The sequence below is a fragment of the Flavobacterium sp. WC2430 genome, from assembly GCF_040822075.1.
In the GTDB taxonomy this organism is placed as follows: domain Bacteria; phylum Bacteroidota; class Bacteroidia; order Flavobacteriales; family Flavobacteriaceae; genus Flavobacterium.
On record NZ_CP162007.1, the window covers coordinates 1,672,472 to 1,903,157 of the forward strand.

214 protein-coding genes, 7 tRNA genes, 1 other RNA gene, 1 pseudogene and 1 riboswitch (2 of these 224 cut by a window edge) are annotated in these 230,686 nt (G+C 33.1%); of the genes and pseudogenes, 101 read left to right on the top strand and 122 right to left on the bottom strand.

The annotated features are described in order from the left end of the window. Nucleotides 1–163: the 3' portion of a phosphatidylcholine/phosphatidylserine synthase gene (locus AB3G36_RS07265; RefSeq protein ID WP_367757431.1), read on the top strand. It extends 563 nt beyond the left edge of the window; 163 of the gene's 726 nt are visible here — the last part of the coding sequence; its start codon lies off the left edge, out of view; its stop codon occupies nucleotides 161–163. Further along, nucleotides 144–1,010 carry a glycoside hydrolase family 25 protein gene (locus AB3G36_RS07270; protein ID WP_367757433.1) on the top strand — a complete coding sequence of 289 codons (867 nt, stop codon included), beginning with the start codon at nucleotides 144–146 and terminating at the stop codon, nucleotides 1,008–1,010. The genes AB3G36_RS07265 and AB3G36_RS07270 overlap by 20 nt, the downstream gene beginning before the upstream one ends. Before the next feature lie 100 nt (nucleotides 1,011–1,110). On the opposite strand, the pseudogene AB3G36_RS07275 reads toward AB3G36_RS07270, so the two are convergent. The 5 genes and pseudogenes from AB3G36_RS07275 to AB3G36_RS07295 form a co-directional block, all read right to left on the bottom strand. Next, nucleotides 1,111–1,456: pseudogene (locus AB3G36_RS07275) on the bottom strand (four helix bundle protein). A 37-nt stretch (nucleotides 1,457–1,493) separates the two neighbouring features. Beyond that, entirely contained in the window at nucleotides 1,494–2,234 is a 741-nt protein-coding gene (lptB, locus tag AB3G36_RS07280; RefSeq protein ID WP_367757434.1) for an LPS export ABC transporter ATP-binding protein, read from the bottom strand. Nucleotides 2,235–2,320: 86 nt separating this feature from the next. Beyond that, the gene (locus tag AB3G36_RS07285) at nucleotides 2,321–2,671 is read right to left on the bottom strand and encodes a carboxymuconolactone decarboxylase family protein (protein WP_367757436.1); all 351 of its coding nucleotides are present in this window, start codon (nucleotides 2,669–2,671) and stop codon (nucleotides 2,321–2,323) included. Nucleotide 2,672: 1 nt separating this feature from the next. Beyond that, the gene (gene tatC / locus AB3G36_RS07290; protein ID WP_367757438.1) at nucleotides 2,673–3,479 is read right to left on the bottom strand and encodes a twin-arginine translocase subunit TatC; all 807 of its coding nucleotides are present in this window, start codon (nucleotides 3,477–3,479) and stop codon (nucleotides 2,673–2,675) included. After that, the gene (locus AB3G36_RS07295) at nucleotides 3,479–4,444 is read right to left on the bottom strand and encodes an SIS domain-containing protein (RefSeq protein WP_367757440.1); all 966 of its coding nucleotides are present in this window, start codon (nucleotides 4,442–4,444) and stop codon (nucleotides 3,479–3,481) included. The genes tatC and AB3G36_RS07295 overlap by 1 nt, the downstream gene beginning before the upstream one ends. Nucleotides 4,445–4,539: 95 nt before the next feature. Between AB3G36_RS07295 and AB3G36_RS07300 the strand changes: the two genes are divergently transcribed. Then, the gene (locus AB3G36_RS07300; RefSeq protein ID WP_367757442.1) at nucleotides 4,540–6,735 is read left to right on the top strand and encodes a RecQ family ATP-dependent DNA helicase; all 2,196 of its coding nucleotides are present in this window, start codon (nucleotides 4,540–4,542) and stop codon (nucleotides 6,733–6,735) included. A gap of 72 nt (nucleotides 6,736–6,807) precedes the next feature. On the opposite strand, the gene AB3G36_RS07305 is transcribed toward AB3G36_RS07300, so the two are convergent. Further along, nucleotides 6,808–7,041, bottom strand: coding sequence for a hypothetical protein (locus AB3G36_RS07305; RefSeq protein ID WP_367757443.1), 234 nt, complete (start codon nucleotides 7,039–7,041; stop codon nucleotides 6,808–6,810). Between the two features lie 159 nt (nucleotides 7,042–7,200). On the opposite strand from AB3G36_RS07305, the gene AB3G36_RS07310 reads away from it, so the two are divergent. Beyond that, nucleotides 7,201–8,775 (top strand): NAD(P)/FAD-dependent oxidoreductase, encoded by a 1,575-nt coding sequence (locus AB3G36_RS07310; RefSeq protein WP_367757909.1) that lies wholly within the window; start codon nucleotides 7,201–7,203, stop codon nucleotides 8,773–8,775. A gap of 42 nt (nucleotides 8,776–8,817) precedes the next feature. On the opposite strand, the gene AB3G36_RS07315 is transcribed toward AB3G36_RS07310, so the two are convergent. The 5 genes from AB3G36_RS07315 to AB3G36_RS07335 all read right to left on the bottom strand — a co-directional run bounded on the left by AB3G36_RS07315 (nucleotide 8,818) and on the right by AB3G36_RS07335 (nucleotide 14,449). Further along, nucleotides 8,818–9,777 carry a quinone oxidoreductase gene (locus AB3G36_RS07315; protein ID WP_367757444.1) on the bottom strand — a complete coding sequence of 320 codons (960 nt, stop codon included), beginning with the start codon at nucleotides 9,775–9,777 and terminating at the stop codon, nucleotides 8,818–8,820. A 102-nt stretch (nucleotides 9,778–9,879) separates the two neighbouring features. After that, nucleotides 9,880–12,360, bottom strand: a complete 2,481-nt coding sequence (locus AB3G36_RS07320; RefSeq protein WP_367757445.1) for an ATP-binding protein — start codon at nucleotides 12,358–12,360, stop codon at nucleotides 9,880–9,882. Between the two features lie 275 nt (nucleotides 12,361–12,635). Further along, nucleotides 12,636–13,277, bottom strand: coding sequence for a peptide-methionine (S)-S-oxide reductase MsrA (gene msrA, locus AB3G36_RS07325; protein WP_367757447.1), 642 nt, complete (start codon nucleotides 13,275–13,277; stop codon nucleotides 12,636–12,638). Nucleotide 13,278: 1 nt separating this feature from the next. Then, nucleotides 13,279–13,836 carry a peptide-methionine (R)-S-oxide reductase MsrB gene (gene msrB, locus AB3G36_RS07330; protein WP_367757449.1) on the bottom strand — a complete coding sequence of 186 codons (558 nt, stop codon included), beginning with the start codon at nucleotides 13,834–13,836 and terminating at the stop codon, nucleotides 13,279–13,281. 151 nt (nucleotides 13,837–13,987) lie between these two features. Further along, on the bottom strand, nucleotides 13,988–14,449 hold the full coding sequence (locus AB3G36_RS07335; protein WP_367757451.1) for a GNAT family N-acetyltransferase: 462 nt from the start codon (nucleotides 14,447–14,449) through the stop codon (nucleotides 13,988–13,990). Nucleotides 14,450–14,618: 169 nt separating this feature from the next. Between AB3G36_RS07335 and idi the strand changes: the two genes are divergently transcribed. The 7 genes from idi to AB3G36_RS07370 all read left to right on the top strand — a co-directional run bounded on the left by idi (nucleotide 14,619) and on the right by AB3G36_RS07370 (nucleotide 17,801). Then, nucleotides 14,619–15,146 carry an isopentenyl-diphosphate Delta-isomerase gene (gene idi / locus AB3G36_RS07340; RefSeq protein WP_367757453.1) on the top strand — a complete coding sequence of 176 codons (528 nt, stop codon included), beginning with the start codon at nucleotides 14,619–14,621 and terminating at the stop codon, nucleotides 15,144–15,146. Between the two features lie 48 nt (nucleotides 15,147–15,194). Further along, on the top strand, nucleotides 15,195–15,605 hold the full coding sequence (locus AB3G36_RS07345) for a 6-pyruvoyl tetrahydropterin synthase family protein (protein ID WP_367757455.1): 411 nt from the start codon (nucleotides 15,195–15,197) through the stop codon (nucleotides 15,603–15,605). Then, nucleotides 15,605–16,063 carry a peroxiredoxin gene (locus AB3G36_RS07350; protein WP_367757457.1) on the top strand — a complete coding sequence of 153 codons (459 nt, stop codon included), beginning with the start codon at nucleotides 15,605–15,607 and terminating at the stop codon, nucleotides 16,061–16,063. The genes AB3G36_RS07345 and AB3G36_RS07350 overlap by 1 nt, the downstream gene beginning before the upstream one ends. Nucleotides 16,064–16,131: 68 nt before the next feature. After that, nucleotides 16,132–17,100 (top strand): type I phosphomannose isomerase catalytic subunit, encoded by a 969-nt coding sequence (locus AB3G36_RS07355; protein ID WP_367757458.1) that lies wholly within the window; start codon nucleotides 16,132–16,134, stop codon nucleotides 17,098–17,100. Nucleotides 17,101–17,156: 56 nt separating this feature from the next. Then, a complete protein-coding gene (locus AB3G36_RS07360; protein WP_187017304.1) occupies nucleotides 17,157–17,423 on the top strand; it encodes a hypothetical protein in 267 nt (88 codons plus the stop codon). 78 nt (nucleotides 17,424–17,501) lie between these two features. Continuing rightward, nucleotides 17,502–17,575 (top strand) — tRNA-Thr (locus tag AB3G36_RS07365). Between the two features lie 152 nt (nucleotides 17,576–17,727). Continuing rightward, nucleotides 17,728–17,801: transfer RNA gene (locus AB3G36_RS07370), tRNA-Thr, on the top strand. Between the two features lie 167 nt (nucleotides 17,802–17,968). Here the strand turns inward: AB3G36_RS07370 and AB3G36_RS07375 are convergent. The 10 genes from AB3G36_RS07375 to htpG form a co-directional block, all read right to left on the bottom strand. After that, entirely contained in the window at nucleotides 17,969–18,679 is a 711-nt protein-coding gene (locus tag AB3G36_RS07375) for a DUF4369 domain-containing protein (RefSeq protein WP_367757460.1), read from the bottom strand. 124 nt (nucleotides 18,680–18,803) lie between these two features. Then, the gene (locus AB3G36_RS07380) at nucleotides 18,804–20,666 is read right to left on the bottom strand and encodes a peptidase M61 (RefSeq protein ID WP_367757462.1); all 1,863 of its coding nucleotides are present in this window, start codon (nucleotides 20,664–20,666) and stop codon (nucleotides 18,804–18,806) included. Between the two features lie 129 nt (nucleotides 20,667–20,795). Further along, nucleotides 20,796–21,074: a DUF2805 domain-containing protein gene (locus AB3G36_RS07385; RefSeq protein WP_367757464.1), complete on the bottom strand. Its 279-nt coding sequence runs from the start codon at nucleotides 21,072–21,074 to the stop codon at nucleotides 20,796–20,798. Between the two features lie 290 nt (nucleotides 21,075–21,364). Further along, on the bottom strand, nucleotides 21,365–21,718 hold the full coding sequence (locus AB3G36_RS07390; RefSeq protein WP_367757466.1) for a MauE/DoxX family redox-associated membrane protein: 354 nt from the start codon (nucleotides 21,716–21,718) through the stop codon (nucleotides 21,365–21,367). Between the two features lie 72 nt (nucleotides 21,719–21,790). Further along, nucleotides 21,791–22,702 carry a DMT family transporter gene (locus AB3G36_RS07395; RefSeq protein WP_367757468.1) on the bottom strand — a complete coding sequence of 304 codons (912 nt, stop codon included), beginning with the start codon at nucleotides 22,700–22,702 and terminating at the stop codon, nucleotides 21,791–21,793. Nucleotides 22,703–22,758: 56 nt separating this feature from the next. Then, nucleotides 22,759–23,163 (bottom strand): DUF2721 domain-containing protein, encoded by a 405-nt coding sequence (locus AB3G36_RS07400; protein ID WP_367757470.1) that lies wholly within the window; start codon nucleotides 23,161–23,163, stop codon nucleotides 22,759–22,761. Nucleotides 23,164–23,471: 308 nt separating this feature from the next. After that, nucleotides 23,472–23,894, bottom strand: a complete 423-nt coding sequence (locus AB3G36_RS07405; protein WP_367757472.1) for a VOC family protein — start codon at nucleotides 23,892–23,894, stop codon at nucleotides 23,472–23,474. A 24-nt stretch (nucleotides 23,895–23,918) separates the two neighbouring features. After that, nucleotides 23,919–24,392: an SRPBCC domain-containing protein gene (locus AB3G36_RS07410; RefSeq protein WP_367757474.1), complete on the bottom strand. Its 474-nt coding sequence runs from the start codon at nucleotides 24,390–24,392 to the stop codon at nucleotides 23,919–23,921. Nucleotides 24,393–25,103: 711 nt separating this feature from the next. Next, a complete protein-coding gene (locus AB3G36_RS07415; protein WP_367757476.1) occupies nucleotides 25,104–25,793 on the bottom strand; it encodes a hypothetical protein in 690 nt (229 codons plus the stop codon). A gap of 326 nt (nucleotides 25,794–26,119) precedes the next feature. Further along, nucleotides 26,120–28,006, bottom strand: coding sequence for a molecular chaperone HtpG (htpG, locus tag AB3G36_RS07420; RefSeq protein WP_367757478.1), 1,887 nt, complete (start codon nucleotides 28,004–28,006; stop codon nucleotides 26,120–26,122). Between the two features lie 181 nt (nucleotides 28,007–28,187). Here htpG and AB3G36_RS07425 point away from each other — a divergent pair, with 181 nt between their 5' ends. From AB3G36_RS07425 to AB3G36_RS07440, 4 genes are all read left to right on the top strand, one after another. Next, nucleotides 28,188–28,667 carry a lipocalin family protein gene (locus AB3G36_RS07425; RefSeq protein ID WP_367757480.1) on the top strand — a complete coding sequence of 160 codons (480 nt, stop codon included), beginning with the start codon at nucleotides 28,188–28,190 and terminating at the stop codon, nucleotides 28,665–28,667. A gap of 30 nt (nucleotides 28,668–28,697) precedes the next feature. Then, nucleotides 28,698–29,393: an OmpA family protein gene (locus tag AB3G36_RS07430; RefSeq protein ID WP_367757482.1), complete on the top strand. Its 696-nt coding sequence runs from the start codon at nucleotides 28,698–28,700 to the stop codon at nucleotides 29,391–29,393. A gap of 140 nt (nucleotides 29,394–29,533) precedes the next feature. Continuing rightward, nucleotides 29,534–30,478 (top strand): ABC transporter ATP-binding protein, encoded by a 945-nt coding sequence (locus tag AB3G36_RS07435; protein ID WP_367757484.1) that lies wholly within the window; start codon nucleotides 29,534–29,536, stop codon nucleotides 30,476–30,478. 217 nt (nucleotides 30,479–30,695) lie between these two features. Then, nucleotides 30,696–31,703: a 3-oxoacyl-ACP synthase III family protein gene (locus AB3G36_RS07440; protein WP_367757486.1), complete on the top strand. Its 1,008-nt coding sequence runs from the start codon at nucleotides 30,696–30,698 to the stop codon at nucleotides 31,701–31,703. Nucleotides 31,704–31,795: 92 nt separating this feature from the next. On the opposite strand, the gene AB3G36_RS07445 is transcribed toward AB3G36_RS07440, so the two are convergent. Together AB3G36_RS07445 and AB3G36_RS07450 are read right to left on the bottom strand one after the other, a co-directional pair. Then, a complete protein-coding gene (locus AB3G36_RS07445) occupies nucleotides 31,796–34,216 on the bottom strand; it encodes a TonB-dependent receptor (protein WP_367757488.1) in 2,421 nt (806 codons plus the stop codon). 227 nt (nucleotides 34,217–34,443) lie between these two features. Then, nucleotides 34,444–38,730, bottom strand: a complete 4,287-nt coding sequence (locus AB3G36_RS07450; protein ID WP_367757490.1) for a choice-of-anchor L domain-containing protein — start codon at nucleotides 38,728–38,730, stop codon at nucleotides 34,444–34,446. A 244-nt stretch (nucleotides 38,731–38,974) separates the two neighbouring features. Between AB3G36_RS07450 and argS the strand changes: the two genes are divergently transcribed. From argS to AB3G36_RS07470, 4 genes are all read left to right on the top strand, one after another. Beyond that, complete coding sequence (gene argS / locus AB3G36_RS07455) at nucleotides 38,975–40,753, top strand: arginine--tRNA ligase (RefSeq protein WP_367757492.1); 1,779 nt, start codon at nucleotides 38,975–38,977, stop codon at nucleotides 40,751–40,753. A 232-nt stretch (nucleotides 40,754–40,985) separates the two neighbouring features. Then, nucleotides 40,986–42,341, top strand: coding sequence for a signal recognition particle protein (gene ffh, locus AB3G36_RS07460; RefSeq protein ID WP_367757494.1), 1,356 nt, complete (start codon nucleotides 40,986–40,988; stop codon nucleotides 42,339–42,341). A 158-nt stretch (nucleotides 42,342–42,499) separates the two neighbouring features. Continuing rightward, on the top strand, nucleotides 42,500–43,387 hold the full coding sequence (locus AB3G36_RS07465) for a bifunctional 5,10-methylenetetrahydrofolate dehydrogenase/5,10-methenyltetrahydrofolate cyclohydrolase (protein WP_367757496.1): 888 nt from the start codon (nucleotides 42,500–42,502) through the stop codon (nucleotides 43,385–43,387). A gap of 44 nt (nucleotides 43,388–43,431) precedes the next feature. Further along, complete coding sequence (locus AB3G36_RS07470; RefSeq protein WP_367757498.1) at nucleotides 43,432–43,839, top strand: DUF1801 domain-containing protein; 408 nt, start codon at nucleotides 43,432–43,434, stop codon at nucleotides 43,837–43,839. 108 nt (nucleotides 43,840–43,947) lie between these two features. Here the strand turns inward: AB3G36_RS07470 and rluF are convergent, their stop codons facing one another. From rluF to AB3G36_RS07490, 4 genes are all read right to left on the bottom strand, one after another. Beyond that, complete coding sequence (rluF, locus tag AB3G36_RS07475; protein ID WP_367757500.1) at nucleotides 43,948–44,760, bottom strand: 23S rRNA pseudouridine(2604) synthase RluF; 813 nt, start codon at nucleotides 44,758–44,760, stop codon at nucleotides 43,948–43,950. A 95-nt stretch (nucleotides 44,761–44,855) separates the two neighbouring features. Continuing rightward, a complete protein-coding gene (locus AB3G36_RS07480; protein ID WP_367757502.1) occupies nucleotides 44,856–45,704 on the bottom strand; it encodes an alpha/beta fold hydrolase in 849 nt (282 codons plus the stop codon). A gap of 39 nt (nucleotides 45,705–45,743) precedes the next feature. Next, entirely contained in the window at nucleotides 45,744–46,523 is a 780-nt protein-coding gene (locus AB3G36_RS07485; protein WP_367757503.1) for a zinc ribbon domain-containing protein, read from the bottom strand. 4 nt (nucleotides 46,524–46,527) lie between these two features. Beyond that, nucleotides 46,528–47,622 (bottom strand): Nif3-like dinuclear metal center hexameric protein, encoded by a 1,095-nt coding sequence (locus tag AB3G36_RS07490; protein ID WP_367757504.1) that lies wholly within the window; start codon nucleotides 47,620–47,622, stop codon nucleotides 46,528–46,530. A gap of 112 nt (nucleotides 47,623–47,734) precedes the next feature. Here AB3G36_RS07490 and lpxK point away from each other — a divergent pair, with 112 nt between their 5' ends. Both lpxK and AB3G36_RS07500 read left to right on the top strand, forming a co-directional pair. Further along, on the top strand, nucleotides 47,735–48,760 hold the full coding sequence (gene lpxK / locus AB3G36_RS07495; protein ID WP_367757506.1) for a tetraacyldisaccharide 4'-kinase: 1,026 nt from the start codon (nucleotides 47,735–47,737) through the stop codon (nucleotides 48,758–48,760). After that, on the top strand, nucleotides 48,732–49,544 hold the full coding sequence (locus AB3G36_RS07500; RefSeq protein ID WP_367757508.1) for a purine-nucleoside phosphorylase: 813 nt from the start codon (nucleotides 48,732–48,734) through the stop codon (nucleotides 49,542–49,544). The genes lpxK and AB3G36_RS07500 overlap by 29 nt, the downstream gene beginning before the upstream one ends. Here the strand turns inward: AB3G36_RS07500 and AB3G36_RS07505 are convergent. The 13 genes from AB3G36_RS07505 to AB3G36_RS07565 all read right to left on the bottom strand — a co-directional run bounded on the left by AB3G36_RS07505 (nucleotide 49,531) and on the right by AB3G36_RS07565 (nucleotide 63,835). Next, nucleotides 49,531–51,714, bottom strand: a complete 2,184-nt coding sequence (locus AB3G36_RS07505; protein ID WP_367757510.1) for an ATP-binding protein — start codon at nucleotides 51,712–51,714, stop codon at nucleotides 49,531–49,533. The genes AB3G36_RS07500 and AB3G36_RS07505 overlap by 14 nt on opposite strands. Before the next feature lie 18 nt (nucleotides 51,715–51,732). Then, nucleotides 51,733–52,728, bottom strand: a complete 996-nt coding sequence (gene gap / locus AB3G36_RS07510; RefSeq protein ID WP_367757512.1) for a type I glyceraldehyde-3-phosphate dehydrogenase — start codon at nucleotides 52,726–52,728, stop codon at nucleotides 51,733–51,735. A gap of 59 nt (nucleotides 52,729–52,787) precedes the next feature. Further along, nucleotides 52,788–53,657, bottom strand: a complete 870-nt coding sequence (gene lipA / locus AB3G36_RS07515; protein ID WP_367757514.1) for a lipoyl synthase — start codon at nucleotides 53,655–53,657, stop codon at nucleotides 52,788–52,790. Between the two features lie 266 nt (nucleotides 53,658–53,923). After that, on the bottom strand, nucleotides 53,924–54,748 hold the full coding sequence (locus AB3G36_RS07520; RefSeq protein WP_367757516.1) for an energy transducer TonB: 825 nt from the start codon (nucleotides 54,746–54,748) through the stop codon (nucleotides 53,924–53,926). Nucleotides 54,749–54,924: 176 nt separating this feature from the next. Continuing rightward, on the bottom strand, nucleotides 54,925–55,476 hold the full coding sequence (locus AB3G36_RS07525) for an RNA polymerase sigma factor (protein WP_367757518.1): 552 nt from the start codon (nucleotides 55,474–55,476) through the stop codon (nucleotides 54,925–54,927). Next, nucleotides 55,467–56,573, bottom strand: coding sequence for a glycosyltransferase (locus AB3G36_RS07530; RefSeq protein ID WP_367757520.1), 1,107 nt, complete (start codon nucleotides 56,571–56,573; stop codon nucleotides 55,467–55,469). The genes AB3G36_RS07525 and AB3G36_RS07530 overlap by 10 nt, the downstream gene beginning before the upstream one ends. 88 nt (nucleotides 56,574–56,661) lie before the next feature. Further along, complete coding sequence (locus AB3G36_RS07535; protein ID WP_367757521.1) at nucleotides 56,662–57,276, bottom strand: FMN-binding negative transcriptional regulator; 615 nt, start codon at nucleotides 57,274–57,276, stop codon at nucleotides 56,662–56,664. Between the two features lie 30 nt (nucleotides 57,277–57,306). Beyond that, the gene (murB, locus tag AB3G36_RS07540) at nucleotides 57,307–58,320 is read right to left on the bottom strand and encodes a UDP-N-acetylmuramate dehydrogenase (protein ID WP_367757523.1); all 1,014 of its coding nucleotides are present in this window, start codon (nucleotides 58,318–58,320) and stop codon (nucleotides 57,307–57,309) included. Nucleotides 58,321–58,368: 48 nt separating this feature from the next. After that, nucleotides 58,369–60,216, bottom strand: a complete 1,848-nt coding sequence (gene asnB / locus AB3G36_RS07545) for an asparagine synthase (glutamine-hydrolyzing) (protein WP_367757525.1) — start codon at nucleotides 60,214–60,216, stop codon at nucleotides 58,369–58,371. Between the two features lie 2 nt (nucleotides 60,217–60,218). Continuing rightward, on the bottom strand, nucleotides 60,219–61,286 hold the full coding sequence (locus tag AB3G36_RS07550) for a glycosyltransferase (protein WP_367757527.1): 1,068 nt from the start codon (nucleotides 61,284–61,286) through the stop codon (nucleotides 60,219–60,221). Between the two features lie 14 nt (nucleotides 61,287–61,300). Beyond that, a complete protein-coding gene (locus tag AB3G36_RS07555; RefSeq protein WP_367757529.1) occupies nucleotides 61,301–61,975 on the bottom strand; it encodes a DUF2461 domain-containing protein in 675 nt (224 codons plus the stop codon). Continuing rightward, nucleotides 61,945–62,682 (bottom strand): thioredoxin domain-containing protein, encoded by a 738-nt coding sequence (locus AB3G36_RS07560; RefSeq protein ID WP_367757531.1) that lies wholly within the window; start codon nucleotides 62,680–62,682, stop codon nucleotides 61,945–61,947. The genes AB3G36_RS07555 and AB3G36_RS07560 overlap by 31 nt, the downstream gene beginning before the upstream one ends. Nucleotides 62,683–62,755: 73 nt before the next feature. Further along, nucleotides 62,756–63,835 carry a DNA replication/repair protein RecF gene (locus AB3G36_RS07565; RefSeq protein WP_367757533.1) on the bottom strand — a complete coding sequence of 360 codons (1,080 nt, stop codon included), beginning with the start codon at nucleotides 63,833–63,835 and terminating at the stop codon, nucleotides 62,756–62,758. Between the two features lie 245 nt (nucleotides 63,836–64,080). Here AB3G36_RS07565 and AB3G36_RS07570 point away from each other — a divergent pair, with 245 nt between their 5' ends. From AB3G36_RS07570 to AB3G36_RS07595, 6 genes are all read left to right on the top strand, one after another. Next, nucleotides 64,081–64,854 carry a tol-pal system YbgF family protein gene (locus AB3G36_RS07570; RefSeq protein WP_367757535.1) on the top strand — a complete coding sequence of 258 codons (774 nt, stop codon included), beginning with the start codon at nucleotides 64,081–64,083 and terminating at the stop codon, nucleotides 64,852–64,854. 102 nt (nucleotides 64,855–64,956) lie between these two features. Further along, the gene (gene ribH / locus AB3G36_RS07575) at nucleotides 64,957–65,529 is read left to right on the top strand and encodes a 6,7-dimethyl-8-ribityllumazine synthase (RefSeq protein ID WP_367757536.1); all 573 of its coding nucleotides are present in this window, start codon (nucleotides 64,957–64,959) and stop codon (nucleotides 65,527–65,529) included. A 166-nt stretch (nucleotides 65,530–65,695) separates the two neighbouring features. Then, nucleotides 65,696–67,546, top strand: coding sequence for a DNA mismatch repair endonuclease MutL (mutL, locus tag AB3G36_RS07580; RefSeq protein ID WP_367757538.1), 1,851 nt, complete (start codon nucleotides 65,696–65,698; stop codon nucleotides 67,544–67,546). Then, the gene (locus tag AB3G36_RS07585; protein ID WP_367757540.1) at nucleotides 67,543–68,292 is read left to right on the top strand and encodes a rhomboid family intramembrane serine protease; all 750 of its coding nucleotides are present in this window, start codon (nucleotides 67,543–67,545) and stop codon (nucleotides 68,290–68,292) included. The genes mutL and AB3G36_RS07585 overlap by 4 nt, the downstream gene beginning before the upstream one ends. Before the next feature lie 32 nt (nucleotides 68,293–68,324). Then, nucleotides 68,325–69,194, top strand: a complete 870-nt coding sequence (locus AB3G36_RS07590) for a rhomboid family intramembrane serine protease (protein ID WP_367757542.1) — start codon at nucleotides 68,325–68,327, stop codon at nucleotides 69,192–69,194. An 83-nt stretch (nucleotides 69,195–69,277) separates the two neighbouring features. Next, nucleotides 69,278–70,321, top strand: a complete 1,044-nt coding sequence (locus AB3G36_RS07595) for an endonuclease/exonuclease/phosphatase family protein (RefSeq protein WP_367757544.1) — start codon at nucleotides 69,278–69,280, stop codon at nucleotides 70,319–70,321. An 8-nt stretch (nucleotides 70,322–70,329) separates the two neighbouring features. On the opposite strand, the gene AB3G36_RS07600 is transcribed toward AB3G36_RS07595, so the two are convergent. The 6 genes from AB3G36_RS07600 to AB3G36_RS07625 all read right to left on the bottom strand — a co-directional run bounded on the left by AB3G36_RS07600 (nucleotide 70,330) and on the right by AB3G36_RS07625 (nucleotide 75,692). Continuing rightward, the gene (locus AB3G36_RS07600) at nucleotides 70,330–70,956 is read right to left on the bottom strand and encodes a WbqC family protein (RefSeq protein WP_367757546.1); all 627 of its coding nucleotides are present in this window, start codon (nucleotides 70,954–70,956) and stop codon (nucleotides 70,330–70,332) included. Between the two features lie 90 nt (nucleotides 70,957–71,046). After that, nucleotides 71,047–72,624 carry a signal peptidase I gene (gene lepB / locus AB3G36_RS07605; RefSeq protein WP_367757548.1) on the bottom strand — a complete coding sequence of 526 codons (1,578 nt, stop codon included), beginning with the start codon at nucleotides 72,622–72,624 and terminating at the stop codon, nucleotides 71,047–71,049. A gap of 76 nt (nucleotides 72,625–72,700) precedes the next feature. After that, nucleotides 72,701–73,402: a 4-hydroxy-tetrahydrodipicolinate reductase gene (gene dapB / locus AB3G36_RS07610; RefSeq protein WP_367757550.1), complete on the bottom strand. Its 702-nt coding sequence runs from the start codon at nucleotides 73,400–73,402 to the stop codon at nucleotides 72,701–72,703. Nucleotides 73,403–73,460: 58 nt separating this feature from the next. Further along, complete coding sequence (locus AB3G36_RS07615; RefSeq protein ID WP_367757552.1) at nucleotides 73,461–74,021, bottom strand: DUF5683 domain-containing protein; 561 nt, start codon at nucleotides 74,019–74,021, stop codon at nucleotides 73,461–73,463. Next, nucleotides 74,021–74,920, bottom strand: a complete 900-nt coding sequence (locus AB3G36_RS07620) for a ParB/RepB/Spo0J family partition protein (RefSeq protein WP_367757554.1) — start codon at nucleotides 74,918–74,920, stop codon at nucleotides 74,021–74,023. The genes AB3G36_RS07615 and AB3G36_RS07620 overlap by 1 nt, the downstream gene beginning before the upstream one ends. Before the next feature lie 4 nt (nucleotides 74,921–74,924). Then, nucleotides 74,925–75,692: a ParA family protein gene (locus AB3G36_RS07625; protein ID WP_367757556.1), complete on the bottom strand. Its 768-nt coding sequence runs from the start codon at nucleotides 75,690–75,692 to the stop codon at nucleotides 74,925–74,927. 403 nt (nucleotides 75,693–76,095) lie between these two features. On the opposite strand from AB3G36_RS07625, the gene AB3G36_RS07630 reads away from it, so the two are divergent. Together AB3G36_RS07630 and trxB are read left to right on the top strand one after the other, a co-directional pair. Further along, nucleotides 76,096–76,170 (top strand) — tRNA-Pro (locus AB3G36_RS07630). Between the two features lie 130 nt (nucleotides 76,171–76,300). After that, nucleotides 76,301–77,248: a thioredoxin-disulfide reductase gene (trxB, locus tag AB3G36_RS07635; RefSeq protein ID WP_367757558.1), complete on the top strand. Its 948-nt coding sequence runs from the start codon at nucleotides 76,301–76,303 to the stop codon at nucleotides 77,246–77,248. A gap of 78 nt (nucleotides 77,249–77,326) precedes the next feature. Here the strand turns inward: trxB and AB3G36_RS07640 are convergent, their stop codons facing one another. The 5 genes from AB3G36_RS07640 to AB3G36_RS07660 form a co-directional block, all read right to left on the bottom strand. Continuing rightward, on the bottom strand, nucleotides 77,327–78,160 hold the full coding sequence (locus AB3G36_RS07640; RefSeq protein ID WP_367757560.1) for a DUF2807 domain-containing protein: 834 nt from the start codon (nucleotides 78,158–78,160) through the stop codon (nucleotides 77,327–77,329). A gap of 87 nt (nucleotides 78,161–78,247) precedes the next feature. After that, nucleotides 78,248–78,988 (bottom strand): head GIN domain-containing protein, encoded by a 741-nt coding sequence (locus AB3G36_RS07645; protein WP_367757562.1) that lies wholly within the window; start codon nucleotides 78,986–78,988, stop codon nucleotides 78,248–78,250. Between the two features lie 2 nt (nucleotides 78,989–78,990). Beyond that, nucleotides 78,991–80,715 carry a PspC domain-containing protein gene (locus AB3G36_RS07650; RefSeq protein ID WP_367757564.1) on the bottom strand — a complete coding sequence of 575 codons (1,725 nt, stop codon included), beginning with the start codon at nucleotides 80,713–80,715 and terminating at the stop codon, nucleotides 78,991–78,993. Nucleotides 80,716–80,720: 5 nt separating this feature from the next. Further along, a complete protein-coding gene (locus tag AB3G36_RS07655; RefSeq protein WP_007136354.1) occupies nucleotides 80,721–81,050 on the bottom strand; it encodes a PadR family transcriptional regulator in 330 nt (109 codons plus the stop codon). Nucleotides 81,051–81,191: 141 nt separating this feature from the next. After that, nucleotides 81,192–81,647, bottom strand: a complete 456-nt coding sequence (locus AB3G36_RS07660; protein WP_367757566.1) for a DUF4870 domain-containing protein — start codon at nucleotides 81,645–81,647, stop codon at nucleotides 81,192–81,194. 195 nt (nucleotides 81,648–81,842) lie between these two features. Here AB3G36_RS07660 and AB3G36_RS07665 point away from each other — a divergent pair, with 195 nt between their 5' ends. After that, on the top strand, nucleotides 81,843–82,295 hold the full coding sequence (locus tag AB3G36_RS07665; RefSeq protein ID WP_367757568.1) for a DUF4442 domain-containing protein: 453 nt from the start codon (nucleotides 81,843–81,845) through the stop codon (nucleotides 82,293–82,295). Nucleotides 82,296–82,382: 87 nt separating this feature from the next. On the opposite strand, the gene AB3G36_RS07670 is transcribed toward AB3G36_RS07665, so the two are convergent. The 3 genes from AB3G36_RS07670 to AB3G36_RS07680 all read right to left on the bottom strand — a co-directional run bounded on the left by AB3G36_RS07670 (nucleotide 82,383) and on the right by AB3G36_RS07680 (nucleotide 99,313). Further along, entirely contained in the window at nucleotides 82,383–82,616 is a 234-nt protein-coding gene (locus tag AB3G36_RS07670; RefSeq protein ID WP_367757570.1) for a hypothetical protein, read from the bottom strand. Between the two features lie 91 nt (nucleotides 82,617–82,707). Next, entirely contained in the window at nucleotides 82,708–94,359 is an 11,652-nt protein-coding gene (locus AB3G36_RS07675) for an Ig-like domain-containing protein (RefSeq protein WP_367757572.1), read from the bottom strand. Nucleotides 94,360–94,759: 400 nt separating this feature from the next. Continuing rightward, on the bottom strand, nucleotides 94,760–99,313 hold the full coding sequence (locus tag AB3G36_RS07680) for a LamG-like jellyroll fold domain-containing protein (protein WP_367757574.1): 4,554 nt from the start codon (nucleotides 99,311–99,313) through the stop codon (nucleotides 94,760–94,762). Between the two features lie 1,132 nt (nucleotides 99,314–100,445). Between AB3G36_RS07680 and AB3G36_RS07685 the strand changes: the two genes are divergently transcribed. Beyond that, complete coding sequence (locus AB3G36_RS07685; RefSeq protein WP_367757576.1) at nucleotides 100,446–101,120, top strand: TonB-dependent receptor plug domain-containing protein; 675 nt, start codon at nucleotides 100,446–100,448, stop codon at nucleotides 101,118–101,120. Nucleotides 101,121–101,188: 68 nt separating this feature from the next. Here the strand turns inward: AB3G36_RS07685 and AB3G36_RS07690 are convergent, their stop codons facing one another. Further along, the gene (locus AB3G36_RS07690; RefSeq protein WP_367757578.1) at nucleotides 101,189–101,353 is read right to left on the bottom strand and encodes an SDR family oxidoreductase; all 165 of its coding nucleotides are present in this window, start codon (nucleotides 101,351–101,353) and stop codon (nucleotides 101,189–101,191) included. A 660-nt stretch (nucleotides 101,354–102,013) separates the two neighbouring features. On the opposite strand from AB3G36_RS07690, the gene AB3G36_RS07695 reads away from it, so the two are divergent. The 6 genes from AB3G36_RS07695 to AB3G36_RS07720 all read left to right on the top strand — a co-directional run bounded on the left by AB3G36_RS07695 (nucleotide 102,014) and on the right by AB3G36_RS07720 (nucleotide 110,939). Beyond that, nucleotides 102,014–102,370: a winged helix-turn-helix transcriptional regulator gene (locus AB3G36_RS07695; protein ID WP_367757580.1), complete on the top strand. Its 357-nt coding sequence runs from the start codon at nucleotides 102,014–102,016 to the stop codon at nucleotides 102,368–102,370. 93 nt (nucleotides 102,371–102,463) lie between these two features. Beyond that, nucleotides 102,464–104,212 (top strand): ABC transporter ATP-binding protein, encoded by a 1,749-nt coding sequence (locus tag AB3G36_RS07700; RefSeq protein ID WP_367757582.1) that lies wholly within the window; start codon nucleotides 102,464–102,466, stop codon nucleotides 104,210–104,212. Nucleotides 104,213–104,371: 159 nt separating this feature from the next. Next, nucleotides 104,372–104,950, top strand: coding sequence for a TetR/AcrR family transcriptional regulator (locus AB3G36_RS07705; protein WP_367757584.1), 579 nt, complete (start codon nucleotides 104,372–104,374; stop codon nucleotides 104,948–104,950). Between the two features lie 201 nt (nucleotides 104,951–105,151). Next, nucleotides 105,152–106,306, top strand: coding sequence for an efflux RND transporter periplasmic adaptor subunit (locus AB3G36_RS07710; RefSeq protein WP_367757586.1), 1,155 nt, complete (start codon nucleotides 105,152–105,154; stop codon nucleotides 106,304–106,306). Nucleotides 106,307–106,331: 25 nt separating this feature from the next. Beyond that, entirely contained in the window at nucleotides 106,332–109,502 is a 3,171-nt protein-coding gene (locus AB3G36_RS07715) for an efflux RND transporter permease subunit (protein WP_367757588.1), read from the top strand. Nucleotides 109,503–109,535: 33 nt separating this feature from the next. Next, complete coding sequence (locus AB3G36_RS07720) at nucleotides 109,536–110,939, top strand: TolC family protein (protein ID WP_367757590.1); 1,404 nt, start codon at nucleotides 109,536–109,538, stop codon at nucleotides 110,937–110,939. Nucleotides 110,940–111,125: 186 nt separating this feature from the next. On the opposite strand, the gene AB3G36_RS07725 is transcribed toward AB3G36_RS07720, so the two are convergent. From AB3G36_RS07725 to AB3G36_RS07750, 6 genes are all read right to left on the bottom strand, one after another. Then, complete coding sequence (locus AB3G36_RS07725) at nucleotides 111,126–111,806, bottom strand: hypothetical protein (protein WP_367757592.1); 681 nt, start codon at nucleotides 111,804–111,806, stop codon at nucleotides 111,126–111,128. A 149-nt stretch (nucleotides 111,807–111,955) separates the two neighbouring features. Beyond that, the gene (locus tag AB3G36_RS07730; protein ID WP_367757594.1) at nucleotides 111,956–112,153 is read right to left on the bottom strand and encodes a hypothetical protein; all 198 of its coding nucleotides are present in this window, start codon (nucleotides 112,151–112,153) and stop codon (nucleotides 111,956–111,958) included. An 818-nt stretch (nucleotides 112,154–112,971) separates the two neighbouring features. Continuing rightward, nucleotides 112,972–113,958 (bottom strand): type II toxin-antitoxin system HipA family toxin, encoded by a 987-nt coding sequence (locus AB3G36_RS07735; RefSeq protein WP_367757596.1) that lies wholly within the window; start codon nucleotides 113,956–113,958, stop codon nucleotides 112,972–112,974. Continuing rightward, nucleotides 113,955–114,284, bottom strand: a complete 330-nt coding sequence (locus tag AB3G36_RS07740; RefSeq protein WP_091433670.1) for a HipA N-terminal domain-containing protein — start codon at nucleotides 114,282–114,284, stop codon at nucleotides 113,955–113,957. Before AB3G36_RS07740 ends, AB3G36_RS07735 begins: the two co-directional genes overlap by 4 nt. Beyond that, complete coding sequence (locus AB3G36_RS07745) at nucleotides 114,259–114,498, bottom strand: helix-turn-helix domain-containing protein (RefSeq protein ID WP_367757598.1); 240 nt, start codon at nucleotides 114,496–114,498, stop codon at nucleotides 114,259–114,261. Before AB3G36_RS07745 ends, AB3G36_RS07740 begins: the two co-directional genes overlap by 26 nt. Before the next feature lie 691 nt (nucleotides 114,499–115,189). After that, nucleotides 115,190–115,263: transfer RNA gene (locus tag AB3G36_RS07750), tRNA-Met, on the bottom strand. A gap of 153 nt (nucleotides 115,264–115,416) precedes the next feature. On the opposite strand from AB3G36_RS07750, the gene AB3G36_RS07755 reads away from it, so the two are divergent. Both AB3G36_RS07755 and AB3G36_RS07760 read left to right on the top strand, forming a co-directional pair. Beyond that, a complete protein-coding gene (locus AB3G36_RS07755; protein WP_367757600.1) occupies nucleotides 115,417–115,809 on the top strand; it encodes an START-like domain-containing protein in 393 nt (130 codons plus the stop codon). A 54-nt stretch (nucleotides 115,810–115,863) separates the two neighbouring features. Beyond that, the gene (locus AB3G36_RS07760) at nucleotides 115,864–116,703 is read left to right on the top strand and encodes an aminotransferase class IV (RefSeq protein WP_367757602.1); all 840 of its coding nucleotides are present in this window, start codon (nucleotides 115,864–115,866) and stop codon (nucleotides 116,701–116,703) included. Here AB3G36_RS07760 and AB3G36_RS07765 read toward each other — a convergent pair. The 5 genes from AB3G36_RS07765 to AB3G36_RS07785 form a co-directional block, all read right to left on the bottom strand. Continuing rightward, nucleotides 116,700–117,260, bottom strand: coding sequence for a YqgE/AlgH family protein (locus AB3G36_RS07765; RefSeq protein ID WP_367757604.1), 561 nt, complete (start codon nucleotides 117,258–117,260; stop codon nucleotides 116,700–116,702). The genes AB3G36_RS07760 and AB3G36_RS07765 overlap by 4 nt on opposite strands. Nucleotides 117,261–117,386: 126 nt before the next feature. Further along, on the bottom strand, nucleotides 117,387–117,659 hold the full coding sequence (locus AB3G36_RS07770) for an HU family DNA-binding protein (RefSeq protein ID WP_073017033.1): 273 nt from the start codon (nucleotides 117,657–117,659) through the stop codon (nucleotides 117,387–117,389). Nucleotides 117,660–117,838: 179 nt separating this feature from the next. Then, nucleotides 117,839–118,786, bottom strand: a complete 948-nt coding sequence (gene fmt, locus AB3G36_RS07775; RefSeq protein ID WP_367757607.1) for a methionyl-tRNA formyltransferase — start codon at nucleotides 118,784–118,786, stop codon at nucleotides 117,839–117,841. Further along, nucleotides 118,786–120,681: a RecQ family ATP-dependent DNA helicase gene (locus tag AB3G36_RS07780; RefSeq protein ID WP_367757609.1), complete on the bottom strand. Its 1,896-nt coding sequence runs from the start codon at nucleotides 120,679–120,681 to the stop codon at nucleotides 118,786–118,788. The genes fmt and AB3G36_RS07780 overlap by 1 nt, the downstream gene beginning before the upstream one ends. A gap of 59 nt (nucleotides 120,682–120,740) precedes the next feature. Further along, a complete protein-coding gene (locus AB3G36_RS07785; RefSeq protein ID WP_367757611.1) occupies nucleotides 120,741–121,280 on the bottom strand; it encodes an AAA family ATPase in 540 nt (179 codons plus the stop codon). A 149-nt stretch (nucleotides 121,281–121,429) separates the two neighbouring features. On the opposite strand from AB3G36_RS07785, the gene AB3G36_RS07790 reads away from it, so the two are divergent. From AB3G36_RS07790 to AB3G36_RS07805, 4 genes are all read left to right on the top strand, one after another. Next, nucleotides 121,430–121,714 carry a DUF493 family protein gene (locus tag AB3G36_RS07790; protein ID WP_367757613.1) on the top strand — a complete coding sequence of 95 codons (285 nt, stop codon included), beginning with the start codon at nucleotides 121,430–121,432 and terminating at the stop codon, nucleotides 121,712–121,714. An 81-nt stretch (nucleotides 121,715–121,795) separates the two neighbouring features. After that, entirely contained in the window at nucleotides 121,796–122,521 is a 726-nt protein-coding gene (locus AB3G36_RS07795; protein WP_367757615.1) for a DUF4290 domain-containing protein, read from the top strand. Nucleotides 122,522–122,612: 91 nt separating this feature from the next. Continuing rightward, nucleotides 122,613–123,926 carry a UDP-N-acetylglucosamine 1-carboxyvinyltransferase gene (gene murA, locus AB3G36_RS07800; RefSeq protein WP_367757617.1) on the top strand — a complete coding sequence of 438 codons (1,314 nt, stop codon included), beginning with the start codon at nucleotides 122,613–122,615 and terminating at the stop codon, nucleotides 123,924–123,926. A 92-nt stretch (nucleotides 123,927–124,018) separates the two neighbouring features. Further along, nucleotides 124,019–124,894, top strand: a complete 876-nt coding sequence (locus AB3G36_RS07805; RefSeq protein WP_367757619.1) for a cation diffusion facilitator family transporter — start codon at nucleotides 124,019–124,021, stop codon at nucleotides 124,892–124,894. 5 nt (nucleotides 124,895–124,899) lie between these two features. Here the strand turns inward: AB3G36_RS07805 and aroQ are convergent, their stop codons facing one another. Both aroQ and AB3G36_RS07815 read right to left on the bottom strand, forming a co-directional pair. Further along, a complete protein-coding gene (gene aroQ, locus AB3G36_RS07810; RefSeq protein ID WP_367757621.1) occupies nucleotides 124,900–125,313 on the bottom strand; it encodes a type II 3-dehydroquinate dehydratase in 414 nt (137 codons plus the stop codon). Nucleotides 125,314–125,390: 77 nt separating this feature from the next. Continuing rightward, nucleotides 125,391–125,933, bottom strand: a complete 543-nt coding sequence (locus AB3G36_RS07815) for a porin family protein (protein ID WP_367757623.1) — start codon at nucleotides 125,931–125,933, stop codon at nucleotides 125,391–125,393. 304 nt (nucleotides 125,934–126,237) lie between these two features. On the opposite strand from AB3G36_RS07815, the gene AB3G36_RS07820 reads away from it, so the two are divergent. After that, a complete protein-coding gene (locus AB3G36_RS07820) occupies nucleotides 126,238–126,792 on the top strand; it encodes a porin family protein (RefSeq protein WP_367757625.1) in 555 nt (184 codons plus the stop codon). A 73-nt stretch (nucleotides 126,793–126,865) separates the two neighbouring features. Then, a complete protein-coding gene (gene xerA, locus AB3G36_RS07825) occupies nucleotides 126,866–127,762 on the top strand; it encodes a site-specific tyrosine recombinase/integron integrase (RefSeq protein WP_367757627.1) in 897 nt (298 codons plus the stop codon). A 107-nt stretch (nucleotides 127,763–127,869) separates the two neighbouring features. Here the strand turns inward: xerA and rny are convergent, their stop codons facing one another. The 4 genes from rny to AB3G36_RS07845 form a co-directional block, all read right to left on the bottom strand. Continuing rightward, complete coding sequence (gene rny, locus AB3G36_RS07830; RefSeq protein WP_367757629.1) at nucleotides 127,870–129,432, bottom strand: ribonuclease Y; 1,563 nt, start codon at nucleotides 129,430–129,432, stop codon at nucleotides 127,870–127,872. Between the two features lie 49 nt (nucleotides 129,433–129,481). Beyond that, nucleotides 129,482–129,588: non-coding RNA, 6S RNA (gene ssrS / locus AB3G36_RS07835), on the bottom strand. Nucleotides 129,589–129,639: 51 nt separating this feature from the next. Continuing rightward, nucleotides 129,640–129,933 (bottom strand): cell division protein ZapA, encoded by a 294-nt coding sequence (locus AB3G36_RS07840; RefSeq protein WP_367757631.1) that lies wholly within the window; start codon nucleotides 129,931–129,933, stop codon nucleotides 129,640–129,642. A gap of 8 nt (nucleotides 129,934–129,941) precedes the next feature. Next, nucleotides 129,942–130,232 (bottom strand): hypothetical protein, encoded by a 291-nt coding sequence (locus AB3G36_RS07845; RefSeq protein WP_367757633.1) that lies wholly within the window; start codon nucleotides 130,230–130,232, stop codon nucleotides 129,942–129,944. Between the two features lie 177 nt (nucleotides 130,233–130,409). Between AB3G36_RS07845 and AB3G36_RS07850 the strand changes: the two genes are divergently transcribed. The 3 genes from AB3G36_RS07850 (at nucleotide 130,410) to AB3G36_RS07860 (ending at nucleotide 135,428) form a co-directional block, all read left to right on the top strand. After that, entirely contained in the window at nucleotides 130,410–132,104 is a 1,695-nt protein-coding gene (locus AB3G36_RS07850; protein WP_367757635.1) for a M23 family metallopeptidase, read from the top strand. A gap of 15 nt (nucleotides 132,105–132,119) precedes the next feature. Further along, entirely contained in the window at nucleotides 132,120–134,588 is a 2,469-nt protein-coding gene (locus AB3G36_RS07855; protein WP_367757637.1) for a carboxypeptidase-like regulatory domain-containing protein, read from the top strand. 117 nt (nucleotides 134,589–134,705) lie between these two features. Continuing rightward, nucleotides 134,706–135,428 carry a hypothetical protein gene (locus AB3G36_RS07860; RefSeq protein WP_367757639.1) on the top strand — a complete coding sequence of 241 codons (723 nt, stop codon included), beginning with the start codon at nucleotides 134,706–134,708 and terminating at the stop codon, nucleotides 135,426–135,428. Nucleotides 135,429–135,435: 7 nt separating this feature from the next. Here AB3G36_RS07860 and AB3G36_RS07865 read toward each other — a convergent pair whose 3' ends face one another. The 5 genes from AB3G36_RS07865 to AB3G36_RS07885 all read right to left on the bottom strand — a co-directional run bounded on the left by AB3G36_RS07865 (nucleotide 135,436) and on the right by AB3G36_RS07885 (nucleotide 141,466). Continuing rightward, the gene (locus AB3G36_RS07865; protein WP_367757641.1) at nucleotides 135,436–136,137 is read right to left on the bottom strand and encodes a hypothetical protein; all 702 of its coding nucleotides are present in this window, start codon (nucleotides 136,135–136,137) and stop codon (nucleotides 135,436–135,438) included. Between the two features lie 70 nt (nucleotides 136,138–136,207). Further along, nucleotides 136,208–138,034: an ABC transporter ATP-binding protein gene (locus AB3G36_RS07870; RefSeq protein ID WP_367757643.1), complete on the bottom strand. Its 1,827-nt coding sequence runs from the start codon at nucleotides 138,032–138,034 to the stop codon at nucleotides 136,208–136,210. A 77-nt stretch (nucleotides 138,035–138,111) separates the two neighbouring features. Further along, nucleotides 138,112–139,839, bottom strand: coding sequence for a phospho-sugar mutase (locus AB3G36_RS07875; protein WP_367757645.1), 1,728 nt, complete (start codon nucleotides 139,837–139,839; stop codon nucleotides 138,112–138,114). 128 nt (nucleotides 139,840–139,967) lie between these two features. Continuing rightward, nucleotides 139,968–140,927: a glycosyltransferase family 2 protein gene (locus AB3G36_RS07880; RefSeq protein WP_367757647.1), complete on the bottom strand. Its 960-nt coding sequence runs from the start codon at nucleotides 140,925–140,927 to the stop codon at nucleotides 139,968–139,970. Nucleotides 140,928–140,932: 5 nt separating this feature from the next. Further along, nucleotides 140,933–141,466, bottom strand: a complete 534-nt coding sequence (locus tag AB3G36_RS07885; RefSeq protein WP_367757649.1) for a DUF4199 domain-containing protein — start codon at nucleotides 141,464–141,466, stop codon at nucleotides 140,933–140,935. A gap of 244 nt (nucleotides 141,467–141,710) precedes the next feature. Between AB3G36_RS07885 and AB3G36_RS07890 the strand changes: the two genes are divergently transcribed. From AB3G36_RS07890 to AB3G36_RS07910, 5 genes are all read left to right on the top strand, one after another. Beyond that, nucleotides 141,711–141,962 carry a type B 50S ribosomal protein L31 gene (locus tag AB3G36_RS07890; protein WP_367757651.1) on the top strand — a complete coding sequence of 84 codons (252 nt, stop codon included), beginning with the start codon at nucleotides 141,711–141,713 and terminating at the stop codon, nucleotides 141,960–141,962. Between the two features lie 149 nt (nucleotides 141,963–142,111). Further along, the gene (locus tag AB3G36_RS07895) at nucleotides 142,112–143,287 is read left to right on the top strand and encodes a GlmU family protein (RefSeq protein ID WP_367757653.1); all 1,176 of its coding nucleotides are present in this window, start codon (nucleotides 142,112–142,114) and stop codon (nucleotides 143,285–143,287) included. A gap of 299 nt (nucleotides 143,288–143,586) precedes the next feature. Next, entirely contained in the window at nucleotides 143,587–145,050 is a 1,464-nt protein-coding gene (locus AB3G36_RS07900; RefSeq protein ID WP_367757655.1) for an alanine/glycine:cation symporter family protein, read from the top strand. 167 nt (nucleotides 145,051–145,217) lie between these two features. After that, on the top strand, nucleotides 145,218–146,852 hold the full coding sequence (locus AB3G36_RS07905) for an ABC-F family ATP-binding cassette domain-containing protein (protein WP_367757657.1): 1,635 nt from the start codon (nucleotides 145,218–145,220) through the stop codon (nucleotides 146,850–146,852). Nucleotides 146,853–147,040: 188 nt separating this feature from the next. Then, entirely contained in the window at nucleotides 147,041–148,324 is a 1,284-nt protein-coding gene (locus tag AB3G36_RS07910) for a hypothetical protein (RefSeq protein ID WP_367757659.1), read from the top strand. Nucleotides 148,325–148,351: 27 nt separating this feature from the next. Here AB3G36_RS07910 and AB3G36_RS07915 read toward each other — a convergent pair whose 3' ends face one another. Next, a complete protein-coding gene (locus tag AB3G36_RS07915) occupies nucleotides 148,352–148,636 on the bottom strand; it encodes a GNAT family N-acetyltransferase (protein WP_367757911.1) in 285 nt (94 codons plus the stop codon). 653 nt (nucleotides 148,637–149,289) lie between these two features. Here AB3G36_RS07915 and AB3G36_RS07920 point away from each other — a divergent pair. Genes AB3G36_RS07920 through AB3G36_RS07930 form a run of 3 tightly spaced genes read left to right on the top strand, consistent with a single transcriptional unit; the run spans nucleotide 149,290 to nucleotide 151,280 of the window. Continuing rightward, entirely contained in the window at nucleotides 149,290–149,964 is a 675-nt protein-coding gene (locus AB3G36_RS07920; RefSeq protein ID WP_367757660.1) for an alpha/beta hydrolase, read from the top strand. Nucleotides 149,965–150,003: 39 nt separating this feature from the next. After that, a complete protein-coding gene (locus AB3G36_RS07925) occupies nucleotides 150,004–150,897 on the top strand; it encodes a lytic transglycosylase domain-containing protein (protein WP_367757662.1) in 894 nt (297 codons plus the stop codon). 17 nt (nucleotides 150,898–150,914) lie between these two features. Further along, nucleotides 150,915–151,280 (top strand): sulfite exporter TauE/SafE family protein, encoded by a 366-nt coding sequence (locus tag AB3G36_RS07930; protein WP_367757664.1) that lies wholly within the window; start codon nucleotides 150,915–150,917, stop codon nucleotides 151,278–151,280. Between the two features lie 54 nt (nucleotides 151,281–151,334). On the opposite strand, the gene AB3G36_RS07935 is transcribed toward AB3G36_RS07930, so the two are convergent. Continuing rightward, entirely contained in the window at nucleotides 151,335–151,850 is a 516-nt protein-coding gene (locus AB3G36_RS07935; RefSeq protein ID WP_367757666.1) for a DUF2892 domain-containing protein, read from the bottom strand. A 163-nt stretch (nucleotides 151,851–152,013) separates the two neighbouring features. Between AB3G36_RS07935 and rpmH the strand changes: the two genes are divergently transcribed. Together rpmH and carB are read left to right on the top strand one after the other, a co-directional pair. Beyond that, nucleotides 152,014–152,175 carry a 50S ribosomal protein L34 gene (gene rpmH, locus AB3G36_RS07940; protein WP_026706823.1) on the top strand — a complete coding sequence of 54 codons (162 nt, stop codon included), beginning with the start codon at nucleotides 152,014–152,016 and terminating at the stop codon, nucleotides 152,173–152,175. Between the two features lie 164 nt (nucleotides 152,176–152,339). Next, complete coding sequence (gene carB / locus AB3G36_RS07945; protein ID WP_367757667.1) at nucleotides 152,340–155,192, top strand: carbamoyl-phosphate synthase large subunit; 2,853 nt, start codon at nucleotides 152,340–152,342, stop codon at nucleotides 155,190–155,192. A gap of 135 nt (nucleotides 155,193–155,327) precedes the next feature. Here carB and AB3G36_RS07950 read toward each other — a convergent pair whose 3' ends face one another. The 9 genes from AB3G36_RS07950 to mgtA all read right to left on the bottom strand — a co-directional run bounded on the left by AB3G36_RS07950 (nucleotide 155,328) and on the right by mgtA (nucleotide 163,388). Next, entirely contained in the window at nucleotides 155,328–155,924 is a 597-nt protein-coding gene (locus tag AB3G36_RS07950) for a hypothetical protein (protein WP_367757669.1), read from the bottom strand. Nucleotides 155,925–156,125: 201 nt separating this feature from the next. Beyond that, nucleotides 156,126–156,599, bottom strand: a complete 474-nt coding sequence (locus AB3G36_RS07955; protein ID WP_367757671.1) for an SRPBCC family protein — start codon at nucleotides 156,597–156,599, stop codon at nucleotides 156,126–156,128. Between the two features lie 12 nt (nucleotides 156,600–156,611). Further along, nucleotides 156,612–157,046, bottom strand: a complete 435-nt coding sequence (locus tag AB3G36_RS07960; protein WP_367757673.1) for a GNAT family N-acetyltransferase — start codon at nucleotides 157,044–157,046, stop codon at nucleotides 156,612–156,614. Between the two features lie 30 nt (nucleotides 157,047–157,076). After that, a complete protein-coding gene (locus AB3G36_RS07965; RefSeq protein ID WP_367757675.1) occupies nucleotides 157,077–157,937 on the bottom strand; it encodes a DUF808 domain-containing protein in 861 nt (286 codons plus the stop codon). Nucleotides 157,938–158,208: 271 nt separating this feature from the next. After that, nucleotides 158,209–158,505 (bottom strand): hypothetical protein, encoded by a 297-nt coding sequence (locus AB3G36_RS07970; protein WP_367757677.1) that lies wholly within the window; start codon nucleotides 158,503–158,505, stop codon nucleotides 158,209–158,211. Between the two features lie 74 nt (nucleotides 158,506–158,579). Then, complete coding sequence (locus AB3G36_RS07975) at nucleotides 158,580–159,263, bottom strand: nitroreductase family protein (protein WP_367757679.1); 684 nt, start codon at nucleotides 159,261–159,263, stop codon at nucleotides 158,580–158,582. 123 nt (nucleotides 159,264–159,386) lie between these two features. Next, nucleotides 159,387–160,037 carry a dienelactone hydrolase family protein gene (locus tag AB3G36_RS07980; RefSeq protein ID WP_367757681.1) on the bottom strand — a complete coding sequence of 217 codons (651 nt, stop codon included), beginning with the start codon at nucleotides 160,035–160,037 and terminating at the stop codon, nucleotides 159,387–159,389. Between the two features lie 42 nt (nucleotides 160,038–160,079). After that, nucleotides 160,080–160,703 carry a phosphoribosyltransferase gene (locus AB3G36_RS07985; RefSeq protein WP_367757682.1) on the bottom strand — a complete coding sequence of 208 codons (624 nt, stop codon included), beginning with the start codon at nucleotides 160,701–160,703 and terminating at the stop codon, nucleotides 160,080–160,082. Between the two features lie 168 nt (nucleotides 160,704–160,871). Next, on the bottom strand, nucleotides 160,872–163,388 hold the full coding sequence (mgtA, locus tag AB3G36_RS07990; protein ID WP_367757684.1) for a magnesium-translocating P-type ATPase: 2,517 nt from the start codon (nucleotides 163,386–163,388) through the stop codon (nucleotides 160,872–160,874). Nucleotides 163,389–163,612: 224 nt separating this feature from the next. On the opposite strand from mgtA, the gene AB3G36_RS07995 reads away from it, so the two are divergent. The 7 genes from AB3G36_RS07995 to AB3G36_RS08025 all read left to right on the top strand — a co-directional run bounded on the left by AB3G36_RS07995 (nucleotide 163,613) and on the right by AB3G36_RS08025 (nucleotide 170,234). Continuing rightward, on the top strand, nucleotides 163,613–164,575 hold the full coding sequence (locus AB3G36_RS07995; RefSeq protein WP_367757686.1) for an ion channel: 963 nt from the start codon (nucleotides 163,613–163,615) through the stop codon (nucleotides 164,573–164,575). A 57-nt stretch (nucleotides 164,576–164,632) separates the two neighbouring features. Next, entirely contained in the window at nucleotides 164,633–165,532 is a 900-nt protein-coding gene (locus AB3G36_RS08000) for a MerR family transcriptional regulator (protein WP_367757688.1), read from the top strand. Between the two features lie 36 nt (nucleotides 165,533–165,568). Beyond that, entirely contained in the window at nucleotides 165,569–167,029 is a 1,461-nt protein-coding gene (locus AB3G36_RS08005; protein ID WP_367757690.1) for a phytoene desaturase family protein, read from the top strand. Between the two features lie 11 nt (nucleotides 167,030–167,040). Next, on the top strand, nucleotides 167,041–167,880 hold the full coding sequence (locus AB3G36_RS08010; RefSeq protein WP_367757692.1) for a phytoene/squalene synthase family protein: 840 nt from the start codon (nucleotides 167,041–167,043) through the stop codon (nucleotides 167,878–167,880). A gap of 20 nt (nucleotides 167,881–167,900) precedes the next feature. Continuing rightward, nucleotides 167,901–168,341: a carotene hydroxylase gene (locus AB3G36_RS08015; protein ID WP_367757693.1), complete on the top strand. Its 441-nt coding sequence runs from the start codon at nucleotides 167,901–167,903 to the stop codon at nucleotides 168,339–168,341. 136 nt (nucleotides 168,342–168,477) lie between these two features. Continuing rightward, entirely contained in the window at nucleotides 168,478–168,939 is a 462-nt protein-coding gene (locus AB3G36_RS08020; protein ID WP_367757695.1) for an SRPBCC family protein, read from the top strand. Continuing rightward, the gene (locus tag AB3G36_RS08025) at nucleotides 168,939–170,234 is read left to right on the top strand and encodes a deoxyribodipyrimidine photo-lyase (RefSeq protein WP_367757697.1); all 1,296 of its coding nucleotides are present in this window, start codon (nucleotides 168,939–168,941) and stop codon (nucleotides 170,232–170,234) included. The genes AB3G36_RS08020 and AB3G36_RS08025 overlap by 1 nt, the downstream gene beginning before the upstream one ends. 86 nt (nucleotides 170,235–170,320) lie before the next feature. On the opposite strand, the gene AB3G36_RS08030 is transcribed toward AB3G36_RS08025, so the two are convergent. The 6 genes from AB3G36_RS08030 to AB3G36_RS08055 are packed head-to-tail and all read right to left on the bottom strand — an operon-like array spanning nucleotide 170,321 to nucleotide 175,326. Then, entirely contained in the window at nucleotides 170,321–171,739 is a 1,419-nt protein-coding gene (locus AB3G36_RS08030) for an SDR family oxidoreductase (protein WP_367757699.1), read from the bottom strand. A gap of 14 nt (nucleotides 171,740–171,753) precedes the next feature. Continuing rightward, nucleotides 171,754–172,353: a GTP cyclohydrolase I FolE gene (folE, locus tag AB3G36_RS08035; RefSeq protein WP_367757701.1), complete on the bottom strand. Its 600-nt coding sequence runs from the start codon at nucleotides 172,351–172,353 to the stop codon at nucleotides 171,754–171,756. 37 nt (nucleotides 172,354–172,390) lie between these two features. After that, complete coding sequence (locus AB3G36_RS08040; protein WP_367757703.1) at nucleotides 172,391–173,074, bottom strand: SDR family NAD(P)-dependent oxidoreductase; 684 nt, start codon at nucleotides 173,072–173,074, stop codon at nucleotides 172,391–172,393. Nucleotides 173,075–173,086: 12 nt separating this feature from the next. Then, nucleotides 173,087–173,365 (bottom strand): TIGR03643 family protein, encoded by a 279-nt coding sequence (locus AB3G36_RS08045; protein ID WP_367757705.1) that lies wholly within the window; start codon nucleotides 173,363–173,365, stop codon nucleotides 173,087–173,089. Then, a complete protein-coding gene (locus AB3G36_RS08050; protein ID WP_367757707.1) occupies nucleotides 173,362–174,666 on the bottom strand; it encodes an ABC1 kinase family protein in 1,305 nt (434 codons plus the stop codon). The genes AB3G36_RS08045 and AB3G36_RS08050 overlap by 4 nt, the downstream gene beginning before the upstream one ends. After that, entirely contained in the window at nucleotides 174,667–175,326 is a 660-nt protein-coding gene (locus AB3G36_RS08055; protein WP_367757709.1) for a TetR family transcriptional regulator C-terminal domain-containing protein, read from the bottom strand. 120 nt (nucleotides 175,327–175,446) lie between these two features. On the opposite strand from AB3G36_RS08055, the gene AB3G36_RS08060 reads away from it, so the two are divergent. Beyond that, a complete protein-coding gene (locus AB3G36_RS08060; protein WP_367757711.1) occupies nucleotides 175,447–176,358 on the top strand; it encodes a TIGR01777 family oxidoreductase in 912 nt (303 codons plus the stop codon). 5 nt (nucleotides 176,359–176,363) lie between these two features. Here AB3G36_RS08060 and AB3G36_RS08065 read toward each other — a convergent pair whose 3' ends face one another. From AB3G36_RS08065 to rmuC, 4 genes are all read right to left on the bottom strand, one after another. After that, nucleotides 176,364–176,903 carry a YceI family protein gene (locus AB3G36_RS08065; protein WP_367757713.1) on the bottom strand — a complete coding sequence of 180 codons (540 nt, stop codon included), beginning with the start codon at nucleotides 176,901–176,903 and terminating at the stop codon, nucleotides 176,364–176,366. Between the two features lie 163 nt (nucleotides 176,904–177,066). Then, complete coding sequence (locus AB3G36_RS08070; protein ID WP_367757715.1) at nucleotides 177,067–177,615, bottom strand: acyl-CoA thioesterase; 549 nt, start codon at nucleotides 177,613–177,615, stop codon at nucleotides 177,067–177,069. A 3-nt stretch (nucleotides 177,616–177,618) separates the two neighbouring features. Continuing rightward, entirely contained in the window at nucleotides 177,619–177,984 is a 366-nt protein-coding gene (locus AB3G36_RS08075) for a 6-phosphogluconate dehydrogenase (protein WP_367757717.1), read from the bottom strand. A gap of 5 nt (nucleotides 177,985–177,989) precedes the next feature. Further along, nucleotides 177,990–179,360, bottom strand: coding sequence for a DNA recombination protein RmuC (gene rmuC, locus AB3G36_RS08080; RefSeq protein WP_367757719.1), 1,371 nt, complete (start codon nucleotides 179,358–179,360; stop codon nucleotides 177,990–177,992). A gap of 109 nt (nucleotides 179,361–179,469) precedes the next feature. Between rmuC and AB3G36_RS08085 the strand changes: the two genes are divergently transcribed. The 3 genes from AB3G36_RS08085 to AB3G36_RS08095 all read left to right on the top strand — a co-directional run bounded on the left by AB3G36_RS08085 (nucleotide 179,470) and on the right by AB3G36_RS08095 (nucleotide 182,266). Then, nucleotides 179,470–180,045: a pseudouridine synthase gene (locus tag AB3G36_RS08085; RefSeq protein WP_367757721.1), complete on the top strand. Its 576-nt coding sequence runs from the start codon at nucleotides 179,470–179,472 to the stop codon at nucleotides 180,043–180,045. A gap of 50 nt (nucleotides 180,046–180,095) precedes the next feature. Then, a complete protein-coding gene (locus AB3G36_RS08090) occupies nucleotides 180,096–180,548 on the top strand; it encodes a tRNA (cytidine(34)-2'-O)-methyltransferase (protein WP_367757723.1) in 453 nt (150 codons plus the stop codon). Between the two features lie 110 nt (nucleotides 180,549–180,658). Beyond that, nucleotides 180,659–182,266, top strand: a complete 1,608-nt coding sequence (locus AB3G36_RS08095; protein WP_367757725.1) for a class I SAM-dependent methyltransferase — start codon at nucleotides 180,659–180,661, stop codon at nucleotides 182,264–182,266. Between the two features lie 46 nt (nucleotides 182,267–182,312). On the opposite strand, the gene AB3G36_RS08100 is transcribed toward AB3G36_RS08095, so the two are convergent. The 4 genes from AB3G36_RS08100 to AB3G36_RS08115 form a co-directional block, all read right to left on the bottom strand. Then, the gene (locus AB3G36_RS08100; RefSeq protein WP_367757727.1) at nucleotides 182,313–183,164 is read right to left on the bottom strand and encodes a hypothetical protein; all 852 of its coding nucleotides are present in this window, start codon (nucleotides 183,162–183,164) and stop codon (nucleotides 182,313–182,315) included. Between the two features lie 183 nt (nucleotides 183,165–183,347). Further along, nucleotides 183,348–184,127, bottom strand: a complete 780-nt coding sequence (locus AB3G36_RS08105; RefSeq protein WP_367757729.1) for an ABC transporter ATP-binding protein — start codon at nucleotides 184,125–184,127, stop codon at nucleotides 183,348–183,350. 123 nt (nucleotides 184,128–184,250) lie between these two features. Next, nucleotides 184,251–185,282: an iron chelate uptake ABC transporter family permease subunit gene (locus tag AB3G36_RS08110; protein ID WP_367757731.1), complete on the bottom strand. Its 1,032-nt coding sequence runs from the start codon at nucleotides 185,280–185,282 to the stop codon at nucleotides 184,251–184,253. A gap of 96 nt (nucleotides 185,283–185,378) precedes the next feature. After that, entirely contained in the window at nucleotides 185,379–186,521 is a 1,143-nt protein-coding gene (locus tag AB3G36_RS08115) for an ABC transporter substrate-binding protein (RefSeq protein WP_367757733.1), read from the bottom strand. A gap of 97 nt (nucleotides 186,522–186,618) precedes the next feature. Here AB3G36_RS08115 and AB3G36_RS08120 point away from each other — a divergent pair, with 97 nt between their 5' ends. The 7 genes from AB3G36_RS08120 (at nucleotide 186,619) to AB3G36_RS08150 (ending at nucleotide 193,626) form a co-directional block, all read left to right on the top strand. Next, nucleotides 186,619–187,005, top strand: coding sequence for a DUF5522 domain-containing protein (locus AB3G36_RS08120; RefSeq protein ID WP_367757735.1), 387 nt, complete (start codon nucleotides 186,619–186,621; stop codon nucleotides 187,003–187,005). A gap of 60 nt (nucleotides 187,006–187,065) precedes the next feature. After that, on the top strand, nucleotides 187,066–187,578 hold the full coding sequence (gene cobU / locus AB3G36_RS08125; RefSeq protein ID WP_367757737.1) for a bifunctional adenosylcobinamide kinase/adenosylcobinamide-phosphate guanylyltransferase: 513 nt from the start codon (nucleotides 187,066–187,068) through the stop codon (nucleotides 187,576–187,578). Continuing rightward, nucleotides 187,578–188,228, top strand: coding sequence for a diphthine--ammonia ligase (locus AB3G36_RS08130; protein ID WP_367757739.1), 651 nt, complete (start codon nucleotides 187,578–187,580; stop codon nucleotides 188,226–188,228). Before cobU ends, AB3G36_RS08130 begins: the two co-directional genes overlap by 1 nt. Nucleotides 188,229–188,264: 36 nt before the next feature. After that, a complete protein-coding gene (cobT, locus tag AB3G36_RS08135; RefSeq protein ID WP_367757741.1) occupies nucleotides 188,265–189,941 on the top strand; it encodes a nicotinate-nucleotide--dimethylbenzimidazole phosphoribosyltransferase in 1,677 nt (558 codons plus the stop codon). A 56-nt stretch (nucleotides 189,942–189,997) separates the two neighbouring features. Continuing rightward, complete coding sequence (locus tag AB3G36_RS08140; RefSeq protein ID WP_367757743.1) at nucleotides 189,998–190,795, top strand: adenosylcobinamide-GDP ribazoletransferase; 798 nt, start codon at nucleotides 189,998–190,000, stop codon at nucleotides 190,793–190,795. Further along, on the top strand, nucleotides 190,780–191,301 hold the full coding sequence (cobC, locus tag AB3G36_RS08145) for an alpha-ribazole phosphatase (protein ID WP_367757745.1): 522 nt from the start codon (nucleotides 190,780–190,782) through the stop codon (nucleotides 191,299–191,301). Before AB3G36_RS08140 ends, cobC begins: the two co-directional genes overlap by 16 nt. 106 nt (nucleotides 191,302–191,407) lie before the next feature. After that, a riboswitch (cobalamin riboswitch) is annotated at nucleotides 191,408–191,636 on the top strand. 76 nt (nucleotides 191,637–191,712) lie between these two features. Further along, on the top strand, nucleotides 191,713–193,626 hold the full coding sequence (locus tag AB3G36_RS08150; protein ID WP_367757747.1) for a TonB-dependent receptor plug domain-containing protein: 1,914 nt from the start codon (nucleotides 191,713–191,715) through the stop codon (nucleotides 193,624–193,626). A 78-nt stretch (nucleotides 193,627–193,704) separates the two neighbouring features. Here the strand turns inward: AB3G36_RS08150 and AB3G36_RS08155 are convergent, their stop codons facing one another. Together AB3G36_RS08155 and AB3G36_RS08160 are read right to left on the bottom strand one after the other, a co-directional pair. Continuing rightward, the gene (locus tag AB3G36_RS08155) at nucleotides 193,705–194,322 is read right to left on the bottom strand and encodes an N-acetylmuramoyl-L-alanine amidase (RefSeq protein WP_367757749.1); all 618 of its coding nucleotides are present in this window, start codon (nucleotides 194,320–194,322) and stop codon (nucleotides 193,705–193,707) included. A gap of 74 nt (nucleotides 194,323–194,396) precedes the next feature. After that, the gene (locus AB3G36_RS08160; protein ID WP_367757750.1) at nucleotides 194,397–195,842 is read right to left on the bottom strand and encodes a S41 family peptidase; all 1,446 of its coding nucleotides are present in this window, start codon (nucleotides 195,840–195,842) and stop codon (nucleotides 194,397–194,399) included. A gap of 171 nt (nucleotides 195,843–196,013) precedes the next feature. Here AB3G36_RS08160 and AB3G36_RS08165 point away from each other — a divergent pair, with 171 nt between their 5' ends. Genes AB3G36_RS08165 through AB3G36_RS08180 form a run of 4 tightly spaced genes read left to right on the top strand, consistent with a single transcriptional unit; the run spans nucleotide 196,014 to nucleotide 198,030 of the window. Next, nucleotides 196,014–196,523, top strand: a complete 510-nt coding sequence (locus AB3G36_RS08165) for an RNA polymerase sigma factor (protein WP_367757752.1) — start codon at nucleotides 196,014–196,016, stop codon at nucleotides 196,521–196,523. Next, nucleotides 196,510–196,953 (top strand): hypothetical protein, encoded by a 444-nt coding sequence (locus AB3G36_RS08170; RefSeq protein WP_367757754.1) that lies wholly within the window; start codon nucleotides 196,510–196,512, stop codon nucleotides 196,951–196,953. The genes AB3G36_RS08165 and AB3G36_RS08170 overlap by 14 nt, the downstream gene beginning before the upstream one ends. Nucleotides 196,954–196,967: 14 nt before the next feature. Further along, nucleotides 196,968–197,498 (top strand): DUF4252 domain-containing protein, encoded by a 531-nt coding sequence (locus AB3G36_RS08175; RefSeq protein WP_367757756.1) that lies wholly within the window; start codon nucleotides 196,968–196,970, stop codon nucleotides 197,496–197,498. A 1-nt stretch (nucleotide 197,499) separates the two neighbouring features. Continuing rightward, nucleotides 197,500–198,030 (top strand): DUF4252 domain-containing protein, encoded by a 531-nt coding sequence (locus tag AB3G36_RS08180; RefSeq protein WP_367757758.1) that lies wholly within the window; start codon nucleotides 197,500–197,502, stop codon nucleotides 198,028–198,030. Between the two features lie 61 nt (nucleotides 198,031–198,091). Here the strand turns inward: AB3G36_RS08180 and AB3G36_RS08185 are convergent, their stop codons facing one another. The 4 genes from AB3G36_RS08185 to AB3G36_RS08200 are packed head-to-tail and all read right to left on the bottom strand — an operon-like array spanning nucleotide 198,092 to nucleotide 202,169. Beyond that, on the bottom strand, nucleotides 198,092–198,721 hold the full coding sequence (locus AB3G36_RS08185) for an NTP transferase domain-containing protein (protein WP_367757760.1): 630 nt from the start codon (nucleotides 198,719–198,721) through the stop codon (nucleotides 198,092–198,094). After that, on the bottom strand, nucleotides 198,711–199,472 hold the full coding sequence (gene xdhC / locus AB3G36_RS08190; protein WP_367757762.1) for a xanthine dehydrogenase accessory protein XdhC: 762 nt from the start codon (nucleotides 199,470–199,472) through the stop codon (nucleotides 198,711–198,713). Before xdhC ends, AB3G36_RS08185 begins: the two co-directional genes overlap by 11 nt. Nucleotides 199,473–199,525: 53 nt before the next feature. Beyond that, nucleotides 199,526–201,709 carry a molybdopterin cofactor-binding domain-containing protein gene (locus AB3G36_RS08195; RefSeq protein ID WP_367757764.1) on the bottom strand — a complete coding sequence of 728 codons (2,184 nt, stop codon included), beginning with the start codon at nucleotides 201,707–201,709 and terminating at the stop codon, nucleotides 199,526–199,528. Beyond that, a complete protein-coding gene (locus AB3G36_RS08200; protein WP_367757766.1) occupies nucleotides 201,702–202,169 on the bottom strand; it encodes a (2Fe-2S)-binding protein in 468 nt (155 codons plus the stop codon). The genes AB3G36_RS08195 and AB3G36_RS08200 overlap by 8 nt, the downstream gene beginning before the upstream one ends. A gap of 1,081 nt (nucleotides 202,170–203,250) precedes the next feature. On the opposite strand from AB3G36_RS08200, the gene AB3G36_RS08205 reads away from it, so the two are divergent. The 4 genes from AB3G36_RS08205 to AB3G36_RS08220 all read left to right on the top strand — a co-directional run bounded on the left by AB3G36_RS08205 (nucleotide 203,251) and on the right by AB3G36_RS08220 (nucleotide 205,671). Beyond that, entirely contained in the window at nucleotides 203,251–203,652 is a 402-nt protein-coding gene (locus AB3G36_RS08205; protein ID WP_367757768.1) for a hypothetical protein, read from the top strand. Between the two features lie 469 nt (nucleotides 203,653–204,121). Continuing rightward, nucleotides 204,122–204,262, top strand: a complete 141-nt coding sequence (locus AB3G36_RS08210) for a hypothetical protein (protein ID WP_367757770.1) — start codon at nucleotides 204,122–204,124, stop codon at nucleotides 204,260–204,262. 79 nt (nucleotides 204,263–204,341) lie between these two features. Then, a complete protein-coding gene (locus tag AB3G36_RS08215; RefSeq protein WP_367753414.1) occupies nucleotides 204,342–204,704 on the top strand; it encodes a transposase in 363 nt (120 codons plus the stop codon). Between the two features lie 13 nt (nucleotides 204,705–204,717). Further along, nucleotides 204,718–205,671: a transposase gene (locus tag AB3G36_RS08220; RefSeq protein ID WP_367757913.1), complete on the top strand. Its 954-nt coding sequence runs from the start codon at nucleotides 204,718–204,720 to the stop codon at nucleotides 205,669–205,671. A gap of 111 nt (nucleotides 205,672–205,782) precedes the next feature. Here the strand turns inward: AB3G36_RS08220 and AB3G36_RS08225 are convergent. The 3 genes from AB3G36_RS08225 to AB3G36_RS08235 all read right to left on the bottom strand — a co-directional run bounded on the left by AB3G36_RS08225 (nucleotide 205,783) and on the right by AB3G36_RS08235 (nucleotide 206,093). After that, nucleotides 205,783–205,865, bottom strand: a tRNA-Leu gene (locus tag AB3G36_RS08225). 43 nt (nucleotides 205,866–205,908) lie between these two features. Then, nucleotides 205,909–205,981: transfer RNA gene (locus tag AB3G36_RS08230), tRNA-Lys, on the bottom strand. Between the two features lie 39 nt (nucleotides 205,982–206,020). Further along, nucleotides 206,021–206,093: transfer RNA gene (locus AB3G36_RS08235), tRNA-Lys, on the bottom strand. 126 nt (nucleotides 206,094–206,219) lie between these two features. On the opposite strand from AB3G36_RS08235, the gene AB3G36_RS08240 reads away from it, so the two are divergent. Next, entirely contained in the window at nucleotides 206,220–206,738 is a 519-nt protein-coding gene (locus AB3G36_RS08240; protein ID WP_367757771.1) for a shikimate kinase, read from the top strand. Here AB3G36_RS08240 and AB3G36_RS08245 read toward each other — a convergent pair. After that, complete coding sequence (locus tag AB3G36_RS08245; protein WP_367757773.1) at nucleotides 206,730–207,230, bottom strand: phosphoribosyltransferase family protein; 501 nt, start codon at nucleotides 207,228–207,230, stop codon at nucleotides 206,730–206,732. The genes AB3G36_RS08240 and AB3G36_RS08245 overlap by 9 nt on opposite strands. 32 nt (nucleotides 207,231–207,262) lie before the next feature. Next, complete coding sequence (locus tag AB3G36_RS08250) at nucleotides 207,263–207,655, bottom strand: RNA-binding S4 domain-containing protein (RefSeq protein ID WP_367757775.1); 393 nt, start codon at nucleotides 207,653–207,655, stop codon at nucleotides 207,263–207,265. A gap of 78 nt (nucleotides 207,656–207,733) precedes the next feature. On the opposite strand from AB3G36_RS08250, the gene AB3G36_RS08255 reads away from it, so the two are divergent. After that, nucleotides 207,734–208,639, top strand: coding sequence for an FKBP-type peptidylprolyl isomerase (locus tag AB3G36_RS08255; protein WP_367757777.1), 906 nt, complete (start codon nucleotides 207,734–207,736; stop codon nucleotides 208,637–208,639). A gap of 128 nt (nucleotides 208,640–208,767) precedes the next feature. Here AB3G36_RS08255 and AB3G36_RS08260 read toward each other — a convergent pair whose 3' ends face one another. Both AB3G36_RS08260 and AB3G36_RS08265 read right to left on the bottom strand, forming a co-directional pair. Next, the gene (locus tag AB3G36_RS08260) at nucleotides 208,768–209,721 is read right to left on the bottom strand and encodes a transketolase family protein (protein WP_367757779.1); all 954 of its coding nucleotides are present in this window, start codon (nucleotides 209,719–209,721) and stop codon (nucleotides 208,768–208,770) included. A 56-nt stretch (nucleotides 209,722–209,777) separates the two neighbouring features. Then, nucleotides 209,778–210,632, bottom strand: a complete 855-nt coding sequence (locus tag AB3G36_RS08265) for a transketolase (RefSeq protein WP_367757781.1) — start codon at nucleotides 210,630–210,632, stop codon at nucleotides 209,778–209,780. 199 nt (nucleotides 210,633–210,831) lie between these two features. Between AB3G36_RS08265 and AB3G36_RS08270 the strand changes: the two genes are divergently transcribed. From AB3G36_RS08270 to AB3G36_RS08280, 3 genes are all read left to right on the top strand, one after another. Continuing rightward, complete coding sequence (locus AB3G36_RS08270; RefSeq protein WP_367757782.1) at nucleotides 210,832–211,413, top strand: Crp/Fnr family transcriptional regulator; 582 nt, start codon at nucleotides 210,832–210,834, stop codon at nucleotides 211,411–211,413. Nucleotides 211,414–211,502: 89 nt separating this feature from the next. Next, nucleotides 211,503–212,018 carry a hypothetical protein gene (locus AB3G36_RS08275; RefSeq protein ID WP_367757784.1) on the top strand — a complete coding sequence of 172 codons (516 nt, stop codon included), beginning with the start codon at nucleotides 211,503–211,505 and terminating at the stop codon, nucleotides 212,016–212,018. Between the two features lie 14 nt (nucleotides 212,019–212,032). Next, complete coding sequence (locus AB3G36_RS08280) at nucleotides 212,033–213,127, top strand: alkene reductase (RefSeq protein WP_367757786.1); 1,095 nt, start codon at nucleotides 212,033–212,035, stop codon at nucleotides 213,125–213,127. Nucleotides 213,128–213,285: 158 nt separating this feature from the next. Here AB3G36_RS08280 and AB3G36_RS08285 read toward each other — a convergent pair whose 3' ends face one another. The 5 genes from AB3G36_RS08285 to AB3G36_RS08305 all read right to left on the bottom strand — a co-directional run bounded on the left by AB3G36_RS08285 (nucleotide 213,286) and on the right by AB3G36_RS08305 (nucleotide 216,441). After that, on the bottom strand, nucleotides 213,286–213,597 hold the full coding sequence (locus AB3G36_RS08285; RefSeq protein WP_367757788.1) for a rhodanese-like domain-containing protein: 312 nt from the start codon (nucleotides 213,595–213,597) through the stop codon (nucleotides 213,286–213,288). Between the two features lie 10 nt (nucleotides 213,598–213,607). Then, nucleotides 213,608–213,886, bottom strand: coding sequence for a rhodanese-like domain-containing protein (locus AB3G36_RS08290; RefSeq protein ID WP_367757790.1), 279 nt, complete (start codon nucleotides 213,884–213,886; stop codon nucleotides 213,608–213,610). Nucleotides 213,887–214,059: 173 nt separating this feature from the next. Then, the gene (locus AB3G36_RS08295; protein ID WP_367757792.1) at nucleotides 214,060–214,635 is read right to left on the bottom strand and encodes a ferritin-like domain-containing protein; all 576 of its coding nucleotides are present in this window, start codon (nucleotides 214,633–214,635) and stop codon (nucleotides 214,060–214,062) included. A 397-nt stretch (nucleotides 214,636–215,032) separates the two neighbouring features. Continuing rightward, nucleotides 215,033–215,455, bottom strand: a complete 423-nt coding sequence (locus AB3G36_RS08300; protein ID WP_367757794.1) for a DUF1003 domain-containing protein — start codon at nucleotides 215,453–215,455, stop codon at nucleotides 215,033–215,035. Nucleotides 215,456–215,898: 443 nt separating this feature from the next. Continuing rightward, nucleotides 215,899–216,441 (bottom strand): RBBP9/YdeN family alpha/beta hydrolase, encoded by a 543-nt coding sequence (locus tag AB3G36_RS08305; protein WP_367757796.1) that lies wholly within the window; start codon nucleotides 216,439–216,441, stop codon nucleotides 215,899–215,901. 112 nt (nucleotides 216,442–216,553) lie between these two features. Between AB3G36_RS08305 and AB3G36_RS08310 the strand changes: the two genes are divergently transcribed. Next, entirely contained in the window at nucleotides 216,554–217,384 is an 831-nt protein-coding gene (locus AB3G36_RS08310; protein WP_367757798.1) for an alpha/beta hydrolase, read from the top strand. A 2-nt stretch (nucleotides 217,385–217,386) separates the two neighbouring features. Here the strand turns inward: AB3G36_RS08310 and AB3G36_RS08315 are convergent, their stop codons facing one another. Further along, the gene (locus tag AB3G36_RS08315) at nucleotides 217,387–218,241 is read right to left on the bottom strand and encodes a L,D-transpeptidase (RefSeq protein WP_367757800.1); all 855 of its coding nucleotides are present in this window, start codon (nucleotides 218,239–218,241) and stop codon (nucleotides 217,387–217,389) included. A 202-nt stretch (nucleotides 218,242–218,443) separates the two neighbouring features. Between AB3G36_RS08315 and AB3G36_RS08320 the strand changes: the two genes are divergently transcribed. Further along, on the top strand, nucleotides 218,444–218,911 hold the full coding sequence (locus tag AB3G36_RS08320; RefSeq protein WP_367757802.1) for a hypothetical protein: 468 nt from the start codon (nucleotides 218,444–218,446) through the stop codon (nucleotides 218,909–218,911). Between the two features lie 115 nt (nucleotides 218,912–219,026). Here the strand turns inward: AB3G36_RS08320 and AB3G36_RS08325 are convergent, their stop codons facing one another. After that, a complete protein-coding gene (locus AB3G36_RS08325) occupies nucleotides 219,027–219,704 on the bottom strand; it encodes a haloacid dehalogenase type II (RefSeq protein ID WP_367757804.1) in 678 nt (225 codons plus the stop codon). Between the two features lie 448 nt (nucleotides 219,705–220,152). Here AB3G36_RS08325 and tgt point away from each other — a divergent pair, with 448 nt between their 5' ends. The 10 genes from tgt to AB3G36_RS08375 all read left to right on the top strand — a co-directional run. Then, a complete protein-coding gene (gene tgt / locus AB3G36_RS08330) occupies nucleotides 220,153–221,283 on the top strand; it encodes a tRNA guanosine(34) transglycosylase Tgt (RefSeq protein WP_367757806.1) in 1,131 nt (376 codons plus the stop codon). A gap of 92 nt (nucleotides 221,284–221,375) precedes the next feature. Next, nucleotides 221,376–222,464, top strand: a complete 1,089-nt coding sequence (locus AB3G36_RS08335; protein WP_367757808.1) for an LptF/LptG family permease — start codon at nucleotides 221,376–221,378, stop codon at nucleotides 222,462–222,464. Next, the gene (locus tag AB3G36_RS08340) at nucleotides 222,451–223,335 is read left to right on the top strand and encodes a DMT family transporter (RefSeq protein WP_367757810.1); all 885 of its coding nucleotides are present in this window, start codon (nucleotides 222,451–222,453) and stop codon (nucleotides 223,333–223,335) included. The genes AB3G36_RS08335 and AB3G36_RS08340 overlap by 14 nt, the downstream gene beginning before the upstream one ends. 139 nt (nucleotides 223,336–223,474) lie before the next feature. Beyond that, the gene (locus tag AB3G36_RS08345; RefSeq protein WP_367757813.1) at nucleotides 223,475–225,406 is read left to right on the top strand and encodes an LTA synthase family protein; all 1,932 of its coding nucleotides are present in this window, start codon (nucleotides 223,475–223,477) and stop codon (nucleotides 225,404–225,406) included. 221 nt (nucleotides 225,407–225,627) lie between these two features. Then, on the top strand, nucleotides 225,628–226,581 hold the full coding sequence (locus tag AB3G36_RS08350) for an acetyl-CoA carboxylase carboxyltransferase subunit alpha (RefSeq protein WP_367757816.1): 954 nt from the start codon (nucleotides 225,628–225,630) through the stop codon (nucleotides 226,579–226,581). Between the two features lie 140 nt (nucleotides 226,582–226,721). After that, nucleotides 226,722–228,266: a replicative DNA helicase gene (gene dnaB, locus AB3G36_RS08355; protein WP_367757819.1), complete on the top strand. Its 1,545-nt coding sequence runs from the start codon at nucleotides 226,722–226,724 to the stop codon at nucleotides 228,264–228,266. A gap of 407 nt (nucleotides 228,267–228,673) precedes the next feature. Beyond that, entirely contained in the window at nucleotides 228,674–229,183 is a 510-nt protein-coding gene (locus AB3G36_RS08360) for a hypothetical protein (RefSeq protein ID WP_367757821.1), read from the top strand. 224 nt (nucleotides 229,184–229,407) lie between these two features. Continuing rightward, a complete protein-coding gene (locus AB3G36_RS08365; RefSeq protein WP_367757824.1) occupies nucleotides 229,408–229,842 on the top strand; it encodes a hypothetical protein in 435 nt (144 codons plus the stop codon). A 2-nt stretch (nucleotides 229,843–229,844) separates the two neighbouring features. Further along, complete coding sequence (locus AB3G36_RS08370) at nucleotides 229,845–230,492, top strand: hypothetical protein (protein WP_367757827.1); 648 nt, start codon at nucleotides 229,845–229,847, stop codon at nucleotides 230,490–230,492. Next, nucleotides 230,489–230,686, top strand: partial view of a sensor histidine kinase gene (locus tag AB3G36_RS08375; protein WP_367757830.1) — the start only. 594 nt of this gene lie beyond the right edge of the window; the window shows 198 of its 792 coding nt (coding positions 1–198); the start codon lies at nucleotides 230,489–230,491; its stop codon lies beyond the right edge, outside the window. Before AB3G36_RS08370 ends, AB3G36_RS08375 begins: the two co-directional genes overlap by 4 nt.

Sequence of the window (230,686 nt, forward strand, 5' to 3'; positions counted from 1 at the left end):
ATTCAATCTTAAAGACAATGCACTTCAAATTGTCTTTTTGTTTCTTTCTTTTTTTTTATTGATTTTCTTTCAGTATTTAGGAATTCCCTTAATTATCATTGGTTATGTTTTATTATCTGTAGTGAGTAACATCTTTAAGTTAGATGAGAAAAAAAATCGTTAGACAAAGAAAAACAACTGTAATTCGTAAGTACAAGAAGCGTTCTTCCATTTTTTCTGGACGACTTTTTCGATTTTTAATTGGGCTATTTATTATACTTTTTGTTTTTACAATTGCCTATCATTATCGAGATGGTTTGGCCTATTATTTTAGCTTTAAATCGAATCATGCGTCACAATTAGAAGCAGAGGAAAAGCGAATTTCTGATGTTCGGAATTATCAGGTGTTAGAAAAAAAAGAAAACAAAGTTGTAGGTATTGATGTTTCCGAATATCAGGGTGACATCAATTGGGAAAAGATGGATTCTTTGGAAAATAAATATCCAATTCATTTTATTTTTATTAGAGCAACCGTTGGAAATGACCGTTTGGATAAAGGATTTGAAGACAATTGGCTTGGTGCCAAAAAAAACAAATTCATTAGAGGTGCCTATCACTATTATCGACCTAACGAGAACTCTCTGGAACAGGCCGCTTTATTTATAAAAACGGTTTCCTTGAAAAAAGGTGATTTGCCTCCTGTTTTGGATATTGAAAAATTACCAAAAAATCAATCGTTGGAACGTTTGAAAATTGGATTAAGACGCTGGTTGATAGTAGTTGAGCAGCATTATAAGGTAAAGCCAATTATTTATACTGGCGAAAAATACTATGAAGATTTTTTAAAAGAAGAGTTTGGGGATTACCTTTTTTGGATTGCTAATTATAATTTTTACAGGGAAGAAATAGATGCTAACTGGTTGTTTTGGCAATTTACGGAGAAAGCTTCAATTAAGGGAATAAAAGGGAATGTCGATGTTAATATTTACAATGGTGATATACAGCAGTTGCGGTTTATTACTGTTGAGTAGTGTTCAGTGATCAGTATCGCAGTGATCAGTGTTTAAGTTTAAAGTATTTAGCGTTTATTGCTGAATAGTTATTAGAAAATTATCAATAGTAAGTACTGTCTTAGGATTGTACACCAAATTTTTCGGGATTTAAAATCATGTAATTAATTAGTTTCCCAACTTCATTACTTTCATTTGATAATTCAGTATAAACACTTTTATCTATATAATTACATTTAAGTGAAAACTCCAACCAGACTTGTGTTTCTGAGTTTTCAGCATCAGCATCCGTTAATTTACTATGAAAATGTCTAGGATATACTCTTTTTCTATACGCTTCTAGAAGAACGTCTCATTTGGTCCGTCAATGAATACATTTCTTCTTTGGGAAATAGTTTTGTGATTTCAAAAAATTTCATGGCTAATGAAAATGATTTCTGATACGCTAATAGGTCTTGGAATTTCATGTCAACTGTTTTGTTTACTGAACACTGAACCCTTTTTTTAAAACTCAATTTTCTTTTTACGTAATTCAAAATTCTGGCCTAAATAGACCCTACGTACCATTTCGTCTTCTACTAATTCTTCTGGAATACCCGCTTTTAAGATGCCACCTTCAAACATCAAATAGGTTTTATCAGTAATAGCTAATGTTTCTTGAACATTGTGATCGGTAATTAAAATTCCGATATTTTTATTTTTTAACTGGGCTACAATTCTCTGAATATCTTCTACGGCAACGGGGTCAACTCCAGCAAAAGGTTCGTCAAGTAAAATAAACTTAGGGTCGGTTGCTAAACAACGCGCAATTTCAGTACGGCGACGTTCTCCTCCCGACAGTAAATCTCCTCGATTGGTACGAATGTGCTCTAAGCTGAATTCGGCAATCAAGCTTTCCATTTTGGCTTCTTGTTGTTCTTTTGAAAGTGTAGTCAATTGTAACACACTTAATATATTATCTTCAATGCTTAGTTTTCTAAAAACCGATGCTTCTTGAGCTAAATACCCAATTCCTTGTTGTGCTCGTTTGTACATGGGGTAATCCGTAATATTCAAGTCGTCCAAATAAATATTACCTGAATTGGGCTTTACTAAACCAACAATCATATAAAAGGATGTTGTTTTTCCAGCTCCATTGGGTCCTAATAAACCTACGATTTCGCCTTGATTTACTTCGACCGAAATGCCTTTTACAACACTTCTTCCTTTGTATGTTTTTACTAAATTTTCGGCTCTTAAAATCATATTGATTTGTTTATTTGTTTAATCGGTGATTTGTTTAATCGTACAAATAAACGAATAAACGAATCAATATATAAATCTGTTAACAGTTATTTAGACTCTTCTTCCAATGCTTCCCAAAATTCATACGCTCTACGTAGATGAGGGACAACGATAGTTCCACCAACTAATGTCGCAATTCCCATTGCTTCCATCATTTCTTCTTTGGTTACCCCTTCTTTATAACTGGTTTCTAAATGGTATTTTACACAATCGTCACAACGTAAAACAGCCGAAGCAACAAGACCTAAGAGTTCTTTGGTTTTTACATTAAGAGCACCCGCCGCATAGGCATTGGTATCTAAGTTGAATATTCGCTTTACAATTTTATTATTGTCAGCCAGTAATTTTTCGTTCATTCTAGAACGGTATTCATTGAATTCTTCTATTATAGCAGCCATTTTATTCTTTTTTATTTTTAACAACAAATACTGAAATCCAGATACTTGCTTCGTAGATTAATAACATCGGGATAGCAACAATAGTTTGACTCACCACATCAGGAGGCGTAACAATGGCCGCGATGATTAGTACCAATACGATTGCATATTTTCTATATGTTCTTAAAAAAGTAGGAGTTACAAGTCCTAACTTGGTTAAGAAATATATAATTATAGGTAATTCGAAAAATAAACCACTAGCCAATACGGATGTTTTAACCATTCCAATATAAGAATCTAGTGTAAATTGATTTTTCACGACATCACTCACAGTAAAGGTTGCAACAAAATTTACTGACATAGGGATCACAACAAAATATCCAAAAAGCACTCCTAGAAAGAAAAGTAAAGAAGAGAAGAAGATGAATATTTTAGCATTTTTCTTTTCATTTGTATAAAGTGCTGGACTGATAAATTTCCATATTTCCCATAGTATATAGGGGAAACTTAAAATAAATCCCGCAAGTATACAAATCCATATGAACACATTCACTTGCCCTTCCATTTCTGTGTTCTGAATGATAAAAGGCATTTCGGTAATGCAAATACTATCTGCAAAACCTATAGAATGCGATAATTCACAGAAAAAAGTATAGGTAAAAAAGGTAGGTCTTGTTGGACCAAATATTACAACATCAAAGAGATAGTCACTTATGAAATAAGTTACTATGGCCATGATAATAATTGCTATTGTACTTCTTACTAATAACCATCTTAAATCTTCAAGATGATCTAAAAACGACATTTCGTTTTGGTTTTTCTTTGCCATTATATTATTCCTTCTTTTAAAATGTCGTGTAAATGTAAAACTCCTTTGTATTCTTCATGATCTACCACAACCAATTGTGTTATTGAGAAGTCTTCCAAAATATTGAATGCGTCTACTACCATATCGTTTGATTGAATTAATTTAGGGTTTTTTGTCATAATATCTTTTGCAGTCAAATCAGCAAATGTATCTCTTTCATTCAACATTCTACGTATGTCACCGTCAGTGATTATTCCAATTACTTTATCATTCTCTACTACGGCAGTTACTCCAAGTCGCTTCTCTGAAATTTCAAAAATAACTTTTTTTATTGGAGTATCAGGACTAACCATCGGTTTTAGTGTATGTTCGAGCATGTCTTTTACTTTAAGTAATAATTTTTTACCTAATGCACCACCAGGATGGTATTTAGCAAAATCTTCTGCTTTAAAGTCACGTATTTCCATGAGGCATACTGCCATAGCATCTCCCATCACTAATTGTGCAGTTGTACTACTAGTAGGAGCCAAGTTGATAGGGCAAGCTTCCGTTTCTACTGTTGTATTTAGAATAAAGTCAGATCCTTTGGCAAGAAATGAGGTTGTATTACCAGTAATAGCAATTAAAGTATTGCCAAAACGTTTTAATAAAGGGACAAGTACTTTTATTTCTGGACTATTTCCACTTTTGGAGATGCAAATAATGATATCATCATTTTGTACCATTCCTAAGTCGCCATGTATTGCTTCTGCAGCATGAAGGAACATTGATGGTGTACCAGTTGAATTAAAAGTAGCCACCATTTTTTGAGCTATGATGGCACTTTTTCCTATTCCTGTTACGATCAATCTTCCTTTAGAATTGTAGATTGCTTGTGTGGCGTCTGAAAAATTGTCGTCTAAATAATCAGTTAATTTTGTAATTGCTTTACTCTCAGCTAAGATGGTTTTTTTGGCGGTTGCCAATATATTTTCTTTAGATATCAAAACAGAATGTTTAAAATTTGTAAGTGTAAAAGAAATTAGTATCTTTATGTAATGCAAATTTATACAAAATACCACATAATACCATACAATAAAGAATGAATTCAAACGAAATTGACATCCATAAAGAATTAAAGAAATATTTTGGCTTCAGCCAATTTAAGGGACTACAAGAACAGGTGATAAAAAGTTTGCTTAGCAAAGAAAATACATTTGTTATAATGCCAACAGGTGGCGGAAAATCACTCTGTTATCAACTGCCCGCTTTAACACAAGAAGGAACAGCAATTGTTGTTTCGCCTTTGATCGCTTTAATGAAAAACCAAGTGGATGCCATTAGAAGTTTGTCTTCGGAAGCTGGTATTGCCCATGTTTTAAATTCTTCCCTTACGAAAACAGAGATTGCACAAGTTAAAAAAGATATTACATCTGGATTAACAAAATTATTATATGTAGCTCCAGAATCCTTGACTAAAGAAGAAAATGTAAATTTTCTTAAAAGTGTAACGGTTTCATTTGTTGCTATTGATGAAGCCCATTGTATCTCAGAGTGGGGACATGACTTTAGACCAGAATATAGAAATCTAAAAAATATTATAAAGCAGTTGGGTGATATTCCTGTGATAGGACTTACCGCTACTGCTACTCCAAAAGTCCAAGAAGACATTCTTAAAAACTTGGACATGTGCGATGCTAAAACTTTTAAAGCTTCTTTCAACAGACCTAATTTATATTACGAAGTACGCACAAAAACAAAAAATATCGAATCGGATATCATTCGGTTTATAAAACAACATAAAGGAAAATCGGGAATTATTTATTGCTTAAGCCGTAAAAAAGTAGAAGCTATTGCCGAAGTTTTGCAAGTAAACGGTATAAGTGCTGTTCCCTATCATGCTGGATTGGATGCCAAAACCCGTGCGAAACACCAAGATATGTTCCTTATGGAAGATGTTGATGTAGTGGTTGCAACAATCGCTTTTGGAATGGGAATTGATAAACCCGATGTTCGATTTGTCATTCATCACGATATTCCTAAGTCACTGGAGAGTTATTATCAAGAAACGGGACGTGCTGGTCGTGATGGAGGTGAAGGTCATTGTTTAGCTTACTATTCTTATAAGGATGTAGAAAAACTCGAAAAATTCATGTCGGGTAAGCCGGTTGCTGAACAAGAAATTGGATTCGCTTTATTGCAAGAAGTAGTGGCTTATGCTGAAACTTCCATGTCAAGAAGGAAATTTTTACTTCATTATTTTGGTGAAGAGTTCGACAGTGAAACAGGAGAAGGAGCCGATATGGATGACAATGTCAGAAATCCGAAGGTTAAAATTGAAGCCCAAGATCAAGTAGTGAAACTACTGGAAATAGTAAGAGATACCAAACATTTATACAAGTCCAAAGAGATTGTTTTTACTTTAATTGGAAGAGTGAATGCTGTGATTAAGGCTCATAGAACTGATGTTCAGCCTTTTTTTGGAACTGGAATTGCTTTTGACGAAAAATATTGGATGGCTTTATTGAGGCAAGTTCTTGTTGCTGGATATTTGACTAAAGATATTGAGACGTATGGTATTGTGAAAATAACCGAAAAAGGTTTGGGTTTTATAAAAAATCCAAGCTCTTTCATGATGTCCGAAGATCATGAATACAATGAATCAGTTGATGAGGCTATTGTAACGGCTTCAAAATCAACTGGTGCTGTTGACGAGGTTTTAATGGGAATGTTGAAAGACTTAAGAAAAAAAGTAGCTAAGAAAATTGGGGTTCCTCCATTTGTAGTTTTTCAAGATCCCTCGCTAGAAGATATGGCTTTGAAATATCCAATTTCTCTAAATGAATTGATTAATATTCATGGAGTTGGTGAAGGTAAAGCTAAGAAATACGGTGCTGATTTTATCGAACTAATCAATCGATATGTGGCTGATAATGAAATTATTCGCCCTGATGATTTAGTTGTTAAATCTACAGGAGTAAATTCAGCTAATAAATTGTATATCATTCAAAATATTGATAGAAAATTATCGCTAGATGATATTGCTAAGGCTAAAGGATTAACAATGGACCTGCTTATAAAGGAGATGGAACAAATTGTCTATTCAGGAACGAAGCTAAATATTAAATATTGGGTTGATGATATGCTTGATGAAGAGCAGCAAGAAGAAATTCATGATTATTTTATGGAATCAGAATCTGACAATATAGAAGGTGCCTTGAAAGAATTTGAAGGGGACTATGATATTGATGAGTTGCGCTTGATGCGCATCAAATTTATTAGCGAAGTAGCTAATTAAAATAAGCGTGCAGTAATCAGTTTTTAGTGTTCAGTTGTTTAAAGCTCATCACTAAAAGCTGACTATTGGATACTAAAACAACTCAGCGCGATGCGGTTTTAAACCATCACGAACTTGTGTCATATGTTCATCCGTTACTACCATAAAAGCAATGGCGTGCATTTCATTACGGATTTCGAAGCCAGTTATATTCAAAGGTAATTTTTCAATTGCAATATATTCTTTAAGATGTATTTCATGATGTTCCGCCGTTTTTGAAGCGGCAGGCCCACGAAAATCCCATATCATTTTTATTTTTCTAGACATTATTTTTAAGGTTCAAAGTTTCAAAGTAGCAAAGGTACAGCTCTATTTTGAAAATGGACTTTATAATAATCAACTAATTCCACTTCAAAATACTATTTTTGCAAATGTTTTTGTTTTTCGAAAAAATGAAACAGTAATGCAATGATTAAAAAAGATAAAATGCCTCAAGAACTCCTTTTACAAGTAACCCCAGAAATCGCTGCGAATGAATCGTTGCTAAAAGACCATTTATCGAAACAAATTAAAGTTTCTGTTAATGAAATTCAGCATGTTGTTATTTTAAAACGTTCTATTGATGCACGTCAAAAAGCAATAAAGATTAACTTGAAAGTGGCTGTTTATTTGAAAGGGGAACCTTTTCAGGAATTAAAATTGGAACTTCCTTATTATCCAAATGTTGCCAGCGCACAAGAAGTGTTAGTGGTGGGAGCAGGTCCTGCAGGTCTTTTTGCGGCTTTGCAATTAATAGAGTTGGGCTTGAAGCCAATCGTAATCGAACGTGGAAAAGAGGTTCGTGGTCGTCGTCGTGATTTGAAAGCGATTAATGTAGACCACATTGTAAATGAAGATTCTAATTATTGTTTTGGAGAAGGCGGAGCTGGGACTTATTCAGATGGAAAATTATATACCCGTTCTAAAAAGCGTGGTGATGTAACCCGAATTTTAGAATTGTTAGTCGCTTATGGTGCTACACCAGATATTTTAGTAGAGGCACATCCACATATTGGAACTAATAAATTGCCACAAATTATTCAAGATATTCGAGAGAAAATTATTGAATGTGGTGGTCAGGTTTTATTTGAAACCAGAGTTACTGATATTTTGGTTAAGAATAATGAAGTGGAAGGAATAGTAACTCAAAATGGAGATACAATTTTGGCTAATAAATTAATTTTGGCCACGGGGCATTCCGCTCGTGATATTTATGAACTATTAGATAGAAAAAAAATATTTATTGAGGCAAAACCTTTTGCCTTGGGCGTAAGAGCGGAACATCCACAATCTTTAATTGATAGCATTCAATACAGTTGTGATTATCGTGGGGCACTTTTACCACCTGCACCTTATAGTATTGTGAAGCAGGTAGGAGGTAGAGGAATGTATTCTTTTTGTATGTGTCCGGGAGGTGTAATTGCACCTTGTGCTACTAGTCCTGGTGAGGTGGTGACCAATGGTTGGTCTCCATCAAAAAGAGATCAAGCAACTGCCAATTCAGGGATTGTCATCGAATTAAAATTAGAAGATTTCAAACCTTTTGCTCAATTTGGCGCTTTGGCTGGAATGGAATTTCAAAAAAGCATTGAGCAGAAAGCTTGGCATCTTGCAGGTGAAACCCAAAAAGTACCGGCACAACGCATGATTGATTTTACACAAAATAAAGTATCATCTGATATTCCAAAAACATCTTATGTACCAGGAACGACATCGGTAGAAATGGGGCAGGTTTTCCCAGGCTTCTTAACTCAAATATTAAGAGAAGGTTTTTCTGAATTTGGGAAATCCATGCGTGGGTATTTAACAAATGAAGCTATTTTACATGCTCCTGAATCAAGAACATCATCTCCTGTTCGTATTCCTAGAGATCCTATTTCCTATGAACACCTTCAAATAAAAGGATTGTATCCTTGCGGAGAAGGAGCAGGTTATGCGGGCGGAATAATATCAGCTGCCATTGACGGGGAGAAATGTGCTTTGATGATTGGGGAAAGTCTGCATAAAAAAACCTCGAATTAGTAATAAGTCGAGGTTTGTTCTAAAATTAGTAGTATTCTGTTTTTAAGGAACAAGAATTATTTTTCCAGTACTTTTTCTGCTTTCTAAATAATCGTGTGCTTTTTTTCCTTCAGAAAGTTTAAAAACGGTTGGTTTGGCAATTGTAATTTGGTCCTTACTAATCCAGTTAAACAATTGATGTGCTCTCTTAATTCGTTCTTCTTTTGAGGTTAAATAACTCCATAAGTCACCACCTGTAAGTGTTTTGGAGGTATCCATTAGCATTCTTGGATTGATAAAATCAGGATCTCCGCCAGCCATTCCAAAGAATACAACTTGTCCACAATTTTTAGTTACTTCAAAACTATCGCTTAACGTACTGCCTACACTGTCATAAACCACATCGACTCCGTTTGGATAAAAGGAGAGCACCTGCTCTTTCCAGTCTTCGGTATATAAGAATGCTTTGTCTGCTCCATTTTTTAAGGAAACAGTCGCTTTTTCACTTGATGAGGTTAACCCAATAACTGTTGCACCCAAAAGTTTGCTTATTTGAGTTAGAAATTGTCCCACTCCTCCCGCAGAAGCATGAATTAATACTGTTTCGTCTTTTTGAGTTTTATGACTGTCCGTTGCTAAGTAATGCGCTGTTAGGCCTTGTAAAAGTACAGTTGCAGCGGTTTCAAAAGAAATAGATTCTGGTAAAGGAATGACGTGGTCAAGAGGTACAGCTACTAATTCGGCATTCGCATACGGTACGTCAGCAAATGCGATTCGGTCTCCAATTTTAAAATGAGTACTTCCGTTTGCGTCTACTACAACTCCTGCTCCTTCGTATCCTGCGATAAACGGAGGGTTTCCTACAAGATGATAATTGCCTTTTCTTCGGTAAACATCTGCGAAGTTTACTCCTATAGCACGCATTTCCACAAGAATCTCCTCTTCTTTTAATGTAGGGCTAGGGATATCTATATATTCAAGAACATCTGAAGTGCCAAATGTTGAAAAAGTTAATGCTTTCATTTTTTATTTTTTTGTACTGCAAAGAACGGAAATAGAATTCTAGAATTCTATTTCCGTTCTTAAAAGGTTTTTATAAAAATAAAAGGATATTATTTTTTGTAATTAGCTTTGATTGAAGATGTGTTTGTTGATTTTATTGAATAATACTATTTCGTCAATAGGTTTAGAAATATAATCATTCATGCCCACTGCTTTGCATTTTTCGACATCAGCAGTAGTGACATCAGCAGTTAAGGCAATAATTGGTATTTTAGATTTTAGTATTTCTCTAATATGAGTTGTAGCTTCAAATCCGTTCATTTCTGGCATTTGTAAATCCATCAAAACAATATCGTACGTATTGTTTTGAAGTTTTTCAACTGCGATTTTGCCATTATCTGCGACTTCAATTTCATATCCGAAATCCAATAGTATTATTTTTAGTAAAAGTTGATTCAAGATCATGTCTTCTACCACTAAGACTTTTATTTTATTAGTTATCGCCTCTTCAAATTTAATAACTGGGATTGGAATAATTTCTTCTATTAGTTCTTCTTTGATTTCAATAGATTTTTCAAAGTTCATAATAAACCCAAAAGTTGAACCTTTACCTTCTTGACTATGGGCGATAATTGATCCTCCTTGTAACTCTACCAGTTGTTTCACAATAGCAAGACCTAAACCTGTACCTCCATAAGAAGTACTAGTGCCTTTAGTTGCTTGTTCAAAATTATTAAAAATATGTGCTAGTCTATCTTGTGGTACTCCAATTCCAGTATCTGTTATTAAGAATTCAAGAGTAACTTTTTCGGTACCTTCATCTACTAGTTTGATACTTACAGTTATTTTTCCTTTTGAAGTAAATTTTATCGCATTACTCATTAGATTTAAAATAACCTGACGTAAACGCATCGGATCACCAATCAAAACTTTAGGAATTGCAGAGTCGCATTTATAGATCAATTCTAAATTTTTTTCCTTCATTTTTTGTTCAAAAAGAAGAAGAATAGTTGAAGTAGACTTGGATAATTTAAAAGGAACATGGTCAAAGATCATCTTGCCTGCATCTACTTTAGCAATGTCTAAGATGTCATTAATTAAAACAAGTAGAGCATCACCAGATTCTTTAATGGCATTGATGTATTCTTTTTGGGATTTGTCTAAAGGGGTCTTTAGTACTACATTAGTAAACCCGATAATAGCATTCATGGGTGTTCTTATCTCATGACTCATATTTGACAAAAATTGCTGTTTTGATTTTACCGCTTCTTCTGCAATTTTTGTTTTTAAATCTGCATTAATTTTTGATTCAATTAGTTCGTTTTTTGCTAAAACTTGAGTAGTCACATCATAGGCAATTATAGTAACTCCTGATATTGTTTCGTCGGCTTCATAATAAGGTTGGTAAACAAAATTAAAATAGGCGTCTTTTATAATTCCATTATGCGTTATAGGGGCAAGAAGTTCGTTTCCGTAAAAAGGATTACCTGTTTTAAAAACGTTTTCGAGCAATAAAGGAAAGGCCTTGTCTATAAGTTCAGGTAAAATATCATTGAATCTTTTGCCTTCTACATTTTGTCCTTTTCCCCACATTTCTTTGATACTGTCGTTGGCTAAGGTGACTACCATATCTTTCCCTTTTAATATTGCTATTGCAAATGGGGATTGGAGCACCATCATATTAAATCGTTTATTACTGTCTTCAATCTCCTTAGATGCCTGCTTTTGTACCTCAAGTAATTTTTCGAATTCTTTTTTTTCTTTAGCTTGAAGTTTAATGGAGAGTCGTCTTACTTCAGAAACATCTTGTATGGCTAATAGAATTATTTTTTCATCATGAATTTTTTGAAAAATATAATTCGCGCTAAGTATAATTGTTTTTTCTCCAAGAGAGGAAAAATCATGCGTTATTTCTACATTATGAAAGTCTTTACCGCTGGCAAGCATAGTAGTTAGAAGATTCCGAAATTCTGGAAAATCCCATTGTTTGTTATTTACTTCAAACAATGAAACTCCTTCGGTTTTTTCTTTATCGATAGTGTATTTTTGGCAAAATGATTTACTGGCAGATTTAATTTTAAGATCTTGCGTAAGAACCAGCATCGGTTCCATAATAGTCCCGATGATTTCTTCGGAAAACTCATACGATTCAGCAAGTAGATTTAAGCTTTTTTTTAATTTTTTATTGTTTGAAACGAGTTTCTTTTTTTTAGTTACATCTTCAACAATAATCATTATGAGCGTAACATTGTTTTTGGAATCAAGAATTGGGGAGTTTATTGTTTTCCAGTAGCGTTCTTCAAAATGACTGCCTTCTTCAGTAGGTATTTGGATGTCATATTTTATAAAGTCGACTGTGTTAGCTATTTTTTTCTGTAATACGCTATTTAAGGATGTTCTTAAATGAGTTATGGACTCAGGATTTTCTTCATTTGGGTTTTCAGGAAATATATCAAAAATATTTTGATCTATAATTTTCTCCCTTTCGGTCATAGTAGCTTTTAGAAAACTATCCGTCACAGTTACTATATTGAAATTAAGATCCAGTACGATAGATAGAGATGGTAATTGCCTATATAGATCTATGTAATCATTACTATTCATATATTAAAGAATTTAATTTTTGTGTTTTTATACTTTAAAAAAGGTATTGCTATTAAAATCTAATTTATGAATTCCTGTATGCTAATTTTGGTTCAAATATACACAAAAAAGCGTTTCATAAAATTTTGATTTTGACCTTGCAAATTTCATTCCAAAAAAATAATGTTTTGTGGTAATTATTGGAATAGAATAAAAACAAATTCTTTAATTGAAGTTATAATGATGCCTTTTTTAAAGCATAAAAAAAACCGAAAATCTCTTTTCGGTTTTGATAATTAATGTTGTTTATTTTTCAGTTTATCTTTAAATAACTTCTCAAATTTTTCAATTTTGGGCTGAATCACCATTCGACAATAGGGCTGGTTTTTATTATTGGCATAATAATCTTGATGGTAATCTTCGGCTTTATAAAAAGTGGTAAGCGGTTCTACAGCAGTAACAATTGGACTGTTATAAATTTTAGCATTGCTCAGTTCGTTAATGATATTTTGAGCTGCAAGTCGTTGTTCTTCATTTTTATAGAAAATGACTGAACGGTATTGAGTACCTACATCAGCCCCTTGACGGTTCAGCGTAGTGGGGTCATGAACAGTAAAGTAAACTTGAAATATTTCATTCAAATTTGTTACTGTTTTGTCATAAGTGATTTGTACCACTTCAACATAACCTGTTCTTCCTGTTGAAACATCTTCGTAACTAGGATTTGCATTTTTCCCACCTGAAAATCCAGATACTGCCGATTTTACTCCGTTTAGATTTTCGTAAACAGCTTCCACGCACCAATAACAGCCACCACCAAGTGTAATAGTTTCAAGGTTGTTTTTATTAGATGGTTTTTCCTCTATTATTTTTGTTTCTTTTTTTTGTCCACAGGCACTTAGTGTGGCCAAAACGCAAATTAAAAATATTTTTTTCATGTTATTTAGTATCAGGGATAAAGTCAAGAGCGATAGAATTCATACAGTATCTTTTGTGAGTAGGAGCAGGTCCATCATCAAATAGGTGTCCAAGGTGTCCTCCACATCGACCGCATAGTGCTTCAATTCGTTCCATGCCTAAAGAGTTATCTGTTTTATAGATTACACTTTTTTTATTGTCTTGTTCAAAGAAACTTGGCCATCCGCAACTACTTGCGAATTTGGCACTAGAGCGGAATAATTTATTACCGCAAGCGGCACAATAATACGTTCCTTTTTCGTCAGAGTTCCAATATTTTCCTGTAAATGGTCTTTCAGTGTCAGCATGTCTTGTTACAGCATATACATCATCCGAAAGTACTTTTTTCCATTCAGCATCCGTTAGGTCTAATTTTGTTGTGTCAGTATTGGAATAATAAGGGTTTTCTGGCTTACTGATTTTATTTTCCATAGTTGTTGATTTTTCTATTTTGTTTTGTTTTTTTCCTGTTTGTCCACAAGCCGTGATTACAAACAATGGAAGAAAGAATAAAAGGCTAAAAAAAGATTTTGTTTTCATAGGTAAATAATATTAAATATTTATAGTACAAATTTAAGCAGCTGTTTTAAGAAGTAATGTCGTGTACTTTACAATTTAACAGCTAATTATATAAGTTTTAACTAATGATAGTTACGTATTTAAAGTGTTTTTGGTTTTTAATAGGAAATGTTTACAAGCCAAGTCTCATGTTTATTAAATGTTTTTTGAAGCCCACTTTTTCATAGGCTTTAATGGCTGAAGGATTGTCATGATATACATCTAAGCGAAGCTCAACAAAATCCTGAGTACGACACCATTCTTTTAATGATTCAATAATTTTAGCATTGACTCCTTTTCCCCTATAGTCAGCATGGGTAAACATAAATCCTAAATAGGCATAATCTATATGGTTCAAATACGGTTTTGCAGTTTCTATTCGTGCGTAACCTGAACCTACAATTATGGAGTCAATCGTAGCAACCAAAACTTCAACTTCGGGTGCTGCAATCATTTTTTCTATATCGTAATAATGAATTTTTTCCTTTTTTAATGTTGGATCGTACGGACGTTCCGCTTCAATAATTCCTTGTTCGAATTCAAGAAGTGTTGTAAGGTCGCTTAAAAGTGCTTTTCGTATGTGTATAGAATTCATTGTAATGTAGCGTTAAGATTATCAAAAGTACTAAAGTTTATTGACGTGGACGGTATCAATAGAGTAGTGAAATACGCTATTTTATTTGCTCATGAAGAAAATGAAAGAGAACGTTAAAGCCTGTTTTTTTCTGTATCTTTTTTGTATTTTTGTGATGCTAAAAATAAATATGATAGAAGAAAACGTAATATTAGTAAATACTGACGATGTACAAATTGGATTGATGCCAAAATTAGAGGCGCATGAAAAGGCTTTGTTGCATCGTGCCTTTTCTGTTTTTGTTTTAAACAGTAAAAATGAATTAATGTTGCAACAGCGGGCACACCATAAATACCATTCTCCTTTGTTATGGACTAATACTTGTTGTAGTCATCAAAGGGAAGGGGAGACTAATGTCCAAGCTGGAAGTCGCAGGTTATTTGAAGAAATGGGTTTTAAAACAGAGCTTAAAGAATTATTTCACTTTATCTATAAAGCTCCTTTTGATAACGGATTGACGGAACATGAATTGGATCATGTGATGATCGGCTATTATAATGAAAGTCCAGAAATAAATACTGAAGAAGTTGAATCTTGGAAATGGATGAGTATCGATGCTGTTCAAGAGGATATGCAGTTGCATCCAGAAATTTATACCGTTTGGTTTAAAATTATTTTTGACGAGTTTTATCATTTTCTAGAAGATCATAAAGTATAGAAGGTAAGTTTTGAGCCTTTGAATTAAAAAAAAATACACGATAATAATATGAAAGTTACTATAAGTAGAAAAGCGCATTTTAATGCAGCTCATAGGTTGTATCGGAAGGATTGGACATTTGAAAAAAATGATGCGGTTTTCGGAAAATGTAATAATCCCAACTTTCATGGACATAATTATGATTTGACTGTAAGTGTTACTGGTGCAATTGATCAAGAGACCGGTTTTGTAATGGATGTGAAAATTTTGGCTGACATTATTCATGAAGAAGTCGAAAGTCAATTTGATCATAAAAACCTGAATTTAGATGTTCCTGAATTTGAAAACTTAAATCCCACTGCTGAAAATATTGTGGTTGTTATTTGGAATAAAATCCGAAAAAGAATTAAACAAGAGTTTGATTTAGAAGTAGTGCTTTATGAAACAGCTCGAAATTTTGTAACCTATAAAGGAGAATAATGGCATTACAAGTGGGAGATAAAATTCCGAGTTTTAAAGCAAAAAATACAGATGGGGAAGATTTTGATAGTGTAACTATTGTTGGAAAAAAACCAGTTGTTATTTATTTTTATCCAAAAGACAATACTTCTATTTGTACAGCACAAGCTTGCAGTTTTAGAGATCAATACGAAGCATTTACGGATTTAGGTGCTGAGGTAATTGGTGTCAGCAGTGATAGTGTTGCTTCGCATAAAGATTTTGCAAAAGAACATCAGTTGCCTTTTGTTTTATTATCCGACAGTGATAAAAAAATCAGAACTCTTTTTGGTGTTCCTTCTGCTTTATTTGGGTTGCTCCCTGGCAGAGTTACTTATGTAGTTGATAAAAAAGGGGTTGTTCAGCTGATTTTTAACAGTATAAAAGGGCAAAATCATATCGTAAAAGCATTAGAGTCTATAAAAAAATTAGTATCATAAAAGAACAAAATAGTATTAGATATAATTTACTTAAAGAGTGAATTTTGTCGTTTAAAAACGGAAGAAAAATGAATAAAATGGTATACCCTTTACAATTTGACCCTATATTGAAAGATAGAATATGGGGAGGTGAAAAATTAAAAACGATACTTAATAAGCCTATTGAGTCAAAAATTACTGGGGAGAGTTGGGAATTATCCACAGTGGAAGGTGATGTTAGTGTAATTGCTAATGGAGAATTTAAGGGAAAATCTTTAACAGAAGTAATTGAAGAGTTACCAAATGAAATACTAGGAACTGAAGTTCATAAACGTTTTGGAAAACAATTTCCATTACTTTTTAAATATTTAGATGCACGTGAAGATTTGTCTATTCAGGTGCACCCTAATGATGAGTTAGCAAAAAAACGTCACAATTCTTTTGGAAAAACGGAGATGTGGTACATCATGCAAGCGGATCCAGATTCAAGAATAATTGTTGGTTTTAAAGAAAAGTCAAATGCAAATGAGTATTTAGAGCATCTTAAAAATAAAACATTGTTGTCCATTCTTGATGATGTTGAAGTAAAAGAGGGAGATGTATTTTTTCTTGAGACAGGAACGGTTCACGCTATTGGAGCAGGATTAGTAGTTGCGGAGATTCAGCAAACCTCAGATATTACGTATCGTATTTACGATTTTGACCGAGTAGATGCTCAAGGGAATACTAGAGAATTGCATATTGATTTGGCTTTAGAAGCTATTAACTATGATAAAGTGGAAGCATATAGATCCTACAAAAAGGATGAAAATGTATCAAACACGATAGTTAATTGTCCTTATTTTACAACTAATTTTATTCCGTTAGAAGATACTGTAACTGTTTCTAAAACAGGAAATAGTTTTACAGTATATATGTGTGTAGATGGAGAATTTGAGTTAGAATATGATATGAATATTTACACATATAAAAAAGGAGATACTGTTTTGATTCCAGCTGCAATGGATTATTATGTTATCACCGGAAAAGCTTCTATTTTAGAAATTTACATTTCATAGTAAGTTATAGAAAGATTATGTGTACTTTTGCAGACGCAAATTAAAATTAAAGAAAAATGGCAAACGTTAAAAATTTAAAAAAAGACATCAACTACGTTTTAGGAGATATAATTGAAGCAGTTTATTTGTTTGAGATTTCAACTACTGGAAAACCAACAACAGAAACTAATGATTTAATTGATGAAGCTATCGCTGCTTTTGACGTTTTAATCACTAAAGTGAACGCTAAAAAAGTGGAAAATAAAAAAGCACACTTCAAACAAATCAATGTTGAATTGGAACAAACTGCAAATCAATTGATTGCTAAAATCAACGAATTGTAGTCGAAAAAAACGATAAAAAAGTGCAGATTTATTTTGGAGAAATCGAATTCATATGTATATTTGCACCCGTAATGAGACGCCAGCGTAGCTCAGTTGGCTAGAGCAGCTGATTTGTAATCAGCAGGTCGTGGGTTCGAGTCCCTCCGCCGGCTCATTGTAAAACCATCTAACTTTGTTAGGTGGTTTTTTTATGATTTCTAATTAAAACCGTCTATTTTGGTCGCTATAAAATAATTTATATTTTATTGTTATTTTGTTTGGAGATTTGGAATTCATCATTATATTTGCACCCGAGAAATGAGACGCCAGCGTAGCTCAGTTGGCTAGAGCAGCTGATTTGTAATCAGCAGGTCGTGGGTTCGAGTCCCTCCGCCGGCTCATCGTAAAACCATCTAACTTTTGTTAGGTGGTTTTTTTATTTTAAAATGAAACTCATATTATTATCAAATAAAATTATGGTGTCTTAGTTGAAAATGCAATACAAAAAAAAACGCCTCGTTTTAGCGAGACGTTTTTTTTTGTATTCAACTGAAAATTCAATTCCTTTATTTCTGAGCTTTAATTGAAGTAACGTATTCCGTTAGTTTCTTTCCATAAAGCGATTGTGCCACTTTAGGAGTCATAGATTTCTGGATTGTATCTAGATATTTAATATTGATGTCATAGATCTCTGATAAGGCAATATAAGGAGCTACTTCATGGTCTTTGTTGTTTATGGCAAAATTAGTAGCGTACAAGTACTTTCTTTTGATGTTTGAATCTTGTTTCGCACTTAGGCTATCGATTGCAATTGCATTTTTACTTTTTATTGCATTGAATTTTTGTTCAATCAAAGTAAGGTTTTCATCTTTAAATCTAGAATTGATCTTTTTGTATTCATCCAATAATTCTTGATTTTTAGATCCAGTAATTTTGGCGTCAGAAATATAAGAGTCAAGAGTAGTTTCAATATTTATATTCCCTGGTTCAGCAAAAAATAATATATTATTGTCCAATGAATTCGTTACTCCTCTGTCTAGAAATAAATAAAGCATTTCTGGTGATTTTAAATCGATATCACTTGTAAATGTAGAGCTACCATTAATTGTTATGGTGTCTATAGCAACAAGGGAAGAGTCAACTACTCTCTGAATGTATAAAGTTCCACTTTTAAGGCCTTTAATGTTTCCTGTGATGTGTACGTTTTCTTTGGATTCGTTTTTATTGCATGACACTAAAAGAACTAGTGAAAAGAATGCAAGAATTGTTTTTTTCATTGGTTATCTATTTTGGTGCAAAATAAAGAAAATTGTTGGAAAGTGGAAGAATTAACTTCTTGTAATTTTATAAAAAAAAATCCCAATCTATTTCTAAATTGGGATTTGTCAAAGTTTTATTTAATTAGCCTTTCAACCAAGCTTCTTTTAAGATACTTTTTGTTGAATCAGTCGCTTTCACAACCTCTTTTTCTTCATAAGGAAGTTTAACAATGCCTTTAATTGTTTGTTCTGAACCATTTCTTTTTATTTTCACTGTAATAGGATCATTCTCTTTCCATTTTTCACTTTCAGCTATCATTTCATAGATGTTGTCAAGTGTGTAAGACTGGTTGTTAATGGCTACTAAAACATCACCTCCTTTAAGGTCTAGAGAAGTATAAAAAGCATTTAATTCAATTTCGGGAATAACGACAATTTCTTTGGTTTGAGGATTCACTGTAATGTAGGGTGTTTGTCCTTTTAGAAATATGTTTCCTGGTGTTTTTTCAGATGTTAGCGTTAGCCCCACTTTTGCAAAATAAGAGGCGTAAGGAATTGGGGTTGTTCCTGCAACATAAGTTTTTAAAAATTCACCCACTTCTGGGTAGGTCAGTTCCGTGATTTTGGCAAAAAGTTCGTTGTCATTAAATGGTTTAGCAACGCCATACTCTTTGGACAATTTTTGCATTAAATCAAGAATTCCTCTTTGTCCGTTGCTTTTTTCTCTAATTATAATGTCCAAACACATCCCTATTAAAGATCCTTTTTGGTACACATTTATGTATTGATCTTTGTAAGGCTCTTTTAATACATTAGCACTCATTGTTGTAAATGACATCGTATCATTCATAGCATTGGCGCGCTCTATTTGGTCAGAAAGGCGACTGTAAAAGTCTTCTTCAGTAATTAAGCCTTGATTTATTTGAAATAAATTGGCAAAATATTCTGTAACTCCTTCATACATCCATAAATGCTCTGACATTTTTGGATCATTATAATCAAAAAATTGAATTTCTTTTGAATGAATACTTAAAGGAGTAACGATATGAAAGAATTCGTGAGATACCACATCCATCATCGATTTTACTAACTCTTCTTTTGGCATCACTTCAGGTAGGACAACAGTAGTTGCAGTAGGATGTTCTAATGCTCCAAATCCTTTAGCATCTGTATCGGTCATCGTTGATAAGTACAACAAAACACTGTATTTTTTAGTGGTGTTTATTTTTCCTAAAAAGTGTTTTTGCGCCGTCATCATTGTTTTCATTTCTGGAGTAATACTTTCGGCAGTTACTTTTCCAGTGGGAGAATAGACAGCAATATTAATTTCCATTCCGTCAACTGTAAAAGAAGTATGATCGGGTTTTGAATACATGATTGGGTTTTCTACTAGCTCTGCGTAACGGGATGTGATAAATACATCATTAGTGTTACTATCATCAATGTCAGTCATTGAAGTAGCTCCCCATATTTCACCTGGATGTGAAATGGTAACTTTGTATGGATTAGACATATAATTTGTAAAATACCCTACAAAACAATGGGTGTTTAACAGGATGTTTTTTCCCGAATCTATGTTTGAACCTGCTGGTGAGAAAACATCATCTTTACCAAATTCAGTTCCTTTTTCAGTGTCAAAGGAATCATTAACCCAATAGGTGATTTTGCTCAAAGTCTTCGCTTTTGCAATTAACCAAGAATTAACATCTAGTTTTTTTAGATCTAATGCATTTCCTTTTTTGTCATATGCTTTTAAATCAGTAATAAAGCGGCCATAATTGTCCTCAGAATAAGTACCTGGAACTGTTTTAGGGATATGGAAAGTAATCTCATCAGTGGTGATTGCAGGTGCATTTACTGTCACCATTACCTTATCATCCTTGATGTCATTTAAATTAATTGCTACTTCAATGTTTTCTTTAATTGAAGATGAGGTTACGGAGCTTGCTGTTTTACATCCTACTAATACGGAAGCTAGGGTAAAGGCAAAAAGTATCTTTTTCATTTTAAATTTGATTTTGACTGTTAGACTTATTTGTATTCATCTTGTTACAAGTTTTTTTAATATTTTTTATATGGTTTTTATTTTTGAATAAAAAAAAAACACTCTAATTAAGAGTGTTTTTTTAATTGGTTAGTCCAATTTATTTTTTATGTAATATTTGCCATCCAAATCTTCATCAAAATCATCAATTTTCAGCGGTTTTGGTTTTGGTTTATTTGCGGTAGCTTTCTTTTTCCACATCTCAAATTTTTCTGCAGGCATCTTCTTCTTCATTATTTCCAGAACTTCTTTTTCGACCAGACCAAATTCTTTTTTGATAATCTCAAAAGGATTTTTTTCTTCTAAGGCCAATGTAACAAGTTTTTCTGTTTGCTCCCAGGTCAGTTCTTTTCGGTTACTCTTTTTCATCACGTGAAAATTAATTCAAATTGGTTTTAATGATTAAAATAATTGATTCTAAATTAGATACCAATATTAATAAAAAAAATAATTACTTTACGTCAAAAGAGTATTTTTTTTTTAATGTATTTAAATATTCTATTCTAGTTTTTGCTTTTGGCAAGGAATTTTTATTGAATTTTTCAATTTATTGCGTACTTCAATTTCCATAGGTCGAATAGTTAACGAATATGAAAATCATTTAATGTTTTTGAGATTCTTCAATTTTGAAGGTATCTATGTACTATAAATATAGTTTTTTAAGTGTATAAATAGGCCCAATACATCAAAACGAATTGAAATGGAATGCGTAGTAATAATACCCATTTAGGAAGCCCCATTTGTGCTTTGTGATTTTGATACATGAAAAAATGAGTTGGTAAAACGGCCATTAATAATACAATTACGCCCCAGGCTGCATAATGTGTTAAGGCAGGAATGAGTAAGGATATACCAAGAATTATCTCAGCAATCCCGCTTAAATAATTTAAAAGACTTGGATTGGGTAAATAGGGGGGGATTATTTTTTTGTACAGTTTTGGGCTTCTAAAATGATTAATACCAGCAATAGTATAGATGAATGCCATAAGGTATAAGTGCCAGTTTGAATTCATGATAAATCAGAATTAGGGTATTTGTTTTGCGAATTTAAGAATTTATTTGCGATATATTAATAATCTGAAATGTTAAAAAGAAGAATTGTTTTTTATAGGTTTAAATTTTAGGTTCATTATGACAATGGCTACAATAATTAAACAGATTCCTATCCATTGCATCAGGATTACTTTTTCATTTAAAAGGAAAAAAGCCATCATCACTGATACCGGAAGTTCCAGAGCCGATACAATACTTCCTAATCCAATTCCTGTAAGTGGAAACCCAGCATTCATTAAAAGTGGTGGGATTATTGTGCCAAAAAGAGATAAAACGATTCCCCATTTTAGAAATATTTCGAAGTTAAATGGAGTGGTTTGTGTTGCAATTGAAAACGAAAACACAACTATAGCACCACCAAGAAGCATATATAAACTGCGTTGTGCGGACGAAATACTTGTAGCCACTCGATTTGCTGTAAACATGGTTGTTGTGAATGAGGCTGCCGCCAAAATACCCCACATAATTCCATGCCAATCCAATTGCACCTCGTTATTGATTAAGTTGGTCGCTAAAACCGTTCCTGTTAATACAATAACTACCGATATGATTTTTTGGGTTGAAGGGATTTTTTTTTCTAAAATCATTTCGAGTAAAACACCCATCCACACTGTTTGCATCAATAAAACAATACCTATGGAAACGGGAATGTATTTTACGGCCAAATAATAAAAAACACTTGTCATACCTAATGAAGTGCCTGCCAACATTAAATGAAAAATGTTTTTTTTGGATGCTTTGATTACTTTGTCTTTGTTTTTATTTTTTTGGAACAAATTGATGAGTAAGATTCCAATAATTCCTAATATGAATTGGGAGCTGGTAACCTCAGCAGTAGTATATCCTTCCAAATACGCCATCTTTACAAATGTGGCTAACATGCCATAACTCGTTGCACCAAATCCCACTAATAATACTCCCTTTAATACTTTATTTTCCAACATTTTTTTAAATTTAAAAAGCGGGCAAAGATAGTTTTTTAGTTGACAAGACTTTGTTTTTATTCTTTTTTCCCCACTTCCATTAAGTCACTCAAATGCAAACGCAAAGCATTTACTGAAATGCTAATTTCCCAAAAAGACAATCCCAATGAGATGAGTAAGCTTAGTAAACTCAATCCAAAAAGATAGAGGCTTATCAATTGATGATCTAGAAATAAGAGTAACATAGCAAAAACAGAAAGAAATAAACAACATACACCAAAAAGCTGCATGTACTTAATTAACGATAATCGCAAATTGAGGTTTTTGATTTCTAGTAATATGGTTTTATTCTCTTTTTCCTCGTAGGTCTTTTTTAAACCTCGAACAATGGTAGCAATGGTCAAGAAACGATTAGTATACGCCAAAAGGATTAATGAAGTGGCCGAAAATAATAAAGCTGGAGTTTCTTTGTGTAAGGTCATTATTGTTTTTTTATGGTTGCTTCAAAGTACGTAATTCTTTAGTTAAGTTTTTAATTTTTAATACAAAAGACTAAAAAGTGCTACTTTTAGGTTTTTAAAATTACAAGTAATACAACATCTATTTCCCTTTCAATAAACTTTCTTTTATTTTGTTTGACGGTGTTTTTTAGTGTGATAGCTTTGTTCCTCGCTATGACTTTTATAGAGGAATAGTATTTTTTGCTCCTTTTGTTATGCAAGGTCAAGTGGCTTTGCTTAGAGGATTGTTTAGAAAATGATTTTTGGGTTTTCTATTGGTTGTTTTTGTCCTATTTTTGATCAAAATCTATCATCCATTCAATGCCATATTTATCTCTAAACATACCAAAGTAGGAACCCCAAGGGCTGTCTTCAATAGGCATTTCGATTTGTCCACCTGATGAAAGTCCGTTGAATAATTTATCGGCTTCTTCTTTGCTTTCTGCACGTATTGAAATTTTACTTCTGTTTTCATTTTCATTTACGCGTCCCATACTTTCTGGAACATCATTGGCAAATAAAAAATTCTTGCCAATGGGTAAGGAGATATGCATTATTTTATTTGCTTCTTTTTCTGAAACTGGAAATTCAGGGCTTGACATTTCTTTGAAACGGGTTATTTGTGCAAACTCTCCACCAAATACGGATTTGTAAAAATGGAATGCTTCTTCGGCATTTCCATTAAAGTTAATGTGCGGATTGATCAGTGCCATAATTCAAATTTTTAAGTTGGTTGTTTATTCTTTTAATAGATTATTGAGATTGTCAAAAAACATTTTCCAACCATCCACAATTCCTGAATGGAGAACAGTATCTTTTTGTTGCTCAGTCGCAAAACTTGAATATAGTTTCAGTACCGTTTTTTCGCTTTGTGGTTCAAAAATTAGTTCAACAACAGTGGGTTCGTTTTGCTCTCTGTCATCATCCCAAGAATCTTTATATACAATTCGATTTGGTTTGTCCAGTAAAAGGTATTCTCCTTTTGTAGGATAAATTTCTCCTTCTGGTGACTTCATGTGAATTCTGAAATAGCCGCCCACATTGGGGACCATTTCTGCTCGAGCGACTGAAAATCCCGTTGGATAAAACCACTTTTGAAATAGGTTTATATCGGTCCACGCATTGTAAACTGTATTGCAGTTTGCGTTTATTTCGTACTCGAGTAACAACATTGGCTCAAGGTAGTTGGCTGTTTTATAAAGTGCTGTCATATTTCTTTTTTTAGAAGTACGTTTGCGTTGCTATAACCGTTTTAGCTTTTGAAAACGACTGAATTGGCTAAACGAAAATACGAATAAAAAATAGAATTTTGCTAAAATTGTAAATGACTTGAGAAGGTATTGTTTTGGTAGCCACGTTGCAAACGCTACGAGTTGTTTTCTAATTTAAGTAGGTACTCGTCGAAGACAAGCAGCAGAGAATCGGGGCAAACGAGAGCTAGTGGAATGGTATTGTTTGTAAATTTTTTTGGTATTACATCATTAGGTCTTGTTTATCGACAGTCATGCGAAGAATGAAGCAATCTCATCCAGTATTTTCGCTTCAATTGACTTTTTATTTTGTTTGTGGATGTGTTTTAGTGTGATAGCTTCGTTCCTCGCTATGACTTTTATTGTGGAATGGTATTGTTTGTAAATTTTTTTGGTATTACATCATTAGGTGTTGTTTATTGACGGTCATTGCGAAGAATGAAGCAATCTCATCCAGTATTTCCGTTTCAATATGCTTATTTATTTTGTTTGTGGATGTGTTTTAGTATGATAGCTTCGTTCCTCGCTATGACTTTTATAGTGGAATAATATGGTTTCTCAGTTTGTATTGCAAAGGCGGGAGACTTCGTAGAGGGTTAACGAAAACTTGATGCGAAACGGTAATTTTACTAAAGTCACCAACCTTGTCAAACCATCTGTCATATCACGTTTTTAGTTTTCTATGTTTCTTAATTTTAGAATTAATGTTTTTAACTCTTCTGTGTATTTGTTTAACTCTTCAAATTTTATTTCACTTGGATTGTGAACCAATTTATTTCTGAAGTTATTTATATCAATTAATTTTTTCTTTTCATCTTCTGTTAAATTGAAAAGATCAGCAAAATTTTTATATCTAAATATTTTTGGTCCTTGTTGAATTGTTAACTTGTTAAACTCAGTCCAGAATAGTAAAAAATCATCTATTCCATATTTTTTTCCATTTAATTCAATTTTTTCATCAAATAGATTTTCGAATAAAATTTTTGCAATACTAGAATATGCAATAACTTTTTCTTTTTCTACAGTTATTCCATTACCGTCATGATAAAGTTGATTTCTTAACTTGTGGAACCATTCAATTTCACCAAGTTCAATTCCAATAAGTTTGTTTTCAGCAAATTTTTCGATAGCATCAACTAAATTCGGAAAATTACTTGTTGCTTCTTCATAAACTTTTCTTGTTACACCTTCAATTTTCGTAATCCTCTTAGGTAGTCCTAAATACGTTTTCATCATTAATTCAACAGAGTTGTCAATTAAAATCATTGACATTCTGTAATCAAATTCGGTATCTAAAGATAAATGTTCAAGACCATGTTTTAATAGTTCTTTTGGTCCAGTTTTCCATAATTCTTTTCCCATTATCTTTTTTTCTAAAATGTGGTATAACTTGTATATATGTCTGACAACCGTCAGACTTTATATTCTATCAAATATATGCCATTTATATTATTAATCTTGACATTGTTTTTAATAGTTGGTTTTCATATCAAAATAGTATTTTGGAAATAAAACGCTCTCCATAGCCCTGATGGCAATGAAAATCCCGCAGCTTTTTTGGTGCGGATTGTAATGTACAGCAGGACGAGGGCTTGTTATGGGAATCATTCATTATGCTCCATAAAAAAACCTGCCAGTTTTCACTAGCAGGTCTTAATTTTCCCTCCTTTAGAAGGGTTAGTTGAGGATTATTTGATCATCTCGAAACTACGTTTTACAAAAGCGGTTAATGCTTCTCCTTTTAGTAAGTTTTGAGACAGTTTAGCTAAGTCCAGCGCTTGTTTTACAAGGTGCTCTTGGCTTGATTTGTCTTCCGTGTTTAGAATTGTTGTTGCTAATGGCGAATTAGTATTTACTACTAGATTGTACATCTCTGGCATATTCCCCATCCCAAACATTCCACCACCACCTGACTGGCTCATTTCTTTCATTCTACGCATGAATTCTGGTTGCGTGATGATGAAAGGAGCGGCTTGGCTGTCCATAGATTCTAGTTGAACCGTGTACGTTTGTTTTGGAACAATCGCTTCTAAAACAGTTTTTAAACCTTCTTTTTCCTCATCGGATAATTTAGAAATGGTGTTTTCCTCCTTCTTGATTAAATTATCAATATGATCTGAATCCACACGTACAAAAGTGATCTCTCTATTGTCTCCTTCAATTTTTTGGATCAAGTGAGAAATAATTGGAGAATCTAAAAGCAATACTTCGTATCCTTTTTCTTGTGCAATTTCGATATACGAGTGTTGCGCTTCTTTATTTCCTGCATAAAGAACAACCAGTTTCCCGTCTTTGTCCGTTTGTTTGTCTTTTAGGTTTTCTTTTAATTCCTCCAGTGTGTAATAATTGTTGTCTACTGTAGGATATAAAACGAATGCACCTGCTTTTTCGTAGAATTTATCTTCGGATAACATTCCGTATTCTAGAACGATTTTGATATCATTCCATTTGGCTTCAAAATCTTCACGGTTTTCAGTGAATAATGATTTCAATTTATCCGCTACTTTACGAGTGATGTAGTTTGAGATTTTTTTCACAGCACCATCAGCCTGTAATCCGGAACGAGAAACGTTCAAAGGAATATCTGGCGAATCGACTACTCCGCGAAGCATCATCAAGAATTCAGGTACAATTCCTTCTACGTTATCTGTAACGTACACTTGGTTTTGGTACAACTGAATTTTATCTTTTTGGATTTGTAAATCACCACCTAATTTAGGGAAATACAAAATACCGGTTAAGTTAAATGGGTAATCTACATTTAAGTGAATGTGGAATAACGGCTCTTCAAATTGCATAGGATACAATTCATGGTAGAACGTTTTATAATCCTCATCTGCTAATTCAGTAGGTTGTTTTGTCCAAGCTGGATTCGGGTTGTTGATGAAATTGTCTACTTCAACGGTTTCCGCTTTGTAATCTTCAGGAGCATCTTCAGGTTTAGGAAGTGTTTCTGTTTTTGTTCCAAATTTAATTGGAATAGGCATGAACTTATTGTACTTGTTAAGAAGTTCTTTGATTTTAGACTCTTCTAAGAAATCCAATGAATCTTCGGCAATATGCAAGATAATCTCAGTACCTCTTTCTGTTTTGTCAGCTGGTTCCAAAGTGAATTCAGGACTTCCGTCGCAGGTCCAGTGTGCAGCTGGTTCGTCTTTGTATGATTTAGTAATCAATTCCACCTTAGAAGCGACCATAAAAGCCGAGTAGAAACCAAGACCAAAGTGACCAATAATTCCTGAATCCTTAGCGGTGTCTTTGTATTTTTCCAAAAACTCTTCGGCTCCAGAAAAAGCGAGTTGGTTGATGTATTTCTCTACTTCCTCTGCAGTCATACCAATACCTTGGTCAATGATATGTAGTTTTTTACCTTCCTTATCTACTTTTACTTCGATAATTGGGTTGCCATATTCTACTTTGGCTTCGCCAATATTCGTTAGATGTTTTAATTTTAACGTTGCATCTGTCCCATTGGATATCAATTCACGTAAAAAAATCTCGTGATCACTGTATAGGAACTTCTTGATTAAAGGGAAGATGTTTTCTACCGAAACATTAATTTTTCCAGTTGTCATATATAATTTTTTTATAGGGTTTTACAATCTGTGGATATTCTTTCAAATAGAATACCAATTGCTTTTAAAGTGACAAATTGTCGTAACTGTTAATTTTGAAACAAAATAATTTAATTTTGAAACACAAATCAAGGGTTAAGCAATTATCTTTGTATCAGTTTAATTATAAAATGAAATAACAATGAAAAAAATATTTTTTTTAACAGCTTTAGCATTAGTGCTATTCTCATGTAAGACGAGTTCAGTAACAGGTAAAAAATTGGATAAAACTACTCAGGTAGCCATTAAAGGCGAATGGGTATTGACCTCAGTGACGTATCCAGGATCACAATATATCAAAGTGAATTCTTTTGATATTGCCGATTCTAAATGTTTTGTAGGAAGTACATGGAAATTTGTTTCGAATAATAATAAAGGAAATATGGCTTTAACAAGTGCTGATTGTACTGGTTTTAGTTCTCCAATCACTTGGTTTGTTAACACGGATCAAGAATTCATATTGAAAGTTTTGGATGCTGGTGAAAAAGCAAAAAGAGTAAGAGCAGGTTACAAACTGTTTGTTGAAAACCTAGGAGATAATTCGTTCCAATTGGTTGATAAAGGAAATGTTGTTGGTGGAAAAGCTATTGATGTAGTGTACCAATTTCAAAGAGCAAACTAAAAATTAATTAAAAAAATAAAACAGATCATTATGAAAAACTTTTCTATACTAACATTGGCATTAGTAATGTCAATAGGAACACTTTTTACAAGTTGCGAGGCTATTAAAAATACAAATAATACACAAAGAGGTGCTGGTATTGGTGCAGCAAGTGGTGCCGTTATAGGTGCAATTCTTGGTAACAATCTTGGTAAAGGTGGTAAAGGAGCAATGGGTGCTGTTCTTGGTGGTGTTGTAGGTGGAGTTGCCGGTGGAGTCATTGGTAATAAAATGGATAAACAAGCAAGACAAATTGATGAGGTGCTTCCAGGTGCTGAAGTGAAACGTGTGGGTGAAGGAATCCAATTGGTTTTAAATGAAAATGCAGTTCGTTTTGATACTAATAAATCAACTTTAACAGCTACTGCAAAAGCTAATTTAGATAAATTAATTCCTGTATTTACAGAATATCCTGATACTGATATCACTATTTTTGGATATACTGATAACACTGGTCCAGCAGACTATAATTTAAAATTATCTGGTGAAAGAGCAGCTTCAGTTAGAAACTATTTAGTAAGTAAAGGTGTTGCTTCCTCTCGATTTAATGTTACTGGTTTAGGAATTGCTGATCCAATTGCTACAAATGATACTCCAGAAGGTAGAAGTCAAAACCGTCGCGTTGAGTTTGCTATTACTGCAAATGATAAAATGCAACAAGACGCTAAGATTGAAGCTGGGAACTAAAAGAAAATATTTTTTAATTCTAAAAAAGGTCGTTTCGTAATTATTACGAGACGACTTTTTTTTATTTATATTATCGTTTCCATAAAATAATTTTGACAAAGAAATCTATCTTTGTACTCTCAAATTTCATTATCATAAAAATGCTTCAAGTTCAAAACATCACATTCGGATATACCGAAAAACAAGTGCTAACCAATGCTAGTTTTACAATTATAAAAGGACAAAATATTGCTATAATCGGCGAAAGTGGTTGTGGTAAAAGCACGCTTTTGAAATTAATTTATGGATTGTATGATTTAGATGAAGGACACATTTTATGGAATGAGGAAGAAGTGTTAGGTCCAAAATACAACTTGGTTCCAGGAATGCCATTCATGAAGTATTTGTCACAAGATTTTGATTTGATGCCTTATATCACTGTTGCGGAGAATGTGGGTAAATATTTATCGAATGTTTTTCAAGATAAAAAACAAGAGCGAATCCATGAATTACTGGAGATTGTTGAAATGACAGAATTCGCCCATGTGAAAGCAAAATATTTAAGTGGAGGACAACAGCAACGCGTGGCGCTGGCTAGAGTTCTGGCATTGGAACCTGAAATATTATTATTGGATGAGCCTTTTAGCCATATTGATAATTTTAGAAAAAATGCATTGCGTCGCAATTTGTTTGCGTATTTAAAAGGGCAAGGAGTTACTTGTCTTGTAGCAACTCACGATAGCACCGATGCGCTTTCATTTGCCGATGAAACGATTGTTTTGCAAAACGGAAGAATTGTTGATAAGGCAGCTTCTTTTGATTTGTATATGAATCCTATCAACAAATATGTAGCATCCTTATTTGGCGAAGTAAATGAGCTGAAATTATCTCAATTAGTTCCTGTCGATGGGGAAGACGAAATGGTGTTGCTTTATCCGCATCAATTGAAAGTAGTAGATAATGGCTTAATGCATGTAGTGGTAAAACAATCATATTTTAAAGGAGGCCATTATTTAATAAAAGCAGTATTTGATAGAAAAGTTATCTTTTTTGAGCATGACAGTCCATTAGACCTCAATCAAGAAGTGACGTTGATGATTTCATAATTTTTATTTGTCACGCGATTCGTTTTAGCCCTGATAGCAGCGGCATCCTTTTTCTTGTTTTGTGAGGAACGAAACAACTACAAGAAAAAGATATAGCGAATAGCAGGATATAGCTCCAAAAAAATATAAGTTGCTATTTGATAAAAAATCAGTAATTTGTGAGCCAATATTTTAACGTATTTATAAATTTGCAACCTTATTTTAATAAAACAATACTATGTACCATTCAAAAATAGCAGGATTAGGATATTATGTTCCTTCCAATGTGGTTACTAATGATGATTTGGCAAAAATTATAGACACAAACGACGAATGGATTCAAGAAAGAACTGGAATTCAAGAAAGAAGACACATTATAAGAGGAGAAGATACGACAACTTCAATGGGTGTAAAAGCAGCTGAAATTGCTATTGAACGCGCAGGAGTTGCCAAGGAAGATATCGATTTTGTGGTTTTTGCCACTTTAAGTCCTGATTATTATTTTCCTGGTCCAGGAGTTTTGGTTCAGCGTGATTTGGGTTTACGAACTGTGGGTGCGCTTGATGTAAGAAATCAATGTTCAGGATTTTTGTATGCTTTATCAGTTGCGGATCAATACATCAAAACAGGAATGTATAAAAATATCTTGGTGATAGGATCTGAGGTACATTCTACAGGTTTAGATATGACATCACGTGGACGTGGCGTGTCGGTAATTTTTGGAGATGGAGCAGGAGCTGCGGTTTTAAGTAGAGAAGAAGATTTGACCAAAGGAATTCTTTCTACGCATTTACATTCAGAAGGGCAACATGCTGAAGAACTTATTGTAAAAGCGCCTGGAATGGGTGGGCGTTGGGTTACTGATATTTTAGCCGATAATGATCCAGACGATGAAAGTTATTTTCCATATATGAATGGGCAATTTGTATTTAAAAATGCAGTTGTTCGTTTTAGCGAAGTAATTAATGAAGGGTTGGAAGCAAATAATCTTCAAGTATCAGATATTGATATGCTAATACCACATCAAGCTAATTTGAGAATTTCTCAGTTTATCCAAAAGAAATTTGGATTGAATGATGATCAAGTTTTTAATAATATTCAAAAATACGGTAATACAACCGCTGCTTCTATTCCGATTGCGCTCACAGAAGCTTGGGAATTAGGGAAAATTAAATCTGGTGACACGGTAGTTTTGGCTGCTTTTGGTAGTGGATTTACTTGGGCTAGTGCTATTATAAAATGGTAAGAAATTTATAGTTGCTATTGTTTTTAAATCAAAAAACCCAGAGTTGGCAAACTCTGGGTTTTTCTTTTGGAACCTAACTATTAAAACTAATCTTATAAAAGGCCACCACCACCTTGGGTTTCGTTGTTGTCCCTTTGTTTTCTTTGAATGGCTTTGTTTTTACCGCTTCCAAATCTATAATTGAATCCTAAATAAACGGATTGGCTTTCCCAGTTGAATTGCCCGTTAGATTTATAAGGGCGGTCACCAGCAAAAGCAAAATGCATGGAGTTAAAAACATCGCTGAATCGTGCACTGATTGTTCCACTTCCTTTTAAGATATTGTAACTACTTCCAACATCCATTTTCCACATGGCTTCTCTATTAAACTGTAGGCTTAAATCGCGTCCTCTGTACATTCCAAATAATTGGAAACGCAGGTCTTTAGTAGCTTTAAAAGTATTGTTGATGCGCGCATTAAATGTACTTGCATTGACTTCAACAAATTCATATACTCCTGGAGTGCTCTCAATAGTTCCTTTTACTTTTTTCTGATACGCATCGACACTTACATTAGCGCTCCACCATTTTTTAAAATCTAAATTACCGGAGACTTCAACTCCATACGCATTGTTGTTGTTGAAATTGTCGAAGGATAAGATTTGCTTGTTTGGGTTATCTGGATTAGTATAGATAACTCTTGTGATTTCATCTTCAATTCTTCTATAGAAAACACCTGAAGTAATAGATCCTATTTTAGTTTTTCTAGTATAATTTATTTCATACGAGTTCGTAAACTGCGGAATAAGATTTGGATTTCCTTGAGAATCTAATGTTGCAGTACTCCATTCTCTAATAGGGTTGACCTGTCCGATGCTTGGACGATCCACTCTTCTTGAAAAACTAAGGTTAAATGAGTTGTTATCACTCGGGTTATAAGTCAAGAATGTAGAAGGATAAACGTTTAATAAATCATCTTTAAAGGCACCATCTGCTTTTGATACTTCTTTAAATAGGGCATCAACATTGTATTTTTCTACACGCGCTCCAGCTTGAAAACTCCATTTTTTCCATTGTTTCCCTAAAGTGGCATAGGCCGAAGATATTTTTCTGTCGTAACTAAAATTTGAATTTGGATTACTGTCTCTAAGCAAACTATTATCAGTTGTTTCGTTTCTATGTTCTAACCCTAATTCTAATTTTATAGTTTCAGTTAATGGATTTACATAGTCTAAATTGACAATCGTGTTTTTACCTATAGTTTCTACATCATTTGTGTAAGAACTAGTCAATGCTCGCGTGTCTCTGTTATAATTAGAATAAACGGCATTTTCTGGTTCATTATTTTTATTGTAATTCATTTCTAATTCTAAACTGTGTCCTTCCTTTTTAAATTTTACTTTATAGTCGAAATTGTAAGTTTGAGAACGTTCCTTGTTTTTATTGTCGAAAAGCTGCACTACATCAACATTTGTAGTATTGTTTGTGTAATCTACATCAGTGCTCGCATTACCATTTCCTTTGAAGAAACTTTGATTAGTGTAGAATGACAACGTATTTTTATCATTGATATTGAAATCAAAACCCACCTTTGCTAAATGCGACGTGTTATTATTTATAAATGTAAAAAGCTGATCGTTTTCTTTGTTAACTTCTTTGCTTTTTATAAATCCATGATTGGATCGTTTTCCTGTGTTTAAACCATAATTTCCATAAAAATTAAATTTTCCACTTCTATAATTTAAATCGATTGATGAATTTAGTTTGGGCGTTTTTCCAAAAGTAACTCCATTATTAATGCTACCATTAAAACCTATTTTACTGTTTTTATTTAAAATAATATTAATAATTCCGCTCATTCCTTCTGGATTGTATTTTGCAGATGGATTGGTGATTAATTCAATTTGTTTAATTGAAGAAGAGGGGATTTGTTGTAATAATTGTGAAGCCTCTATATTAGAAGGTTTTCCGTCAATTAAAACACGAACATTAGAGTTTCCTCTTAAACTAATAGCATTGGTTTGTGGGTCAACACTAACCGATGGAATATTATTCATTATTTCCCCCGCTGTTGCTCCAGCAGAGATTAAATCTTTCCCAACATTAATGATTTTTCGATCTATTTTTTGTTCAATAGTAGATTTCTCACTAACAATATCAACTCCTTTCAGTTCGATAGCATCTTCTTCAATAGTAATTGTGTTGAGGTTGATTAATTTATCGTCGGATGATAATGTTATGGATTTAGTAACTGTTTTATATCCAATAAACTGAAATTCTACGGTGTATTTTTTAAAATCTAGATTTTTGATAATAAAAATACCTTTGTCTGATGTGATTCCTCCAGTGACGAATTTATCAGCTTCTTTAACAATTACATTTACATAGGGTAATGGTTCATTAGTTTTCTTGTCAATAACTTTTCCGGTTACACTTCCTGTGTTTTCGAGAAGATTGGGTTTGACTGAGTTTTGTGCTTGTATCGAAACGACTGTTCCGAATAGGCAGACTAAAATTAATAGTACTGTTTTCATGATTGATGATTTTGATTGAAAATTTGATTGATGATGCAAAGGTAATTATTTTTTTATAATAACATGTATTACATAGTACTGTTTTATACAAAAAAATAATTATTCAAAAATTGATTGATTTACTTAGTAGACTAACAAGCTTTCACTTTGTTACAAAAAAGATGTTTTTTTATTAAAAAAAAAGACCTTCTAATTTAGAAAGCCATTCTTTTGATAGGAAGTTTTATTTATCGTTTTAAAGAAAAATGAGATTTGTATTCTTTTGATATATTGTTTTCTGTGTAGAATATAGTAAACCAGTAATCATCTGCAGGGAGCGAATAGCCATTATAATTTCCATCCCAACCATTTCCATTAGGAGAAAGTTCTTTTAGCAACTTGCCGTACCTATCGAAAACAAATAGCTTGATATTATCTTGATTTGGCATTTCAGTTACATTCCAAGTGTCATTATAGCCATCTCCGTTTGGAGTAAAAAATTTAGGAGCATTTATCATTCTTAGAATAATCGGATTAGTAGATCCACAACCATTTGCATCGCTAACGCTTATTTCGTGAATTCCAGAACTAACATTTGTAAAAGTATTGCTGCTTTGAGGAGTATTCCCGTCTAAAGAATAAAGAAAATTACTAGCATTTCCTGTACTTGGTATTGCATTTACAGTAATGGTTTGGTTATCTGTAAACCAACCATCAGTGGTAAACGTAATGGAACTTGGTGGAGCAGATTCGATAACAGTAAATGGAATATTGTCTGAGGTACAACCAAATATTGATAAATCAGTTACAGTTAGTGTGTAGTTTCCAGGCTGACTTGTAGAAAAATCGGAAGCTGTACTTAGTAAATTATTGTTTTCATCATTCCATTCAAATGAATATCTGGGAGCACTAAAGCCACTTGAAATATAGGAATTGGTAACTACGCCAGAAGCAAAATCATGACAAACTGGAGGTACAATAAGAATAGGATTCGGTTTAGGAGTTATTGTGATCTCCATTGGTTTTTCATCATAGCAAATTACAGTTGACGAACTTCCAACTTCGGCATAGGCATAAAGTGTTGTTGAAGCAGTTATAATATCTCCAGGAAATTTTTCTGTATTAGTAGTATTAGCAGGTCCGCCAGATTGTGTAAAGTAATTATTAATTGGAGTAACATAATTAGGTAGTGTATAGGATTCGCATCTTGTTACTGTTGCAATTGGAGCAATTACGGGGCTGTTGTAAATGGTTATTGTAAAATCATCTTCATCAGAACAGGAAACTCGGGTATTGTCTTCAGCATAGACATATAATTTTGTGGTTGTAGTTATTGGTGAATAGGGAGGACTTAGTTTTGTTCCAGTTCCTTGAGGTCCATTAGTGTCAGTATAATAATCGCCAAGTCCTACAATTGCTGGTAAAGTATAATTATTACAGGCATATTGATCTGGAATTTTATTTACTAAAGTGATTAATACAGATATACTATATTCAGAAGTACAAGTATTAGGGGCAGTCGCAGCGGCATAAACATATATTGTTTTGGATGAGGTAAGTATATATCCAGAAGGTAATATTGGATTTGTTGGTGTGGGACCACCGGGGAATTCATAATATTCTCCATTTGCTAAATCATCAAGGACATAGTTTTGACCACATTTTATAACTTCAATTGGTCTCGCATCTATCAAGGGAGATGGGTTAACAGTAATTAAGAATTTTTCTTCAACGTAGCACGAACCTGATGCAGCTTTATCATAAAAATACATAGTTTGTGTTGTCGTAACCGGAAATCCAACGGGGCGCATATTTCCAGTACCTAGAGGTTTAGTAAAATAATTTCCCGAATGTGCCACTGGAGGTAAATAATACACATCACATTGTGGGGTAGTGTCACTAAATATTGGCAGCGGTGCTATGCTTACATTTACCGTGAACTGTAAATTGTCAGTGCAGCTTTCTCCAGTTACATAATACCAAAGTGTAGTTGTTGTATTTATTGAAGTACCGGCCGGAACAACTGATCCTCCGCCTCCAGCCGCAGTTCTATATTCACCAACACTTAATGGAGGCAAAATATAAGCCGAACAAGAATTTACATCAGATGGAGGATTAATATCTGAAATACCGATATATACAGTAAATGTTTTTTCGGAAGTACAGTTAGTTGGTGACGTTCCTGTTTCTTTGTAAACATAAATAGGAGTTGTTGAAGCTATAATTGTTCCAGCTGGAATAATAGGCAGTCCTTTATTTGGACCAGTGTAATAGGTACCTCCATTTGCGTCAGTAGGTAAAAAGTATGTATTACAGCTAAATTGATTATTGTATTCGGGTAAGGCACTAAAAGGAATTATTGTTATTGAGAAAGGTTTTTCTTGATTGCAGGCGGGTGACACGGTAGTATCTTGAAACCAAACATAAATGGTATTTAAGCCTGCTGCATTTATTATTGTTCCCGATGCTAACTCAGTGTTCCCTGGAGTTGTAGTACCTCCACTTTGAGTATAGTATTTTCCGTAAGCTAAATTGGGAAGTTTGTATGCGGTACAATAGGTTGATGAAGCGGGTGTTATTGTTCCCAAGTTTGCTATAGTAACTTTAAAAGAATCTTGATTTGTACAGATTCCAGATTGATTGAATACATATAAAGTAGTTGTGGTAGAAATTTTGTCTCCTGCAAAAAGCTGCGTTCCTGTCCCATTTGATCCTGTCCAATATTGTGCTCCTGTTTCTGTTAACGTAGGTAAAGTATAGGAAGTACATACAAATACATCTTTTAAGACGTCTACTTGAGGTAGGGGAGTAACAGTAAGTTGAAAGCTTGTTACAACAAAGCAATTGTTACTAGAAATATTTTGTAATCGGACCCACAATGTAGTACTAGAAGACAATAATATGTTGCTTGAATTTGGAATTATAGTATTAGAATTATTGGTAGCCCCTGCTAAAGAAGAATGAAAGGTTAGGATGGTATATAAAGGGTTTTGAGCACCTATTATTGCTGCTTTTGCTGCTGATAAGTTAAAGCTTGCTTTTGGCGTAGCATCCGTACTATTTCTTGCGCATAGTGCTATATCACTGGGTGTAGATGAAATGGTTGGACTTGCCACAATCATTAATTGAAAAGATCGTATTTCGTAACATAAAGTAGATGGATTTTGAATTCGAACATAAATTGTTTTTCCGTTTTCAGAATTTAAAATGGTATAAGGGCTTGAAATTGGAGAATTATTTGAAATGGCATCGGCATTAGTTAGGTGATATGAAATAACAGTTCCTGCAGGTAAATCATCTACAATTCCTGCTGCATTAGTGGCTTGATCATTACCGGCTAATATAATTGTAGTATTTTTTGTTAAATAAAAGTCATAAGAAGACGCTCCAGTATTGCAATTGTAAATATTAGGAACTGTATTTATTACTCCAATTGCAGGGTAAATTTCGACACTTATTTCATCAGTGACTTCAGTACATCCAGGTTCCGTATAGGAGACGCTATAATTATGAATTCCAGAACTTATTAATGGGAGAATAGTATTCAGGTCTAAAGTCGTACCCGTTTGTGGAGGAGAAAAGTCAACTCCTTCTTTTTTCCATACAATTGTAGTTCCAGGACTTAAACCTGATGCTGATAAGGTGGGTAATGTATTTCCAGGGCAAATTGCTCTATTGTTTGCGGCCGTATAATCAAGCCCCAAAACATTTTGTCCAATATTAAAACTATTGGCTTTTAAAAATATTGCCGAATCATAACCTGTATTATTGCCTCCATCTGCAATAACCAGTTTGATATGATAAACATGACTGGTGTTTAGCCCTGTTGCTGATGCAACCATGGGTATTGTTTGTCCGTTGAAATTAATTGCAGGACCAAAACCACTACCGTTAAAAGTGCCAAAATAACTAGGATTAGCTGATGGGCAATTAGAATTGTAAGTAGCATCTCTAATTGTAGCAACTGAAACAGGAATACTAGTACCAGGAATTACAGCTAAATTTATATTGGGTCCTCCTGCTGTGACATCTTTTAATAAAAAAGCAAAGGCATCCGAAAAACTACATTGTGAAGTTCCATATTCTTCAGAAGCAAAAAGGAAAGAGAAGTCAAAATTGGGTGTTTTAGGTTGGAAATCAAATTCAATGTAACTGGCATTTATAGAATTGATTGTTATACTGGATTGAGAAAGTAAATTCGCTTCTAAATCACTATCGCCAGCCCATGCCATAGTACCATTGCTTAAAATAGTAGTATTGGGACTCGGAGTTTTTGTTACATCGCCTGTCGTTAAAACAACTCCATTTGTAAATGGGAAATTTGGATTGCTATTTTCAAAGTATCCAATACCATTTGTAGCACCGTAAAATGAACCTGACCTGTAGTTGATATTTGTTGCAGACACACAAGGGGAATTAATTAATACTTGGTTGATCAATTGATCCGTGGTGTACGTGGTTGTATTAATTGTAACTGATTGTGAAAAACAAACTGCCTGAAATAATAATAAAAATAGCAGTTGAGTTTTTTTCATAATACTAATTATTAATTGAATTTTTTAAATCTACAATAAACCGTTAAAATACAAATAAATGCGACGTAATGATATTGTTAAATATTTATATAGTATTATTCTTACTATTATTACTATTTTTTAATAAAAAAGTCCTTGTTTAGAATATAAAGTTAAGGAATTCTATAATGGGTTTCAATATTAATTTTCTAAATGATTTTTCTAATTAAATACTATCTTTGCAAGTTCATAACAAACATATAAAATGACATTATCACAAATTCTTACGCCTTCTATAGAAAAAGCAATTCTCGCTTTATTTGACATTACAATTGACAAAGTTGAATTTCAAACTACTCGGAAGGAATTTGAAGGAGATATTACCATGGTTATTTTTCCATTATTAAAAGTGGTAAAAAGCAATCCTGTAGAATTAGGAAATAAAATTGGTAACTATTTAGTTGAAAACGTAAGTGATGTAAGTCGTTTTAATGTAGTTTCAGGATTTTTGAATATTGTTATTTCGGATGAATATTACCTGAATTTCTTTAATGAAATTAAAGACAATGAAAAATTTGGTTTCGTCACTCCAAATCCAGATGAAAAAGCGGTAATGGTAGAATATTCTTCTCCAAACACTAATAAGCCTTTGCATTTAGGTCATGTTCGTAATAATTTACTAGGATATTCTGTTGCTGAAATTATAAAAGCCTCAGGTAAAAAAGTTTATAAAACTCAAATTATCAACGATAGAGGAATTCATATTTGTAAATCGATGCTGGCTTGGCAGAAATTTGGAAATGGAGAAACTCCTGAATCTACAGGCCAAAAAGGAGATAAACTAGTAGGAAATTATTATGTAGCTTTTGATAAAGCATACAAAGCAGAAATAGCTCAATTAATGAGCGAGGGAAAAACAGAAGACGAAGCCAAGAAGCAGTCGCCAATTATTCTAGAAGCACAAGAAATGCTTTTAAAATGGGAAGCGGGTGACGAAGCAGTGATTTCACTTTGGAAAAAAATGAATCAATGGGTTTATGACGGTTTTGCCATTACTTATAAAAATCTAGGAGTTGATTTTGATTGTTTTTATTATGAAAGCAATACCTATTTATTAGGGAAAGATGTCGTACAAATAGGTTTAGAGAAAGGTGTTTTTGAAAAAGATCCCGATGGTTCTGTTTGGATTGATTTGACTGATGAAGGTTTAGATCGTAAAATTGTTCTTCGTTCAGATGGAACAGCAGTATATATGACGCAAGATATTGGTACTGCAATTCAACGTGTAAAGGACTACCCAGATGTAGGTGGAATGGTTTATACCGTAGGAAACGAGCAAGATTATCATTTCAAAGTGTTGTTTCTTATCTTGAAGAAACTCGGTTTTGATTGGTCAAAAAATCTTTTCCACTTGTCTTACGGAATGGTTGACTTGCCATCTGGTAAAATGAAAAGCCGCGAAGGAACTGTAGTTGATGCAGATGATTTGATGAACGAAATGACTACTACAGCTCAAAAAATTGCCGAAGACCTAGGGAAATTAGATACCTATTCTTCCGAAGAAAAAGCCAATTTATACAATACAATTGGTCTTGGAGCCTTGAAATATTATATTTTAAAAGTAGATCCTAAAAAACGAATCCTTTTCAATCCCGAAGAATCAGTTGATTTTGCAGGTAATACAGGTCCGTTTATTCAATATACGTATGCCAGAATTCAATCAATAATTCGCAAAGCAAATTTTGATTTTTCTAATAAATCCGAAGCAGTTTCCCTTCACGAAAAAGAAAAGGAATTGTTGAAACAACTGGAATTGTTTCCAGAGGTAATTCAAAACGCGGCTCATAATCACAGTCCAGCTTTATTGGCAAATTATACTTATGATTTGGTGCGTGAATACAATTCATTCTATCAAGCCGTTCCTATTTTAGGTGAAGAAGAATTGAGTAAAAAAACATTCCGAGTACAATTGTCTAAAAAAGTAGCCGATACCATTGCTGCTTCTTTTAGATTGTTAGGAATTAATGTTCCTGAGAGAATGTAACTATATTGGGGCGTTACCCTGAAGAAGAAAAATCTTCAGGGTCGGGCTATCCGTTATAATCTCCCGAAAAAAATCGGGAGGATTTTCACTTCTATCCCTAACGCAAAACCAAAAACTGCAAAGAAAAAATCAGTATTTCAAAAGAACTATTTTCCTTTGTTCCTTTGTGTCTCAGAACCTTTGTACCTTTCTAACTTTATATTATATTTGCAATTCCTAAAACAACAATGACATGTTCGATAATTTAAGCGATAAACTAGATAAAGCCTTTCATATATTAAAAGGGCACGGAAAAATCACCGAAGTAAACGTAGCCGAAACTTTAAAAGAAGTGCGTCGTGCTTTACTTGATGCCGATGTGAATTTTAAAATTGCCAAAGATTTTACTACAAGAGTAAAAGAAAAAGCAATAGGACAAGACGTTTTAACGACTTTACAGCCAGGACAGTTATTGGTGAAATTAGTTAAGGACGAATTAACTGAATTAATGGGTGGAGATGTTGCTGGAATTAATCTTTCAGGAACACCTACAGTAATTTTAATGTCAGGTTTGCAAGGTTCTGGTAAAACTACTTTTTCTGGAAAACTAGCTAATTATTTATTGACAAAAAAGAATAAAAAACCACTTTTGGTTGCTTGTGATATTTACCGTCCTGCGGCGATCCAGCAATTATATGTAGTGGGAGATTCTATAGGTGTTGAGGTATACTCAGAGCCAGAAAATAAAAACCCAGTTGAAATTGCTCAAAATGCAATCAAGCATGCAAAAGCAAATGGTTTCAATGTAGTAATTGTCGATACAGCAGGTCGTCTTGCTGTTGACAAAGAAATGATGGACGAGATTGCTCGCGTTCATAAAGCAATTCAACCACAAGAAACTTTATTTGTTGTGGATGCCATGACAGGTCAAGATGCTGTGAATACAGCAAAAGCATTTAACGATATCTTAAATTTTGATGGTGTAATCCTGACTAAATTAGATGGAGATACACGTGGTGGAGCTGCACTTTCTATTAAAACTGTTGTAAATAAACCAATCAAGTTTGTAGGAACAGGTGAAAAAATGGATGCAATTGATGTATTCTATCCAGTTCGTATGGCAGAGCGTATCTTAGGGATGGGAGATGTTGTGTCTTTGGTGGAGAGAGCTCAAGAACAATTTGACGAAGAAGAAGCTAGAAAAATCCAAAAGAAAATTGCTAAAAACGAATTTGGTTTTGATGATTTCTTATCTCAAATTCAGCAAGTAAAGAAAATGGGTAATATGAAGGATTTGGTAGGAATGATACCAGGAGCTTCAAAAGCGATGAAAGATGTAGAAATTGAAGATGATGCATTCAAGCATATTGAAGCAATTATTCATTCAATGACTCCTGCTGAAAGAAGCAAACCGGCTCTTATAGACGTGAAAAGGAAAGCTAGAATATCCAAAGGTTCTGGGACAAAAATTGAGCAAGTAAATCAATTGATGAAACAGTTTGAGCAAATGAGCAAGATGATGAAAATGATGCAAGGTCCAGGAGGAAAAAATCTTATGAAAATGATGGGTGGGATGAAAGGCGGAATGCCTGGAGGAATGCAAAGATAAATTAAGACTTAGGTTTAAAATTTCAAGATATTGAAGTTTTAAACCTTTTTTAATAGTGTAAACAAGCAATTAAACAAAACTATTTTTTAAGGTTTTAAATTAAAGGCGATCCAAGAAACTTTAAATTGTAAACTTTAAACTTTTTAAACTAAATTAAAATGCAACTACTAGACGGAAAGAAAACAGCAGAAGATATTAAAAGCGAAATCGCTGCCGAAGTACAAAAGATAAAAAACAATGGAGGCAAAGTACCGCATCTAGCAGCAGTTATAGTTGGTAATGATGGGGCTAGTTTAACTTATGTTGGTAGTAAAGTGCGTTCATGTCAGCAAATTGGTTTTGACTCTACTTTAGTAAGTTTGCCAGAAACTACTACAGAGGCTGAATTATTAGAAAAAATAAAGGAGTTGAATGCCGATGACGATTTAGATGGATACATCGTTCAACTGCCTTTGCCTAAACATATTGATGAGCAAAAGATTTTGATGGCAATAGATCCAAATAAAGATGTGGATGGTTTTCATCCTGCTAATTTTGGAAAAATGGCGCTAGAAATGGAAACGTTTTTACCAGCTACTCCATTCGGAATCATGCAATTATTAGAGCGTTATAAAGTAGAAACATCGGGGAAACATACTGTAGTTATTGGGCGTAGCCATATTGTGGGACGACCAATGAGTATTTTGATGAGTCGTAAAGGATATCCTGGTGATTCAACAGTAACATTGACTCACAGTAGAACTAAAAATATTGAAGAATTTACAAAAAACGCTGATATTATCATTACGGCATTAGGAGTTCCTAATTACTTAAAAGCGGATATGGTAAAAGAAGGTGTTGTAGTTATTGATGTTGGAATTACTAGAGTTGCAGATGCTTCACACCCTAAAGGATATGTAATCACGGGTGATGTCGATTTTGATGAGGTAAGTAAAAAATCTTCTTTCATCACTCCGGTTCCAGGAGGAGTAGGACCAATGACTATTGCCATGTTATTGAAAAATACGCTATTGGCAAGGGAAATGAAAATAGCTAGAAACAGTTAAAAAAACATACAGTCTATTCGCCGCGACGGATAGGCTTTTTTATTATGGGAAACCCACAAGGAATACAGTTTGGTTCTATTGATGAATTTCTAGATCAGCTACCAGAAGAGGAAATAGAAATTGTCCTTTTTCTACGTAAAATTATTTTAGAATGTATGCCAGATTTAAAAGAGAAATTGGCTTACAATGTCCCTTTTTATTATCGTCATTCTAGAATTTGTTATATATGGCCCGCTTCCGTTCCATGGGGAAAAGTAACTACTGGTGTAGCAATAGGTTTTTGTAAAGGAGATAATTTCTTAGATGAGACTTTTGCTACAGCAAAATTTGCTTCAAAATTGATTTTTACTTCTACTCAAGAAATTGATGTTGAATCATTGAAACAACAAATCTATGAGGCTGTTTTAATTGATGATAAAATCGTTAAAGCAAGAAGGAGGAGAATTCAGTAAAACAATTTCGAAAATAAATTAAACACAAATTTCACTAATTTGCACAAAACAATTCGTGTAAATTAGTGAAATTTGTGTTTTTTCTTTAAGTGTATATTTTTTTTAAAACTAATAATCCCCTCTTTTCTTAAATCTAGGATCGTCTCTTTTGATAAATTCTGTTCGTCTTTTAGCAGGTTCTGCTTTTGGTAAACTTGCTTCTTCTGTTTTACTAGAAGGCTCAATAAGCTCATTTAATTCTTTTATTTCGGCATCGGTTAAATCGCGGTATCTTCCTACTTGTACATCTAGGGAAATATTAATAATTCGGATGCGTTTTAATGCTGTTACATCATACCCTAAATATTCGGTCATTCTACGAATTTGACGATTTAATCCTTGGGTAAGTATAATTTTAAAAATGTATTTACTGATTTGCTCTACTTTACATTTTCGGGTAACTGTGTCCAAAATGGGTACTCCATTTCCCATTCTTTCAATAAATCGATCGGTGATGGGCTTGTTTACGGTTACCGTATATTCTTTTTCGTGATTGTTTCTAGCACGAAGTATTTTGTTTACAATATCACCGTCATTAGTCATGAAAATCAATCCTTCACTGGCTTTATCTAGTCGGCCAATAGGGAAAATACGTTTAGGATAATTGATGTAATCTACGATATTATTGCGAACGTCTAAGTTTGTAGTACATTCAATTCCTACAGGTTTATAGAAAGCAAGATAAACTGGTTTTTCATTTCTTTCACGAATGAGTTTGCCGTCTATACGCACTTCGTCATCGGGGGAAACTTTTGTTCCTAGCTCAGGGACAACTCCATTGATGGTTACACGACCTTCTTCAATTATTTTGTCTGCCTCACGACGGGAGCAATAACCGGTTTCTCCGATGAATTTGTTGAGGCGTTTTAGATTTTCTTCCATAGTGCAAAAGTAACACTAAATTGTGTAATCGTTTATCTGGTGGTTTGTTTATTTGCTTAAGTTGATAAAAAGAGTCGGAAAGGGATCGTGTGGGACTATTTAGATTCGAATAAAAATTCCGAAACTTTTTTGTATAATTCATCACCATGTAAGCTATGCCCCAAACCATTTGTTTCAATAAAAATGGAATCTTTCCAAGTACTGGCAATTTTTTTTCCTTCTTCAAATAAAACAACCGTATCCTCAGTATCGTGAGCAATGAGTCCTTTGGTCTTTATTTTAGATGCAAATATTTTTCCAGAGAAATGTTCTAGCTGAAGTTTGAAATGGTCTAAATAATGTGTTTCTAGACCTTTAGAAATGGTAGAGTTCAAGCTAAGCATCTTGATATAGTTATTGAGAATAATTTTAAAATCGCTAGGCGCTCCTAAAATCACCATTTTTTCAATACTATCATTTTGATATTTAGACTGGTAGTACAAGCAGGTTTTTCCTCCTAGTGAATGCCCAATAAGGTATTGAGGTTTGAATTCTTTGACTACTATATCAATAAATGTAGCGTATTGAGGAATGTTGAATTCTTTTCCACTAGACAATCCGTGGGCTGGACCATCTATTGCAATTATAGTACTTCCTGATTCTTTTAAATAAGGGAGCATTTTTTTCCAGCGAGAAGCATTACTTTCCCATCCATGTACTAGTAATATAATAGTGCCATTTCCCTTCCAAGTATAAGTTTGGAAATATTCATCGTTATGTTTAAACGTTCTGCTTTCGGTTTCGCGAAGGATTTTGGGAAGTTTTGATTTGGTTAACCTGCCTTCTCTGGGTTCACTAAAAAGAGAGTAGGCTAATTGTGTGGCTTTATCAGGAGATACAAAACTTAAAAAATTAATGTATAATCCGATAGACTTTGTAAAAAGGAAGTAGAGTGTTTTTTTCATAATAAAAAAGTCCCGATGTGAATCGGGACTTAAATATAATTAAAATTTAGAAAATAACTTTTCCATTTTCTCTTTTTCTTCGTCGGCTAATAAACTGTCGACTAATATTCTTCCTGAATGCTCATCAGTGATGATTTTTTTTCTTGAAGCTATCTCCACTTGAGTTTGTGGTGGAATAGTAAAGAATGAACCTGCCGAAGCTCCTCTTTCGATAGATACAACTGCTAAACCATTACGAACGCTAGTTCTAATTCTAGTGTAAGCAGCTAATAATCTTTCTTCGATAAGGTTTTGGTATTCGCCAGATTTCTCTGTTAAAAACGCTTCTTCCTTAGCAGTTTCTGCCATGATAGCATCTAACTCAGATTTTTTATGTTTCAAATGATTAGATTTTACTTCTAATCTTTCTTTTGACTGAGAGATTACTTCTTTCTTATGTTCGATCGAAGCTTTCATTTCTTTAATATGCTTTTCAGCTAATTGAATTTCAAGTTCTTGAAACTCAACTTCTTTTGTTAAAGAGTTAAATTCTCTGTTGTTACGAACAGTTTCTTGTTGTTTTGTGTACTTTTTAATGCTCTCTTTGTGCTCGTCAATTGCATTCTTTTTTGATTTGATAAGGTCCTCGATTACTTCAAGTTCGCTTTTCAATTTTTCAGAACGGGTGCTTAAACCAGCAACTTCATCTTCTAGATCTTCCACTTCAAGAGGAAGTTCACCTCTTACATTTCTAATTTCGTCAATTCTAGAGTCAATCAATTGTAAATCGTAAATTGCTCTTAACTTGTCCTCAACACTTAATTCTTTCGTATTCGCCATATTCTTATAAGTACTTAACTGGATTTGTATTTTCTTCAGATAAAATGATTGCAAAATTAAGGATTTTTTTCCGAAGAAAATCAACAATATAATTTTTTGTATAGCGTTCGCTCTCAAAATGTCCAATATCTGCCAAAAGTAGTCGATTTTCGGCTTCATAAAACTGATGATACTTCAAATCGGCCGTCAAAAATGCATCGGCTCCAGCTGAAATTGCATTTTTTATGGCATAACTGCCAGATCCTCCCAGTACAGCCACTTTTTTTATTGGCTTTCCTGTAAATGTAGAATGTCGAATTCCATCGGATAGCATTTTTTCTTTTACTAAATTTAAAAAATCTTTTTCATCCATGGGAACTTCAAATTCGGCAATCATTCCTAATCCGATGTTTTGATGTTTATTTTGAAGTTCATACACTTCATAAGCCACTTCTTCATAAGCATGACTTTTAAAAAGGGCTTTTAAGATTTTTGATTCTAACTGTTTTTCAAAAGTAACTTCAATTTTGATTTCCTCTCCTTCTACAAATTCAAAGCGTTCTCCTAATTGTGGATTGCTATGTTCATTGCCCATATAAGTACCAATCCCTTTAGAGTTGAAACTGCAATCTTCATAATTTCCTATTTGTCCTGCACCAGCATCAAAAAGTGCATTTCTCACTTTTTCGGCATTTTCTGGAATAGTGTAGGTGACTAGTTTACGGATAAAATTTTGTTTAGGAATTAAGATTTTGGAATTTTTCAATCCAAGGGCATCACAAAATATTTTATTTACGCCTTCAGGATGATTGTCTAAAGCAGTATGCACAGCATAAATGGCAATATCATTTTTTATCGCTTTGATCACAGCTCGTTCTACGTAATTTTTTCCAGTGATTTTTTTTAAACCTGAGAAAAGTATGGGATGAAAACAAACAACCAAATTGCATTTTTCAGCAATGGCTTCCTCAATTACATTTTCTAATGCGTCATGACAAACTAGAATTCCAGTAGCTTCGGTTTCTTGATTACCAACTAACAAACCCACATTGTCAAAATCTTCAGCATAGGCGAGTGGAGCCATTTCTTCCAGTACTAAAAGGATTTCTTTTATTTTCATGGTATTTGAGTTTAGCGTTTTCAGTTTGAATTTTGATGATTGACTCTCTTTAAACTTTAAACAAAAGAGACAAAATATTTATTTCAAAGATAATTTATTATACTTTCGTAAAATGAATTTACTGAGAAAAATACTCTTTCCTTTTGCTATTATATATGGTTTGATCACGAGTATTCGGAATTTTCTGTATGATAAAGGAGTTTTGAAATCCTACTCTTTTGATTTGCCCACTATTGTTGTAGGGAATCTAAGTGTTGGGGGAACCGGGAAAACACCACAGATAGAATATTTAATTCGTTTGCTTTCAGACTCTTATAAAGTAGCTACATTGAGTAGAGGCTATAAAAGAAAATCAGAAGGCTTTATTTTGGCCGACGCTTCTTCTAATGCGGAGATTTTAGGCGACGAACCTTTTCAATATTATCAAAAATTTAAAAATATTTTTGTTGCTGTTGATGCCAATCGTAAAAACGGAATAGAGCAATTACTTTTGCAAAAGCAAAAACCAGAAGTGATTTTATTAGATGATGCTTACCAACATCGTAAAGTAAAAGCAGGTTTTTATATTTTGCTAACCACTTATGGAGAATTATATTCGGATGATTTTATGCTTCCTACAGGAAATTTAAGAGAGAGTAGGAGTGGAGCTAAAAGGGCTAATATTGTTATTGTAACTAAGTGTTCAGTAGATCTTTCGCTTGACGAAAAACAAAGCATAAGAACTAATTTAAAACTGGAACCCAATCAAGAACTGTATTTTACAGGAGTTGAATATGATACTTTTGTGTATTCTAAAAATAAAAAAATAGCAGTAAGCGAAATTAAAGGTATTGACACTGTGCTATTGGCAGGAATTGCTAAGCCAAAACCATTTTTTAATTATTTGTCAGCGGAAAATACAGTATGTTTAACTTTTCCAGATCATCATCATTTTGCACCAAAAGATATTTTAGAAATTAAAAACTTATCTTTAAACAAAATCATTATTACTACCGAAAAGGATTATGTTCGATTAAAAGAAAGTATTCCTGAAGATAAACTTTTCTATTTACCAATTAAAAGTAAGTTTCTAGGTGAAAGTGAAGCGTTTAAAAAAACAATACTAAATTATGTGGGAACAAGTTCAAGAAACAGTTAGTTATATAAATAATATTAATCATTTCAATCCAGAGTATGGAGTGATTTTGGGTTCAGGATTAGGGAGTTTTACAGACGATATTGTGGTTGAATTTACGCTACCTTATAATGAGATTCCAAATTTCCCTGTGTCCACAGTTCAAGGTCATAAAGGAGCATTGGTTTTTGGAACTATTGGAGGCAAAAAAGTGGTCGCTATGCAAGGGCGTTTTCATTTTTATGAAGGCTACTCTATGAAAGAAGTCACTTTTCCAATTCGTGTTTTGAAGTTTTTGGGAATAAAAAAATTGATTGTTTCCAATGCTTCTGGTGGAGTAAATCCTAATTATAGAATTGGAGAAATTGTAATTATAAAAGACCATATAAATTTCACACCCGAACATCCTTTGCGCGGAGCAAATGACGAACGTTTTGGACCTCGATTTGTGAACATGAGTGAACCTTATTCTAGGAAAATGGTTGCTAAAGCCAAAGAGTTGGCTTTAAATTTAAATATTGAAGTGAAAGACGGAATTTATTTAGGACTACAAGGTCCTAGTTTTGAGACTTTGGCTGAATATAGAATGGTGAAAATTTTAGGTGCAGATTGTGTCGGAATGTCTACTGTTCCTGAAGTTATTGTAGCGCGTCACATGGATTTAGAAACCTTTGGGATATCAGTAATTACTGATATTGGTGATGAAGATAACATCGATAGTATATCACATGATGAAGTTTTAGAAGCGGCGCAAAATGCAGAACCTAATGTAAGAAAGTTAATTAGAGAATTGATTATGAAATACTAGACTTTGAAAGGTTGTTTGCTATTGAAGCATAGAACTCTTCAGGTACAAAAGGTTTTGTGATTACATCATTCATTCCATAAGATAAAAGCATTTCTCTGTTTTCATCTAGTGAAATTGCAGTTAAAGCTATTATAGGAAGTGTTTTATTGAATTCTCTGATTTTTTGGGTTGCAATAGTTCCATTTATCCCAGGCAAATGGACATCCATTAAAACTAAATCATATTGATTGTTTTTTACGGATTCAATTGCATCCTCTCCATTGTCAATAATTTTACAAATAACGCCTTTGTATTCTAACATTTTTTGAGTGATCATTTGGTTGATTTTATTATCTTCAACTAATAATATGTTTTTATCTTTAAAAATAATGTCTTCGTACATTTTTTGCTTTTCAACAACTGGTAATTGTTGGTCATCTACTTTAAAGCTTAAGTCAAATGAAAATTTAGAACCTTTACCAAGTTCACTTTCTAGCTTTATTTGGCCACCTAAAATTTTTATTAATTTTTTTACAATGGTTAATCCTAAACCAGTACCACCATATTTACGATTTATCTCTACAGATCCTTGAGAAAAACTTTCAAATACCGTTTTTTGCTTATCCTTTGGTATTCCTATACCAGTATCTGTTATTTTAAAACATAAAACAGCATTTTTATTTTCTAAGGAAGTCATTTTTGCACTTACATTTACCTTTCCATCTTTTGTGAATTTAAGTGCGTTATTGATTAAATTCATAAATATCTGTGATAATTTTGTTGGATCTCCAATCAAATTATCGGGAATGTTTGAATCAATTTCTAAGGTAAAGTCAATATTGTTGCTTTTAGCTAATCCTTTCAAAGAGTTTTTTATATCTTCTAGTAAATTTTTAATATTGAAGTTGATATATTCAATTTCAACTTTGTTAGAATCAATTTTATTAATCTCTAATATTTCATTAATGAAGGTGGCTAGGTAATTCCCTGAAAATTTTAAAGAAGATAAATAATGCAATTGCGATTTTTTTGGGTTCTCTTCTAATAGTAAATGGGTAATTCCATTTATGGCATTCAAAGGAGTACGCAGTTCATGACTCACAGTAGATAAAAATTCAGATCTTGCTTTAGATGCTTTTTCTGTTTTCTCTTTTTCTATTAATAACTCATTATTTTTTTCCTTTAGTAATAAATTGGATTTATTACGGATAATATTGTTCTTATAAAGAGACAAGCTCAACAGGGATAAAATTGAGATTAATGAAATGGATAAAATATTTATCAGTTTAGAGAATTTATTGGTTTTAGCTTTCTCTAAATTTTGTTTGTTTATTTTTTCAATTTTCTTTAGTCGCTGCGTTTCTTTGAAATTTTCATAATCGTCTATTCCAAGTTTTTCGTTATTTAAAATAGCAATGCTTTCTTTTAAATTTAAATGTTGTTTTAGATAAGTATATGCATTACTCTTATCTAACATCTTTTCATATACTGAACTTAAAGCTAGAAGTATATTCGATTTTTGTTCAAGATTATCTTGTTTTGAATTTAATTCTAATGCCTTATTGTAGTAAGTTAAGGCTAAATTGTTGCGATTATTTTCCTCTTCAATAAGACCTATTTGATAAGAGGCTTCGGCTTTTGTATTTAAAAATGCAGGGTTGTCTGGTTTTGCAATTATGGTATTAAAAATAGAAGAGGCTACTATTTTATTGCCTTTGTTTTTGAGAATAATTCCTTTTTGAAGATTTATAAGTTCATCATAATCATCAATTTTTAATGCTTTATAAATAGATTGGGCTTTATTAAAACAAATTTCGGCTGCGCTATAATTTGATTTTCCAATATGAGAAAGTCCAAGATAATAATAAGTATTGGCATAACTCAGGGTTGGTTTTGTAGTTTCAAATAAAGCGATGCTTTCTGAAAAAATCTCGATCGCATCATTGTACTTTTTTAAAGTATAGTAAATCTCCCCTAATTTAAATGTTTGATTTGCTTGGTCGATTATGCTACCACTCGTTTCGCTGAAATTTATTGCTTTTTGAGTATAAAAAAGGGCGTTTTTATATTTGTTGTTTTTTATATTTTCATGGGCTAAGTTTGTGTAAAACTCAATACTATCCTTACTCTCATTAGTTTGAGAGTATAGTAATGAATTAAAAAAAACGAGATAAACCAAAAAGTATTTCATTTAAAGCTTTTTTTCGAATTAGTTTTTAGTGTATAATATTAAATCAATTATTCGAGATGAATATCCAATTTCATTATCATACCAACCTACTACTTTTACCATTTTATCAATTACAGAGGTTAACTGCGCATCAAAAAGGCATGAGTTTTTATTTCCAATTATATCAACTGAAACAATTGGGTCTTCCGTATAATCCATGATCCCTTTAAAGTCACCTAGAGCGGCCAATTTAAAAGCTTCATTGATTTCGCTTATTGTTACGGCACGTTTTACATTAAATGTGATGTCGGTCAATGAGCCATCTGGTACAGGGACACGAATACCACACCCTCCAATTTTACCTTCTAATAAAGGAAAAATTTTCGTTAATGCCTTTGCCGCTCCAGTTGTTGTAGGTACAATGGATTGACTTGCGCCACGAGCTCTGCGTAGATCTTTATGGGGCTGATCGTGCAAACTCTGGTCTGTTGTATAGGAATGAATTGTGGTGATGTATGCTTGTTCAATACCACATAGTTCATTAATTATTTTTATCATTGGTGCGGCATTATTTGTAGTGCAACTTGCATTCGAAATAATGGTTTCACTTCCGTCAAGAATATGTTCATTTACGCCTAATACTACTGTTTTAATAGTATCTACTTCTGACGGAGCGGATAAAATCACCTTTTTTGCACCAGCAATAATATGTCTGCTCAGCTCTTCATGCGTTTTATATTTACCCGTAGATTCTATAACATAATCAATGCCTATATTTTTCCAGTCTAAATCGGAAATGTTTTTCTCATGAAAAAATAAAAAATGGTTGTCATCAACTATAATTCCCTTTTCATCAGAACGTACTAAGTTAGGCAAAACTCCATGAATACTGTCGTATTTTAATAAATGTGCCATTGTTTTTGTATCAGCTATATCATTTACAGCAACAACAACAATGTCAGGATGGTTTAAAAGTAATCGAAATAAATTTCGACCTATTCTTCCAAAACCATTTATTGCAATTCTTGTTTTCAAATGTATTCGTTTAATCGTTTATTTGGTTAACCGATTAACCGATTAAACAAATGAACTACTTATAAAATATGTTTTTGTGCTTTATATGATGAACGTACAAGTGGTCCACTTTCAACATGTCGGAAACCTAATTCTAAACCAAATTTTTCATAAATGGCAAATTGATCCGGAGTTATGAATTCTTTAACTGGCAAGTGTTTTTTACTCGGTTGTAAGTATTGACCTATTGTTACTACATCAACATTTGCAGCGCGAAGGTCTCTCATGGTTTGAAAAACTTCCTCTTCTTGCTCTCCAAGTCCCAACATAATTCCCGACTTCGTTCTATTTATCCCTTTTTCTTTTAAGTATCTCAATACTTCTAAGCTTCTGTCGTATTTTGCTTGAATACGCACTTCACGAGTCAATCTGCGTACCGTTTCTACGTTGTGAGAAACCACTTCAGGATTGGCTTCTACAATACGGTCAATATTTCTTTCGATACCTTGAAAATCAGGAATCAAAGTTTCTAAAGTCGTGTTAGGATTCATTCTACGAATGGCTTTTACTGTTTCTATCCAAATGATAGATCCACCATCTTTTAAATCGTCTCTATCCACACTTGTAATTACAGCATGCTTGATGTTCATGATTTTTATAGAACGAGCTACTTTCTCTGGCTCATCCCAGTCCACCGTTTCAGGTCTTCCAGTTTTTACACCACAAAATCCGCAAGAACGCGTACAGGTATTTCCTAAAATCATAAATGTAGCAGTCCCTTCACCCCAGCATTCACCCATATTTGGGCAGCTTCCTGATGTGCAAATGGTGTTTAAACTATATTTATCAACTAAGCCTCGAAGTTCAGTATATTTTTGTCCTATTGGGAGTTTTACCTTAAGCCATTTAGGCTTTCCAACCGGTAAAGTATTTTCTAAAACAGTTTCCATAAATCAATTTTCAAAGTACAAAGATAAGGAATGTTGTTTTAAAATAGACTGTTTAAACTGTGAAGCTTACCGAAAGTTTTTTTAAAAGGTTTTGTTTTTTAGGAGCTATTTCCAGCTATCCGCTAAATCTTTTATAAAGGGCACTATTAAAAAACAGTACCCTTTATAAAAGGATAACGTTTCTATCTGGGCTAGGGATGTAGTTGCTTGACTATTATTTATATAATAAAAAAACAGAACGTACTAGTTCTGCTTTCTAAATGTATTTAATGCATTTGCACGGTAATGGGTAGATTGTAAGAGGTTCTAACGGCTTTTGAATTGATCATGCCTGGAGACCATTTGGTTCTCATTGATTTTAAAACGCGTATTGCTTCTCTACCTAATCCATAACCTGGCTCGTTTTTTACTTGAATATTAGACATACTACCATCTTTTTCAACTACGAATGAAACATAAATCCGAATGCTACTTTCTCCATTTACCTCTGGACTTTCAAAATTCTTACCAATATAATTGTAGAATTTATTTATTCCACCTGGAAATTCAGGCATTTTATCTAGAATTGCAGTTGTTACTACAGTGTCACCATAATCTACCGGTGTACTGATTACGGTGCCATTTCCTTGAGAAGGAGTTGTGCTAGTACCAATAGTTCCAGTTCCATCAGTTGTGTTTTTAATTATTGTAGTGCTTTCAACAGTTGTAGCAAGATTTGGGGTGGCAAGCGGTGCTTTAACTATAATAGGATTTGCGAGTGTTTTTTTGTCAATGGATTCTAATGGCTTTTGGGTAAGAGTTTTAGGTAGAATCTTTTCTTCCTGTTTTTTTACTTGTGGCTGTACCGTTGTTAGTTGAATGATCTCGTCGATGGGTTCAATAATTGTTGTTGTCGCAGTAGTAATTAGATTAAAAAAACTTAAAACTCGGGGTATGCTGATAAGTGAAGCGCAAAGTAGTACTCCCATAAAAAGCGCCAATATAGAAGTTTTGGCATTTTCCTTACGCAGTTGATACGCACCATATTCTTTGTTTCTGTTTTCGAAAACTAGATTAATCCAGTTGGCTTCGTAAAGGCTTTGTTTTGACATAATTTATGGATTTAATGGTTAGGTAGCATTTAAATCATAAGCATATGGTGTTTATTAACAGAACGAAAACGGTAGGAAATTTATTGTTTAAAAAAGTTAATATTTTAAAAAATAAACAATGATAATCTTAAGTAATTTTTATTTGTTTATTTTTTTAACTAAAAATAGAAAATTAATTATCTTTTGTCCCTGATAATCTCGGCCAATAATTTTTTGGCGCGAAGCAATTTTACTTTTACATTACTTAATGGCTCGTCAATTGCATTGGCAATTTCTTGATAACTCATTTCTTGAAAATAACGCAACTGAATTACCTCTTGATAGTGAGGTTTTAATTCTTTGATGAATTGCAATAAGCGAGAAAGATTTTGCTCTGTAATCAATTCATCTTCAGCAGATGGGGTCGTATCTGCTATATTGTAAGCTTTCTGATCTTCTTTGTCAGTGATCTCTACAAAAAGACTAGATTTCTTTTTGCGTAATAAATCAATATGTACATTTTTAGCAATGCTAATTAACCAGGTGTTAAACTGAAATTCTGGATTGTAAGACGCTATTTTGTCAAATGCTTTAGAGAAGGTTTCAATAGTAATATCCTCAGCATTGGTTTCATTTTCGGTGCGCTTAAGCATGAAACCATATACTTCATTCCAATAGTGATTCAAAAGAAAGGTAAAGGCAGCTTGATCTCCTTTTTTGGCTTTCTCTATTTGATTTGTTATTTCCAATTTACTGGTTTTGATACAATATTAGATATAAAAATATTAATCTGCGTGAATATAAGTAGTATTTCAACGACTGGGAACCAATATTTTAAATCTTTTTCTTTTAATTTTCCTGCTGAAAATCCCACAACGATCCAAGCACATAGATATCTTATGAATAATAATGCCAATACTAATATCCACTGGAACTGGAAACTCAACAATATAATAGGTAAAATGATAAATAATAATTGGGAACAATAAAATGCACCTAGCTGCAACTGGTCTATCTTTTTATAATGACTGGCTGTGGCGATGTGTCTTCTTTTTTGGATTAACCAATCTTTATAGGACGTTTTTGGTTTAGAATAAGTGAAACTTTCTGGTGTGTAAGCAATTGTTGTGTTTTTAGAGGTGGCCGCTTCATTAATAAATAAATCGTCATCTCCAGAACGAACTTGAATGTGATTAATAAAGCCATTTACATTAAAAAACTCCTCCTTTTTATACGCAAGGTTTCTACCAACGCCCATATAGGGATGTCCGATTTTTGCCCAGGAAAAGTATTGAATAGCAGTAAGCAGCGTTTCAAAACGGATTATTTTATTAAGTAATGAATTAGTGATTTTTTCATATCCGCCATACCCTAAAACAATTGTTTTTTGCATAGTGAATTGGGAACTCATTGCGGTTATCCATTCTTTCGATGTTGGATAACAATCGGCATCCGTAAAAAGCAAATAGTCTTTTTTGGCCGCTTTTATACCCAGTGTTAGGGCATATTTTTTATTACCCCAGAAAGCTTCGTTGTTTTCTACTTTTACCAAGCGAATATTAGAATATTCTTTCTCAAAAGCTTCAAAGAGCTCCAAAGTACCATCACTAGAGGCATCATCTATTAAGACGATCTCAAAATCAGGATAGTTTTGTTCTGCCAGCAACGGAATAAATTTCGCCACATGTTCTTCTTCATTTTTGGCACAAACAATTACCGAAATCGGAATTCTTTTAGGTGTTATTTTTTGCGCTTTTGCGAAAGCAAATTTCCCAAAAACACCCAAATAATACGAAAGTTGAATAGCGACAATAACAATAAAAAAGTAAAGAATCAGTATAAGCATCAGAGTTTAATGAGTTATTTAAATCGTGTGCAAAGGTATGAATAGAATTATGAATTCTTAATTTTAAATTATTGAATTTTAAAAGAATTTATCTAGGGCATTTCTTCATTTCATTTACTATTGAAATGGAATCTCTATTTTGTGTTTTTTCTAACTCTGTAATGATGTTTTCGTAGTTTTTTTCATCACGGTTTTGAGATAGTTTTTTGGTAGCTTCAATTGCTGTAACTTCTATCTCAAAAGCTACAATCCCGCGGACTTGCCTCATTGTTTTTGAAGATAAGTCCTCTATTCTAATGGGGTTTTCTGAGTTTTTCTCGTATTTGTCAACTAGTTTTTTTAAAGATTTTATAGCTTCTTCTCCTACTACTATCTTAATTTTCCCATATACATGTACGGCTAGATAGTTCCAAGTAGGAACGTTTTCATGGTCATACCACGATGAGGAAATGTAACTGTGTGGTCCCGAAAAAACAGCTAAAACACTATCGTTTTCTTCAAATCCTTTCCATTGTGGGTTCTCTTTGGCAATGTGCCCGTGCAAAATTTGTTTTCCGTCTTTATTGATATCGAGCTCTAGAGGAATATGAGTAGCACATAGTTTCCCGTTTGTTTGATTGATTAGAATACCAAAACTATTTTCTTGAAGAAATTGCTTGATTTCTTCTTGATTCTCATTTTTATAAATATCAGGAGTGTACATTTTGTAACTAGTATTAATGCTTAATAAAAACTAAATAACGTTTACTTCGGCTTCAATATGAATACCAAAAGTCTTAAAAAGAGTATCTTGAATGGTCTTTGATACGGCTAGAATTTCTTGTCCAGTGGCATTGCCATAATTGACTAATACCAGTGCTTGGTTCTTATGAATTCCGGCATCACCAAAACGTTTCCCTTTAAAGCCAGCTTGTTCAATAAGCCATCCTGCAGGTACTTTAACTTCCGTTTCAGAGACTTCGTAATATTTCATTTCGGGAAATTGTTGATGTATTTTCTCGAAATCTGTTTTTAAAAGAATTGGATTTTTAAAAAAACTTCCGCTATTTCCTAGTTCTTTTGGATCCGGTAATTTACTTTGTCGAATTGCAATTACCGCATTACTAACGTCTTTTAATGAGGGGTTAGTGATGTTGTTTTTTTCTAATTCTCCCAAAATGTCACCATAAGAAGTGTTGATTTTATGATTGCGTTTGGTCAGTTTAAAAACGACAGAAGTAATGATGTATTGATCTTTGGCGTCATTTTTAAAAATGCTTTCACGGTATCCAAAATGACATTCCTCTTTTATGAAATTTTTTATTTCTTGATTTTCAATCGTAACCGCTTCGCAAGAAACAAAGGTGTCCTTGATTTCTGTTCCATAAGCGCCTATGTTTTGGATAGGCGTTGTTCCTACATTACCGGGAATTAAGGACATGTTTTCAAGTCCGCCAAAATTTTGTGCAATAGTCCATAATACAAATTCATGCCAGTTCTCTCCAGCTTGACTTTCCACCCAAACAAAATCATCGTTTTCTTGGATTATTCTTTTTCCTTTTAAATCAATGTGAAGTACTAGTGCATTGATGTTTTGTGTTAATAACATATTACTTCCGCCACCAAGTATGAATTTTTTTGCGGTTTTATTTTGTTTTAAAATAGATTTAAGGTCAGTAACATTTTGTACGTTGACAAATTGTTTTGCACTGGCTTCTATACCAAATGTATTGTAGTTTTTTAGGGAGAAATTATGTAGTATTTCCATAAAAGAAATTTCTTTTTTAATGTTGTAATTTGAGACCAAAAGTAACGATTAAAATTTAGTTGTATAACTTTTCATCCAGATATGCATCATAAATAAGGGCATTATGTAGGAAACCATTCTTGTGTCTCCTTGCTGTAAATTCTTAATAAGTTTGGCACTATTTATATTTTCTAAATAAGGTATTTTAAAAATTTCACTTTTAGAAAACGATTCTAATTCATCTTTAAAAGCGGGACTTTTTACTAAATAATCTCCCCAAGGTGCGCTAAGGCCTACTTTTTTAAATTTTAAAATAGCTTCAGGTAATCGATTTTCCATGGCCGTTTTTAAAATGAATTTTCCTTTTTTACCTGTAAATAGCCATTTATCATCCAATGAACCTAAACCTGCAATCAATCTTTGATCTAGAAAAGGTTCTCTACATTCAATTGAAGCGCCCATAGTGGCGCGATCGTTTCTATATAATAAAGAACGCAAATAGGTTTGTTGGTCAAAATAAAGCGCTTGTCGTCTTAAATTGTCGGGATATAATTCTTTTGCTTCTTTGTACGTTTTACGTCTGAATTCGTTTTTGGGCTCGTTGTGAATACCATACACCTTCGAAATGTCTTCAGGATAGATATTACAACTATTATACATAATCAGATCTTGTTTTTTGCTGATTTTAGCATATCGAATTAGTTTTTCGTACCGTGGTTTTTTTTCAAACCCGCCTAGACTTCCTATACTTGAAATTGAACTTAGTATGCTTGGAAATTGTAATGCTTTGTAACGTACATAACCTCCCATTAATTCGTCGGCTCCTTCACCAGAGAGCAATACTTTTACCTTTGGTTTTGCTAATTCAGAAATAGCCAAAAGATGCGGTTCGTTTAGGTGCATTATGGGTTCGTCTTGAAAATAAGTAGCTTTAACTAGGTTTTCATATAAGTCTTGATCTTCCAGTTTTAAGGTGTTAAAACGGTAATCGAACTTTTCAGTTAACATTTTGGCTAAATGAGATTCGTTGTGCTCTTCCTCTTTAAATCCGATGTTAAAAGTTTCAATGTTTTTATATTTTTGTTCGTTTAATGACGCAAGTATAGAGGAAGAATCAAGTCCTCCGCTAAGTAAAATTCCAACAGGAACATCGCTCACCATTCTTAGTTTTACTGAATCATCAAAGGTTTCTCTAAACCATTCAATAGGATTTTCAATTCTGGGTTGGTTTTGAATCTCAGTTATTAAATCCCACCATTTTTCGTTGACTACTTTTCCACCTTCGTGGATAGTCATTATATGCCCTGGTAAAACCTTTTTTATATTTTCATATAAGGTGTTATCGCCAGCTACAAAGCGGTTGAAAATATATTCTTCAATTCCATCTTGCGCTACTTTTAGAGGTAATCCAGCAGTGAAAAGTGCTTTTTGTTCGGATGCAAAATAAAAACTCTCATTGTAAAAAGAACAGTATAATGGCTTAACACCCATTCGATCTCGTACAACTGTTAATTGCTTTTTTAATTTATCCCAAATAGCAAATGCAAACATCCCGTTTAAGCGATGAAGCATTTTTGAACCATGCAATTGGAATAGTTTTAACAGAACTTCTGTGTCTGATCCTGTTTTTATATCAAAACCGTTGCTCTTTAACTCAGGATAAAATTCTTTGAAATTATAAATTTCACCATTGTACACCATGACAAATCGTTCGTCATCGGATAAAAAGGGTTGGTGTCCTGCAGCAGAAACATCTAAGATGGATAATCGTCGGTGTCCTAGTCCGATATTATTTTCCACGAAAATACCTTTATCATCTGGACCACGATGTTCTAATGAGTCACGCATTTTTGTAATGACGTGAGTGTCTATTTTTCTTTGGGATTGTAAATGAAAGATCCCGTTAATTCCACACATAGCTAATTATTTTTTGCGGTATTTATTAATTCATGGTATTTGCTAGCTATGATAGCCATATTGGTATTGTAATCAGCATGTTCTTCAACAAATTTTCGATTTGTTAGTATGGCTTTATTTCTATATTCCTGGTTCTTAAAAGACCATAATAATTCGTCAGCAAGCATTTTGTAATTATCAACAGTAATAAGTTGTCCATTTTTACGATGTTGTATCCAGCTCCTGTTGCCAGGGATATCAGTGACAATTGGATAGGAAAGTGTTGCCATTGCTTCAAATAAGGATGCAGAGACGCCTTCAGTTGTAGGCATGCTTATGTATATATTTGAATCCTGTAATAGTTTTGGCAACTCGGTATTAGGTATCCTTCCTGTAAAATGAACCTTATTTTCGATATTTAATTTTTTTGCTAATTCTTTTAATTTAGGTAGCTCTGTTCCGTCGCCCACAATAGTAAGTACGTAATCAATTCCTTTTTGGTTTAAAATAGCAAAAGCTTTTAAAATAATATCATGACGGTATTCGGGTAATAAAGAACGGGTAACTATAGCACAAATTTTTTCAGTTTTTGCCGTATTTTTATTTCCGAATTTATTTAAATCAATTCCTTTTGGAAGGACCATTACTTTATTCATGTCTACATTGGCTTCGACCATTGAAACCGTCATTATGGGGCCCCAAGCATGAATAAGAGTAGCTTTTTTAAAGGCATAGTTTTGTATTACTTTTTTTAAAGGGTATAAAGGGGAATTTTCAGGCCATAAATCAGTGCGTCCTTGTTGTGCGATCACTACGGGTTTTACACCACATAAAGCCGCTAGAAAGCCATAACTCGTAGTCCTTTCTGCAATAACCATGTCTGGTTGTTCTAGCTGAATGATTTTTTTTATTTTAAATAAAGAAAATTTAAATTCGAAAATACGAATGACTCGATTAAAGAATGTATCACTTGGAGTTTTTAATTCCCAACTGACAATTTCAAAATCACCAAACTCTTTAAGGCCATTTGTCCAAGTGATGGCATCGGCTCTATAAGTTTCTCCAAGAAAAAGTATTTTTCTTTTTTTCATCTGGGCGATTAAAATTAATCAGTAGATAAAGCTCTACCTATGAATTCGTTTAAGGGTTTTAGTAGGATCAGTTTTTTACTCACTTTAGAAATAAAATCTTTTTTAGTAACATCGTCATAATTGATTTTATGAGAAGCTTCAAAACTTTTTAATTTTAATAATTCAATAGCAGGATGGTCTTTTTCATAACCTCTTGGTGGATTTTTTAAGATACTTCTTTCATTTCTGTCAAAATCTACAAAGATTTTTTTGAATTCACTTTCATTAAGAACTTCTTCTAAATCCTCATGAAAGAATGCAATTTCTTTGCGTATTTTTTTTAGCTCCTCTGCTTCTGGCGAATAAAGTCCTCCAGCAATAAAGCTACCTCCTTTGTCAATGTGTACATAGTAGCCAGGCCTATTTTGACCCTTTATTCTGCCGCAAGGTAACCAAATACCAAGGTGTGTTTTATAAGGCGTTTTGTCTTTAGAAAATCGAATGTCTCTATTGATTCTAAAGGTACAATTTTTTACTTCAAGCATCTCTAGTGCTGGATCTAAAGGTTTCATAACGTCAAGAAAATCAGAAACGAATTGCTGATAGTCTTTTTTGACTGCTTCGTATCTTTTTTTGTTTTCCAGGAACCAATCTCTATTGTTATTGGCTTTCAAGTCTTCTAGGAATTGTAAGGTATCTTTTGATAGCATTTTGGGGCTATTATAATTGTTTTTTTTAAATCATCTTCGCTTATGAAACCGGCATGTTTCCATTTTAGTTCTTTATTTTCATAAAGCAGTAAGGTAGGAAGTTCCTCAATTTTCATTTCATGCATTAACGTTTTGTTTTCGTCCGCATTCAATCGAATGATAACTACTTTATCACTCATTTCGGTTTGCATTTTAGAAAGATAAGGAGCCATCTTTTTACAAGGAGCACACCATTCTGCATAGAAATCGATCAAGACTTTTTTATCCGTATTTAATAATTTATTGTATTCTTGACTGCTCATTCCTACGATTTTATCTGTTGGTTTTGATAGCCCTGCAGCATCCCATTTTAAAAAACCTCCTTCGAGTTCGTATATATTGGTAAAGCCTAATTCTTGAAGTTTTTCAGTTGCTTTTGCACTTCTTCCACCACTTTTACAATACACAAAAACGGGTTTTGTTTTGTCAAGATTTTCTGCATCTTTGACGAAACTATTCCCAAGCCAATTGATGTTTTTTGCGTTTTCAATATGTTCTGATGCAAATTCCTCTTGGGTACGTACATCCAAAATTTGGGGGTTTTCTGTTGTTTTTATTTTTTCTGCAAAAGCTGGAGCATCAATTGTTTTAATATTTTTTGATGTTTGTCCATTACATGATAAAATGATAGAAGAGACGAGTACAGTAAAAATTTGAAAAAATTTCATTACAAATAGTATTTAAAAAATTGAAATGCTAAATTAAGTAAATTATAAGTATTCGAAGGTCATAAAATGCAAATCATAAGTTAAATATTTTATAGGACTGATGCGTTGATTTTACAATAGCTTCGGTCCGTTCAGGATGGGTGTCGGAAATAAATAATTGTCCGAAGGTTTCACTGTTGACCATTTCAATAATTTTAGCAACTCGACTTTCGTCTAATTTGTCAAAGATATCATCAAATAGTAAAATAGGTTTTACCCCACTTTGTTTTTTTAAAAATTCAAATTGAGCTAGTTTTAAAGCAATAAGAAAAGACTTTTGTTGGCCTTGAGATCCAAATTTCTTGATGGGATATCCGTCTATTTCAAAGGATAAATCATCTTTATGTGTCCCAACACTTGTGTAATGTAAAGCTCTGTCTTTATTAATGTTTTCTTGTAAAAGAGTCAATAAGTTTTTTTCGAATAAATGACTTTCATATACAAGTTGTACTGTTTCTTGAGAACCTGTTATCGCATGATGGTGTGCATTGAAAATAGGGATGAATTCAGCTATAAACTCTTTTCTCTTTTCAAATATATAAGCTCCAAATCCGTTGAGTTGCTCATTATATATAGAAAGAGTGTCATTTTCAAAAACATGATTCAGTGCAAAATATTTTAATAGTGCATTGCGTTGACTCATTACTTTTTGATACTGGATCAGCTGTTGTAGGTAATTTGGGTTCAATTGAGAGATGACACTGTCCATAAATTTCCTTCTGGTTTCACTGCCTTCCACAATTAAATCCCTATCAGCGGGAGATATTATAACAAGAGGAATGAATCCTATATGATCTGAAAATTTATCGTAAGCCTTGCCATTGCGTTTTAATACTTTTTTCTGTCCTTTCTTTAAACTACATACTACCTGCTCTGACCGTTCATTTTTTATAAACTCAGCATCAATCACGAAAAATTCTTCGCCATGTTTGATGTTTTGGACAGCCAAAGGATTGAAATAACTCTTTCCGTACGATAAATGATAGATAGCATCTAATACATTGGTTTTACCAATACCGTTTTTACCTACAAAACAAATTATTTTACCGTCAAACTCGAAGTTGGCTTCTGAAAAATTTTTGTAATTGAATAAGGATATTTTTTTTAAATACATCTTTTAAAGCTTGCTGGCATGGAAGAGTTTGTTGTTTTTTAAAATGACTTTTAAAGTGGGCGCAAATTATTGAAAAATATCGATATAAAGGGTATTTAGCGCTTTTCTGTTTTAAATGTTTTGCTTTTTACCGAAGCAGTACTTGTATAAAAGCTTATTTTTTTTATTATAAATATAAAATTCCTTTTTTTTTGCGTCGGTTTGAATAAAAATTTTATTTTTGCGGTTCACTAAATTAAATTTAAATGGCTACTTACAGTAAAAGAGGATATAAAGCACCAAAAGAGAAAGAAGTAAAAGATGGAGTTGAAGAAGTAATTGTTGATGAAAAAGACAGTGTTACAGCAGGTGTATTTTCTACATTAGATGAAACTGCTTCAAAAACAGAAGATTTTGTTGCCAAAAACCAAAAATTCATCATTGGAATTGTAGGAGCTGTCGCTTTGGTAACCATTGGTTATTTAGTTTATCAAAAATTTATTGCTGAACCAAAACAAACGGAAGCTGCTGAGGAAATGTTTGTTGCACAACAAAATTTCCAACAAGCTACAGATGGTGTTGCAAGTGATTCACTTTATAAGTTGTCATTGAATGGATCTGAAGGTAAATTTGGATTTTTAAAAATTGCTGATGAATATTCAGGAACTGATGCGGGAAATTTAGCTAATTACTACGCGGGTATGGCGTACTTAAATACAGGTAAATATACAGAAGCGATTGATTATTTGAGTAAATTCAAATCAGAAGATATTGTATTGGGAGCTTTGGCAAAAGGAGCAATTGGTGATGCTTATTCTCAAAAGAACCAACCAAAAGAAGCTTTGGAAAACTATATTAAAGCAATAGAAGCAAATAAAAATGATTTTACTACTCCACGTTTCTTATTGAAAGCTGGAAAAACAGCTTTGGCTCTAGGTAAAAAAGAAGATGCATTGAAATATTTTACTGATATCAAAGATAATTTTGATTCATCTCCTGAAGCGACTTCTGTTGATGGTTTAATTGGATTGGCTCAATAGTAAAAAGTTTTAAGATTACTTGTTGTAGATTTTAGATTGTTGATCCAACAAGCTATCTTTAACATCTGAAATCAAAAAAATAATATTAAAATTGACAATCAAATGGCAACAGTAAATAAAAATTTATCCGTTTATGACAAAAATGCAGTTCCTAATGCGAAAGATTTTCGTTTTGGAGTTGTTGTTGCTGAATGGAATGAAGTAATAACTGAAGGGCTTTATAATGGAGCTCATGAAGCTTTTTTAGACAATGAAGTTCCTGCGAATCATATCATCAGATGGAATGTTCCAGGCAGCTTTGAACTTATTTATGGATGCAAGAAGATGTTGCAAACCCAAAATGTAGATGCTGTAATCGCTATTGGATGTGTAATTCAGGGACAAACCAAACATTTTGATTTTGTTTGTGAGGGCGTAACTCAAGGAATTAAAGATTTGAATGTTCAAACGGATATTCCAGTTATTTTTTGCGTCCTTACTGATAATACGATGCAACAGTCAATAGATAGAAGTGGTGGTATTCACGGAAACAAAGGTACTGAAGCGGCAATTGCGGCTATTAAAATGGCCTACATTCGTCAACAAGCCTCTTTGGCGCATGAGTATAAGAAACAAACATTACTGTCTTCTGGTCAATTACAAATCGAAGATTTGCCGTTGAAACTAGAAGAATAAAAAAGTAAATATTTAATTATGAAACCTATACTGTTCTAAAAATAGTATAGGTTTTTTTTGTTTTATTTATGATGGAACGGACTATTAAACCGAGTAGAAATTCATTAAATTTGTGCTTACGGTTTTAAAAAATGGAAACCTTAAACTTTAAAACTTATATTTATTAATGTCGAGTATAATCCAATTACTTCCTGATCACGTTGCGAACCAAATTGCTGCTGGAGAAGTGGTGCAAAGACCGGCTTCAGTAGTCAAAGAATTACTCGAAAACGCGGTTGATGCTAGAGCTACAGATATTAAGTTAATCATAAAAGATGCTGGTAAAGCTTTGGTTCAAGTTATTGACAACGGTTTAGGGATGAATGTAACTGATGCTCGATTGTGTTTTGAGCGTCATGCTACATCAAAAATCCGTCAAGCCGAAGATTTATTTTCATTACACACAAAGGGTTTTCGAGGTGAAGCATTAGCTTCTATTGCTGCTATTGCGCATGTTGAAATGAAAACCAAGCAAGATCAACAGGAATTAGGAACTCAAATTGTAGTGGAAGGCAGTAAATTTATGTCACAAGAAGTGGCTGTTCTACCTAAAGGAACTTCATTTGCGGTTAAAAATTTATTTTTTAATATTCCAGCTCGTCGTAATTTTTTAAAATCAGATACCGTAGAATACCGTCATATTATTGATGAGTTTCAACGTGTCGCATTGGCACATCCCAATATTTATTTTACTTTTTATCATAATGGGAGTGAGATGTTCAATTTACCTTCCGCTAGTTTAAGACAAAGAATTGTCACTATTTTTTCGGGTAAAACCAATGAAAAATTAGTTCCTGTTCAAGAAGAAACTGAAATTGTAACTATTCAAGGGTTTGTAAGTAAACCTGAATTTGCTAAAAAGAATAGGGGAGAACAGTTTTTCTTTGTTAATGACCGATTTATAAAAAGTGGCTATCTGCATCATGCCGTTATGGCTGCCTACGATGGTATTTTAAAAGATGGAGCACAACCGAGTTATTTTTTATACTTAACGGTTCCGCCTAATACGATCGATATCAATATTCATCCTACAAAAACCGAGATTAAGTTTGACGATGAACATGCATTGTATGCCATTTTACGAGCATCCATTAAACACAGTTTAGGGCAGTTTAATGTGGCACCAGTTTTGGATTTTGATCGTGATGCAAACTTGGATACGCCGTACAGTTATAAAGATGCTAAAGGAGAAACTCCTACAATTCAGGTTGATAGCACTTTTAATCCATTTTCGGATGACAAAGTAAATAAACATTATTCTAGTTATAAAAAACCAGAATCTACGGCCAATTGGGAAAGTTTGTATGTGGGTTTAAAACAAGATTCTGATGTTTTTACAAGTAATACTGATTTTTCATTTGAAAGTGATGAAGTCACAGGGTCTTTGTTTAATGACGAAGAGGTAGAGCAAGCAGTTCATAATTCGTACCAAATTCATAAAAAATATATCGTTTCGCCTATAAAATCGGGAATGGTTATTGTAGATCAACAACGGGCGCATCAACGTGTTTTGTATGAGCAGTTTTTGACAAATATGACGGTTCATCAAGCATCAAGCCAGCAATTATTATTTCCATTGGATTTGTTTTTTTCATCCACTGAGATGGATCTTATTGAAGAGCTAAAGCTTTCTTTAGTGAACACTGGTTTTGTTTTTGAAGAAACTAATTCAGATCATGTGGTTATTTCTGGAATTCCAGTCAATGTGACTGAAAGTGAAGTTTCGATGGTGTTAGAACAATTATTAAGTGATTTACAGGATGGAATTCCTGAAAGTAGTTTTAGCCAAAATGATACAATAGCAAAATCAATGGCCAAAAGTTTGGCTGTGAAAACAGGGACTACTTTAACAATAAAAGAACAAGAAAACTTGGTTAACGGTCTTTTTGCCTGTAAAGATCCCAATGTTTCCCCTTTTCAAAAACCGACTTTCATCACGATGCGTGTGGAAGATTTAGATAAAAAATTTGCACTATGAGAAATGTAACCGAAACGGTAAAACAATTAATTATAATTAATATCCTATTTTTTATAGGAACACAAATTGTTGGAGACGCTGCTTACCAAATGTTGGCGATGTATTTCCCGGAAAACACTAATTTTCAATTTTGGCAACCTATCACGCATATGTTTATGCATGGAGGATTTATGCATATTTTCTTCAACATGTTTGCATTATATTCTTTTGGTTCGGCTTTAGAGCATTATTGGGGAGGTAAGAAGTTTCTATTCTTTTATTTCTCTTGTGGTTTAGGAGCGGCGCTATTGCATACAGGAATAAACTATTACTATTTTCAGGAGGGAATGAATACATTAATTGATCAAGGTTTTTCAAAAGCAGAAGTTTTAGCTGTTTTGAATGGGAAAGGGAGCAATGAAATTGTGCCAATTTTGAATAGTCCAGGTTTTCAAAATTTTATTAGTGCCTATATGGGGACTGTAGTTGGGGCTTCTGGAGCTATTTACGGTGTTATTGTCGCTTTTGCATTTATGTTTCCTAATGCAGAGTTGGCTTTGATGTTTATTCCTATACCAATTAAAGCAAAGTATTTTGTTCCAGGATTAGTTTTAGTAGATTTGTATTTAGGGGTTTCTGGACAATCTATTTTTGGAAGTGGTGGGCCAGGAATCGCCCATTTTGCGCATGTTGGTGGTGCTTTATTTGGGTTTTTGATTTCATGGTATTGGAAAAAAAATCAGTTTGATGGCAATCGTTGGAATTAATAGGGGTTATTTGTAAATTCTAAATATAAAAAATGAATATTCTAGACGACTTAAAAATTCAATACAAATTAGGAGGTATAGCTAATAGATTAATCTATTGGAATGTAGGTTGTTTTTTGATTTCTTATGTTTTACCAGGGATTTTACGATTAGTAAATGTTAATTTTGATTTTCTTCAATTTGTTAGTTTGTCTTCTATTCCATCTGATTTTATATGGAAACCTTGGTCACTAATAAGTTATTCTTTTTTTCATTTTGACTTTTTTCATATATTATTTAATATGATAATACTCAATTTCTCTAGTCGATTATTCTTAACCTTTTTCACTGAAAAACAGTATTTAGGAGTTTATATTTTAAGCGCCATATTTGCAGGGTTTTCCTTTGTCTTAGGCTATTATTTACTTGGAATTAGTGCCTCAATTGTAGGTGCATCAGCTGCTATTATGGGTATTTTGGTTGCTGTGACAACCTATCAGCCTTTAATGAATGTACGTTTGCTTTTGATTGGAAATGTAAAATTGTGGCACATTACTGCTGTTATTCTTATACTTGATCTCATGCAATTTCGTTTAGATAATACCGGTGGTCATATCTCGCATTTAGCTGGGGCACTGTTCGGTTTTGTCTTTATAAAACTACTTCAAAACGGAACTGATTTGAGTACGATTGTAAGTAGAGTCATTGATTTTTTTACTAATTTATTTAAGGTGTCACCCAAAACACCTTTCAAAAAAGTACATAAAAACTATACTAAGCCTATAGGTAAGACTGCTTCTAGAATTATAACAAAAGATAAAGCGCAGCAACAAATTGATGAAATTTTGGATAAAATCAGTCAGTCTGGATATGATAGTTTAACAAAAGAAGAAAAAGAATTTCTGTTCAAAGCAGGGAAGTAGTACTTTTATAGTATTTTTCGTAAATAAAAGAAGCAATTTTGCGTTATTAATTTAGCAAAGTAATTAACTGAATAAATACTAATATGAAAAACCTTTCATGGTTCAATAAAGGAATGTTTTTTTTAAATATTGTTCTGACAATAGTCACCTTTGTGGCCTATGTTTTGCCTTTTTTAGCGCCAAAGCTGTTTCCGATTTTGTCTGTTTTGACACTTTTCATGCCAATGTTTTTTATATTGAATGGATTATTTTTTATGTATTGGGGGCTCCAATTCAAAAAAAGAATGATTTTGTCTGGATTAGTACTTTTGATGGGGATCACGTTTATTAATAAATTTTATAAATTTTCTTCTAAAGTGTATCCTGAAGATGACAAAGACTTTAAAGTAATGAGCTATAATGTTCGTTTATTTAATTTATTCAAGTGGATAGATAAAGAAGATGTTCCGGGTGATATTTTGACTTTTATCAATGAAAAAAACCCAGATATTCTGTGTATTCAGGAATTTTCTTCTTCGGCAAATATTGACTTGAAAGTGTACCGCTATAAATATATTTTTATGGAGGGCAATAAAATTAAAACGGGGCAGGCGATTTTTTCTAAATTTCCCATTATTAATCAAGGCGATATTGTATTTCCTAATTCGAATAATAATGTAATTTATGCTGACATAAAAAAGGGTAAGGATATTATTCGAGTCTATAACATGCATCTTCAATCTATAAAAATCACGCCGGATGTTAACGAAATTTCTGAAAATATAAATGTGATAAATCAGGATAAGTCACAAATGTTATTGATAAGAATCAGTAAGGCGTTTAAACTGCAACAGCAACAAGCAGAGATTTTAAAAGAGCATAAGAAACAATGTGAGTATCCTATAATTATCTGCGGAGATATGAATAACAGTGCTTTTTCTTATGTGTATAGAAACATTAAAGGAACGCTTAAAGATAGTTTTGAGGAAGCAGGTACTGGTTTTGGGCAAACGTATAAATTCAGGTATTATCCTGCGAGAATTGATTATATTTTTGCCGATGAAAAAATGACAGTTAAGAAATTTGAAAGCTTCTCTGATTTTGATAATTCAGATCATTATCCTATTATGGTCAAACTATCTTTGTGATAGATCTGTCATTGGAGTATAATAGTTTGGGCTTTTAAATAGTCAGTAGTGAATTTACCCTCATTGAATAACAAGTCAAGAACACTTAGGTTATTGATAAAGCCATATTTATCATCAAAAACCTGCGGATACTTTTCAAAAGAAGAAACGTCTTTTTTCCCTTCTACCAAAAATCTAAAGTCTTTTATAATGCTGTTATCTACTTCATGAAAGTATTCAGTAGTAGTATCAAATTCTAATTTCATTCGCAAACATTTCGAAACAACAGCTATGGTTTCAAAATTTAAATCCATTAAGTATTTGTATTTTTTTTCGAAAATAACACGAATATCATCTTCGAAAAATTCAAAGAAAGGGGAACTTCTATAAGCTGCTTCTAGTGATTTGAAGTGTTGTTTTTGCCAATCAAACTCAGGTTCAATTTGAATGTCTTTCGTTTTCTGGCGGATTAATTTGGAGTGCTTAACGGGAATATTTAAGAGTTGAATTCCGTTTGGACTGTAGATATAAGTTCGGTTGCGATTGGTTTGCTTTTGGAAATTATCTTCAATTTCAAATGTTGTTTTCTGTGCCTGAAGCATCGCTGCAAAATGGCTAATTGAAGGAAAATAGGTTGGGTACAGTAAAGTGTTCATATTTGTCTAAAGTTATAAAGTAATAAAGTCGGAAGTCCTAAAGTTGCTCTTAAAAGAGTATTTTATGACTTCCGACTTTGAAACTTTTGACTAATTTTTATTCTCTTTTCTTTTTTTCCAAAAATATTCACCAGCAAAGAAAGCAGCTAATGCAATTAAGAAATATTTAAAATACGACTGTGGTTGTCCTTCCCCGTTTACGGTTGTAAAGACTCTATTCCAACGAACTTTGTTCAATCCTTTTCCATTGGTATCCCAACTCATCCAGATGAATATAGGTTTACCTACAATGTGATTTTCTGGAACAAATCCCCAATAGCGGCTATCTTCAGAGTTGTGGCGGTTGTCTCCCATCATCCAGTAATAGTTTTGTTTGAAAGTATAGTCTTTTACAACTTCGCCGTTCAATCGAATTTCATTTCCTGTTACCTTAAGGTCATTTTTTTCACCATTATCATTCTTCAATTCATAGTCCGTAATGATTCTTTTGTAAAAAGGCAATGACTCCACTGTAAGTGCCACCGTTTTTCCTTTTTGTGGAATATAAATTGGACCAAAATTATCTTGATTCCATTTGGTGTTTTGAGGGAATATAGCAGCTTCTGGAGTTCTAGAAATTTCCCTGATTACTGAAGTTATTCCAGGAACATTTTTTAATCTTTCCGCTCCTGCAGCAGTAAGCGCTCTGAAAAGTAGTGTATCTTTTGTTTCGTTATTTTTAAAATAAACAGCATCCGTAATATCAAGATCCTTAAGTAAATATTCAAAATCAATTGGTGTTTTTCCGTCTAATGCTACAGTATATGAAAATTGAGGTTTAGCACGTTCAGGTAATTGCAAGATTTTACCATCGATGTAGACAATTCCATCTTTGATAGATAAACTATCGCCAGGTACTCCCACACATCGTTTTACATAATTTGATTTTTTATCAATTGGTTTGATAACTCCGGGTTTTCCTTTAGCTTCAAAGAAATAATGAACCGTATCTACTGGCCAGTTAAAAACCACGATATCCGTACGATTGATCTTCTCTATACCGGGTAATCTTAAATAAGGCAATTGTGGCCAATTAAGGTATGATTTGGTTTTAATAAAAGGTATGGAATCATGAACCATTGGTAATGCTACGGTAGTCATAGGGATCCGTGCCCCGTAATTTACTTTACTTACAAATAGAAAATCGCCTACTAATAACGATTTTTCTAAGGAAGAAGTTGGGATCGTATAAGGTTGAACAAAATAAGTATGTACTAAAGTCGCTACTATAATGGCAAAAAGTAAAGAACTTAATGTATCAGTTGTTTTGTTTTCAGAAGTTGTGCTTTTGTCAGATACATAATTTAATTTTTGGGTGTAATTAATATAGTAAATGTATAATCCAAAAGTGATTATTCCTAAAAAAGAATCTAGAGTAGAGCGTTTTCCAAAACTTCTTAATGTTTCAACCCAAATAATTGGAAACATGATTAAGTTAATAATGGGTATGAAAAGTAATATAGTCCACCAAGTTGGGCGACCAATGATTTTCATCAATACGATAGCATTGTAAACTGGTATTCCAGCTTCCCAACGTCTTCTTCCGGCCGCTTCATATAACTTCCATGTACCTAAAAAGTGGACAACTTGGATGAATAAGAAAAATACAAACCAATGATATAGTGTCATAATTTTTTATTTAAAGTTTAATTTTTAAGGTTGTTTTTCTCGAAATTGAAAACCTCTAAAAATAGATGTAATACGTTTATTTTAAATCCAGAACATCTTTCATCGAGAAGACTCCTTTTTTACCAAAAATCCATTCAGCAGCGATAACAGCTCCAAGAGCAAAGCCTTCACGGCTATGTGCGGTATGTTTTATTTCTAAGCTGTCAACTACGGAATTGTAAGTCACGGTATGTGTGCCCGGAACAGTTCCAATTCGTTTCGCTTCAATATGAATTTCGTTAGCTTCAGGAGTTTCTAATGTCCAGTTGGTGTAATTACTGTTTTCAATAACGCCTTTGGCTAAAGAGATTGCAGTTCCACTTGGGGCATCTAGTTTTTGAGTATGGTGAATTTCCTCCATCTCAATGCTGTAGCTGTCTAATTTCGCCATCATTTTGGCCAGATATTCATTGAGTTCAAAGAAAATATTTACACCCAGACTAAAGTTTGAACTAGATAGAAAGGCTCCGTTTTTTTCATTACATAAGGCAACCATTTCTTCATAATGCTCTAACCATCCAGTTGTTCCTGAGATTACTGGTACATTGTTTTCAAAACAATTTGAAATATTGCTTACAGCTGCAGTTGGGATGCTGAAATCAATGGCAACATCAGCATTTGATAGCCCTTCATAAGTATTATGCTCGTCTTTTTTCAAAACGATTTCATGCCCTCTTATCAGCGCGATTCTTTCAATTACTTGACCCATTTTACCATATCCTAAAAGCGCAATTTTCATTTGTTTTGTATTTTATAAATTAAAAAAATTATAGAGAAACCAATAGTTTTATTGTGCTCTAAAAATTATAATTAAGAGTTAGACCCACATTTGTTTTGAATGTTACATCATTGGGGTAAATAATTGGACGTATTGATAAGTTTTCATCAACATTAAACTGTATTAAGGCTGCATCAACATTAGCATCTATTATGTTTAAAGCATAAAATGCTACAACGAATAAAGCGGATAAATCGCGGTTGCGTTGATAGAATTTTTGACCAGAAATTAATCTAGCGTTATCTAAATAAGTGAAATTATCGTCACTATATCCTTCTAATCTTCGTTTGTATGCATCTCTATATTGATGGTATTTTTTATTACTATCTAGATAAAAATAAAGACTAGTACCAATAGCACCATATACCAGTGGGATTTTCCAATATTTTTTATTGTATGCTTGACCTAAACCAGGTAAAATAGCGGAGTAAAAAGCCGCCTTTGCTGGGGTTAAAGGATCGATATTATTTGATTTTAAAGTATCTTTTGCGACTAGAACAGCCTCTTTTTTTGCTTGAGCAAAAACAGTAGCATTTCCTAAAATAAAGAAAAGTATTCCTATGGAAATAAGTTTATTCACTATCCCTTTATTAATTCGATGATTCTTTTTAAATCTTCTTCGGATTGAAAAGGAATTGTGATTTTTCCTTTACCATTTCCTGCTACTTTTACATCTACTTTGTTTCCAAAATAAGTAGAGAACACTTTCTTTTGTGACTCTTCAATTTCAAAAGAAGCTGCTTTTGCTTTTGTAGCTGGTTTTGGTTTCAAGCTGTCTTGATAGTTTTTCACCAATGCTTCTGTATCACGAACGGAAAGATTCTGACTTACAATTTTTTGATAGATATCAGTTTGAATGTCAAGGTCTTCAATATTTATTATAGCACGACCATGTCCCATACTGATAAAGCCATCACGAATACCTGTTTGAATAATTGGATCTAATTTTAAAAGGCGCAAGTAATTAGCGATAGTAGACCGTTTTTTCCCAACACGTTCACTCATTTGCTCTTGAGTCAATTGAATTTCATCAATCAATCGTTGGTATGAAAGTGCGATTTCAATAGGATCTAAATCATGACGTTGAATATTTTCAACTAATGCCATCACCAATGATTCATTGTCGTTTGCAATACGAATATATGCTGGAACTGTTGTAAGTCCAACTAAAGTAGAAGCACGTAAACGACGCTCCCCTGAAATTAATTGGTATTTATTAAAATCTAATTTTCGTACGGTAATAGGTTGAATAACGCCTAGTTCCTTGATGGACGTAGCGAGTTCTCGCAATGATTCTTCATTGAAATTACTTCTTGGTTGAAATGGATTTATTTCAATCGCATCAATTTCAAGCTCAATAATATTTCCTACAACTTTATCAGCATTTTTATCATCTACGGATTTTATATCATTTTCCGGATCTTTTAATAATGCAGATAATCCTCTTCCTAAGGCTTGTTTTTTTATTGCTTTTGCCATAAAACTATTTACTGTTTTTCTTTATAACTTCTTGAGCTAAGTGTAAGTAGTTAGTCGCTCCCTTACTTGTTGCATCATAGTTTATAATGCTTTCACCAAAACTTGGTGCTTCACTCAGTTTTACATTTCGTTGGATAATGGTGTCAAAAACCATATCGTTAAAATGTTTTTGAACTTCTTCTACAACTTGGTTTGATAAACGCAAACGAGAGTCAAACATAGTTAATAACAAACCTTCAATGTCTAAATCTGGATTGTGAATTTTTTGAATACTTTTTATAGTATTTAATAATTTACCTAAACCTTCGAGTGCAAAATATTCACATTGTATTGGAATAATAACAGAGTCTGCCGCTGTTAATGCATTTAAAGTAAGCAATCCTAATGATGGTGCGCAATCTATAATGATGTAATCGTATTCGTCTTTTATATCTTCCAATGCTTTTTTAAGCATGTATTCTCTATTTTCTTTGTCTACCAATTCAATTTCGATGGCAACAAGGTCAATATGAGATGGAATTACATCCACATTTGGCGCAGAACATTTTACTATAGCTTCTCTGGGAGTGTTGCTGTGTTCCAGAATTTGATAGGTTCCAATTTCTACACTTTCCACATCAATACCTAACCCTGAACTAGCATTAGCTTGAGGGTCAGCGTCAATAAGTAGTACTTTTTTTTCTAAAACCCCTAAGGATGCAGCAAGATTTACTGATGTCGTTGTCTTTCCAACTCCTCCTTTTTGATTAGCAATCGCAATGATTTTGCCCATTTATTTTTCTAAATTTTGAACCGTAAAAATACAATTAATTATGGTTTCTAAAAATCTATTTTGTTAACATTTGTTAAAGCTTGATTAGTTGTCAATTGAACTATTTCATTTAAAAAAAAAAGGAGCGTTAATTTTAAGGAGCTATTCCAGCTGTTTGTTTCAAGTTCTTGTACTTCAGTGTTTTTTCTAATGCTATAAAAGGAGCTTCTTTTAGTCGCTCTTTTATAGCAAGAAAAAATAACAGGAAGTACTGCGAGTCTTTTCACTACCATCTGGGCTAGGCGTTTATTATATATAATTTAGGGAGATTTTTAAAGTATTATTTTTATTCTAAATTAATTATTTCTTATTTCTGAAATAGTTTTGCAAAAGCAAAAAATAGTTCTATATTTGCACCCGCTTTCGGGGTGTAGCGTAGCTCGGTTATCGCGCCTGCTTTGGGAGCAGGAGGCCGCAGGTTCGAATCCTGCCACCCCGACAAAAAAACCTTTCTGTTCCTACAGAAGGGTTTTTTTTATTGTAGAATAACAAAAACTAATTGCGCAAGTTCAATATTCCAGCAATTAAAACTTATTTTTGTGCTTTTAAAATTATAATATATCCTTATTATGTCAGATACAATCGAAAAAATTAAATGTCTTATTATAGGTTCTGGACCGGCAGGTTATACTGCAGCAATATATGCAGCCAGAGCAAACATGAATCCTGTTTTATACCAAGGAATACAACCAGGTGGTCAATTAACTACAACTAATGAAGTAGAAAATTTCCCAGGTTATGTAGATGGAGTTACTGGTCCAGAGATGATGGTTCAACTGCAAGCGCAAGCACAACGTTTTGGTACTGATGTACGTGATGGATGGGCTACTAAAGTAGACTTTTCTGGAGATGTACATAAAGTATGGATTAATGATACTAAAGAATTGCACTGTGAAACGGTGATTATTTCTACTGGTGCTTCGGCTAAATATTTAGGACTGCCATCTGAACAACACTATTTAAAAATGGGTGGAGGAGTTTCTGCCTGTGCTGTTTGTGACGGATTTTTCTATAGAAATCAAGAAGTAGTAATTGTAGGAGCTGGAGATTCGGCTTGTGAGGAAGCACATTATTTATCTAAACTTTGTAAAAAAGTAACAATGTTAGTACGTAGTGAAAAATTCCGTGCTTCAAAAATCATGGAAGAACGCGTTCGCAAAACAGAGAACATTACTATTTTAATGAACCATGATACTGTTGAAGTTTTAGGTGATGAACAAGTGGTAACTGCTGTAAAAGCGTTGAATAAAACTACAAATGAGACTTTTGACATTGAAGCAACAGGTTTCTTCGTGGCAATTGGTCATAAGCCCAATACAGATATTTTTAAAGACTTTCTTACATTAGACGAAACTGGATATATTATAAATACTCCTGGTACTTCTAAAACGAATGTAGCTGGTGTTTTTGTAGCTGGTGATGCTGCAGATCATGTGTATCGTCAAGCAATTACTGCTGCTGGCACAGGATGTATGGCCGCTCTAGATGCGGAGCGATATTTAGCTTCCAAAGAATAATACAATGCTATAATGGCAATAAAAAAAAGTCCCAATTTGTATAAATTGGGACTTTTTTTATAAAAATACAAGAAGATATTATTTCACCTTTTTAAGTAGCTTAGCCTCATTAGTGAATTTTTTCATTTCAATTTTTGGCTCCCCAAAAAGTTGTATCTCTGATTTATCAGAAGCAGCTATGCTGATACTAGTTTCGGCATAAACAGAGCCAGTTGAATATCCTTCAGCTGTTAAATCAATATTTTTTATAGTTAATTTATTGGCAGTTAGATTGGAGTTGCTATCAATTCTGATAACGCCATTGGTTGCGCTACCTTCTATTTTAGCTTCTGATTTTTGATATAAATCACAAATGAAATCTTGAGTTGTGGTTAAAGATTTTAAAGAGGCATTTTGACTTAATACGATTTTAGATTTTTCTGATTTTAGATTTAACTCTACCTTCGATTTATCATTTGACTCTAAAAGAAAATCTTTTGAATTTACATTTAAAAATAGTTGAGCATTATCAAATGTCTTAAAGGCAATAGTATCAATCTGTACTTCTTGAATAGCATTTATTGCTACATCATTTTTTGCAGATATTGAATTAAGGTCTTTGGTATAAGTTATTTTTACTATTAACTTCTTGTATCGAATTGCTTCTTTACTAGTGTAAACACGCAATACATTATCTCTTAAGTCAATTGAAATGATATCATGTAAATTGTCATCTGCTTCAATTTTTAATTCTGTTTTCTCTCCTCTTTCTAAGTATACTTCAATATTATCTTCAACTTCAATACTTTTAAAAGAACCTATTTCTCTTTGCTCAGTAGTTACTTTTTTAGATCCTTTTATTTTTTCTTTACTTTGCGCCAATGTTATAGTTGTAGATATAAGAAGTAGAAGTACAGCGATGTAATTTTTCATTATGACATTAAATTATGGTTTTTACAAATATAAAAAAATCATCCATTTTTAATGAATGATTTTGGTGATAATTCTATATTAGATAAGCTAATCTCTATCAATGCTACCTCCAGAGCTAGAGTTTTTTTCAATTGAATGTGGCGTATTATTATAAGTGATAGAGCTACCGCTCGAAGCTTTTGCTTTCAAACTTACTATGGGATGAACATGTATTGATGATCCGCTAGATGATTTTGCGCTCACTTCATTGGCTAATAATTCTTTGGCATTGATTGTGCTTCCGCTAGAAGCTATTGCTTCTAAGTTAAGAGCCATACCATTCATTGAAATAGTGCTACCACTACTTGATTTGCTAGCTATATTATCGGATTCAATTTTCACATCAATAGTTGCAGCACTAGAAGCTCTAAGACTAATTTTTTCTCCTTTCAACGTATTGATACTTCGTATTGAGGAGGCGCTTGACGCTTGTAATTCTTCAATAATTGGCATTTTAACAGTGACTTTTTTCGACTCAATATTAATAAATGAATTGTAATCACATGCAACAATAAGTACTCCATTTTCAACTTTTGTAGTAATGCTATTTTGCAAGTTATCATCCGCCTCAACACTAATTTCCTTATTATCACCTTGCTCAATAACAAGATCAATAGCATTGCTTACTTCTATACTTTTAAAGTCTCCTTCTACAGTCCTTTTTTCAGTAGTAACGTTTCCACTACCTCTTATCGATTTTGAATTTACAGAATAGTTGCAGGATGCAAACAATAATGCAGTTAGCGCAACCAGTATAAATTTTGTGATGATGGTGATGATTTTTAGCATGATTATTTAGTTTTAATGATGATACCGTCTTTGTTTATTTTCAACTCTTTGATATCATTGTTCCCTTTAATTATAGTATCATTCGTAATTGAAACCCCGTTTTTATTAATTGTTACTGTAGCGTGGTCGTCTTCATTATTATCAACATCATTATCCTCATCTTCATCAGCTGGACAATCCAAACATTTTACTTTTGTGTCCATTACTTGGTAAAGATATTTATCTGAACTGTAGTGTAAGTTAAAAAACTCATCATTAGATCTATCATAGTTTTGCACACTTGAATCCACTTTAAATAAAGTTCCTTCGGGTAAGTATAATGTGACTTCAATTTCTTGATCTCTGTATTTATTTTTTAAATCACTCAATAGATAGTTATCAAGTATTAATTGATTTCCAATTATTTTGTAGTTGTATTTAATTTCTTTTGCTCTTTTTTTAGCTTCAGATAAAGATTTTCCTTTTGCCTCTTTTTCTATTTGAATATAGGGTACTTTCTCGTCTGTTTTTTCGATTTTAAAACTAACTTCATTTGAATAAATAACATCATTTTCAGTGGAGTCTTGGGTAATTTTGAAATCATTTCTATCATTCACATTTTTTGCATAATAGTCATTGTGTTTGAATTTAATAAACAAAGTGTCAGTAGGTTGTAATATTATATTTTCTTTGTGTACCACTCTACCATCAATTGCAAATGCAGTTGCTTGTCTTATTCCAATAGAGATTGCTAATGCTACTGCAATTATCCAAAGTGCTAATAATGTATATTTAGCAATGTTTCCTATTGACTTCATGTTTGGAGCCAATAATTTAAAACCCAATAGTGTTAGAAAAAAGAAAGGAATTCCTACAGCAAAGAACATTAAAAGTCCAAATGACCAAATAGGGTAGTCCGTAAAGTTTCCTGCTTCAACAAAACTTTGCCACGGGAAATCAATAAAAGTGGAAGAGCCTAATGTGAATACGCCTATCAGTAAAAAGATTAATGTTGTTAATCCTGTGATGATTAATAGGATACCTAGAAATTTAGCAAATACTTTAAAAACAGATAGGATAAAATCTCCAAATGAACTTCCTATTTTATTTGCTCCCGACTTTATTTGATTACCGTATTTGTCATAATCAACATTTTTAATTTTGTCAGAAACGTTTTCAAATTCTTCACGAACTTTTTTTTCGATATTCGAAATGTTAACTGGTTCTCCAGTCATTTCTAGTTTTTCGGATGTTGTTATTGCTTCTGGCGTTACAATCCAAAGAATGATGTAGGCTAATACACCTGTTCCAAATCCCCAAACTGATATTATTAATAAAAGTCGGATCCATACCGTATCAATTCCAAAATAATGACTAAGTCCAGCAGCTACACCGCCTATCATTCCTTTTTCTTTATCTCTATATAGTTTTTTTACTCTTCTATTAGAAGTTTCTGTAAAGGTTTGATTTGTTTTATTGTCTTCTTCAATGATATAGTCTTCAGGTTGTCCCATGACCGTAATCACTTCGTCAACATCTTTTAAACCCACAACATGTTTGTCGCTTTTTTGTTTCTCGTTCAGTAATTCCGAAACGCGCATTTCAATGTCTTTGATGATTTCTTCTTGACCAGATGAATTGGATAGAGAACGCTTTATAGCATCAAAATAACGAGTTAGTTTTTGGTATGCATCTTCATCTATATGAAAGAACATTCCGCCTAAGTTTATATTTACAGTTTTGTTCATGACTCTTATTTTTGGTTTGTGATTAGATTTACGGCATCAGACAATTCTGTCCAAGTACCATTTAATTCGTTTAAAAAGGTTTGTCCTATTTCAGTAAGACCATAATATTTTCTTGGTGGTCCTGATGTTGATTCTTCCCAACGGTAGCTTAATAGTCCGTCGTTTTTTAGTCGAGTCAGTAGTGGGTAAATAGTACCCTCTACTACGAGTAATTTTGCGTTTTTTAAAGTGTCTAGTATTTCCGATGTGTATGCATCTTTTTCTTTTAAAACAGATAGGATGCAAAATTCGAGAACACCTTTACGCATCTGTGCTTTTGTGTTTTCAATGTTCATAATTTGATTTTTGTTTTTTTGATTAAACTGTTCATTTTTTGATTGATGATTGATGATTATTTTTAGAAGCTATTTCCTGCTGTCCGTTGTATTCCCGATAAATAAAATCGGGAGATGTCACTTTCATCAGGGATAGGCTCGTTATTTTATAAATGGAATTGTGATTGGATATTTAAAACGTTCTCCGTTTGATGTTTTTATTGCTGCATAGATAATTAAAAAGAACTCTGCTATTTTCAAACAGCCAAAAATAATAACAGCCATAATTCCAATTGTTAATAGACCAATACTGTTGTCAAAATTAAAATTATTGATAACAAAATTATCATCATGAATGATAGCATCAAAAGGAACATTGTTAAAAATAGTGATTAAGAAAACAGGTACTGCAATAGCAATAAGGACTAACGAATACAATAGCAAACTCAATTGAAAATTAAGTACTTGTTTTCCATTATAATCTACAAATTCGGACTGATCTTTTTTTGTCGACCAAATTAATATTGGAAAAATATAATTCCCAAAAGGAATAAAGTATTGTGTTAACGTACTTATGTGTGTAAAAGTAGCGGCATTTTTTTCGGTAATTGTTTCCATTTTTTTGATTTTTGATTGATGATTGAAAGTACAGAACTAATTTCGATTAGCTTACCTAGTAATTTCTTATGCAAATATATGTTCAAAAGACAGTATCTTGTATCGCATAGTAGTAAATATTAACATATTTTTAACAAATTATTTTTATATGTACGCATAGTATTTTTTTGTATATTAGCAAAAAAACAAGCAATAATGAACCTTACAGCCTCTAAACTTAATAAATTTCTATTTTTCAAATTGCCTTCTGCTTTTCTTTGCGGAGTAAGGGTAAAAGAAATAGATGAGAATAAATGTGTGGTGTCTGTAAAACACCGGTGGATCAATCAAAATCCATTCAATTCGATGTATTTTGCAGTTCAGGCTATGGCTGCTGAGCTTTCAACAGGAGCATTAGTAATCTATCAAATTAAAAAAAGCGGAAAAAAAATATCCATGTTAGTGGCCAATAATAAAGGAAATTTTACAAAAAAAGCAACTGGAAGAATAACATTTGTATGTAAGGATGGGCACTTGATAGCGCAAGCAATCAAAGAAACAATTGCTACAGGAGAGGGACAAACTTTCTGGATGAAATCCATAGGGACGAATGAAGAGGGAGTTCAAGTGTCAGAAATGGATTTTGAATGGAGTGTTAGAATAAAATAAAAATAAGTTGTTTACTAGTTTGTAAAAAAAGAAGGCTCTAAATTAGTTAGAGCCTTCTTTTGTAAAAAATATTTTATACTTTTTAAATTAGCATTTTTTACCTTCTTTTTTACTTGTTTTGGCACTGCATTTTTTTCCTTCGGCCTTGCATTTTGCTTGACATTTAGCAACATCTTCTGCACTCATAGTCTTTGCATCAGATTCTTTTGCCATGCAACAAGATTCTTTTTTTGTTTTTTCTTTTTTAGCCGGTTTTGCATCTTGAGCACTTGCGTTTATAGTAAATAAAGCTATAGCTAAAAGGGTGATTATTTTTTTCATACTCTATATTGTTTTTATATTCGAATTTTCGATTCAAATATAAAAACAATTCTCAGTTCAACTTTACAAAATTTAGTTAATATTTCGTCGATTAATGGACAATAATATTCTTACTAAAATTGCCTTTCGAAGTTTGAATTTTCACAATATACACTCCGGTTCTAACATTTTTAATTGGTAGTTTGATAGAAGCTTGCGCACCATCATCAATAGTCCAATTTTCTATTTTTTGACCTAAAATATTGAAAAGGTATACTTTTTCTATTGTATTATCTACAAAATTATTTTTAATGTTTAGTATTTTATTGTCATTGGTAAAATATACTAGTATTCCATCATTCAATTTAACTTTGTCAACACTAAGGGTTTTATTTGCAAAATGCAAAGAAAAGCGATTTGTATACGCTCCTGGTGTAAGTGATAGAGTTAGATCATTGTTTTTTATATCGTTATAAATCCCAGTTATATTGTCAAATAAATAGATTTCTAGTGAATTGGGAATATTTTCCATTGCATCTATTTTAATTGTTATTTCACCTTCATTAGCCACATTAATACCTACTGGTATAATTTGATCGTCATTAAAATTAGGAACTCCTTGTATTATAAATTGAGTATTATTCATTTCCCAATACATATCATCATCGCTTAAATCATACATGGGAGCATCATAACCAATATCAAATTGATTTGTAGTATTGGTATCAATACCAATAAGTAATTGTCGATGTGAACCTATTGCTGAGTCAAAACCTAATCGTATTTTTGACCTATCATCTATTTCGGGACTGTTTATTTTAGTAGTGCTATTTGTTTTCATAAATAGGGAGCTTCCGGAACTCTCTCTAACAAATTGTCGCTGACTGTTTTTGAAAAGTAATGTACCTCCTTCAACAGATATTGGGATTTCTGAACCAGAAATGTCAGTATCTAAAAAGGCATCTACAAAAAATCCTTGTGCTACGGGTATGTATTGTTTTGGAATTTTTGATCCAGTTGAACCATCATTGACCGTTAACGAACTATCATTGATTCCAGCTACACCTCCCATTAGGGTATAGGTAGCATAACCTCCTTCATATTCAGCTAAATAATGGTTATTTGATAATCCAAAATGATCCCAATAATAGAGAGCTCCATTAAATACGTTTTTACTATTTGTACAACCAGTGCAATCTCTTAAATTATCTCTTATAAATTGTTTAGCGTCAAGGGCAGATGGATAGGGGTTACCTACCAAATAGGATTGCTCTGGATCTATTTTTAATTGAATTGTTCCAGTATTTGGAATACCAACAAATACATAGTTTTGTAAAGAAGAAATAGGAGCAACTCCTCCATTTCCTTTCATCGTAAATCCTTCTCCAATGTTTATTGTCCCTGTACTACCAACATATTTCCATTGATAATAATTTAATAAAGGATCTGATAATGCAGGTGAATTAAAAGCCCATAACCAACGGTTGCTTACAGTTATTGGATTCGTTTGTGGCAAGTCGGCACTAAAGGCACCATCAAGGAACGTTATTACAGTTGGGTTAAATGGATTAGTGGTGACATCAGTCCCGTCTCTTAATACACTTGATATAGAATAATTTATGTTATTAAGGCTTACTGGTGAAGACCAATAATTGTAATTGAAACTATTTTTTTGACCTTGTTGATCTATTAACAATACACCTTGTCCACCGGTTGGATTTGATGTAGCAATAGTTTGTACCAGTTGCGCTTCACCTGTTAAACGGACATCTCCTTTTAATAAGTTGAGTTGATTTTGTACAGTTAATTCAAATTGATTTACAACACTTAAGCCTTTAGCTGTTCCTGTTGTATTGGTTTTTAGGTTATAAAAAGTTTCGTTTGTTTTTATTCCTAGATTTATAGTTTGAATTTGATTAGCAGTTCCACCATTAAAAGTAACTGTTCCTGTCCCGGGGATAAAAGCACCACTATTTCTCCAATTACGGCTTATTTGTAATTCAGAATTATTAGTGTTAACCATAGTGACAGAAGCTCCAGGATTAACAATTAAATCTCTAGCAGTTGCAATACCACTATATAAAGGGGCAAATGGAGAAGTGTTGTCAATAACTGGCATGCCAAATCCACCAGATGGAGTAGTAGGTATTTGAGCATCAATTGTATAAGAAGGAAGGCCTTGTTCCCAGTTTTTACAATCAAACCAGTCTGTACTTACTAAACCAGTCCAGATACCCGCTGTTCCCGTTAGAACTGTTACTGCTGCTGATCCAGTTAAATCGGATGGTTTTGCAGGGTTACAATTTGCATCGCTTAACGCCGTAACGATATAGGTTGTATTCACAATAATATTTGGGACGGTAAATACATAGGGGTTGGCGCTTGTAGTTACTGTAGTAGGCGTTGTGCCATTTGTATACGTAAAAGTCCAAGGCGCTTTACCTGTTAAGGCAATACTAAAAGTACCAGTACCCCCATAACAAATCGTTTGGTTTGGTCCTATGTTTGCGGTTGGTCGTGGATTTACAGTTACGGTAATATTCTTTGCCGTACCTAAACATCCTTTGGATGTTGGGGTAATCGTATAGACGGCTGTTCCTGATGTAGCACCAGTTGTTGTCAATTTTTGTGCAATTGTATTCCCACTTCCCACAGTTGCTCCTGTCACTCCAGTTTGTACTACAGTCCAAGTAAATGTTGTTGATGTTTCGGTACCTACAACAGCACTTGACAACGGAATGTTTGATATGTCGTCAGAACAGATTGTTGCTGGAGAAGCAGTAACAAGTGGTCTTTTATTTACGGTAACCGTTACATATGTTGTCCCATCAATTCCATAGCTGGTACATCCATTAAGGAACGAGGTTACTGCATAAGTTGTAGTTATTGCAGGAGTTACAGTTACATTTGTAGCATTACTCACACTAATGATTGCCCCTGTACCTAAATTTTGCCACTGGGATGTTAAGGTAGGAACTGGTGCTTGGGGAATTTTGACATTATCAATTGCCCATGAACTACCTCCAAAAGCATTAACACTATTTACTGTCCCGTGAAAATTAAATTTTATTCTCAAATTAGAATATCCTAAATAAGCATCCAAATTAATACTCATTGCACTAGTAAATTTATTATAAGGCGTTTTATTTCCAGTATACGTAATCAAGGTTACAGGATATGTAGCACCTCCATCAAAAGAAAGTTCTACTTTTCCAGTTGCTCCCGATGCTAATTGATAGGCATAGTCAAAAGTCAAATTAGCAGTTGTTAGTCCGACCAAATCAAAAATTGGCGTTTCTAACCTTGAGTCGATTGCACCTCTTACAATAGCAAACTTATCATTAGATGCTGTGTCGTACTCAGTCCCCGCATTTCCATTAGTTTCCAGCCAGGTATGGTTGTTTCCGTTGTCGCCGGAAGCATTGAAATTCCCTCCATCTACATACCAACCAACAGGTTGAGCAGTATTGAAAAGTCCACCATTTTGTAAATTTTGACTGGTAGAGTAACTAGCACTTGAGGTTAATGTTGTTGAATCACCTTCGCATATTGTGGAAGGTAATGCACTCACAGGGGATGGTTTGATATTTGGAATAATAAATAAAATCGCAACATCTGATTTAACTATTGTACAAGAGGCGTTTTGTATGGCCACTCTAAACATAGTATTTGTTGTTATAGTAGAATAGTTATAGGTTGTATTACCACCATTAGCAATATTGGTCCATGTGTTTCCGGCGTCTATTGAAGTTTCCCAATATAGAATTGTACCAGTATGTCCAGATAAAGTAAGTTGTCCAGATGCGGAGTGACAGTCGGTTTTCGTTTTTGTCCCATCCGAATAGCTAACAATACCACCCGTTGAGGAGGCATCAATTTTGATAGTGTATGTTTTTGGGGTTCCTGTACATCCATTTACCGTTGGAGTAACAGTTATTGTTGCGTTTATAGCTGATGTTCCTGAGTTTGTAGCATTAAATGAAGGTATGTTTCCAGCTCCAGAAGCTGCTAATCCTATGCTTGGATTACTATTAGTCCAAGTGAAAGTACCTCCAGCTGGCGATGAAGTGAAATTGGTTGCAGGAACCACCCCATTATTACAAACGGTTAGGTTTGAAGGTACGGTTACAGTAGGGGTAGGGTTGACTGTTATAGTAAATGTTTTAGATGGCCCCGTACAATTTATGCTACTGTTATTAAATGATGGAGTAACAGTAATAGTTGCGATTACGGGAGTCGTGCCATTATTTATTGCACTAAAAGAGAGGATGCTACCACTTCCAGATGTTATACCTATTGAAGGGGTGTTGTTTGTCCAATTATAGGTTGTGGTTCCACCAGTATTTGTAGTTCCAAAAGTAATAGCAGAAGTTGCATTTCCATTACAAAAAGTCAAATTACTTGGTTGATTAACCTCTGCTGTAGGGTTAATAGTAATTACAAATGTTTCAGCTTGACCATTACATTTAATTCCTCCGTTGTCAAATGTAGGAGTTACATTTATGGTAGCTGTAATTGGAGAACTACCATTGTTTATTGCTGTAAATGAAGGGATATCCCCAGTTCCAGAAGCTCCTAAACCAATTGAAGGATTATTATTTGTCCAAGCATACGTTTTAGTTCCTCCTGAATTTGAAGATCCAAATGTAATTGCTGCGACCGTATTCCCATTACAAACATCAATTGGTGATGGCTTGTTTACATTTGCTTTAGGATTGACAGTAATGGTAAAAGTTTTTGTAGCACCAATACAGCTGGCTCCACCATTTGTAAATGTTGGTGTAACTATTATTGTCGCAATCACAGGAGAATTTCCATTATTTATGGCAGAAAATGAAGTTATGTTTCCAGATCCGGATGCTGCTAAACCTATTGAAGTGGTATTGTTTGTCCAGCTGTAGGTAGTTGTTCCTCCGGTATTTGTAGTTCCAAAATTAACTGCAGTAATGAAACTGCTGTTACATAGTATTTGATCTAGTGGTTGATTAACTTGAGCAGTTGGATTTACCACTACGGTTGAAGTTATGGCAATACCAATGCAAGTTGCAGTTGATGGAATAATAGTAAAGGTTACTGTAACTGGGGCTGAAGTTGTATTAACTAAATTCCCACTGATATTCCCACTACCACTAGCCGCGATTCCTGTCACGGTTCCTGTATTATCTCTTGTCCAATTAAAAATAGTTGATGGAACATTTCCAGAAACGACCATAGGTGTAATTAATGTGCTGGAACAAATAGTTTGCGAGCCATTGGTTACGACTGCATTTGGAGTTGGATTAACAGTTACCGTTGCTGTAATTTTACATCCATTTGAATTAGTGTACGTAATGGTAGTTGAACCTGCGAGAATACCTGTTACTAATCCAGTGTTACTTACGGTCGCGACAGCAGTATTTGATGACAACCAAGGAGAACTCACATTTGGGGATGCAGAACCGCTCAATTGGGTATTAGCGCCTTCACAAACTGAAAGTGTGCCACTGATTGTAGGTATTGGATAAATAGTTACTGTGGCAGTAGTTGATTGAACAGAGGAGCAGGTATAACCCGATGGCCCTGAAATCAAAACATCATAGGTAGCTGTTATAGTATTATTATTTAAAATTAATGAAGAGTTCGTTGTTGATGTCGTTGGCGCTCCAATGTTTGTACCGTTTTTTCTCCATTGAAAGGAGAGCATATCACCATTTGCATCAGCACTAACTGTTAAAGTAATAGTAGATCCACTACATATCGACTGTGTAATAGGTTGGTTAGATACAATTATCGCTTGGTCTACATTTAGTGTTCTTTGCGCTGAGATTACCGGAGAACAAGCTGAAGCACCGCTAACAATTACGTAGTAAATACCATCATCTGATAAACTAGCTTGGTTAAAGTGAAGGTTTGATGATTGTGCCCCAGAAATATTTCCCGAATTGGAAACTGCTACTCCTGGAAAAGCTCCTTTATACCATTGATAGGTTAATTCATCTCCAATTGCGACAACGTTTAAATCTGCAGGGAAACTGGCACAAATACTCGTGTTGGACGGCTGAGTGGTAATTATTACTTCTTTTTTTACTGTGAAAGTTTTTGTTGCACTTGCGGTAGTACATGAGGTTGCTGAATTTGTGGTTAGTTTAAGGATAACGGTTCCACTAAAATTTGAGGCAGGTGTATAAGTTACTGTTTGTGGTGATGCATTTTGAGCTGTATTGCTTAACGTTCCACCTCCAGACGTGATTGACCAAGCACCTGTTGTTGCTCCACCACCAATAAAAGCACCAGTTAAAATAATTGCTGAGGGAGTTGCAGATTGACAAATGGTTTGATCTAATCCTGCATCAACAGTTGATGCCGTATTTACCGTAATTGTTCTTGTGTCAGAAATAGGAGAACAGGAAGTTAAGGCATTTGTAGTTAATGTCAAAATTACATTTCCGCTATAGTTTATAGCCGGAGTATAAGTAACGGTCGCTGGAGTTGCGGTCTGCGCAGTACTACTTAATGTTCCTCCTCCAGACGTAATTGACCAAGCTCCAGTTGTTGCTCCGCCACCTATTGAAGCTCCGGCTAAGGTTATTGATGATGGTGATAAAGATTGGCATGCAATGTTGGGGCCACCAGCATTTACTGTAGGTGCAGTATTAACTGTGATTGTTCTTGTCGCATTGGTAGCAGTACATGAGGTCAAGGCACTTGTAGTTAAAGTCAAAATTACATTTCCGCTATAATTTGTTGCTGGAGTATAAGTAACAAGATCAGGAGTTGTAGTTTGTGCAGTATTACTTAATGATCCTCCTCCTGAAGTAATGGACCAAGCCGCAGTTGTAGCGCCTCCACCAAATGATGCTCCAGTTAATTGAATAGGGGATGGGGATGGGGATTGACAAATCGTTTGATTCAAACCAGGATTTACAGTAGAAGCAACATTAATAGTTATTGTTCTTGTGGCAGTTGTTGGATTACATGATGTAGCTGAATTTGTAGTTAAAGTCAAAATTACGTTTCCGCTATAGTTTATTGCTGGAGTATAGGTAACGCTAGACGGAGTTGCAGTTTGTGCGGTGCTACTTAATGTTCCTCCTCCAGAGGTGATTGACCAAGCTCCAGTTGTGGCTCCACCACCTATTGAAGCTCCTGTTAAGGTAATTGCTGAAGGGGATGAAGATTGACAAATGGTTTGATCCAAACCAGGATTCACAGTTGATAGCGCGTTAACCGTAATTGTTTTTGTAGCACTTACGGTTGAACAAGTGCTTAAAGCATTTGTAGTTAAGGTTAAAATTACAGCTCCACTATAATTTGCCGCTGGAGTGTATGTCACGGTTGCTGGTGATGCGGTTTGTGCAGTATTGCTTAATGTTCCTCCTCCAGAAGTAATTGACCAAGCTCCTGTAGTCGCTCCGCCACCAACTGATGCTCCAGCTAATGTAATGGGCGATGGAGTCGCAGATTGACAAATGGTTTGATTAGTTCCAGAATTTACAGAAGATGCGGCATTTATGGTAATAGTTCTTGTAGCACTTATTGGTGAACAAGAACTTAAAGCATTTGTAGTTAAAGTCAAAGTAATTACCCCACTAGAGTTTGCCGCTGGAGTATAGGTCACAGTTGCTGGTGATGCGGTTTGTGCAGTGCTACTTAATGTTCCTCCACCTGAAGTAATTGACCAAGCAGCAGTAGTTGCTCCACCACCAATAGTCGCCCCTGATAAAGTTAGGGCAGATGGTGTTGCAGATTGGCATACAATATCTGGTCCTCCAGCATTTACAGTAGGTGACGCATTAATAGTAATCGTTCTTGTTGCACTAGTTGGAGAGCAGGCTGTTGGTGCATCTGAAGTCAAAGTTAAAATTACATTTCCGCTATAATTTGCTGCTGGGGTGTAAGTCACAGATGCTGGATTTGACGTAGGTGCGGTTGATGATAAAGATCCTCCTCCAGAAGTGATGGACCAAGCTGCTGCTGTTGCTCCCCCAGAACGAGTTGCTCCTGATAATGTAATGGCTGATGGGGTACTAGATTGACAAACGGTATCTGGACCACCTGCATTAACAGTTGGCGCTGCATTAATGGTTATAGATTGAAAGGCTGTTTTAGTTCCGCCACAGCCTCCAGTAATAGTATAAATAATATTACAATTACCTGATGCGATTCCTGTTACTATTCCTGTGTTGTTAACAGTAGCTACAGCAGTATTACTACTACTCCAAGCGCCAATACCACCGCTAAGAACTACAGAGTTGGCTATGTAGGTTGTTGTTCCGGAGGTGCACAAAGTACTTGTACCTGTAACAGAAGCTATGCTAGCAACAGGTGTTATTGTTATTATCATTTGGTCATTTACTGCATCACATGATGGACCAGCAGGATCATCGGTTGTAATAGTTAATGTCACTGTACCCGCTGCTATTGCCGCTGCACTAGGCGTATAAGTTCCTGTGGCTTTTCTTCCTCCATTTGTAAAACTTCCTCCGTTGGATGATGTCCATTGTACATCATTGTTACCGCTTATAGCACCGCCAACAGCTGCGCTATATGATACATTCGGTGATGTTGCACAAACGGTCTGGTCTACACCAGCATCTACATAAGCAAAATTACCAACTGTTACTGCTAAATTAGGACTTGACGCACTTGATCCACAAGTATTACTTGCTTTTACGGATATATTGCCTGTAATTGTGGAAGATGTCGCAGTGACCGTAATAGAATTTGTACCTGAGCCCGCTGTTATTGTAAATCCGGTTGGTAAAGTCCAAATATAATTTGAAGTACCAACAACGGCCGCCACATTATATATCAACCCTGCAGCAACAGGACAAATAGATGATTGGCCAGTTGGGGTCGCTGGTGTTCCTGGAATACCTGAAAATACATTTACGGCTTGAGAGGCAGATACATTGCCACCGCAACCTCCTGTTATGGTATAGGTTATGTTGCAAGTTCCAGCTCCTGTAGCGGTAACAAGCCCTGTAGCATTAACAGTTGCAACCGAGTTGTTGCTACTGCTCCAAGTACCAGTACCACCACCTAAAATTACGGAATTGGCAGTAAAGCTTGTTGAGGTTGAAATACATAAATTACTGATTCCAGTAACGGAAGCAATACTTGCATTTGGATTTACAGTTATCGATTGTTGAGCTGTTTTAGTTCCTGAACATCCTCCAGAAATGGTGTAAATTATGTTTGAAGTCCCTGCGGAAACTCCAGTAACAACTCCAGTTGATGAATTAACTGTCGCTACAGCTGTATTGCTACTTGTCCAAGTTCCAGAACCACCACCTAGGACAACTGAGTTTGCCGCATAAGTTGTTGTTCCAGAAATACATATCGGACTGGCGCCAGTAACGGAACTAATACTTGCATTTGGGGTTATGGTTATTGATTGTTGTGCAGTTTTAATTCCTGAACAACCTCCTGAAATAGTGTAAATTATGTTTGAAGTTCCTGCTGAAACTCCTGTGACAACTCCAGTTGATGCATTTACTGTCGCTACAGCTGTATTTGAACTGCTCCAAGCGCCAGTTCCACCACCTAAAACAACTGAGTTTGCGGCGTAGGTTGTTGTACCAGAAATGCAAATTGGACTTGTACCAGTAACGGAGCCAATACTTGTATTTGGGGTAATTGTTATCGTTTGCTGGGCAGATTTAGTTCCTGAACAACCGCCAGTTATAGTGTAAATTATGTTGGTTGTCCCAGCAGCAATTCCAGTAACTATACCTGTTGAAGAATCAACAGTAGCTACAGCGGTGTTACTACTACTCCAAGCCCCCGTTCCTCCACCGAGTACAATGGAATTTGCAGAATAAGTGGTTGTTCCTGCAATACATATCGGACTTGTACCAGTTACGGAACTAATAGTAGCATTTGGTGTTATCGTTATTGATTGTTGGGCAGTTTTAGTTCCTGAACAACCGCCACTGATAGTATAAACGATATTGCAATTCCCTGCTCCAATTCCAGTTACAAGACCTGATGAATTTACGGTAGCAATTGCTGCATTACTGCTACTCCAAGTTCCTGTTCCACCACCGAGTGTAACTGAATTTGCAGTAAAAGTTGTTGTTCCAGAAATACATATTGGACTTGTCCCAGTAACTGAGGCAATATTGGCATCGGGATTTATCGTTATTGATTGTTGGGCCGTTTTAGTACCTGAGCAACCACCAGTTATCGTGTAGATTATGTTTGAATTTCCTGTTGCTATTCCAGTTACTAGGCCTGTAGTTGAATCTACTGTTGCTACAGCGGTATTAGAACTACTCCAAGCGCCAGTTCCACCGCCTAATATAACAGAATTTGCTGAGTATGTTGTAGTATTGCCAATGCATATTGCATTTGTTCCAGAAACTGAAGCAATACTTGCATTAGGTATAATAGTTACAGCCAGATTGCTTGCCGAACTTGTTCCACAGCTATTGCCCGCTGTAACACTTATATTACCATTTTGACCACTATTTCCAGTTGTTACGTTTATTGAAGTAGTTCCTTGTCCTCCAGTTATTGTCCATCCAGAAGGCACAGTCCAATTGTAAATAGTAGCATTTGTTACCGCTGCAATTGTATACGCCTGATTATTTAGTGTTGGACATTGCGTACTAATTCCCGATACAGCTAAAGGGGTAGCTGGTATTGCGGGATTAACTGTTATTGGGATGCTATTACTTGTAATTTTTGTTGGAGAAACGCAAATTGCGTTTGAAGTTAATTCTACAGTAACAACATCTCCATCAATTAAGGTGGTAGAGGAAAAATTAGGACTATTAATTCCAACGTTACTGTTGTTTATTTTCCATTGATAGAAAGGTGTACTTCCTCCGTTTATTGCTACTGCAGAAAAGTTGATATTGTTTCCTGGGCAGATTGTTGTTGATGAAGAAGAAATACTTATAGAAGGAGTTAATAGATCATTAACAGTCATTGTAATTTGATTGCTAGTAGCGTTTACCGGAGCAGCACAGGTAGCATTAGAGGTTAAGACAACCGTTACTTTATCTGTATTAACTAATGACGATGAGGTGAAAGTTGCTGTCGAACTATTGGAACCGATGTTAGTTCCATTAATTTTCCATTGATATAAAGGAGATGTTCCTCCATTTGTAGGATTAGCTGTAAAAGTCACAGATGTTCCAGCACATATATTACTACCTGGACTTACACCAATTGATACAGTTGGAACTGGAACTGAATTAACGATTACCGCTGTAGAAGCGCAGCTAGTAACGTTGCAAGACCCATTATAACGGACATAATAAGTGGTATTACTTATAGGAGAAACTGTAATACTATTTCCAGTTCCTACGGCAATGCCATTACAAGAACCCGAAAACCATTCAGCCATAGCTCCCGTACCTAGCGTACCTCCACTAACTGTTAGTGTAGTAGATTGCCCGTTGCAAATAGTAGTTATTCCAGAGATAGTTGTAGGAGCAACTGAAAGACTATTTACGGTTACGGTAGAAACATCTGCATATGTTATGTCGCAAACTGAAGCAGTATTTGAAGTAGCAAAAACGGAATAAATTGTAGTTATTGATGGCGATACTGTAAATGTGATATCTGAACCAGTTCCGGCTATAGGGCTTCCAATGTCAGAAGCTCCTATTCTTAATTGATAAGTCATAGTGATTTCACTATTTGACAAAATAATCGAAGCATTTTGACCAATACATATTACGTCATCTGAGAGGCTTCTTTCTAAACAATCTTGTCCGAAACTGTGAAATGAAATGAAATAGAATATTATTATAAATAAGTATTTTTTTTTCATGATATCAACATTTTGAATTAAACAATTTAGCAGTTTAATAAAATGTACATATAGTAGAGATATGGCTATTTTAGTAATTAAATAATTATAATGTAGTGGTGTTTTCCTTAAGAAATAAATCAATTATTTGCTATTTTCAACATTGATTTGTATTTGTTTTGCTCTACTAGAATTGTGTTTTAAAATGCTAAAAAAAATGTATTTTAGGTGTTATATCTCTTAAAATTAAGCAATTATAAACTTGTATTTGCCATAAAAAGCATATTTTCGATTAAAGTATTTTATCTCCCGATGAACTACTTATTTTATACTATTTATATTGCTTTTTCCTGCAGATTAAGATTTTATGAAGCAAAAAAAAACTGTCATAATAGACAGTTTTTTAATTTATTTTCAGGAATTATGGCACTATAATTTTTTTACTTATTTCTCCATCTGAAGTTTTAATTTTTACAATGTAAATACCAGAGCTTATTTTTTTAACTGGAAGTTGAATGTTTTGCCTATTTTGATTTTCTATATCCCAATTAATAATTGATTGACCAGATACATTGTATAAAGTTACTTTTTTAATAATTGTATGATCCGAATTGTTATAAATTTCGATACTATTCCTTTTTGGAAAATGAATGATATTAATACTATCTACTTCTAGGTCTATATTGTTGTTACTATTATTAGTACTCAAAGTTTTATCAGTGAATCTTAATGAAAATCTATCGTTATATTCTCCGATTGGGATCATCACTTCAAAGTTTTTATTTTTTATATCATGGTAGGTGTTATTAGAATTGTCATAGATAAATATATTTTGATTTTTGTCAAAATTTTCTAAGCTATCAATCATGAATACCACTTTTCCTTCAGTATCCGATTTAACACCAATGGGGTAGGAACTATTTTTGTCAAATGAACCTACACCTTGAATAACTAATTGATTTTCACCACACATAAAATACATATCATTTGGGTACTCATCAAAATTAAGTCCATCATAACCATAGTCCATTTCAATCGTTGCTTTTTCATCCATAAAGCCCAATAGTGTTTGGCGATGTGCAGTATTATTAGAATCAAATCCTAAACGAATTTTTTTATAATTCTTTTTTTCTGCTTTATCACTTTCATTATTATTCCAATATTTGTCCTTGCCAGGTTTTGTTTTGAACATTAAATTGGAAGTGCTTTCGTTTTCTTTAATAAAACCTCTTTGGCTGTTCTTGTAGGTTACAGTTGTTGCCGTTGATCCAATTTTTCCATTTACAAAAAAACTTTGTCCAACAGGGATATAACGATTTGGGATACTTCTAGTTGTAGTACCTAATCCACTTATGTAGTCCACACCAACAGACGTAGGAGGAACCCCCCCCGTTAAATTCCTTTCTGCGTATCCTCCTTCATAGTCTCTAAGAATATGGGTATTGTTAGTTGTGTAGTGTTCCCAAAAATATAATGTTCCATCAATGGAAGCCGAATTATCCGTTATAAATGCATCTGCATCTAAGGCTGAAGGATAGGGATTTCCAGTTAGTAATAGTTGATCTGAACTAACAGTATTTGTCGCAATAGTTCCATTATTTGGTTTTCCTATAAAAGTATAGTTTTGAGTTGCTCCAGCTCCTCCACTTCCTTTGAGAGTAAAACCTTGTCCTACACGTAACGAGCCTGTTTCGCCTATTTGAACCCAATTTGCGTAAGCATTTGCATAGTTATCAAATTTATATACCCAATAACGAGCTAAACTGATTGGAGAAGTTGGGGATCCATCATATCCACCTACCCAATTAATTGCTGTTGGTGTAGCAGCATTTGTCCCATCTTTTAAAACACCTCCAACAGTATAATCGGTATTGTTAGCGGTTGTATTTATAGGGCTCACAGGCGAACTCCAGTAATTATAATTGTATTTATTTGATTGTCCTTGTTGGTCTCTTTCAAGTGATCCGCTACTGGTAACATCCAAAATACTTCCTTCGGTTTGTATTAATTGTGATTTTCCAACTAGGTCTATTTTTCCATTTAATTTCAAATATTTCGAAACCTGTATTTTTGAATCATTTTCTGCACTTATGGTATTGCTATTCACTAGTAATCCTAAAACAGTTTTGTTACCTTTAGAAGTAATATAATGTGATGTTTTAACAATATTCCAGTCTATTCTTGTAGTTCCATCTATTGCTAAACTATTTGGGACATCCCAAACATCATAATAAGTCCAAGTATCATCTTGTGACCAATCTTGATTGCTTATTCTTGAGGTATAAGGTAACGGAGCGGTATCTGGTTGTTGCGTACCAATATTTCTTAATTTCCCATTAATAGCTGATGTAGATTTACCTACTACAAATCCGTTAACTACATCATTTACAGGATTCATTGGATAATAGCCATCTAAATTAGTCCAAGTTAAACCAGGAATATCTAGTGGAACAATGGCGCCTTTTACATTTCCACCATTATTTTGGATCTCTTGATTCATCATTTGCCGAATTTGATCAACGGTCAATTCCACTTTCCAAATACGAAGTTCATCCATCCACCCATTAAAATAGTTGAATGGAATACCACTACCTTGATCCATCGCTCCTAAAATACAATTAGCACTATTATTTAAAATGGGGTTAACTCCTGAAACAGCATTTTGTACAGGTATTCCATCGATATATAATTTGTAATTTGAACCATTAAAAGTGACAGCAACATGATACCACCTATCTGTATTAATAGTAAAGTTTGAAGCTATTGTATTTCCATTATTCCAGTTAAAAGAGATAATGTTATTTACTAATTTTAAATCATAACCATCAGCTGTACTTGTGCCAAGTCTTTTAGAAAGTATAGTTTGTTTGTTCCCATTCGTAGTATTTGATTTTACCCAAGTTTCTATACTGAATGAACCAGTATTTAAACCATAATTATTTTTAAAAGTAACATTATCATCAATTCCATCAAAATTCAAAATGTTACAATTAACAAACGTCACTAAAACATCATCTTTTGTACCTGCACAACTTGTAGTCCATCTTAATAAATAATTACCAACATTAGGACTATAAAAAGTAGAGTTTGTACTTGTATTATTTGAAAATACTTCTCCACCACCTGCAGGACCACTAACAATAGACCAAGTTCCACTTGTTCCTGATGTTGCTGCCAAATTAACAATTTCACCACCACAGGATACTACTTGGTCAGGACCTGCTAATGCTGTAAAACAGGGGCTTCCTGAATTATCCAAAGTTACAGTGGTAGGAGCCGTAATAGGAACCTGGCATCCTGAGGTGTTATCAAATCCTTTAAAAATGGCTTTATTAACGGCTACACCAGATACTGCTCCGGTTCCATTTATTGTACCACTAACTGAAATTACTGAGTTACAACTATTATTAACTATTATAGCACAATCTTCTGTGGCTTTTACTTTAAAAGTGATTGTTGCCAATAAAGTATTTTGGTCTGCTGGAAGTGGTAACGTACCCATGTCCCAAATAATTGAATGGCTAGTATTATCATAATACGGCAGATTTGTCGTGGTTACCGTAGCGTCTTTTGTACTATTGATACTTCCTACTATAAAATTGATAGTATTGGATATTGGAATAGTGACTATATTATTATTAATAGCTTCTGTTCCTTTATTTTTAATATTTAGGGTATATGATATTTCCTGACCTGGTAATACAGAATAGGGTTGTGGCGGAGTGGTAACGGCGTTAATTGAATTAATTGCCATAAATCCTTCTGGTTCTGGAATGTAGGTATCTACGGACATGGCGAATCCAAATATGGTATACACTTCATACGTGGAACCAAATCTAAAGGTGGTAGAAGTTTGATTGTTTCCAATAACTGTGTTTCCAGCATTAGGAACGGTAAACATACTGAAATCTACTCCCGTATTATTTTGTAAAATGGGGTTGCTTTTGCCTGCAGCAGGGACTGGAAAAATCGACGAATTAAAAAAGTTATTAGTGGTATTACCGGCATGATTTAAGGTCAAATAATTTGTCGCGTTGTAAACATTAGGGTCCGCATTAAGTTTTAGTACAGCTAAATAATCACTTCCAGAATTTGTAGCAACATCACCTTCAGCTGCCATTACACCAAGTTTCATATTAACTGGACCAGCACCTACAGTTGTAAATCCTGAAATAGGAATTGTTCCATATTCACCACCTCCAGAGCGTTGACCATTAACATATGCATAACCATCAAAAAGTGTGACTGCTCTACTTTTCATTGCCGAATTCTCGTAAATAACAATCATTACCCAACCACCTGAGTAACCAGGATTGTTGTTTGTCCCTTCTATTAAAGCAATATCGGCTACAGTATATGCACCTGGTCCGTATGTTTTTACATAGTCTGTTATTTCTTGATAACCTATAAAAATACCACTCTGTGCCGATCCTGGGAAACGAATATCATAATCTGGAGCTTTAGGTTTTGCTGTAATAGCTGTATATGCAGCTGCACCTGGTCCTTTTATAGAAATAACTTTTTTATCATAGTTTTTTGTTACTGAGCCTTTTGTTACTGAAAATGTTTCATTATTATCGTTAGATTTTCCTGTCCAGTAGAGTCCCGCGTAAACGATTTTTGAGCAATTTTGGCTAGAGCTATTTTCTCCTGAATTCGAGAGTTCGAGGGTAGCCATAGAAGAATTTAAAGTATTGGAATCACCATCAATATCGACGTATTTCATCGAATTCCCTTCATTATTTGTTGTATTGTTATAATTTGTAAGGGTCAAATTTGTGTTGCCCAACATGGTGAAATCACCTTTTAGATTATATACAGTAGTACCAGGCGTTGCGGATGAAGTTCTTTGTGTAAAATTGACTTGAGGTGATGTCAATGATTGTGCCTTCATATCAATAGATAACATCAATAATAATGAAATTATTACTATTGGTAAATTTAAAATTATGTTTTTAAAGTAAAGTTTTCTCATAGTAGTTTGGGTCTTAAACACAATGAATATTTATCTTAACTTCCTAAAAAAAATATAACTGAAAAAAGTAGGTAGTATTAAATAGTTTTATAGCAAGGTTAATTTAAAAAAATCTGAATCAAATATAATTTATTTGTTTTTGTTTTTACGTTTTTACGCATATTTTACCGACTAAATACATTAAAATTGGTAATTAGTAAGTATTTTCTTTAAAATAAATATATGCTATACCTGTGGCTTTACATAAAAAATAATTCTAAATGAATAGAATAAAGTATGTTTTATGGAATCTATTTAGGGAATTATGATTTTTACTTTAAGTCTACTGAATTATGAATTTTTGCAATATATAGTTTGTTACTTATTTTTTTTATTGGTACCTGTATTATTTTTCGCATTGATTTTTAATATTTCAATTAGTGATTAATTGACCAGTTGCGCGAAAAAAAAATACTTTTTTAAAACTAGAATCTGCTTTTACTCTAATTGGGTAAATTAAATTTGGATTATAAAAGAGTTCGAATTGAATTATTAATTAATTTTCTCCATTCATAAAGCCTAGTAAGTCTTTAAGGTGGATCGTATTATTGGAGTCAAATCCTAAACGTATTTACTAATACTTAAGTTTTTTAATTTTGTCATCTGTATTATTGTACCAAAAAAAGTCATTTGCTGTCTTATTTTTGTACATAATATTGGAGGCAACATTACCTTCTTTAATAAAAGAGCTTTGAGAGTTCTTAGATGTTATTGTTTCACCAGAAGCACTGTCATTTACAAAAAAAAACCGTGGCGAACTGGAATAAATTAATTTAGAATGTTTCTTGTAGTTGTACCTAAGCCAGTAAAATAATCAATACCAATTGAGGTAAGAGAGACTCCTCCTTTTAAATTTATTTCAGCGTATCCACCTTCATAATCTCTTAAAAGAGGAGTGCCGTTTGATGGGGAATATTACCAAAACATATAATGTTACATCTATTGAAGTTGAGTTAACGTTTATAAATGCTTTAGTTTTCTATTTAATATTATTAAATATTTAATTATTCTTTTTTTTAATGTTATTTTTTTAAGGACTGTTGTTTTTATGTGTTATTTTTATATATTTAACAATATTTGTAAATTATATATTATGAAAATTTCAAGAGTAGTTTTATTTATGATGTTTTTTTTTATTGGGATTGGGTATTCCCAAAATAAACTTTCGGGCAGTGTAGTAAACAGTAATAATAAACCTGTTGCTAATGCTAAAATTTATTTAGATTCTATTTATTCGAACGTTGAAACGGATCGAAAAGGAAATTTTGAATTATCCTTTCCCCAGAATGTAGCTACAATAAATGTTTATTCTAATGAGTATGGTTTATTGTCTAATAAATTCAGTAATGAAAAAGTTATGAATTTCATGTTTCTTAATTCCCCACTACCTTCAGGAGAAAGAATTCAAAAAGGAGGAGTATTGAAAATGGTGTATTCTAAGCAAACTAATGAATATAAGGTAAATACCGCTAAAGGTTCTAGTGTTGAAACGGACAAAAATGCAGTAGTTTATAACACTATTTATGACCTGTTACGAGGCCGTTTACCTGGGGTTACAGTTTCAAGAAATAATAGTATATCTATTAGAGGGATAAGTTCTGTGAGAAATATTTCGGATCCATTATTTGTTGTCGATGGTGTAATCGTATCTAGTATTGATTTTATTTCGCCAAACAATGTGAAAAAAGTTAGCGTTTTAAAAGGAGCGGAAGCATCTATTTATGGCTCTAGGGGCTCAAGTGGAGTTATTGTAATAAAAACAAAATAAGTAAAGTTATTTCTTTTTTTAATATATAATTCCTTCTAAACTAATTGATTTAGAAGGAATTATTGTAATTACTTAAGACTGCCAGAAACGCTTATACTTTCACCAGTAATCCAAGAAGAATCATCTGAAGCTAAGAATACAGCCACTTTAGCAATGTCAGTTGGTTGACCAACACGACCAATAGGGGTGTTTGCAACTGCTTGTTTTTCAAAGTCTGATCCAATGAATCCCATGGTATGAGTTTATTTGGTTTCTATGATTTCTGGATAAATTGAATTAACATGAATCTTTTTTGGTCCTAGTTCTTTTTGGAGTGATTGAGTCTAATGTGCTTTTAGTAGCTAAATATATGAAACCCATTAGAAAAGGATTTTTACTCACTACTGTACTCATAATTTATAATACTTCCTCCATATCTCCAAATAATTTAACGGCTTCTTGAGTAACTAAAAAAGGACGTAGTAAATTGATGGTAAAATTCCTCTTCGGTAATACTTTCAATTGGAGTAAATTGATAGACACCCAGATTATTTATAAAAAATCCCATGAACCGTATACTTTTTTAGTTGCTTCAAATAGATTCTTTACAACTGCTGAATTAGACAAATTAGCTTGAATGGCTACCGCTGTTCTGCCATTTTTTGCAATTTCAGCAGCAACTGCATTAGCTCCTTCTTTGCTCTTTCGGCTCCCGTTTATTTTGCAATTTCAGTTCCAATTCCTTTAGAAGCTCCTGTTATTATAATTACTTTATTAATTAGTTAAATCATTTTAAAGTATTTTAAATTATTAATTTTACATTTGTACCGAAAAGATACTATTAATAGTGTATTTAAGATACTATTTAGTTAAATTGTATTTACCCTAAGGGGAGCTGCATAAAAAAAACAAAAGTGAGAGATGAAAGATTTTGTAGTTCTCATTGTCCTCTAACTAGGGCAATTAGTAAGATTGGGAACAAATGGAAACCAATTATTATAAATGTTATTCAAGAAAGAACGGTTCGTTTTGGGCAGTTGGATACTATTATTCCTTTAATAACTAGGAAGGTACTAACGGAGCAATTAAAAGAATTAGAAGAAGATGGTATTTTGACACGAACTGCCTATAAAGAAATCCCACCAAGGGTAGAATACTCTTTAACAAAGCAAGGGTTAGAATTAGTGCCTATTTTAAAGACAATCACTGATTGGAATATAAAATATGAAAGTAATGGAACTGGTGAGTTAAAAATACCCAATGAAAAATAATTTAGCGAAGTGAATCAGTTTATTAACATGATTATATGAAATTATTAAATAAATACGTACTAATTTTGCATTTCTTTTTTTAGATTATATACAATGAAAATATTATATACTTATATTAAAGCGCATAAACAATTATTGTTTTTGGCTTTATTTTTAGCAGCTATCAATCAATGTTTTTCACTTTATGACTCCATAATAATTGGTAAACTGCTTAATGAATGTGGAGTAGGGGTTACTAATTTTAATCATAATTATTCTGCTTTTGTCAAAGTAGTTTTGGGTTGGTTAGGACTTTCGTTAGGTGCTGCAATGCTCTCGCGAATAGCCAAAAATTTTCAAGATTATTTCACCAACATCATTATTCAACGCACAGGTGCGCATATGTATACCGACGGTATCCAAAAGGCTCTACAGCTTCCTTTTCAAGAATTTGAAGATCAAAGTAGTGGAGAAACTTTAGGCAAACTCCAAAAAGTAAAAATAGACTGTGAAAAGTTTATTACTTTATCTATTTCGATGGTTTTTCAAAGTCTTATCGGAATTACATTTGTTGTAATATATGCAATAAATATTCATTGGCTTTTAGGACCAATTTTTCTTGCCACTGTACCAGTTATAGCAGTAGTAAGTTCTTTTTTAGGTAAAAGAATAAAAAAAATTTCTAAGGAAATACTGGGAGAAACTACTGCATTAGCAGGAGCAACAACAGAGTCTTTAAGAAATATAGAATTGGTTAAAAGTTTAGGACTGACAGAACAGGAAGTTGATCGATTAAACAGTACAACTAATAAGATTTTAGGTTTAGAATTAAAGAAAGTACGCTTTATTCGTTCACTGAGTTTTATTCAAGGTACAACTGTTCATTTTATGCGAACAGGTTTAGTTTTTGCGCTATATATGTTCATTTTTCAAGGAATTATCAAGCCAGGTGATTTAATTACGTTAATGTTTTTTTCTTTCTTTTTATTTAATCCTTTGCAAGAATTAGGTAATGTGATTGCTACTTATAATGAAACTAAAGCTTCTATGGATAATTTTGGAGATTTGATGCGTTCAAAAAGTGAAAAGAGACCACAGCATCCCCAAACTATTGGCGCTATCAATAACTTAAAGTTTTCGAATATTTCATTCAAACATATTTCAACAAGTACTTATGCTGTAAAAGATATTTCTTTTGAAGCTAAGGCAGGAGAAACGATTGCTTTTGTTGGACCATCAGGGAGTGGTAAAACTACTTTAGTAAAAATGTTAGTTGGATTGTATTCTCCCGCAGAAGGATCTATTTTTTATAATGAAAGAAATGCTAAAGATATTGATTTGACTGAATTAAGACAGCAATTAGGTTTCGTTACTCAGGATGCACAATTATTCTCAGGAACAATTAAAGATAATTTACTATTTGTTAAGCCAACTGCTACAGATGAAGAGATCTATGATGTTTTACAAAAAGCAGCTTGTCAAAACTTATTGGAGAGAGCCGAGAACGGTTTGTATACGACAATTGGTGAAGGTGGGATTAAAGTTTCAGGAGGAGAAAAACAACGATTGTCAATTGCTAGAGCATTATTGAGAAATCCAAGATTATTAATATTTGATGAAGCAACATCTGCACTAGATTCAATTACTGAAGAGGAAATTACTAAAACAATAAGAAGCATATCATCCAAACAAGATCAAATTACCGTTTTGATAGCACACCGTTTATCAACTATAATGCATGCCGATAAAATATTTGTATTAGAACAAGGGCAAATTATAGAACAAGGAAAGCATCAAGATTTATTAGATGAAAAGGGATTGTATTACGCTATGTGGAGACAACAAATTGGTGAAAGAAAGTAAGATTTTTCTATAATTAATAATTTATCACGGAATAATTTGAATTTTAACTTACTGAAATAGTGATAGTTATTTATATTTTAATAAAAATTTAAAAATATATAAATATTCTGAAACGTGTGTTCCAGAATATTTATATATTTGCATCATATTTAATGTCTTATGGCTCGCAATGTTGAATTTAACGAAATGGAAAGCATAGAGAAAGCTATGAATGTCTTTTGGGAAAAAGGATATCATGGTACTACTATGCAGGATTTAGTTGATGCAATGCAAATCAATAGGAGTAGTTTATATAACACCATTGGAGATAAACATTGTTTATTTATAAAGTGTGTTACTAGCTATACCGAAAATGCGATTCAAGAATCGAAAATTAAAGTTGCTCAGGAAAAATCTCCTTTGCAAGCGCTTAAAAATATTATTTATGATAAAGCTGCTTGGGTTGTAGATTGCGAAAAAGGGTGTTTAGGAGTAAAGACTATTTTTGAAATTGCTCCTGAAGATGCAGAAGTAAGAAAAATATTGAGTAGGAATAATGATATTTATATTGACTTTTTAACAGAAGTTATCCAAAAAGCAATAGATGAGGGAGAATTAGAGACCACTGAAGATGCTTCATTAATTGCAGAATACATTTTGACCACTTTTACAGGCTGGAAACAAGCATACATTTTACATCGAGATCCTATAAAGATCAAAAAGATGTCAGAATACCTTATTAAACACATTACAAATTAGCATTTTTTTTGCTTATATTCTGGAACGTTTGTTCCAATAAGTACTATCTGAAATAATTACTATTTCATTTAAAATCAGAATAATATCTGGAACGATTGTTCCAGAATTATATAATTATTTACTAACCTTAAATCCTCTAAAAACACGTCTAATTCTGGAACGAACGTTTCAGAATAAGTAATGAAAATCAATTATAATTTAATGAAAATCAAATCCAATCCAAACATGAAAACAATTATTACTCTAAGCATAGTGGCTTTAATATTAACAGGTTGTGGTAATAAAAATGAAAGTGCACCAGTAAATGTACTAGCAACATTGCCCGTTTTAAACATTGCCTATGAATCGGCAACAACTGACACAGAATTCCCAGTAGCCATTCAAGGGAAAACTGATGTTGAAATCAGATCTCAAGTTAACGGAACTTTAGATAAAATCTATGTTGATGAAGGAGCCTATGTTTCTCAAGGACAGCCTTTGTTTAAAATCAATGACAACTCATACCGTCAGCAATTTAATAGTGCATCGGCAAGTTTAAATGCTGCTAAAGCTACGGTTATCAATGCTCAAATTGAAGTAGAAAAATTGAAACCGCTTGTGTTAAATAAGGTGGTTTCGGACTATCAATTAAAAATTGCGAAAGCAAATTTAGAAATTGCTAAAGCGACTGTTGCTCAAACACAAGCTGTTGTGGCCAATGCACAAATTAATCTAGGGTACACTATAATTAAAGCGCCTGTGAGTGGCTACATTGCTAGGATACCAAGAAAACAAGGAAGTCTAATTAGTACGGCTGATCCTGAAGCTTTGACGAAATTATCGGATACTAGAGATATTTACGCATACTTTTCTCTAGGTGAAAATGATTTTATCAATTTTAAAACTCAATATGAAGGTAAAACCATAAATGACAAATTAAAGAATTTGCCACCGGTATCTTTAATTTTATCAGATAATTCCATTTATTCTCAAACTGGAAAAATCGATATGGTCGATGGTCAATTTGACAAAACTACAGGTGCAATTACACTAAGAGCTAAGTTTTCTAATCCAAACGGATTGTTGCGTTCTGGAAATACTGGGAAAATAAAAATTAGTATGCAGCACGAGAACTCGATCGTAATTCCGCAAGCAGCTACAATAGAAATTCAAGATAAATTTTTTGTTTTTCTTGTTGATAAAAAGAATAGTGTTGCGAGACAGCCTATACTTATTTCAGGAAAAAGCAGTACTAATTATATAATAAAAGAAGGGCTTAAAACGGGTGATCGAATTGTATTAAAAGGCTTTGAAAGTTTGCCTGATGGTGCTACAATTATCCCTGAAAATTCCCAAAAAGTAGTAGCTAAAAATTAATTCAACTATTTAATAAATATAAAATATGTTACAAAAATTTATTGACAGACCAGTACTGTCAACGGTAATAGCTATTCTTATAGTTATCCTAGGAGTTATAGGATTAAGGGCGCTCCCTTTACAACAATTTCCAGATATTGCTCCTCCAGCTGTACAAGTTGTGGCACTTTATCCTGGGGCCAATGCGGAAACAGTTTTACGTTCCGTTGCGCCATCTCTTGAAGAAGCTATCAATGGTGTAGAAAACATGAGTTACATGAGTTCTACTGCGAGTAATGACGGTTCATTAGTAATTACTGTTAATTTTGAGTTAGGAACTAATCCTGATCAAGCAGCGGTAAATGTTCAAAATCGAGTTTCTCAAGCTACGAGTCAATTGCCTCCAGAAGTAGTTCAAGCTGGAATATCAACAACCAAAAAGCAAAATAGTCTTTTGATGGTGGTTGATTTATACACCGAAAATGAAGCGCAATACGACCAAACTTTTTTAGCTAATTATTCTCAAATAAATATAATTCCTGATTTAAAAAGGATTCCTGGAGTAGGGCAGGCAGTGATTTTTGGAGGAAGTAAAGATTACTCTATGCGCGTATGGTTAAGCCCATCAAAAATGGCTAGTTATAATCTAACTCCACAAGAAGTTATGGGAGCTATTCAAGACAAAAACCTTGAGGCTGCACCAGGTAGATTTGGGGAAAGTAGCAAGGAATCTTTTGAATATGTAATTAAATACAAAGGAAAATTAAATAAACCGGAACAATATGAAAATATTGTAATTCATTCGAATGCGGACGGGTCTGTATTGCGTTTAAAAGATGTTGCCCGAATTGAGTTTGGTTCCTACACTTATGGAAGTAGTACGCGTATTGATGGAAAATCAGGGCTTAATATTGCAATTTATCAATTGCCAGGTTCGAACTCCAGTGATGTTCAAATTGCGATTAAAGCAATGATGGAAAAAGCATCCAAAGATTTTCCAAAAGATGTAAAACACTTAATTCTGTATAATACTAAAGACTCATTAGATTTATCAATAGATCAAGTAAAACACACTTTAATAGAAGCTTTTATTTTGGTTTTCATAGTAGTGTTTTTATTCCTTCAGGATTTTAGAGCTACTTTAATTCCAGCAATTGCTGTTCCAGTTTCTATCTTGGGTACCTTCTTTTTTATGCAGGTATTTGGATTCTCTGTCAATTTGTTAACGCTATTTGCGCTAGTTCTTGCTATTGGTATTGTTGTAGATGATGCCATTGTAGTTGTTGAGGCGGTTCATGAGAAAATGCACAGTAAAAAATTATCTGCAAAAGCTGCTACAACTTCTGCAATGAGTGAAATTACGGGAGCGATTATTTCGATAACCTTAGTAATGTCGGCGGTATTTCTTCCTGTAGGTTTTATGGAAGGTTCAACAGGTGTTTTTTACAGACAATTTGCTTTTACATTAGCTATTGCCATTGTGATTTCGGCAGTGAATGCTTTAACACTTAGCCCAGCTTTGGCAGCTTTATTTTTGAAAGACATTCAACACGATGTAGATGGAGAAGAGGTGAAACCTAAAAATTTCAAGGAAAAATTCTTCATTGGGTTTAACCAAGGATTTGATAAACTGACAAATAAATATGTAAAGAGTCTTCGCTTTTTAATTAAGTTTAAATGGGTGAGCCTTGGTGGATTGGCAGTTGTAATTTTGGCGACTGTTTACATGGTGAAAACAACATCGACAGGTTTCATTCCATCAGAAGATCAGGGTTTTATAGCTATATCAATGTCGATGCCAGCGGGAACATCTTTAGAGAGAACCAAAACGGTTATGCTAGATGTAGAAAAAACACTGGGAGATATGCAGTCTAAAAAGACATTAAACATTCTTTCAGGGTTTAACTTACTTACACAATCAAGCAGTCCATCAGCAGGAGTAATATTCATTTTATTGAAACCAGCAGCAGAGCGTGGTGATATTACGGATATTAATGCTATCATGGGCGATGTTAGACAAAAGCTAGCTGGAATAAAGGGAGCAGGTTTCTTTGTGTTTACTTTCCCGACAGTTCCAGGCTTTAGTAATGTTGATGCTTTAGATATTGTTTTAAAAGACAAAACAGGACAAAGCATAAGTAAATTTAGTGGTGTCAGTACTACTTTTATTGGTGAATTAATGCAACGTCCAGAAATTGCATTTGCTTTTACAAGTTTTAAAGCAGATTATCCTCAACTTGAAATGGAAGTAGATGATGTAAAAGCAGAACAACTAGGGGTGAATGTTAGAGATATTCTGCAAACCATGCAAGCCTACTTTGGTAGCGCACAAGCTTCTGATTTTAATAGATTTGGGAAATATTATAGAGTTGTAGTTCAAGCTGATGTGGATTCAAGAAACAATGTAGAATCTATGAATGGAATATTTGTAAAAAATAGACAAGGCGAGATGGTTCCAGTTTCTACTTTGGTAAAATTGAAACCCGTTAATGGACCAGAAACAGCTTCTCGTTATAACCTTTTTAATTCCATAAGTGTAAATGCCATTGCTGCTCCAGGATTTAGTACAGGTGCAGCCATAAAAGCAGTACAAGAAGTAGCCGAAACAAAATTACCTAAAGGATACAGCATTGAATTTTCAGGGCTTACCAAAGAGGAAATTACATCTTCAGGACAATCGGCTGTTATATTTGGATTAAGTCTGTTATTTGTGTTCTTTTTACTAGCAGCACAGTACGAAAGTTATATTCTTCCTGCAGCCGTTATTTTATCAATACCAACAGGAATTTTTGGAGTATTCCTTGCCATTGGTTTAACTGGAATTGAAAACAACATTTATGTTCAAGTTGCCTTAATCATGCTTATCGGATTATTGGCTAAAAATGCCATTCTTATTGTTGAATATGCGATTCAAAGGAGACGGGCTGGGAAATCGCTTTTGGCCTCTGCATTAGAAGCAGCCAAATTGCGTTTACGCCCAATTATCATGACTTCATTTGCTTTTGTAGTTGGACTTATTCCAATGATGCGCGCAACAGGACCATCAGCATTAGGAAACCATTCGATTAGTATTGGTGCAGCTGGTGGAATGATATCTGGAGTTCTTTTGGGAATATTTATTATTCCGGTATTGTTTATTGTTTTCCAGCATTTGCAAGAGAAAGTTACTGGTAAACCCTTGGCAGTTATAAACAACGAAAGCCATTCAAAAAAATAATCTGTATCAATAGCAATCTTAAAAAATCATCTTATGATAAAAAATATAAAAAGGAGTGTTGTAATAGGATCTCTTTTTACAGCCTTCACATCATTTTCTCAGGAAACTCCAAAAATTGGAGTTCCTGAAAATTTCAGAAATTCCACTTCGATAGATACCACAAATACGGCTGATATTAAATGGAAAGATTTTTTTGCAGAATCCGATTTAGTAAAGTTAATTGATGATGCATTATTGAAAAACAATGACTTGCAAATTGCAGATAAAAATATGGCTATTGCCAATTTACAATTCAAGCAAACTAAATGGGGAAATGTTCCTGAGCTCAATGCTTTTGCAACAGCTTCCTCGAACAGATTATCAGATAATAGCTTAAATGGAATAAGTACAAATCAATTTCTGGGTAAAAAACATTTAGAAGACTATTCGGCAGGACTAAGTTTGTCATGGGAAGCAGATATTTGGGGTAAAATAAAAAACCAGAAAAAAAGTGCATTAGCTGCTTATATGCAAACAACAGAAGCCAAAAAAGCATTGCAAACAGCAATAGTTGCAAGTGTGTCAAAAGGGTTTTATGATTTGTTGATGCTAGATGCACAATTAGAAATTGCTAAGAAAACACTTGTATTGAATGACAGTACTCTTTTTATTGTAAATCTTCAATATGAAGCCGGACAGGTGAATTTATTTGCAAAACAACAAACAGAAGCACAACAACTTGTTGCAGCCCAATTGATTCCACAATTAGAGCAAAATATTCAAATTCAAGAGAATGCATTAAGTGTATTATCAGGGACTTTTCCAGAGGCTAAAGATAGACAGAGCAAGCTGGAAACTATAGTGATAAAAGACAATCTTTCTGCTGGAATTCCATCTCAGTTATTGAGTAAACGACCAGATGTAAAAAGTGCTGAAATGGGGGTAAAAATGGCCAATGCAAGAGTTGGTGTAACGAAGGCCAGTTTGTATCCTTCTTTGAATATTACGGCTAGAACTGGTGTAAATTCATTCGAAATAAACAATTGGTTTAATATTCCAGCTTCATTATTTGGTTCTATTGCGGGCGGATTGACAGCACCACTACTAAACAGCAAAAAATTAAGAACACAATTTGAAATAGCTAAAGTAGAAAGAGAGCAATCAATATTACAGTTCAAACAAACTGTTTTAGTAGCTGTAGGTGAAGTTTCAAATGCATTGACTAAAATTGAAAAACAAGCAGCGCAATTTGAGATTGCAAAACTAAGAACAACAACACTTCAAAAAGCAATTATAAATGCAAACATGCTTTTTAAAAATGGTATGGTAACTTACCTGGAAGTAGTTATTGCGCAAGGCAATCTTTTGCAAGCAGAGCTAGAATTGGCTTCGATAAAAAAAGAGCAATTATTATCTAATGTTGAGTTATACCGTGCTTTAGGTGGCGGTTGGCGATAACAGTTAATTTGTATTTATACAGAAAAACTCGGAAGTGATTCCGAGTTTTTTTATATAAATAATTAAGATATTATATTTTCTTGCAGTGTAAATCCGATTAGTTTTAAAAAAATAAGGGACAATGTTACGTTCATAAACATCCAACCTATAATACACTCTGTTTTAAAATAGTAGTATTAAACAGACTTAACATCTCTCTCTTCGCTTTGGGCGTTCCATTCTGAATCTGATAAATTTAGGTATAAAACATACTAGAAGATGCTCACGTTTCCAACGGTAACATTTTAAGAATAAGAACATGGCTACAAACAGAAATATACCTGACCCAACGGCAACCTGAAAGGGATAAGACAGTACATTTTTTTGTGGAATAATCATTGGAACAAGAGCAATGGCACAAGCTGGCGCAAATGGTTTACCGACAATTTCAAAAAGAAGAAACAGGCATAAAAATAGCAATAAGACCGTATATATTTGTGGGAATCCCAATATTGTATGCAAATAGTGCTGAAAGAGTGTTCCTAGTATAGCAGAAATTAGGATTACTAAATAAACCTGTAGCGGACGATTGCGAAAGCCTGATGATGATGATGGACTGAATTCTATAAACATGACCATCAATGGTGGAACTATAAAATATATTTTCCCAAAATATACCGGAATTACAGCTATGAGTACTACCCAAAACAGTAATTTCATCCAATGCTTCGGACTGTGTTTGTAATGATCTTTTTTTCTATCGAAAGTAATAACCTTGCGCAATGCATTTTTCTCCATAAGCCATTGTCCGGAAACGACCAAAAGACTCATGATGAAAACAGAAACAGGATAAACTAACGAGTTAGTTCCTAATAAAACTGGCAACATTGCAGATGACGTTATTGGAATTAAGGTGGTGCGCGTAAAAATAAGGCAAAGGGATGTAAATGTAAATGAAATTGCAATATTTATTAAAAGAGGGAATGGGGAATAAAGGACAAGCAGAATTCCGAAAAAGGCGCAGACTGTCATCAATGCTACCAGTATCCAATTTTACCTTCAAAAGAATATTCTACTAAATCGACACTTATTTTGCCTGTACCTTCAAAAAGATAAATAGAATACAAAGGAGAACCCCCACATTGATTGATATAATCTGTATTGCATTCTTGGACTGTACAGCCTTTTTGATTGATTTGTGTATCTTTTAACTCTATCTTTTGTTTAGAGAACAATGCTCAAAGTTAAAATATTATTATTTGTTTATGGTTCATGCAGTAAGGTTGTTTTTCTGAATAAGTACGTAATAAAGCACTGGATATGTAAATATACACATTCAGTTAAGCTACATTCTCATAATTAATTTGGATTGTTAAATTCTTTAATGTTTTTTTTGCAATTCAAAGCAGAATGTCTTCTTTTCTGTTTTAACAAATTTCAAAAATAAAAGCCAAATAAAAGTGGCACAGGATGAAATACTAAAATCAAAGAAATCAACTGAAGAACTGGGTTTGTCATTAGTAAATTGGTCTAATTTGTTTTGATGTAAGCGAATTCTAGGATTATAATCTAAAAACGACAAGTTATTTCAGGGCAAGACAGAATAATAAACATACTATTCTTTTGTGATTTGGAAAGTTTACACCTTGTCTTTATATCGATATTTCTAGCTTATGTGTTTGGTAATGATTAGATTGATTTTATAGGTAAATCGTGTACGTTTTGTAAAAGTACTAAAAGTTTAGGGATAAAAAAACGGATTAGTTTGCACTAATCCGTGATTTACATGACTTTAAATCTGTAGCGAGGACGAGATTTGAACTCGTGACCTCAGGGTTATGAAAATTGAAATTTGATCTTTCAAATTTATTAATCTACTGGTATTTAGTGGTTTGTATTTTTGGTGAAAATAGGTTTTTATCGTTTTTTCTACTTTTCCTCACTCCTTTTCCTCACTTTTTAATTTTACCCAAGAACGTTGGCAAATGAGTGGCAACTGAAATGTATTACAAAGTGGTTAGTAGCAAATTTTTTAGTAATAAAAGATTCCAACTTATCTTTTCGTTAATTGTTTTAAGCGACCCTGATAAGATTGTCTATAATTTTTTTTTGTGGTATCGTTCAGAAAAGAAGCTGTTATCAATTTTTCTACATTATCCGACTGTGATAACATCAAATTCATAACGTCATTAAAAATTTTTGAACTAATTCCTGCTTGCTCTGACAGTATGGCAAATTGTTGGCTAATTTTCCCTTGCCCTAAATTCCTAGGTAATAGTCCATCATCTAATGCAAAGTCTTTGTCTTCTATATGGATACGACTATTTAGAAGGTCATAAGCAGGACTTAATCTATAGTCTCCCATAGGGGTTTCAAGCAAAGAAAAGTTTTTAAAATGAGCATCGCCATTTGAGAACAGATAATTGAAAATCAAGATTTTTAAAACTTTAGGAGCTTCCAATTTGTAAGCGGGTAAATATTTCTGCATTAATTGAAATATTTCTAAATAGTTTCCTAAGTATTTATAATGTTCTCCATGTGTTTGTGGTGTCCTTTCGGCCAAGGATGCAAAATCATCTTGAGCGAGTTTTGTGCCATCATCTTTTACATCAAATCGTTTGGTAATATAGGCTGGGGAACCATTTTTAAAGAATATCAGTGCATTTTCAGCAGTTTCTATTCCATAAATTTGGCGGGCAATTTGCATGGTTAAGTGTTCGTTAGAAGGCATTTGGTCTGATTTTTTTCCTATACTTGGAATTGGTTTTAGGATATAGGTACCACGTTCTCCTTCATTGATAAGTCTTAACTTGTTTTTTTCAAGTAATACAGAAAATTTTTCCTGCACACCTGAAATGGAAATACGTTTTCTGTTTTCTTCAAATAAATCATCTGTTTCAGAATTGGATGCAGGAGAATCATAAGGCAATACATGATGTACCTTTTTACCCTGGAACACTTTATTCAAACAGGTTCTGCTATAAGTTTGAAAACCTTCAGCTAAAGTACCGGGACAATATTGTATTTCAGGTAAACTCATTGTTTTTCTATTTTAATAACTCTAACGGCACCAATGCTATCGTCTTTTGCGGTAGTCATAAGCAATCCAAAATAATCATCGAGGTCAATTTTATTATATTTACTGACTACTTGTCTATTAGAACCTTCTGGAAGCATGTTGTAAAAAAAAGGGAATAAGAATTTTGAATGAAATTCTTGTTTGCTTTTAGGTAAAGTTAGACTTATACCTGGTTTAGAGCTGTCTGCAATCCAATAATCATGATAATGAAATGTAAATGAACCATCATCGTGTTGGGTTAATATACCTGCTTCTTCATCTTTATATAATATTTTTGCCTTTCTCATTTGTTACAGATAGATTTTTAACTTTTAGACATACCTCCATACCTAAGGCATCAGCCAGCTTTCCTAAAGTAAGTAGTGTTGGATTTCCTTTTCCGCTTTCAAATTGTTTTAAGGTTCTTAAGCCAACGCCAGATGACTCTGCCAAGGTTTCTTGTGTCACCTGCAGTACTTCTCTACGGTCTTTTATTATTTTTATTAATTCTTTAAAGTGCATTATGTGGCTCTTTTTAATACAAATATAATGCAAATTTTATTAAATTCAACAAAAAGAGCGTTAAATAGCACTAAATAATGTTTTTTATTCTGATGTTAGTGTGTTTTTATTATTTAGTGCTCTATAATGCACTAAATCTAGTCAGATGTTTTAGAATTATCTAGTTTACATATTGCTTTATTAACGGCGATAATCGCCGTTGATTTGTAAAGGAGTAAATTTTAAAGTCTTTCAGATATAATTTGTCTTTTTTTTTTGTTTTAATATTTGGACATTATCATAAAGATACAGGGATTGAAAAGGATATTAGTTTAAAGAGTTTAAGAAAGACTTATTTAACATGGGTAAATATTTGGTTAAAGTTCAAAAGGTAAAAATGAAAACTATATTCCATTTTCACCTTTTTTGCTTAGTGTTTGGTATTTTTTTTGTATCAAAAACTAATTTTGTCACAATAGATTTTTACAATACAATTTGGGCAATGAATTTGCAGACCTTAAAGTGCAATACTTTTTTCTTTATTTAAAAAAGAAATAGTAATATTTAACCTGAGGTCTGGCTTTGTATTGTTCATGTTATGGGGATATAGCCTTCTTTTTTTATTAAATTCCTCAATTGAGTTCCTAACTAAGTGAGGAATTAATTCCAACAAAAAACCCTTAAACAGTTGTTGTTTAAGGGTTTGTTTTCGTAGCGAGAACGAGATTTGAACTCGTGACCTCAGGGTTATGAATCCTGCGCTCTAACCGACTGAGCTACCTCGCCAAAGTTTCAAGAATAACAATTCCTGAACGCGGGTGCAAATATAGAAATAATATTAATGCGTGCAAGCATATTTTAAAGAAAAAAAAATATTTTTAAAAACGTTTTTTTTTCGGGCTTATATTCTATATATTCGAAAAAAATTAAAAGTAGCTCATGGATCAAAAAGTACGTTACGAAATAGAGTTCCCAATCAATTCCTCGCCGCAATTGTTATATCAATATATCTCAACTCCATCTGGATTGTCAGAATGGTTTGCAGATAATGTAAATTCTCGTGGTGAATTTTTTACTTTCATTTGGAATGATTCAGAAGAGAAAGCGAGGCTTGCCTCTAAAAAATCCGGAGAAAAAGTAAAATTTAAATGGGTTGATGGTAATAATAAAGATACCGAGTATTTTTTTGAACTGCACATCCTTGTAGATGAGTTAACTAAAGATGTTTCTTTAATGGTAGTTGATTTTGCTGATAAAGACGAGGTTGATGAAGCGTCATTATTATGGGAAAATCAAATTTCAGATCTTAAACATCTAATTGGATCGGTATAGTAAAATTGTATTTTATAACTTACATTTGCCCTGAACAAAAATCAGGGTTTTTTTATGATTAATTTTAATGGAATTATTGTGTCCCAAGACACAAATGTGTTGACACAGAATCGTGCTTTTTTATTTGGCGATGCCGTTTTTGAAACAGTTAAAATAGTAAATTCTAAAATTCTATTTCTAGAAGATCATTATTTTAGGCTTATGGCTTCTATGCGGGTGGTAAGAATGGAGATTCCTATGAATTTCACTATGGAGTATTTTGAAGAACAAATACTTTCTTTAGCAAGTACTAATTCAGTATTAAATTCATCACGTGCAAGAATTACCGTTTATAGAAATGATGGTGGTTTTTATCTGCCACAAACCAATGAAATTTCATTTTTGATTCATGCTACTTCCATTGAAAGCGCTTTGTATTCATTCGAAAAGACGAATTATGAAGTCGATTTATACAAAGATTTTTATGTGACTAAGCAATTGTTATCTTCTATAAAAACCACAAATCGCATGCTAAATACAACTGCAAGTATTTATGCTCACGAAAACGGGTTGGACAATTGCTTGTTATTAAACGATACGAAGAATGTTGTTGAAGCAATTCAGGGTAATCTTTTTATGGTTGTAGGGGACAAACTAATCACACCTCCAGTGTCAGAAGGTTGTTTGAATGGTGTTATGAGAAAGCAAATCTTAGAATTAGCTAAAAAAATTACAGGTTTAGTAGTTGTTGAAGAAGTTATTTCTCCATTTGAACTGCAAAAAGCCGATGAATTGTTTATTACTAATGTTATCAAGGGAATACAACCAATAACTAAATACCGAAAGAAAGACTTTGCTGTAAACCATTCAAAGGTATTACTGCAAAAGTTAAATGAGATTGTAAGTAGTACTTAGTTTAGGTATGGATTTTCTGGTGCATTTGACCAAATAAGGTATTCGCCTCCTAATTCCATTATTTGTTCTTTCCAAAAATGAGTTGGTGATTTACCAATAATTTTATTTTTATAGCTATTAGGTGCAATAATCCAAGAGTTTGAATTCATTTCGGATTCTAATTGATTTTCATCCCAACCTGTATATCCTAAAAAGAATCGAATATTTCCTTTATTTATTCTGCCACTATTAATAAGGTCTTTTGTTGATTCAAAATCGCCTCCCCAATATATTCCGTTAGATATTTCAATACTATTTGGAATTAAGTCAGGAATGTTGTGAATGAAGTAAAGATTGTCTTGTTCAACTGGACCTCCATTGTAAATTTTGAATTTGGCACTAATTTCTGGAATTAAGTCGTTGATTGTGTATTTCAGCGGTTTATTGATGATAAATCCTACTGAACCTTCTTTATTATGATCAGCCAATAAAATCACAGATCTATTAAATGATAAATCTCCAATTATAGAAGGCTCAGCAATAAGAAGTTGCCCTTTTATTAATTTTTCTGAAATCATAATTTCTGTAATTTTTTTATTAAATTTAAGAAAAAAAACTAAAAAAAACCAAATTTAATCGTTTAAATACAAAAAAAAACCCTCCATCAGGAGGGTTTTTGATTATATTAGGGTGAAAACTTTAAATTAGTTTACTGCACCTTCTAATTCAGCACCTGCTTTGAATTTTACAACATTCTTAGCAGCAATTTGAATAGTTTTTCCTGTTTGAGGATTTCTACCGTCTCTTGCAGCTCTTGCTGAAACTGACCATGATCCAAAACCTACTAGAGATACTCTACCACCTTTTTTCAAAGTACCACCTACGTTTCCTAAAAATGACTCTAAAGCTAATTTTGCAGCTGCTTTTGTAATTCCTGCATCTGCAGCGATAGCATCGATTAATTCTGATTTGTTCATAATAATAGTTTTATTAATTGTTGGTTAAAAAAATTGTTAATACACAAATTTAGCAGGAAATACCTACCTCGCAAGCGTTTTCGTTGATTTTAGCACGATTTGTTAATAACTTATTTTTTTTGTTCATAAAACAGTACTTTTCAGTAATGATTTGTAATAAAGCCCCGATTTTAGTAGTCTTAATAGGCTTTTGCTTGTTCTGAAAATGTAATTCCATTTAGTAATTCAGATGTTTTCATTCTCTTTTTACCTGGAAACTGTAGATTCAAAACTTGAATAAACCCTTTCTGAACTGCAATTTTCATTTCTTTCTTGGTACATATTAGGCTTCCAATTTCATAAGAGTGGTCTTCATCAATTATTTTAGCTTCATAGATTTTAATATTCCATTCTTCGTTTTTATCCGAAAAGAAACTCCACGCAGCTGGATAAGGACTTAAACCTCTTATTAAATTATTGATTTCTGATGCTGATTTTGTCCAATCAATTTTGCAGTTTTCTTTGTTTAGTTTGTAAGCAGTTTTTATATCAGATGATTCTTCTTGAATAGTAGTGGTTACATTCCCAGTTTCAATTAAATCTAAAGTTTTAATGACCGTATCACTTCCTAAATGCATTAATCGATCGTGCAGTTGTCCAGCATTCTCCTCTGGATCAATAGCTGTCTCAGAACTCATAATCATTGCTCCAGTGTCTATTTTGTCATCGATGAAAAAAGTAGTAACACCCGTTTTCTCCTCTCCGTTTATAATAGCCCAATTAATTGGAGCCGCACCACGATAATTTGGCAGGAGTGAAGCGTGTAAGTTAAAAGTGCCTAGTTTAGGCATTTCCCAAACAACTTTGGGTAGCATTCTAAAGGCAACGACGATTTGTAAATTTGCATTTAGATTTTTTAACTCTTGTAAAAATCCTTCGTCTTTTAGATTTGTAGGTTGTAATAAAGGAAGGTTATGTTCTAAAGCGTATTCTTTTACAGCTGAATATTTTATTTTTTGTCCGCGACCTGCAGGTTTGTCCGCTGCGGTTATTACTCCTATAACAGTATAGCTATTTTTGATTATGGTGTCAAGTATTCCAACGGCAAATTCCGGAGTTCCCATAAATACAATTCGTAATTTTTCCATTATAGTTTTAAGATATATTTGTTATTAGGTTTTAATATTATTTTTTCGTTTTCCAATAGTAGCTGAATTGCAAAGATAACATCGTCTGATTTATTATTGATCCTATTTTGGATTTCTCTAGAATTTAATTCCTCATTAGTTATTATCAAAAGAATCTCTTTAGAAATATGTATTGTATTCGTTTTTTTATTTTTTTTGGTAATACAGTAGGAACAGATACCGCAATCCTCTGTGGTTTTTTCTCCAAAATAATTTAAAATCAATTTGCTCTTGCAAACTTTGTCTTCTTTTATGTATTTTAAAACCGATTTAAATTGCTCTTTTTTTAAGGTATTTTGATTTTCTAAATATTTAGCAACTCTATTTATAGTTCTTTCGTCTTCCCGAATTTCATTAAAAATTAAAGTGGAATCATTGTTTCTGGAATGGTAATCAATAATTCCTTTTTCTTTTAATTTTTGTAAAACAGCATAAATTTGTGTTTCAGGATGATTCGATTTTTTTGCAATTAATGGCAAGTTAAATGCCGTTTGTATCTCATAAATACCAGGATAGGTTCTTAATATTGCTAAAAGAATTTCTTCGTCATGTGGATTTAAACTGGTATAGCGAATTACTTCTTTTGAAGGAATAATGAACTGTAATGTGATTTTTTCTGAGAATTCTTGTGATAAAGTAATAATACCTTGTCTGTCTAAAAACTGCATTGCATTATATGTTTTTAGGACAGGGAACTTATATTTTAGACAAAAAGCATTTAAATTAAAAGAGAACTGCTCGTTTATTCCTTCTCCATAAGCGATTTGAAAGTAGTTGCAAAGTTTGATGTAAATGGAATTTAAAAAAGCTTTATCAGGTAATATGTTTATAAATTGGTTTTCGGTTTGAGCTATATCAGATGGATTTGTGAGTAGTACGGCAAACGCTTTATCGCCATTTCTTCCTGAGCGACCAGCTTCCTGATAATAGTTTTCTAAATTTTCGGGTAGTTGAATGTGAATTACTGTTTTTACATTAGATTTGTCAATACCCATCCCGAAGGCATTTGTTGCTACAATGACCTGAACTTCATCCTGCATCCACAGCTGCATGTTTTTATCTTTTTCTTTGGATGAAAGTCCACCATGGTAGAATGTGGCTTTAAATCCTAGATAACGCAATTGTGTTGAAATTTCTAAACAAGATTTTCTATTTCGAACATAAATGATAGAGGACTGTGGATTTTTTTTTAATATTTGTTCAATCCGAAAGAGCTTATCATCGGTTTCAAAAACCATATATGCGATATTTTTTCGAGCAAAAGATTTTTGAAATAATTTAGGATTATGCAGTCCTAATTCAGTTATGATATCCACTTTTGCTTTGGGAGTGGCCGTAGCGGTTAGGGCTAGAAAAGGAATATTTGGGAAATGGGCTTTTAATCCGGATATTTTTAAATATGCAGGTCGAAAGTCATGTCCCCATTGTGAAACACAATGTGCTTCGTCAATAGCTATTAAATTTATGGGAAGATTTTTTATTCTTTCTAAGATCCAATCAGACTGTAAACGTTCAGGTGACAAGTAGAGGAATTTATAATTTCCAAATTGGCAATTGTCCAATAAGTCAATCATTTCATTAGATTTTATGCCGCCAGTGAGAGCTATTGCTTTAATATCTCTTTTTTGCAAGTTGGCAACTTGATCTTTCATTAATGCAATCAATGGAGAAATAACAAGGCAAATTCCTTTATTTACCATTGCAGGAATTTGAAAACATATTGATTTACCTCCTCCAGTGGGCATTAATGCAAAGGTGTCTTGTCCACTTAAAACAGAATCTATTATTTCTTGTTGTAGTGGTCTAAAGCGATTATGCTTCCAATATTTTTGAAGAATTTGTAATGCTTCAGACATCAATTTTTGAATTTTGAATATTATGTTAACAATCCATAATTCAGAAATTAAATTACGAATTAATTAGAAATTTTGTCTAATATAAAAAGAATTCTTTTATCTACCGTTTCCTTTGGTACTTCAATAAGATTGTATCCATACCCTTGGTATGTTTCAATAAGATGATCCTGAATTAATTTTGCTTGTTCGTAGTTTTCATAACGTGCTTCGTCACTTATGTAAATCTCCTCCCAAGGCGGAAGAATGAAAATTTTCGAATAGACATGTTCTCTACAGATTGCATCAAAAGATGCGGGGTAACTGTCTCCAATATAGTGCATATAAGCCAATACATCAGGAATACCACGGTCAATGAAAACAATGTCATGTGGTTCGTTTTGTGCGTTTGTGAACTGCTTTTTTCTTCCTTCAAGAAGGAGTTCACTAAATAATAGTGGTTTTTCAAGAAATAATTGTTCAATTCCTTGCTTTTTGGCCTCCAAAGTAACTTCCCTTGAAATTTCAGGATAACAACAAAAACCTTTTGCTTTTAATCCTTCAATTAGCGTACTTTTCCCAGTTCCTGGACCACCTATAATTACTATGATTTCTTTTTGCACTTTTTAGAAATAAGGCGCAAACTTACTTAAACTTATTGGAATTTGAAAAAATCATTATCATTAAAATTATAGTTTTTAAGAAAAATTAATAATCCATAATTCATAAATTACATTTGAAACCGTATATTTGCTTTAATTTTAATTAAAAAATGGATAAGAAGACCGAAGAATTTTATGATAGATTAAAAGTAGAGTTGGACATGAGTAATACTTGGCCTGCTTTGTACTTATTTAAATTTATTGTTCCAACTGAAAATGACAATGTTGAACGTGTAGAATTTGCTTTTGATTGCATGGGAGCGGTTATTAAAACGACAAAATCAAAAACAGGTAAATTTACCAGTATATCAGTTGATGTTCAGGTTAAAGATTCTCAAGAAATTATTGATAAATACCTAGAAGTCTCTACTATTAAAGGTATCGTTTCATTATAAATATCAAATAACAATGTGTATTGTAAACAGTTTTGTTTGCACATCTATTGTTGTATTGAAAAGCCTCAAAATAATTCACATATGAATTCAAAGTATCAAAAAGAAAATGCTAATGATGTTGTGCATCATTTAGAATATAATGCCGAAAGATCGCATTTGATTATTCCTGAATACGGACGTCATTTACAGAAACTAATTGATCAAGCTACAGCAATTGTTGATGTGGAAGAGCGCAATAAAGCAGCAAAGTATATTATTCAAGTAATGGGTAGTTTAAATCCTCATTTGCGTGATGTATTGGATTTTCAGCACAAATTATGGGATCAACTTTTTATTATGTCTGATTTTAGATTAGATGTTGAATCTCCTTACCCAATACCTTCGCGTGAAGTTTTGCAATTGAAACCGGATGTTTTAAAATACCCTCAAAATTTTCCAAAATACAGGTATTACGGTAACAATATTAAATATATGATTGATGTTGCCAATAAATGGGAAGATGGGGATATGAAAAATGCATTGGTAAAAGTCATTGCCAATCACATGAAAAAATCATATTTAAGTTGGAACAAAGATACCGTGAAAGACGATGTTATTTTTGAACATTTGTATGAGTTATCCGACGGTAAATTGAATATGCTTCAAAGTACGGAGGAACTTTTAAATACGACTGATTTATTAAGGACTAATAAGCGAATATCTAATAAAATTACTCCTGCTGGTCAACCAAAAATTCAAAGCAATAAAAATGCGAAAACAGGTAAATCAAAACCGTACATAAAAAATAATAATAACAATCAGAAATAAGATATCAAGTAGCTAAATTTGGTTTGATAATATTCATCAGCTAGATGGCAGTAGTATCTTAAATTATATATAAAACTAATAATAATATCATATGGGAATTTTCAAAATAGAAGGAGGCATACGTTTAAAAGGAGAAATTACTCCACAAGGAGCAAAAAATGAAGCATTACAAATTTTGTGTGCTGTACTTTTGACGCCTGAAGAAGTAACTATAAACAACATTCCAGATATTATTGATATTAATAAACTTATTACGTTATTAGGTAATCTAGGAGTTAAAATTCAAAAAAACGGGGCAGGTTCTTATACTTTTCAAGCAGATGATGTGAATATTGGTTATCTGGAAACCGAAGCATTTAAGAAAGAGGGCGGTTCATTACGTGGTTCTATCATGATTGTAGGTCCACTTTTGGCTCGTTTTGGAAAAGGATATATCCCAAAACCAGGTGGAGATAAAATAGGACGTAGAAGATTAGATACTCATTTTGAAGGTTTTATTAATTTAGGAGCAAAATTTCGTTACAATCGTGAAGATCATTTTTATGGTGTTGAAGCTAAAAATGGTTTAATTGGTACAGATATGTTACTTGATGAAGCTTCAGTAACTGGAACTGCAAATATTGTAATGGCAGCAGTTTTAGCCAAAGGAAAAACAACGGTATATAATGCTGCTTGTGAACCTTATTTGCAACAACTTTGTAAGATGTTAAACTCCATGGGAGCAAAAATAACTGGAGTTGGATCTAATTTATTGTCTATCGAAGGTGTGGAAGCACTTGGTGGTTGTGAGCATAGAATTTTGCCTGATATGATTGAGATAGGAAGCTGGATTGGACTAGCTGCTATGACTAGAAGTGAAATTACAATTAAAAATGTGAGTTGGGACAATCTAGGTGTTATTCCAAATACTTTTAGAAAACTAGGAATTACATTGGAGCGTAAAGGGGATGATATTTATATTCCTGCTCATGAAGATGGATACGAAATTAAAACAGATATTGATGGTTCTATTCTTACCATTGCAGATGCGCCTTGGCCAGGATTTACTCCTGATTTATTGAGTATCGTTTTAGTAGTTGCTACTCAAGCCAAAGGAGATGTATTAATTCATCAAAAAATGTTTGAAAGCCGTTTGTTCTTCGTGGATAAACTAATTGATATGGGAGCAAAAATCATGTTATGTGATCCGCACAGAGCAGTTGTTATGGGGCATGATTTTAAATCTCAATTGAAAGCTACAACAATGTCTTCACCAGATATTCGTGCTGGAATTTCTTTGTTAATTGCAGCTCTTTCTGGTAAAGGAACTAGTACTATTCAAAATATTGAGCAAATCGATCGTGGATATGAAAGAATCGACGAACGATTGAGAGCAATCGGAGCTAATATAGTTCGTGTAGAATAAATATAATAATTCCTATTTTAATCGTTTAAATAAATCTTTTTGCATTCATTAAAGAGATTTTATTTAAGCGATTTTTTAATTAAAAAATTAAAATGTCACACGAAGAGAAAGCAATAAAAGCTACTTATTTTAGTATTATTGGAAATACTTGTTTAGCAATAATTAAGGGCTTAGCAGGTTTTTTTGGAAATTCATATGCTTTGATTGCAGATGCAATTGAATCGACAACGGATATATTTGCTTCATTTTTAGTGCTATTTGGAATTAAATATTCAAATAAGCCAGCAGATAAAAATCACCCTTATGGTCATGGTCGTGCTGAGCCTCTTGTCACTTTTTTAGTAGTTGGTTTCTTGATTACATCGGCTACTATTATTGCATATGAAAGTATCATAAATATTCAAATAGCACATGATTTGCCTAAGTCTTGGACTTTATTTGTTTTGGGTGCCATAATTATTTGGAAAGAGTATTCTTTTCGGTTGGTAATGAAAAGAAGTATTGAAACAAATAGCTCTTCATTGAAAGCAGATGCTTGGCATCATCGGTCAGATGCAATAACCTCTATAGCTGCTTTTATAGGTATATCAATTGCTTTAATTTTAGGAAAAGGTTATGAATCTGCTGATGATTGGGCTGCACTTTTTGCCTCAGGTTTTATTTTATATAATAGCTATCTTATCTTTAGACCTGCCCTTGGTGAAATAATGGACGAGCATTTGAATGATGACTTAATTGAAGAAATAAGAAAAGTTTCTTCACAGGTAGAAGGTATTATTGATACAGAAAAGTGTTTTATTCGTAAGGCAGGAATGAAATACCATGTCGATCTTCATGCTATAGTTGATGGAACTATCTCAGTTAGAGAAGGACATGATTTGGCTCATAAATTAAAAGATACTTTACGAACAGAAATTCCTGAATTGGGGCATGTTTTAATTCATGTAGAGCCCCATTATCAGGTTTAGACTAATTATAGAAAAGATTGGATAGCTAGTTCGTAACTTTTTAAACCAAAACCTAATATAACTCCTTTTGCATTTCCTGAAATATAAGATTGGTGTCTAAAACTCTCGCGTGAAAAAGTATTTGAAATATGTACCTCTACCACGGGTGTTGTTATTGCTTTAATAGCATCTCCAATTCCTATAGAGGTGTGAGTATAAGCACCTGCATTAAGTATTATTCCGTCGTAAGTAAAGCCAAATTCTTGGATTTTATCAATCAGTTCTCCTTCAATATTGCTTTGGAAATAACTGAACTCTATTGTTGGAAATTTAATTTGTAAACTAGTAAAGTATTCTTCAAAAGTTAGACTTCCATACACTTCTGGTTCACGTTTTCCTAATAAATTAAGATTCGGACCGTTGACAATACTAATTTTCATAATTTATGTTTTTGTAAAAATAAATAAACCGTTCCAATTATGAAACGGTTTTGATAAAATTAGTTTTGATTCACTTTCTAGAAAAGAAAACCAACTGATACTTGAACTACTGAGTTTTTTGTTTGAGCTTCTTTTGAGACTTCTGTAAGACCTAAAACATAACGTCCTTGTAAGAAGATGCTTTTTGTTAGATTAACTCCTAAACCTCCTACTGCTGCAAATTCAAATGTTTCAGCATTACTTACATCAAAATTATTCCTTTCACTTAATAAAAAAGAAGCTTGTGGTCCAAGATCAAGACTGACAAATTTATTTAAATGAATTTTAGCCAAAACGGGAATGGATAAGTAACCTAATTCATTTTTGAACTCAGTTCCAGCATTTTTATATGTTGCTCCTTGAGTAGAATAAAGTAATTCGGGTTGTATTGAGAAACTATCCACAAGTTTAATTTCTGCTACAAGACCAGCGTGGTAACTAGTTATCGCGTCAGTTTGTATGTCTGACCCTTCGAAATTTGCATAATTTACCCCTGCTTTAATTCCGAATTTTACTAATTGTGCCTCTACGTTATTAGATAAGGCGAAGAAAAATAGCCCAATCAAAATTGATTTTTTCATAAGTTATTGTTTTAATATTAATGTCTGTTTATATCGAGCAATTTAGAACTCTTTTATGTAATAGTTATTGTAATATTATTTGTTTTTATGTCAAAATTATAAGCTTATTTTTTAAATGTGTGGCTGTTTTTTCTATATGGGCTTTCGATCTAGTATGAAAATAATGTAAGTATAAAAGTATTAAAAGTCTTATTTTGTTGTTTTTAGTCGTAACTTGTTGATTATCAACGAGTTTAATTATTGTTATTAACTTTTTAGTTATTAGTTATTTAACTTTGATATTCTAATTTTAAATATTAAAATCATGAAGAAAATTATTTTTACAATTGCAGTGTTATTTATAATAACTAGCAATAATGCACAGGATAAAAAAGAAATGTCTTTTGGTATTAAGGCAGGTCTGAATATTGCAACAGTTACCCACGTTGATAATTCAAAAGCGTTAGTTGGATTTGAAGGAGGTGTTTTTGGTGAATTTATGATTGGCGATAAGTTTGCTATTCAGCCAGAAGTTTTGTATTCTGGTCAAGGAGTAAAATCGGAAGGTATGGAGTTAAAACTGGATTATATAAACATTCCAATTTTGGCAAAATACTATGTTGCCGATTCTTTTAGCATTGAATTGGGGCCACAAGTTAGTTTTTTAATTTCTGCAAAATCGGAGGGAGTGGATGTTAAAGAATTCTTTAAAACAACGGATATTAGTGTGGATTTTGGAGCTAATTATGATATTACTAAAAATTTCATATTTGGTGTTCGTTATGATTTGGGCTTATTAAGGTTGCAAGAAAATATAGGCCCTGGGGAAAAAGAGTCGAAAAACTCCGTGTTTCAAATAGCTGTAGGGTATAAATTTTAAAATTTTAAATATTATTGAAAACCTTCCAATTTTGGAAGGTTTTTGTATTAAATAAAAGGCTTACTTTGTATTTATGAGTTGGAATAATTATATAAAAAACTTTCAATCGTATTTGAAAATTGAACGAGGACTGTCAAGTAATACGATACAGAATTATTCTTTCGATATTGAAAGACTGTGTTTGTATCTTGAAACAAACGGAATTGAAGTTTCTCCTATAAAAATTAGCGAAGAAACAATTCAGCACTTTATTTATGCTATTTCTAGCGAAGTCAATGCACGTTCACAAGCGCGAATAATTTCGGGTCTTAAAAGTTTTTTTGGTTATTTAATATTTGAAGATTATCGTTATGACAATCCTTTGGAACTTATAGAAACACCTAAAACAGGAAGGAAATTACCTGATACGTTGTCTGTAGTCGAAATTGACTCTCTAATTGGAGCTATAGATTTAGTTTCAAATGAAGGAGAGCGTAATAGAGCGATGCTAGAATTGCTTTATGGTTGTGGTCTTCGGGTGTCTGAATTGGTTTCGTTGAAAATTTCTGATTTATTTTTCGAAGAAGGGTTTATCAAAATAACGGGTAAAGGCAATAAACAGCGTTTTGTTCCTATTGGTGATTTATCAAAAAAATATATTGAAATTTATAAAAACACAATTCGAATTCATATCAATATAAAAAAAGGTTTTGGAGACACTTTATTTTTGAATAGGCGAGGAAGTCAGCTCACACGAGCGATGATTTTTACTATTATTAAAGATTTGGCTTTAAAGGTAGAATTAAATAAAAAGATAAGTCCACACACCTTTCGGCATTCTTTTGCAACTCATCTATTAGAAAATGGTGCTGATTTGCGTTCTATTCAATTGATGTTAGGTCATGAATCGATTACTACAACGGAAATATATTTGCATTTAGATCGTAAATTTTTGTCGGAAGTCATTAATAATTTCCATCCCAGAAAATAGGAGTCTGAATTTCACTATTTGCTGTGTATAGACAATCTAAAAAAATTGCGGTATGATTCTATATAAGTGAATCATACCGCAATTGTAATAAAAGCGTATTTTATATATTATTTAGCAATATTTACCGCTCTTGTTTCTCTAATTACAGTAACTTTTACTTGACCAGGATAAGTCATCTCTGTTTGTATTTTTTGTGAAATTTCAAAAGATAAAGTAGCTGCATTGTCATCAGAAACTTTTTCACTCTCTACTATCACACGTAATTCTCTACCCGCTTGAATGGCATAAGCATTTTTTACTCCAGTAAATCCGTAAGCTACTTCTTCTAGATCTTTTAAACGTTGAATGTAAGAGTCTAAAACTTGTCTTCTTGCTCCAGGTCTTGCTCCAGATATAGCATCACAAACTTGAATAATTGGAGATAAAAGAGATTTCATTTCTATTTCATCGTGGTGCGCACCAATTGCATTACAAACTTCTTCTTTTTCACCATATTTCTCAGCCCATTGCATTCCTAATAAGGCGTGAGGTAAGTCACTTTCTGCATCTGGTACTTTTCCAATATCATGCAATAAACCTGCTCTTTTAGCTAACTTTACGTTAAGTCCTAATTCAGCTGCCATGATTCCACAAAGCTTAGAAACTTCACGGGAGTGCTGTAGTAAGTTTTGTCCATAAGAAGAACGGTATTTCATACGTCCTACTACCTTAATTAATTCAGGGTGCAAACCGTGAATTCCTAGGTCAATAACTGTACGTTTACCAACTTCAATAATTTCATCATCAATTTGTTTAGCAGTTTTAGCAACAACTTCTTCAATACGAGCTGGGTGAATACGACCGTCAGTTACTAATTTATGCAAAGCCAAACGGGCAATTTCTCTACGTACTGGGTCAAAACAAGAAAGGATAATCGCTTCTGGTGTGTCATCTACAATGATTTCAACTCCAGTTGCAGCCTCAAGTGCTCTAATATTTCTACCTTCGCGACCAATGATTCTACCTTTAACGTCATCTGATTCAATGTTAAATACAGAAACACAGTTTTCAACTGCTTCTTCAGTACCAACTCTTTGAATGGTGTTGATGATTATTTTTTTGGCTTCTTGTTGTGCAGTTAATTTTGCCTCTTCAATAGTATCTTGAATGTGTCCCATTGCTTGGCTTTTTGCTTCTGCTTTTAGACCTTCAACTAATTGACTTTTTGCTTCCTCTGCAGATAAACCAGAAATTACTTCCAGTTGTTGCAGTTGGCTTTTGTGCATTTTCTCAACTTCGGCTTGCTTTTTATCTAAAACTTCAATTTTAGATGAAAATTCAGCAGATTTTGATTCGAAATCATCATTTACTTTTTTTGCTTTTGATAACTCATTAGAAATTTGAGATTCTTTGTCACGAATTCTTTTTTCTACTTCGGCTACTTTTTTATCACGAGATAAAATGACTTGTTCGTGTTCTGATTTTAATTCGATAAATTTCTCTTTGGCTTGCAGAATTTTATCTTTTTTTATATTTTCAGCTTCTAGATTAGCGTCTTTTAAAATTGATGATGCTTCTTTTTTAGCATTTTTAATTAAATTTGAAATATTGCTCTTTTCTATGATTTTGGCTATCCCAAAACCTCCCGCAATACCTATTATTCCTGAAATAACGATCGTTAATATGTCCATGTTTGTTTAAAATTTATATATAAAAAAGCCTACATTAGGCTGATTGAATAAACTCGAAAAGACAAGTTTTGAGCTAACTCGTTGTTCAAGCTTCCAAACTGAATTGGCTTGCTATAGTAACGATGATTTGCTCATTCTAAATTGTTAGTGTTGAGTTTACCAAATGTGAACTAATGTAGGCAGTATCTTAGTTTCTGTAAAGAACGTTTAATTATCGAGATATTGATCTAAAAGCGCATTGATTTTTTTAATTCTTTCAATGGTTTCTTCCCCATTAATAGCGTTGTCAATTTGTTTTTGTTCTACTTGAGAAGCAAACTGTAAAGCGCACATGGCTAATACATCTTGCTTATCTCGAACGGCATAATTTTCTTCAAACTGCTTCATCATTACATCAATTTTCTTAGAAGCACTCCTAAGTCCTTCCTCCTGAGACAGTTCCACAGTTAAGGGGTATACTCTGTCTGCGATTGATATTTTAATTTTAAGCTTTTCGTCCATATTTTTTACTAATCTGATAGTTGTGCTATACAGTAATCAATTTCACGAATTAATGAATTTATTTTAAGCTTTGTATCTCTTTTATTATCGTCACTGCCCAGTAATGAGTTGGCAATTTTAAGTGTCTCATATTGCGCTTTTAACGCTTCAATCTCAGTTGACTGAGTTTGTATGATTTGTGCAGATTTTGTTAAATCGACCTGTAATTCTTGAGTTTTTTGTTCTAAATTTTGTATTTTTAGAACTAGTTTTACAACTTTATTTTCAAGAGTATCAATTATTTCTGCAATTACACTCATTATATATCCTATTCATTACTTAATATTACAAATTTAGTATTACTTTTTATTATTACAATATTTTATTTGTTTTTTTATTAGAAAATAATCAAATTGTTGTAATGTAATTGGTTACGATTTGTCTTTTTTTATAAAGCGAAAGCAATTAGTTTTTTTACCTTAGCAAAAATGTAAGTCATGAGATTTTTTATTTATTTTCTATTATTTTCGGGTTCTGTTTTTGGACAAAATGAGTATCCAAAAGATTATTTTAGTCTGCCTATTGATATTCCAGTGCAGTTATCTGGTAATTTTGGGGAGCTGAGACCCAATCATTTTCATGCTGGTTTTGATTTTAAAACCTTGCAAAGAGAAGGTTTAGAGGTTCATGCTGTTGCAGATGGGTATGTTTCTAGAATAAAAATTTCCACTTTTGGGAATGGAAAAGCAATTTATATTACGCATCCGAATGGTTTTACTTCGGTATATTGTCACTTGCAAAAAGCAACAGATGAAATTGAGAGTTATATAAAAAAAGGACATTATAAGGAACAAGCTTTTGAGATTGAATTGTTCTTAAAGCCAAATGAACTAACGGTGAAAAAAGGGCAAACAATTGCTCTTTCTGGTAATACAGGTTCTTCGGAAGGGCCCCATTTGCATTTTGAATTTCGCGACAGCAAAACCGAAAAAATTATAAACCCTTTACTGTTTGGTTTTGATAAATACTTAAAGGATACTAAAAAACCACTATTATCAGCTGTTTACGTTTATCCAGTGGATAATAAAACGGTTGTGAATCAATCGAAGCGACCTTTGCTTCTTAATTTATCTCTACAAAAAGACGGTACCTATTTAGCAAATAAAGTGGTTGCAAATGGTAAAATTGGTTTTGGTGTCACCGCGGATGATTATGATAATGTTTCATTTAATAAAAATGGAATTTATAAAGTGCAAACCTATCTTAATGGGAAGCCTACGTTTGGTTATCAATTTGACACCTATTCTTTTGATGAAATGCGTTATGTAAATGCTTTGATTGATTATTCGAGGTATAAAAAAACATCGCAAAGGGTTCAGAAATTATTTATGGTCAATCCTTATAAATTAAGTATTATAAAGACAGATGAGAATAATGGTGTCATAAATGTTGCGCCAAACTTGGCCTCTATTTATCGCATTGAAGTTTCTGATTTTTTTGGAAATAAAAATGTAGTCAACATACCTATTAGTTATGATGTATCGGCAACTATAGTAGATAGGGAACCAGTCGTTTCTAATTATTTTGTAAAAGTGAATAAAGACAATATTTTTTCAAAAAATAATATGTCGGTTTTCTTTCCAGCTGGAACTTTTTTTGAGGATTTTAATATGAACTTTGATGTAAAGGGGGATACTCTGTATCTTCACGACGACTCTGTTCCTGTTTTTTCTAGTTTTACTATTACTATTGAAGACAGTTCTTTTTCTGAGGAGCAAAAAGGAAAAGTTTTTATTGCCGATATTGATAATGGGAGAGTAGGTTATAATGCAACTCAAAGAAAAGATAATGTATTCACTGCCAAAGTGAGATCATTAGGCAAATACGCTTTGAAAATGGATACCGTACCACCAACAATTTCTATTGCGAATCCTATTGAAGGGAAATGGATAAGTGCTCAAAATACGATTCAGCTTTCGATAAATGATTATGGTTCAGGTATAAAATCGTATAATGGATACTTAAACGGAAATTGGATTTTATTTGAATACGACAACAAAACAAAAAAAATCACTCATAATTTTAGTGATGGTGTCGTAGCTGAAGGTGCTAATGATTTAAAAGTGGTGGTGGTAGATAATGTAGGAAATTCAACTACCTTTGATACTCATTTTTTTAGAAGTCAAAAATAATAATATATCGACAGCTTGAATATCAAAAAAATATTTTTTGTTTGGATTTTATTTTGGACAGGATTGTCTTCTTTTGCTCAAACTTCGCGAGTAAAAGGGGTTATTCTCGATAAGAATAATAAGCCCGTAGATAATGTAAATGTGTTCTGTTCAGGCCGCAGTACTCAGTCTAATGCTCAAGGTTTTTATCTAATTACTATTCCTGCCAATCAAAAAGTAACATTAGTATTTAGCCATGTTTCATTAAAAAAAGCAACACTTTTGCTGATTTTAAAAGAAAATGAAGAACAAGTGTTCAACTTGGTTATGAGTGACCAGCAAGAGCAAATGGGGGAGATTATTGTGACTAATAACAACAAGAAACAGATTCAAGGAATAACTGTAATTGAACCAGAAATAATTAAGAACATACCAGGAGCTAATGCTGGAATTGAATCAATATTAAAAACACTGCCAGGCGTAAATTCGAATAATGAATTGAGTACTCAGTATGCCGTTCGTGGTGGAAATTATGATGAGAATTTAGTTTATGTCAATGAAATTGAAATTTATCGTCCATTTCTTATTCGTTCCGGTCAGCAAGAAGGATTGAGTTTTACTAATACGGATTTAGTTCAAAATGTAGAATTTTCAGCTGGAGGTTTTCAAGCTAAATTTGGAGATAAATTATCATCCGTTTTAGATATTACCTATCGCAAGCCTACAAAGTTTGGCGCTACACTTGAAGCTAGCTTTCTTGGAGGAAGCGTTTCTGTAGATGCTGTTTCTAAGAATAAAAAATGGTCGGCAATTACAGGTGTTCGATATCGAAACAATAGTCTGTTGGTTAAAAGCCAAGATACACAAACCAATTACACTCCCACATTTGCAGATATTCAAACGAATATTAATTATCAGGCTTCGGCCAAATGGCAGTGGAGTTTTCTAGGGAACTTGTCTCAAAATAAATACAGCTACCAGCCATTAACGCGCCAAACTAAATTTGGAACAATAGACAAGCCTATGGCACTGACTGTCTATTATGAAGGGCAAGAAAAAGATCGATATGATACTTATTTTGGTGCTTTTAAATCAACATTTAAAGCTACAGATAAATTAACCCTGAAACTTATTGGGTCTATTTTTCATACTTTGGAACAAGAATATTTTGACATTTTTGCGCAATATCGATTAGGAGCTGTTAATTCTAATATTGGATCGGATTCTTATGGAGATGTGGCTTATACGGAAGGAATTGGTTCACAACTCAATCATGCTAGAAATGATTTAGACGCTTTAATTGTTAATGCAGAAATTAAAGGATTTTACGATTGGAAAAAAAATCAATTGGAATGGGGCGCGAAATACACACGGGAATCAATTCGCGATCGAGTGGTAGAATGGGAAGTCATTGACTCTGCTGGTTTTTCGATTAATCCGCCAATTATTGACCTGCCTAAGAATGACCAACCCTATTCCTCATACACTGGGCCACTAGTTCCTTATCAAAATGTGAGAGCAACTAATTTTAATACGATCAATCGTTTTTCGGGTTATGGACAATGGAGTCGAAAAGAGAATTTTGGGAAGAGTGAAGTTTGGTTAAATGCAGGTGTTCGTATGCATAGCTGGGTAGTTAAAGGAGCAATTGAAAATGGAAACACACAGTTTACTTTTAGTCCGAGAGCGCAAATTGCCATTAAGCCCTATTGGAAAAAAGATATGGTTTTTAGGATTTCTGGAGGTGTATACCAGCAACCTCCTTTTTATAGAGAACTTAGGGATGCTGACGGAATAGTGCATCCTAATGTTAAGGCGCAACAATCGATTCATTTTGTAGTAGGAAATGATTTTAGTTTTAAAATGTGGGAACGTCCTTTTAAATTAGTTTCTGAAATGTATTATAAATCACTGACGGATGTAAATACCTATACAATAGACAATGTAAGAATACGTTATGCTGCTTCTAATGTGGCTAAAGGATATGCGCAAGGTTTAGATCTTCGCTTGAATGGAGAATTTGTTCCTAGTACTGAGTCGTGGTTGAGTTTTGGTTATTTAAAAACCGAAGAGAATAGTGAAAATATAGGTTATATTGCGAGACCAACTGATCAAAGACTAAAATTTGGAATGCTATTTCAGGATTATATGCCCAATATTCCTAGTGTGAAATTGTATTTGAATTTAGTTTACAATACGGGATTACCAGGAGGTTCTCCTTCGTATGCTGATCCTTATTTGTATCAAAATAGATTGAATGATTATCGCAGAGTAGACATAGGTTTTTCTAAAGTTTTTATTGATAACAATGCTGGAAATCAGTATAAAAATTGGTTTGGGAATTTCAAGGAACTCGCAATAGGATTAGAAATATTTAATTTGTTTAATAATCAAAATGCGATAACGAATACTTGGGTTCGAGATGTGTATTCGAAAAATGAATATGCGATTCCAAATTATATGACCACTAGGGTGTTTAATGTAAAGTTAAGTGCTAAATTATAATAACGAACGGTTGATGCCTTATAGTTATTCGATCAATTTATGACATAAATTGGATTTAATTATAAAAAGCATTTTTAAAATTGATTACATTTGGTTTTATTTTAATAGTACATGATTATGAAAAGATTACATATAGCATTAATAGGCATTTCGGTTTTACTTTTAACAAGTTGTAAAGATGAGGTAGAGAAGCCGAAGGTAATTTATGATTCTGCCAATAAAGGGAAAGAAATGACTAAAGTAGATTCTACTCAAGTGGCGCTTTCTGATTTACCTATTCAAATGGAAGGAACGGATTATTTAATTCATCCTGTAGGAGACTTGCGAGTGTATGAAAGAGGAACGAAAGCACGTTATGGCTCTTCGAGTGTAATCGATTTAAGTTTTACCATTTCTAACTATGGAGAGAATGAAATTACCGGTTATTTGCAAAACTTAAAATTTCAAAAAACAGATTCTGATTCGATTCATGCTTTAACTGATAAGCCTGCTTTGATTTTAACTGCTACTTACCTAAAAGCAGTTTCTGAAAGAGCTAAAAAGCAAATTATGGTGTATACCATGTATGACATAGATACCAATAGAGATGGAAAATTAGATACTAGCGATATCAAATCTTTATATCTTAGTGAGATTAGCGGCGCTCGTTTTACTAAAATATCTCCTGATTTTCAGGAATTAATAGACTGGAGTTTAATCGAATCAAAAAACCGTTTGTACTTTAGAACAGTAGAGGATACTAATAAGAATGGACAATTCGATAAAAATGATGTAGTACATTACAATTATGTAGATTTGTCAAACAACGAATGGAAAGTGTCAAGTTATCAGCCAATATAATTAAAAGCTAAATTAAAATATCACTTTCAAGATCTGATTTTTCGATTGTAAAGTTAAAATCAAGTTGCTTTACCAGTTGAATCACTAGATTTTTATACCAATTTTCCGATTTTGGATGGATATAGATTTTTTCAATCAATTGATTGATGTCAACGCTTATTTTTAGCCCATCATTTAAGATGATTTTACTGTCGGCAACATCAGTTATGATGCGCACCTCACGTTCGTACTGAAAGCTTTTTCTTTTAAATAGAAAGGGGAAAAACATATCGTCAAAAGGAATGTATTCTTTTTTGTAGTCAATATAATTTACTTCACCAATATACTGTTTGTAATTATTTTCGGGCCCAAGTGCATTTTGTAGTCTCCCTATAGTAGATTGAATGGCTAGTCCTTCACTGTTTTGTGTGAAAATTTGCCACATAGCAAATGATTCATATTCATTAATATGCCAACTGCTAATAGCCACTTTTTCACGATGTGTTTTGTAATATTTTAGGAAATCAGGGTTGTCTATCGATAATCTTTTTATTTCTTCGTATGTAGGTTCACTGAAGGTACCTTCATACTGATCTTCAAATTTATCTGACCGTGACATGAATAGCTTTTTAGACATCAATAAGTCTAAAAATTTAGATAAATCTAAATATTTCCATACTATGGTGTCAAGGTCTTCGGTAAGATTGATATTTGGGTTACTGTGGTACATTTTTTAATTTAAAGATTTTTAATTTTAATATACTGTAAATCCTTAAATCAAATTTAGTGATTTAAGTGCATCATTCAAAAGATTGCATAGTTACCAATTTGTTATACATACCATTTAAAGCAATAAGTTCTTCATGTTTACCTTGTTCAACAATTTTTCCCTTTTGCATTACCACAATTAGATCTGCTTTTTGAATGGTTGAAAGACGGTGTGCAATAACTATCGAAGTTCGGTTTTGCATCATGTTTTCTAGAGCAACTTGTACGAATTTTTCGCTTTCAGTATCCAATGCTGATGTAGCTTCATCCAAAATCATGATTGGAGGGTTTTTCAATACCGCTCTAGCAATGGACAAACGTTGTTTTTGGCCACCAGAAAGTTTGTTTCCGCTGTCTCCTATATTCGTATGTATTCCTTTTGGTAAATCTTGTACAAATTCATACGCATTGGCAATTTTCAGCGCTTCAATGATTTCATCATCTGTAGCATCTAATTTTCCTAGTGAAATGTTTGCTTTTATAGTGTCATTAAACAAAATGCTATCTTGAGTAACTAATCCCATTAAACCTCGCAAAGACTGAAGATTCATGTCTTTTATATCTGTTCCGTCAATATCAATTGTTCCTTCATTTACATCGTAAAAACGAGTCAGTAAATTAGCAATAGTACTTTTACCGCTTCCAGATTGTCCAACAAGCGCTACTGTTTGCCCTTTTTTTACTTGTAGTGAAAAGTCTTTTAATACAATTTCATCTTCGTATTTGAAATTTATGTTTTTAATGCTAATATTTGATTCAAAAGTATTTTTTTCTACTGCGTCTTTTTTACTTTTAATAGCATTTTCTTGTTCTAGGATTTCCAATATTCTATCGGCTGCGGCATTCCCTTTTTTGATGCTATAAGATGCTTTTGAGATTGATTTTGCTGGAGTTAAAATGTTATATGCTAATCCCATATAAGCAATAAAAGAAGCGCCGTTTAAGGTTTTTTCGATCAAAACCATATTTCCTCCGTACCATAATAAAATAGCAATAACCATAATTCCCATAAATTCACTCATTGGTGAAGCTAGGTTTTGTCGGTTACCAATGCTGTTTGATAATTTAAAAAAGCGTTGTGTAGATGCTGTGAATATTTGATTAAAGTACTTTTCAGAATTGTATCCTTTTACTACTTTCAGTCCGCCAAGCGTTTCTTCGATAGTCGATAAAAAGATTCCTTGTTCTTCCTGTGCTTTAGTAGATTGTTTTTTTAATTGTTTTCCAATAAGGGAAATGACATAACCAGATACAGGAATAAAAATAAATACAAACAAGGTCAATTTAGTACTTATAGTGAGCATTGCAATTATAGTAAATACAATGGTCAGTGGTTCTTTTACAGCAAGTTCTAAGATAGACAAAAAAGAAGTTTGAACCTCATTCACATCAGCTGATATTCTGGAAATAACATCTCCTTTCCTTTTCTCAGAGAAAAAAGCCAAAGGCAAATCGATCGTTTTTTTGTACATCGCATTACGCATGTCTTTCAAAATACCATTTCTTAAAAAGGTAATAAAAAACAAGGCTAGATAATCACTCAAGTTTTTTAGTAAAAAGATCGAGATAATTACGGCGACCATAATGGATAGGGTGTGACCTACACCAAGAGTATCTGTTGTGTTGGTGATATAATAACTTAAATAATCTTCGGCAAATTGTTTGAATTCACCAATTCCTGTATAAGTGGGTTCAACAGTATTTCTTTTTGTTTGGTCAAATAAGACCTGCATCATTGGTATCAATGACATAAAAGAAAGCGTACTGAAAAGCGCATATAAAACATTAAAAAAAATGTTGAGATAGGCGTACTTTTTATAAGGAATTACAAAAGAAAATATTTTTTTAAAATTATTCATTTAAGTTTTTTTTACCATTAAAACCCGACAAATTTTAAAGTCTGTCGGGTCTGTCAGAAAAATGGAGTTGTATACAATTAGTTCAATTGCATCGCTGCAATAATGTTTTTTATTTTTTCGTTCAATGAAGCTTCTACTTTATCGAAGTTTTCAACAGCATCTAGTTCTGTATTTACACTGATGTAGAATTTTATTTTAGGTTCGGTTCCACTTGGTCTAGCGCAAATTTTAGATCCATCTTCAGTGTAATAAATTAATACATCTGCTTTTGGCATATCCATGATATCTTCCTCGCCTGTAAGTAAGTTTTTGGCAACAGATGATTTGTAATCTTCTAACATGATTACTCTTTGTCCATTAATTTCTTTAACTGGATTCTCGCGCATAGAAACCATCATTTGATTGATTTCGGCTAAACCTTCCATCCCTTTTTTAGTAATAGAAATCAAATGCTCTTTGTAAAAACCGTGTTCTACATAAAGTTGTAGTAATTCTTTATAAACAGTGCTTCCTTTTTCTTTTGCTTGAGCTGCCACTTCGCATATTAATAAAGTCGCCGCTACAGCATCTTTATCACGAACAGCATCACCAACCATGTATCCAAAACTTTCCTCTCCACCACCAATGAATTGTAGTTCAGGGAAATCTTTTATCATTTTGGCAATCCATTTAAAACCAGTTAAACCTACTTTAAATTGTACACCGTAAGCCGATGCCAATTCCATAATCATAGGAGTAGAAACAATTGTAGAACCTACAAATTGTTTTCCATTGATTTTCCCTGCTTTTTTCCATTGTTCTAGTAAAAATGCAGTCATCAAAATCATTGTTTGATTTCCATTCAGCAAAGTCATTTTGCCTTCATTATCACGAACAGCAACACCCAATCTATCGCAATCTGGATCAGTTCCTATTACAATATCAGAATTTGTTTTGTCTGCTAATGCTAATGCCATTGCTAAAGCTTCTGGTTCTTCTGGATTAGGCGATTTTACCGTTGGGAAATCACCATTTGGAACTCTTTGTTCCTCAACAATATGTACATTTGGATAACCAGCTTGCTCAAAAGTATCGGGAACAAGAGTGATTGATGTACCGTGTAAAGAAGTAAATACGATATTTAAATTTTCTTTGGCAACAGCCGAAGTACCAAAACTCGCATTTTCGATAGTCGATTTAATAAAAGCGGCGTCAACTTGAGTATCTATATATTCTATCAAATCTTCATTTGCAGTAAATTTGATTTGGTTGTAATTTAAATTCTCAATAACATTGATGATTCCCTCATCTTCTGGTGGGACAATTTGGCCACCATCTTCCCAATACACTTTGTATCCATTGTATTCAGGCGGATTGTGAGAAGCAGTAAGGACAATTCCGCATTGGCAACCTAAATGTTTAAGTGCAAATGACAATTCTGGTGTTGGTCTTAAACTTGAAAACAGATAAACATGAATACCATTTGCCGAGAAAACATCAGCAACCACCTTCGCAAGTGTATCACTATTGTGACGACAGTCATAGGCAATAACCGCTTTTATAGGTTGGTTAGGAAATGAAGTATGTAAATAATCCGACAGTCCTTGAGTGCTTTTTCCAAGTGTATATTTATTGATACGGTTATTTCCTACGCCCATAACACCGCGCATTCCGCCGGTTCCAAATTCAAGACTTTTATAAAAACTCTCTTCTAGTTCCTTAGGTGATGTCGCCATCATTTCTTTAATAGCTTCTTGAGTCGTGTTGTCAAATGTTGGCGTTAACCATTCATTCACAGCATCTAGAATGTTTTGTTTAATATCCATATTTTTAGTTTTTAGTTTTAGTTTTAAAAGAACTCCTTTTTTTTGGAGCTGTATCCTGCTATTCGTTTCAATCTTTATGTTTTTAAAGGAAAAACATAAAGGATTTTCACTGCTATCAGGGCTAGGTCCTATTGAAAATTAACTTGACTAGATATTTTATAACGTCCCTCGTTGCTTTTTGTACGCAAAATAATTTCACCTAGGAAACCAGCCAAAAACAGCTGAGTTCCCAAAATCATCGTTGTCAATGCAATAAAAAACCATGGATTATCAGTTACTAAACTATAACGCATGTTATTGTACATATGGTATAATTTTGAAATTCCAATATAACCTGCAAGTAGGAAACCAATGATGAACATCAATGAACCCATCGCTCCAAATAAATGCATTGGTCTTTTCCCAAATCGAGATAGAAACCAAATAGTAATTAAATCTAGGAAACCATTAATAAAACGCTCCATTCCAAATTTAGTCTCACCATATTTTCTAGCTTGGTGTTGCACCACTTTTTCGCCAATTTTTCCAAAACCAGCATTCTTTGCCAGAACGGGAATATAGCGGTGCATTTCACCCGAAACTTCAATGTTTTTTACTACAATGTTTTTGTATGCTTTCAATCCACAATTGAAATCATTCAATTCCACACCCGAAGTTTTTCTAGCGGCCCAATTGAATAATTTAGATGGAAGATTTTTTGCAACGACTGAATCATAGCGTTTCTTTTTCCAGCCGGAAACCAAATCAAAATTTTGACTAGTTATCATATTATATAGACCTGGAATTTCTTCTGGACTATCTTGTAAATCGGCATCCATCGTAATGATAACATCTCCTTGAGCTTTGGCAAACCCAGCATGTAAAGCCTGTGATTTACCAAAATTTCTCATGAAACGAATTCCTTTTACATTAGAGTTTTCGGTAGCAAATTGCTCTATAATTGACCAAGAGTTATCTGTACTTCCATCATCTAGAAAAATAATTTCATAAGTATAATTGTTTGCCTGCATCACTTTTATGATCCAAGAGTACAATTCAGTAAGCGATTCCTCTTCGTTGAGAAGGGGTATGAGTATGGATAAATTCATTTATGTTATTCTTGTGATGTCGATTTTGATTTAAAAAAGGCGGCCATAATTAAACCAAAGATGGTAATGAAAACTATATTTGTAAGTGATCCTTTTAATAATCCCATTATAGAGAACTGATCGTTTTCTTGCAAGTTCTTTATTGCCTCATTCACTGTAGATGCTGGAGCATTAAATTTAGCCATAGTTTTTACCATGTATTTAATGGTCAATTCTTTTATAGCATCTTTAGCCGATGGATCTATAAAGTTAAACAAGATGATATTGAAAGTTAATGAAATTAAGATACCTATTAATGCCGAAATAAAATAAGTTGTAAAGGCGTCTTTAAAGGTAAGTATACCGTTTAGGTCTTTTTTTGTTTTCGAAAGTAAAACTATCGCAATAACAAGATAAAAAGCCATGCTTAATAAACCTACCCACCAAGAAGTAAATAATTCTAAATCAATAGTGTATATTAAGGTTGTGATTAATGCTGAACCAATACCTGTTATTACTCCAAAAGTGACCCCGTTTTTTTTAATGGTTTCATTAATCATTAGTTTTCATTTTTTATAAATTAATTCACAAATATAGTAATTCCCAATTTATTCAAGAGCAAAAAAAGTTTTTTACTATTTTGTAAAAAAAAGGAAGCAAAGAATTGTTTATTGAAAAATAATTGTAAATTTGCAAACTCAAAATAACAGAATAAAATAAAAAGTTATAATGAATTTATACCTTTCCTGTTAAAAGGAAAGCTTCAAAAGGAGTTATAGCCAAACAAATAAAAAGAATTACAAGATGAAAAAAGGTGTACACCCAGAAAATTACAGATTAGTTGCTTTTAAAGACATGTCTAACGAAGACGTTTTTATTACTAAATCTACAGCAGATACAAGAGAAATAATTACAGTTGATGGTGTTGAATACCCAGTTGTAAAAATGGAGATCTCTAGAACTTCTCACCCTTTTTACACAGGTAAAAACAAACTTATCGATACTGCAGGACGTATTGACAAGTTCAAAACTAAATACGCTAAACACGTTAAATAATTTTAACTTGTTTTCAATTATACTAAAGCCTTCCATTTCGGGAGGCTTTTTTATTGATTTAAATTGGGATGGATAAGAAGTAAACTTGTTAAAGAAACCAATAAAAACTTTGTAACTTTGATCCATTGTAACTTTTGAAACTTTATATAATGAACTATATACTTTTTGACGGGCCTGCTCGTAATGCTTTATTGCCTTTTACATTTACTCGCCCCGTTGCTGATATTCTTATTGGAATCATGACGATACGTCAAAAATGGGAAATGCATTTGGGATCAACCACCACTACTTTGACTGAGGAATATTTGTCAGAAAAATATCCTATGGTAGAATTAGAAGAAAATGTGATGATTAATGCTTCTTTTATTCCGAATCCAGTTTTAGTGGAAATGATTTATAATCTAGAAGCAAATCAAGCGATTTTTAAAGGGGATGAAGTAATCGCTTTTTATACACATGAAAATCAAGAAGAAGTAGATTTTGATTCCTATGAAGTTTTTGAATATGAAGAAGAATGCTTGACTGTCATGAATACTTGGGATATTTTTTCAAAAAATGATGCTTCTATTCGGGAGGATTTTGAATTCTTGACAGAAGATAGAAAATCACAACCCATTCCAAAAAGTGTCAATGTAATCGCTCCAGAAAATATTTTTATCGAAGAAGGGGCTAAGTTGGAGTTTGTAACGCTTAATGCTTCAACGGGTCCTATATATATAGGTAAGGATTCTTTAATTATGGAAGGATCTGTAATTCGTGGTCCTTTTGCTTTATGTGAAGGCGGAGTTGTAAAGATGGCAGCTAAAATTTATGGTGCCACTACTGTAGGACCAAATTCTAAAGTAGGAGGGGAAATTAATAATTCAGTATTGTTCTCTAATTCTAATAAAGGACATGATGGTTTCTTAGGAAATTCTGTTTTAGGGGAATGGTGCAATATTGGTGCTGATAGTAATAATTCGAATCTAAAAAATAATTACGAAGAGGTGCGTTTGTGGAGTTATGAAACCGAAGGGTTTGCAAGAACAGGACTTCAGTTTTGTGGTTTAATTATGGGAGATCATAGTAAATGTGGTATTAATACCATGTTTAATACGGGAACTGTTATTGGTGTAAGTGCTAATATTTTTGGAAGTGGATTTCCTCGTAATTTTGTGCCTAGTTTTTCTTGGGGAGGAGCTTCTGGTTTTACAACTTACATGACTAAAAAAGCTTTTGAAACGGCACGATTAGTCATGAGTCGCAGAAATATTGATTTTGATGAAAAAGAAGCGGCTATATTAGAACATGTTTTTGAAGAAACTAAAAAATGGAGAAAAGAATAACTTTTTTACTAATTACTTTAAAGGCCTTATCAATTTAGATAAGGCCTTTTTTTTGGGCTTCATTATGGTATTTTATGATAATCATTTTTGTATGTGATGGGTTAGCGTTAAAATGTTAAATTATATATAAAATTATCGTTTTAAATTTCAACTTGATTTTTAGATAAATAATTAGTTTTTGCCGTTTTTTATGGCTTTAAGCTAGTTTTTTTTATCTATATGTTTTAGTTTTATCAAAAAATAGGAGTAAAACGATTGTTTTATTGATTTTTTAATAATTATTAATCTAAAATAAATATATGGAAGAGATTATTGGCGTGTTAAATGATATTGTATGGAGTAATGCTTTAATTGTTCTCTGTTTAGGAACGGGACTCTATTTTTCTTTAAGAACTCGTTTTTTACAAGTTCGTCATATACGTGAAATGTTTCGGTTATTATTTGATGGCGAAAGCTCAGAGTCAGGAGTGTCTTCTTTTCAAGCTTTATCAATGTCTTTAGCAGGTAGAGTAGGTACTGGAAATATCGCAGGTGTAGCGACCGCAATTGCCTTTGGTGGTCCAGGTGCTATGTTTTGGATGTGGATGGTAGCGTTCTTAGGTGCTAGTACGGCATTTGTTGAAGCGACTTTGGCGCAAATTTATAAAGAAAAGCATTTAGGTCAGTTTCGTGGAGGTCCTGCTTTTTATATTGAAAGAGGATTAGGAGTAAAATGGTTTGGTATTTTATTCGCAGTGGTTTCGGTAATCTCTGCAGGTTTGTTACTGCCGGGGGTTCAAGCAAACTCTGTTGCTGATGGAATTCAAAATGCATTTCAATTGGATACTTGGATTTCTGGAGTTGCAGTGGCTATTATATTTGGGCTTATTGTATTTGGTGGAGTAAAAAGAATAGCTAAATTTACAGAGTACGTAGTGCCTATTATGGCAATTGGTTATATTTTAATCGTATTAGTTATCATTGCAATTGATTATGATCAACTTCCTGGAGTAATTTCATTAGTTTTCAAAAGTGCTTTTAATATGGAAGCTGGTTTTGGAGCTGTTTTTGGTCTTGCAGTACAATGGGGAGTTAAAAGAGGAATTTATTCTAACGAAGCGGGACAAGGTACGGCGCCACATATTGCTGCAGCTGCCAATGTTTCGCATCCTACTAAGCAAGGATTAGTTCAATCTTTTTCGGTATATATTGATACTTTATTAGTGTGTTCAGCTACTGGTTTTATGTTGTTAATAACAGGAAAATACAATGTTCAAAATCCTGCTTTTGGAACGAGTGGTGCTTCAGAGTTTTTATACAATGGGGCGCAAAATGTAACAGTAGGTCCAGGATTTACGCAAAGTGCTATGGATAGTGTTTTTCCAGGTTTTGGGTCTTATTTTGTTGCAATAGCGTTATTTTTCTTCGCTTTTACCACTATTTTGGCTTATTATTATATTGCTGAAACCAATATTTCTTATTTAACTAGAAACTTAAAATCACCTATTTATACTCATTTATTAAAATTAGTTATGATGTTGGTTATTATGTATGGTTCCATAAATCAAGCAAAATTGGCTTGGGATATTGGAGATTTAGGAGTAGGATTAATGGCTTGGTTTAATATTATAGCGATTATTCTTTTGCAAAAACCAGCATTGGCCGCATTGAAAGATTATGAAAAACAAAAAAAGGAAGGCAAAGATCCTGTTTTTGATCCTGAAGATATCGGAGTTTATAATGCACATATTTGGCATACCATTAATAAAAAGAAAGAAGATTAATAATTCATAATTTATTTTGAGAGCTTCTAGAGATGAGAATTTGATTCTGTTTCTAGAAGCTTTCATTTTATAATAAACCGATTAGTTATTTACTCTATCTTTGCACTTTTTAAAAATAACTCGGTTTTCAAATTGATGAGCAACCGAATCAAGAAATCTATATTACAATGATTACAGTTAATGATATTTCAGTACAGTTTGGTGGTACTACACTTTTTAGCGATGTTTCATTTGCTATAAATGAAAATGATAAAATTGCCCTTATGGGTAAAAATGGAGCAGGAAAATCAACGCTTCTTAAAATTATTGCAGGACAAAGCAAACCTTCTACAGGAAATATTTCGGCACCAAAAGATGCTGTTGTAGCTTATTTGCCACAGCATTTATTGACAACGGATGGTGCTACTGTAATGGAGGAAACTTCAAAAGCATTTGGAGAAATTTTTGGTATGAAAGCAGAGATTGATGAAATCAATGAGCAATTGACTATTCGTACGGATTATGAAAGTGATGCCTATATGAAATTGATCGAAAGAGTTTCAGACTTGAGCGAGAAATTTTATGCGATTGAAGAGGTGAATTATGAAGCGGAGGTAGAGAAAATATTAACGGGTTTAGGATTTGAAAGAGAAGATTTCAATCGACAAACTTCTGAGTTTTCAGGAGGATGGAGAATGCGTATTGAACTAGCTAAAATCCTTTTACAAAAGCCAGATTTAATTTTGCTAGATGAGCCTACCAATCACATGGATATTGAAAGTATCCAATGGTTAGAGGATTTCTTGATTAATTCGGCCAAAGCGGTTGTGGTGATTTCTCACGATAGAGCCTTCGTAGATAATATCACGAATCGTACTATTGAAGTAACCATGGGACGTATCTATGATTATAAAGCCAAGTATTCTCATTATTTAGAATTGAGAAAAGACCGTCGCATGCACCAACAAAAGGCATATGATGAACAACAACGTATGATTGCTGATAATAGAACTTTTATTGATCGTTTTAAAGGAACTTTTTCTAAAACGGATGCCGTTCAATCGCGTGTAAAGATGTTAGAGAAATTAGTTATAGTGCAGGTGGATGAAGTAGATACTTCGGCATTAAAATTAAAGTTTCCTGCTGCAGTTCGTTCAGGTCAATATCCTGTAATCGTAAAAGACTTATCAAAAGCGTATGGAGATCATGTTGTTTTCAAAGATGCTAATATTGTTATTGAAAGAGGTCAAAAAGTAGCTTTTGTAGGTAAAAATGGGGAAGGAAAATCGACCATGATTAAAGCCATCATGAAAGAGATTGGTATTGATGGAGGAAATCTTGAAATTGGACATAATGCGCAAATTGGTTATTTTGCACAGAATCAAGCGTCCTTATTAAATGAAAATGCTACTATTTTTGAAACGATAGATGATATAGCTGTTGGTGATGTTAGAACTAAGATTAAAGATATTTTAGGTGCATTTATGTTTCATGGTGATGATGTAACTAAGAAAGTGAAAGTACTTTCAGGTGGAGAGAAAACACGTTTAGCAATGATAAAATTATTGTTGGAGCCAGTGAATTTATTGATTTTGGATGAGCCTTCTAATCACTTGGACATGAAAACGAAGGATATTATTAAAGATGCGCTTCGTGATTTTGATGGAACATTAATTTTGGTTTCGCATGACCGTGATTTCTTAGATGGATTAGCAACAAAAGTTTTCGAATTTGGAAACAAGAGAGTAGTGGAGCATTTTGAAGATATTACTGGATTCTTAGCTAATAAGAAAATGGAAAGTATGAGAGAAATTGAGAAGTAGAATATATTAAGTTCTACTTTCTTAAAACAGTTATAAACAATAAAGCATACGAATAGTACGTATGCTTTTTTGTTTTATAGCTGTTTTTGTATTAATCTAAAAATTAGTTAAATATTTGTAAATCAATTAATTGAAGTTTATTTTTTGTAACTTGTTCTATGTATTTGTACATAGCAAAAAGAACAGTCATGAGAAAAATTGTTTTGAAATGGGTAGTTATAGCAACTTGCTTTTGGAGTTGTTCCTTGCTTTCGCAAACTGGAAACGAAATGATTGCTTTGGGTATGCCTGGAGATAATCTAAATCTTTATGCTGTTTTGGATGTTTTTCAACAATCTAAAACATTGGAGGAATTTGAAAGAACGCTCAATTCGCAAAACTCCAATATTAATAACTTGGATTTGGATAATGACAATTTGATTGATTATATATCTGTGATTAGTTTTAATCAGGGAGATTTTTATTCTATTGTTCTGAGAGTGTCTATTAATAGTTACGAATATCAAGATGTCGCCGTAATTGAAGTTAGTAAAAACAATCTTGGAAATGTTGTAGTTCAAATCATTGGTGATGAAGCATTGTATGGTAAAAATTATGTTTTGGAACCATCCGTAAAGGTAGTTTCCGAAACTCCAAATCCTGGTTATATAGGTAATAAAACCATAATTGCGCCTAATTATGTATATGGAAATGGGATTGTTTATATTTCAGATTGGCCCATAATTATGTACCTGTATTCTCCGTTATTCTCCATTTATGTTTCCCCGTGGCATTGGGGGTATTTTCCGTCGTATTGGTCCCCATGGTCTCCTATTTTATATTACAACTATTGGAGCTTTCATAATCATTATTATGAAAGTCAATTTTATCACAGAGCGTCTTATATCAGATTTCCTTCAAATCATTCCTATTATTTAAGAAGAAGAAGAACCTCTTCTGTAGTTACTAGAAATAGAGAAAGAGGAACGTACGATAGAACGTATGAAGGAAGAAATTATAGAACGCCTGTTGCGCCACCCAGAGCGACAAGAAGTGATATAAGAAGAGAAAGTAGAGAATCAATAAGACAGCAAGCGCAGCCTTCAACTAGAGCACAAGCTAATCCATCTATAAGAAGAGAAAAAGGAGAGTCGACTAGACAGCAAACGCAACCCACAACAAGACGGCAAACGAGTCCATCTATAAGGAGAGAAAATGGAGAGTCGACTAGACAGCAGACGCAACCCACAACGAGACCACAAACGAATCCATCTATAAGAAGGGAAAATGGAGAATCGACTAGACGGCAAACGCAACCCACAACAAGACGGCAAACGAGTCCAACTATAAGAAGAGAAAATAGGGGGTTAATACAGCAAGGTCAATCCTCGGTAATTCCCCAGTCAAGATCGTCTATAAGACAATCTGAGCGACAATCAGCTAGAGTAACAAGGCAGTCTAATCGTTCTGACAGACAAAAAAGCCGTCCGTAAAATTAATTTGAATGTGAAAATACTGTTTTACAGTCTAATTCCTGGGGGAAGTAACTCTTTGTATTCAGGGTTTTTCTTGAAAAAAACAACTATTTTAGGAAGAATGGGAACGACTTTTAATTTTCGATCAATAGCAATTGCCATAATTTCTGAAAGAAATTGCGCAATAAATTCTTCGTTTTCAAATTGATCAGGAGTGTTTATTTTTGTTAAAAATATTTTTTTCTCTTGAAAGGAATATTCTACGGAAATCAATCCTTGGTCTAGCGTAGTTTCAAATTGTCTTGCAAAAGTATTGTCTTTGATTTCCATGATGATAGCTTGATCCATATAGTATATTAAAAAAGTTATAGATAGGATAGTTATTATCCATAGTCTCAATTTTGGGTATTCTTATTTATTTCGACCAGAGGTTTTTTATTATTAATTTCAAATACATTGAAATTAATAATTCCGATGGTTTCTTTTTTATATTTAATCGTCGATTACAGTTTTATTTTAATTATAAATAAACAAGTGCCTTATTTTTTTTACCCTCAAAGTGTAAGTTGTAGGTGTGATACTCTAAATGAAGTCTAAATAAAAAAAATAGTTTCTGATAAAGTCATAAAGAGTTTTAATTTTTTGACTTTAGGTGAGACGTTGTTTGCAAAGGTATTGATTTGATAGTCAATATCAAATGATTTTTAAATGTATCTTAAGTTTCGTTTTATTTATTCGAAAAAAAACAAATTTGAATCTTTAGAATTAGATGCTGCTTGTTTTTATTTTTTGAGTAATCGACTCTAAATTTAAAAATAGTGGCTTGGTTCTTTTTAAAATCAGTCGAATCTCTAGGTTTTAGTAGTCATAATTTATTGCTAATATAATGCGCGAAGTTCAGTTAGTTTGAATAAAAAAATTAAATTTATGCAAAATTCATTATCACGAGATGGATAGAGATAATAAAATTGGTACAAATAATTATGAGTAAAATTCCTGTTTATTTCATGCCGGGTTTGGCAGCAAGTTCTCTAATTTTTGAACGGATTTCGCTTCCTACGGATGTTTTTGAGATGATATTGCTGGAATGGGAAATTCCATTAGAAAAGGAATCTTTATCTGAATATGCGCAACGAATTTCTAAAAAAATAACTCATGAGAATCCGGTTTTAATAGGTGTTTCTTTTGGAGGTATTTTAGTGCAAGAAATGGCAGCTTTTATTGATGTTAGGAAGGTTGTAATTATTTCGAGTGTCAAAAGTAATTTGGAATTTCCTAGAAGGATGAAAGTGGCTAAAACGACTAAAGCGTACAAATTGATTCCAATGAATTTAATTTTGAATATAGAAAATCTGGCAAAATTTTCTTTTGGAGAAAAAATAAATCATAGATTGAAACTATATGAGAAATTTTTATCGGTTAGGGATATTGGTTATTTACAATGGGCTGTTGAAAAAGTAATTCTTTGGGATAGAACGATTCCTGATGAAAAAGTAATTCATATTCATGGCGATATGGATGATGTTTTTCCTATAAAATATATCAATGATTGTATTGTCGTAAAAGGAGGGACTCACATTATGATTTTAAATAAATACAAATGGTTCAATACTAATTTACCTTCAATTATTCTGAATACAGTTGGAAAAACGGATTGATTGTTGTTAGTTTAAAAAGAACATGTAAATAAAAAAGAGATGAGAGTAATAGAAAAAATATGTTTAATGACTGCTTTGATTTTTGTGAGTGGATTGTTAATTTTTGCAACCACTGATGAATCAAAGAAGAAACTAGTAAAGGCGGAATCGGAAAGTTATTTTCCAACAACAGCTAATTTTGCAGGAGAACAAACGCCATTAAAAATCTCTGATGTAAAGGAACGCTTGGATAGAGAGTTGATTGTAAATATTAACCTGCATGCTTCGACTATTTTAGCAATTAAAAGAGCCAACCGTGCATTTCCAATTATCGAGCCCATTTTAAAGAAAAACGGTATTCCAGATGATTTTAAATATTTAGCAGTTATTGAAAGTGGTTTAGTAAATGCCGTTTCGGGTGCAGGTGCAAGAGGGGTGTGGCAATTTATGCCTGAAACTGCCAAAGAACGTGGGATGGAAGTGAATGATGGTGTTGATGAACGCTATGATTTAGAGAAATCGACTCAGGCTGCTTGTAGTTACTTTTTAAGTGCCAAAGCAAAATTTGGAACTTGGACCTTGGCCGCTGCTTCTTATAACGGTGGAATGGGTGGTGTAAACAAGCAAATGGAGATTCAAAAAGAAACCAATTATTATGACTTATTATTGACTGAGGAAACATCTCGATATGTATTTAGGATATTAGCGTTGAAGGAAATTATGAAAAATCCTGATAAATTTGGATTTACATTGCCTAATGAAGAACTGTATGCACTACTTCCAACAAAAAAAATAGAAATAGATAGTTCAATTACTGATTTGGCCGATTTTGCAAAAGCACAAGGAATCAATTATAAGATTTTAAAAATTCATAATCCATGGCTTAGAGATAAGAAATTGGATAACCCTACCAATAAAAAATATACATTAGAAATTCCTTTAAGCGGATATTAATTTAAAACGGTATGAAAATGACTATTCAAACAATTATAATATTAATGACTATTGGTTTAGTAGCAGGAGTACTGAGTGGATTGATTGGAATTGGAGGTGGGATAATTATGGTTCCGTTATTATTGCTGATGGGTTTTACTCAGCAACAAGCCCAAGGAACAAGTTTAGCCGCTTTATTACCACCGGTAACTTTGCTAGCGGTCATCAATTACCACAAAGCAGGATTTGTTGATTGGCGCTATGCTATAATCATTTCTTTGGTTTTTATAGTTGGTGGTTTCTTTGGGAGTAAACTAGCCATTCACGTAGATCAAAAAATGTTAAAAAATATTTTTGCGGTTACTTTGATAGTAATAGCAGGCTATTTGCTCATAGAAAAATAATTAGGCAAAAAAAAACATCCGCAATTGCGGATGTTTTTTTTGAAAATAAAATAATTATATTTTTTTCATTTGATCTTTCATCATGGTGATTTGCTCTTTCAACATGCCTTGTTTGTCAAGTCTTTTAGCTTCGTTCAATAAGTTAGTTGCTTCCAGTTTTCTTCTTCTAGACATGGCTACACCAGCTAGGTTTAATTTGGCAACAGCCAAATCCATGTCCATAGATAATCCTAGTTCAATCGCTTTCTTGAAATATTTCTCCGCTTGATTGATATTGGTTTGAGAAAGCATGATTCCGTGAAGGTAATTAAAGTATCCTTGCTGTTTTTGTACTAAAGCCGATTCCGGTTTTTTGATGTAATCCAACCACTTTTTAGCTCCTTCAAAATCTTGTTTACGTAGTTTTAAGAAGGCAAGTAAGATAAATTCGTTTTTGAAGTAAAGGAAAATAGGAATTGCAGTCAATAAAAATAAGAAAATTCCGTTTCCAATATTGTTTTCAGTAAATTGCCAAATGCCAGTAATTACGATAAGCCCAGCGATAATAAGTTTGATATTCTTGTGAAACATAGTCTGTTTGTTTTAGGAACGCAAATATAGTAAAATGAATTTAAAATATTTTTACAAAACTACTTGTGAGAAAAAAAAGTCTTTGTATATTTGCACTCGGTTTTAGAATAACAGTTATTCGAAATTAGGAAGACATATAAATTAGATTTAAAGATACAAAGCAATGAGCAAAAGAACGTTTCAACCATCGAAAAGAAAAAGAAGAAATAAGCACGGATTTATGGACAGAATGGCTTCTGCGAATGGAAGAAAAGTTCTTGCTAGAAGAAGAGCTAAAGGAAGACATAAATTGACTGTTTCTTGTGACCCAAGACACAAAAAATAATGTTTGTATAAACATAAATAAGGCGTTACTTTTTTTAGTATCGCCTTTTTTTATACCTTGTCGTTAAAATAAGATTAAAAGTTTAATGTTTAAAGGTTTAATGTTGTGTAACTAACCTTAAACCTTAAACTTTAAACAAAAAAACTAAATATAATTATATTACAATGCCAAAAGACACATCCATAAAATCAGTTTTAATAATAGGTTCAGGTCCTATTGTTATTGGTCAAGCTTGCGAATTTGATTATGCAGGATCGCAATCTGCACGTTCAATTCGTGAAGAAGGAATAGAAGTTATCTTGATAAACTCTAATCCAGCAACGATTATGACCGACCCTTCTATGGCCGATCATATTTATTTGAAGCCTTTAACTACTAAATCGATAATTGAAATCTTAAAAGCACATCCACAAATTGATGCTGTTTTACCTACTATGGGTGGACAAACGGCGTTGAACTTGTGTTTAGAAGCGGAAGAAAAAGGAATTTGGGAAGATTTTGGAGTAAAATTAATTGGGGTTGATGTTAATGCCATTAATATTACGGAGGATAGAGAGCAGTTCAAACAGCTTTTGAAAAAAATTGGAGTACCATCAGCACCTGCAGAAATTTGTACTTCATACTTAAGAGGAAAAGAAATTGCACAAGAATTTGGTTTTCCATTAGTGATCCGTCCTTCATTTACACTTGGAGGAACAGGAGCGGCAATTGTTTATAAAAAAGAAGATTTTGATGAACTTTTAACTAGAGGTTTAGAAGCATCTCCTATCCATGAGGTTTTGATTGACAAGGCTTTAATGGGATGGAAAGAATACGAATTGGAACTTTTAAGAGATAAAAACGACAATGTGGTTATTATTTGTTCTATCGAAAATATGGATCCAATGGGAATTCATACTGGAGATTCGATCACAGTGGCACCAGCAATGACTTTATCGGATACTACTTTCCAAAGAATGCGTGATTATGCGATCTTGATGATGCGTAGTATCGGAAATTTTGCAGGAGGTTGTAACGTACAGTTTGCCGTTTCACCAGATGATAAAGAAGATATCGTAGCGATTGAAATCAATCCTCGTGTGTCTCGTTCTTCTGCCTTAGCATCTAAAGCAACGGGTTACCCAATTGCTAAAATTGCAACTAAACTGGCTTTAGGATACAATCTTGACGAATTGCAAAATCAAATTACCAAATCTACTTCGGCTTTGTTCGAACCAACTTTGGATTATGTGATTGTGAAAATTCCACGTTGGAACTTTGATAAATTTGAAGGAGCGGATCGAACTTTAGGGCTTCAAATGAAATCGGTTGGTGAAGTAATGGGAATTGGACGTTCGTTCCAAGAAGCATTGCATAAAGCGACTCAATCATTAGAAATAAAAAGAAACGGTTTAGGTGCGGACGGAAAAGGATATACGAACTATGAACAAATTATAGAGAAACTAACTTTTGCAAGTTGGGATCGTGTATTTGTAATTTATGATGCGATTGCCATGGGAATTCCTTTGAGCCGCATCCATGAAATTACTAAAATCGATATGTGGTTCTTGAAACAATATGAGGAACTTTATACTTTAGAAAAAGAAATTACAACCTATAAAGTGGATGCCTTGCCAAAAGGACTTTTGCTTGAAGCGAAACAAAAAGGGTTTGCCGACAGACAAATTGCACACATGGTGGGCTGTTTAGAAAGTCAAGTACATGCTTTGCGTATGGATATGGATATTAATCGCGTATTCAAACTAGTTGATACTTGTGCGGCCGAATTTAAAGCGAAAACACCTTATTACTATTCTACTTTTGAAGCTGAAATTGAAAAAGCAGACGGAACTCGTTTCGTAGATAATGAAAGCGTTGTTACCGATAAAAAGAAAATAATTGTTCTTGGGTCAGGCCCAAACAGAATTGGACAAGGTATCGAATTTGATTATTCTTGTGTACACGGAGTGCTTGCTGCTAAAGAGTGTGGATACGAAACCATCATGATTAACTGTAATCCTGAAACGGTTTCAACTGATTTTGATACGGCAGATAAATTATACTTTGAGCCTGTTTTTTGGGAACACATCTACGATATTATTAAGCACGAAAAACCTGAAGGGGTTATTGTACAATTAGGAGGTCAAACGGCACTGAAATTAGCAGAAAAATTATCTAAATACGGAATAAAAATTATTGGAACTAGCTTTGATGCTTTGGATTTAGCCGAAGATAGAGGGCGTTTCTCTGATTTATTGACTGAATTAGAAATTCCTTTCCCGCAGTTTGGAATTGCTGAAACGGCTGATGAAGCTGCTGCATTAGCAGATACTTTAGATTTTCCATTATTGATTCGTCCTTCGTATGTATTAGGAGGTCAAGGAATGAAAATTGTAATCAACAAGCAAGAACTAGAGGAGCATGTTGTGAATTTATTGAAAACCATTCCTGGAAACAAATTGCTTTTAGACCATTATTTAGATGGTGCGATTGAAGCAGAAGCAGATGCGATTTGTGACGGAGAAAATGTGTACATCATAGGAATTATGGAGCACATCGAACCTTGTGGAGTGCACTCTGGTGATAGTAATGCAACATTGCCTCCTTTTAATTTAGGAGAATTTGTAATGCAACAAATAAAAGACCATACTAAGAAAATTGCATTAGGATTAAGAACGGTTGGTTTAATCAACATTCAGTTTGCGATAAAAGACGATACCGTTTATATTATCGAAGCTAATCCTAGAGCATCTCGTACAGTACCATTTATTGCAAAAGCTTACGGAGAACCTTATGTAAACTACGCTACGAAAGTAATGTTAGGGCACAATAAAGTAACTGATTTTGATTTCAACCCACAGTTAAAAGGATACGCGATCAAACAACCGGTTTTCTCTTTCAGCAAGTTCCATAATGTAAACAAAGCATTAGGACCTGAGATGAAATCAACAGGAGAAAGCATCTTGTTTATTGATGACTTAAAAGACGATCAATTCTACGAATTGTACTCTAGAAGAAAAATGTATTTGAGTAAATAATACTTGAATTTAGTATAGTAAAAAAGCCCCGTTTGGGGCTTTTTTGGTATTTAGTTGTTATTGAAGTTGAAAGGTTTATAAGGTTAACGTTGTAGTAACTTTTAGTGGTGGTTGTTTTTTTGAGCAAATAGTTTTCTATACTCCAATCAGTTTACGAAATTCTTCCGCTAATTCTAATCTCAAATTTTTAATATCCTTTTTTACTTTATTTTCAGCTTGAATCCATAAATCTAAAGATCCTTTATTTTCGGGAAATCTATATCCACTTCCGTCGGTCTCATATTTAGCTTTACTTTTTGCGTTTAACATTAGTTGGATTATTTTGCGATATTCTTCTAATGCTGATGTGAACTTTAGACATAAGCTCTCTGAAAAATATATTCTGCTATTTTCTAGTTTCTCAAAAGTTTCTCTATATTTTTTAATTGCATCCTCATCTCTGCTTTTTTCAGTTTTCCATTCCGGACCTTGAAATAAAGTAGTCATGTGTTCTAATTTATTTTCGAGTTCAAAGAAATCTTGATAAATTATTTTTATGATTTCTGCCCTTTCTTCGTGAAGCTTTGAAAACTTAATTTGATGTTCTGTTTTAAATATTTCGAGTTGATTTTTATGATTCTCAATCAGAAGTTGAGAACTTTTTTCAAGCAAAAACTTCCCTAAAAAGACAATTATGACTCCCACAGTAGTTCCGCCGATTGAAAGAGTTAACATTTTTTCTAAAAGATCCATAGGCTTTAATATTGTTGATTTAGTTTTTAGTGTTGAACTTGCTACTAACTTATATATTGGTCTGATAAAATCCGATTTATTACCCCATAATTGGCTAGATAGGTATGACAGTGGTCAAACTTTATTTATTCTCAAATATAACTAACTTCTTTTATTTATGCCGTATTTTCCTAAAGAATAGTATGATTCTGAAAAGCATTCTTATTCTTCTCTCAGTTCTTTTGGAAAACGATCGGCAACTAAATTCAATTGAATATTGTGTTCTAAATATGCTTTTAGTCCTGCTAAAACCAAAGTGAAACCTTCGGTAGTATCTCTAATTTGCGCACACATCTCGTCTTGCTTTCCTTGAATTCCGTTATACGTTATGGTTACAAAGGTTTTACTTTCTCCTAAATCGTTAAACTCCCATTCGGCAATCGCTTTTTCATCATCTCCCCATTGGATTACAATGGATTCGTTTGGCTTTATAGAAAGTACTTTAACGGTAACAGTATGATTGCCGTACATTTCCCAAATCCAATCAATCGATTTGCCTTCTTCTAGTTTTCCAGATGCACTTGTAAACCAAAATTGAGTCGTGATTTCGGGATTGATAAAGGCTTGAAATACATCAGCTATTGGTTTTCTAATTAGCATTGCTGCCTCGGCATAAGAAGTGTTGTCTAGAGTCATGTTGTGTTGATTTTATAAATTAATACGCATATGGAAATGTTGAATGCCTACTTCTACAAAAGGGTCATCATAAATTTCAAAGCCCAAGCTGAGGTAGAAAGGAACGGCATTATCTCTGGCGTGGCATACGATTTCTTTAATCCCTTTGGATTTAGAAAAAGCAATTAAATGGTTCACTAATAACTTCCCAATTCCTTTTCCTTGCTGATTGGTTTCTACTGCCATTTGCATTAGCTGCGTTTTGGTTTGCTCTGGATTTAAAGGTACCAAGACAACGCAACCAATTACAGTTTCATTTTCAACGGCGACAAAATGCCATGATTTTTCATCGTGCATTTCCCAAGCATGATCTGGAACACCTATAGGTCTCAATAAAATTTTGTTTCGTAATTCTTGTTCTAATGGGTAAAAGGGATGTTTAGTGTCAATTAATGCTATGGAAATCATTGTATTTTTCTATTTAGAGTATAATTATTTTTATTTCTTTTTAAATATTTTTTTTAAAATTAAAACGAGAGCCAAAGTAATAATACCCGCTAGTAAGCCCACGATAAATTCTTTTACAAAATCAGGAACACCATTTAGAAAATGATGTAAGGGTTCGATTTTATGTGCAAATATTCCACCAGCTACTAATAGTAAGGCGATTGTGCCTACAAATGCTAATGTTTTGATGACTTTTGGTAACCCTTGAATTAATAGATTCCCTAATAATTGCGCGATAGTACTTTCTCTTTTTCTTATGGCAACTCCTGCATCGTCCATTCGAACTATAAGAGTAACAATTCCGTAAACGCCTACGGTTGCTAGGAACGAAATGAAGGTAACTACAATAATTTGACCTAAAATAGGTTTGCCCATAACGGTTCCTAAGGCAATGATGACGATTTCTATTGATAATATGAAATCAGTTACAATAGCCGATTTAATTTTGTCTTTTTCAAGAATGAGGATTTCCTCTTGGGTTAGCGGTTGTGTTTCAATTTTGTTTTCCGTTTGATTATGAGGAATAATGTATTCGTATATTTTTTCTACACCTTCGTAGGCTAAATAAAATGCACCTAATAGAAGAATAACAGTAATTACAATAGGAGCAAAAGCACTTAATAAAAAGGCAAAAGGCAAAATGATTAACTTATTCAATAAAGATCCTTTTGTGATGGCCCATAAAACAGGGATTTCTCTTGAAGAAACAAAGCCTGATGCCTTCTCTGCATTAACAGCTAAATCATCGCCTAATATTCCCGCTGTTTTTTTGGTAGCAACTTTACTCATCAAAGCGACGTCATCCATAAGTGCTGCAATATCATCTAAAAGGGCAAAAAATCCTGAGGCCATATATCTATTGGTTTATTATTATTATTATTATTATTATTATTATTATTATTATTATTATTGAGAAAAATTTATAAGCTGTTTTAAATCCAATTTCTAAATTGAGCTATTTATATTGATCTAAATTGGAGCGAATTGCATAAATAATTTCAGTATAATTTTCAAATATATCGGGCGAAATAATTTCTTGTTCGCCATTAGTTAAATGTATAGCACTTAAATGATAACCGTCGCTTACCGGTCCACTTTCGACCTTTTGTTGGATTTTAATTCTTTAAATATTTAAAATGGCATCATAAAGTAGTGTTTTACTAGTAGTAAAGAATAAATATTTGATTACAATTTTATCATTATAAACATGTATCGTTTGTAAAGTAAGAATTGAAATAATTTGAATAATCAATATAATACTAATTAGTATTCCAATCCAAAAAGGCGCATATTCAAAATTAAATCTTCCGTTTTCCATTATTGACATTTGCAAAAACTTTATCGACATAGTTATTCCAACTACAAGTCCAATAGTAACTCGTGCCCAATACATTTGTCTGAATTTCGAACTAACATTCATTTTTAATTCCGTTTGATGTTTGGTTATTTATTATTTCTTGTGATTTTTTTTCGAAAATTTACTAAAGTTTTTTTTTAATAAAAAACACAAATATCTTCCAATTCTTTTCTTTTTATATCTGGAACCCAACATTCCTCTGCAGGATAACCCACTGGAATTAATAAAAAGGGCTTTTCATTTTCGGGCCGATTTAGGATTTTGGTGATGAAATTCATGGGGCTTGGTGTGTGTGTTAAAGAAACCAAACCAGCATCATGGATAGCGGCCAATAAAAAACCACAAGCTAAGCCTACACTTTCCTGTACGTAATAATTATTTTTCTTTTTTTCTTCATCGTCAAACTCATAAATGCGTCTAAAAACAATAATGATATAGGGAGCGGTTTCTAAAAAGGGTTTATGCCAATCGGTTCCTAAAGGTTTCAAATCGTCAAGCCATTCGCTTGACATTCGAGATTCGTAACTTTGAAGTTCTTCCTCTTCGGCAGCGATGCGTATTTGTTTTTTAATTTCAGGATTTTCGACTACACAAAAAGTCCAAGGCTGTTTGTGTGCACCAGATGGAGCAGTGGAAGCAGTTTTGATTATGTTTTCGATTACTTCACGAGCTACAGGAAAATTTGAAAATTCTCTAACTGAGCGTCTTGTATCCATGAATTCGTAAAAATATTTAGCGCGTTCTAGTATTGCTTTATCTTCTAAAATGGGTTTGCTATAAGCAATATAAGGATAATTTTCTATGATTTTTTTAATAGGCATTTTCAAATATTTGTATTCTCAAATATAATTAAATTTATTGGGGAGTATTGTAAAGAATTGATTTTATGAGACAAAAAAAAATCCCAAAGTTGGGATTTTATTGCATGTGTTTTTTAATTGAGATTAAGAATATTCCTTTTTTTGTATCAAGTGTTTTTTGTACCAAACTACGGCTAGATTCGCTACTTCAGCCAGTTTTCCGGGCTCTTCAAAAAGATGGGTTGCGCCGGGAACTATCTTCATTTCTTTGATAGAATCCAGTTCGTCAAAAGCGATTTTATTCATTTCAATTACAGGAACATCTCTGCCTCCTACAATCAACAAAGTGGGAGCTGTTACTTGATGCAGTACTCCCAAAGCTAAATCTGGTCGGCCACCTCGAGATACTACCGATTGTATTAGATTTCCAAAATAAGCGGCCGCTCGTAATGCAGATGCAGCTCCTGTACTGGCACCAAAATAACCGATAGGCATGTTTTTTACATAAGAATAGGTCATAAGCCATTCTGTGGTTTCAATCAAGCGACCCGTGAGTAAATCAATATTGAACCTATTTCGATACACTTCGTCTTCTTCTAAGGTAAGTAAATCAAATAATAAAGTTCCTATGTTTTGCTTTTGTAGTAGTTCCGCAACCATTCTGTTTCTAGGACTCAATCGGCTACTACCGCTTCCATGAGAAAAGACAACAATTCCAATTGCATTTTCAGGAATGACTAAATCCCCTTTCAGTGTCACTGAAGTCAAAGGGATATTTATTTCTAATTTCTTCATGATTTTAAATTTTAAAATGAATAATTAGTAGGTCTTGATTCTTTATTGATTTGGGGCGATAACCTGTAGCATTTGTATTACTTCTTCGTCTTTGACTGGATTAAATTCTTGATAAAATTCACCTACAGCTCTAAAGTTGTGAGGGGCTAGTATGTAAACTAATTCATCAGCATTTTGTTCAAAAATGGGTATTGTATCATAAGGTAAAACGGGAACAGCAACAATTATTTTAGAAGGCTTCTTTTTTCGCAACATGGCAATACTGGCTAGGAGTGTATTTCCTGTAGCAATTCCATCATCAACTAGAATTACATTTTTTCCGTTAATATCAAGGGGTTTGTTATTGCCTCTATATAGCTTGTATTTTTCCGCTAGTAATTGGCGTAATCGTATAGTTTCATTATGAATATAACTCTCAGAAACACTTATTTGATCATCTATAATCACAGAGTCTAATGCTATTGCGCCTATAGCAAATTCCTTGTTGTTAGGATGCCCTATCTTTTTTGAAAGTATAATGTCTAAAGGAAGTTGTAGTTTTTTAGCAATTACATAACCTATAGGCACACCACCCCTTGGTACAGCCAAAACAATAGCATTGCTATGGCTGTATTTTTTTAATTTATCTTTTAGCATTAATGCAGCTTCTAATCGATCTTTAAACATATACTAAATTATTAGAATACTAAATTCAATCTATATAAATATACTGATTTTCAAATGTTTAAAAAAATAAATCGTGCTATTTTGTTTTTGAAAAGAAGAAATTATTTTTTATTTTAAAAAAAAATGTTTTTTTTGGAGGGAACCTACTATTAAAATAAATTATAGTAATTAATTTCTGTACTTTTTGAAAAACCAAACTTTTAATAGATCGGCTGTAATGATATAAGTCGCCACAATTAGAAGCATGAGTACTAAATTAAATAAAGGAAGTGGTGATAGTCCAATTTTATCAGCGAAGGGAATGTAGGGTAAAGCAATCGTTATTAGTAATCCTAAGACACTAAGTATGAAAAGGTATTTTCCAGGTTTACTTTTAAAAAAGTTTTTATGAGTTCGAATGATAAATAAAATAAACAACTCTGTGAGTATGGACTCGATAAACCACGCAGTTTGAAAAGCGGATTCTTTTACTTTTAGAATATAAAAAAGAATAAGAAAAGTAATTACATCAAAGATGGAGCTATGTATCCCAAAAATAATCATGTAGTTTCTTATAAATTTGAGATTCCATTTACCGGGTTTTCTTAATTGCTCTTGGTCTACATTGTCAGATGCAATAGTTAGGTACGGAAAATCAGTAATAAAGTTTGTTAGCAAAATCTGTTTGGGCAACATGGGGAGGAACGGCAATAAAAGGGAAGCGATTGCTACACTAAACATATTTCCAAAAGTGGAACCCGTATTTATGAAAATGTATTTTAAAGTATTAGCAAAAGTTTTTCTACCTTCCTTAATACCATCTATAATTACGGTTAAATCTTTTTCCATTAGTACAAAGTCTGCTGCCTCTCGTGCTACATCCACTGCATTCTCTACAGAAATTCCAACATCGGCAACATTAATTGCTGATACATCATTGATGCCGTCGCCCATATACGCTACAGTATACGTCTTTCTTAAAGCTTGAATAATTCGTTCTTTTTGTTGTGGTTCTACTTCGGCAAAAATGTGTGTTTTTTTTACTAATTGTTTTAAGGCCTCGGGACTTATTTTATATAGCTCTTGTCCGGTGATTATTACAGGATTTTTTATACCAATCTTTAGTGCTGTAGATTTAGATACATTTTTATTATCCCCTGAAATAATTTTTAGATTAACCTGTAGTTTTTTTAATTTTTCAATTGCATCAGTTATCCCTTCTTTTATAGGATCTTCCAGTAAAATGAATCCTGCAAATACCATAGCAGTTTCATCTTCTTTTGTAATTGTACTTGCCTCTATGTTTTTATAGCAAATACCAATAGCTCTCAATCCATTGATACCATATTGTTCAAAGTTTTTTTCTATTTCAGCTTTATGTTGTTCTAGATTTTCAATATTGCCGTTTGGTAAACGCATAGTGGAGCAAATGGAAATAATTTGGTTAAAGGCTCCTTTACTAATTAATAAAGTGTCATTCTTAGTAATTATTGCTATACTTAATCGTTTACGGATGAAATCATAGGGAATTTCCCCAGTTTTTATGGGAGTAATTTTAGAATCGATTATTAATTCTTTTAAGGCATCATCCATGGGATTTGAATATCCTGTTTCAAAAGTGGCATTCCAATACCCAATTTCTTTCACAAATTCACATTCATTTCCTAGACTATCTACTGTTCCTACTACTTTAATAGTACCTTCAGTGATGGTTCCTGTTTTGTCTGTACATAATAAATTTACTTCTCCTAAATTTTGAATTGAAGTGAGCTTTTTTACTATAACTTTTTTAGACAACATTCTTTGTGCGCCTGCACTCATAGCGATTGTGGTAATTGCAGGTAGTAATTCAGGGGCCATTCCTACGGCTAAAGCCAAAGCAAATAAGGCGGACTCTATCACGTTTTTATGATACAATAAATTAACTATTAAAATAAAAAGAGACAGTACCAGTGTAATTTTCATTAGAAAAAAACCAAAATCTTTTATTCCTTTTTCAAATTTGGTCTCAACGGTGGTGTTGGCATTTTTAGTGATCGTGCCAAAGATGGTGTTGGATCCCGTGTTGATTACTAATGCCTTAGCAGTGCCACTTACAATACTGGTTCCTTCCCATAGCGAATTTGTTCTTTTAGCAATTTCAGTATTTTCATCAAGAACTCCTATTTCTTTTGCGGTAGGATAGGATTCTCCAGTAAGGCTAGCTTCATTAGTGTGTAATTCATTTGCTTCAATAATTAAACAATCTGCAGGTAGCATATCTCCAGCTTTTAAAATAATAATATCTCCTGAGACAATAGCGGAGCTAAAAATGTCTTGTACCATTCCGTCTCGGATTACACTGCATTTTAAAGCAATTAAAGATTGTAATTTATCGACAATATGTCCTGCACTTCTTTCCTGGAAAAAACTCAATAAACCAGTAGATAATACAATAAATAGGATTATAAAAACATCTGAGGTATCTCCTAGAAAGGCTGATAAAATAACTGCTCCAATTAGTAGTAGCATTAGCGGACTTTTAAATTGTCCTATCAATAGAAAGAAATCCTTACTAAATACTGATTCTTTTTTTATATTATGTCCCGCTTGAAGAGACACTTGCTCTGCTAAATTTTGGGGCAAGCCGTTAGGGGAACTGTTTAATTTATCATACCAATATGTAGTGTCAAATTGCCAAAAACTATTTGGTACTGCTGTTTTCATAGCGTCAGTTCTTATTTATACCATTGTCATAAATTAATAAAAGGAGGCTGTAAAACGTTTTTTTTTGTCTAATAAAATAGTTTCATTTTTAACACTATTCTTAGATTATTAAAACAGTTTAGTATCAAAGTTAGCTAAAAAAAAGAAGCACTGTTTTAAATATGCAATAGGTTTATTGTACTTGTATTTTTTGTTTAAATTTACTTTCAAAGAATTACAAGTAAATGGCGTTATTAGAAAGAATTAATATGAGAGCTAAAGCAAAGCAAAATACTGGTTTTGGTACTAATGCAAGTAGCTATGGAGGACGTTTTGTAAATAAAAATGGTTCGGCAAACATTGAGAAACGAGGTATGCATGCTTTGCATCGCATCAGTTGGTATCATACTATGATAGAAATGTCAGCGTGGAAATTCATGGCTATTATTTTGTCCTTCTATATCAGTATTAATTTTGTTTTTGCGGCCATTTATTATGGAATTGGCGTTGAACACCTTGACGGAATTGCTTTATCAGATAATAAGTGGGAACAATTTGGGAAAGCTTATTTCTTTAGTGCGCAAACCTTTACGACTGTTGGTTATGGCCATATAAGTCCTACTGGTTTCTTAACTAGTGCACTTTCTGCAGCCGAAGCGCTTATTGGCTTGTTGAGTTTTGCTATTGCGACGGGATTGTTCTTCGGTAGATTTAGTAGACCAACTGCTTTTCTTAAATTTTCGCATAATGCAGTTATCGCTCCGTATGATGATATCAAAGGTTTAATGATTAGGTTAACTCCTTTTAAAAATACTAATTTTAGTGATGCCGAAGCTCAAATTACATTGGGAATGAATATTGAGGAGAATGGGAAAATGGTAAATCGATTTTATTCTCTTGATCTTGAACTGCAAAAAATAAGTGCACTAAATTTAAGCTGGACCTTGGTTCACCCTATTACTGAAGATAGTCCACTCTATAATTTTACGAAAGAAGATTATGCCAATTTGCGTGGTGAAATTTTGGTTTATATTAAAACTTTTGATGATATGTTTAGTAATACAGTTGCCATCCGTACCTCATATACTTTTGATGAAGTCGTTTATGGTGCTAAGTTCGAGTCTATGTATTTTAGAAGTATCGATAATTCTAAAACAGTTTTGAATTTAGAAAAGTTGAATGCATTTCAATTGGTTGATATGGAATAATTGTTTTTCTTATTTATTTAATTTTTTAAGCTATATTTGTTTATTAAATTTCAATAAATGATAAACAATGTAAAAAATGTTTTTAGTATAAAAGATTTAGAAAATCTTTCAGGTATTAAAGCGCATACAATTCGCATTTGGGAAAAGAGGTATAACGTTTTACAGCCAATGCGTACGGATACTAATATTAGATTGTATGATTTAGCTAGTTTGCAAAAGCTATTAAATATTACTTTGTTACATGATCACGGCTATAAAATTTCTAAAATCGCGGCCTATTCTGAAGAAAAAATCCCATCACTTGTACGCGAAATAACTTCTTCTAAAAATGCTAAAAATCATGCAATCAGTGCTTTTAAAATGGCAATGATGAATTTCGATCAAGAGCTTTTTTTTAATACATACAATTGGTTAATAGCCGAGAAGTCATTTAAAGAAGTTTTCCATCAAGTATTTATTCCCCTTATGAATGAACTGGGTTTGTTATGGCAAACAGATACTATTTCTCCTGCGCATGAGCATTTTATCAGCTATTTAATAAAACAAAAATTAGTTATAAATATTGAAAAAGTGCAAACGCAAAAACCTTCTAAAACCGATAAGGTCTTTGTCCTATCTCTTCCAATGAATGAAATACATGAATTAGGTTTAATGTATATCAACTATGAAATAGTGCTACAGGGTTATAAAGCAATCTATCTTGGTGAGAGTATGCCAATAGAAAACTTGAAGGACCTCAAAAAACATTTTGAATCAATAGTCTTTTTATCTTATTTCACTGTACAACCAGAGCGTAACATAGTTAATGAATATGTTGACGAAATGATAGCTCAGTTACTTGACGAGAATACGTCACTTTGGTATATTGGTCGACTAGCCGAATTTATCCATATGGAAAAGCGTGATGATAAAGTTGTTGTTTTTAATTCTATTTCAGATTTAGTAGATAAAATTTAATATTTTGTTTAAACATTTTGTATATTTGCTAAACAAATGAAAAAGAAAATTACAATTATAGGTTCGGGTTTCGCTGCATTGTCTGCTTCTTGCTATTTAGCAAAGATGGGTCATCAGGTTGCCGTTTTTGAAAAGAATGCCTCAATAGGTGGTAGGGCAAGGCAGTTAAAAAGAGAAGGTTTTACCTTTGATATGGGGCCAAGTTGGTACTGGATGCCTGATGTTTTTGATCGTTTTTTTGCCGATTTTGGAAAAAAAACTTCTGATTATTACGAGCTCATAAAACTTTCTCCAGCGTATCGCGTATATTATGGAGTGGATGATTTTATTGCAATTGCAGATAATCTAATCGAAATTGAAACTACTTTCGAAAAAATTGAAAAAGGAAGTGGCCAAATTTTAGATGACTTTATGATGGAAGCACAAAGTAATTATAACATTGCTATCAAAGAATTGGTCTATCGACCAGGAGTTTCACCTCTTGAATTGGTGACTGTGGAGACGGCAATGAAAGTGGGAGCCTTTTTTAGTAATATCAGTAAAGATATTCGCAAGAAATTCAAAAATGAAAAACTGATTCAAATTCTTGAATTTCCCGTTTTGTTCTTAGGAGCTAAACCGTCAGATACGCCTTCATTTTATAGTTTTATGAATTTTGCCGACTTTGGTCTTGGAACTTGGCATCCCAAAACAGGAATGTTTGACGTGGTTAAAGCAATGGAAAGTTTAGCACTTGAACTAGGAGTTACTTTTCATACTAATGGAAACATTGAAAAAATAATTGTCGAAAATAAAACAGCCAAAGCAATTATTGTTAATGGTGAGCGCATCGATTCAGATATTGTTTTAAGTGGTGCTGATTATCATCATACCGAAACTTTATTAGATAAGGAACATAGAGCCTATTCAGCAAAATATTGGGAAAGCCGAGTTTTTGCACCTTCGTCACTATTGTTCTATGTGGGTTTTAATAAAAAAATAAAAAACATTTCACATCATGCTTTATTTTTTGATGTAGATTTTAAGCAACATGCAGCTGATATTTATGACAAACCACAATGGCCTAAAGAACCATTGTTTTATGCTAATTTCCCTTCACTGACAGACAAAACCGCTGCGCCAGAAGGAATGGAAACGGGTTTTTTCTTGATACCATTGGCGCCTGGAATAGAAGATACAGAAGAATTAAGGGAGGAATATTTTGATAAAATCATGGATCGTTTTGAACGCGTAACACAGCAAAGCATTAAAAAAAATATTATATTTAAGGAATCCTTTTGCAAAAATGATTTTGTATCTGAGTACAATTCATACAAAGGCAATGCCTATGGAATGGCAAATACTTTATTGCAAACGGCTTTTTTAAGACCAAAATTGAAAAGTAAAAAAGTAAACAATCTCTATTTTACAGGGCAATTAACTGTTCCAGGACCTGGAGTTCCACCTGCACTAATTTCCGGAAAATTAGTATCTGAGTTAATAGAAAAAGCAAATTAAAGAATACTATTATGAAGCAATTATTTGATGATGTCTCTTTCAAATGCAGTAAACTAGTTACAAAAAACTATAGTACTTCATTTTCATTAGCAGTATATATGCTGTCACCAAGTATCAGAGATGCTATTTATAGTATTTATGGCTTTGTGCGCTTTGCTGATGAAATTGTTGATTCTTTTCATGGTTTTGATAAAGCCGATTTGATTAATGATTTCGAAAAAGAATATTATAAATCGTACAAAGCTGGAATCAGTTTAAATCCTATTTTAAATTCATTTCAGCATACGGTAAAAGAATATAATATTACAGATGATCTCATTCAAGCTTTCTTGAAAAGTATGAAACTGGATTTAGTAAAATCAGATTATGAAACGCAGGATGAATACGAAGACTACATTTACGGATCAGCCGATGTGGTGGGTTTGATGTGTCTCAAAGTGTTCGTGAAAGGAAATGCAGTCCGTTATGAGCAGTTAAAAGGGGAAGCCATGCGATTAGGATCAGCTTTCCAAAAAGTGAATTTTCTTCGAGATTTAAAAGATGATAATTTGGTTTTAAACCGTAATTATTTCCCAGGTGTAGACTTAAAATCTTTTGACGAAAAAGACAAAACAGCTATTATCAAAGAAATTGAAGAAGATTTCAAAGTAGCGTATCAAGGGATTGTAAAATTGCCTATTGAAGCTAAATTTGGTGTGTATACCGCTTTTGTGTATTATAAAAAACTACTCAAAAAATTGGAAAAAACACCTTATCACGAAATTGGGAGTGCAAGAATCCGAGTTTCTAATTATACCAAAGCCGGACTGCTAGCACAATCATTTGTAACCTATAAATTGAAATTAGTCTAGTACTTCTAAATAAAAAAACAATGATCTCTTTTTTAATTTTTATAAGTGTTTTTCTCATCATGGAATGCGTCACTTGGCTCACACACAAGTACGTTATGCATGGTTTGATGTGGTATTTTCACGAAGATCATCATCAGCCAAAATATGCACATCCATTTGAACGCAACGATATTTTCTTTGTCATTTTTGCTGTACCTAGCATTGTTCTTTTTTATTATGGTGTCGAGGGCGGAATCAATTATTTATTCTTCATAGGCCTAGGAATTACCGCTTATGGGTTTTGCTATTTCATGATTCATGATGTCTTAATTCATCAACGTTTTAAGTGGTTCAAAAACACCAAAAATAAATATTTAGTTGGCTTGCGAAAAGCCCATAAAGTACACCACAAACATCTTGGAAAGGAAGAGGGAGAGTGTTTCGGGATGCTATTTGTTCCTTTCAAATATTATAAAATGTAAAATTATTTTGGCGTGACCCGCAAAAAAAAGCGGGTCGGGCTTTACGTCTTTATCTCTCCGTCCCGAAAAGTCGGGACTGCGAGGATATCGCCTGCAATCCCTCACGCGAACCATAGCATTTAAAGAATTATTTACCATGAAATTATATAAAAAAGAATCCGTTCAACACGTCAATGCTACTATCGAAGAATGTTGGGCTTTTTTCTCCAGCCCTAAAAACCTTCAAAAGATCACACCTGAAACCATGGGGTTTCAAATCACTGATTACGATGGAAAAAGCATGTATCCAGGCCAAATTATTCAGTATAAAGTATCGCCTTTAGCAGGAATTAAAATAGCATGGGTAACCGAAATTACCAAGGTAAAAGACAATAGCTATTTCATAGACGAACAACGTTTTGGACCTTATGCGTTTTGGCACCACAAGCATTTTTTTGAAGCTACCGAAAATGGAGTAAAAATGACTGATGTAGTGCATTATGGATTGCCATTAGGAATTTTAGGACGCATCATGAATACGCTTGTCGTAAAAGGAAAACTAAACGAAATTTTTGCTCACCGAGTAAAAATGGTCGATCAACTTTTTAATTCAAAATAATGACCAAGCAATCAGTAGCTGTTTTTTGGTTTCGTCGGGACTTGCGTTTAGAAGACAATGTAGGTTTATTTCATGCGTTACAATCGCCTTATCCTGTAATTCTGTTGTTTATTTTTGATGATGCCATTCTGGATAGTTTACCAAAAGACGATGCACGAGTTGGTTTTATTCACGAATCACTTTCGAAAATTGATACCCAGCTTCGAGAATTAGGAAGTTCCCTTTTGGTAAAAAAAGGAACAACTGCAGCCGTTTGGCAATCGTTAATTCAAGAATTTGATATTCAAGAAGTGTTTTTCAATAAAGATTATGAGCCATATGCTATGAAACGGGATCTTGCTATTGGTGCATTATTAAATGCAAATAAAGCCACTGCAAATTCCTATAAAGACCAAGTGATTTTTGAAGAATTGGAAATCACCAAAGCCGATGGTTTGCCTTATACGGTTTACACACCCTATAAAAATAAATGGTTAGAAAAATACAAAGCAAACGCTCCAGTAACGGAATTTGATGCTTCCCTTTACTATTCTAATTTTTATAAAAGCAATTTTGATTTTCCTACTTTGGAACAAATAGGTTTTATAGAAAGTACTATAAAAGTAAAGCCACACAATCTCACGCAAATTTCTAATTATCACGAAACCCGAGATTTTCCTGCTGTAGATAGTACTTCATATTTATCACCACATTTGCGTTTTGGTACTGTAAGCATTCGAAAATTAGTCAATTGGGCTGTACATAAAAATGATGTTTTCTTGAGTGAACTCATTTGGCGAGAGTTTTTCATGCAAATCCTTTATAGTTTCCCAAAAGTGATGGATCATAATTTCAAATCGGCTTATGATGGTATCCAGTGGCGTAATAATGAAGAAGATTTCAAACGCTGGTGCACTGGTACTACAGGTTATCCCATGGTGGATGCAGGAATGCGTCAGCTTAATGAAACTGGATATATGCACAACCGCGTGCGCATGGTGGTGGCGAGTTTTTTATGTAAACATTTATTAATTCAGTGGCAATGGGGCGAAGCTTATTTTGCCGAAAAATTGTTGGATTATGATTTGTCTGCCAATGTAGGGAATTGGCAGTGGGCAGCTGGTACGGGTTGCGATGCTGCACCTTATTTTAGAGTATTCAATCCTGAAATCCAATTGAAAAAGTTTGACGAAAAAGGCATCTACATCCGCAAATGGATTCCTGAATTTGATTTGGGCTATGGAAAACCTATGGTTGATCATGCCATGGCTAGAGATAGAGCCATTGCTACTTATAAAGATGGGATTTTGAAGTGATTTTCTTTTTAACGTATAAGTTATGTGAGTTTAAAACAAACTTTTTTACTGCTAAAAAACTTATATGACTTATTATGTTTCAAAAACTATTTGATTAACTTTTCTAGCATTCCCTTAAAAATAAACCCATGAAATGGCAAAACAGCATACCAGTATAATTTTCCCCAAATGCCTCGTGGTCTAAATGTAGCCGATTGATACAACGTATTTCCAATGATTTTAAATTCTAGCCAAGCTTCGCCTGGGAGTTTCATTTCGGCAAATAAGATTAATTTACCTTCTTCTTTATTGGCATACAAAACCCGCCAGAAATCCAGTGCATCACCAGCATGAATGTCGTGCTTGTTAGTTCGTCCTCTTCTTGATCCCACTCCGCCATACAATTTATCAATAAAACCACGCAAAGACCACAGCCAGTCTCCGTAATACCAACCTGTTTCTCCACCGATGGACCAGATTTGGTGAATGGTATAATCCCGATTTATAATTTCCATTTTACGTCGGTCAATGAAACAGTCTTTTTTTGGTACATGAAGGTACTCTGAAATATTGCTTTTAAAACGGCCACTAACCAAAGAATCTTTCCAGCTGGATGCTACTTTGTCCTCATCTACTTTTATTAATGCTCTAAAAAGCGCTTGCTCGTAAGTCATAGGTTGCACTTGTAGTAGTTCGTTGATTTTTGTATCACGACACACCACTTCTACTTTCATGCTACTGACTAAGGCTGAAGCTAATTTATACGAAGTGGAGGTGACGAAATACAGCCAATAAGAGGAGAGTTTTGGAGTCATTACAGGGACAGTAAATATCCAGCGCTTTAGGTTTTTTGCTTTGGCGAAAGCCAACAACATTTCTTTATAAGTTAAAATATCGGGACCACCTATATCAAAACTTTGATTGTAAGTGACGGGGTTTAACAGTGATTTAGATAAAAAATCGAGTACATCATTGATGGCAATAGGTTGGCATTTGGTATTAAGCCATTTGGGCGTAATCATTACTGGAAGTTTATTGACTAAATCCCTAATGATTTCGAACGAGGCACTTCCAGAACCAACGATAATTCCAGCACGCAAAGTGGTAAGGGCGAAAGTTCCTGAGCTTAGAATATTTTCTACATTTTTTCTAGAAGATAAATGTTTAGAAAGTGATTTGTCATTTACAATACCGCTCAAGTAAATCACTTGTTTGGCATGGGTGGTATTGATTTTAGTCACAAAATTTTCAGCCGAAGCTTGCTCTAACTCATCATAATTATCAGCAGAACTTGACATCGAATGAATCAGGTAATAGGCCGCATCAATGTCATTAGGAATGTTGTTTAGTGTTTCTTCTTTTAAAAAATCAACTTCAATAACTTCGATGTTTTTTATTAAATCAATTGGAACATAGAACCTGTTTTTATCTCTTACACAACAGATTATATCGTAACCTTGTGCTACTAAAATGGGTAATAGTCGCTTCCCGATATAACCTGTTGCGCCTGTTAAGAGAATTTTCATAGTTTTTGTTTAAATTAACTTAATTTATTAGAAATCAAGCTAATAAATTCTTTTCTAGTTTTATTTTTTTCAAATGCACCTGTAAAAGAGGAAGTAGTTGTGAAAGAATTTTGTTTTTGAATGCCACGCATTTGCATGCACATGTGTTGTGCTTCAATGACTACTGCCACGCCCAAAGGTTCTAATGCTTCTTGAATACAATCTTTTATTTGGTCTGTCAATCGTTCTTGAACTTGCATTCTACGGGCATATGCATCTACAATTCTAGGAATTTTACTCAGCCCTACAATTTTTCCATTTGGAATGTAAGCCACGTGTGCTTTACCAAAAAAAGGGAGCATATGGTGTTCGCACATAGAATATACTTCGATGTTTTTTACCACAATCATCTGGCTATGATCTTCTGTAAATAAAGCAGATTTTAATATTTCTAACGGATCTGATGCGTAACCATGAGTTAAAAATTGCATGGCTTTGGCTACTCTTTCGGGAGTTTTTTCCAGACCTTCTCTAGTAACATCTTCTCCTAAACCATGAATGATTGTTTTGTAATTTTCGGCTAATAGATTTGTTGTTTCAGTATTGTATTGTTCGTTATTTTCGTAATTTTTCATTTCTTTTATCATGCGTTGCGGTTTAAATTTGGAGTGATTATATTTTAAAAGTGACTATTCCGTAATCCATTTCAAATATTTGACCTGAGATTGATTTTGCTTTATCAGAGATTAAGAAATCAGCCATATTGGCTACTTCATTTGGTTTTAGATAGCCTTTCATAGGATGGCGTTCTATCATATTTTCTTTCATTCGATCATTACGAAGAATTCCTGCCGAAAGGGATGTTTCGGTAATCGTGGGAGCAATGGCATTGATGCGTACTACCGATGCCATCTCGGCTCCCAACGATTTAACTAATCCTTCCACTCCTGCTTTTGCTGCGGCAATACTGGCATGAAAAGGCATTCCCAGTTTCGCAGCAACGGTACTAAATAAGAGTATGGATGGATTTGTTCCCTTTTTTAAAACAGGTAAATAATGCTGTATGGCTTTTACAGCTCCAATGACATTAATTTCAAAATCATTTCTAAAATCATCTAGGCTTAAACTTCCTATTGGTTTTAAATTAATGGAACCAGGGCAATAAATTAAAGTGTCAATTTCTGCTATATTGGGCAGGCTGTCTTGCAACACATTTATTGGAAAATGAATTAAATTAGGATGCGTAACACTGGGAACAGTACGACTGATATTGTACACTTTGTTACTTTCTAATTGTTCCAATAAGATGGCGTTCCCAATTCCTTTGCTTCCGCCTATGATGAGTATGTTTTTCATAAAATGTAATTACTATCTTTTTGAAATTTTATTATTACTTATGTTTCTTTGTCGGTTGCATTTAAAACGTCCTTTTTCAAAATCACGTAGTTTTTCATGTTTTGTTTTTCGACCTTGCACGCGTTGACGCCACATTTTAAAACTCGACGCTTTCATTTCTTGTCGCATTAAGTCAATCACTTCTTGTTCTTTTAAACCAAATTGCATTTGTATGGCTTCAAAGGTGGTTCGATCTTCCCAAGCCATTTCAATGATTCGATCGATTTCTATTTCGGTGAGAATTATTTTCATGATTGGTATTTTTGATATTCATTTACTACAATAGTTGCTTTCAAATCAAACATTAAATTGTACAAACCAAAGAATGTTCTATTCATGTAAATAAAATGCTTAGAACCCCTATTGCCATTCATTTTTCTAAGGTTTGTATCTTTTGAAAAACGTTCTCCCAATTGAGCAATATCTTTAAAGAATTCTTCGTCTGAGAAGTCGAAAGTATCGCTTTGAAACGGCTTGGTAAACAGCGATAATAAATCGTAAAACATTTGAGTGAAATAAATAATTTCTTCTTTGGAGTCATCTGTTCTTAGGATTTCTAATTCAAAAAGTTTTTTCTCAAAAAGAGCTTTGTTATCTATCACTTCTTTATTGATGAGTTCAAAATAAGGAACATAGAATTCATTTGGAATTTGTTTCATGCAACCAAAATCCAATGCAACCAATTCATTGTTATCACTGACCAAAAAATTTCCAGGATGTGGATCGGCATGTACTTTTTTAAGGATATGAATTTGATACATGTAGAAATCCCATAATGCCTGACCCAATTTATTGGCTATTTCAGGATTTGAATTTTTAAATTCTGATAAATGAACGCCAGTCATCCAATCCATCGTGATAATTTTATCTGATGAAAACTCGGGATAGTAATTAGGGAAAACCAAATTTTCTATTTGGCTACAAGCCGTAACCACTTCTTGGCTTTGTTCCAGTTCCAATAAATAATTGGTTTCTTCAATCAATTTGTCTTCGACTTCTTTAAAATATTTATCAGAATCTTTTCCTTGAAGATTAAACATTCTTATAGCGATTGGCTTTACCAACGCCAAATCCGATGAGATACTGTTGGCCACTCCAGGATACTGAATTTTTACTGCCAGTTTTTTGTTGTCTTTTATAGCCAAATGTACTTGACCTATGCTTGCTGCGTTTACAGAAGTGGAATTGAATTCGTCAAAAATCTCGTAAGGCGTTTTTCCAAAATTACTTCTAAACGTTTTCAAGACTAAAGGTGCCGAAAGTGGTGGAACAGAAAATTGAGACAAAGAAAATTTCTCTACATAGGCTTGAGGCAAGAAACTTTTATCCATACTTAACATTTGCGCTACTTTAAGTGCACTTCCTTTTAGGCTTTTTAAACCATCATATATGTCTTCGGCATTGTCTTCATTTAATTTGTCACGTGTCAAATCGGAATTCACCATTTTTTCGCCGTAATATTTTAAATAGTTAACGCCTACTTTAGCACCAGTTTGCACCAGTTTCGTCGCTCTTTCTATTTTAGAGGTTGGGATATAATCAATTGTTTTCATTTATTTGGCTTGTATTTTTTCTTTGAAAATAAATTTTCCAAAATCGATTAGTGATTCAATAGGGCTGATATTCATTAATTCAAAAGTGGCTTTAACCGATTTCTCAATGAAAATATCTGTCTTTTCAAAAGCAGGCGAGGCGTCATCCAGCCAAAATTTTAAAGTCATCAATAACTGTAACCAAGAACCTTCGCTTATGGCTTTTTCTTGGTATTCCTGTGCTTTCTCGTTTTTAATGCGATATTCATCAGTGATAATTGTAGTTACGTATTCCTTGAAAGCAACTCTTAATTCTGATAATTGCATCAAATTTTTTAACTGATTTTGGTGTTCTTTCAAACTCATAACGACATAAGAACGATTAGCAGCTAATAATTCGAAGAAAGTAAAATAAAAACTAAGCATTTTACTTTTCATATCATAGGTTTCGTATTCTTTGTTTTTGTGTAAAAGTTCAACCGTTTTTTGCAGAAATAACACATATATTTCTTTTTCGATTCCTTCTAGAGTTCCAAAAAAGGCGTAAAATTCAGTTTCTGAATAGCCATTTAATTTCATAAACTGATAAACTGATTTTGGCTTTTCATTATTTTCTAAAGTATATTCCATATACATAGAAACTATTTTATCTTTACTAAGTGCTGTTTTTTTTGTTGCCATTTTCTTGAAAATTTCAAATTAGATTATAAAGATAAGTATTGTTTAACGAAATACTGTTAAACTTAAACAAAATTATTTCGTATATTTGTTTTATTATAAAATAATTAAAGCTGAACGGCCATGAAAAAAAATGTTTTAATCACTGGAGGAACTGGATTTATTGGGAAACACATGACCGATTTATTAATTGAAAATGGATTTACAGTTTCTATTTTGAGTAGGAGTAAAAAAGAGAATGTTGCGGATGTCTTTTATTATACTTGGGATGTTAGCCAACAAAAAATAGAAGAGGAGGCAGTTCTTAATGCAGATTATATTATTCATTTAGCGGGAGAGAATATTGCCGAAAAAAGATGGACACCTAAAAGGAAAGCGGAGATTATTGATAGCAGAGAACAATCCCTACAATTGATTTATTCGGTTCTAAAAAAGAAGGATAAAAAACTGGAAGCTTTTATTTCAGCCTCTGCAATTGGTATTTATGGAGCGATAAATGGGAGAGCCATTTGTACTGAAAAAACGCTACCCGCTAATGATTTTCTGGGAGTTACCTGTAAAAAATGGGAGGCTGCAGCGGATCGTGTTGGAAATTTAGGAATCAGAACTGTAAAAATTAGAACAGGTTTAGTATTGGGTAAAAATGATGGTTTTTTAAATAAGTTACTTCCCCTTTTTAAATGGAATTTAGGTTCAGCTTTAGGCTCTGGAGAACAATATATGCCTTGGATTCATGTTAGTGATCTTTGTAGAATTTATCTGGAGGCTATTATTAATCCAAAAATGGAAGGGTCATATAATGCGGCTATCAATGACGATACAACCAATGCTATTTTTTCGAAAACCTTAGCTAAGCTATGCGGTCACTCTCTTTGGCTACCTAATATTCCTGCATTTGTATTAAAAATAATGATGGGTGAAATGGCTAAGATTGTTTTGACTGGTAGAAGGGTTTCTTCAGATAAAATAGAAAGTACTGGCTTTTATTTCGAGCATAAAAATTTAGAAGAAACGATAAAAATTTGTTTGCCTTAACAGTATTATTGTAAAACAGAATATAGTGCAACAGTAACTTCTTTAGAAATTTTATTTCTCACGATATAGGGAATAGCAATATTGAAGTCATCTGTGTTTATTGTAAAATTGGATTGTAGTTCTAAACCTTTACCTAGTTTTTTGATTTTAGCAGGCACTCTTATGTTTTTTGATTTTCCGTGGATAGTTATTTTCCCACTTATGTAATATACATTCGTATGAAAATCAATATTTTTTATTTCGAATTTTTCAATTACACCTTTAAAAGTTGCTTTTGGATATTTTTTACTTTCTAAATAATTAGCATTAAAATGCTCTTCCATTAAACTTCTTTGAAAGTGGAACATATTAATATAAACGACAAACGATACTTGACCTTTTTTTGTGTTTAAATAGGAATTTACGGTCTCGTTTTTTGCTTCTACATTTTCAAAAAAAGGTACTGATGCCTCAAAGGAAATGATTCCGTTTGTAGAAGTCATTTTTTCTTGAGCATGTAGGTTGGTTGCTATAAACAAAGCGAGTAAGAGTAGCGTTTTTTTCATAGGTTTTGTCCTATATTGTTCTACCTAAAGTTACGAAAAATCAGCCGAATTTTGACTATATTCAAATGGTTAATTGGTGAGAAATAGGAACTAAATTGATTTTAATATTCTGAAAAGTAAAAGAAAAATAATTACAAATGGTTAAGTGTTTGTAATCAGTTAATTAGCTTAGTTCGATTTGAACATTGTATTTTTCCAAACTTGCTAATGTTTCTATAGAGCTATAATTAAACACCTCTTCATGACGATTTTTTTCCTTTTTTAAGGAGATTTGTTTCAAACAATTACAAAAACGACGCACTTCCTCTAAATTGGAAAGGATAAGACCTGGAACTTTTGCATTTGCTCCATGTTTATCTTTAGAAACCATCGTAAAATAAGAAGAATTACAATGATTAACAGTTCCTGTTTGAATGTTTTCAGACTCTACTCGAATTCCTATAATCATGGAACTTTTACCTACATAATTGACACTTGCCTTCATAGTGACTAATTCACCAACTTCTATAGGTCTTAGAAAATCTACGGTATCTACTGATGCTGTTACACAATAATTTCCTGAAAATTTAGATGCGCAAGCAAAGGCAATTTGATCGAGTAAAGAAAGGATATAGCCACCATGTATTTTACCACTAAAGTTTGTGTGCGATGGAAGCATTAATTCAGAAATTGTAATATCTGATGATGCGACTGTTTTGAAAGTATTATGCATGTTTTATTTAATTTTAAAAGGGGAGGTTTCTTTCTTGACTTCTACAATGTAATACTTAGTATCACCCCACCAAGGAAATGTTTTGTAACGTTCGATATACGATACTTTTACATATTGTCCTTCCATCTCTTGCAAATCTGTAATTACTTTTTTGTCTTTGTCTAAAACCGAAAATGCGAATATTTGAGCACCTGAAATGCCTTGACTAATTTCTCCTTCCCAAGTTTTGAAAACCATTCCTTTATGACTAAATTTAATTAGCTCACCAGATCGAACACCTTCGCTATAGGTTGCGTAGTATAAAAAAGTAAAATAACTAATGATTGATAGTATGATTACTGCTACAAGAATGCCTAAAAATTTTTTCATTTTTTCTAGTTTAATAGTTGATTTTCGTCTTTTTCAGCTCTATTTATGATGCTTTCTGGAAGTGACTTTTTAGCTTTGGCTCCCATTTTTTTCAATTTCTCTACACTGGTAATCAAGTTCCCTTTTCCTTCTACTAATTTATTCATGGCACCACTATATTCCGTTTTACTCTCGTCAATTTTTTTACCAATTTTAATTAAATCAGCAACAAAACCTTCAAATTTGTCATATAGTGCTCCCGCTTGACGCGCAATTTCAAAAGCATTTTCTTGTTGTTTTTGGTTGGCCCACATACTGTCAATAGTACGTAAGGTTGCAAGTAAAGTAGCTGGTGTTACGATAACAATGTTTTTTTCGAATGCTTTATTGTACAAAGTTGTGTCTTCATTGAGCGCCATAGCAAAAGCGGGCTCTATTGGTATAAATAATAACACAAAATCAGGGCTTTCTATTTGGTATAAATCTTGATAATTTTTATTGCCTAATTGTTCTACATGGCGTTTTATGGAATTGACATGTTCTTTTAAATAACCAATTTTTAAATCATCCTCTTCTTCGTTAATGTATTTTTCATAAGCAGTCAAAGAAACCTTAGAATCGACTATCATTTTTTTACCATCAGGGAGATTGATTACAACATCAGGGAAAACACGATTTCCTTCCTCCGTAGTAAAAGCTTGTTGTACTTCATATTCACGACCTTTTTCCAATCCAGATTTTTCAAGTACACGCTCCAAAACGAGTTCGCCCCAGTTCCCTTGCATTTTGCTGTCACCCTTTAAGGCTTTGGTCAAATTGATGGTTTCCTTGCTCATTTGAATATTCATTTCACGTAAGCCCAGAATTTGTTGGCGTAAAGCCGCATGATAATCAATACTTTCTTTGTGGGTATCTTCGACTTTTTTCTCAAATAATTGAATTTTATCTTGCAAAGGAGACAAGATGTTTTTCATATTTTCCTTGTTCTGTTCTGTAAATTTATTGGATTTTTCGTCTAATATTTTATTTGCCAGATTCTCAAATTCTTTGGTGAATTTTTCTTGTAGTTTTTCTACTTCTTCTTTTTGTTCTTTATTGCGTTCCCAAAGATTTTCGAAATCCACTTCTTTTTTTGAAAGCTGAATCGCTAAACTGTCTTTTTCATTTCGAATGGTTTCTTTTTCTAACGAACTAGTTTGAAGTTGTTTTTCGAATGTAGTACGATCATTTAAATATTGTTCTTTCTGTTGGTCAAAGTGAGAATTTAAAGCAATCAGTTTTTCTTCTAAACTGATTTTTTCAGACTGAAAGCGAGCGGAGAAAATGAGTTTTCCTATGAAGACTCCTATAGCAAGGGCAATAATAAATAGAAACAAAAAAGGAAGCATATTTGACATGAAAGGTTTTTTTTATGAATAGTAAAAGTAGCAAAAGAAGGGTGAGATTCCTAAAAATTGATATCAGACAATTTAAAAATGTATTTTTGCATAAAATAGTTCAAATAGTATGCCCCACCAACACTTTATCCTCCACAAACCCTACGGTTATTTAAGTCAGTTTATTTATGAGTTGAAAAGAAAAAAGAAACTCTTAGGGGAATTGTACGATTTTCCATTAGGGACTATGGCAATTGGTCGTTTAGATGAAGATTCAGAAGGACTTTTGTTACTGACTACTGATGGTAAGATGAGCGAAATGATACGATCTAAAAAAGTAGATAAAGAATATTATGTACAAGTGGACGGTGTAATCACTCAGAGCGCCGTTGACCTGATGAAAGAAGGGGTAGAAATAGGTTTCAACGGGACAAAATACATTACTAAAAAATGCAATGCCAGTTTGATTCATGAAGTACCTAATTTTGGACTTAGAGGGAAAAAAATTCGTGACGAACGTCATGGTCCAACTTCTTGGGCTTCGATCACGGTCAATGAAGGAAAGTTTAGACAAGTACGTAAAATGACTGCTGCTGTAGGTTTTCCTACTTTAAGATTGGTTCGTGTTCGTATAGGGAATGTACATCTTGACAACTTACAATCTGGTGATGTAATAGAAGTCTCCGATTTTAATACCAAAGATTAATACTTTAATCTTTTAAATCTTTTAATTTTTCAATCTTTAAATAATTACTAATGTTGAACATTGTTTTAGTTGAGCCCGAAATACCTAATAATACTGGAAACATTGGCCGTTTGTGTGTAGGAACGGAAAGTCGTTTGCATTTAGTTCATCCTTTTGGATTTGTAATTAATGATAAAAATTTAAAACGCTCGGGACTTGATTATTGGGTACATCTTGATGTAACGCAATATCAAAATGTAGCCGAATGGAAGTCAATAGTTCCAGATACATCAAGAGTTTTCTTAATGAGTTCACATGCCGAAAGATCGTATTTGGAAATTGATTTTCAAGATGGTGATTGGTTGGTTTTTGGAAAAGAAAGTAAGGGATTGAGTAAAGAAGTTTTGGCCCAATTCGAGAATCATTTAAAAATTCCGATGTCAACAAATATCCGTAGTTTCAACATTGCCAATTCAGTAGCATTTGTAATTGGCGAAGCCAAAAGGCAAATTCAATTAAAGTAATAGCAGCAATATAGATTCTAATTATCCCAATTGTTCGATTGAAATTTTATATATTTGAGTACCTCATTTGCAATAAGAACTGAGTTCTACTCATTTTAAATTTTCTTTTTATGATTGATAAAGTTACTCTGCGTGGTTCAATTTTTAGACATTTAGATGGTTTGGTAACTGCGCCAGTAGCCTATTCTTTGCATAAAAAAGGAGTTTTGGCTTTTTTGATGGATAAAAAGGAGGCAAGTTTAGCAGATCTTACCAATCATTTTTCGGCTAATGAAGGGTATCTCAATATAGGTTTGCGCGTTTTATGTTCGCAAGGTTTTTTTAAATACCATATCAATACTACTACAGATGAAATTAAATTTAGCTTGACTGATACAAGCGAAATTGCCTTTTCCTTTTTTGACCTTTATGAGGATGTGGTTGACCTGTTACAGTTTTCGATGCAATTTCATCCTAGGTTATTTGAAGAAGCTCCTTTTGAAAGGCTGAAAGTCATTTTTGAAAAATATAAAAAAAACTACAATCTAGTATTTTCAGAAGACTCCAAAATCAAGGAAGTACAACATCAAATATTGATGCATATTGAAGGGGTATTAGTTGGTCCTACTTTGGTCAGACTAGGAATGAGCGGAATGTTTCATAAGTATTTTATGGAAATCTCATTCCGACCAGAAGAGTTTCATAAAACACCAGAAAATTTTAAAGTCATCCTGGATTTTTTAACTTATTTGGGTTGGTTTACCCAAAAAAACGGGAATTATCAATTTACAGAAACGGGTTTGTTTTTTGCCAAAAGAGCATCTGCTTATGGAGTAACCGTTTCCTATTTGCCTACATTTAGTAAAATGGATGATTTGCTTTTTGGTAATCCTAATGTTTTGCGAAATACAAGTGATGGGGAGGACGAAATTCATGTAGACCGTGAAATGAATGTATGGGGTAGCGGTGGAGCTCATGACAGTTACTTCAAGGTTGTCGATGAGATTATTATTCAATTGTTTAATTTACCAATAGAAGATCAACCCAAAGGAATTTTAGATATGGGCTGTGGCAATGGTGCTTTCTTAGAACATATTTTTAATGTTATCGAAAGGCAAACCTTTCGAGGGAAAATACTTGATGACTACCCTTTGTTTCTCATAGGTGTTGATTACAATCAAGCTGCTTTGAAAGTAACGCGAGCCAATTTAATAAAAGCGGATATTTGGGCTAAAGTCATTTGGGGTGATATCGGTAGGCCAGATGTGCTTGCCGAAGATTTATTGGGAAATTATAATATTGATTTAAAGGATGTGCTGAATGTGAGAACTTTTTTGGATCACAACCGCATTTGGGAAGAACCAAAAAAACGTTCTCCAGAAAGAGATAGCCAATCTACTGGTGCTTTTGCTCACAGAGGAAAAAGGATTAGTACTAATGTAGTGGAAGATAATCTACTAGAGCATTTTAATAAATGGTCTCCTTATGTGCATAAGTACGGCTTGTTAATGATTGAGTTACATACCATTCCTCCAGCTTTGACTGCAGCTAATTTAGGGAAAACGGCTGCAACTGCTTATGATGCTACTCATGGATTTTCGGATCAATATATTGTAGAAATTCCTGTATTGCATAAAATTGCTGCAGAAGCGGGTTTGTATCCAGACATTTCATTTTTTAAACGGTTTCCAGATTCTAATATCGCCACGGTAAGTGTTAATTTATTAAAAGGGAAATAAGGTAAAAAAAAAGAGGAAGCCTTATCAAAAGCTTCCTCTTTTTTAATTAATCTCGCATAACAAAATCGCTCAGTGTTATAAAAGTACTGCCCGTTTTGGCATCATGATAAATATTATATTTTGTTGGGTAATTACCTGCTTTTGCAAAATGTTCCGGTTGAGAATAATTCAGTCTAGATTCCTCATTAGAAAGTAAATACTCTAAAGTTATCATAGGTTCTACAAATATCAAATCACCATCAAAGGATCCATAGATCATAATTTTGCTAAAGGGCAAATAATCGGGTAAGTTTAACGGTAGCCAGTGTTTTCCCATTTGAGCTTCAGCAGTACCACCATCAGGAGGTGTAAAATAATCAGCAGGCATATATCCCAAAGGAGGATAATTATTAAATAGTTCATTTGTGCTTTCAGACCATGCTGGTATAGCCAGTTGTTCGTCGAGAGAGATCATATAAAAATGAATGTCAAAATGGGGTACATCAAAAACATGTTCTGGTTCATGGCCATTGGGATTCCAATTAAGTCCGATATGATCAAACGGTGTCAACTGATTTGCTTTAAGGTGTAGCGGAATAACAATTGTTGAACCTGCCAGCGGTGCATTATTTTTGTCTCTTTCTGGATTTAATAAAGCTTCAGCGGTCATTTCAATTCCAATTTCATTTGGATTACCACTGCCATCAACACTTATCCAGGAGCGCACTTTTCCGTATCCGAGTGTTACTTGAGGTCCCTTGAATACATTGAGCTTCATTGCATTCGTTTTTACATTAAAAGGTTTGGAGGTGTTTGTTTGTAAATCAGTAGAAATCATTTCGTCCTGACTGCAAGAATAGAGAAAAAATAAGCTTCCAAATAGAACCACTTTTTTGAGTAAAGTACACAAATTTTCCATAATTAAAATTTTTAAAGATTAGTTTTAATAGTGTAGATAAGTTGAATTTTGGGAAATAAGAATGAGGTATACTAATTTACAAAACAATAAAGTGTAAAATTGATACACTTTGCTTTTTGGGTATGTTTTGTGATAATTCTGTTGTCCATTATGGAATTAATAACTGTTAGTGCGAAATAGTGATTATACAATAACAAATTTCCCTTTTGAGGAATCGAATGTAATGTGTTCGTCTTTAAAGATTGTATTAAAACTCCCTTTTGAAATCAAATTGCACGGTTCGTCTTGGATGACTGTTTCTGCCGTCATAATAATCATTTCATCACTCAGTTGAATCGCCATATCGATATCATGTGTCGAAAATAAAATACATTTATTTGTTTCCTTTGTTAGTTTTTTTAGCAATTTGAAGAGTGCTACTTTGTGCAGTAAATCGAGATGGGTGGTAGGCTCATCAAGAATAATTAAAGGAGTATCTTGCGCCAATGCACGTGCTATCAACACTTTTTGCAATTGCCCGTCACTTATTTCGTAATGCTTTTTGGAGGCCAAATGACTGATTTTGGTCAGTTCAAGGGCTTCATTAATTTTAGCAACATCTTCATCGGATAAAGTTCCGATCCAATTGGTATACGGTTGACGTCCCAAAGCGACCAATTCGAAAACCGTCAAATTACTAGGCGGTAATTTTTCGGTTAAAACAATACTTAGATTTTGGGCTAGTTCTAATGGTTCATAATCAGTTACTTTTTTATCATTCAAATAGACAGCCCCTTCCAATGGTTTTTGAATTCCATTAATAGTGCGCAATAAAGTTGACTTCCCTATTCCATTAGCACCAATTAATGCTATAAGTTTCCCTTGCTGTAAATTCAGGTTGAGGTTTTTAGCAATGGTCGTAACTGCGCTTTTGGTTTTGTAACCAATGCTTAGGTTTGATGTGGATAGGATGTTTTTATTCATCAATTTTTTCGAGTTTATTTTTTAAACTTTTAAACTTTTTATATAAAACCGTCAAGGAGTTAAGGTACAGTATTGCCTAAATTTTCTAAATAAGATAAAAAATAAAGTCGCTTTTATGTTCAATCACCCCATCATTTTCCTCTTACGTACTAGTAACCAAATTACAATAGGTGCACCAAGTAGTGACGTAATCGCATTTATAGGTAAAGTTATATCAAAACCTGGCATTTGTGAAACTAGATCACATACAAGCATGATTTCCGCGCCAAGAAGAAGTGTACTCCAATATAAAACCGAATGATTACTAGTTTGGAATATAAGTTTTGCAATATGAGGAACTGCTAAACCTATAAAGGCAATTGGCCCTGCATAAGCCGTGATACTTCCCGCGAGAATACTAGTGGCAAGAATTATAGTAAGTCGCATTTTCTTGAAATTAAGTCCCAAACTTCTTGCGTAGTTTTCCCCAAGTAATAATGCATTTAAGGGTTTGATACTAAATAGACTTAATAGTAATCCTATGAAAACTGAAATCGATAAAATAGTTATAGAGGTCCAGGATAAATTACCGAGTGTTCCCATAGACCAAAAAGTAAATTTTTGTAATTGTTCTGCCGTGCTGAAATACGTAAGTGTTCCTACGATGGCACTGGTAAAACTACCAAACATCAAACCTACAATTAGAATGGCCATCGTATCACGCAAGCGATGAGAAACTAGGAGAACAGCTAATAAAACGATAGAACTTCCCATAGTTGACGCAAGAACGATTCCGTAAGAGGACAATAGAATAGTACTGATAAATGAGGGCATAAACGCAGCTCCTAAAATCACAAAAGCAACGCCTAAACTTGCACCTGAGCTCAGCCCTAAAACATAAGGTCCCGCAAGCGGATTTCTAAATAAAGTTTGCATCAGCAATCCGCTGATAGAAAGTCCCATTCCAACTAAAACAGCAGTGATAGCTTTGGGTAAGCGGTAATTAATAATAATATATTCCCAAGTGGATTTACTTGCTTGTCCTCCCGTTAAGCTGTTGTAAACTTCCTTGAACGGAATTGTTATCGAGCCAAAACTGATGTTTATAAAAAACAAAACGACCAATCCTATAGCCAGTAAAGAGAATAAAATGATATTTCGTTTTTGATTATTCAATTAGTATTTTTTTTATTTGTATTGTGTTTTTGATAATGGATCAGTTTTTAAAAACGAATCGGAAATCCGTTTTGTATGCTGTCTTATGGAGAGGGTTTAGTTTAGTTTTTGTGCAAAGGTAAAAGTATAATTTGGAAGTAAATCAGCATGGAAAATTTTGATGTAATCTTTTAGGACTAAATCAGGTCGGCTAGGGGCTGATTCATAGTATATCGTTCCGCCAGTAGCGCCTATTTTACCCTCAAAAGTATATACTTGTTTGGTTTTAAAGGCATCAAATTGACTGTAATGTGGATTGATTTTTTCTAATTCAGCTACTGTTTTATAAGGGCCTGTAGCAATCCAATACTGAGCTGTTTTAGCTTTTTCTAATACTTTTTCGAATGATAATCCAATACTACCCGTTCCTTCGGTGTCTGACCAAAGGTAATTGACTTTTGAATCTTTTAAAAATTGTGCAACCCAACTATTGGCTTTGGCCACATACCATTGATCTTGGTACATGGAACCGTATAATACTGTTGCTGTTGGTTTTTTGGTGGAAACCAAATCCAACGCTTCTTTGTAATTTTTAATAATAGCGTCAAATTGAGTTTTGGCTTCTTTCTCTTTTCCAAAAAGAGCGCCGTACAGTTTTATCCATTCTGCTTTTCCAAGAGGAGATTGCTCCATCCAATCTGCCTGAATACATACTTTTAAGCCACTTTTTGCAAGATTATCAATCATTGGATTATTGTTGTCAATACCAAAAGTCACTATAAGCTCTGGGTTCATTTCTATCAATTGCTCTATATTTAATTTTTCGTTTTGCCCTACATTTTTAACGGTTCCATTATCAATTAATTTTCTGGTTTTTTTAGAAGAAATGTAGTCTGTATGTGGGAATCCAGCCAATCGATTTTCCACTCCTAGCATTTCTAAATAGGGGACAATCGTAGTAGAAGTTACCACAATCGACTGTAGAGGTACCTGGATGGTATTGTATTTTTTCAAACTATCTGGGATGGCGCTGTTTTTCTCTTTTAAGATATAAGTAAAATCTTTTTCAGCATTGGGCCATGGGTTGATTACCTTCACTATAGAAAAGCCTTCGTACTTGTATATGGCTAAGCTATTTGCATATTCAATTTCGTTTTTTGCGTTTAAAATGGATTTACTTTCTGATTTATCTGCTTTTTTACAACTAATGAAGGAGAGAAGAACCACTACTAAAAGAATTTTATAGGAAGAAAGTTTCATGATGCTATTTTATGATTTAAGCAAAGGTAAAAGAAATTACAAAAAAATCTTGTTTATTTTTTAGCCAAAAAAAATCAACAAATACTATCTTTACAGCATGAATGTAATAAAAGCGAAACAGTGTTCAAGTTGTGGAACTAACTTTGGTTGTGGAGATACATTAGAAGGAACTAGATGTTGGTGTAATGATTTTCCGCCGATATTTGTTCCTACAAAAGCAATTGATTGTCTTTGTCCAAAATGTTTTAAAGAATCTTGTTCAGATAAAATTGAGGAGTATGTAAAGACATTGACTCAGGAAACTGTTCTCCATAATAAAGTGACCTCGCTGCCTAAGTCTAATAATTTGATTGAAGGTATTGATTATTATTTAGAGAATGGGAATTATGTTTTTAAAGCATTTTTTCATTTAAAAAGAGGAAGTTGTTGTTCGAATGGTTGTCGTCATTGTCCATATAATTTAAACCCAAAAAAAACAAATTAAGGCCTAATTTATAGGTTGAAATCTATTTAATAATTAACAATTTATAACTAATAATTAAAGATGATATATTTAATTACAGGAGGAGAACGCTCTGGCAAAAGTAGTTATGCTGAAAATTTAGCAAAAGAATTATCTGCGAAGCCCATGTATGTTGCAACAGCAAGAAAATGGGATGATGATTTTCAAAAGAGAATCGATCGCCATCAAAAAGACCGCGACGAACGATGGATTAACATCGAAAAAGAGAAGCACTTGAGTGAAATTGATTTCTCCGGAAATGTTGCGATCGTAGATTGTGTTACGCTATGGTTGACAAATTTTTTTGTAGATACTAAAAATGATGTAGCATTGAGTTTAGAACAAGCGAAAGCAGAGTTTGATGCTATCGTAAATCAAGAAAACACAACCATTATTATTGTGACTAATGAAATAGGAATGGGCATCCATGCTGAAACTCACATTGGACGAAAATTCACCGAATTGCAAGGTTGGATGAATCAACATATTGCAAAAAGAGCAGAGAAAGTTGTTTTAATGATTTCAGGAATTCCTGTAATAATAAAAGGCCAGTAATGAAGTTTTTAACGTCATGGAGTGGCGGAAAAGACAGTTGCTATGCAATGATGCAGGGAGTTGATCAAGGTTTAGTTCCAAAAGTGTTGTTGAATATGATGAACGAAAATGGAAAAATATCCCGTTCTCATGGATTGCCATTGTCTATATTGAATCAACAAGCTCAAAAAATGCAGCTACCATTAGAAGGCGTTCCTGCTACTTGGGGGGATTATGAGGCAAAGTTTATTAGTACTTTAAAATCGCTTAAAGCAAAATATGATTTGGATGCCGCCGTTTTTGGCGATATCGATTTGCAAGCCCATAAAGACTGGGAAGATAAAGTATGTGGAGCCGCCTCTCTGAAATGTATTTTGCCTTTGTGGCAACAAGACCGAATTATATTAGTAAACGAAATGATTGATAATGGCATCGAGACTATGATTGTTTCCTGTAATACGATCATGGGAGAAAGCTATCTGGGTAAGATACTGACTAAGGAATTAGCAGTTGAACTAAAAGAAAAAGGAATAGATCCTTGTGGTGAAAACGGCGAGTTTCATACTTTGGTTTTAAATTGCCCTCTTTTTTGTGAAAGGATAAGCCTACCAAATTATTCGATCAAAACGTATAATGACTATTGTTTTATTGTTTGGGAAGATTTCGATTAGAAATTGAATCAATAAATCAGTTTAAATAAAACTAGAATGACCAATTTAGATAAAATTTTAAAATCCCGTCGCGACACGCGTCATTTTACAAATGATGAAGTTCCTGATGCTGTAATTCAAAAAGCGTTGCAGGCCGGACATTGGGCTCCTTCCGTAGGTCTGACCGATGCTACTAAATATTATCTGGTTAAGGCGGACGAAATTAAGAAAGCGGTTAAAGAATTGTTTTTGGATTATAATAATAAAGCTGCAAATCAAACCGATAGCAAACAACAAAAGGAAGATTATAAAGCTTTAAAACTAGAAGCAATTGAAGAAGCCCCGCTAGGACTCGTGATTTGCTATGATCGTTCAGTTTTGAATAATTTCACTATTGGAACCGTAGGAAGCAATGAAGCAATTAAATTTAGTGCTGTTTGTGCTGCTCAAAATATATGGTTGTCTTTGACAGAGCAGGGATTTTCAATGGGTTGGATTTCGATTTTAAATTATTATCAGTTCAAACAATTACTAGGATTACCAGAACATATTGAAGCATTAGGTTACTTCTGTGTAGGCAAACCCGCAACTAATTATGACCAACAACCGATGTTACAACAATTGAACTGGAAACAAAAATCAGAAGTTCCTTTTATAGAAGAAATCAAGATGATGCATTCTAAGAGTAAAATTACACCAACGGAAAAAAAAGGTAAAATAGATGCTAAAGATGATATTTCAGCAGTTTTAAAAATTAAAATTGATGCTAAAACGAAGCCCACGGGTTCATTAGGGATTCTTGAAAAACTTGCCCAACAAATAGGTGAGGTTTTCCAAACATTAGAGCCCAAACTAATTCAACCCAATATTGTAGTTTTTGCTGCTGATCATGGAATTGCGACACATGGAGTGAGTTCATATCCACAAGATGTTACACGCCAAATGGTAACTAATTTTCTAGAAGGAGGAGCGGCAATAAATGTTTTTTGCAAACAAAATAATATTAAATTATCGATTGTAGATGCTGGAGTGAATTATGATTTTCCTCCTAATGTCAAGTTGATTTCAGCAAAAGTAGGCAAGGGGACTCAGTCGTATTCTACTGGACCTGCAATGAGTAGAACCGAATTGAATTTGTGTTTTTCTAAAGGTGCCACGGTTGTAGATGCTATTGCAAAAACTGGTAGTAATTGTATCGGTTTTGGTGAAATGGGTATTGGAAATACTTCGACAGCTTCCGTTTTGATGAGTTTAATTACTAAAATTCCTTTGGAAGATTGCGTAGGATTAGGAACAGGAGTGAGTGATGAAAAATTGATTCAGAAACAAAAAATCCTTAAAACCGCTGTTGATAATTATTCGGCTTCAGAAGATTTAGAGGAAAAGTTAGCGTATTTTGGCGGATTTGAAATCATGCAAATGGCTGCGGGAATACAAGCGGCATATGAAAATAACATGCTAATTCTTGTTGATGGATTTATTTGTAGTGTGGCTTTTTTGATTGCTCATCAAAAAAATCCTGTTATTATAAAGAACGCTGTTTTTTGCCATTGCTCAGCTGAACAAGCACATGTAAAGTTACTGGATTATTTGGGAGTTGAATCTGTTTTACAATTGGGATTGCGTTTAGGCGAAGGGACAGGTTGTGCGGTTGCATTTCCTATTATTGAGTCGGCTGTGGCATTTTTAAATGAAATGGCTAGTTTTGAAAGTGCTGGGATTAGCGGCTCATAAATACGATGTTACGATGCATTACAATGCATCTTTGATAAAAAAAGAATCTTAATAAAATGAAAAAAGAATTACATATATTTTTTACGGCTTTAATGTTTTATACTCGGATTCCATGTCCTAAAAACATAGATCATAACCCGGATTATTTAAACAAAGCCTCTCGCTATTTTCCAGTTATCGGCTGGATAGTAGGTGTTATAGCATTTGGTGTTTTTAGTTTGTTTAGCTATTTAATAAGTCTTGAAATAGCTGTTATTGTTTCTATGATTGCTTCTATTCTAGTTACGGGGGCTTTTCATGAAGATGGCTTTGCTGATGTTTGTGATGGTTTTGGCGGTGGATGGACCAAAGAAAAAATTCTCTTAATCATGAAAGACAGTGCAATTGGTGCTTATGGAGCGATAGGAGTAGTTTTATTGTTTTTATTAAAATTTCAGGCTTTATCCCATATAGTTTCTACAATCGATTTATTAAATATTCATACGCAAATAGTTGTTTTTTTACTGTTTGTTTCGGCTCATGCTGTCAGTCGTTTGGCAGCTATTTCGATTGTTTTTACTCATGAATATTCAAGAGAGGACGCAAGCAGTAAAAGCAAACCTATTGCACAAAATTATACATGGAGAGAAGTAGTAGGTGCATTCTTTTTTGGGTTATTGCCACTTGTAATTTTGGCTTGTTTTCAGTGGCAATTCCTTTTGGTTTTAGTACCAGTTTTTCTGACGCGATTTTTTTTGGCGCGTTATTTCCAAAAATGGATTGATGGCTATACAGGTGATTGTTTAGGCGCAACCCAACAAATTTGTGAAGTAGTATTTTATTTATCAGTAATTATTTTATGGAAGTTTATTTAGTACGCCACACCGAGACGGTTTGTGAAAAAGGAATTTGTTATGGGCAATCGGATGTTCAGATTTTGGAACCGTATTTGGAATTATTTGATTCAATAAAAAACCAAATTCCAAAAGATGCTGTTGTGTATTCCAGTCCTTTAGTTCGTTGTACTACACTAGCTAATTATCTTTCGGCTTCAATAATTACAGATGCTCGTTTAATGGAAATGAATTTTGGGGATTGGGAAATGAAAAAGTGGGATGTGATTCCTCCTGATGATTTTGCACCATGGATGAATGACTTTGTCAATGTCAGTGTTCCTAACGGAGAATCCTTTGTTGATTTGTATAATAGAGTGAATGATTTTTTAGAAAACGAACTTAAAAGCACCGTTAAAAGACCAATTGTGATTGTGGCACACGCAGGAGTTATTAGAAGTATCCTGTGTAAAGTAACTAATGTACCACTAAAAGATGCATTTAATAATAAAGTCAATTTTGGTGCAGTTGTTAAAATAGAATTGTAACTAGTTGTTTATTAGTGTTTAGTGAGTAATTGGTATCTTTTGTTTAAAAAAATGCTCAATAGTTTCTACAAATTAGTTTTAAAGCTGAATTTAGTTTTATCTTTGCCGCCGTATTGAGGTTGTGCGTTTGTTTTATTGCAAAGCACATTAAAAGGGAATCAAGTAAATTTTTTGGAATTTTAATCTAAAATTCTAAATGAGTAATCTTGGGCTGTACCCGCAACTGTAAGCTAAAAAGCTTGTTGTTATCTACAAAACCATTGTTCGCCACGGCGAATGAGAAGGTAAACATCAAGACGCAAGCCAGGAGACCTGCCTACTACATCGAGTATCAAACTTTCGGGAAAAAAGGTTTGGGTATGGGTCATTCTATGCTTTTCTCCCCAATTTATTAAATTTTACATTTTTAAAATGAACAAAAAAATCGTTCGCATAAGTGCGATTGCATTGTTGTTTGCAATGAATTGTTTTGCACAAGAACAAAAGTCAAATCAATTAGATGAGGTTGTAATTTCTGATTCAAAATTTGCTTTGCCAAAAGAAAAATCTGGAAAAGTAATCGTTAAGATTACAGCTGAAGATTTAAAGAAAAAACAAGGGCAATCTCTAGCCGCTGTTTTAAGTACTGTTGCTGGAGTAGAAATTAATGGAAACCAAAGCCGTAACGGTAAGGATTTAGGTCTTTACATTCGCGGAGGAAGAGGACATCAAGTTTTAATCCTGATTGATGGTGTACCAGTCACGGATGCGTCGGGGATTAATTTATCCTATGATTTACGTTTGCTTCCTGTAGAACAAGTGGAGAGTATTGAAATTATGAAAGGGGCTGCAAGTACTTTATATGGTTCTGGAGCAGCTACGGGAGTAATTAATATTACTTTGAAAAAAGCAACTAATAAAGAAATTGCTGGGAATGTGTATATGAATATGGGTACACAAACCGTTGCTAATAAAACGAATTACAAACCTCAGGAGTATAATCAAGGTTTTTCGTTGAACGGACGTACCGATAAAGTCAATTATTTTGCTTCCTTGAATAGTACTGAATCTACAGGAATATCAGAAGCTAAGCCAGAAAATGAAGGTGTTGATTTTGAAAAAGATAAATTTTCAAGAATAAATTCGTTAGTGAAATTAGGATTTACTCCAACTAAAAAGTTGAGTTTGGACTTTTTTGCTAATTATGACAAAGTGAAAAGTGATTTTGATTCGGGATCATTTGTGGATAATAAAATGAATTTTTCAGCCTCAGAACAATACAGAGTTGGGTTTTCTCCAAAGTACAAATATGAAAAAGGAGAATTTGTGATGAACTCAAGTGCAAGTTCGATTGACAGATCGATTTTTAATTACGGAAGCTTTTCGTATTACAAATCAAGAAGTATAAATGCGGATGTGTTTAATAAATACAATGTTGCGTCACAATTGTTTATCGTTACTGGTGCTCAATTTCAATTCCATGAAATGTCAAATAAAAGTGATTATGATGCTATCGAAAGTAGTTTAGCAAAATTCAATATGATTGATCCTTATTTAACTGCTGTATATAATTCAGAGTTTGGATTTAATTTAAATGCTGGAGCACGTTTGAATATTCATAGCAAGTATGGTAATAATTTGGTTTTTAATGTGAATCCTTCCTATAAATTGCAAAGCCTTCCATTGAAAATCTTAGCTTCTTATAGTACTGCATTTGTAACTCCAAGTTTATATCAATTGTATTCACCTTACGGAGATTTGAATTTGTCACCTGAGAAAGATGCTACTGCTGAGGTAGGTTTTGAAGCGAGTCTGTTCGGTAAAAAAGTAACTTTAACGTCAGTTGCTTTTGCAAGAGAAGAGACAGATGCTATTGGTTTTGATTTAATGACCTACAAATATTTTAACGTAAATGGTTTAAATAAGGCAAAAGGGGTGGAAACAATGGTGGTATATGCTCCGAACGATAAAGTAAGTTTTAATGTAAACTATACTTTTACAGAATTAGAGCGACAATCGCGTATTTTAAATCCTAAACATAAAGTGAATGCTGGAATTGATGTTCAGGCCACACCACGTTTAGCATTTAGTGCTGCTTATCAATTTGTTTCGGATCGCTACACAGAATACACTACTTATCCAGCCCCATCGTATAACGCTGTATTGAATTCAGAAATTTTAAAAGACTATCAATTAGTTAATGCTAATGTTCGTTATGATCTTATTAAAAATAGAATGAATATTTTTGGAGCTGTTGATAATATCCTTGATAAAGATTTTGTTGAGACAAGAGGTTTTAGTACAAAAGGTAGAAATATTAAGGTAGGTTTGAATATTTTGTTTTAATATAATAGTCAAGATTGTTAAAAAAATCCCACATTCAAGTTAATTCTTGGAGTGGGATTTTTGCTTTTGAAAATGGTATTATTTTAATTCAGCAATACATTCTATTATTTTTTTTGCAATTTGATTTTGTTCGTTATTATTAGAAAGATTTTTTTTGTCAATTTCATTAGTTAAATATCCCAATTCCATTATAACTGCTGGAACCTCTGAGTTTTTCAAAATAAAAAAATTCGCATTCTTTATTTCAGCAACTTTAAAATTTGAATTTAAAAACTTAGTTTGAAAATTTTCGGCTATTGTATTTGACTTTTCATAATTAGTAGATTCTTTTGAAACATAAAATTCCATACCTGAAGTAGTATTGTTTTTACTTGCGTTCACATGTATTGATAAAACCAAATCGGGTTTGATTGTATTTATAAAATCAGTTCTATCTTGTAATGGAATAAATTTATCTGTCGATCGAGTAAAATGAAAAACGATATTTTTATTTTTACTGAATGCCTTGATTTTTGTAATCACTTGTTCTACAATTTGTTTTTCAGATAAATCATCTTGGGTGATTCCAAAATCTTCTCCACCATGTCCAGCATCAATAACTACATTAATCTGTTTTAGTACTTTATTTTTGGGGCTTATAAAAGCAAAAGAAGTAAAAGCTATCAAAATTAAAAATGATTTAATAAGTTTTTTCATAACTAGCATAGTTTTTACATTAGGTTGGTTATATATAACGTATTGAATTCTAATTTATTATATTCTACTGTTAATTATTTCAATGCTTTTAAAAGCCCTTCTGGTGCTTTCTCTATATACATTTGGTTTTGTAACCCGTCAATCGATTTTGTGTCTTTAAAATAATTAAAATCTTGTTCAGGGTTTTGTTTTAGCATTTTTCCTGTTCCTGTAATTTTTCCTATTGCCGTACTCAATAAAGGTTCTGAACTATTTCCAAGAACGTCTAAGTTTCCTAAATTTTCTTTTAATTGGTAAGTAGGAGTAAGGCCATTATAATAATCTCCAAAACCAGCAGCATTGATTATCTTCAATACTATTGGTTGCATCGCATAACGATGGTTAGGATTCCTATTGTCTTTTCCAAAAGTAGGGGAGTCATATAATGTAACCGACCCAACATTTTTCCCTGTAGTAATATCGCCTATTTGTACTACATCCATATAGGGTTTTAAGCCATTGATTACTAATTCACTTGCTGACGCAGTGCTTTTGGTAGTTAGGATGTAAATTTTTGATAAATTTAAACTGTTGATAGGTGTTGTCCCAATTTGGTCTGTAAAGTTATTGTTTAGGGCTTCTGGATTATTAGAGGCAAAATAGTCGTTTATCTTTGAGTTCCACTGTTGTTTTGCGAAAATTTGTCCTGTATATTGTCCTGTAATCATACTGGCTAAGCGGGTAGCAGTAAGTACAGAACCTCCACCATTGTAACGTAAATCTAATACTAAGTCAGTAATACCTTGTGATTTTAAAGATTCAAATGCTGCATTCAATTGAGTATCATATTCAGCATAAAAACCATTGTACATCAGGTAACCTATTTTATGTGCACCATTTGTAATTACTTTGTTTATTAATATTGGATTTTCGGCTACCGTTGTTTTAACTAGGTCCACTGATTTTCCATTTGATGTAATAGCACCTCCATTGTAGTCGGCTAAATTTAAAGTATAGCTATCAGCTCCCAATAAAGTTTGATAATTGCTTATAGTAAGTTGGGTTCCATTAACACCGTAAAAGATACTCCCTCTTTGAATGTTTTTTGTCGCTGCATCAGAATTTGGAAGAATGTAACGAACATAACCAAATATTTCAGTAGTACTTCCCGGTTTGTATACAAGTCCAAATTCTGCTCCATGATTTTTTGAGATTCCTCCAAGGGCCTGCTCTAATTCTAAATAATCACTTACAATCCAGCTAAAGCGATCAATACTTTTATCCACTCTTAGCGCATCAAATAATTCTTCTGGAACAAGATATCCTCTCAAAAATACATTAAGTTGATCTTGAGAAGCAAAACGATCATCGGCTAAGTTAGGCACATCTGCTTGCCATAAATAGTATTGATTCAATCCTTTCCAGATAAAATCTTGAACCTCTAAATTTATTGGTGCTGCTGTGTCATCTTGATCTTGACAACTCTGGAAGGTTAAAGCAGCTAAAAATAATAAAAGTGTAAACTTGAATGTTGTTCTCATATTTGGGGTTTAATATGTATATGAACGTAAAAATACTATCTTTAGTTTTAATTGTTTGTTTTTTTGTAACAAAAATTAAACTGTTTCGTCTTGATATTATAAGGGCAATTGATTTAAATTGTATGCCAAGCGAATTGCAAATCGTAAAATAGAAAAAATAAGTAGTAACATATGAATCAAGTGCAATTTTTGGAACTGACTTCTCCTTTCAAAGACAAACTCTTTCGATTGGCAAAGCGTCTACTTATTAGCACGGAAGAAGCAGAAGACGCTACCCAAGAAGTACTTGTAAAACTATGGCATAAAAGCGAAAGTCTGAATGGTTTTAATAGTGTAGAAGCATTTGCAATGACAATAACAAAAAACCATTGTTTGGATCAGTTAAAATCTAAGAGGGTTAATAATATTAAAATTGTTCATGATAATTATGCTGATACTACTCCAAGTTTAGAAAAGAAAATAGAAGATGATGATAGTCTTGATTGGGTTGGAAAAATTATTAACCAATTGCCAGAACAACAACGGCTAATAATTCAAATGAGAGATATTGAACAATATGAATTTGAAGAGATTGCAAAAATTATGCAAATGAATGAAACGGCTATTCGTGTAGCGCTTTCAAGAGGAAGAAAAACGATAAGAGAATGCATGACAAAAATTAATAATTATGGAATGGAATAAAATTGAAATACTTTTAGAAAAATATTTCGAAGGGGAAACAAGTAGTATGGATGAAAAAGAGTTGCAAAATTATTTTTCTTCTCCAAATGTTGCGCAGCATTTAGAGCAATACAAGCCTTTATTTGATTATTTTTCAATTGCGGCAACTCAAAAGTTTGCACCTGAAATACCACTACAATCTAAAAAACGTAAAGTAGCGTGGTTATCTATTGCAGCTTCAGTTGTTATTATGTTAGGTGTTAGTACGTATATGTATTTTGATAATAAAGTTGCTAATCAAGACCTAGGGACCTATACTAATCCAGAGGTTGCTTTAAAGGAAACACAGAAAGCATTGGCAATGTTATCAACTCATGTAAATACTGGCATAGTAAGTGTTAACTACATTCAAGAATACGAGGATTCAAAACAATTAATTTTTAAACAATAACAAATACTAAAAAAATGAAAAAATTTATAATCACACTAGTAATTGCATTAATAGCAACTCCGTTTTTTGCCCAATCGGCTTTTGATAAATTTGATGGACAAGATGATGTGACTTCAATTATTGTCAACAAAAAAATGTTTGACTTGATGAGTAAAGTAAAAGTTGATGCATCTGATAAGGAAACGCAACAATACATGAATTTAATCAAAAAATTAGACAACTTAAAAGTTTTCACTACAAGTAGTTCAAGAGCAACAGCTGATATGAAATCAGCAGCCGATAAATATATAAAAACAGCTGGATTAGAAGAATTAATGCGTGTAAATGACAGTGGTAAAAATATAAAGATATTAGTAAAATCAGGTGCGTCAGACAGTCAAATAAAAGAGTTGTTAATGTTCATTGAAGGAGGAAGTAAAACAAATGAAACGGTGTTAATGTCTTTGACAGGTAATTTTGACTTGAATGAAATTTCAGTTTTAACGGATAAAATGAGAATACCTGGTGGCGATGACCTGAAGAAAGCAACTAAAGGAAGAAAGTAATATGAAAACAGTTTATATCTTTTGTTTTTTATGCCTGTTGTTGGTAAGCTGCAATTCAGAACCCACCCTACAAAAATATTTTGTAGAAAACACAGAGAATAAAGATTTCCTTGTAATGGATGTTTCTCCAAATATTTTAAATGTTGACAAAACGAAGTTGTCGATAGCTGAATCATCCGCTTTGAAATCTTTTGATAAGATGAATATTTTAGCATTTAAATTAACAGATAAAAATAAAAATCAGTTTGATGTTCAACGTGCTAAAGTGGATGCTATTTTGAAAGATAAAAAGTACCAACAGTTGATGAGATTTGGTTCTGGTAAAGAAGGTGCATCAGTAAGCTATGTAGGGGCTGATGATCATATTGAAGAATTTGTTTTTTATGCCAATAAAAAAGATGCTGGTTTTGCAGTTGTTAGGGTAATTGGAAAAGATATGAATCCAACAAATATAATAACAATGATGCAAGTGCTGAAAAAGTCCAATATTGACATGGAGCAATTGAAACCTTTGCAACAATTAATAAAGTAATTAATTGTATTAAAATTTATAGGCCTCGATATATTTTATCGGGGCTTTTTTTGCTTGATTTTTATTTGGAGTTCAAATAGTCAGTCCAATCATTTTGAGTATTTAAATTTTTCAGGATTGACGAATCATTAACTTCTACTTCAGTAATTTCGTCCAGATTCACTTTTTTTATTTGGAAGTCTAATCTTGTATTTTCTTCTTTTGGATCTAATGGCGTTAAAGATTTCCAAAAGGCGTTAGATAGTTTAATAGGATGACCATTTTTGCCTTTAAAATTGGGTAGAACAATGGTATTTTTAATTTCAATTATTGCATTCAGTACCGTTGCATTGGAAATTGGAATATCAATGGGACTGATAAGAACAGCTTGATTGGTTTTTATTTTTTGTAATACAGTTTGTAGTGTTGAAAAAGAACCTCGTTCTGGATTTGCATTAATAACGACTCTCACTTTCATTTCTTTGAAATACATAAAATGAGTTTGTGTCTCAACTAGCCATGGAATAGCGTTGAAATAGTCTTGGTAATGGAATCCCAAACCAATGTAGACTTCTGTGATTTGTGTTTTCGAAATCCGATCTAATTGCTCTAAAATCCAATACGTATTATTATAATCTAATAAACCTTTAGCAATACCCATTCTTTCTGATTTGCCCCCAGCAAGCAAAATAAAAACGGTATTATTTGCCATAATACACTTTTAGTAATTCAGATGCCACACTGATTGCTATTTCTTTGGGGTTGGTTCCGCCTAAATCTAGTCCAACTGGACAATGAACTGCTTTGATTCCAGCTGTAAAACCCAATTCGTTAATCAATAAATTATTAAATTTATTTTTCTTGGTTTTACTGCCTATCAATCCGATGTATTTTGTTTTGGAGTGAACGGCTAATGCGGTAATTTCAAAATCCAATTTGTGATCGTGTGTCATGATAACTACGTAGCAATTGTCTCCCCAATTGATCGTTTGTTTGTAGTGATCGAATGCAACACTACTAAATAAAATTGATTTATCTATTTCAATAGTGTTTTTCCAATTCTCTCGTGTATCAAAAAGAGTGATATTAAAAGGAGTATCTTTTAGAACTTCACATAAAGCAATGCCAATATGTCCGGCTCCAAACAGAAACAATTCAGGGGATTGATTCATAGGTTCAATAATTAGTTCTACTTTGCCACCACAGCATTGCTCAAATTCAGGCCCCAGTGTATAGGAGAATTCTTTTGTTTGATTTTCATGAATTGCATTAACTGCCTCTTCAATAATTTGAAATTCTAATTTACCGCCACCTATGGTTCCGTGAATCTTTTTTTGATAGGTTACAATCATTTTAGAAGCTACTTTGCAAGGAGCAGAGCCTAAAACTTTAGTTACGGTAACTAGTGCAACAGGTATTTTTTTTATTTTATATTCTTGTAGTAATTCAATCCAGTTATTCATTAAAAATAATTATTGGTTGGAGTGCATAATAGATTAAGCAGGTAAAAATGATATTATACAATATCATAATCGCTCAAAGGTAAATTATGGTACCTTTTACCAGTAAGTTTAAAGATAGCATTTATGATAGCGGGAGCAATTACGGGTACTCCGGGTTCTCCTACGCCTGTTGGGTTTTCGGTACTCTCCACAATTTCAACATGAACATTTGGAATTTCATTCATTCGAATCATTTTGTAATCAGTAAAACTATTTTGCTCAATCACCCCATTTTTAGCAGTAATTTTCCCATAAAAGGCTAATGACATTCCAAAAATAGCGGCACCTTCCATTTGTGCTTTTACGGTATCTTTGTTTATTACCGTTCCGCAATCTATAGCAGTATAAATGTTATGCACTTTTACTTTATCATTTACCATTGATACTTCAACTACCGAGGCCACATAGCTATAAAAACTATATTGAACCGCTATTCCGTAAGCATGACCTTCGGGTAATGGTTTTCCCCAATTGGCATTTTTTGCAACCACATTTAAAACATTTTTAAGTCGGGCTGTGTTGTATTTTAGAGGATCTTTTGTGTCTTCGATTCGGTCAGGGCCTATTAGATTCAAACGAAACTCTAATGGGTCTTTATTGGCAGCAAAAGCCAATTCGTCAGCAAATACATTCACCGAAAAACCATGAGGAATATTAATTACAGATCGCATCCATCCAATCCGAACATGAGCAGGTGCTTGACCTACTTCGACCTTAAAGTTTTTAATGGCATAAGGAATATTAGCTGCACTGGCTATTTCCCAATCGGCTGGAAAATCAGTTCCGGGCGCAAAGGTCGACATGATAGAAGGGAATGCAAATCGGTGTAGCCAGCTGGTAACATTACCTTGACTGTCTATAGATGCCTTCATGTATTGCGCACTTACAGTATGATAATATCCATGCTTCACATCGTCTTCACGTGTCCAAATTACTTGTACAGGAGCTTTAATCATTTTTGATACCATAACAGCTTCTACCACATAATCCGGCTTTGATTTTCTTCCAAAACCACCCCCTAAAAAAGTAACATTTAAAGTTACTTTATCAACAGTTGTTTTTAAATAATCTACTACTTCATTTCGGGCAGTTTGAGGATCTTGTGTAGGCGCCCAAACTTCGCAAGTATCTCCTTGAACCCAAGCAGCTGCATTTGGTACTTCCATTGGGGTATGTACTAAATGAGGAAGTTGAAAGGTGCTTTCGATAGTTTTATGCCCTCCTTTAAAGCCTTCGTTTACATTGCCTATTTCTTTAGCTACTTTCCCTGATTTATGGACATTGTCGGTAATTTGACTCATGTATTGATCCGAATCATACGTTTCGTTTTCGCCGTAATTCCATTCAATTTCCAATGCAGCTTTACCTTTGAATGCAGCCCAAGTATTCGTAGCAATTACAGCTACACCACCAAGAGGACCAAAAGGTCTTTCAATGCGAGGAATTTCAATTATTGCTTCCACTCCACGAATTTTCATTGCGGCAGTCTTATCAAAAGATTTAACGGTTCCAAATGTAACGGGACAACGTGCGATAGCTACAAATTTCATATTTGGTAAACGTTTGTCTAATCCAAAAACAGCAGCTCCATTTACATATTCATTGATGTCAATACTTTTTAAATGTTTACCAATGTATTTAAAGTCATTTGGATTTTTAAAAACTATGTTTGTTGGTACTTTAAGTGTTTTTGCTAATTCAACAAGAGCTCCAAATTCTATTTTTTTACCACTAGAGTGAATTATAAAATGATTTTCGGCGGTACACTCTTCTTCGGGCACTTGCCATGTTTTTGCTGCAGCAGTAATTAACATGGCTCTAACCGTAGCGCCCATTTTCCGCATGGTGTCATATAGGTAAAGAATACTTTTAGAACCATCGGTATTTTGATCCCCGTATTTTATGTCACCCATAGCTTGTTTAACCGTCACTTTATTCCAGTCGGCATCCATTTCGTCAGCAATGACTGAAGTTAAAGAGGTTCTTACTCCATTCCCCATTTCAGATCGGGAAGCAATTAAAATCAAACTTCCATCAGAATTCAATTGAACGAATAAATTAGGATTAAATTCAATTTTGTTTTCAGGCTTTTTTTTATCGAAATATAAGTAAGTACTACCAGCTAGAATTAATCCACCCGAGGCCAAACCAATGTTTTTAACAAAACTTCTACGGCTCATGTTATGAATATCACTCATGGTTTGCTTTATTTTTAAGTTCAACAGTATGGTGAATGGCTTTTTTTATTCGCTGGTAGGTGCCACAACGACAAATATTACCACTCATGGCGTCATCGATATCTTTGTCTGTAGGATTTTCGTTTGAGTTAAGTAGGGAAGTAGCAGTAATTAATTGGCCAGGTTGACAGTAGCCACATTGTGGAACATTATATTCCGACCATGATTTTTGCAATAATTGTAGATTTTCTTGAGTACCTTCAATTGTTGTAATCTCTTTTCCAGCAACTGCAGAAACAGGTGTCAAACACGAATAGGTAGCAGTATTGTCAATTAATACTTTGCAAGAGCCACATGCACCTATTCCACAGCCAAATTTAGTGCCAGTCAGGCCAATAATGTCTCTAATAGCCCATAATAAAGGCATTTCTGGATCTACATCTATCTGATGTTTTTCTCCATTAATTTGAAGTGTAATCATGTTGCTTTACAATTTGTGTTACGGACCCCAATTTAAGCTTTTTATTTCTAATTTAATTTTTTTTTAAAATTAGGTTCAATTGAGTAGATTTTATTACTTAAGTATTAAGGTTGATAGGAATGTGCTTTTAATACGAAAGTTTAAAATCGCACTCTCTATTATAAGATTAATAAATGCAGCCTTTTATTTTATTAATATGATTATTGATAGTTGGTTTTTAGAATATTTGATAATTATTTTAATCGCAATTATTTTTTTTTATTTTATATCAATTCTTGTATTCTATTTGCATTATTATATTGAAAATGTAATACCGGTCATTTACACACATCATTTGTTTTATATAATGCTTCAAATCTTTTATTTTAATTTTTAAAATAAATCTATTTTCACAAAAATAATTTTACTGTTTTAGAAAAAGTTAAATATTGTGAAGCAATATTTTCTGAAATTTAATTTTCGAAATAGCACTGCTATAAGAGCACAACTTTTTCCGTAAACAAACTGTATAAACCAAAATTACGCTCTATTACGACTAAAAAAATAACCATTAAACTAAAAATTATGAAAAAATCAGGTATGATTGCTTTTGCACTAACTTGCTTATTAGGATTAGAATCCTGCTCGGATAATGTAACATCTGTCGAAGAAAACCAACAGGTAACTGCAGTATAAGTAGTGCTACAAGTAAAGTCGCTGGTGCTCCATGGGTAAAGCAATTTGAGGAAACATTTAATATGGGTTCTTCACTCTCGCAATGGACAAAAGCACAACGTACAGATTATAATTCTAACTATTGTGATTATAAAAGTTCCGTGCCTACAATACTAACTAGGGATGGTAGAGATTGTTTAGAAATAAAGACTACAAAGTTGAGTGCAAGTAAATACCAATCGGGTCTAATTAAGTCCATATATCAGTATAAACCTGAAAATAATACAGAATATATGCTATCTGCTAATATTAAATTAATAGATATGATGGTGCTAATTATAAATCATTCACAGATACTTATGGAGCTTGGCCCGCTTTCTGGGGTGCCCAAGAAAATGCTTGGCCAATTCAAGGAAAAATTGACACTATGGAGGGTTATTCTTTTGCTCCTAATGCGTCCCGTTTTACCTCTAATCTTTTTTACGGTACAACATCTGGGACAAATCAATTAGGAAACGCTGCAGAAAGAAGTTATCCAAGTGCATTTAATGTAAATGGTAATAATGGGTGGCATTTATACTTATCTTTTTGGAGTGTAAAAAATAATGTGGTAACGGTAACTATAAAATTAGATAATGTAACGGTTTTTACATACACCAATAGCAGCGTGTCAAAGCTCAATTTGAACAATCTTGGACCACATAATATCATTATAAATATGAATGTAGAATCAAACGATTCCAATTTTATTGATCCCAATAAAATAAACTTATTTACAAGTACTATGATGTGGGTAGATGATGTTACGGTATATAAAAGATCCATCTAAATAATTTAGAGAAGATAACCCGTGTCATAACACTTTTATAGGTAAATAAGTATTAAAAAAAAATATTTAATACTTGGATTTGATAAAATTCGTAAAAATAGGCTTGCTATTTGTACGTCGATTTTGCGGATTTTTTAATATTCTGTTAAAATATAATTTATCAGAAACCATAATTTCATCAAAAGCGAGTTAAAGTGGGGATAATGATAGATAAAAAACAAATTGTAATAGAGATTTAGGTCTTACTAAAAAGTGGAAGTAATAACTCTGGATTTTATAATTAATATATGAGACTCTTTTATGTCAGTTTTTTTTGATTTTATCATTACTTTAAAAATAGAATAGTAGAATTATATTTTTGATATTAAAAATAACTCAAATATCACTAAAAGTTGGTATTGTGTATAATGGGGGTATTGTTTTACTTTGTAATATAATAAATGCAAATAGATTAGATTAAAGCGAAGAGATGAAAACTAAGTCAATAAATAGAATTAATAAATACGATACGTTGTTCTTGTATATTGGAACTTTTTTTGTGGCAATAGCTGGTTTGTCTGGAATTTTAATGGCAATCTATTTATCAATTCAACTAACTAAGAGTTTTTAATTATATAGATTAAGGATCAAGTCTAAATGTTGTGGGGAAATATTAAATTAAGATATTTGTATTTATAAATTTAATACAAATGCAAGATTCTTTTGTTGAACTTCTCAAGTTATTGTTACCAGAAATTATAGTTGATTATTTTGAACTTACTTCATATAAAAAAGGGGAAGAAATTCTTCATCTTTATTTAAAAGAGATTAATTCGATTCCAAAAGAATATCGTCAAAACAAATTAAGTTCAAAAGGATTCTTTGATGAGATAACTGTTCAAGATTTTCCAATCCGTGGACATCAAGTTTATCTACATATCACCCGCAGAAGATGGCTTAACGAAGATAGTGGACAAGTTGTATTTAGGGATTGGAATTTAGTAGCAGACGGAACTCGGGTAACACAGGAGTTCGCGTCTTTTTTAAAAGAAATCAATAGATTCCAAGCCTAATGATTGCAATGCTATTGCTTCTTTCTACGGTGTAAGCGGTAAGAATCTGCAACATCATTACAAAGATTTCTTAAGTGATTTTAAAATCTGGAATCAAAAACCACACGCAAAAGAATGGCTTATTTTTCCTGAAAACATTGGAAAAAGACTGTCATTGGACGAAACCTCACTATCCAACGGTGAGCTCTATACAATTCTAACTAATAAAGCAGCAAAAGGTAGAAAAGGAACCATCGTTGCAATGGTTGCTGGAACTAAAGCTGAAACAGTAATCGCTATCATTGAAAAGATACCTCTTAAACAACGAAATCTAGTCACAGAGATAACCCTAGATATGGCAGGAAATATGGGGTTAATTGCCAAGAAATGTTTTCCTAATGCAACTCGTGTCATCGATAGATTCCACGTTCAAAAATTGGCCACAGAGGCCTTACAAGAAATCAGAATCAAATACCGTTGGCAAGCAATAGATCAGGAAAATGAAGCTATAGAAAAAGCCAAGGAAAACAAGAAAAAGTTCGAATCTGTAGTGTTGACTAACGGGGATACACTTAAACAATTACTAGCCAGAAGTCGCTATTTCTTATACAAGAATAAATCAAAATGGTCTGAAAATCAATTACAACGTGCCCATTTATTATTTGAATTATATCCTGATATCAAAGAGGCTTACAATCTATCTCAAGGATTACGCAACATTTTTGAAAGTACAGCCGATAAAATAATCGGTTTTGCTAGACTTGCAAAATGGCATGAAAAGGTAAGTCAATCTGGGTTTAAGTCTTTCAATACAATATCTCGAACCATAATCAATCATTATCAAAACATATTGAACTATTTTGATTATCGAAGCACAAATGCATCAGCTGAATCTTTCAACGCCAAAATAAAAGCGTTTAGATCTCAATTTAGAGGTGTTAGGAACATTGAGTTTTTCCTTTTTAGACTAACAAATATTTATGCTTAATTTTTGTTGCTCCACAGGTTTTGGGATTGATCCTAGATTAACCAATATATCAGTTTGTAAACGAAAAAAAGGTATAAGTAGTTGATCAACTACTTATACCTTTTTTTAAAGTGACCACGGTGGGATTTGAACCCACACGCCCTTGCGAGCACCAGCCCCTCAAGCTGGCAAGTCTACCGTTTCTCCACGTGGCCTAAAAATAAAAAAGGTCAAGTAATAAATTACTCGACCTTTTAGTGACCCGACTGGGGCTCGAACCCAGGACCCCATCATTAAAAGTGATGTGCTCTACCAACTGAGCTATCGAGTCAAAGCTTTCAAGGAAATTATGTGTTGATCACTACAATTGTGACCCGACTGGGGCTCGAACCCAGGACCCCATCATTAAAAGTGATGTGCTCTACCAACTGAGCTATCGAGTCATATTCTTTCCTTGAATGCGGGTGCAAATATAAGGACTTTTTTTGAAGTTTTCCAAGCAATTTTATTATAAATTTGTCTTTTTTTAACAATTAATCTTAACGCCTTAGTTTATAAGGTTTTATTCTATGAAAAAAATTATATTATTAGGCTATATGGGTTGCGGTAAGTCTACCATTGCCAAAATGCTTTCAAAAAACATTCAAATTCCATTTGTCGATTTAGATAAATATATCGAGGATAAAGCAAATAAGTCCATAAACACTATTTTTGAATTGTATGGGGAGATTTATTTTAGAAAGCTAGAACATGAATCTTTCGTTGAATTATTAAATTCTGATCAGGAAGTTATTATTGGTTTAGGCGGAGGTACTCCCTGTTATGCAAATAATCATGAATTATTAAAAGGGAATGGCGTAAAATCTATTTACCTAAAAGCATCTATACAAACTTTGTTTGATAGATTGTCTGTTAATAAGAGTAAAAGACCGCTTATTGCCAATAAAAATGATGAGGATATGAAGGAGTTCATAGCCATGCACCTTTTTGAAAGAAGTTTTTATTACAATCAAGCACAATATACCGTTTCAGTAGATGCTAAAACGATAGATGAGACGGTAAATGATATTCTAGCTGTTTTAGCTTAAATAAGCGTAACTGTCATCGTTTTCATCAAATACAACTTGAACGTGCTCTAATAGAGAGGTAGAAAGTGAAATTCCTTTAAAATCAGCTTTAACTGGGTATTTTTTGTGATTGCGATCTACTAGGACAGCTGTTTTGAATTTTTTCAATGGAACATCTAGAAAATGTCTTACAGCATATATAAGTGTAGTACCTGAGTTTAATACGTCGTCAATTAGGATTAGTCCTTTGTTGGCATATTGTTCTTTGGTTATAGATGTGTGTATTGGTAATTCAGGATGTTGTTTGTCAATATGAACTTCGCATAGTAAAACATTTAAAGTGGAAATGGTTTTAAGTTCACTTGCTATTTTTTCTGCAAAAACATAACCATTAGTGGCAATTCCGGCAAGAACTACCTCGTTTTCATCTACAAAAGTCTCGTAAATTTGATAGGCAATTCTTTTTATTTTATGCTCTATTTCTTGATTTGTTAAGATGATGTTTTTGCTCATTATTAGATTTGTTTCAAGTTTACTATTTCAAGTTATTCTGTGTCTTCTTCTTCGGATATGATTTCGTTACCAAATTCATCAATATCTCGTCGGTCTTTTTTGGTTGGTCTTCCAGTACCGTTTTTTCTATAATGGTCTTTCGATAATTTTAGTAGTTCTAAATGTTGATACACTTCGGCTGGAGTATCATTTCTTCTGTAAATATCAACTAATTTAGCTCCTACGCGATTCTCTGGAATATCTAAAACGGTGATTATCTGGGTGATTTGATCTTTTCTAAATGTGATTTTATCAGTCGGAAAAACCTCTTTTGATGGTTTAGCAACATGACCATTTACAGTGACATGATTCTTTTTACAAGCCTCTGTTACCATATTTCTTGTCTTGTAATATCGGACACACCATAAATATTTGTCTATTCTCATAAAAATTCTAAAATCGGAGTTAAATTGTTTACAAAAATAAATCAATATTGTATCTTGCGCACTTAAAAAGCAACAATAATGAACAAATTTAAGTATTATTTTATTTTAATAATTACAACATTCTCTTTATTTTCATGTTCGAAGAACGATACCCCTGCAGTTGAGCCACTTAGAGATTATGCAGAACAATATACAACCGATAATACTACTATTGAACAATATTTAAAAACATATTATATTACTGTAGTGGATCACCCTGGTTTTTCTGATGATCAGGATGTTACTTTTACTAAAATTCCGGATGGTGGAAGTCAAAAATCAATTTGGGATCAAACGGATTATGAACTAAAAAGTAGAACAGTAAGTTTAAATGAGGTTAATTATAATTTATATTATTTAGTTTTGAGAACGGGAACAGGAAGTTCACCTACAAATGTAGACGGAGTTTTGTCGTCTTATAAAGGAGATTATTTGGAAGAGATTAGTGCATCAAATGTAACTACACTAACAGCAACACCATTTGAGGAAGTGAAATACCCACAACAAATGATAAGTCTATTTAGTACTATCACAGGTTGGAGTGAGATTTTTCCACAATTTAAAACAGGGAGTTATACTACTAAAGAGGACGGTACTATTTCATACAAAGATTTTGGAGCTGGTATCATGTTTGTTCCGTCAGGATTGGCTTATTATGCTTCAGGAAGTGGAGTTGTTCCTGCTTATGTCCCTTTGGTTTTTAGTTTTAAACTATATGAATTGCAAAGACTGGATCAAGATGGAGACGGTGTTCCTTCTTATTTAGAAGATCTAAATGGTGATGGTTATGTTAGAAGTTTTGCTACGGGTATTGTAAATCCTGACGATACTGACGGTGACGGTATTCCCAATTTCTTAGACGTTGATGATGATGGAGATGGCTATAGCACGAAAAGAGAAATTGCTGCAGGAACAGATTATTTAGATAAAAATAGTCACCCATAGTTAGTTAGTTTATAAACTTCAAAATTTAAGAAGTTTCAGTTTTTTAGTTGAGATTTACTTATTTATATGATATAAAAAAATCCCATTCAGTAATGAATGGGATTTTTTAATGATATAATAAAGAAGAATTATTTTCTTTTGATTACTCTTTCAACAGCTTCAACAATCGCTTCATTGTTTAACTTGTATTTTTCCATTAATTGAGCAGGAGTTCCAGATTCACCAAAACTATCATTAACAGCAACAAACTCTTGTGGAGCAGGATTGTTTAAAGCTAATACTCTAGAAACGCTTTCTCCAAGTCCTCCAAGGATGTTGTGCTCTTCGGCAGTAACGATACATTTAGTTTTAGCCAATGATTTTAGAATGGCGCCTTCATCTAGTGGTTTAATCGTATGGATGTTAATTACTTCAGCAGAAATTCCTTTAGCCTCTAATGCTTCAGCTGCAATAAGTGCTTCCCAAACTAAATGCCCTGTTGCTACAATAGTTACGTCAGTACCTTCACTAAGCATAATCGCTTTCCCTATTACGAAAGGCTCGTCAGCAGGCATAAAGTTAGGTACAACTGGACGTCCAAAACGCAAGTAAGCTGGACCATGATGATCTGCTAATGCTAGCGTAGCTGCTTTAGTTTGATTGTAATCACAAGTATTAATTACTGTCATTCCTGGCAACATTTTCATTAATCCAATGTCTTCAAGAATTTGGTGTGTTGCACCATCTTCTCCTAATGTTAATCCAGCATGTGAAGCACAGATTTTTACATTTTTTTCGGAGTAAGCTACTGATTGACGAATTTGGTCATATACTCTTCCTGTAGAGAAGTTAGCAAAAGTTCCTGTGAAAGGAATTTTTCCACCAATAGTTAAACCAGCTGCAATTCCAATCATGTTTGCTTCAGCAATTCCAATTTGGAAAAAACGCTCCGGGTGATTTTTTTTGAAATCATCAAATTTCAATGATCCAATTAAATCCGCACAAAGTGCAACAACATTTTCATTTTTCTGACCTAATTCAGTCATTCCCGCTCCAAAACCTGAACGAGTATCTTTACTTCCTGTATTTGTATATTTTTTCATTTTCTAATTTAGATTTTTGGCAGTATTCTACTGAACACTAATTACTGAATACTTTTTTAGTAATCTGAATTACCTCCAGTATTATAATTCTGTCCTAAAGCATTTTCTAGTTGAGCATCATTTGGTGCTTTACCATGCCATGCATGACTGTACATCATATAGTCTACTCCGTTACCCATCTCAGTGTGCAATAATACACAAACTGGTTTTCCTTTTCCTGTTCTCGATTTTGCGTCATTCATACCAGCAATGATTGCTTCGATATTGTTCCCTTCTTTTATTTCAAGAACATCCCAATCAAATGCTTCAAATTTTGCACGGATACTACCCATAGCCAAAACTTCATCAGTAGTTCCGTCAATTTGTTTTCCGTTAAGGTCAATTGTAGCAATAAGATTATCTACTTTTTTAGCAGATGCATACATGATTGCCTCCCAATTTTGCCCTTCTTGTAATTCACCATCTCCGTGAAGCGTATAAATCAAATGGTTGTCACCATTTAATTTTTTTGCTTGTGCAGCACCAATACCAACAGATAAACCTTGTCCAAGTGAACCAGATGCTATTCTTACTCCTGGTAAACCATCGTGAGTAGTTGGGTGTCCTTGTAATCTTGAATTAATCAAACGAAAAGTCGCTAATTCAGAAACTGGGAAATAACCGCTTCTTGCTAGTACGCTATAAAATACTGGAGAGATATGACCGTTTGAAAGGAAGAATAAATCTTCTCCAATTCCGTCCATATCAAAACCCTCTTTGCGTTCCATAAGGTTTTGGTATAAAGCTACTAGAAATTCAGTACAACCAAGTGAACCTCCAGGGTGTCCTGAGTTTACGGCATGTACCATTCGAAGAATGTCTCTTCTTACTTGGATAGTTAAATCGTTTAATTGTTGTGTGTTAGGCTTCATTTTGTGTGTAAAAGTTAAACTGTTGCAAATGTAATTTTTATTTTGGCGTAAGACAAATGATTTTTGATTTTGTTATACTGCGATTTCGCTCATAAATTTTCTAAAAAAAAGTGAATACCCTTTATTTTTCGTGAAATTTATTTTCTTTTTTTTACAATCGCTTTTTTTATAATGTTCCTGTAATTATTACCTTGCGAGTATGTACGAACAATTAGAAAAGAGTATTGGTGAAAAGGTAACACTGTCAACTGAAGAGTTTGAATTGTGTAAAACTTTTTTTATCCCAAAAAAAATCAGAAAAAAACAAACCTTACTTCTTGAAGGGGATGTTTGTACGTACAATGCCTTTGTTGAAAAAGGGATTTTAAGGTCCTATACTACTGATGAGAAAGGACATGAAAATGTAATACAGTTTGCTTTTGAAGGATGGTGGATTACCGATTTATCTAGCTTTTTAACTGGAGGAAATTCTACTTATACTATTGAAGCTTTAGAAGATTCCGAATTATTGTTATTAACCACGACAGCCAGAGAATCATTAATGAATGCGATTCCTGCTTTTGAAAGGTATCAAAGACTTTTGTTGCAAAATGCATATATCGCTTTACAAACTAGAATCAATAGTGCATTGACAGCTACAGCCGAAGAAAAATATTTAAAATTGACCACTTATTACCCTGATATTGTGACCCGTATCCCACAACATATGGTGGCTTCGTATTTAGGCCTTACTCCCGAGACATTAAGTCGAGTGAGAAAACAAATAAACCTTCGCAAATAAAATTGATCTAGATCAATGTCATTTCTTATTCTACCTCAATGGAAGAAGAGACTTTCCCGTTGTAGTTTTGCTTCAATAAAATAATGATTATGCAAAACTTTAAAACAATTGCCGTTATTGGTGTTTCAGACAAAAGAAATTTTGTGGTATTAAATGAGCTAGCAGCTCGTTACCAAATGTTATTATTTGATAAAAACGAAAAGGCACTTTCGGATGTCCATCAAGCACTTTTAGTTCAAAATCGATATGCTTCTATCGAAAAGATGGCTTGTCCCACTAATGCAAGTTGGGAAGCAGATATCATTATTCTTTCAGGATTTTGCATTAACGATGCTAATATAGTTCATAATATTAAAAATGTTGCTACAGCAAAAATTGTAATTATTATGGAAAATGATGATGAGTTTACCAAATCAATAAATCATCAAGTAAGTTTTGATCTTATTTTTCCACATTCAAAAATAGTCGAAGTTATAAATATAAACACCGATGATAAAGCAGAGAAAGAGTTCCTTTTAGAAGGACATGATTCTAATGCTTTAGATATCGTTTCAACCATTTTAGAAGGAATTGGTTTCAACACGTATGTCTCACAAATTAATTAATAAAAATAAATCTTATGAATAATAGCATTTTATTACAACCCTATACATTCAATTCTACATCTTTTAATAACCGTATGGCTATGGCACCTATGACAAGAAGCCGGTCAGGAAACGAAGGAAACTTGGCTACGGAACAAATGGCAATATACTATTCTGATCGTGCCGATGCAGGTTTACTAATTACCGAAGGTACCGTAGTGAGCACGAAAGCAGTAGGTTTTATTAATGTTCCGGGAATTTACAGTGCAGCACAAACGGAAAGCTGGAAGCAAGTGACGCAAGCGGTTCATAATAAAGGAGGGAAAATATTTGTTCAATTATGGCATACTGGTAGGTTGTCACATCCAGATTTACATAATGGAGAATTACCTCACGCTCCCTCGGCAATTAATCCTGAGGCCAAAGCATTTACTGCTCAAGGTTTTGTAGATACCGTAACTCCAAAAGAAATGACTGTTGCCGAAATTAAAACAACTATTGAAGATTTTGCAAATGGGACTAGAAATGCCGTAGAAGCGGGTTTTGATGGTGTTGAATTACATGCAGCCAATGGGTATTTATTTCATCAGTTTTTTAATGGAGCCTCAAATACACGTACAGATGAATACGGCGGAAGTATTGAAAATAGAGCCCAAATTTTATTTGAAACCTTAGATGCCCTAAAAGGAATTATTGATTACTCCAAAGTGGGAGTTCGATTGAATCCATCTATGCACGGTGTACAAGGAATGACAATAGACAAGGAAACAATTCCTGTACATGAATATATTGTAAATCGTTTAAACGACTACGGATTAGCTTATGTACATTTAACGGAACCTTTTACGGATGTTAGTGAAGTACCTTATGCCGTTACTGAAGTAGCCAAACATTTTAGACCTATATATAAAGGGTTGTTGATGATTAATAAAAGTTTTACTAAAGAAACAGGTAATAAAGTGATTGAAGAAGGGCATGCCGATATGGTCGCGTTTGGTGTTCCTTTTCTAGCTAATCCTGACTTAGTTGCTCGATTTAAGAAAGATGCTCCCCTGAATACTCCAGATCCAAGTACTTTTTACACTTTTACTGAAAAAGGATATAATGACTATCCTAAAATGGAAGTTTAATCGATTTAATTTGTTGATGAGATTTACTGTTTATTAATTCTTATATATGATGCAATAAAATAATGATTATATGAATTAGAAAATCTCATAAAAAAAGCTCCATAAATTTATGGAGCTTTTTTTTAAGCATTTTCTTCTAAAAAAGAGATGCTTTTTTTCTAAATTTTGCTTTGTAAACTGCTCCAGCCTCCACCATTGTGAACAGTGGTAAATCCGTTTGATTTTAAAATACTCTTAGCCGATGCACTTCGCATTCCTGATGCGCAACAGGTAATAATAGTTTTCTCTTTTTTGATTTTAGTAATATGGCTATTAAGCTCATTCAAAGGTGCGTTTACAGAGCCTTTTATATGACCTTGTTTGTATTCTCCTGGGCTACGAACATCAAGAATTAGAGCTCCTTGTTTAACTAAATTAGCGTAGTCTACTTTTGGTCCTAAACCGAATATCTTTTTTAAGGTGTTTATCATTTTAAATTATTTATTTTGATTTATAATAGTTTACCTCTAGCCACGAACCACCATTGTAACATTCAATTCCATGTTGTGAAAGGAAATGTTGTGCTTGTCCACTTCGATTACCAGAAGCACAACATAAAATAAGCGGTGCTTTTAGTTTTTTTATCTCTTCAATTCTTTCGGGGATTTCATTTAGGGCAATGTTAATGGAGTCCACTACATTTCCTCCAATAAATTCACCATACGAACGTACGTCAACAATAGTTCCCTTGTCTTCTTTTATTATTTTTTCTAAATCCATTTTTTTGTTTTCTAAATTTTATTGTACAAAAGTAATAGAACTCAAAAGGGTTTACAGTAACATTTGTTACATAAAGAAGTATTTTGATATTTTTTTTATTAAACTTTTGTGTCATTAAAAAAGCCTGCTACTAGGAACAGGCTCATTTAGATTTAAATATAAATTAGTGCTGTTTATGCTCTAATATTTGTAATAGCATCTGCTCTAAAAGCATTTTTATTAATGGATGAAAGGGCAATATCTGTTAGTTTAGCATCTGCTTTTTTCTCTTCATCCAATGTTTTGGCCAGTAAAGTTGCCGCTTTATTTTCTCCAAGAGTTTTTGCAAAAGCGTGTAAAGTGCCATATGTTGCAATTTCGTAATGTTTCATTTTTTGTTCGGAAGCAATAATACTGGCATCACGTACCATTCCATGATCGGTTTTTTTGATCATATTAGCATTTTCTTTCAGAATCCCTTCCATAGCATCGCATTTTTGTGCTTTGGCCTCAATTCCTGTAGTTTCAAATATTTTTTCTAATCTGGAAACATGTTCATGTGTTTCCTTTAAATGATTTTTTAAAGTTGTTTTTAACTCAGGATCAGAAGCATTTTCCATCATTTTAGGTAAGTTTATGCTAAGTACCTTTTCTGCATAATAAATATCTTTCAAGCCAACTTCAAATAAATCTCTTAATCCATGTGAAGGATTTGCTTTTGCTTTCATTGTTTCTTTTGAAGCTTCTGGTTTTCTAGTTGTAGGTGCCATAATAATTGGTTTTTATATATTAATAGATTGTATTATAAAAATTTTTGTCTTTTTCTAATTTCTTTTAATTTTCAATATAAGGAGTATTTCTTCTTTTTCTATTTATAAAGTTATAAATATTTTATTTTAAGTAACTGTTAATTAACTTAATATAAACATAAACTGCGTAAATTAACTAAAAGTAGTAAGGCGTTTCTTTGTAATAACAATATGTTGTTTTTTGAGTTTTGTTAGCTTTCTTTAAAGAGAACTAAAAAATATATTTTTCAAATTTATTTAAACATAATTAAAAACAAAAAAGCCAGTTAAACCTTTTGATAAAGGAAAAACGGGCTTATTGATACAAGTTTTTAAATGTTTTTATAATGCGATAATAGCTGGTGAAAAGGTTTTATAGTTATTGTATCGAATTGTTTTTCATTTCTTCAAGTAGTTTAATTATTTTATCCAATTTGTCTACTTCGATATTATTTAACTTTAGGGTTAATGCTTCGATTTCCTGTTTAGCATCAATATTAGTTTGGTAATCTGCTTGTGCTTGCATTCGGTCTCTTTCATTTTGTCTATTTTGAGACATCATAATGATAGGAGCGGCATAAGCGGCTTGAGTAGAAAAAACAAGATTAAGTAATATAAAAGGATAAACATCCCAATGCTTCACAAAAGCCAATAAATTGAGACCCATCCAAAGTACAACTAGTATTGTTTGTACAATAATAAATTTCCATGAACCCATTCCTTTTGCTACACTATCAGCTAGTCGGCTACCAAATTCTAATGTTTCAAGATGTTTTTGATGCCAGTTATTCGTTTTTATCATTGTTTTTAAATTAGTGTTTTTTTTATAAATATTTATATCAAATATAACTCAATCTTTGTTTCGATAAATTAAAATTTTAGTTAATGTGAGTACATTGTTGGTCGAAAGAAAATAGTCATTTGGCTACACAATTAATAGCGTTCATCTAACAGGACATTTATGAGCTTTAAAGTCTTTATATATTTGTGGTATAGTTTTAGATAATAGATAGGTAACAACAAGTATTATAATTGGTTATTATGTTTTGTTGAGAAGGTCAGTAAAATAAGTGTACCTGTAAATGCATTCGCTTGAGATAAGATTAAATCATTAGCAACACTTTGAAGAAAATTACAGAGCGGACCATACAGTTAAAATATAGAATGTTTAGTTTTTTAGTTGATTGGTTAAATTCCCCAATTTAGCCGTTTAGAACAGTCTTAGCTTTCTTAGTTAAGACTGTTTTATATTTTAATTATCAATTTATTTAATAATTCTTGTCCTTCTTCCCAATATTGCAATTGCGATTCAGAGTTGAGGTGCCCTTTTAGTCCTACATTGATAAAAGTACTTCCCCATTGATTTGCTAGAAAAACAGCTTTTTCCACAGAAATATAGGGATCGTTAGCACTCGTTACCAGAATGGTAGGGTACTCTAATTTGGATAAAGGAATTGGCGAAAAGTTTCTTGTTTCTTCTGGTGTGTGTAATGGTGAATCGACATCAGCAGGAGCCACAAGTAAGGCGCCAGCGATTTTATTTGTACTATTCTTTTTTGACCAATGCGCTACAAGTGAAACAGCTAGACTATGAGCGACAATAATAATTGGGCCGTCAATGCTATAGATACTTGAGGAAAGTGCATTAAGCCAATCCTCTAAAATTGGATTGTCCCAATCTTTTTGAATTACTTTTTTTGAATTTTCAAATTTGTTGAGCCAATAATTTTGCCAATGCTCTTTTCCAGAATCACCTAATCCAGGAACTATTAATAAGGTAAAGTTCATGCTTTTTTTATTTTTATAAAACCAATTGTACTGAATTGCAATGTACTATTTTCCAGTAATACAATTACCATTTTTAAGTTGGCTTTTTTGTCATATATTCGTTAAAAAAAAGATGCGTTTTCCTATAGTTATTTTATTAAGCGGGATTTTATTGATGGGTTGTAGTTCTAAAAAATTTACTTCCGTTTCTTATCTAAAATCAGCAGAGAGTACTACTACAAATAGTCCTAAGTTGAATGTATTTGTTCCAAGAAGTGATAAAAGCGCACCTTTTCCAATTTTAATTTTTGTGCACGGAGGAAACTGGAACAGTGGTAGAAAAGGAACCTATGATTTGTTAGGAAGAAATTTTGCTAGCAAAGGAGTAGTTACTATTATTCCTGATTATACTTTAAGTCCAGATGCTAGTTATGATGAAATGACCGAGCAAATCGCATCAGTAATTCAATGGGTAAAAGCGAACGGCAGCAAGTATAATGGAAATCCAAATCAAATTTTTATTACTGGTCATTCTGCGGGAGGGCATTTAGGGGCCTTGGCAGTTATGAATCCAAAATATGGTATTGATCCTAAAAGTATTTCTGGGATTATATTAAATGATGCTGCTGGGCTGGACATGAAGAACTATTTAGAACAAAATCCACCAACAGCAACCGATAATTATTTGACTACTTGGACCAATAGTCCTGATCAATGGAAGGAAGCTTCTCCCATTTATTTTTTGAATAAAAATACGCCACCGTTTTTAATCTATGTTGGGGACAAAACGTACCCTTCTATTAAAGTAGCAAACAAGCATTTTGTTGATGCCTTACAACCCTATCAACCAACAGTTACTCCAATGCATTTAAATAAAAAACATATTCCTATGGTAACACAATATTTATGGCCATGGAGCAACCGTTTTGATGAGGTTATTGAATTTATGAATAGTCATAAATAATTCTATTTGGCTTTTTGAAAGGAAGTTCTATTTTTTTGTTCCGATAAAATACCGCTTAATAAAGGTTTCGTTAGTTCTTCTATTTCATTCTCTGTGATGTCAATCGCTTTTGAGTTGTCAATTAATTGCAACCAAGGTTTTGGAGCATCAAAATTATAAGAACCAAAAACAACTACTGGAGTACCTTTTACTTTTACATTTTCTTCATCAGCTAGTACCCATTGGTCAGCCCAATCATACAGGTAACGGGCATCTTTTTCCTGAAGACGCAAGCAAGAATGAGAAGCTGGATAACCAGGTAAACTGTATTGATGCCATCCCACACCTTCTTTGTTAGCAATATTAAAGTTCCATTTTAAATCCCATTCATCATTGAAAGTACTCGTTGTTTGTTCCGCCTTCCAGTTGGTATAGAAAAGTCCAGTAGGGGTTTGGTCTTTTTTTCTTCCCATATTAGTTGGCCCCGTATAGATTAACTCTCCATTTTCATAGGCTGCAAATGTTTGTGTTGGGTAAGAAAAATAGATGATTTTATCAATATCTTTTAGATACTCAACATGAGTAGGAAAAGGCAAGTAAAATTCAATATCACCGTTGAAATCTCCAGGAATGATTACTGAATCCATTTGAGTAAAATTGGTTTTGTCAGTTCTATTAAGTGCAAGGGCAATATCCATTTTTAGGGAATCTTTCGCATTTTGTTCCAACCATTGTTTTGTATTAGTTAATGTATAAGAGACCATTTTAGGTTGTTTTCTTACGCGCACTTTTTTGGTTTTAATAGATTCTGTTGATTCATTTTGCTTACATGAGTAAAGTACTACGATAATGCTTAAAAGAAGAATAATTTTTTTCATAGGTTAATGTTATAATACAAAATTGGGCTAAATTCTTGACCAAAGTATTACACAATTATCGATTTAATTTATTTTATTCACATATTAAAAATCTTATTGGCGGGTTAAATTGGGACAATTTTTTACGATAGGGTAGGGTGTTTCCACTTCTAGTTGTCTTACTAGTATAAACGATAGTGTACTATCACTAAAATTTAAAATTATGAAAGCAATTAAAACAATACTAGCAATAACACTTTTTGGAATTATAGGAACAGTAAATGGGCAAGAAGCTAGAGTAAAAAATGAAACGGCCATAAATACGAATCAAGATAGAATGGCGTATTATGAGCAAAGAGGAGCGGAAGATGCTCGTTTTGAGTTTGAATTTAAAGCTAAAAGCAAAGCAGATGAAAAATCTTTTTGGGAAGAACAGAAAGAGTATGAAAAGAATTTAAAGAAGCATAATAGGAAAGCGTATCGCGCTTATATATCGAGTAAGCAAGAAGCCTATGCAGAGCACCATCATCATTGTGATGGACATTGTTACCATAGCGATTCGTTTTACCAGCATGCTGGATATTACTACTATGGGTATGATGAACAAAACTATCAAACAACTCCTCACAGTACTTCAGTAAATACACAAATACGAGTAAACACACCAAGTGTGCGATTAGGTGTTTTTTAATAATTTGAATTAGTAAAAAAAGCCGCTCTTTCTTAATAGGAAACAGAGCGGTTTCTTTTTATATAGTAATTTACAACTACGCTAAATTTATAAGTCAAAAGAGTTGAAGTTTTAATTATTCTATCTTTTCTAATTGATCCTTTAAATCAGTTATTTTTTTTATCGTCAAGCTAGGTTCAATACCCCAAGGGTCAAAGAGGGAATCGGGAGTGCGTTGGACCCAAGCGGAACGCATCCCATACGATATAGCACCTATAACATCAAAAGGATTGCTTGATATCAACCAAGAATTGGATGGAGTTGAGTTCGTTTCTGTATTGAAATGTTCGTAAACTAATGGGCTTGGCTTGAAAACTTTAACGTCTTCCACGCTTACAATTCCATTAAAAAGGTCTCTAATTTCCGCATTGATTAAAAGAGTCGAAATCGTATTTTTGCTCCCATTTGAAAAAGCATATAAGGAATGTCCTGCTTCTTTAAGATTTTGCAAGCCCGTTTTTACATCAGGAAATGTAGGTAAAATGGTGTATTCATGCAGTAGTGTTTCTTTCTGTCTCGAACTTAAATCGACAGCAAATGCTTGACAACAATAGTCCAAAGCATTTTGAGTACAAATAGAAAAATCGACAAATTGATTCATTAATCCCCGTCTAAAAGAATATTCTAATTGCTTGTTTCTCCAACTGTCCATGAAGATTTTTGCTTTCTCGCCAATCATTTCTTCTAATGTATTGAAAACTCCGGAGGTGTTTATTAATGTTCCGTAAACATCAAATGCTAAAGTGTATTTCATCTATCTTGTGAATTAGTCTTTTTAGTTTGGTCATTCAAATAATGCTAAAAAAGTTAAATTTAAATGAGGTTTAATAATTTTTAAAGTTCATTTATTTCAATAACAATTGTTTTTGCCCAAATATCACCTAAACGTTGGTGTTTATCGGTATTTTTTATGGTTATTTTATCGATAGCACAACTTTGCATGAAGGATAGGAGCGGCATCTCCTGCTTTAGAAAAACAAGGCTTTTTTTGGCCGTAGTTTTTCTTATCAGGAATACAGCGGATAGCCTGACCGGAGCTTTGGCGGAGGGCATGCCCAAATGATTTTATTACAAAAATCACTTTAGAAACGACTTTTATCGTTGATTTCCCAAATCTTAATTAAATTTTTGAATTATCTAATTCTCTAGTTTTCAAATTAACCTATCTTTGCGCGCCGAACAATCGGTAGAAAAACGGTATTATGAAGTTTGATTTATTAAAAAAAGACCCGCAGTCGAAAGCTAGAGCGGGAAGTATTACTACAGATCACGGTGTTATTGAAACGCCAATTTTTATGCCTGTTGGGACTGTTGCCTCGGTAAAAGGGGTGCACCAAAGGGAATTAAAAGAAGATATAAACCCAGATATTATCTTGGGAAACACCTACCATTTATACTTGCGTCCGCAAACGGAAATCTTAGAAAAAGCAGGTGGATTACATAAATTCATGAACTGGGACCGTAATATTTTGACGGATTCAGGTGGATATCAAGTCTATTCTTTGTCTTCTAATCGTAAGATTAAGGAAGAAGGAGTGAAGTTTAAGTCGCATATTGACGGTTCATACCATGTGTTTACACCAGAGAATGTAATGGAAATTCAGCGTACCATAGGTGCTGATATTATCATGGCTTTTGATGAATGTACACCATATCCTTGTGACTATAATTATGCAAAGCGCTCTATGAAAATGACACACCGTTGGTTAGACCGATGTGTGAATCATTTGGAGAAAGTGCCTATGAAATACGGTTACGATCAAGCATTTTTTCCTATTGTTCAAGGAAGTTGTTACAAAGACTTGCGTCAACAATCGGCAGAATATATTGCAAATTCAAACCAAGTAGGAAATGCTATCGGTGGACTTTCAGTAGGGGAACCAGCTGAGGAAATGTACGCAATGACTGAAGTGGTTTGTGAAATTTTACCCGAAGATAAACCCCGTTACTTAATGGGTGTGGGAACTCCAATTAATATTTTGGAAAACATTGCACTGGGAATTGATATGTTTGACTGTGTGATGCCTACGCGTAACGCCAGAAACGGAATGTTGTTTACCGCAAATGGTTCAATCAATATCAAAAATAAAAAATGGGAAGCCGATTTTTCACCAATTGATGAAATGGGACACACATTTGTTGATACAGAATATACGAAAGCCTACTTACGTCACCTGTTTGCAGCCAATGAATACCTGGGGAAACAAATTGCTACGATTCATAATCTTGGATTTTATATGTGGTTGGTTCGTGAGGCTAGAAAACATATCTTAGCAGGGGATTTTAGACCATGGAAAGAGATGATGGTGAAAAATATGAACCAGAGATTGTAAAAATATGGTGATTTGTTTATTCGGTTATTTGTTTAATCGTATAAAAAACACATTTTTTTTAAACAAATAAACGATTAACCGATTACACTTTTATGTTAACAATAATAGACAAATACATTCTGAAAAGATACTTAGCCACTTTTTCGGCGATGTTGTTGATGTTTGTACCTATCGGGATTATTATTGACGTTTCGGAGAAAATCAATTTCATGATTGAGAACAAGATTCCCTTTCTTGATATTGCAGTTTACTATTATAATTTTACAATCTATTTTGCCAATAATTTATTCCCGATATTCCTGTTTTTGTCCATTATTTGGTTTACTTCCAAGTTGGCTAACAATACAGAAATTATTGCCATACTAAGTTCGGGGATTTCTTTCACCCGATTTTTAAGGCCCTTTATTATTGGGGCTACAATTGTCTCTTTAGTTGTTTTATTCTTGGGTTTTTCTATTGTTCCTGCTGCCAATGAAGGCTTTAATAATTTTAGGTATACCTACCTTAGAACGGGAGGAAAAGAGCAAATGCGAGGAGACAATACGGATGTATATAGACAAATTAATGACAAGGAGTTTTTGTATGTTAATAGTTTCAATACCGCATCAAAAGTGGCTTTTAATTTTGCGTTAGAAAAATTCGAAAAAGAAAAATTGGTTTCTAAAATTACGGCTAGCCGAATAAAATGGAATCCCAAAGATAAAACCTACACGATGTATGATTATACAAAGAGGACTGTAGGAGAATTAGGGGATAAAATTGAAAAACAACCAGAAAAGAAGGCGAAATTCAGTTTTGAGCTGGATGACTTAACACCTGTTATTTATATTGCTGAAACCTTGCGTATAGATAAGCTAAATAGTTTTATTGATAAAGAAAGAAAAAGAGGATCATCCAATATAAATATATATATGGTGGTATTTTATAAAAAGTTCAGCGTTCCCATATCAGCATTTATTTTGACCATTATTGCGGTTTCAGTTTCTTCCATGAAACGTCGAGGCGGAATGGGGATGAACTTAACCATAGGAATTTCAATTGCTTTTTCTTTTGTGTTTTTTGATAAAATATTTGGAGTACTAGCAGAGAAGTCTACTTTCTCTCCTTTCTTGGCGGTTTGGTTTCCTAATATTGTTTTCGGAATTTTAGCTATATTTTTATTACGCAATGCAAAACGATAAATTTAAAAGTTATTTAAATCTTCATTTAATCGTTTTTATCTGGGGTTTTACGGCTATTTTGGGTGCTTTAATAACCATCACTGCTGATGCAATTGTTTGGTATCGCATGTTAATGGCAGGAGTGTTTCTAGCATTGTTTATTGTTTTCAAGAAAAAATCATTCAAAATACCAACAACTGCTTTTCTTAAACTTGTTTTTGTAGGACTCTTGATTGCACTACATTGGGTCACTTTTTTTCATGCTATCCATGTTTCTAATGTTTCCATAACGCTATCTGTTTTTTCATTAGGAGCTTTTTTTGCCTCTCTATTAGAACCTCTTTTTTATGGTAGAAAAGTATTGTGGTACGAAGTTTTATTCGGACTCATAATCATTGCGGGACTTGGCATGATTATGAAAGTAGAGGTTAATTATTTTGAAGGAATGATTTTTGCACTTATTTCCATTTTACTAGGAGTACTGTTTACTTTAATGAATGGAAAATTAATTCATAAACACGATCCATCAGTTATTTCTTTCTACGAATTTATGGCTGGTGTTTTCTTTATTTCCATTTACTTTATTTATGAAAATAAATTCTCAACAGACTTCTTTATACTAACAACTCATAATTGGATGCTTATTTTACTTCTGGCTTCCATTTGTACGGCTTATGCTTTTACAGCTTCGGTGAAAGTGATGGAAAAGCTAAGCCCTTATACGGTGATGCTTACTACCAATCTAGAGCCCGTTTATGGAATTGTTTTAGCCTATTTTATTATTGGTGGAAAAGAGAAAATGAGTACTTCTTTTTATATAGGAGCTGTGATAATTATTTTGACAGTAATCCTGAACGGTATTATTAAACACAGGAAGAAAGAGATTGTATAATTGCCATATAATCATTATGTTGGTTAGAATTAATCTTTTTTCAGTTAATAACTTCAGCTTGTAATTAGCTTTTTTTTAACAGCCCCAAACAAATTAAATGTGATACCTTTGCAAAGTTTTACTAATTAAAAAACAAGGAATGCAAAAACACCTGCGATTAAACGAATACAAAGTCTTATTTTTTAGACTGTCTCTTGCTTATCTTTTTTACTTCATTGCGCGAGTTTTATTTTACGTTTATAATGCCGATTTATTACGAGTAGAATCATTTTCTGACTTTATTTCCTTGTGTTATTATGGACTGTCATTTGATACGACAGCGATCTTATATGTCAATTTACTTTTTATAGTTGTATCGATTATTCCAGTATTTAAAAACACTAATAATGGATACCAAAGGTTTTTGTTTTATCTTTATTTTGGAACCAACTTGCTGGCTTATTCAACTAATTTTGTAGATTTTATTTACTATAAATTTACTTATGCGCGCTCTACAACTGCTGCTTTAAGTGTATTAGAGCACGAAACGAATAAGGCTACTTTGTTTTCTAATTTTTTATTGGAGTATTGGCATGTTTGGGTATTGTTCGTTTTATGTGCTGCATTATGGGTTTATTTGTATAAAAAAGTAACCGTACTTGCTTTTAAACCTACGAAATACATTCCTTATTTTAGTTTTTCCACCGTTGCCTTTTTATTGATTGTTCTTTTTGTAATTGGAGGAATTCGTGGTGGTGATTTTAAAAAATCAACTCGCCCAATTAATCTTTTAGATGCCAGTCGTCATGTGAAGAATATTGTCCATTCGGATCTAGTTTTAAATACGCCTTTTGCTATTTTTAGGACATTGTTTACTAATGGGTTTTCTAAAACGCATTACGAAGGAGTTACAGAGAAAGTGATTCTAGAAGAAGTAAAACCAATTAAAGAGTATCATAATAATCCAAAAACAAAACCCAATGTGGTTGTTTTTATATTGGAAAGTTATGGAAGAGAATATATAGGAGCATTTAATAAAAACACAAATATTCCTAATTATAAAAGTCATGCGCCGTTCTTAGACTCCTTGTCACAGCACAGTATGATTTATACCAATGCCTACGCAAATGGAAGGCAATCTATTCACGGAATGTCATCGGTTTTGGCTGGGATACCTTCGTTTAAAGATGCGTTTACGTCTTCCCCTTATCCAAAGCAAAAAATAGAATCACTCGTTTCTGTTTTGAAAGGAGAAGGATATGATACTTCATTTTTTCATGGGGCTGCCAATGGTTCTATGGGATTTTTAGGTTTCAGTAACATTCTAGGTATCGATCATTATTATGGAAGAACAGAGTTCAACGACGATTCTCAATTTGATGGTTTTTGGGGAATTTGGGACGAACCTTTCTTACAGTATATGAAGAATACTTTGGACAAAAAGAAAACTCCTTTTTTCGCCTCCGTTTTTACAGTTAGTTCACACGAACCTTATATTATTCCTGAAAAATACAAAGACCGTTTTCATGAAGGAGGAGTGCCTATTCATAAATGTGCAGAATATACTGATTTTGCCTTGAAACGTTTTTTTACAGAAGCCAAAAAACAACCTTGGTTTTCCAATACGATTTTTGTTTTGGTCGCGGATCATTGCAACCAGATTTTTTATGATGAATATCATAAACCTATTAATCGTTATGCTGTCCCAATAATCATTTACAAACCAGGAAGTGATTTAGTAGGTGTTGATACTGATTTAGCACAACAAATCGATATTTATCCGACTATAATTGATATGATTGGCTATGATAAACCATTTAGGAGTTGGGGTAGGAGTTTATTAGATAAAAAATCAAGCGCTCCTTTTGTATTAAATTCTACGGGCAGTATTTATCAATTCTCAAGAGGGAATTACATCTGTACTTTTGACGGAAAAATAGCATTAGGGTTTTATGATAAGGACGATAAAGCATTGAAACATAATTTAATTAAAAATAGAAATGCAGAGATGGATGATATTGAATTGAATTGTAAAGCTTTTATTCAAGATTATATGAATAGAGTAATTGATAAAAATTTATATTCAAAGTAACTACTGTTTTTTTTAATTGAATCTAATAGCATTGATTTTCAACGATTAATGATTCGGAAATAAAATTTAGCAAATAATTGAACCCAAGTTTAATACCGAATTTCCTTTTTTTTGAATTAGTATTTAAGAGTTTTTAGGACTTAATTCAAAAATAAAAGGGTGCAAACGATTTAATATTTTATATTTGCAGTTCGAATAAAAAACAAAAACGCACAAATCCTATGGAATATTTAGATTTTGAGCTTCCAATAAAAGAACTAGAAGATCAGTTAGAAAAGTGTCAAGTTATTGGTCAAGAATCAGATGTTGATGTTACAACCACATGTAAGCAAATCAGCAAGAAATTGATTGAAACCAAAAAGAATATTTACAAAAATTTGACAGCTTGGCAGCGTGTACAGTTATCTAGGCACCCAAGTAGACCTTACACCTTAGATCATATAAAAGCACTTTGTGGAAATACTTTTCTAGAGCTTCACGGTGATAGAGGTTTTGCTGATGATAAAGCGATGATTGGTGGTTTAGGGAAAATTGGAGGACAATCTTTTATGATTGTTGGTCAACAAAAAGGCTACAATACAAAAACACGTCAATATAGAAACTTTGGGATGGCAAATCCTGAAGGCTATCGCAAAGCATTGCGATTGATGAAAATGGCGGAAAAGTTTGGTATACCTGTTTTAACGCTTATTGATACTCCGGGTGCTTATCCAGGACTAGAAGCGGAAGAACGTGGACAAGGAGAAGCTATTGCTAGAAACATTTTTGAAATGGTTCGCCTTAAAGTGCCTATCGTTACTATTATTGTTGGAGAAGGTGCTTCGGGTGGTGCATTAGGAATCGGAGTTGGAGACCGTGTTTATATGTTAGAAAACACATGGTATTCTGTTATTTCTCCAGAATCGTGCTCTTCTATTTTATGGAAAAGTTGGGAGTACAAAGAACAAGCTGCTGAAGCTTTGAAATTGACTTCTTCTGATATGAAAAGACAAAAATTGATTGATGACATTATTCCAGAACCATTAGGAGGAGCTCATTATGATAGAGAGACTACATTTAAAACTGTAGAAGAATATATCTTAAAAGGATATAATGAGTTGAAAGACTTATCAACAGAAAAGTTAATCGCTCAGAGAATGGACAAATACAGTAAAATGGGTGAATATAAAGAGTAAAATCTTACAAATTACTATTTAATCCGAAGCCCTACAGTTTCGGATTTTTTTTTGGTTATAAACAAAAATGAGTTAGTTATGAACATTTATTTGTAATAACTCTACTGCAATATTTTTTAAAATTACGTTACTTTCGCTACATGGAAAACTTCAAAAACATAAACCCAATTAAGGTTGATAAAACAACAATTATTAGCCTGGAGAAAGGGAAATTGCCCCCACAAGTTTTAGAACTAGAAGAGGCTGTACTTGGAGCGATGATGATTGATAAAAAAGGAGTTGATGATGTAATTGATATTTTACAGCCTGATGCTTTTTATAAAGAGGCCCACAAACATATTTTTGAGGCTATTGTGCAACTATTTACAGATACGCAACCAATTGACTTGTTGACCGTTTCTGCTCAATTAAAGAAAAACGCAAAGTTAGATTTAGCTGGGGGTGATTTTTACCTAATTCAGCTTACGCAAAAGATTTCCTCATCAGCACATATTGAATTTCACTCTCGAATTATTCTTCAAAAGTTTATTCAGCGAAGTTTGATTCGTATTTCATCGGAAATTATCGAGGATTCGTATGATGACTCAGCGGATGTTTTTGATTTGTTAGATAAAGCCGAATCTAAATTATACGAAGTAACACAAGGGAATATTAAAAGAAGTTCTGAAACGGCACAGAGTTTAGTATTGCAAGCCAAAAAACGTATTGAAGAAATTGCTGGGCAAGAAGGTTTAAGTGGTGTGGCAACTGGTTTTGAAAAACTAGATAAAATTACATCAGGATGGCAACCTAGTGATTTAATTATTATTGCGGCCAGACCTGCAATGGGAAAAACAGCTTTCGTATTATCGATGGCTAGAAACATGGCAATTGATTATGGAATGCCAGTGGCGTTGTTCTCTCTTGAGATGGCGTCAGTTCAGTTAATTACTCGTTTAATTTCCTCAGAGACTGGTTTGTCATCAGAGAAATTACGTACTGGTAAATTAGAAAAACACGAATGGGAGCAATTAAGTACTAAAGTTAAAAACTTAGAAAAAGCCCCTTTATTTATTGATGATACGCCTTCACTTTCTATTTTTGATTTAAGAGCAAAAGCAAGACGTTTGGTTTCACAACACGGAATCCGAATTATCATTGTGGATTACTTGCAATTGATGACTGCTGGAGGAAATGGTAAGGGTGGAGGAAACCGGGAGCAGGAGATTTCAACAATTTCCCGAAACTTAAAAGCACTAGCAAAAGAATTAAATGTGCCGGTAATAGCACTATCTCAATTGTCACGTGCTGTAGAGACTCGTGGATCTAGTAAAAGACCATTGCTTTCTGACCTTCGTGAATCGGGAGCGATTGAGCAAGATGCGGATATTGTTTCGTTTTTATATCGCCCTGAATATTATAAAATTGATGAATGGGATGATGATGAAGCTTCACCAACGGCTGGTCAAGCAGAAATAATGATAGCAAAACACCGTAATGGTAGTATTGAAAACGTTCGTTTGAAGTTTATAGGACACTTAGGTAAGTTTGATAATCTAGAAGACCACAGCGGTAGTTATGATGATCTTCCTTCGTCAATGAATCAAGAAGATAATCCTTTTATAACTAAAAACCTTCCTTCGGCACATGAAGCTTTTGGTAGTAATTTGAATGATGACGATGATGATAGTGATATGCCATTTTAGCAAAACAAGAAAGCCTTTATTGGGCTTTTTTTATTTCTAGTATAATAAAAAGCCCTAATTTTAATGTTGAAATTAAAAAGCTAGTATTTTCGTTTTTATAGTATTTTAATATTGAATTGTTTTTTTAGAACATAAAAATTATTCATTTTTGGTACTAATTTAAAGCCAGTTACTGGAATTTATGAAGATAGAATAACTATTGGAGTAGCTATTGCATTAGCAATGGAGGGTATCTATGACTTCTCTTCAGCTTGTGATTTTAAAAGTCCAATGTATACATAATTTAAATGCTGACAACTTTAGTTAATTTAGGGAATATACTTTTATTTTTAAATTTAGTTTTATTTGTAAAATGCTTTTCGGGACAAGGAAAACCATTTATAATTTTTACTATTTATTTAGCGCTTATGTTTTTAATACAAATGAGCTCTAGTATGATGTCTAGATTTGGAATTAATAATCTTTATTTATCTCATTTTTATTTTATTGGACAATTTTTTGTGTTAGGCCTTTTTTATGGCACAATTTTTAAAACTAAAAAACTAAAAAAAGATACATTAGCAATTGGAATAATTGGTTTGGCTATTATTGGAGTTGAATATATTTTTGATCCTAGTCAGTTTTTTAAATTTAATATTTTCGAAATTTTTATAACTTCACTATTAGTTATGATATTTGCAGTTATACATTTGTATAATATGCTCTCTGAAAAAAAAGAGTTTTATTATATTAATTGGGGAATAATTATTTATCTATTTGGTAGCACCATACTATTTATCACAGGAAATTTAATTGTTACTTTAAACCGTGAGTACACTAAATTGCCATGGATATTAAATGCTTTTTTGTATATAATTTACCAATTGTTTATTACATATGAATGGTATAGCAATTTTTCTAAAAGAACAGTTCAGTAAAAAACAAAAAACTTCCCTCAGTAAATGAATTATTTCTAGTAAATAAAAATGCGACAGCGATAATCAAAACACCTTTTTTTTGTAAAACGATAAAACTTAATTTATTTTTTTTTCGCAATAAAAAGTACTATTTTTTATGTTAAAATTGTAAAAAATAGTACTTTAGCTCTATAGTATTTTACTATAGAGTATTCGTTTTTATTAATTAAAAAAATAAAGATTAAATGGCAAAGGAAACTATATTAGAAAAATTATCAGAAAAAGTGGGTGTTACAATTAATGCGATTCCATTAAAAACAGCTCAAAAATGGGCAAAACGCTGGACCCAAAGGGAAGGTAAATACAATAAGCATCATGAATTAAACGCTTTTTTAATTCCTGCTGTTGATTTAAAAGAATTGTTGAATGAAGGTGGTACACATGTTAGAGCTTATATTGGTGTTCAAAAAGTGAAGCCTGAACAAGAAGGGGAGCAACCTACTTATGTTGAAAAATTAATGTTTGTAGGAACAGAATATAATCCAGAAACTGGTATTTATGAAGATCTGATCACTACTCCAGGACCTGATGGAAATCTTCAATCTGCTCCAGATGACATATATGATTTTACAAAGCCGTGCCCTCCTTACGATGATCCTAAGAGTCCTTTAGCAGTCTAATTATGGGATATATTTGGGATTTATTGGCTAATATGGGTTGTCTTTTTTTATTTGTAAACTTGCTTTTATTTAGTTTAAAGTTTAGAGGTAACGGCAAGGCTTATAAAATATTTACTGTTTATCTTTTAGTTGTTTTAGCAGTTCAATTGCCTTCTTTCTTTTTAAAAAGTTTACATATTAATAATCTTTTTTTATCTCATTTTTATTTTTTAGGACAATTTATATTTTTAGGCCTGTTTTATAAATCCCTTTTTACAAATCTCTTACAAAAGAAAATTATAAATATCGGTTTTGTATGTTGCTTTATTATTTTAGGAATTCAATATAGTTTAGATACTAGTTTAGTGTTTAAATTTAATTTATTCGAAATATTTTTGACATCATTCTTATTGATTATCTATAGCGTGTTTCATTTTTATAATATGCTAAGCGATAAAAAGGAGTTTTATTATATCAATATTGGAATTATGCTCTATTTATTTGGAAGTACAATACTATTTTTTGTAGGGAATCTTACTGCTTTAATGAGTGCTGAAATGAGTAAAATAACTTGGGTTACTAATGCTCTTTTATATGTTGTTTATCAGTTGTTTATTGTATTCGAGTGGTATATAAGTTTTTCAAAAAAAACAATTCAATTAGGAAAATGAAAACAAGTCCAGTTTATGAGAAGGAAATAGTTTCGATTATTTTATATACCTCTATTTTTTTTATCATTTTAGCTTTAGTGTTAATTTTGTTTTTCTATTATTCTAGAAAGAAGATTATTCAAAAGGAAATAGAGAAGAAGGATTTAGAAATTCAGCACCAACGAGATCAATTACGTGCTGTAATTATAACTCAA

Bases quoted from the DNA above. Each gene is read 5' to 3' on its own strand.
- AB3G36_RS07320 (WP_367757445.1), bottom strand. From the start codon at position 12,360: ATGAATAGTAATGATTACATAGATCTATATAGGCAATTACCATCTCTA.
- AB3G36_RS07550 (WP_367757527.1), bottom strand. From the start codon at position 61,286: ATGAAAAAAAGAAAAATACTTTTTCTTGGAGAAACTTATAGAGCCGAT.
- lptB (WP_367757434.1), bottom strand. From the start codon at position 2,234: ATGATTTTAAGAGCCGAAAATTTAGTAAAAACATACAAAGGAAGAAGT.
- AB3G36_RS07815 (WP_367757623.1), bottom strand. From the start codon at position 125,933: ATGAAAAAATCAATTTTGATTGGGCTATTTTTCTTCGCCTTATCTAAT.
- rluF (WP_367757500.1), bottom strand. From the start codon at position 44,760: ATGGAAGAAAATCTAAAACGCCTCAACAAATTCATCGGAGAAACCGGT.
- AB3G36_RS07500 (WP_367757508.1), top strand. From the start codon at position 48,732: ATGTGGGAACAAGTTCAAGAAACAGTTAGTTATATAAATAATATTAAT.
- AB3G36_RS07625 (WP_367757556.1), bottom strand. From the start codon at position 75,692: ATGGGCAAAATCATTGCGATTGCTAATCAAAAAGGAGGAGTTGGAAAG.
- AB3G36_RS07405 (WP_367757472.1), bottom strand. From the start codon at position 23,894: ATGGCACTGATCAATCCGCACATTAACTTTAATGGAAATGCCGAAGAA.
- AB3G36_RS08175 (WP_367757756.1), top strand. From the start codon at position 196,968: ATGAAAAAATTTATAATCACACTAGTAATTGCATTAATAGCAACTCCG.
- AB3G36_RS07415 (WP_367757476.1), bottom strand. From the start codon at position 25,793: ATGGGAAAAGAATTATGGAAAACTGGACCAAAAGAACTATTAAAACAT.
- AB3G36_RS07900 (WP_367757655.1), top strand. From the start codon at position 143,587: ATGGAAGAGATTATTGGCGTGTTAAATGATATTGTATGGAGTAATGCT.
- AB3G36_RS08020 (WP_367757695.1), top strand. From the start codon at position 168,478: ATGAAATTATATAAAAAAGAATCCGTTCAACACGTCAATGCTACTATC.
- AB3G36_RS07445 (WP_367757488.1), bottom strand. From the start codon at position 34,216: ATGAAAACAGTACTATTAATTTTAGTCTGCCTATTCGGAACAGTCGTT.
- argS (WP_367757492.1), top strand. From the start codon at position 38,975: ATGACATTATCACAAATTCTTACGCCTTCTATAGAAAAAGCAATTCTC.
- AB3G36_RS07410 (WP_367757474.1), bottom strand. From the start codon at position 24,392: ATGACAGCACTTTATAAAACAGCCAACTACCTTGAGCCAATGTTGTTA.
- AB3G36_RS07560 (WP_367757531.1), bottom strand. From the start codon at position 62,682: ATGAAATTTTTTCAAATTTTTACTGTACTCGTCTCTTCTATCATTTTA.
- AB3G36_RS08160 (WP_367757750.1), bottom strand. From the start codon at position 195,842: ATGAGAACAACATTCAAGTTTACACTTTTATTATTTTTAGCTGCTTTA.
- AB3G36_RS07600 (WP_367757546.1), bottom strand. From the start codon at position 70,956: ATGAACACTTTACTGTACCCAACCTATTTTCCTTCAATTAGCCATTTT.
- AB3G36_RS07585 (WP_367757540.1), top strand. From the start codon at position 67,543: ATGAGAAATGTAACCGAAACGGTAAAACAATTAATTATAATTAATATC.
- htpG (WP_367757478.1), bottom strand. From the start codon at position 28,006: ATGACAACTGGAAAAATTAATGTTTCGGTAGAAAACATCTTCCCTTTA.
- AB3G36_RS07820 (WP_367757625.1), top strand. From the start codon at position 126,238: ATGAAGAAAATTATTTTTACAATTGCAGTGTTATTTATAATAACTAGC.
- AB3G36_RS07505 (WP_367757510.1), bottom strand. From the start codon at position 51,714: ATGAAATACTTTTTGGTTTATCTCGTTTTTTTTAATTCATTACTATAC.
- AB3G36_RS07660 (WP_367757566.1), bottom strand. From the start codon at position 81,647: ATGGAAACAATTACCGAAAAAAATGCCGCTACTTTTACACACATAAGT.
- AB3G36_RS08295 (WP_367757792.1), bottom strand. From the start codon at position 214,635: ATGGCACCTACAACTAGAAAACCAGAAGCTTCAAAAGAAACAATGAAA.
- AB3G36_RS07530 (WP_367757520.1), bottom strand. From the start codon at position 56,573: ATGCTTATACTGATTCTTTACTTTTTTATTGTTATTGTCGCTATTCAA.
- AB3G36_RS07790 (WP_367757613.1), top strand. From the start codon at position 121,430: ATGGATAAGAAGACCGAAGAATTTTATGATAGATTAAAAGTAGAGTTG.
- AB3G36_RS08030 (WP_367757699.1), bottom strand. From the start codon at position 171,739: ATGAAAATTCTCTTAACAGGCGCAACAGGTTATATCGGGAAGCGACTA.
- AB3G36_RS08010 (WP_367757692.1), top strand. From the start codon at position 167,041: ATGAAGCAATTATTTGATGATGTCTCTTTCAAATGCAGTAAACTAGTT.
- mgtA (WP_367757684.1), bottom strand. From the start codon at position 163,388: ATGAAAACAGCAGTACCAAATAGTTTTTGGCAATTTGACACTACATAT.
- AB3G36_RS07565 (WP_367757533.1), bottom strand. From the start codon at position 63,835: ATGTATTTAAAAAAAATATCCTTATTCAATTACAAAAATTTTTCAGAA.
- AB3G36_RS07680 (WP_367757574.1), bottom strand. From the start codon at position 99,313: ATGAGAAAACTTTACTTTAAAAACATAATTTTAAATTTACCAATAGTA.
- AB3G36_RS07310 (WP_367757909.1), top strand. From the start codon at position 7,201: ATGCCTCAAGAACTCCTTTTACAAGTAACCCCAGAAATCGCTGCGAAT.
- AB3G36_RS07875 (WP_367757645.1), bottom strand. From the start codon at position 139,839: ATGGATATTAAACAAAACATTCTAGATGCTGTGAATGAATGGTTAACG.
- AB3G36_RS07845 (WP_367757633.1), bottom strand. From the start codon at position 130,232: ATGAGTGTAATTGCAGAAATAATTGATACTCTTGAAAATAAAGTTGTA.
- AB3G36_RS07910 (WP_367757659.1), top strand. From the start codon at position 147,041: ATGAGAAAAATTGTTTTGAAATGGGTAGTTATAGCAACTTGCTTTTGG.
- AB3G36_RS07795 (WP_367757615.1), top strand. From the start codon at position 121,796: ATGAATTCAAAGTATCAAAAAGAAAATGCTAATGATGTTGTGCATCAT.
- AB3G36_RS07335 (WP_367757451.1), bottom strand. From the start codon at position 14,449: ATGAATTCTATACACATACGAAAAGCACTTTTAAGCGACCTTACAACA.
- AB3G36_RS07765 (WP_367757604.1), bottom strand. From the start codon at position 117,260: ATGATTTCAGAAAAATTAATAAAAGGGCAACTTCTTATTGCTGAGCCT.
- AB3G36_RS08195 (WP_367757764.1), bottom strand. From the start codon at position 201,709: ATGAGTGATATTCATAACATGAGCCGTAGAAGTTTTGTTAAAAACATT.
- AB3G36_RS08350 (WP_367757816.1), top strand. From the start codon at position 225,628: ATGGAATATTTAGATTTTGAGCTTCCAATAAAAGAACTAGAAGATCAG.
- AB3G36_RS07450 (WP_367757490.1), bottom strand. From the start codon at position 38,730: ATGAAAAAAACTCAACTGCTATTTTTATTATTATTTCAGGCAGTTTGT.
- AB3G36_RS07975 (WP_367757679.1), bottom strand. From the start codon at position 159,263: ATGCCTATTAAAAAAATCATAGAAAATTATCCTTATATTGCTTATAGC.
- AB3G36_RS08335 (WP_367757808.1), top strand. From the start codon at position 221,376: ATGTTAACAATAATAGACAAATACATTCTGAAAAGATACTTAGCCACT.
- ffh (WP_367757494.1), top strand. From the start codon at position 40,986: ATGTTCGATAATTTAAGCGATAAACTAGATAAAGCCTTTCATATATTA.
- AB3G36_RS07905 (WP_367757657.1), top strand. From the start codon at position 145,218: ATGATTACAGTTAATGATATTTCAGTACAGTTTGGTGGTACTACACTT.
- AB3G36_RS08345 (WP_367757813.1), top strand. From the start codon at position 223,475: ATGCAAAAACACCTGCGATTAAACGAATACAAAGTCTTATTTTTTAGA.
- AB3G36_RS07805 (WP_367757619.1), top strand. From the start codon at position 124,019: ATGTCACACGAAGAGAAAGCAATAAAAGCTACTTATTTTAGTATTATT.
- AB3G36_RS07690 (WP_367757578.1), bottom strand. From the start codon at position 101,353: ATGGGATTCATTGGATCAGACTTTGAAAAACAAGCAGTTGCAAACACC.
- AB3G36_RS07480 (WP_367757502.1), bottom strand. From the start codon at position 45,704: ATGAAAAAAACACTCTACTTCCTTTTTACAAAGTCTATCGGATTATAC.
- AB3G36_RS07380 (WP_367757462.1), bottom strand. From the start codon at position 20,666: ATGAAAAAGATACTTTTTGCCTTTACCCTAGCTTCCGTATTAGTAGGA.
- AB3G36_RS07400 (WP_367757470.1), bottom strand. From the start codon at position 23,163: ATGACCTTACACAAAGAAACTCCAGCTTTATTATTTTCGGCCACTTCA.
- AB3G36_RS07890 (WP_367757651.1), top strand. From the start codon at position 141,711: ATGAAAAAAGGTGTACACCCAGAAAATTACAGATTAGTTGCTTTTAAA.
- AB3G36_RS07705 (WP_367757584.1), top strand. From the start codon at position 104,372: ATGGCTCGCAATGTTGAATTTAACGAAATGGAAAGCATAGAGAAAGCT.
- AB3G36_RS08260 (WP_367757779.1), bottom strand. From the start codon at position 209,721: ATGAAAAAATATACAAATACAGGAAGTAAAGATACTCGTTCAGGTTTT.
- AB3G36_RS08255 (WP_367757777.1), top strand. From the start codon at position 207,734: ATGAACAAATTTAAGTATTATTTTATTTTAATAATTACAACATTCTCT.
- AB3G36_RS07535 (WP_367757521.1), bottom strand. From the start codon at position 57,276: ATGTACACTCCTGATATTTATAAAAATGAGAATCAAGAAGAAATCAAG.
- AB3G36_RS07360 (WP_187017304.1), top strand. From the start codon at position 17,157: ATGGCAAACGTTAAAAATTTAAAAAAAGACATCAACTACGTTTTAGGA.
- AB3G36_RS08370 (WP_367757827.1), top strand. From the start codon at position 229,845: ATGGGATATATTTGGGATTTATTGGCTAATATGGGTTGTCTTTTTTTA.
- AB3G36_RS07760 (WP_367757602.1), top strand. From the start codon at position 115,864: ATGATTAATTTTAATGGAATTATTGTGTCCCAAGACACAAATGTGTTG.
- AB3G36_RS07375 (WP_367757460.1), bottom strand. From the start codon at position 18,679: ATGAAAAAAACAATTCTTGCATTCTTTTCACTAGTTCTTTTAGTGTCA.
- AB3G36_RS08025 (WP_367757697.1), top strand. From the start codon at position 168,939: ATGACCAAGCAATCAGTAGCTGTTTTTTGGTTTCGTCGGGACTTGCGT.
- AB3G36_RS08180 (WP_367757758.1), top strand. From the start codon at position 197,500: ATGAAAACAGTTTATATCTTTTGTTTTTTATGCCTGTTGTTGGTAAGC.
- AB3G36_RS07740 (WP_091433670.1), bottom strand. From the start codon at position 114,284: ATGAGAAAGGCAAAAATATTATATAAAGATGAAGAAGCAGGTATATTA.
- AB3G36_RS08070 (WP_367757715.1), bottom strand. From the start codon at position 177,615: ATGCATAATACTTTCAAAACAGTCGCATCATCAGATATTACAATTTCT.
- AB3G36_RS07300 (WP_367757442.1), top strand. From the start codon at position 4,540: ATGAATTCAAACGAAATTGACATCCATAAAGAATTAAAGAAATATTTT.
- AB3G36_RS08085 (WP_367757721.1), top strand. From the start codon at position 179,470: ATGCCCCACCAACACTTTATCCTCCACAAACCCTACGGTTATTTAAGT.
- AB3G36_RS07745 (WP_367757598.1), bottom strand. From the start codon at position 114,498: ATGCACTTTAAAGAATTAATAAAAATAATAAAAGACCGTAGAGAAGTA.
- AB3G36_RS07395 (WP_367757468.1), bottom strand. From the start codon at position 22,702: ATGTTGGAAAATAAAGTATTAAAGGGAGTATTATTAGTGGGATTTGGT.
- AB3G36_RS07465 (WP_367757496.1), top strand. From the start codon at position 42,500: ATGCAACTACTAGACGGAAAGAAAACAGCAGAAGATATTAAAAGCGAA.
- AB3G36_RS08280 (WP_367757786.1), top strand. From the start codon at position 212,033: ATGAATAATAGCATTTTATTACAACCCTATACATTCAATTCTACATCT.
- AB3G36_RS07850 (WP_367757635.1), top strand. From the start codon at position 130,410: ATGAGATTTTTTATTTATTTTCTATTATTTTCGGGTTCTGTTTTTGGA.
- AB3G36_RS07470 (WP_367757498.1), top strand. From the start codon at position 43,432: ATGGGAAACCCACAAGGAATACAGTTTGGTTCTATTGATGAATTTCTA.
- folE (WP_367757701.1), bottom strand. From the start codon at position 172,353: ATGAAAAATTACGAAAATAACGAACAATACAATACTGAAACAACAAAT.
- AB3G36_RS08170 (WP_367757754.1), top strand. From the start codon at position 196,510: ATGGAATGGAATAAAATTGAAATACTTTTAGAAAAATATTTCGAAGGG.
- AB3G36_RS08040 (WP_367757703.1), bottom strand. From the start codon at position 173,074: ATGAAAAACATACTCATCATAGGCGGAAGCAAAGGAATTGGGAACGCC.
- AB3G36_RS07700 (WP_367757582.1), top strand. From the start codon at position 102,464: ATGAAAATATTATATACTTATATTAAAGCGCATAAACAATTATTGTTT.
- dnaB (WP_367757819.1), top strand. From the start codon at position 226,722: ATGGAAAACTTCAAAAACATAAACCCAATTAAGGTTGATAAAACAACA.
- AB3G36_RS08140 (WP_367757743.1), top strand. From the start codon at position 189,998: ATGAAAAAAGAATTACATATATTTTTTACGGCTTTAATGTTTTATACT.
- AB3G36_RS07715 (WP_367757588.1), top strand. From the start codon at position 106,332: ATGTTACAAAAATTTATTGACAGACCAGTACTGTCAACGGTAATAGCT.
- AB3G36_RS07970 (WP_367757677.1), bottom strand. From the start codon at position 158,505: ATGAATGTTAGTTCGAAATTCAGACAAATGTATTGGGCACGAGTTACT.
- tatC (WP_367757438.1), bottom strand. From the start codon at position 3,479: ATGGCAAAGAAAAACCAAAACGAAATGTCGTTTTTAGATCATCTTGAA.
- AB3G36_RS08365 (WP_367757824.1), top strand. From the start codon at position 229,408: ATGGCAAAGGAAACTATATTAGAAAAATTATCAGAAAAAGTGGGTGTT.
- murB (WP_367757523.1), bottom strand. From the start codon at position 58,320: ATGGAAATACTACATAATTTCTCCCTAAAAAACTACAATACATTTGGT.
- AB3G36_RS08155 (WP_367757749.1), bottom strand. From the start codon at position 194,322: ATGAAAAAACTTATTAAATCATTTTTAATTTTGATAGCTTTTACTTCT.
- msrB (WP_367757449.1), bottom strand. From the start codon at position 13,836: ATGAAAACAAAATCTTTTTTTAGCCTTTTATTCTTTCTTCCATTGTTT.
- dapB (WP_367757550.1), bottom strand. From the start codon at position 73,402: ATGAAAATTGCGCTTTTAGGATATGGTAAAATGGGTCAAGTAATTGAA.
- AB3G36_RS07995 (WP_367757686.1), top strand. From the start codon at position 163,613: ATGGCGTTATTAGAAAGAATTAATATGAGAGCTAAAGCAAAGCAAAAT.
- AB3G36_RS07440 (WP_367757486.1), top strand. From the start codon at position 30,696: ATGTACCATTCAAAAATAGCAGGATTAGGATATTATGTTCCTTCCAAT.
- AB3G36_RS07590 (WP_367757542.1), top strand. From the start codon at position 68,325: ATGAATATTCTAGACGACTTAAAAATTCAATACAAATTAGGAGGTATA.
- AB3G36_RS07640 (WP_367757560.1), bottom strand. From the start codon at position 78,160: ATGAAAAATTACATCGCTGTACTTCTACTTCTTATATCTACAACTATA.
- AB3G36_RS08130 (WP_367757739.1), top strand. From the start codon at position 187,578: ATGAAGTTTTTAACGTCATGGAGTGGCGGAAAAGACAGTTGCTATGCA.
- AB3G36_RS08185 (WP_367757760.1), bottom strand. From the start codon at position 198,721: ATGGCAAATAATACCGTTTTTATTTTGCTTGCTGGGGGCAAATCAGAA.
- asnB (WP_367757525.1), bottom strand. From the start codon at position 60,216: ATGTGTGGAATTAACGGGATCTTTCATTTACAATCCCAAAGAAAAATA.
- rny (WP_367757629.1), bottom strand. From the start codon at position 129,432: ATGGACATATTAACGATCGTTATTTCAGGAATAATAGGTATTGCGGGA.
- AB3G36_RS07620 (WP_367757554.1), bottom strand. From the start codon at position 74,920: ATGGCAAAAGCAATAAAAAAACAAGCCTTAGGAAGAGGATTATCTGCA.
- AB3G36_RS08245 (WP_367757773.1), bottom strand. From the start codon at position 207,230: ATGAGCAAAAACATCATCTTAACAAATCAAGAAATAGAGCATAAAATA.
- AB3G36_RS08360 (WP_367757821.1), top strand. From the start codon at position 228,674: ATGTTTTTAATACAAATGAGCTCTAGTATGATGTCTAGATTTGGAATT.
- AB3G36_RS07390 (WP_367757466.1), bottom strand. From the start codon at position 21,718: ATGAATTCAAACTGGCACTTATACCTTATGGCATTCATCTATACTATT.
- AB3G36_RS08045 (WP_367757705.1), bottom strand. From the start codon at position 173,365: ATGAAAATAATTCTCACCGAAATAGAAATCGATCGAATCATTGAAATG.
- AB3G36_RS07315 (WP_367757444.1), bottom strand. From the start codon at position 9,777: ATGAAAGCATTAACTTTTTCAACATTTGGCACTTCAGATGTTCTTGAA.
- AB3G36_RS07650 (WP_367757564.1), bottom strand. From the start codon at position 80,715: ATGAACAAAACTGTAAATATAAACTTAGGCGGAATGTTCTTTCATATA.
- fmt (WP_367757607.1), bottom strand. From the start codon at position 118,786: ATGGAAAAATTACGAATTGTATTTATGGGAACTCCGGAATTTGCCGTT.
- AB3G36_RS07520 (WP_367757516.1), bottom strand. From the start codon at position 54,748: ATGTCAAAACAAAGCCTTTACGAAGCCAACTGGATTAATCTAGTTTTC.
- AB3G36_RS07655 (WP_007136354.1), bottom strand. From the start codon at position 81,050: ATGAACATTGAAAACACAAAAGCACAGATGCGTAAAGGTGTTCTCGAA.
- AB3G36_RS07345 (WP_367757455.1), top strand. From the start codon at position 15,195: ATGAAAGTTACTATAAGTAGAAAAGCGCATTTTAATGCAGCTCATAGG.
- AB3G36_RS07675 (WP_367757572.1), bottom strand. From the start codon at position 94,359: ATGAAAAAAAAATACTTATTTATAATAATATTCTATTTCATTTCATTT.
- AB3G36_RS08340 (WP_367757810.1), top strand. From the start codon at position 222,451: ATGCAAAACGATAAATTTAAAAGTTATTTAAATCTTCATTTAATCGTT.
- AB3G36_RS07930 (WP_367757664.1), top strand. From the start codon at position 150,915: ATGACTATTCAAACAATTATAATATTAATGACTATTGGTTTAGTAGCA.
- AB3G36_RS07840 (WP_367757631.1), bottom strand. From the start codon at position 129,933: ATGGACGAAAAGCTTAAAATTAAAATATCAATCGCAGACAGAGTATAC.
- AB3G36_RS07720 (WP_367757590.1), top strand. From the start codon at position 109,536: ATGATAAAAAATATAAAAAGGAGTGTTGTAATAGGATCTCTTTTTACA.
- msrA (WP_367757447.1), bottom strand. From the start codon at position 13,277: ATGAAAAAAATATTTTTAATTTGCGTTTTGGCCACACTAAGTGCCTGT.
- cobU (WP_367757737.1), top strand. From the start codon at position 187,066: ATGATATATTTAATTACAGGAGGAGAACGCTCTGGCAAAAGTAGTTAT.
- trxB (WP_367757558.1), top strand. From the start codon at position 76,301: ATGTCAGATACAATCGAAAAAATTAAATGTCTTATTATAGGTTCTGGA.
- AB3G36_RS08205 (WP_367757768.1), top strand. From the start codon at position 203,251: ATGGAGGGTTATTCTTTTGCTCCTAATGCGTCCCGTTTTACCTCTAAT.
- AB3G36_RS08060 (WP_367757711.1), top strand. From the start codon at position 175,447: ATGAAAAAAAATGTTTTAATCACTGGAGGAACTGGATTTATTGGGAAA.
- cobC (WP_367757745.1), top strand. From the start codon at position 190,780: ATGGAAGTTTATTTAGTACGCCACACCGAGACGGTTTGTGAAAAAGGA.
- AB3G36_RS08300 (WP_367757794.1), bottom strand. From the start codon at position 215,455: ATGATAAAAACGAATAACTGGCATCAAAAACATCTTGAAACATTAGAA.
- lipA (WP_367757514.1), bottom strand. From the start codon at position 53,657: ATGGAAACTGTTTTAGAAAATACTTTACCGGTTGGAAAGCCTAAATGG.
- AB3G36_RS07305 (WP_367757443.1), bottom strand. From the start codon at position 7,041: ATGTCTAGAAAAATAAAAATGATATGGGATTTTCGTGGGCCTGCCGCT.
- AB3G36_RS07915 (WP_367757911.1), bottom strand. From the start codon at position 148,636: ATGGAAATCAAAGACAATACTTTTGCAAGACAATTTGAAACTACGCTA.
- AB3G36_RS07285 (WP_367757436.1), bottom strand. From the start codon at position 2,671: ATGGCTGCTATAATAGAAGAATTCAATGAATACCGTTCTAGAATGAAC.
- AB3G36_RS07935 (WP_367757666.1), bottom strand. From the start codon at position 151,850: ATGTTTCACAAGAATATCAAACTTATTATCGCTGGGCTTATCGTAATT.
- AB3G36_RS08055 (WP_367757709.1), bottom strand. From the start codon at position 175,326: ATGGCAACAAAAAAAACAGCACTTAGTAAAGATAAAATAGTTTCTATG.
- AB3G36_RS07350 (WP_367757457.1), top strand. From the start codon at position 15,605: ATGGCATTACAAGTGGGAGATAAAATTCCGAGTTTTAAAGCAAAAAAT.
- AB3G36_RS08005 (WP_367757690.1), top strand. From the start codon at position 165,569: ATGAAAAAGAAAATTACAATTATAGGTTCGGGTTTCGCTGCATTGTCT.
- AB3G36_RS08240 (WP_367757771.1), top strand. From the start codon at position 206,220: ATGAAAAAAATTATATTATTAGGCTATATGGGTTGCGGTAAGTCTACC.
- AB3G36_RS08120 (WP_367757735.1), top strand. From the start codon at position 186,619: ATGAATGTAATAAAAGCGAAACAGTGTTCAAGTTGTGGAACTAACTTT.
- AB3G36_RS07665 (WP_367757568.1), top strand. From the start codon at position 81,843: ATGAACCTTACAGCCTCTAAACTTAATAAATTTCTATTTTTCAAATTG.
- AB3G36_RS08165 (WP_367757752.1), top strand. From the start codon at position 196,014: ATGAATCAAGTGCAATTTTTGGAACTGACTTCTCCTTTCAAAGACAAA.
- ribH (WP_367757536.1), top strand. From the start codon at position 64,957: ATGGCAACAGTAAATAAAAATTTATCCGTTTATGACAAAAATGCAGTT.
- AB3G36_RS08150 (WP_367757747.1), top strand. From the start codon at position 191,713: ATGAACAAAAAAATCGTTCGCATAAGTGCGATTGCATTGTTGTTTGCA.
- AB3G36_RS08200 (WP_367757766.1), bottom strand. From the start codon at position 202,169: ATGATTACACTTCAAATTAATGGAGAAAAACATCAGATAGATGTAGAT.
- AB3G36_RS07985 (WP_367757682.1), bottom strand. From the start codon at position 160,703: ATGTTTAAAGATCGATTAGAAGCTGCATTAATGCTAAAAGATAAATTA.
- tgt (WP_367757806.1), top strand. From the start codon at position 220,153: ATGAAGTTTGATTTATTAAAAAAAGACCCGCAGTCGAAAGCTAGAGCG.
- AB3G36_RS08105 (WP_367757729.1), bottom strand. From the start codon at position 184,127: ATGAATAAAAACATCCTATCCACATCAAACCTAAGCATTGGTTACAAA.
- AB3G36_RS07980 (WP_367757681.1), bottom strand. From the start codon at position 160,037: ATGAAGAAATTAGAAATAAATATCCCTTTGACTTCAGTGACACTGAAA.
- AB3G36_RS08115 (WP_367757733.1), bottom strand. From the start codon at position 186,521: ATGAAACTTTCTTCCTATAAAATTCTTTTAGTAGTGGTTCTTCTCTCC.
- cobT (WP_367757741.1), top strand. From the start codon at position 188,265: ATGACCAATTTAGATAAAATTTTAAAATCCCGTCGCGACACGCGTCAT.
- AB3G36_RS07885 (WP_367757649.1), bottom strand. From the start codon at position 141,466: ATGATTAATGAAACCATTAAAAAAAACGGGGTCACTTTTGGAGTAATA.
- AB3G36_RS07755 (WP_367757600.1), top strand. From the start codon at position 115,417: ATGGATCAAAAAGTACGTTACGAAATAGAGTTCCCAATCAATTCCTCG.
- AB3G36_RS07965 (WP_367757675.1), bottom strand. From the start codon at position 157,937: ATGGCCTCAGGATTTTTTGCCCTTTTAGATGATATTGCAGCACTTATG.
- AB3G36_RS07385 (WP_367757464.1), bottom strand. From the start codon at position 21,074: ATGAAAAAGAGTAACCGAAAAGAACTGACCTGGGAGCAAACAGAAAAA.
- AB3G36_RS08215 (WP_367753414.1), top strand. From the start codon at position 204,342: ATGCAAGATTCTTTTGTTGAACTTCTCAAGTTATTGTTACCAGAAATT.
- AB3G36_RS08250 (WP_367757775.1), bottom strand. From the start codon at position 207,655: ATGAGAATAGACAAATATTTATGGTGTGTCCGATATTACAAGACAAGA.
- lepB (WP_367757548.1), bottom strand. From the start codon at position 72,624: ATGACACTATATCATTGGTTTGTATTTTTCTTATTCATCCAAGTTGTC.
- AB3G36_RS08100 (WP_367757727.1), bottom strand. From the start codon at position 183,164: ATGGAAAATTTGTGTACTTTACTCAAAAAAGTGGTTCTATTTGGAAGC.
- AB3G36_RS08320 (WP_367757802.1), top strand. From the start codon at position 218,444: ATGAAAGCAATTAAAACAATACTAGCAATAACACTTTTTGGAATTATA.
- AB3G36_RS07685 (WP_367757576.1), top strand. From the start codon at position 100,446: ATGAAAATTTCAAGAGTAGTTTTATTTATGATGTTTTTTTTTATTGGG.
- AB3G36_RS07595 (WP_367757544.1), top strand. From the start codon at position 69,278: ATGAAAAACCTTTCATGGTTCAATAAAGGAATGTTTTTTTTAAATATT.
- AB3G36_RS08095 (WP_367757725.1), top strand. From the start codon at position 180,659: ATGATTGATAAAGTTACTCTGCGTGGTTCAATTTTTAGACATTTAGAT.
- AB3G36_RS07645 (WP_367757562.1), bottom strand. From the start codon at position 78,988: ATGCTAAAAATCATCACCATCATCACAAAATTTATACTGGTTGCGCTA.
- AB3G36_RS07950 (WP_367757669.1), bottom strand. From the start codon at position 155,924: ATGGATCTTTTAGAAAAAATGTTAACTCTTTCAATCGGCGGAACTACT.
- AB3G36_RS07725 (WP_367757592.1), bottom strand. From the start codon at position 111,806: ATGTTGCCAGTTTTATTAGGAACTAACTCGTTAGTTTATCCTGTTTCT.
- AB3G36_RS08325 (WP_367757804.1), bottom strand. From the start codon at position 219,704: ATGAAATACACTTTAGCATTTGATGTTTACGGAACATTAATAAACACC.
- rmuC (WP_367757719.1), bottom strand. From the start codon at position 179,360: ATGTCAAATATGCTTCCTTTTTTGTTTCTATTTATTATTGCCCTTGCT.
- AB3G36_RS08015 (WP_367757693.1), top strand. From the start codon at position 167,901: ATGATCTCTTTTTTAATTTTTATAAGTGTTTTTCTCATCATGGAATGC.
- AB3G36_RS07435 (WP_367757484.1), top strand. From the start codon at position 29,534: ATGCTTCAAGTTCAAAACATCACATTCGGATATACCGAAAAACAAGTG.
- AB3G36_RS07710 (WP_367757586.1), top strand. From the start codon at position 105,152: ATGAAAATCAAATCCAATCCAAACATGAAAACAATTATTACTCTAAGC.
- AB3G36_RS07925 (WP_367757662.1), top strand. From the start codon at position 150,004: ATGAGAGTAATAGAAAAAATATGTTTAATGACTGCTTTGATTTTTGTG.
- AB3G36_RS07735 (WP_367757596.1), bottom strand. From the start codon at position 113,958: ATGAGTTTACCTGAAATACAATATTGTCCCGGTACTTTAGCTGAAGGT.
- xdhC (WP_367757762.1), bottom strand. From the start codon at position 199,472: ATGAATAACTGGATTGAATTACTACAAGAATATAAAATAAAAAAAATA.
- AB3G36_RS08315 (WP_367757800.1), bottom strand. From the start codon at position 218,241: ATGAAAAAAATTATTCTTCTTTTAAGCATTATCGTAGTACTTTACTCA.
- AB3G36_RS07780 (WP_367757609.1), bottom strand. From the start codon at position 120,681: ATGTCTGAAGCATTACAAATTCTTCAAAAATATTGGAAGCATAATCGC.
- AB3G36_RS07865 (WP_367757641.1), bottom strand. From the start codon at position 136,137: ATGTACCACAGTAACCCAAATATCAATCTTACCGAAGACCTTGACACC.
- AB3G36_RS07860 (WP_367757639.1), top strand. From the start codon at position 134,706: ATGAAAAGATTACATATAGCATTAATAGGCATTTCGGTTTTACTTTTA.
- AB3G36_RS08075 (WP_367757717.1), bottom strand. From the start codon at position 177,984: ATGAAAAAATTTTTAGGCATTCTTGTAGCAGTAATCATACTATCAATC.
- mutL (WP_367757538.1), top strand. From the start codon at position 65,696: ATGTCGAGTATAATCCAATTACTTCCTGATCACGTTGCGAACCAAATT.
- AB3G36_RS07920 (WP_367757660.1), top strand. From the start codon at position 149,290: ATGAGTAAAATTCCTGTTTATTTCATGCCGGGTTTGGCAGCAAGTTCT.
- AB3G36_RS08275 (WP_367757784.1), top strand. From the start codon at position 211,503: ATGCAAAACTTTAAAACAATTGCCGTTATTGGTGTTTCAGACAAAAGA.
- AB3G36_RS08000 (WP_367757688.1), top strand. From the start codon at position 164,633: ATGATAAACAATGTAAAAAATGTTTTTAGTATAAAAGATTTAGAAAAT.
- AB3G36_RS07490 (WP_367757504.1), bottom strand. From the start codon at position 47,622: ATGAAAATAAAAGAAATCCTTTTAGTACTGGAAGAAATGGCTCCACTC.
- AB3G36_RS08310 (WP_367757798.1), top strand. From the start codon at position 216,554: ATGCGTTTTCCTATAGTTATTTTATTAAGCGGGATTTTATTGATGGGT.
- AB3G36_RS07770 (WP_073017033.1), bottom strand. From the start codon at position 117,659: ATGAACAAATCAGAATTAATCGATGCTATCGCTGCAGATGCAGGAATT.
- AB3G36_RS07870 (WP_367757643.1), bottom strand. From the start codon at position 138,034: ATGAATAATTTTAAAAAAATATTTTCTTTTGTAATTCCTTATAAAAAG.
- rpmH (WP_026706823.1), top strand. From the start codon at position 152,014: ATGAGCAAAAGAACGTTTCAACCATCGAAAAGAAAAAGAAGAAATAAG.
- AB3G36_RS07955 (WP_367757671.1), bottom strand. From the start codon at position 156,599: ATGACTCTAGACAACACTTCTTATGCCGAGGCAGCAATGCTAATTAGA.
- AB3G36_RS08210 (WP_367757770.1), top strand. From the start codon at position 204,122: ATGAAAACTAAGTCAATAAATAGAATTAATAAATACGATACGTTGTTC.
- AB3G36_RS07895 (WP_367757653.1), top strand. From the start codon at position 142,112: ATGAACTATATACTTTTTGACGGGCCTGCTCGTAATGCTTTATTGCCT.
- murA (WP_367757617.1), top strand. From the start codon at position 122,613: ATGGGAATTTTCAAAATAGAAGGAGGCATACGTTTAAAAGGAGAAATT.
- xerA (WP_367757627.1), top strand. From the start codon at position 126,866: ATGAGTTGGAATAATTATATAAAAAACTTTCAATCGTATTTGAAAATT.
- AB3G36_RS07270 (WP_367757433.1), top strand. From the start codon at position 144: ATGAGAAAAAAAATCGTTAGACAAAGAAAAACAACTGTAATTCGTAAG.
- AB3G36_RS07670 (WP_367757570.1), bottom strand. From the start codon at position 82,616: ATGAAAAAAATAATCACCCTTTTAGCTATAGCTTTATTTACTATAAAC.
- carB (WP_367757667.1), top strand. From the start codon at position 152,340: ATGCCAAAAGACACATCCATAAAATCAGTTTTAATAATAGGTTCAGGT.
- AB3G36_RS07960 (WP_367757673.1), bottom strand. From the start codon at position 157,046: ATGATTTCCATAGCATTAATTGACACTAAACATCCCTTTTACCCATTA.
- AB3G36_RS07880 (WP_367757647.1), bottom strand. From the start codon at position 140,927: ATGAATTTATCCATACTCATACCCCTTCTCAACGAAGAGGAATCGCTT.
- AB3G36_RS08305 (WP_367757796.1), bottom strand. From the start codon at position 216,441: ATGAACTTTACCTTATTAATAGTTCCTGGATTAGGTGATTCTGGAAAA.
- AB3G36_RS07570 (WP_367757535.1), top strand. From the start codon at position 64,081: ATGGCTACTTACAGTAAAAGAGGATATAAAGCACCAAAAGAGAAAGAA.
- AB3G36_RS08050 (WP_367757707.1), bottom strand. From the start codon at position 174,666: ATGAAAACAATTGATTATATCCCAACCTCTAAAATAGAAAGAGCGACG.
- AB3G36_RS08270 (WP_367757782.1), top strand. From the start codon at position 210,832: ATGTACGAACAATTAGAAAAGAGTATTGGTGAAAAGGTAACACTGTCA.
- AB3G36_RS07555 (WP_367757529.1), bottom strand. From the start codon at position 61,975: ATGCTATCAAAAGATACCTTACAATTCCTAGAAGACTTGAAAGCCAAT.
- AB3G36_RS07485 (WP_367757503.1), bottom strand. From the start codon at position 46,523: ATGGCGAATACGAAAGAATTAAGTGTTGAGGACAAGTTAAGAGCAATT.
- AB3G36_RS08265 (WP_367757781.1), bottom strand. From the start codon at position 210,632: ATGAAGCCTAACACACAACAATTAAACGATTTAACTATCCAAGTAAGA.
- AB3G36_RS07430 (WP_367757482.1), top strand. From the start codon at position 28,698: ATGAAAAACTTTTCTATACTAACATTGGCATTAGTAATGTCAATAGGA.
- AB3G36_RS08090 (WP_367757723.1), top strand. From the start codon at position 180,096: ATGTTGAACATTGTTTTAGTTGAGCCCGAAATACCTAATAATACTGGA.
- AB3G36_RS08290 (WP_367757790.1), bottom strand. From the start codon at position 213,886: ATGGATTTAGAAAAAATAATAAAAGAAGACAAGGGAACTATTGTTGAC.
- idi (WP_367757453.1), top strand. From the start codon at position 14,619: ATGATAGAAGAAAACGTAATATTAGTAAATACTGACGATGTACAAATT.
- lpxK (WP_367757506.1), top strand. From the start codon at position 47,735: ATGAATTTACTGAGAAAAATACTCTTTCCTTTTGCTATTATATATGGT.
- aroQ (WP_367757621.1), bottom strand. From the start codon at position 125,313: ATGAAAATTAGTATTGTCAACGGTCCGAATCTTAATTTATTAGGAAAA.
- AB3G36_RS07355 (WP_367757458.1), top strand. From the start codon at position 16,132: ATGAATAAAATGGTATACCCTTTACAATTTGACCCTATATTGAAAGAT.
- AB3G36_RS07425 (WP_367757480.1), top strand. From the start codon at position 28,188: ATGAAAAAAATATTTTTTTTAACAGCTTTAGCATTAGTGCTATTCTCA.
- AB3G36_RS08285 (WP_367757788.1), bottom strand. From the start codon at position 213,597: ATGATAAACACCTTAAAAAAGATATTCGGTTTAGGACCAAAAGTAGAC.
- AB3G36_RS08065 (WP_367757713.1), bottom strand. From the start codon at position 176,903: ATGAAAAAAACGCTACTCTTACTCGCTTTGTTTATAGCAACCAACCTA.